Raw genomic sequence first — 230686 nt, 5'->3', positions numbered from 1 at the left:
CGGCACGCCGTTTCTGGTACAGGTCTTCATCTGTTTCTTCATTCTGCCATCAATCGGCATCGAGCTGTCGGCCTTTAATGCTGGAGTGATCGCGCTTTCCAACCTGTCAGCCTGCTTTATCGGCGAAATTATTGCCTCCGGCATTAAAGCTGTTCCACGCGGGCAGACAGAAGCGGCGATCGCGTCAGGCTTCACCTATTCGCAACAGCTTCGATTGATTGTCATGCCACAGGCATTACGCATTGTAAGACCATCTCTGGTGGGACAGTTCATTCTGCTGGTGAAAGATTCCTCCGTGGTTTCGGCCATCGGGATTATGGATCTTACACGCTCAGGATGGATGATCGTTCAGAACATCCCCAATGGACTGCTCGTCTTTGGCGTCGTTGGCATCGGCTACTTCATCGTCTGCTATCCGATGATTTATCTCTCGCGCCGTATAGAGCGCGGCACTCAGTCTCCTATTTTGTAACTGGACAGGTCTAATGATTGAATTTCAGGGTCTGAACAAATGGTTCGGCAGCGCGCTTCACGTGCTTAACAATATTGATCTGACAGTCAGCAAAGGCGAAGTCGTCGTCGTTTGCGGTCCTTCCGGTTCTGGTAAAAGCACGCTGATCCGATGCGTTAATGGATTGGAAGCCTTCCAGTCAGGCAAACTGATCGTTGATGGCATTGATCTCAGCGCGAAGAATGCAGCCTTGCGTGAATTGCGAATGGAAGTCGGATTTGTTTTCCAGCAATTCAATCTCTACCCCCATAAGACTGCGCTGGAGAATGTAACACTTGCGCCTATTCATGTGCGGGGATTATCAAAAGCTGAGGCGGAAAAGCGGGGCAAAGAACTGCTAGCTAAAGTCGGCCTCGCTGATCGTATGAACAATTACCCAAGCCAGCTGTCTGGTGGTCAGCAGCAGCGTGTGGCTATTGCACGTTCTCTTTGTATGCAGCCAAGAATTATGTTGTTTGATGAACCCACCTCGGCACTGGATCCGGAGATGATCAATGAAGTGCTCGATGTTATGGTTAATCTCGCCAAAGAAGGCATGACGATGATGGTGGTCACCCATGAAATGGGCTTCGCCAGAAGCGTTGCTGATCGTGTTGTCTTCATGGATCGTGGGGCAATCCTTGAAAGCGGTGAGCCAGAGAACTTCTTCAGAAACCCTCAGAATGAGCGTACACGCGACTTCCTGAGTAAAGTTCTCCACCACTGACGCGACCCGGTTAGTCACGCAATTAAGATAGATTGATTATCATGGAGCATCGTCAAAAAAGCGGTGAGCGGCTTTCTGTTGCCATCATTGGCGCTGGAATTGTTGGCTGCAGCACGGCTCTTGCACTCAGCAAAGCTGGCTATAGTGTCACCATATTCGGCAATGAAGAGCCCGGCACCGGAACATCCTACGGTAATGCGGGAGCCATTGTCACAGGGTCAATAACACCGACAGCGACACCCGCGGTTATCAGATCTTTGCCCAGCTATATGTTCAACCGCAATTCACCAGCAGTCCTGCGGCTTCATCATGCAATCGCAGCATTGCCGTGGATAAGACGTTTTATTACAGCTGGTAAAACGAAAGCTGTCGATCGAATTGCTGCAGCAATGCATCCGCTTGTTTCAGAATCGCTGATAGCACATCGGGAACTTGCTGCAATTGCCTCAGCAAGCGACATGCTCACGCAAGAAGGCTGGCTGAAAATCTATAGTGACAGCAAGGATTTCGAAGGTTCGACTCTGGAGCGTCGGCTTATGAGCCGTCATGATGTCGTTCATACAGTTCTCGATCGCTCAGCACTTCTGGACCTTGAACCTGCACTTGATCCGGCATCCTGTTACAAAGGCCTCTATCAGCCAAATGCTGGTAATGTCCGTTTTCCGCAAAAGCTTGCTCAGATCTATCTGGAAACGGCTCAGAAGTTTGGCGCGGCGTTCATTCGTGACACTATTACCTCGGTTCGACCGTCGGAACACGGCGTGCTGCTGAATTCAGAAACCCTGAACAAGCGCTTTGATCGTATCGTCATCGCATCGGGTGCATGGTCCACCGCACTGACCAAACAGCTCGGTGATCGTGTCTCACTCGAAAGCGAACGTGGATACCATATCAGTTTTGGTCCAGGGTCGGAGACATTGCTGCGCGGACCGGTGGTCTTACCCGGCAAGGGGTTTGTTCTATCACCAATGCATGACGGTTTGCGGCTGGTAAGCGGCGATGAACTCGCAGGCCTTAGAGCGCAGCCGAATTACAAACGCATTCGTAGTCTGCTGCCAAAAGCAATTGAAGTCGTGCCGGCTCTCAAGTCATGGAAACCCGCCACTGAATGGATGGGACACCGTCCATCGACCCCTGACACACTGCCCGTCATTGGCAGATCGAGCAAATGCCGGAATGTCATTTACGCCTTTGGCCACGGGCATTTGGGGGTCACCCTTTCTGCAATAACAGCCAAACTCGTCAAAGAGCTCATCAGCGAACAAACGCCAGCTATCGATCTGGCTCCTTATAGTCCCAAGAGATTTTGATACTTAAATGTCCGATTTCCCAATCAGTATGAATAATCCAGCGCAATTCGACGGCCCTCTCCCCGAGGCTGTTGATGTCACTATCATTGGTGGTGGCATAATCGGCATCATGACAGCCTGGGAACTTCAAAAGCGAGGATTAAAAGTCCTTGTTTGTGAAAAAGGGAGGATCGCGGGCGAGCAATCGAGCCGCAACTGGGGCTGGGTTCGCCAGCAGGGACGTGATTACGCAGAGTTGCCGATCATGATGAACGCAATTCATCTCTGGAAAGGCCTTAACGAGAAAATTCGCGAAAAAATCGGCTTTCGTCAGAATGGCATCACCTATCTGGCGCGCAATCAAACAAAGCTTGAAGAATTCACTCAATGGCTTGATGGTGCGCGTGCCTATGGTATTGATACGCGTATGCTGTCTCAACGTGAAGTCAGAGCTATGGTGCCGGACAGTACGGCCTGGCTAGGGGGGATGACTACGCCGTCAGATGCAATGGCAGAGCCATTCCTGACTGTTCCAACAATTGCTGAGGTTGCAGCAGAAGATGGCGTTCTTATCCGCGAAAACTGTGCGGTGCGGACATTGGATGTCACCAGCAATCAGGTGCAGGGCGTTGTTACCGAAAAAGGCTATGTAAGATGCGAGCGCGTTCTTGTCGCGGCTGGCGCCTGGAGCACACTGTTCCTGAAACGGCATGACATACGTATCCCGCAGCTTTCTGTTCTATCTTCCGTAATGCAAACAGCACCTATGAACTCGCTGCATGATGGCGCTGCCGGAGATGACCAGATAGCGTTTCGTCGACGCGCTGATGGTGGATACACATTAACGCCATGGTCCACACATGACTTCTTCATAGGGCCAGACGCCTTCAGAAACTTTTGCGCCTATATACCGCAATTGCGTGAAGACTTTACGAGCACACGTTTTAAACTTGCTGCCCCGCAGAATTATCCGGACGCATGGCGAACAGCAAGACACTGGTCACAGAACGATGAGACTCCATTCGAACGGTGCAGGATACTCAATCCCAAACCAAACCAGAGAGAACTCGACCGTGTGCTAAAACAGTTCACAAAGGCTTTCCCTCAAACAAACAAGCCACGTATTGTAAGAAGCTGGGCCGGTATGATCGATACCATGCCTGATGCCTTACCGGTGGTTGATCATGCGCCGATTGGCGGCTTAACAATCGCAACCGGAATGAGTGGCCATGGATTTGGCATTGGTCCCGGAATGGCAGATGTTATTGCAGACCTGATCGAGTTACGCCAAGCTGCCTACTCAATTGACCATTTCGAATTGAGACGATTTCGCACTAAAGTATTAGTTTTCGCTTAGAAATAACATCAGGAATTTGCAGGCGATAACTTAAAATATCAGAGAAATATTTCGTGTACTTCTATTAAGTCAGGATACGAGCAGCAGTGCTTTATAAAAGGTTGGGGAAGCGCACAAAAGATACCCCCTTAATTAACCAAGTAAGAACTTGCTGGAGGGCTAGCTATGGGAGTATGATCGCTGCATTTCTGTAGTGATACTCTATTGGACTATGCGGGTCTTGCGACGTTAGCGCTTAGGACGAGGTAAGGGAATGGCATTAATCGGCAGCACAAACCGCCACGTATTTTGGGTTAGTTGTTACAGTCGGAAATTGCTAAGCGAGCTCGTTCCATTCTATACCAACTAAGCGTAGCCAAATTACTTCTTGCTAAATATATTGATGACTTTGACTTTCCCTACAGCCTAATCAATGAAGGTTTGATTCGTGAATTGGCCCCGGGTATCTATGTACGCAATCAAGGAAGTGTTTGTTGATTGCCGCTGAGAAGTGATGGTGTGGATACCCCCTGCCAACGGCATCTTAATGTGCCAAGGTGATGTTGGGTAACGTCACTTGAGAGGAGATATCCATGGGAGAGATTAGCATTATCGGTCTGGATCTTGCAAAGCAGGTTTTTCAGGTTCATGGCGCACGCGTTGACGGCAGCGTTGTTCTGCGTAAGAAACTAACACGCGGACAACTTTTAGCATTTTTTTCAAAGCTGCCACCCTGCATCGTCGCCATGGAAGCGTGTGCAACGGCCCATTACTGGGCACGCGAGATCAGTGAGTTTGGCCATGAGATCCGGCTGGTCCCACCCGCCTATGTAAAGCCCTTTGTGAAGCGGCAGAAAAATGACGTTGCTGATGCGGAGGCTATCGCTGAGGCTGCAACGCGTCCAACGATGCGCTTCGTTGAACCCAAGACACCTGAACAGCAAGCACGCGCAATGGTTTTCCGGACGCGCGAGTTATTTGTCCGTCAACGAACCCAAACGATAAATGCCTTACGGGCACATCTGGCTGAACACGGCCTTATCGCGCCAAAAGGCTTGTGGAATCTTTCAAGCATCCGGCAACTTATTGACCAGGCAGAAGATACGGTAGATGGGCTGATAGTGGAAACGGCACGCATTTACCTTGAGCAGATTGAGACATTTTCGACGCGGATTTTATCTCTCGAAGCTGTCCTAAAGAAAGAAGCCGCACGGTCTGACGCTTCATCGCGTATGATGACCATGCCCGGTCTAGGGCCTATCACGGCTATGGCCATTGAAGCATTCGCCCCTACGCTGTCTATCTTTAGGCGCAGTAGGGATTTTGCTGCATGGCTCGGACTTGTACCGCGCCAACACTCGAGTGGCGGAAAGCAGATATTGGGACGTACATCGAAAATGGGGCAGCGTGATATTCGGCGTTTGCTCATAATCGGTGCCATGTCGATAATACGCTGGGCCAGTAAAAAGACGCCAGTACCTGGAACGTGGCTTCATGCGATGCTTTTACGTAAACCTAGAATGGTCGTTGCCATAGCTTTGGCAAACAAGATGGCCCGCAGCCTTTGGGCAATGCAGACCAAGAAGGAAGATTATAGAGATCCGCTACTGACTGTCTCGTAAGTCAAATCGGCAAGTTAGAGCGGAACGACGGCGTGTGAGGAGGTCAACGGATAGTAAGGACAATGATCGGCAAACGGTTCTGGATACGCATCCGGGTCAATGGGCTTAGAGACCGTAGAAGTGATTTTGCACCAGAACCGCTAAGCTCCATACCGGCCAGCGGTTATTTGAATGCCGCAAAACAGGCCTGATACATGACCGCACCCGATCACACGTCTAAATTATCCAAATTCCAACTTGCATTACCGGGGGTATCCATACATGACCCGGTGGGGGTGCGGATAAAAACTTGGACTGTTTTTACGTCACAATGCCAAGACAGTTTCGATATTCGATTGGGCTTCGTGCGCCAAGCGATATCTTGATCCGTTTCTCGTTGTACCACCGAATGTAGCCATCAACTTCATTGATAAAATGCTCGAGTGTGGTGTTCCTCCAATCGCTGGGATAAAAGAACTCCGTTTTTAGCCTGCCAAAGAAACCTTCGCATGCAGCGTTATCTGGGGAGCAAGCCTTGCGGGACATTGAACGCACCAGCTTCGCATCCCTGATCCGCGATAGCCAACCCGGCCAGCGATAATGTGCACCCCGATCAGAATGTACTATTGGTCGTTCATCTCTACCTGTGACAGTTTCTATGGCGGCATCAAGCATCATATTGACCAATTCCGCATCTGGTCTCGTTCCGATAGACCAGCTGATAACCAAACCATCGAAACAGTCGATGATGGGTGAGAGATACACTTTGCCAGCCGGGATATGGAACTCCGTGATATCGGTCAGCCATTTCTCGTTTGAGGCTGAGGCCTGGAAGTCGCGATTAATAAGGTTCTCAGGCGCCGGACTGATTTCTCCGAGATAAGAGCGATATCGCCGCCGCTTTGGCGTGGCAACGATCAGGTTCTCCTGCTTCATCAAGCGCTGCACAACCTTCTCTGAGATTGTAACGCATTGTTTGGCCAATGACGCCTGTAGCCTGCGGTAGCCATAGCATCGACGGTTGGCTTCGAAGATTTCGGTGATGTTCTGACGTATAGTGAGGTACTTGTCGGTCACCCTCATACGGGCTCGATGATAAAAATATGAACTGCGCGCCAGTCGCAACTGAGCAAGCAGATCGGAGAGTTGATAAAGATCTTTTAGGGCGTCAACCAACAGCGTTTTCTCCCGATTACTCAGGAGTTGCAGATCGACGCCCAGGTCTTTTTTTATGAGTTCGGTCGCTTTCTTCAAAAGGTCGTGCTCAAGCTGCAGTTTCTGAATATCGTGCTGCAGTGTTTCGAGCTGGCGCTCTAATTCTTTTCGCTCTGGCACTGGCGGTGAGTTGTTCTTGCGTTTCATGATTGCGGGAGCCTCCGGACCAAGTAACTGGTTTTTCCAGTTATACAGTGTCGGTCTGCATACGCCGAGCTTTTCGGCCAGGGCCTGCGCGCTTTCTTGCCGATTATAAAGTCCGACGACGCCAGCCTTCTTCAATGCGTCAGGGTATCGTGGACGTCCAGTTCTTCCAGTGACAGCTTTACTAGTTTCGGGAAACGCCTCACGAACCCATGCTGTCAACGTTGCACGACCGGGATAGCCTAAGGCGCGCATCGTTGCAGAAACACAACGACCATGCGTGCGGTAGTGCTCAACAGCCACTTCCTTTTGCGCCTGTGTGAACTTAGGGGCTCGGGGCGCAAATCCTAAACGCAGATCAAGATGGTGCTCATATTCCAGGTACCAGCCGTTCAAAGCATTCTTGCTTGGATAGCCCAACTGGCGAATAGTCGCTTTCGGGCGTTTGCCCAGCTTGATATAAAGCGTAACGGCTCGCATCCGGTCTTCGTAGGAATACATGAACTACCTCCATGATAGTCCAAGTTTTCGTCCGCCCCCCAGGCAGTTCTCAGCGGCAATCAACACCATTGGCGAATACATTGACGGCTTCTATAATCCAGTGCGCAGACATTCTGCACTTGGGTATAAATCGCCGATCAAGTTAGAGATGATAAACCGTAAATTAGTGTCAGAAGCTCTCCACTAAATCAAGGGAAGTCCAGCACTCAGTTACCCGCAACTGCTTTTCAGTTCCGTCCCGCTGCCGAGTTGCACAAACAATTCGATAGCTTCGCCTCAAAGCTTTCGATGCATGAAAAATTGCGGATTGTGTCGCTTGAATATCTACGAGCCCTGACCTTTCCGGCCAGAGAAACTTAACGTGACAACACCACGTAGACTAAGGTTGAACCGCAGATAAAGCCATACCGTATAAGCAACGATCTGTGGCGGAAAACGATGACGCTTGGAGATGATGTCTGCATCGCCAAAATTTACACCCAACCCGTCACGCAGGCAACTGCAGGGCAGTTAACGTAACAACACCCCGCAACCTTCTCACCTCAGCAGAACCTCGCGGACTGCGCCAGACCGCCACCAATATGTGGCGTGAAAGCACCTCCCTGAAGTCGGCATAAAATCAGCATCATAGACAAAATTATGCACGTTCGCGGGTTAAGATAACGGTACCAAATTTTGCTTTTTTTAAGGCTGATGTGGATAGTCTGCATGAATTCTTTCCGACAACACACGCACGAAATCCATAGCAAGCGGCAAGGGCGCTCGGTGCGGCGGAAAAATAGCGTCGAAGACAGAATCAACCCGCGGCGTCAGGGGGCGCACTACCACGCCGCGATGCATGAACTCCTTGGCGGTAAAGGGATCGCAAACCGAGATGCCAAGACCGGAAGATACAAGAGCGCAGGCGATTTCCGACAGTGGCGTTTCTGCACGCATGACCACTTCGACGTTGTGAATATCCAGTGTTAGATCGACGGCAGCGCGGGCAACGGAAGATCCGGACAAACCGATGAAATCCTCGCCCTGAAGATCTTGCACATGGATGGATCGCTGCTCGGCCAGCCGGTGTCCCTGCGGCATCACGACAACGCGGGCTACGGGCGGCAATTTGATCGTTGCAAGTCCCGATGAGGTCATCGGGCTTTCGGTAAAGCCGAGATCGCACTGGTTGTTGAGCACCAGATCTAGAACCATCGGTGAAACAACACCCTGCAACGAAAAATAAACATCGGGTCTGTCAGCCATATATTCGCCTGCAAAGCGCGGCAAATAGCCATTGATGAGTGCGGGCAAGGCGGCAATACGTAGCGTGCCAGTCTGGCTCTTGCTGATATTCTGCGCGACACGCGCAATGCGGTCAAGTCCTACAAAGGACCGCTCGACCTCGGTATAAAGTGCGATGGCTGCCGCTGTCGGCTCCAGACCCGAGCCCCGTTTTTCAAAAAGGACAAGCCCCAGATGCGACGCGAGGTCACGCAAGAGTCGGCTGACGGCCGGTTGGCTTATGCGCATGAGTTGTGCGGCATTGGTCACGCTTCCCGCAAGAATAACGGAACGGAAGGCCTCAATTTGGCGATGGTTGATGTTCAAACGCGCTCTTTCATAACATTTGAGTATAGAAAGCGAAATTTTAAGCATTTGACAAATGGGACGTCAATTCAGGAAATAAGAAAATCAGGGAACATTGTGAAAAACAGTAAATGGAGGACTTCATGACCGTTGTCGGAAAAGGCACCGCAGTGACCGCGCTGGCGCTCTGCCTGATCGGTGGAATGAGCACTTTTGCCTATTCCCAAACCAAGTCGTTGATCATTGGCGGTTATGGCGGCACTTTTGAAAAAACGATGCGCGAAGAAGTCATTCCGCCGTTTGAAAAAGCGCACGGGGTGAAGGTTGAGTATATCGCTGGCAATTCCACCGACACGCTCGCCAAGATGCAGGCGCAACGCTCCAACCTACCTTTCGATGTAATGTTGCTTGATGATGGCCCCATGTATCAGGCTATCGAGCTCGGTTTCTGCAAGCCTTTGTCGAACCTACCGTCGGGCGAAATCTACGATGTTGCCCGTTTTCCAGAAGACAAGGCTGTGGCCGTGGGCATCGTCGCCACGGGGCTGATGTACAACAAGGATTATTTTGTCAAGCAAGGCTGGGACGCGCCCACATCCTGGGCAGATCTGGCCGATCCAAAATACAAGGGCAAGATCGTCATTCCGCCGATCAACAACAGCTATGGACTGCACACAGTTTTGATGTTTGCCAAAATGAATGGTGGTGACGAAAACAATATCGATCCCGGTTTCGATGCCATGATCGAAAAGGTCAATGACAATGTTCTGGCTTATGAGCCATCACCGGGCAAGATGACGGAGTTGTTCCAGTCGGGACAAACCGTTCTCGGTGTCTGGGGAACCGGCCGAGTCAAATCCTTCGCCCAAACGGGCTTTCCCATTGCTTTTGTCTACCCGAAAGAGAAAGCCGTAACCCTTCTGGCTGCGACCTGCGCCATCGACAAGCCTGACGCATCGCCTATGGCTGAAGCCTTTATCAAGGAACTGCTCACACCTCGTGTGCAGAAGCTGATGTTGACGGAATACGGTTATGGCCCGTCCAACAAGGCCGTCGAAGTGCCTGAAAGCGAGCGTGATATGACGCCAAGTGGTGAGACGATCGACAAGCTCTACACGGCCGATTGGACCGTCATCAACAAGGAACGCGAGATCTGGACAAAGCGCTGGAACCGCGAGGTCGAACGCTGATCGGCATGAAAAGAGATGGCGACGGCATACAAGTTTGGCACTCGTCATCCCGTTTCTGTGGCGCGGCTTGTTTCAAGACATATTGATGATTGAAGCCAGCAAGGCGAACGCAGGATTTTGAGCCTGCTGAGCCAGCCAGCACTTTTTCAGCATTGCCCATCAATAATGGAGATTTTTTGCAATGGGTTTTCTTGAACTCTCAAGCGTCCAGAAACGCTTTGGTGATCAGGTGGCAGTGGAGAACTTCTCCCTCTCCGTCGAAAAGGGCGAGTTTATTTCCCTGCTTGGCCCTTCTGGCTGCGGCAAGACAACGACGCTGCAAATGATCGCCGGATTTCTAGATACGAGCGCAGGCAGCATCCATCTCAACGGTCGTGATCTGACAAAAGTCAAACCGGCTCAGCGTGGACTTGGCATCGTCTTTCAAAGCTATGCCCTGTTCCCGCACATGACGGCTGCGGAAAATGTGGCTTTTGGCTTGGAAATGCGTGGCGTCGCCAAGTCGGAGCGCATCACGCGCGTGCAAGAAGCGCTGCAAATGGTCGGTCTTGCCGGTTATGAAGAGCGCCATCCGCGCCGCATGTCGGGTGGGCAGCAGCAGCGTGTCGCCCTTGCCCGTGCACTGGTTATCAAGCCGGAATTGCTTTTGCTGGACGAGCCGCTTTCCAACCTCGACGCCAAGATGCGCGAGGAAATGCAGATCGAATTGCGTCGTCTGCAACGAACTATCGGCACCACAACCATTCTGGTGACTCATGATCAACAAGAGGCTATGGCGCTGTCGGACCGCATTGTCGTCATGAGCAAGGGACAGATCGAACAGGTCGATACGCCGCTTGCCGCATATGAATACCCGGCAACGCATTTCGTCGCGCAATTTCTTGGCACGACTAACAGTTTTCGCGGCGAGATTGCCGATGGCCTTTTGCAATGTGGCTCGCAAACACGTCCAGCCTCTGCCAACGCACCCACGGGCTCCGTCATCGTCAATATCCGACCCGAAAAAATCTTCTTTGCCGATCAGGGCCTTGCTGCGCGCGTTGTAAACCGTATTTTTCAGGGCAATAGTTGGCTCTACCAATGCGAGAGCGAACAAGGCGAAGCACTGGTCATTCGGCAAAATGATGGTGTGCCGCCCGTTGAAGAAGGACAGACTGTCCACCTCGACTGGCACGAGACAAACATGACCATCCGCTACGTGGGAGGTCAATGATGGCAACAAGTAACAGCTATAAATCTGCCTTCGCGCTTATCCTGCCGGCAACCATCCTGTTTCTCGCCGTAGTGATCATTCCGCTTGTGATGACAGTTTTGCTGTCATTTTACAGCTGGGGCCAGTATACTGGCATCGTCGAAACATTTACGCTGGAAAACTGGCAGGAAGTCCTGACCGATTCCTATTTCGGCGAAATGTTCCTGCGCACCTTGCGCATATCGCTTTTTGCGACCTTGCTCGCAGCCCTTGTCGGCGCACCCGAAGCCTATATTCTCAACCGCATGAACAAGCGCTGGAAAGGTTTTTTCCTACTCATCATCCTTGGTCCGCTGCTGCTTTCGGTCGTCGCCCGCACGCTCGGATGGGCGCTGCTTTTTGGCGGCAATAATGGCGTGGCCAACAAGGCGCTGATGTCGCTGGGCGTGATCGATGCGCCACTTCCTTTCATGTTCACTGAGACCGGCGTCGTTATCGCGCTGGCCCATGTCATGATGCCCTTTATGGTTCTTTCGGTCTGGACCACGCTCCAGAAGCTTGATCCACAGATTGAAAACGCGGCCCTGTCACTGGGCGCGGGCCAGATGACGGTTATCCGGCGCGTTATCCTTCCCCAGATCATGCCCGGCATTCTTTCGGGTTCGATCATTGTCTTTGCGCTTAGCGCCTCAGCTTTCGCCACCCCTGCCATAATTGGCGGGCGACGCCTGAAAGTCGCTTCGACCCTTGCCTATGACGAATTTCTTAACACGCTCGACTGGCCGCTCGGTGCGACTGTCGCGGTGCTGCTTTTGATTGGCATCGTTCTCATTATCGTCGGCTGTAACAGCCTGATCGAGCGCCGTTACGCGGAGGTATTCAAATGAGCCGCAACGGTCCCATAGCACTGATTTTCCATACACTTTTCGTGATTTTCATGACCGCGCCCATCTTCGTAGTGTGCCTGATGGCCTTCACGCCCGAAGGCTATCTCGCGCTACCGACCAGCACGTTCTCGCTGCGCTGGTTTTATGAGATCGCTAACTATCCCGAATTCATCCGCGCCTTCCTGACCAGTCTCAAGCTTGGCATGATTTCATCCACCATCGCCGTCATGGTCGCGGTCCCCGCGGCACTGGCCATCGCCCGCTATCATTTCCCCGGACGCGGCTTTCTTTCGGCGCTGTTCTTGTCACCACTGATGATCCCTCATGTCGTGCTGGGTATCGCATTCCTGCGCTTTTTCTCGATGGGTAATCTTTCAGGGACAATGACCGCACTGGTGATCGCCCATATCGTGGTGGTGTTTCCCTTTGCTCTCAGGCTCACACTTGCCGCAGCAGTTGGCATGGATCGCTCGATCGAAATGGCTGGCGTCTCGCTTGGTGCGAATAACTGGACGCTTTTCCGGCGGGTCACCCTGCCATTGATCCTGCCGGGCGTCATCAGCGGCTGGGCCTTGGCCTTCATCCAGTCCTTTGATGAAGTGACCATGACCGTCTTTCTGGCAGCCCCGGGCACCGAAACATTGCCCGTGCGCATGTTCCTTTATGTGCAGGACAATATCGATCCACTCGTCACATCCGTCTCGGCGGTGGTGATCGCCATCACGATGATCATGCTGGTCCTGCTTGACCGTTTGTATGGGCTGGAAGCGATGCTGTCCGGTCATAGCGACAAAAACCGATAGGAAAGAACGATGCGTACCGATTATGACGTTACCGTCGTCGGCGGCGGGCTGTTGGGTGCTGCCATTGCCTGGGGTCTAGCACGGCTTGGCGAGAAGGTTTGCGTGCTTGACGAAGGCGACATAACCAAGCGGGCCTCACGCGCCAATTTTGCCCTTATCTGGGTGCAGGGCAAGGGTCTTGGCAAGCCCGAATATGCAGGCTGGAGCCTCAATGCGTCGCGCTTGTGGCCACAGCTTGCGGACGAATTGCAACAACAGACCGGACTTGATGTCCGCTATGAGCGTCCGGGTGGTTTTGCCATCGCGCTAAGCGAGAAGGAAATGCAGAACCGCGCCAGACTGCGCACGCATATGTTCGCGCAAGGCGCGCCTGAAGGATACGTGATCGAACTGGTCGGGCGCGAGGAACTGGCGCGTCACCTGCCGGAAATCGGCCCGGATGTGGTTGGCGCAAGCTATAGTCCAGCCGACGGGCACGTGAATTCACTACGTACTTACCGCGCCCTGCATGAAGGCTTGCGCCTGTTCGGGGCCAATTACCGCCCCGGTGAGAGCGTTGAAACAATTCGCCATCAGGGTGGCGAATTCACGCTGAAAACCAAAAATGGCATTGTTACATCGGGCAAGATCGTTCTCGCAGCCGGCAATGAAAACGAGAAGCTTGCCACACAGGTCGGTCTGTTTGCCCCGATGAGCCCGACCCGTGGTCAGGTACTGGTCAGCGAACGCACGGAGCGGTTTCTCCATTACCCGCTCGGCACTATGCGCCAGACGGACGAAGGCACGGTGATGATGGGCGACAGCAAGGAAGATTATCTTGATGATCGTGTTGCCCGCCTGCCCGTGAGTACGGTTATCGCGGACCGTGCCCGCCGCACATTTCCGCGTCTGGGCGCCTTGAACATCGTGCGCAGCTGGGCCGGTATCCGCGTGATGACCCGCGACGGATTTCCCATTTACGACCAGTCGAGCGCCTGTCCGGGAGCCTTCGTCACCTGCTGCCATTCAGGTGTCACGCTCGCCTCCCAGCACGCGCTGGAAATCGCCGCCATGATCAAGCAGGGAGCGCTCGACCCAGCCAAGGTTTCGGCCTTTTCGGCACAACGTTTCTCCGATGCGCCCGCAACCCTCTGAGCGTTGAAAGCCGCAGGAACCATCATGTACAAATCCGCAGTAAAAGATGACCGCACCCCGGTAGAAATTTTCATCGAAGGGCATAAATTCATCGCCCATGAAGGCGATACGGTCGCCGCTGCCCTTCTGTCTTCAGGGATCGATGCTCGCCGTTCCACAGCCGTCAGCGGTACACCGCGCCTTCCCTATTGCATGATGGGCGTCTGCTTCGACTGCCTTGTGACAATTGATGGCGTGGGCAACCGACAAGGCTGTCTCGTGCCCGTTGCCTCCGGCATGCAAATCGAAATCCAGAAGGGAAAGAGGGAGCTTGGCAAATGACCCATCCGCAAACGAGCCGCCCCTTGTATGAAAATTACGATGTCGTGGTGATTGGCGCAGGTCCAGCCGGTATTGCCGCCGCAACCACTGCCGCCTCGGGTGGCGCACGCACCCTGATGCTGGATGAAAATGCCGGTCCCGGCGGACAGGTCTGGCGCTCGATCATGGCCACCCCGGTCAAAAAGCCTGACATTTTGGGAAGCGATTACTGGTCGGGAAAGTCGCATGTCGATGCCCTGCGCGCCAGTGGTGCTGAAATCCTGCATCGCGCCACGGTCTGGTCGCTCGATGCCTCGCTGGAATTGGCGATTTCGATTGGCGGAGGATCATGCTTCGTCAAGGCTGGACAGGTGATCATCGCCACAGGCGCGCAAGAACGCCCTTTTCCAATTCCCGGCTGGACCTTGCCCGGTGTAATGACGGCAGGTGCCGCCCAGACGCTGATCAAAAATGCGGGCCTCGTGCCTGATGGCAAACTGGTCATCGCGGGCCAAGGACCCTTGCTCTGGCTTTTGTCCGCACAGATATTGCGGCTTGGCGGGAAAATCGAGCGAATTCTGGTCACGACGCCGAAGGGCAATCTATCCGCAGCCCTGCCAAAAGCGCTTCCCTTTCTGACATCGCCCTATCTCGCTAAGGGCATCAAAATGCTGTGCGAGGTTAAGCGACAAGCCTCTATCGTCAATAATGTTACGGCGATCAAAGCGCTTGGCGATGGGCAGCTTGCTTCGGTGAGCTATACGGCAAATGGAAAATTCGAAACGCTCGCAGCCGATGTTTTGTTGCTGCATCAGGGCGTCGTGCCCAATGTCAACCTCGCCATGGCGGCTGGTGTCAAGCACGAGTGGGACGATGCGCAATTGTGCTGGCGTCCCGTGCTCGACGAAAACGGACAAACCAATCTGCCGGGCATTTATATTGCAGGTGATGGTGCAGGCATTGGCGGCGCTCAGGCAGCGCTTGAGCGTGGACGCATTGCAGCGCTTGGTGCGCTCAAAGCCCAAGATATCAGCGTATCTCAGCACACGATGGATGAAACGCGCAAAGCTCTGATAAGGGCGGAAAAGGGACGCGCCTTCCTCGATATTCTCTATAAGCCTGCCGAACAATTCCGTATTCCCGATGGAGATACAATAGTCTGCCGTTGCGAGGAAATCCGGGCCCGTGACGTTTTGAAAGCGGTGGAAACGGGTGCCAGCGGTCCCAATCAAGCCAAGGCCTACCTGCGCACCGGCATGGGACCGTGTCAGGGACGCCTTTGTGGTTTGACCATGACCGAATTGATGGCTAAGGCATGCAAGACCACACCACAGAAAATCGGTTATTATCGCCTGCGCGCGCCCATCAAGCCGATTGCGCTGAATGAGCTTGCCGATCTCCCCACTGATGAGATCGCCTATAAAGCGGTGGTGCGCGAATGATCGTTCACGACACCATCATCATCGGCGGCGGGTTGCACGGATGTTCAACCGCGCTGCACCTCGCGAGGAAGGGGCTTAAACCCGTTCTGATTGAAAAGGACTATGCCGGTCGTCATGCCTCTGGCGTCAATGCGGGCGGCGTACGCCAGCTCATGCGCGATATTGCCGAAATACCGCTTTCTATCCGCTCCATGGAGCTTTGGGAAAATATTGGCGATCTGGTCGATGATGATTGCGCTTTCGACAGTCACGGACAGGTGCTGGTCGCAGAAACGCAGGCCGATCTGCAAACCTGTATCGACCGGGTTGCAAAACTCAACGCCAAAGGTTTCACCCACGAAGAGCTGATTTCCGCCGAGGAAATCCGTGCGCTTCTGCCTGCGGTTGCTGAAAGCTGCACCGGAGGTATCATTTCGCGTCGTGATGGCGCCGCTCAGCCCGCCCGTACGACAAGCGCCTTTCGTCGGCGCGCTGCACAACTAGGGGCAACGATCATTGAAGGCGCGAGCGCTGGCAATGTCCGGAAAAAAAAGGCCTTTGGCATGTCGATGTGGGCGGCGAGACATTCACGGCTCCCAATCTCATTATTGCCGCTGGCGCATGGGGTGGTGGCTTTGCCGAACAATTCGGCGAGGCTGTGCCGATGAAAGCCGTCGCCCCCATGCTGATGATCACTTCGCGCGTGCCGCATTTCATTGATCCGGTGGTGATCCTGCGCAGCCGCAAGCTTTCCTTCAAGCAGTTTGCAAATGGCACCGTGCTGATCGGCGGTGGTCATCTTGGTGTCGCCGATCCTGCAAGCAACACGACATTGCTCAACTGGGGAAAACTGCGCGAGAGCGTGCGCACAGTATTCGATTTGTTCGAGATCATGCGCCAGGCGACCATTGTGCGCGCATGGGCTGGCATCGAAGGCAAGATGGCCGACGACCTGCCAGTATTTGGACCGTCAACGCGCCATCAAGGTCTGTTTTATCAGTTCGGCTTTTCCCTGCACGGCTTCCAGCTTGGACCCGCCGCAGGGGCTGTCATGGCCGAACTGGTAACGGAAGGTCGGACTCCGACCGATATTTCGGGACTGTCCATGTCCCGTTTCCATCATTAATCATCATCGAAGAGAGGAAGCTATGACTATTTCCCGCAACATCCGCACCCCGATCATGCATCGTGCCGTCTCATCCAACGGATTGGTTTTTGTTGGTGGCACGGTTGCCGATGACACCAGCCTCGGCATGGCTGAACAGACCCGTTCGATTCTCGGCAAGATTGCGGCCTATCTTAATGAAGCAGGCTCGGATGTTTCGAAAGCACTGTCTGCGACCATTTTCGTGACCGATTTGACGAAGAAAAAGGAAATGGATGCCGTCTGGGTTGAATTTTTCGGCGATAACCTGCCAGCACGTGCAACCGTTGGCGTCAGCGATCTGGGTGGGGGCGCGATGATTGAGGTCGTGCTGACCGCACAAGCCTAAGATTCCAACCGAAAATTAAGTTAACCGATTTCAATAAGGTATGGTTCTCTGTGGTTGGCGAAGACCACGGAGGACCAGAACTCGGCAATGTAACGTAAATTTTGGCGCAAACTTGTGCGGATACCAGAGATAATCACCAAACCACACACCTCGCTTTATCGCCACCGTCGTTTCCCGCTAAGATTACCGTCGAAGCTGTGTGGCTGTATTTGCGTTTTCCACTCAGTTTTCGCATGGTTGAAGACATGCTGGCTTACCTTGGGATCATCGTCACCCATAATACGGTGCGTGAATGCGCTGAGAAACTCGGACTTGAATATGTTAATATAAGGATCTGATTGGATAGGCGCCCTTCCGACGGCCTTATTTGGTCGAATGGACGCGTTGAGCACCATTGAAGACGATGCTTTCATCCAATCAAAATCAGTCTCAACTCGTAGCTATTCATACTTCACCCGGCGATATAGCTTACGGCACCCGCAACCATTGCCGTGGCCAAAGTGCCAATAGTTGTGAAAATTATCATAAATTGTCCGCCATCACGTCCCATCAGCCTTTTAAGAGTTCCATTATCAAATTACGCGATTCCCCACGCCCAAAACCTCCCCCTCCCGGTCATTTCACGCAGAATGAGCTCTTCGGCAAGGCGGAGCGCAGCGCGGGATGTGATGTCAAGTTCTTTAGCTATGAGACCTGTCGACATCAGTGGCCTCGCCAGCACCAGTTCAATCAAGCCCGGCAGATTGGAAGAGGCGCGGGGGCCAATCAGCCGCCGCCGTTCAATGCGAACGGTTTTCAGGTCGGTATTGAAGGTCAGCTGTTGCGCGTGGCTGGTCAGACCGTGGCGCCGCAGTAAGGATGCTGCCAGCAAACGACCTAACCACGGCGTGCACTGCAAGACTGCCAACCCGTTCCAGGCATCTAGCGCCAGTAAGGCCTGCAGCACCGGCGGCAGAGCGCTGATCGACCGCAATACGGCTCGCCATTCGTCAAACCGGTCATCCTCATCGCAGTCGGGATCACGGATCAGCGTGTCTGCTTCCGGCTTCGCCAACCGTTGCGGCTGTCTCACCTGTGCCAGCACGTCGTCGGATCGCGCCAGCACAGCGTCAATGGCGTCGAGATCGATGCCGGGCAGGTCGAGCCCGTCATCCAGACGATGTTTTCTCCCCGCCGCAAGCCGGAGTGGGTGCCGGTCCCGCCTCCCCTGTCTGTCGTAGACGATGCAAACTGTTCGTGCTCAGCGCCCAATCTGGTGCCTGGGCGGCAACCCTCAGGCGGGTCTGCAACACATCGCTGGCAACGGTCAGGGCGTGACTGGGAGAACGAATATCGCGGGCCGCGTCATGCAGGATCAGATCTTCGATTTCAGCCAGCTCGCCATCGAGCCACAGTAGGCGTGGGCATCAGCAATATGCAACCGTTCGAGCAGCCCTTTGCCGGCTGTTGAATGGTCAAGCCGTTCGTCGAGCCGCTCCAAAGCTTCGCTGGCGCGGGCCAGAGGCAATAGCGTATGTGGAGCAAATTGAGTGGCGAATTTCTGTTTCTGATTCCAAGTCAAGAACATGGCTATGCTTGGATAGTGCTCAATGCACGCATACATGCGCTGACTATCGGTCCAGATCATGGGTGAACAGGAACAGCTGCATTGGGGCCGAAGGCTGTCATTGCCACTGCACCATCAGACGTTGGCAGAAACCATGTGAGCAAAGGATGATCAGCTTGTGTGGTTTCAGTAAAGATCCACCAACGATTATTACTCCTGTTGCTGCCTCCTGATCTGATTACGGTTCCCCCGATTTTATGAGCCAGCAAAGGTCGAATGAGCGCATTGAGTAGGATGCAGCTTAATCAGATACCTTCACTACCGGCATGATGCACTTGGAGTAGCTTTTCCAAAAAAAGAAAACGTCGCAGCCGCTGCAACCGCGTAAACGCCATAGATCTTTCATTCACGCGACAACAATGTCTCATGATATACCCAAAACTCATCGATAAAGCGTTGGGCCAGACTGTTGTCAGGGCCGTTGCTACGACGAATGACCAGAAACCCTGCATCAACAAAGCTATTAAATGGCCGGATTACCACACCCCTTCCACGAAAATCCGTTGCAGAAGACGGATCAATGATTGTTATACCGGCACCTTCGGCCACGAGTGTTAGCGCTGTGTGTGATAGCCGGGTTTCAATGGTGGCCGATCGCGGGATGCGGGCGAGTGCAACTTCAACGCGCATAGCAAATAGCGATCCCGGTTCAAGTGTAATCATACGTTCATTGGCCAGATCGTCAGGTGAAACATCCTGATAGCCTGCCAGTCGATGTACTTCCGGGACCGCAACGACTGCCGGTATAGCACGCGTTTCGATATCGAACCCTGGTCTATCCAAAGGACCGTCTGCAAAGCCGATATCGGCTTGCCCTGACGCGACGGCCTCCACAACCAACGCGGATGAAATGCCGTTCAGCGAGGCATGAATATTGGGACGGGGTTTGAGAAAGCGTGCAAGGAAGCGCGGCATGATCCCATTGGCGAGTGCAGGCATGGCCGCGATACGCAACATGCCTGCATTCTGACGACTAATTTCGTCGGCGAAACTCCTGATTCGATTGAGCCCGACATAGGCCCTTTCCACTTCCTGCAACAGCGTCATGGCGGCCTGTGTGGGGATCAACTGGTTTCCGCGACGGTTAAAGAGCTTGAGTTTTGTATCGATCTCAAAGTCGCGGATCAGGCGGCTCACGGCGGGCTGCGTGACCGACATCAGTTCCGCTGCAGCTGTCATTTTTCCGGTCAACATGACTGTTCGGAACGCTTCGACCTGACGTAGGTTCATGTTTCACCATAATATTTGGTTATGCTCTAGGCTTCATTTCGAATTTGACTGTATTGAGGCCCACTGTCAAACCTTTCTCATAATCGTACCGTCGCGATGAAAGCAGCGGACATAAAAATGGGAACAAAGCAATTGAGTGCGGTCAGCGCCTATCTGGAAATAATGGGCTTTTCTCAGGATGGTTGGGGTCACGACATGCTCCGCGCCACCGGCATGACACTCGCGGTAGCCTTTTGCGGTTTCGCGGCAGGCGCAATATTCGGCATGATTGCCGCTGCCGCTTCATTCTCATCGCAGCGCATTCTCAGAATTGCGGCTGACGGCTATTCGACAGTGCTTCGCGGCATCCCCGATCTTCTGGTCATTTATTTGTTCTATTTCGGCAGCAGCGCCGTGTTGAGCCAGATTGGCGCGTTGTTCGGCGGGCAAGGTTTTGTCAGTGCGCCAATCTTCATCACCGGTGCACTGGCCATCGGTGTGGTATCGGGTGCTTATCAGGCCGAAGTTTATCGCGGCGCGGTGCTTGCACTCCCCAAAGGCGAAATCGAGGCTGCCAAAGCCTATGGCATGCCGCCGCGTCTGCTGTTTCGCCGCATCATGGTTCCGCAGGCCGCGCGCTTCGCCATTCCGGGCATCGGCAATGTGTGGCAGCTCGTCTTGAAAGAATCCGCGCTGATCTCGGTCGTTGGACTGGTTGAACTGATGCGTCAGGCGCAAATCGGCGCTGGATCAACCCGCAAGCCATTCACCTTCTTCCTGACCGCCGGGCTGCTTTATCTCGTCATAACATTCGCATCGGGCTTGCTGTTCAAAAACGCCGAAAGACGCGCGATGCGCGGCATCCGGAGGGCGGTATGAGCTTTCTCGACCTTCCATTCATGTTCGACAGTTTCGTTCAGCTTTGTCGCGGTATCCCGCTGACGCTTCAACTGATGGCACTATCAGTTATCAGCGGTGCCGTGCTGGCCACCATACTGGCCACAATGCGTCTGTCGGGCAATCTGGTACTGGACCTCATTGCGCGAGGTTATATCTTCGTGCTGCGCGGCACCCCGCTGCTGGTCCAGCTCTACATCATCTATTACGGTCTCAGCCAGTTTCCCGAACTGCGCCGGAGCTTTCTCTGGCCGTTTCTACGCGAACCCTATTGGTGTGCGGTGCTGGCACTGGCACTCAATACAGCTGCCTATAGCGCCGAAATCATACGTGGCGGCGTTCTGTCGGTCGCGACCGGACAGATCGAAGCGGCGCGCGCTTATGGCATGAGCGGCTTTACACTCGTCCGTCGCATTCTGGCCCCGCAGGCTCTGCGGCAGATGCTGCCCGCCTATTCGAACGAAGTCATCTTGATGGTGAAGTCCACGGCGCTGGCATCAACCATCACAATGATGGAAGTGACAGGGCTGGCAGCCAAGCTGATTTCTGCCACCTATCGGCCGGTCGAAGTCTTCATCTGCGCAGGCGCGATCTATCTCCTCTTGAATTTCGTGGTCACCAGAATCTTCAAACTGCTGGAATACCGCCTTTCGGCGGCCCAGCGTCAGCCTGTCATCGTGCATGCCGCTGGAGGAAACTCATAATGCAACGTTTCGAAACGCCTGCAGTCAAGATCAAGAACCTCGAAAAATGCTACGGCGCGCACAAGGTTCTGCATTCAGTTTCCTTGCAGGCACATCAGGGTGAAGTCATCTCCATTCTGGGAGCATCAGGATCCGGCAAATCCACACTGCTGCGCTGCATTAATATGCTGGAAGTGCCGGATGCGGGCAGCGTGGCTATTCATGGAGAGGCGTATAAGCTCGACCAACAGCCGGGACGTGCGCCTCGTCCTGCTGATGCACAACAGGTTCAGCGGCTGCGCGGTCAGGCGACCATGGTGTTCCAGTCGTTTAATCTGTGGTCGCACCTGACCATCCTTGAAAATCTGATCGAGGCGCCTGTGTATGTGCAGAAGCGAAACCGGTCGGAGTGCATTACCGAAGCCGAAGCACTGCTGGAGCGGGTCGGCATAGCCGATAAGCGCAACTTCTATCCCGCGCATCTTTCCGGCGGCCAGCAGCAACGCGCCGCAATTGCCCGCGCGTTAGCGATGCGTCCGAAGATCATGCTGTTCGATGAACCAACCTCCGCGCTCGATCCCGAGCTGGTGGCCGAGGTGCTGAAGGTCATGCGCGATCTGGCGGCAGAGGGGCGCACCATGCTGGTCGTGACCCACGAGATGGGCTTCGCCCGCGATGTTTCCAGCCGTGTCGTGTTTCTGCGTCAGGGCGTGATTGAAGAAGAAGGCACGCCCGACGAGGTTTTTGGCAACCCCAAAAGCGAGCGGTTCCGGCAATTCATTTCCAAACAAAACGCATGAACCGATCAATCGGCTTTCTAACAGAGGTGAACATATGAAACTGAAAATCGTCCTTTCTGTCCTCGGCGTTCTCGCCGTTGCCCCGACCGCGCATGCCGAAGATGTCGTGCGCATCGCTACCGAAGGTGCTTATGCGCCGTGGAATTTTTCCGGCCCGAACGGTGTGCTGGAAGGCTTCGAGATCGATCTCGCCAAAGACCTTTGCGAGCGCCTGAAAGCGAAATGCGAAATCACCGCACAGAACTGGGACGGCATCATTCCCTCGCTGACCGCCGGCAAGTACGACGCCATCATGGCGGGCATGAGCATCACGCCGAAGCGTGAGGAGGTGATCGCGTTTTCGTCGCCTTATGCGGCAGCCATCAATTCCTTTGCAGTCATGGATGACAGCGACCTTGCCAATCTGCCGGAAGGCGGCAAGCCGCTGAATGTCGATTCCGATGCGGCCAAGCCGGTGCTCGAAGAAATTGTCAAAAAAATCAACGGCAAGACTGTCGGCGTTCAGGGTTCCACAACCGCTTCCGCCTTCATGGAACAGTATTTCAAGGATGGTGCGGACGTGCGCGAGTATAAAACCGCCGAGGAACACAATTTCGACCTGACCAGCGGTCGTGTGGATGCGGTTGTCGCCAATGCCACGGTTCTTGCTGCAGCTCTCGAAAAGGACGACATGAAGGGCGCGAAGCTGGCCGGGCCGCTGTTTTCCGGTAAGGTCTTCGGCATGATCGGCGTCGGTCTACGCAAGGAAGATACCGCCCTGAAGGGTCGCTTCGATACAGCCATTCAGGCAGCGATTGCCGACGGCACGGTGAAAAAGCTTTCCGAGAAGTGGTTCAAAGTGGACGTCAGCCCACAAAGCTGAGCCGATGCAATCGGGCCTGACCGCCGTCAGGCCCCCCCTGACGACACTGTGACAACAGATTGAATTTACGAATGCGCAGATTGCCGGATCAGAACATAGTTATTATTGGAGCGGGACTGGTTGGCTCTGCCATCGCCTGGGGTCTCTCCCGATCCGGTCTGCGTCCAATGCTTCTTGATGGAGAAGACCTGTCCCTGCGCGCATCCCGTGCCAATTTCGCACTCATCTGGGTACAGGGCAAAGGCGTAGGCGCACCACACTATGCCCGTTGGACCATGCAATCTGCGCGCCTGTGGCCTACATTTGCAGAGGAGTTGCGAGATGTCACCGGACTTGATGTAGCGCTCAAACAGACCGGCGCTTTCACCTTTTGCCTCGACGAGCGTGAGCTTGCAATGTTTGCGGAAGATGTCGCGACAGTGGCGCGGGAACTTGGCAATGACTCTTCGGAACATGTCGTGCTCGACCATCAGGAAACGGCCAGAATGGTGCCCTCCATCGGGCGGGATGTGATCGGCTCGATCTATTCGCCGATGGACGGCGATGTAAATTCGTTGCGCCTGTTTCGCGCTTTGCATACGGGCATGATCAAACTCGGCGCTTCCTATGAACCGCATTGTGAAGTCTCGTCCATCACCCCGCAAAACGGCGGTTTTCTGTTAAGCGGTGCATGGGGTGAGGTCTTTGCCGAACGCGTCATTCTGGCTGCGGGCAACGGCAATACAGAGCTTGCCAGGAGTGTCGGTCTTGAAACGCCGGCCGTGCGCAGCAAAGGCCAAATTCTTGTAACGGAGAAATGTGCTCCCTTCTTCCCCTATACAGCGGCCACGCTGCGGCAAGCGGATGAAGGAGGCGTGATGATCGGCGATAGTCAGGAAACGCACACGGACCGTATCGCCACCAATCAGGATATCAGCGCGGTTCTGGCCAACAGGGCAGTGCGGACATTCCCGCATCTGGCCGATGTCAATGTCATTCGCAGTTGGGCCGGATTTCGGGTCAAGACACCGGACGGCCTGCCGATTTACGAACAATCCGAAAGCCACCCGGGGGCTTACGCCGTCATGTGCCATTCCGGCGTCACGCTTGCAGCCAACCACGCCTTGATCGTGGCGCAGGAAATAGCAGCCGATGCCAAACAACTTGCTGGTGACGCATTCCCCGGCCGGAGGTTCCATGTCTCCTAAAATGTTCCTTAAAACTGAGACACCAGAGGAAACCGTGACGATCACATTCGATGCGCGCACCTTGACGGTACCTGCCAATGTAACTGTCGCCGCAGCGCTGCTTGGAGAGGGTATCAACCGGCTTAGAAACAGCGTTGTCGGTGATCAGCCGCGAGCCCCCTATTGCCTGATGGGCATCTGTTTTGAATGTCTGGTCACCATTGATGGTGTTCAGAACCGCCAGGCTTGCATGACGCCTGTGGCCAATGGAATGGTCATTTGTTCCCAGACCGGCGCGCGTCGGATGCAACCATGACGACAATGCTCAAGAGAATTTCCGATATTCATGCGCTCGACGCGTTTTACGACCTCGCCATTATCGGCGCAGGACCTGCAGGTATGTCAGCAGCCGCAGAAGCAAGCGCCACTGGCGCTAACGTGGTTCTGTTCGACGAAAACCCAGCCGCAGGCGGCCAGATTTACCGTGGCATTGAACACAATACGACTGTCCGCAGGCCGTTTCTCGGCACCGACTACTGGCGGGGCAAAGAAGTCCTGAGAGCATTCATCACCAGCGGTGTCAGCTATGTGCCGCAGGCCCTCGTCTGGAGTGTGGAGCCACATGATGGCGACAACAACGGCGTTGATCTGCGCGTATCGGTAAGCGGCAAGAGCGGGATTGTTTCAGCGCGCCGCGTGATCTTCGCGACCGGCGCCATGGAGCGTCCGATGCCTGTCAGGGGCTGGACATTGCCGGGTATTATGACCGTCGGCGCAGCACAGATTGCGTTGAAGGCTTCCGGCCTCCTGCCCAACGGACGTGTGGTTCTGGCGGGAACAGGCCCGCTGCTCTACATGTTCGCCGCACAACTGTTGCAGGCTGGTGGCGAGGTTGCAGCATTGCTCGATACGACGCCCGGCGCAAATTACGTGAAAGCTGCACCGAACCTGCCTTCATTCCTTTTCTCGCCTTATGCCTTGAAGGGTCTCTCACTGCTTCTAAAGGTACGCAAATCTGTGCCGGTCTATTCCGGCGTGACAAATATTGCCATTGAAGGAAAAAACGAAGCAGAAGCGATCTGCTTTTCGGCAAAAGGCAAAACACACAAGCTTGCTGTCGATAGCGTTTTCCTGCATCAGGGTGTGATCCCCAACAACAATCTCGCCAATGCTTCCGGCTGCTCTCTGGTTTGGAACGACGGCCAGAAATGCTTTCAACCTCAGCTAGACGGCAATGGGCGTTCGTCTGTTGCGGCCATCTTCATAGCGGGTGACGGCAGCGGCATCGGCGGTGCATTGGTTGCTGAGCAGAGCGGTCGGATTGCGGCGCTCGCGGCCTGTCAGGACATCTTTCCGCAACGAGCAACATCGTTGGCGTCAAAAATCGCAAAGCTGCAGGGGCAAGCGCGATGCGTCGCACGCGGTCGATCCTTTATTGATGCGCTTTATCTGCCTTCACAGGCATTTCGCGCACCGGCGGACAGAGACACGATTGTCTGCCGGTGCGAAGAAGTGACAGCAGGTGCAATTCGCGACGCGGCGGCCTGCAAGATCGCCGGCCCCAACCAGCTTAAAACCATGTTCCGCTGCGGCATGGGACCCTGTCAGGGTCGCATGTGCAGTTCCACCGTCACGGACATTCTGGCCGAGGTACAAGACCGTGCACCTCAAACAGTCGGCTTCTATCGCCTGCGCGTGCCGGTGAAACCGGTGCCGCTCGGCGAAATCGCAGCACTCCCCCAAACCCCCGATGCTGTTTTCGCCGTGAATGGCGAGCAGCCGGAAAATTCCCCAACCATTTGAAAGGATTAATTATGGCTCAGCGTTTCATCCAAACGCCGATCATGCATCGCGTCGTTGAACACAACGGCATTGTCTATGTCGGAGGAACCACCTGTGATGATGAAAGCCTCGATATGGCCGGCCAGACCCGTGAAATCCTCACCAAGCTCGACAGTTATCTGGCACAGGCAGGCACGGACAAGAACAAGCTTCTGGCAGCCACCATCTTCGTAACAGACCTCAACAAGAAGCCCGAAATGGATAAGGTCTGGAAGGAATGGATTGACCCTTCGCTGCTGCCAACCCGTGCAACCGTTGGCGTTGCTGATCTGGGTGGCGATACGCTGATTGAAATCGTGGTTTCCGCTTACAAATAATCGACTTAAAAAAAAACCTCGTTGAGTTTTTGAAAAAGGAAGCCGTCAACTGGATGACAGTCGGCGGTTTTTTTGCATCCAAGAGCTATAGCCTTTGGCAGCTTTTGTTATAGACGGGCATTAGTACGTTAACTGTCATAGTTTATATTCTTATTATTCATTGTATATTTAAATAATTATTTATCTATTCGTTCCTTTGAAATCCTATAATCCGGATTAATATCTTTAAGTAGAATCTTATCTTAAGTATTACTAAAATATATCTACATATTTATTTAACAAACTACACCTAACATTCTGTGTGATTTTTCCGATATTCGCAGATCTCGCATTCTCAGCGACGCGACGACTAAGTTATCGAAGGGTATTTGAACATCCAAACCCTTTTTAGCCGAAAAGGACATGGCAATCACCTTGACAACCCGCGATGCTAACGGGGCCAAAGTACCCGTTCGTTCCAATTTCTGTTTCCGTTCACGGATGAGCAATTCGGCTCTGTCGCAAAATTTTGACCTTTTCTTCGCTATTATACGTTTGATGCGGATATTCGAGCGAGGAGAATGGGGATGGCGATCGATTTCACAGGGGCACATTTCCCCAAAAGCGTCATCCTCTATGCTGTTTTCTTTTACGTCCGTTATTCTGTTTCCTATCGTGATCTGCAGGAAATCATGGCTGAACGAGGCGTAGACGTTGACCATGCAACACTGAACCGCTGGGTCGTTCGTTACGCGCCACAGATCGTAGATCAAGCACAGAAACGTAAACGCCCAACACGCGGTTCATGGCGTATTGACGAGACCTATATAAAGGTCAAAGGGAAATGGACATATTTATATCGGGCGGTTGATCGTGATGGTCAAACTCTGGACTTCATGTTCTCTGAACGCCGAAATCTCGGTGCTGCACGGCGTTTTTTCAAGAAGGCCATGGCAAGCAACGGCATCCCAACGAAGATTGTCATTGATAAAAGCGGCGCCAATCTCGCCGGAGCCCAGGCTGTAAACAATATCCTGAAAATCACGGGGCACAGCAAGATGATTGAAATTCTTCAGGTCAAATATCTCAATAACATCCTTGAGCAGGATCATCGGTTCATCAAGCGGATCACAAAGCCGATGATGGGCTTCAAAGCGTTGCATTCAGCTTCAGCAACAATCGCAGGCATCGAAGTCGCACATATGATCCGCAAGAACCAATTTGCAAATGACAACCGCTCGCCATTCGAGGTCTTTGCGGAACTCGCAGCATAAGTGTGTCCGCAGAGAAGGCCGACTATAACCCGCTAAAAAATTTGCGACAGAGCCCTCCTAGCTCTATCAACAATGACATGGCGTAAATAGTGCATCAATCGGGATATGTCAAAGGGATATACTCAATGGAAGCCGACCAAACGAACCATCGTTCTGACTATAAGAAGCTTAAGGCAGTAGCCATATTGCTACACGCTAGGTGTCATGAACTGAGCCGCCGCATCAACAGGTTTACGCAGCTCCAACTCCAGATTGCCAGTCAACAACGGGTCTTCGCAGCCATCCGGTGTTCAATACCGTGCTTGTTGAACGTGGCATCCCTCTTAAAGAGTGCTGTACAGGTATTGCGCGGTAAACAGATCGAGATGCCCGCCGCCAACATTTTTATAGACGGTGATCTGGCGGTCGTCGCTGCGGCCTGGATGTTTTCCCTGACATAGCTCAATCAGATCAGCTTCGATTTGCTCATGGTTGATAAGTCCTGTAGCGAGCGGAATTCCGAGTTCACCCGAACCATCACAGCAATGGCGCGTATCGACAAATACCCGTCCGGCACGACGGAACACGTCATCATCGGCTTCACGCATGTCTGGCATATAGGCACCGATCAGATCAACATGAGCGCCCTCTTTGAGGAGTTTTCCCTTAACCAGCGGATTGGTCGACATGGTGACACACGATATCACGTCCGCCATAGATACTGTGTTATCGAGATTCTCCACGGCAACGATGTCGACGCCAGCAATGTCAAGTCGGCTGGCAAGTTTTTCCGCCTTGTCGAAGTTGCGGTTCCAGATAAAGACTTGATCGATCGACGGACGGCTGGCGCAATGAGCCTGCACCACATGGGGCGCTAGCCCCCCGGCACCAACCACCAGCAAGGTACGGGCGTCCTTGCGCGCCAGCAGGCTGGCGCCAAGTGCCGAATCTGCCGCCGTCTTCTTGAAGGTTTCAATGGCGCCATCACAGACCATGAGTGCTTCGCCGGTCTGACCGCTGAACAGCGTTACCGTGCCTTGGATCGAAGGTTGGGCCACAGGAAGTTTGACATTCGCAGGGAAAACACCGACCAGCTTGACGGCAACCGCCTCCCCTTCGAGCCAAGCTACCAGGGACACAAACTGGTTGTCTGCGCTTTTCCGATCCTGAAGCACGGTAGTATCGCTTTGCGGTCGTTTGCCGCTCGCATGCGCTTGACGCAAGGCTTCGATCAATCCCGGATAATCGAGCGCGGCTTCGGTTTGCTGTGCATTGAGAATTATCATCATTCGTTCCTGTTACGCCACGCGCTTCAAAAAACTTTTAGTACGCGGATGTTGTGGATTGCCCATAACTTTTTTAGGCGGGCCGGATTCAACAATCACGCCACCATCCATGAAAATCAGGTGGTCGGCGACTTCGCGGGCGAAGTTCATTTCATGCGTGACGACAATCATGGTCACGCCATCTTCGGCCAACTGGCGCATCACCGCCAGAACCTCACCGACCAGTTCCGGATCAAGAGCTGATGTGGGTTCATCAAAAAGCATCAGCCGAGGCTGCATGGCCAATGAACGGGCAATCGCCACGCGTTGTTGCTGCCCACCGGAGAGCTGGTCGGGATAATAATTCGCGCGCTCGGTAAGGCCGACTTTTTCCAGCAACTTCATCGCCGCAGCAATGGCCGACTGACGGCTGATCTTGCGTACGATCATAGGCGCCTCGATGATGTTTTCCACCACGGTCTTATGGGGGAAGAGATGGAAGCCCTGGAACACCATGCCCATTTTCTGGCGCTGGCGTGCCAGTTCGTTGAAGGACATCGTATAAAGCCGCTCACCCTGCCAACGCATGCCGATCGGCTCGCCTTCCAGCAACACGGCACCCGAATCCGGCACTTCGAGATAGTTCAGACAGCGCAGCAATGTGCTTTTGCCGGAGCCGGATGGGCCGACAATGCAGGTCACGTCCCCCTTTTCCACCGTTATGTCGATGCCGTCGAGCACCCGGTGATTGCCAAAAGATTTGGTCAGTCTTTCCACCTGCAGCAGTGGCAAGCTCGCGAGCGTTTCATTCATTTTTGATATCCAAGCGCAAATTTGAAGGGCAGCAGTCTGGACAGGAATGACGCGGAACGGGTGATCTGCCGGGATTTCAGGTGGTTCTCGATATGGTGTTCGATGATAGTCAGGGCGGTTGACAGGATGAGATACCAGATCGTAGCCACGATCAGCAGCGGAATGGTCTGATATGTGCGCGAATAAATCATCTGCGCCGAATAGAGCAGATCGGGCAAGGCAAGCACGCTGACCAGCGACGTGAATTTCAGCATTGAAATAGTGTCATTGCCGATCGGCGGAATGATAATACGGATTGCCTGCGGCAGCACGATGCGCTTCATGATCTGAAACCGCGTCATGCCAAGTGTCGCGGCGGCCTCGGTCTGGCCCGGATTGATCGCCTGCATGCCAGCGCGGATGGTTTCGGCGGCATAGGCGCTTTCTGTAAAGGACAGGCCAAGCAGTGCTGCACTCATCGGCGTGATCAGCGTGTTCATGTCCCAGGACCACAATGTCGGCCCGAACGGAATGCCAATGGTCAGATTGGGAACGAGAAGCGCCAGATTATACCAGAAAATCAGCTGAACCAGGGGTGGAACGCCGCGAAAGAACCATATCCACAGCCAGCTTGCCCATTGCAGCACCGGATTGGCCGAAAGGCGCATCACGGCCAGTATGATGCCGATTGCAAAACCGAAGATCATTGCGGCAAAAGTCAGGAACAGCGTGCGCGCCAAGCCAGCGAGAATGTCGGGATGAAACATGTAGCGCACAACAATGTTCCATTGCAGGTTCTCATTGGTCGCCAGCATATTGACAAAACTCAATGCGATCAGAATGAGCACGGTGCCGGTGATCCATCGAGACGGATGGCGCACGGGTATCGGTTTGACACTATGTATATCCGGCCGGTGCGCGACCGTCTTTGCTGCTCTTGCCATGATTTACTCCAGACTACCGTATCGTGTTTAGCGAAATTCGTATTCGAACTTACCAAACCCGCCGGCCCGTGTTCCGGGCCGGCCCTTGCGTAATGGACCGCGGCTGTATTCGCACCGCCGCCGGCTGACGGGCGTTCTCCTTCAATCGGCCCTGACTATTTTGGCTCCGGATTGTCCTTAGTAACCAGAACCGCCTTTTCCAGGGTGCCGGCACCATCAACGCCCCACTTTGCCATGATTTCCTTGTAGGAGCCGTCATCGATCATGGACTGGATGGCATCACGGAAAACTGGCCCAAGCGCATCACCCTTGCGCACGCCAATGCCGTTGAAGACCGGATTGCTGACCAGTTCAGATACGCTGAAGCGCCCCGTAATCTTGGCCATATAGTGCATTTTTGCCGATCCGGCCGCCACCATCTCAACACGCCCCGAGGACACAGCCAGTTCGGCGGCGTTCTGGGTGGTGAATTGCTGCAGGTTAATCGGCTTCTCACCGGCGGATTCGCACAATTCCGCGCTCTTTTCCTTCAGATATTGGTAGTCCCAGGCACCTGTCATCACTGCAACGCTATGGCCGCACAGATCTTTTTCCGACTTGATGGAAAAATCCTTGCCTTTCAAGAAGGCATAGGCGGTGCCTTCCTTGCGCTGAGGAATGAAATCAAGCGAATCAAGCCGTTCCGGCGTCACACCGAAGGAAGAAAATCCGGCGTCAAAACGCTTGCTGGCCAGGCCCGGAATGATGGCGTCGAAACTGGTTGCGGTAAATTCGAATGGTACGCCAATGCGTTCCGACATGGCTTTGGCCATGTCGATGCTCCAGCCTTTCAGGACGCCGTCTTCGACAAACTCATCCGGTGGCCAGTCATTGAAGGCAGCAATCTTGACGCCCTTCCTGTAATTCTCCGGCACAGCGTCCTGTAGTGCCTTGATCGGTGCGGCATGCACCGAGGTGACGCTGGCGGCCGTGGCCAGCGCCGCCAGCGCTACCATCATGCGCCGGGATGCGGTTTTGCGACGATTGGTCATTTATCTCCCCTTTGATTGGAACTTTATCCCCGTGCGAGGCTCGTCTTCTACTTGCGTTGCTGAGAATGATATGCGAACGTTCTCACAATATAGCCATTGATTGATCGCATCCGTCAAGTTGAAAGTTGAGATCAGGCCCATCATCGCCTATGAAACGGTACAGGTATTGAGCAGCGTGAAACTGCTTGGAAGGAACGCGCAGACATGAGTGAACGACGCGCCGACAAGACGACCATTGCCGATGTGGCGCGCCTGGCCGGCGTCAGCACCGCGACCGCCGGACGTGTATTGGGCGGCTATGGCTATACCAGCGAAGAAATCCGCGACAAGGTGAAGAAATCCGCTGATATGCTGGGCTATCGCCCCAATCTGCTGGCACGCAGTCTTATCACCGGGCGCAGCAAGACCATAGGCGTTGTCGCGGGCGACATGCAAAGCCCGTTTTACGCCAGTATTCTCCGCGGTATTTCCGATGTGGTTCGTGCGCGCGGCTTTGGCCTGATCGTCACCAACAGCGATGAATCGATCGATCGTGAGCTGGAGGCAGTGGATCTTTTGCGCGAAAAGCAGGCCGACGGCATCATCATTGCGCCCTGTGATATTCTCAAGGCGCAGCACTTGCACGATGTCGTTGCCAGCGGCTGTCCGGTGGTTCAGATCGATCGCCGCGTGAAGGGATTGAAGGCGGATTCGGTGACCGTCAATGGCCGCCAAGCCGCCCACGCCGCAGTGACCCAAATGATTCTCGACGGCCATAATCGGATTGGCGTACTGGCGGAACTCGAGCATGGCCGCTACAAGAATCTCAACGCATTTCTTCACGACCGCCAGCACAAGAAAATCGATATTTCATCGCTTTATCCGAGCTGGCAACGTCTGCTCGGCTATATCGAAGCGCATGAGGAAGCCGGGATCGCCTTTGATCCGAGCCTCGTTGCCCAGGTGGGCAGCTATTCGATCGATATTGCCCGCCAGCACGCCATCGCGTTGCTGACCCGGGAAACCCCGCCTTCAGCGCTGTTTACCACCGATGGATTGATGTCAGCCGGCGCCATGCTGGCAATCAGCGAACTCGATATTTCCATTCCGCAGCAACTGTCCGTGGTCTGCTTCGACGATCTGGATTGGATGTCGTTCTTTACCCCTAAACTGACGGCAATCCGGCAGCCGCTGCTCGAGGTTGGCGAAGCCGCAGCTCGTCTGGTCCTGGAGCGGCTTGATAGCGCCGATCGGGCGCAGCAGGATATCGTGCTGCATGCCGAATGGCAGCCCCGTTGTTCGCTCGCCCGCCCTCCCGGTTGATCTAGCCGGTCTTAACCTCAAAAAGACACGCGCAGCGAGCTCAATCCCGCAACTCGGCTATAGGCTCGCCGAGATCAATCGGCGCGGCATGACCTGTACCACCATATTGGCCACATGTCGCCGCAGCAACGCGTGACGCGGCCTGTAGCAATGTTGCGGGCGCCTCGCCTTTCACCAGGCCATAAAGGGTGCGGGCGATGAAACTGTCACCAGCGCCTAACGTGTCAACCGCCACAATCGGTGTTGCTTCAGCATGGAAAACCCCTTGCGCACCGGCAAGAACTGCGCCCTTGGTGCCGCGGGTGATCAGCACCCAATCCGCGCCGCTCTCGCGCAGGCAGGCAATGGTCGCGGTAATCTCGTCCGGCGAAAGCTCACCGCCCGAAACAGCGGCTAGAAAGCATTTCGGGCCGATGCGTCGATAGTGTTCCACGTCGCGACGGGTGGAGAAATCATAGGACAGACGTTGCGGCGCAATGGCATCCAGCCAGCCGTCAAGGCCGCTCGACTGACCGATATGGACGGCATCGAACCGGCGCGCAAACTGAATATCGGCGGCGCTCGGCTCAAACATCGACACTCCGAGATCAAAGCGGATGAAATAGCGATCATTGTTACCGCGATGACCAATGATGCAATAGGCCGTCTTGCCTGTGGCCTCCATGCGCAGATGCGAAGTATCGACGTCCTCGTCGCGCAGTGCGGCCTGAATGACCCTTCCGGCTGCATCTGCGGCAACCACGCCGATATAGGCCGCCTCGGCCCCAAAACGGCTCATATGGATAGCGACATTGACACAGTTACCGCCCGGAAACATTTCCCGACGCGAAATGTAACAATCGACGACATTATCGCCCATCGCCGCGATTTTGATCATTCTTATTTTCCCAATTGACAAGATGTGAGAACGTTCGCACACTAAAGTAGAACTGTCAACGTATCGCGGGGTTGGTACCGGGAAATGTTGCACTGGACCGGAACGGCTGCCGATCGGCACAGCCGGGCTCTTCAAGACGCTGAAAAGAGGAATAGAATGCCCAAACAACTTCCTACCGATATTGCTGAAACCTTGAATGCGCTTGCGCAGCGGGATTTATCGCATGTGTTTCTGGTTGCCTGCGGCGGATCGCTGTCAATCATGCATCCGGGCAAGTATTTTCTGGATCGCCATTCGGGACTGCTGACCTCTGATGTCTATAATGGCGACGAGTTCGTCACACGCGACCCGCGTCGCCTCAACAGCGATGCCATTGTCATTCTGTGCTCCCAGACGGGCACCACCAAGGAAACGGTGCGGGCGGCAGAACATGCCCGTCGCCGGGGCGCCTGCGTGATCTCCCTGACGCTGGATCCGCAATCGCCGCTCGCCGCCGCCGCCGACCACGTGCTGCAATACCAGGCGTCCTACACCACCGGCATTCCGATCGATGGTGCCGACAGCAATTACAGCGTGCTTTACATGTTGCTGGCGGGCATTGTCGATTTACGCGACAAGACCAGCCTGCTGCCCAAACTGCTGGAAAGCCTGCCGGCACTGCAACCGGCCATTGAACGCGGTCAGCAGCATTTTGATGAAACCTTTACCAGATATGCAGAGCGCTATGGCCGCGAAAAAGTCGTGTACACCATGGCTAGCGGTCCGGTTTATGGCGCAGCCTATTCATTCTCCATCTGCGTGCTCATGGAAATGCTGTGGATCAACTCGCAAGCTATCCACGCCAATGAGTTTTTCCATGGCCCATTCGAAGTCGTCGATAAAAATGCCTGCTTCGTCGTCATGATTGGGCTCGATGAAACGCGTGCGCTGGCCGAGCGTGGCCGGGATTTCCTGTACCGTTTCGGCGAGCCGGACAATATGTTGGTGCTGGATGCAGCGAAACTCGATCTCGCTGACATAGATGACACTTTCAAGGGATATTTCGTGCCGTTGATTTTCTTCGATGCGCTTTGGAAATTTGCCTATAAGTTGGCGGCGAAACGTGAACAGGTCATGCTGGACGGTCGCCGCTACATGAAAAAGATCACCGACTACTAACAGCAGCCCGGCTCAATCTTCGTTGAAGTTGGGCCGGGACTACTACCGTTCCCGACATTGCTATGGCTGCTCGCTATACGGTGAATGGCCTCCATAATGCGGAGCTCGCCGCTACGATCTTTTCCGACCAACACCGTACGACAATCAACTGCGTTTGCCAGAGATCACTGCATTACCTTTTCAAAACCGCACTATATACCGCTGCGCCGAAATCACTGCCCAAAGATGATATTCAAAACTCTAGATTACTTGAACCGGAACGGCTGTTCCATTGGCGGAGAAGATATGCATGTCCTTCGTCGAAGCTGTAAATCGTAATGTATCTGAGAGCCTAAAATCCGCTTCCTCAGGGGTTTTGATCAGATATTTGGTGTCGGAACCGACCATGTCGATGTAAAGGATTTGCGCCTCGCCCAGATGCTCTACAAGATCCACGGTTCCCGAAAAGAGGGGGCTGCCAGTTTCCTCGCGGGCAATCCTGGTATTCTCGGGTCGAATTCCAACGCTAACTCTATCATTGAGTGCGAAAGTTCCATCACTGGCTTCAAGGGCAAGTTTCGTCCCACAATCAAGATGACAGGTATAATTCCGCCCTGATGTTTCCAATATCGTGCCCGCGAGTATGTTCATGGCTGGGGAACCAATAAACTGGGCAACGAAGAGATTAGCGGGCCTTTTGTAAAGCTCCACCGGCGTCCCAATCTGCTCGATATTGCCATCCTTGAACACAACGATCCGATCCGCAAGTGTCATGGCTTCCACCTGATCGTGCGTCACATATATCATCGTGACGTCGGGCATGCTTTGCTTGAGTTTTGCAAGCTCGATGCGTGTGGCAACCCTCAGGGCGGCATCAAGATTAGACAACGGCTCGTCAAACAGAAAAACACGCGGGTTTCTGACAATCGCACGTCCAATCGCAACACGTTGTCTCTGCCCACCCGAGAGGGCTTTCGGCAATCGTTGCAGATAACCACTAAGCTGGAGAATTTCGCCTGCTTTTTTTACTCGTTTGTCTATCTCTGCCTTCGTCACGCCGGCAATACGCAGACCGAAAGCCATATTCTCATAGACTGTCATATGAGGATAAAGTGCATATGACTGGAAGACCATCGAAATACCCCGTTTCGACGGAGCGACATTATTCATACGCTCCCCGGCGATGACAAGATCACCCGACGTTATCGTCTCAAGGCCTGCAATTGAGCGCAACAGGGTTGACTTTCCACAACCGGACGGCCCGACGAAAACGACAAACTCCCCCGATGTAATATCAAGGTCAATGCCATGGAGTACTTCCAGGTTGGCGTAGGATTTACGTATATTCTTCAGCGACAGGTCGGCCATCGTTCCCATTCCTTTTATTCTTGTTTCGCTTGGGTTGTGTTGCTCACGGAGCCAGACTTGCCAGGAACCTCGTTATGGGGCCCGGGACACGGTTGAGGATTTCGGTATCGTTCTTTCTTCGAATAGCCGCGCGGACGATTTTCGCACCCAGATAACGCACAGGTTCGGGCGGAAGCTTGGTGCGGTTTTTGATCCCCACCAAACCACAACTGCTCCATTTATCCACGCGTCCCAGGATCAGGCTTGCAAGGATCCGACCTGCGACAGGCGCCTGGGCAATGCCGGTCCCATTGAAACCCAGAGCATAGAAAATATTCGGGTAATGCCTTAAATGATCGAATACCGGTAGATGCTGCGCCGTACAGTCGATCGGACCGCTCCAGTCATGAAGGATCGGCACTTCCTTTAGCTGAGGATATACGCGGTGCAGTTCACGTATATTGTCTGCACCGCCGTCGCCGCTGCGATTAAAACGTTCGTCAATCCGATCATTATAGGCAATTCCACCCGTTCCCCGTCCAAATACGACCTGATCCGACGGCGTGCGCTGATAATAGAGCACGTGTTGCTGCGCATCACAGATCGAAGCACCATCAGTCCAACCGATACGCTTGAGTATATCTCCAGCAGGCGCTGTCGCAACGAGTTGACTGCTCACCACATAAAGATAGGGATGAAGCTCAGGGATCGCGGAAGCCCAAGCATTGACCGTTAAAGCAACTTTGTTGGCAGTCAATGTCCCGTCTTGTGTTTTAAGTTCGGGCCGCTCACCCGGAACGATCTCCAAAACAGGGCTTTTTTCATGAATGACAATCCCGTTGGAAAGCGCAAGTTTGCGAAGGCCAAGAGCAAGCTTGGCAGGCTGGACAGTCCCTGCCCGCTCCTCGACAATACCGGCATATGATGCGCTAGAGCCAGTGCGCCGTTCAATGTCGTGCGCATTCAGTGTCTGGAACGGGTTGAACCCCGATTTCTGACAGATATCCAGTGCTTTCGCCCACGCACCTTCCTGTGCGACAGAACTTGCGGTCCACAGCCAGCCATCAAGACGCAGATCCATGTCAATGGTTCCACAATCTTGCAGCGCTTTCAGCTCATCAATTGCATCGCAGGTTGCCTGACAAAGCATGCGCGCATCTTCGTCGCCCACAAGGTCGCGCAACATATCGATTTCAGCATACCAGCTGTGGACCTGCCCGCCGTTGCGTCCAGACGCACCTGAACCGCAAAAATCTGCTTCTAGGATTGTGATACGCGCCTTTGGTTCTTGCTCTCGTATACGTAGTGCGGTCCAAAGCCCGGCATACCCTCCGCCAACGATTGCAATATCGCATTGTTGTCGACCCGTGAAGGGTGCGGTGATCGGATCGGCATCAATGCTTTGCAACCAGTAAGAACGATCGTGCTTTGTCGCGACAACTGGGGGCCTCATTTTGATAGAGTTCATAGTCGGACCTTCTGCGCTGCTGCAATGACATCATCGTATTTGTTGAGCAGCCATTGTGGGATTGACTGCAAGGGCTGGGGAAAACCTCCCGGATGCGTGCATGTTTCAGACGCCCTGAGTGCAGCTCTTTGAAGTGCCTTCTCCTCAGAATAGCCCTCGAAGAAATGGGCCAACAAAAATGAGGCAATAAAGCTATCACCAGCTCCACAAGTATCGACCACGTTCACGGGTACGGAATCTGCGGAATACAATTGGCAGCCATTGTAATAGAATGAACCGCGTTTGCCACAGGTGATAACGACTTGTTTAGCCCCAGCCTGCTTGAATTTTGCAATCAATGGCTGCACGGGTTCATCTGGGTCCTCTGGACCTGATGCGAACACCAAAGGAACACCTTCTAGAGCCAGGTCAAAATGCCGGATAGAGACATCGAGACTGAACCTGGCACCGTCCTTTACAAGCTGACGCACCAGTTTTTCACTGGAATTGGTCCCAAGATGGGTCCAATCGGATGAGAGCAATGCCTGATATCGCTGCTGGTCTGGAATGTAGTTTTCGCCAACACCCAGAGATTCGAACAGGAAATGCCGTTCACCGTCATTATCGGTCAAAAGCGTGACAGCTGTATTTCCCTGAATAGTTTCAATATCGCTTGGAGCAAGTCCGACATCTTTGATCACACCAAGCATGATCTCCGCTTCCCTGTCGGGTGCCAGAGCGCCCATATAGCGGGCGCCGACCCCAAGCCGTTTCCACTGCACAGCAACATTGAGGGCATTTCCACCAACAGTAACGACCCCCTTGTTCAAATAAGCATCAAGGCAGTTGTCACCCACAGCAACAAGATTGAGATTTGCGTTCTTCATCGTCATTCCGCAGTATCAAAGTGGGGGGAAATCGCATCAAGGCAGCGCCGCCAGACTACAACCGGATCCAGTGCATATGAGCCGTTGCCAAATGGCTCGAAGGTTAATGTGCCCTGGAATGAATGATGGGTGATTTCAGCAAGGTAGCCGTCAAGTGGCAAATTTCCGTCCCCCCATGCCAAATGTCCCGCCGGTGTTCCATCGACGACATGAACATGGGCAAGACGTTTGCCAAATCTCGAAAAGTAATCACCGACCTTATCTTCGGCCGCTGCCATGGCAACCAGATCAAGTACCAGATCGACATTTTCCGCATTCAGATCCTGCCAGAGACGTTCAAGATCGGCGGCATTATTGACGATGTTGCTTTCAGTGCGCTGTAGGGGCTCAAGCAGACATCGAAGCCCCAGATTAGCCGCATGTGCCGTAATTCTCTCCAACGACTGAAGCGAATGGTTCCAGGCGCTTTCGCGGCTCTCGCACTCAAAACCCCGTCCGGGTGTCAAGAAGAGGTAGTTCGCACCCAGTTCGGCACTGAAATCGGCTGCTCGCAGAAAGCATTCAACACTCTTTTCACGATAAGCTACGTCACCTGAGGCTATGTTGACCGGATAAAGAACCTGTTCCGGGGTGAAGCAATGCACGCTGATCCCGTTATCATTCAGAATTGATCGGACACCTGAAAGCCGTGCCCGGTCAGAATGAAATAGATCAAGATGGGGGGCTATTCCCCATAGTTCCATACGTTGAAAGCCCATCAGCCGAAGCTGTTCGACAACCCATTGAAAGGGATGGTGCTGGAACGAAAAGTTGGCACCGATCAACTGTTCACGTTTTAACATTTTCCACCACGCTATTTGCCGATGCCTTCCGCCAACCCGCGAATGAAGAAACGCTGGGCGGCAAAGAAGACGATCAGGATGGGAAGTGCCGAAAGTGTCATTGCAGCAAAGACAACGGCATAATTGGTTCCGTGTTTTGCCATGATTGATGTCAGGCCGACGGGCAAGGTCTGGACATCGGCACCACTGGTGAAAATCATGGCGAAGAGATATTCATTCCAGGCAAACAGAACATGCAGGATTACACACGAAACGAGTATCGGCTTACAAAGAGGCAAGGTCACGCGCCAGAAAATTTGGCCTTCACTTGCCCCGTCCATGACGGCGGCTTCATCTAGATCACGTGGCAGACCAAGCATATAAGCGCGAATAAGAAAAGTAGTGAACGGGATGCGAAATGCCGTGTAAAGGATGATAAGAGCCCAATAGGTGTTATAGAGACCAAGCTTTTGCATGATCCGCACCAGCGGAATAACCGCAACCGTTGGGCTTAACATCAATCCGCCAAGTACCAGGCCAACGAATATTGGCTTGCCCGGCAATTTTGATCGCGTCAGGCCGTAGGCGGTCCAAGCGCTTATCAGAACCGTACAAACAGCCGAAAACAACGTGACGATAATGCTCGTTGCAATGTAGTTCCTGATGCCCTGATTCCAGGCTGATATATAGTTGTCCACCGTAAAAGCCGTAGGAAGCGCAAATGGTTCACCAAATATCTCCGAGTTAGTCTTGAAACCGTTCATGGCCATCCACGCCAGCGGGTAGATTACGACAATACCAAGGCTGATGAGGAAGGTGACCAGACAGACACGCACGAGCGTCTGAGCAAATTCCGTAGGTTTCGTCTCGGTCGATTGATAGGAGGCGTTGTTCATAGTTCCACCCTCCGCTTTCTGGTATACCAGAGTTGACCAAAACCGGTCAGGAGCGTGATGATAAAAATCACCGATGCGATAGCCGCGCCATAACCGAAGTCATTTTCAATAAAGGCCTGTTGATAGAGCCAAGTTCCCAGAACCTGACTGCTGTTGTTAGGGCCACCGCCAGTCATAACCATGACTTCGTTGAAGACCTGAAACGCGCCGGTAATCGTAATGATAACCATAAGGCCAGTCATTTCGCGTGTCAGTGGGAAGGTTATGTTCCAAAGCCGACGCCACATACCCGCGCCGTCCATCGTCGCCGCATCATAAAGCTCGCGCGGGATCTTCTGGATCGCGATGGCAAATAGAAGGGTTGAATAGCCAAAGCCCTGCCACTGGCTCATGGCAATGATTGAGTAGATCGCGGTCTGTTCTTCTCCCAGCCATGACCGAGACCAAGCGGCAAGTCCAAGATGATTAAAAGCGGCATCCAGCAGGCCTATATCAGGCTGATAGATAAAGTAGAACAGCAGCCCCGTCACCGTGATCGAAATTGCTGATGGTATGAAATAGACAGCGCGCCAGAACCTGCGCCAGGTCTCATGCTGCAAACCTTCAATGATCGCAGCAAGCACGAATGCGCCAAACACCTGGAATACGACCGAAATGACGGCATAAAGCATGTTGTTCAAGATCGCCGTCCAGATCACCGGATCGTCTTGCAGACGTCGATAATTATCCAGACCGACAAAGGCAGTTTCGCCAGTAAAAATATCCTGATTTGTCGTGCTGACGATAAAGTTGTCGATGATGGGATAGTAGACAAACCATAGGATTAAAACGAACGCGATCAGAACCCAACGGAACGACAGCAACTTCGCCAGCAAACCGGACTTGTCGAATTGCGACCCGTCCGGCAGGGGGAAGCCGTTTTTGACAGCCTCCCCTCTATATTCACGCTTCATGACAGTCATCGGGCAATAACATCCTTATCGGGAAGAGGCTGCAGCCTTTTTTACCTTTTCCATGACCTGTTCCGGTGTCATGGATCCACCAATCAGGGCTTGCAGGCCCGAAAGCCAGACAGATGCAACGCGCGGTGGATTGGCCGTATCAAGCCACGGCATCAGATAAGACGAATCCGCGATAACCTTGAGACCTTCAACGACAGACGGGTTCATGCTTTCAGCCGAATATCCGCCAACAGTGGCGCTTGGCTGCCCATAAGGTGGGGCCGACAAAACCTTCCCGTTTTCGGGCGAGGTGATAAACTTCATGAAATCCACAGCTAGCGGAATATTCTTTGACGCTGAATTAATCATATAGCCTTCAGGTGCGCCTTCGATTGATTTTACATCACCTTTTGCGCCTTCTACTGCCGGCAGTTTAAAAAAGCCAAATTCTTCCTTCTTCAGTGCGCCATCCGCCGTGCTTTGATCAAACTCAATAATTTCCTGATAGTACATTGCGGATTTGGCGTTGCTGAACTGCTGCAATGCCGAAGCATAGGATGAGCCATTTGTACCTGCGCCGTCCGAACAATCGTCGATGAGTTTTTTCAGCTGTGTCAGGCTTTCAACATAGCCTGCATCCGAATATTCGGCCGTCTTCGGGTTGAAATCCTTTTCCAACGTCGCTTGCGGAACGTTATAGGCGAGCAATTGTCCGGCAAAATGAACAGCAGGCCAGCCTTCTTTGTTACCGAACGAAATGGGCGTTACACCGGACTTACGCAGGGCAGCGCACGCACTGATCAGTTCATCGAAGCTCTTCGGTTCCGCTACACCGGCCTTGTCAAAGAGGGCCTTGTTATAACCCATGAACTTTGCGTCCAGATAAAGCGGAATACCGTATAATTTGCCATTATACTGGAATGCGCTGACGGCAGCATGGGCGAACTGTTTGCCCCATGGCGTGTCGGGGCCAATAATCTGGGTCAGATCGACAGCTCGATTGCCTCGCACAAAGTTCTCACCCCAGCTCCCGGTCCAGCTGAAGTAGATATCTGGCAATGAGTTAGACGCGACTAGGGCCTTGGTTTTGCCCTTCACGCTATCGTCGCTTTCCTGAATAAGCTCAATTTTGACGCCGGGGTGAAGCTTCTCGTATTCCTTAGCGGCATTGACGAAGAAGGGGGATAGCTGTTGAAGGCCGAACTTCGTCAAAATGCTTAAAGTGCCAGAATATTCGACGGGAGCATCAGGTTGTGCAACGACACCATCATCGGCGAGAGCAGCATTTATGTTGACAGCTAACAATCCAAACATCAGAAGTGACGCAAGGCTTGTTGTGTTCAAAAACGTTTTGCATTTCATCTCGAAGTTCCTCTCTTTTAGCTATTTTTCTTTATTTCGTCAGAATGCAGTAACCCGACCCGGCAGAACCGGATCGGGGAAAGCTCTTAGTACTCGACACGCTTGTAATAGCGCCGCGTGGTCAACGGGTGGTCACGTTGCACTTCCAAATGCGCGCTCAGACGTTCAAGCATGGTTGCCAGAATGATTGGAGAAATCAGGCTGCGTGTCTTTTGTGAGATGCCCGGAAGACTGGCAGAAGCAGCATCCAGAATACGAACCTTGTCAGTGTAACGCTTTGCGAAATTCTCAACCCGGTCCGTCAATGGACGACATGCATCCTCACCTTTGAATATGAACAGGCTGACGCCCGGCTCAACCAGTTCGAGTGTACCATGGAAGAAATCGGACGCATGAACGGGACGTGTACGGATCCATTGCATTTCTTCAAGAATGCACATCCCGTAGTAGTGCGCTTCTGACCATGAAGTGCCAGCGCCGGTAAAGATGTGATATTTTTCGTCCTTGATTTCCTGCGCCAGTGCGGCAGCGCCTTCTTCAAAGTTTTCCTTCACCGAAACTAGTAGTTCGGGCAGACGCTTCAATTCGGAGACGGTTTCATCGAAGTCTTGAAATTCGCCGCGCTCAGCGAGCAGCGACAGTATGATCAAGAGGGTCTGCAGATAAAACGACTCCGAAGACGTGTCGTCTTCGGCAAAATTTGTAAAGTTGTAATCCGCATCGAGGCCCAAGGGGGTATCTTTGTGACCAGTGAGAGAGAGCGTTTTCACGCCCTTCTTTTTCAAGAACGCCAGAAGATGCACGCTTTCCTTAGTCGTTCCGGACAAGGATGGAAGAATGACAAGCGCCTTTTCGTCCAACCCGGCAGGCGCTTCTAAAACAACTTGTGCCGAAAATGCCGATGACACCGGGAAAACGGTTGCGTTACGGGCAATCTCGATTGCGGGCTGAGTCAGAAACTGTACGCCGCCCGTTCCCATGAAGAAAATGCGTTCTAGGCCATTATCGAGCAGCCTGCGCATCAAAGCGCGTACGTCGTCTGCAATTGCGACCGCGCCGTCTTGTATTTTAACAAAGCGATCTTTATCGAAGTTGAGCATTACTACCTTCCCGTTTGCGCAGTTTAGACCTCGAGAGTATCCCGAAGCGATATTGCGCCTATAAGTCGTTACGACAATGTGAGATCGATCTCACATCTATTTAACGCACAAGATTTTTCTTGTGGCAAGTGGGTTTCAGAAATTTTTTTGCAGGCAGAAAATCAAGCTTCGTCGGCTCATCGACGGCTGACCGAACCTCGGACTATCAGCTTGGTTTCAAAGCTTATTTTCTTTGGAGGTCTCTTTTTTCCTGCTATTTTTTCTAGCAGAAGCCGGCCCGCAGCACGACCTATTTCCGACACCGGCTGGGCAATGACCGTGATCTGTGGATCGGTAAAAGTCGCCAGATTGAAATCATCAAAACCGATCAGAGAGACATCGTGGGGAATCGATATTCCCATCGATCGGAATGCTAAAAGCGCTCCCTGCGTCATCAAGCTGTCGACGGTAAAAAGTGCCGTTGGAGGCTTTCTTTGACTGAACAAACGTATGGTTGCATCCACAGCATGCTCCACCGTCGATTGTGCAACGCAGATCAATTTTTCACTTGGTTCGATGGCATGGGCAAGTAACGCAGTCTTATAGCCGTTGAAACGCTCACGTGACGTGAAGATGCGTGCATCATCGTGCAAAAGCGCAATATCGCGATGCCCCATTTCGATCAGATATTCAATGGCCTTGCGCGCGCCACCTTCATTGTCGACCACAACACTGTCGCACTCGACGCCCTGCGCTACGCGATCGATGAGGACCAGGGGTACGTTTTCGTCGATCAGACGTTGCAGATGCGAACTGTCTTCGGCTGATGTCGGCGCCACGATGAAACCGCGAATGCTCAGCGACTGCAGGCTGGCCAGCAGTGATTTTTCCTGATTCAAATGCTCTTCACTGCTCGCAATGATAAGATTATGGCCTTGTTCTCGCGCCAGCACTTCGACATTATGTGCAATTTTAGCAAAGAAGGGATTTTGTATATCGCCCAGAACACAGCCAATGATTGGCAACTGCCCGCTGCGCAGAGCCTGGGCCAATCGGTTGCCTCTGTATCCTAGTTTCTCTGCAGCAGCCTGAACCCGCTGCGCCGTTTCATCACCAACATAACCGTAACTGTTAAGTGCACGCGCAGCAGTGGCACGCGATACATTCGCCAGCGCCGCCACATCTTTAAGGGTAGCCGATTTCTGAGCCATACCATTTTCACAACTGATGATCCTTGACAGTTGTTATCATCCGCAGAGGCGCAAGAGTAGTACCGTTTATCAAATGATTTGCAGGATGATTGATCGACGATTATTTGCGCTCTGATCTATTGTGCCGTGAAAGGCCGGCATATCAAAACAGCCTTCGTCGTATAGAATGGAACAGGACTGTCAGCCAACCAGGAACTCTCGCGATGCGATGATTGCCAGTCAAGATTCTTGCATGTTTTTACGGGCGTCGGTGCATGAAGCCGATAATAGACAGATTCGGGTCTTTGATGTTTGGTTACAGGCTTAACTCTTTCACACGGACGGAATCCGGGCGTGCGGATGCCAGCATTCGATTGAGAATGTGGCATCCGAGTTTGACTTCGGTTTGCTGATTGGCAAACTTGCGTGAGCGAAGACGGTCGCGATTGACGGACTTATACCGGCCCATGGCCGTTTCCACATGAGACCGTTTTCCATAACCGGTTACGGCCTGCCACTTCATCCGGCCATGCTCGGCGATTGTTTGCGTGTGCCAGTCCCGCTGATCCGGTGGGCCATACATGTCCATTGTTAATTGTCGGGCCCGCGGTGGAACAATGACGCTTACACCCGGACTGTGCTGGCGGGCAGACCTGTAGGTTTCATCACTGTCATAAGCTCCATCAGCAGTGACGCTTGCGATGGGCTGGTCAATCTGGTCAAGCAAAGCTGTGAATTGGCTGCTATCACTGCTGTTCTGATCGGTCAGGACTGCAGCGATAATTTCACCTGTGTCAGCATCGACGCCAAGATGCAGTTTGCGCCATTTCCTGGGGGATTTGCTGCCATGCTTATCCTCAAGCCATTGGCCTGCGCCATAAATCTTCAATCCTGTGCTGTCGACAAGAACATGAATGGGTTCATCAGGCGCGGTTGTAGTGTGCCGCCCCAGAGCCTTCAAAGACGACAAGCTGGCACAGCGCCTGCTTAATGTCGTATGATCAGGGACTGGCAGATCAAGGCCCATCAATTGCAACAAAGACATCATCAAGCCTTCAGTCTGGCGCAAGGGTTGATTGAAGACCTGCCCGCACATCAAAGATGTTTCAATCGCCAGTTCTGAATAGCGCGCCTGCCCACCGGGTGTTGTGCGGCGCGGGGCTGACCAACCCGCAATGGCATCTTCACTGATCCAGAAAGTGATGCTGCCACGCTGGCGCAAACCAGCATCATACTCAGGCCAGTTGATAACCTTGAACTTCTGCGGCGGTATCTTATGGCGTTGAGCAGCGTTATGTTTGAAAGGCATGAACGAGACCCCGAAGACGAAACGAAAACGTCAACGGCTAAAGCCTAATTCTCTAAGTTCAGTAAATCTGAACGCCTTCATGCACCAACGCCCTATATCGCCGTCCATCCCCCGAACAGGGGATGCTGCAAGGTTTTTCTCCGGCAATAAAGGCCATCTCACCGGAGATTTATCTAGCAACTCAAACAGGGCAACACCATGAACCGAGTAACATTAGCAGTTGTAACGCTGTTGGCCTTGGGCGCGACAGCAAACGCAGAAATCGTAAAGCACGATACTGCTTGGGGTGAGAACTGCAATAGTTCGAAAAGTTTCGCCGTGAAGCTGAAAAACATTGGTGACAGCCCGAAGGATTTCAGGGTTTGCCTCGAAAAGTCGCATGGCGGTTGGGGGTGCTTCACAAATCTGAACACTGCCCCCGGTGAGGTATATCCAAATGGCTGGGGCTTCATGGTGTGTAACGGAACTGGCCGTTACAAATGGTGGCAACGCGACACTGGAACCTATACACCGTTCGGAAATCCATAATTCCCCCAAATTACCACTGAACGGTCCCAAACGAGAAGAACGACCGTGCAAAGCTGTTCTTCTCGATATTGGCCGGGAATGGACTGGCATCATGGTGACAAGAATCATACCGAACACTCCACAAAGATTCTCAACGCTTACGGCGAGCGCTGCGGGTAGGCTGGCGTCACGAGTGATACGTGGTCCGATCTTAAACGCTATTTTCAGCACCCTACTGGTCGTTCTCCCTGTGGGAAACAGTCCGGCATCAGTTCTCCCTGCGGATGGCTGGACGTTTTTTGACAAGACATCCAATCAGCAGATGCCAGGCGCTCGCTATCGGTCGAGTGATCTGTTCGGTTCCCTGACATTCGACACGAAATCCAGACAATGGCGACTTCTGCTTGTTTCCGGCTATGATCTCCCATTGCCTGGCGGCATAACGCTTCGCGCTGTCTACGACGAGGATAAGACTCGCAACAGACCGCATCGCATTGAGACCCTTGATGTGGAACCGCAGCCGCTCGGCAGTCTGCCTCCAGAGATCAAGAATGGCGTGCCGTCCACGGCAAGTGCGCGGATAATCCAGCTCACATTGCCTCGCACCTTCATCATCCATCTTCAGGGAGCCGACCGCGTCATTGTCGATGCAGGCTCATTCCAGCACATGATGGCCATGAGAGGCTCTGCAAAGGCGATTGCGCAAATATATGTGGCGCTGGGTGAAGGACGCAGCAGTGAAGGGAAAACGATTACGGAAATTGTCAACAAATCGGGATCAACTGTTGATGCAACCGTCACGCCAGACACAATCCAGGTCGCGATGCCTGAGCACAACGTTGCAGCGACATCCTCTACGCCTATAGCCGAACCAAAGAACTTTCCAACTTTTCAATGTGGTGAACTTCAGATAGATGCAGACCTGGAGAGTTACTTCGAATGCGTTAACGATTATGTATCTCTATTGAAGACCATTGAAGGAACGAAATATTATAAAACCATGAAAGGTTGGCTGACAGATCATCTTAGCTATGATCTTTATACATATTCAGAACCAAAATATCCTATCAATTCCAAAATGCAGACTTGCGTGGAATTCATCTCATTCGTAGAGGAACGCTCATGTCTGCAGAAAGAAAAAATAAGATACTTCGATTATATTTCGGATCGTTATGACGTCGTCTATGCGATGATGCCTCTGGATTTTCTCGGTCCGGAGTTAAAGGAGGAGTTGGATGGCACCTTCGGCAGGCTCATGGAACCTTATGAGAAATTCAAAGCTGAACTCGAAGAACGTCAGCGGGAACTTTCCATCCAAATAGTAAGAGCGTTGAAGGAAGAATAGTAATGAGCGCTCTCATTATCTTCACGACTATATTCTTTGCGATGGTTCTGACCGGTTGCGATAGAACTGGCCGGACATTGAACGGAGCGTTTGCACAAGCCAACGCCAATCTAGCCGAAATAAACCATAATCTCCACGTTCGTTATGGTTCATGCCAGCTCGGCTACATCATGACGTCAAGAGGCTGCGAAGTGCCGGGATTGCGGTACAACAGCAATGGTCGCGCTTTCACATCTGATCGTTCAGGACGTTGGTACCGAAATCCGGCTTACGACTGATGGATAGAAACCGTTTGCTCCAAGCGTTTCGCTCAAATTGGCGGACTCCATCATATCGACGGAGCGCTGCTTGCACCAAGCCGCACGAGATCCATCTGACTGGAAGCCCCAGTCTTGCTGAAAATCGATTTGAGCTGGGATCGTACGGTTTCCCTCGTAACGTTGGACTGATCGGCAATATCAGACAGGCTCAACCCATTCACAATGCCAACAAAGACTCTCGTTTCCGCCGGAGACAGCCGATAACTGGCAGCAATCTGCGCAAGTCCGGAAACACGACCAGCCGCCGATCCTTCTCCCATCAGGACCGCCACCATCGGACCCGCAAAGAACTCTACTGCAGGACTGCCGCCAATTCTGATGAACCGAACACCCGAACCAAGATCGTTAAAGACTTTCGTTTCCCTGATGCCCTGCTGGCGAACCAGCAAAGAGCGCAAGGCCGATTGAATATCCGGGTTGGCGAACCTGATGCGCCCCAGTGGATCAAGCCCAGCTACTTTGCCGGAGGAAAGCGCCAGTTCGGCGACAGCAGAGGCCTTGATCACTCTGAGGTCTTCGTTGATCAACATGAAGGCCAGTCCGGTCGCCATGTCGATACCCTTGCCGAAATCTATCGCGGCCGTATGGAACTCGCCAGAACGGTAATAACGGAACACCCGCTGCAAATGCGGGGCAATTCGGGTCAGCACGTTGGCACGGTCGAGATTGCGGTCAATATCCGTGTCATCCGTCAGCGTGCTCAGCAGGAAGTAGCAGTTCTGGTCCTTGAAAAGGGTCAGGCCTACTCCCGTTTCAAGTCCATTCGGACGAATATAGTCGGAGTAATATTCGCTGCGGTTAAACTCTTCACGGGAGATGATTTCCTCGCCGACAATACCTCTTCCAACAGGAGTGGCCGCGACACGCCTCATCCATGGATTGAGGTTGCTGTAATAGCCTTCGTAATCATTGAGGGCGCGTTCTCGCCCTTCAACGCCAGAAACATATGCCACTGCACCGATATTGGCTCTGTAGTCGTGAAAGAACAACGTGGAAAGCGCTCCTGGCGTCACATTGTTCAGTCTGTCCAGAAAGCTTTGCCAGTCTTGTTCTCCAAGCAATGCCGCATAAATTCCAGCAACCAGTTCGTTGATCTGCGCTTCCGAATTCGACAGCATCCAATACCCCTCCCACAATTCTGTCGCGTACCTGCCTCACAGACGCCCCCGTCGCTTCAACAGATCTATCCCAAGCCTGGAACAAATTGCAGGAAATTCCGCAGAGGTTCAAGCCAACAAAACGCCCCACATCAATATCCGCATTTCTTGTCCAGGAGCTATGATGTCGCTTCGCTTTCTTTTCTGTTTTGTTTCCCTGCTAAGCGGCTTGTCGCAGTCGCTGGCGGTGGAGCATCCATCCTATTCCGGCCAGAATCCGTTCGATCTTCTGCAACGCAGCCTGAAAACACCAAGCGCGGCGGAGCGGGCCATCATCCGCAGCCATTTGGCTGACACGCATCCAGAAACCGCTGAAGGGTTGTTTTCAGCGGCTTGGATCGCGGGTGTAGACGGGCGAACAGAAACACAAATCAGGCTGTACGAGACTGCAATCGCAACCGATCCAGAACTGACCGTCGCCTACACCAATCTCGCACTCGCCCATGAGCAAGCCTCGCGGACGGAGGCGGCGCGTGATCTATACGATAAAGCGCTCGCCACGGCCCCCTTTGACGCCGACCTTGTCCGTAATGGGTTTTTCCTGCGCAAGGAGAAATTTGCAGACAAAAAAGCTGCGATGGACTTTCTCAATCAATGGGAACGAGAGATCGGGGATGTGGAATATGCTTTCGATTTCGTGCGTGGTCTCGATGCCGAGACTGATGGACGATATGCGGAAGCTGAAAAGTTTTATCAGAATGCAATTGGCAAAGATGCGCCCTTCGAGGTTTACGAGAAACTCGCTATCTTGCGGCGTGACAAACTCTCGAACGACACCATGCCGAAGGCCGAACGGCTTGCCTATGTATCGGAGTCTCTGTCGCCTTTGATACGCCCAGGTGGGGAAGCTTCGGCCTATTTCTTTGTTGGCCGGATGTTGCGAGATCAACTTGGCGCAAACCGCTATGCGGTTGAATATCTCAAGGCAGGCTTCGCCATCCATCCGACAGCAGAAGTCGCTGAGGAAATATTTCTGGCTATGACGCTCTACGATTTCGATGGAGCACAGTCATTCCTGGAAGGAGCGCAGCGTGTTCTGCCGGACAATTATTTCCTGAAAAATACTCTTGCGTGGCTGAACTACAATTTCCTGCCGCGCCTAGACAAAGCAACAGCGCTCGCACTTGACGCATTGAAGCTCGCCCCCCACGACGAGGGCCGCCTATCTTCGATCATGTCGTTTGGAACAGCTCATCAATCTTATGGAAATTTTGATGAGGCCTACGGATTCTATCGAGAAAAATTACTTCTCCCGTGGTCGGCGGTACGTCGCCAATATCTGCTAGAGGCAATGACGGAAAACAGGATTTCCGCCCAGCAATTCGCTGATGCCAAAGTTCATCTCGATGAAATCCGGTCTACAGGTAGCACGTCAGAAAATTGGCTCTCCTGGAAGTCGTCTTTGATCGAAAATGCAATGGCGCTGCAGAAGAAACCGTATGAGCCTCGGATTCCAGATTCTCTTCTTTTGGAATGGCAATTGGTTTTCGGACGCGACAAGCAAGTGGACGTTGCATTCGCCTTTGATTCCGATGTCCTTTTGCCAGAAGCATCTACCGTTCTGGATAAGGCGGCCGAGATATTGAAGTCGGTGCGAAGCATGGACGCCGCACTGTCAATCGAAGGTCATGCAGACGCAACCGGAAGCGTAGCGGTCAACGATGCCTTGTCTCTCCTTCGTGCGCGAGCGGTACAACGTTATTTCATCGACAAACATGGTATTGAACCGTCTCGCTTACAGGTCAATGGCTTTGGTATCCGCTATCCAGTCGCTTCCAATGAAAAGCGCAAAAGCCGGAGATTAAACCGACGCGTGGAAATCCGGCCTCTGGTGGCAGGCACTCAAAGTGCTTTGTCGCCGCCGCCGGCGCAGAAAGGAAGTGCTTTCGCACCTGATGCTTATCGCGCTGTTCTTGGTCAGGAACCGCCTCAAATCTGGGATGTGCGGGCCAACGTCAAACACCATAACCTCTACCGTGGGCGGAGCTACCGTTTTTCACCTGACGGAGACTACATCGCCTCCATTTCCAGCTATCGGGAAGCGACGGGCCAGACAACAGAAGCCATATACATTTACGATGCCGCATCTGGATACGTTGTTGCGCAGTTTCATGAGCCTCAGGAGATCATAGATCTGGTCTGGCGACCAGATGGGAACGCGGTCGCGTTCTCTACAGCTGACGGTTTCCTCAAACTCTATGATATCGAGGCGCGGAAATTTGTTTCTGTAACGCGGATGGGACCGGTTCGGATCGGTGGGCCTCTCGTATGGCTTCCCGATGGAAGCGCCATCGTGAGCGGTCAGCACCAGATGCGTGAAATCGTTGTGTGGAATCCGCAAACGCTTGCTGAGCTTCGACGACTGAGCGGGGTAAACTGGCCGCATGCGATGGGCGCAAGCCGCGACAGCCGCCATCTCGTGGTTTTCGACAATCGTCACCAGATGAGCGTATGGCATACGCGTGACTGGTCAGGTCCACGGAAAACCCGCGCTCCGATGATCCCCCTGCAACTCGAATTCCATCCTGAGCGCCCCTATGTCGCGTTCAACGCGAAATTCGAAGCCAGCGACACTTCGCTTGCGGTGATGGATTTTGAGCGAATGAAAACCGTCGCTACCTGGTCCGATAGCGGCACCTATTCCATCGGAATGTCCTCGACGGGCGAGACTTTGCTGGCTGTAAAGGATGAACAGACGTTCGTTTTCAATGTTCCTTCGTTGCACGCCATCGAAAAACTGCAAGCACAAGAAAATCCTGGACAATGAAAGAGGGGAAAAGGATGTCGTATACGTTCACCAGACGAACTGTTTTGTCCGGAGTCCCTGCGGCTGCGGCTACATCGTTCTTTCCTGAGTTTGCCTTGGCCGACTTCACATGCAGTGTCGAAAAGCAGAGCGGAAACTGGCATGTACAAGTTATCCCGATGCGTAAACGTAGCGCTTCAAGCGAAGCAAAGGCGGAAACCCTCGAAATCGTGCATACGTTTGATTACGGCACTGTTTCGCGTTCCGACCGCACTGTTCTCGAACCAGAACTGGGGTTTTCTATTGAACTCCGTACCGTAGGAAGCAAAATAATAGGCGGAAAGATCGATGTTTCCGCTTTAGCCTACACCGACAGGGCAGTCGTTACGCTCCGATCAGGGAAATCCGATCTCTATTACTGGGCCGGAAAGGATAAAGCAGACGACGTTGTAAACAAGCGGCTCAGCCATCGCAAAACAGACCGGATCTATTTCCAAATAACAGCAGCTAATGGACAATCAGTGCGCATGGAAGGATGGTTCTCTCCGGGAGCTAGAGGGCCATACGCATACAGCAAAATAGATGCGCCCGTTTCCGAATTCTTTTTGGATGCCTCTTTTGATATAGACAATCATACCATCGGCAACCAGATTTCCCATTTTCTGCGAAAGCAGTCCCCGGTGATTATAGAAACTGGCATGATACGCCAGAATGCCATGAAGATCGCTTTCATGCGGCAAGCTCTGGCGACCGAAGATTTCGAAAAAATCTATACCAAAGCACTGGCGGAACTGAATTCAGATTTTGAGCGCGATGTATCCTGCGGAACCTATGCAAGAGCGCCAGTCGATGAATTCGATCATTGCTTTCTAACAACCGCTTGTTGTGCAGTGCAAGGTCGTCCTGACGATTGCTTTGAATTGCAAACCTTGCGCAGATTCCGCGACAGATGGCTTCGGCGTCAGCCGTTCGGAGTGGCGGAAATCGCGCATTATTATCAAGTCGCTCCGAATATCAGCCGTACCATGTTAGCGAGCAGGGAGGGGCGAAAAAGACTTCGCAGCTTATATTGGCGCACGATCATGCCATGCGTTGGTCTGATCAGAATAGGCTGGCCCAGTATGGCTTATCGCTACTACAAAAGCATGATGAGGGAATTGGAGGTTTTGTACATTCATCATGCACAACATCGTAAATAGTGGCGCTGAATTGCTGTTTCCAGCAAGGTTGCAGCAACGGTGCTATAGATATCCTCGGATCAAGCATTATAGACGTGACTAGAAATCAATTTTATGGATATGGGGTTATGACGAACATCAAGTCTCTTTTACTGGCATCTGCCGTTGCAATCGTTGCTATAAACGGCGCGAAGGCCGCTGACACTATTGTTGACCAGGAACCAGTTCCGGTTGTTGCAGCTCCGTCATTCACCTGGAACGGTGCATATGTCGGTGGCCAGGTCGGTTATGGCTGGGGCAAGTCTGAATTCGAAGGCGGCATCAAGGTTAAGCCTGATGGCTTCGTTGGCGGTCTGTATGCTGGTTATAATTTCGATCTCGGTAACAATGTCGTTCTCGGCATTGATGGCGACGTCAGCTACAACAACCTGAAGGACAGCTACAGCGGGTCCGTTGATGATATTACGGGCGAAGTGGAAAGCAAGTTGCGTTGGTCCGGCGCTGTCCGTGCCCGTGCGGGTTACGCAGTTGACCGCTTCCTGCCTTACATTGCTGGCGGTGTAGCATTCGGCAGCGTGAAGAATTCGGTTTCCCTCACCGATGGCGTTGATGAGATCACCGTGTCTGAGAGCAAGACCTATACCGGTTGGACCATTGGCGGTGGCGTGGATTATGCCGCGACCGACAATCTTATTCTTCGTCTCGAATACCGTTACACCGACTACGGCAAAAAGGATTTCGATTTCGGCGAAGGTGTGGGGATTGAAGACAAGTTCAAAACGAACGAAGTGCGCGTCGGTGTGGCATACAAATTCTAAAATCTCTTGGTTCAATTCTGGTGAGAAGCAGCGTTCTCTCACCAGAGATAAGCTAGCGATTTCTATGATTAGGACTTCGATTTACTCCTGATTCCTTCACTTGCCGCCTTGTCATGAAGACTGGGCGGCATTTTATTCAACATTGAAAGAAACCGATGCGTGGCTGCCTATTTCAGTCCATGTAATTGATCGTCGCGCCAGCGGCGTTAGCGATAGCGGATCCGGCTACACCACCTGCGGTACCTGCTGCACCTGAAGTGCTTGTACCATTGGCTCCTGCGCTGCCTACCGCACCAGGCTGTCCAACAATACCGTTCGCTCCAGTGTGAATAAACCACACGAGTATGGATTACGAGACGTTCACTCACGAAATCGAATATGTTCCACCAGATCGCGATCCACAGGATGAGGACACGCCGCGAGCCCGATTGTTAATCTCGCAGTCGAGCAGGGATAATAGCCTTTGCGTCGTTGCAGGCATTTTTCAAGACAACACCTTGTTTAAGGATGTCTCAGTCCGGATCGGCGATGCTCAAGAGATAGCGGACTTAAGCGTGAAATTACGTGATATGACGGCTCCGACAAAAGAGGAATTGCTAAAAGAGAAGAGACAATTACGGAAACTGAGGAAAAAGAAAGCCCAAGAATGTTGATTGCCGCTGAGAACTGACCCGGTGGGGGTGCGGACGAAAACTTGGACTATCAGGGAGGTAGTTCATGTATTCCTACGAAGACCGGATGCGAGCAGTTGCGCTCTACATCAAGCTGGGCAAGCGCCCGAAAGCGACTATTCGCCAGTTGGGCTATCCAAGCAAGAATGCTTTGAAGGGCTGGTACCTGGAATATGAACACCATCTTGATCTGCGTTTAGGATTTGCGCCCCGAGCCCCTAAGTTCACACAGGCGCAGAAGGAAGTGGCTGTTGAGCACTACCGCACGCATGGTCGTTGTGTTTCTGCAACCATGCGCGCCTTGGGCTATCCCGGCCGTGCAACGTTGACAGCATGGGTTCGTGAGGCGTTTCCCGAAACTAGCGAAGCTGTCACTGGAAGAACTGGACGTCCACGATATCCTGATGCATTGAAGAAGGCGGGCGTTGTCGGGCTTTATACTCGGCAAGAAAGCGCGCAGGCCTTGGCCGAAAAACTCGGCGTATGCAGACCGACACTGTATAACTGGAAAAATCAGTTACTTGGTCCGGAGGCTCCCGCATTCATGAAACGCAAGAACAACTTACCGCCAGTGCCTGAGCGAAAAGAATTAGAGTTTCAGCTCGAAACACTGCAGCACGATATTCAGAAACTGCAGCTTGAGCACGACCTTTTGAAGAAGGCGAATGAAATTTTAAAAAACGATCACGGGCCTTGGTCCGCCTGTGCGCGGTAGAAACAGACTGTGCTATCTTGTTAATCGGAGGGGAGTTGCCGTTAGCTTATTGGAGGCATTTGACCCCGTTAAAAAACGTGGCACATGGGCTGTTGCGGACTTGAGAGTGGTGACGCCGCTTCGGCGGTGATCCCGGTTAGGAAATTGAATAATTTGCACGGCCTAGCCCCTCCTTGATTCAAAGGAGGAGAGGTCATGTCCAAGTCTATACCATCTAACACGCAGAATCTAAGGCGCATGAACCCGAGAGCTGCCGCCATCGATATTGGCGCGACTATGCATATGGCAGCCGTCAATCCTGACGCTGATGACATGCCAATCCGCGCTTTCGGGACTTTTACCCATGATCTGAACAATCTTGCTCACTGGTTCAAATCCTGCGGGGTCACCAGTGTCGCCATGGAATCGACAGGCGTCTATTGGATACCGGCTTACGAGATTTTGGAGCAGTATGGGTTTGAGGTAATTCTCGTCAATGCGCGTTATGCAAAGAATGTTCCTGGTCGAAAGACCGATGTCAGCGATGCGGCATGGCTGCGCCAACTGCACTCCTATGGTCTGCTTCGAGGAAGCTTTCGGCCGAATGCGCAAATTGCCACTCTGCGTGCATATTTGCGGCAACGAGAACGACTGGTCGAATACGCGGCCGCTCATATCCAGCATATGCAAAAGGCGTTGATGGAGATGAATCTTCAGCTTCACCATGTCGTGTCAGACATCACCGGCGTCACAGGCATGAGGATCATCCGGGCGATCGTTGCCGGAGAACGAGACCCGGATGTGCTGGCATCCTTGCGCGATACCCGTTGTCACTCCTCGGTCGAAACGATACGCGCATCCCTGGTTGGGAATGATCGGGATGAACACATCTTTGCGCTTTCCCAATCGTTGGACCTGTACGACTTTTATCAGCAAAAGATGCTCGAATGCGATCACAAGCTCGAGCAGGCGATCGCCACAATGACGCATAATGTCGAAAAGCCACAATCGCCGTTGCCTAAGATCAGAATAAGGACGAAGCAGCCGAATACGCCATCGTTTGATGTCCGGGCCGCATTATATGGCCTTGTAGGAACGGACTTGACGCAAATTCATGGCTTCGGTGCATTACTTGCTCTGAAGTTGATTGGTGAGTGCGGCACAGATTTGCGGGCATGGCCAACCGCCAAACACTTTACATCGTGGCTTTGCCTGGCTCTGGGCAACAAGATATCTGGCGGGAGACTTCTTTCGTCGAGAACGCGCCGATCATCGAGTCGGGCGGCCGCACTCTTGCGGTTGGCAGCTACCACGAATGGCCGAAGCGACACAGTGCTGGGTACGTTTTACCGACGTTTGGCAGGGCGTATCGGCAAGCAGAAAGCAGTGACAGCGACTGCACGCAAGATCGCTGTGCTCTTCTTCAACGCTCTTCGCTTCGGTATGGCTTATCGTGATCCTGGTGCAGAGGCATATGATGAGCGACATCGCGGCCGGGTTCTGGCAAGCCTACAACGCCGTGCTCGAGCTTTGGGATATCAGCTTGATCCCATCCCCGATGCAGAGAGTGTTTCTTAGGAAAGACCTGGGCGTCGATCTACAACTTCTGAGTAATCGGGAGAAAACGCTGTTGGTCGGCGCCCTAAAAGATCTTTATCAACTCCCGGATCTGCTTGCTGTCCGACATCAACGCCCATGAGACCAAATTGTATTAATTGAGAAGAGAGGGTTTTCGGCTCATCATAGCTTTATCAAAGGACGCAAAGATGAGACAGAAACCCGTTCCCCAAACGTCTTCTGCGGAGAAGACGATCAAAGATATCCGTCGTGCCACGCGTAAACATTATTCGGCCGAGGATAAAATCCGTATTGTTCTGGAAGGTCTGCGCGGGGAAGACAGCATTGCTGCGATCTGCCGCCGCGAAGGGATTGCAGAGAGCCTGTATTATAGCTGGTCGAAGGAATTCCTTGAAGCTGGCAAGAAGCGCCTTGCAGGCGACACCGCCCGTTCTGCCACCAGCGACGAAGTAAAAGCGCTGCGTCGTGAAAGCCGTGACCTGAAGGAGGCATTAGCCGACGTCACCCTGGAAAACCGCCTGCTCAAAAAAAGCATGATCGGGGATGGGGGCGACGACGAATGAGATATCCCGCCACCGAAAAGCTTGAGATCATCCGGCTTGTGGAGCAGTCGCATTTGTCAGCCAGGCAGACGCTGGAAAAGCTGGGCATTCCAAGGCCAACCTTCTATCGATGGTATAGTCGCTTCCTTGCCCACGGTGTCGAAGGACTGGAAGAGCGGACGTCCGCAGCTTCGCGGGTGTGGAATCGTATCCCTGACGATATCCGGGATCGCATCATCGCACTGGCGCTCGATCATGCCGACCTGTCACCGCGTGAACTGGCGGTGAAGTTCACTGATACGGAAAGTTATTTTGTATCAGAGGCTTCGGTCTATCGCTTACTCAAGGCTCACGACCTGGTCACGTCGCCAGCCTATATTGTCATCAAGGCCAATGACGAGTTCAAGGACAAGACCACGAGGCCGAACGAGATGTGGCAAACCGACTTCACCTACCTGAAGGTCATCGGCTGGGGATGGTTTTACCTATCGACCATCCTCGACGATTATTCCCGTTACATCATCGCCTGGAAGCTGTGCACCAGCATGAAGGTGGATGACGTCACCGATACACTCGATCTTGCATTGGCCGCCTCAGGCTGTGACAAGGTCAAGGTTGAGCACCGGCCGCGTCTGCTGTCGGACAACGGTTCGTGTTACGTCGCCTCCGATCTCGGCGAATGGCTGGAGAAATACAAGATCGACCAGGTTCACGGCGCTCCCGGCCACCCGCAGACGCAAGGGAAAATCGAACGCTGGCACCAGACGCTGAAGAACCGCATCCTGCTTGAAAACTACTTCTTCAAGGAGGACCTCGAAGCCCAGATTGCAGCCTTCGTCGAGCATTACAATCATCGCCGTTACCATGAGAGCCTCGACAATCTCACTCCCGCCGACGTCTACTTCGGACGCGCACAGACCATCCTGCTCGAACGCGAAAGGATCAAACGAGACACCATCAGAAAACGCCGCTTGAACCACCAGGCCAAAGCCGCTTAAATCAAACCCAAAACCGAGCCGGAAACTCCAATCTTCAAAAACACAAATAGTCTCAAATCATTCGACGACGGACAGCCAACGCCAAGGTCCTCGGCAACCGATGATATACTTCGACCACTCGTCGTTAAAATACGAACGGCTTCCCGTTTGAAATCTTCTGTAAATTCTCGCTGCTTCAATTCTAGGTCTCCTGTCAGTTTTATCTAACAGAAGCCCTTGTCTTATGAATTTTTGCCGAGGCTATAATAACATGCCAGTGGCGATAAGGGTTGGATCGAAGAAGGCCTGGTTTAAAGAACCGAAGTGGAGTGTGGTCACCCTTATCTTTTCAACTGTCCTGAACGGATACTTGGTCTTTGTGACCGTATGACAAGAATAGGAAGCGGAAAAGATTATGCGTGACGTTATCGGAATTGACGTTTCTAAAGCCTTTTTGGATGCTTATAAGACAACTACAAAAGAGCATAAGCAATTTCCTAATAATTCCCGGGGATGCTGCGCCTTGTTGCGTTGGCTCGATCATACCAAAGTAATTTTTGAAGCGACCGGCTCCTACCATAGAGTTCTTGAGAAAACCCTTGCTGAGACCGGAATAGCATTCGTCAAAGTTAACCCAAGGCAAGCCCGCCGCTTCGCTGAAGCCGCAGGGTTTATGGCAAAAACTGACAAAATAGACGCGGCCATGCTCGCCAAGATGGAGGCCGCACTTGATTTAAAAGAAAGCACAGTAAAAGTCGAACTATTACATGTGCTTAAAGAGCTATCGATGTCTCGATTAGGGCTCATCAAGGATCGCACAGCTACGGCTAACCGATTGCAAATAGCTCAGCAAGCTTTGGTGAGACGTCAACTAAAAGCTCGCCTTCGTTTCATTGAGAAGCAGCTAGCCGAGTTGGATGGCGCACTGATCGAGTTGATTGAAAGTGATGATCAATTGAACAGGCGCTATCAAATTCTCAGAAGCATTCCAGGTATTGGCGCAATCACCGCAATCACAATGTTGATTGAAATGCCCGAACTCGGAAGTTTGGATTCGAAAGAAGCCGCATCTCTCGCAGGTTTGGCTCCGCTTACCAGGCAGTCCGGAACATGGAAAGGCAACGCATACATCAAAGGTGGGCGAAGGACATTGCGATGTGCCATGTACATGCCAGCCGTAGTTGCTCTGCGCTTCAATCCGGATTTAAAGCAAAAGTACACCGCTTTAAGAGAAGTAGGAAAACCTGCAAAAGTGGCCATAACCGCAATCATGCGAAAGCTTATTATAATCGCGAACGCGCTGCTTAAACAGGAACGAATGTGGTCCGATAAAACTGCTTGATTAAAACGGATACTCCACTTTTGAAGGGGAAGTCCATTCCTAAAGATAGACGCAACGGAGATGACTTTTTCAAAGTTTTATCTGCACAGAAAAGACATCATTTAAACTGCTACCACGAGAGCTATAGCCGGGTAGTTTTTTATTTAAATTATAACCTTCAAAAAATGCCTAGCTCGTACGACATATAGAACGGTCTGCAAATAAGACACAGTGATCTTAGATAGCAATTCCATGAGAGTGACAGGCTTTCCAGGTTGCTTCTATTTCATTTCTCTGACGCTCCGCGTTCCAATTCAGCACATCAGCAGCAATCGTAGCTGCTTCTGCAATGAGGGCGGCTGAAAGACGACCTGACAGTGCTATATCGGTGCGACGGAATAAGAGGTCCGTTAGCCGACCTACATGTTCATTGCGACAAATCCAAGCGAGCTCGAAGCTGCTATATGCTGGAAGTGTAACTAATCCCGCCTGGTTGTAATCAGCTGCAATAAGTTTTGCTCGGGTGCCGTAACGATCAAAGAGATCAGATGCAACTTGGCTTATGCCGGTGACTTTTGAAAGATCTTCGATAAAACGGCCTTTCTCGGTAGCGCTAATCGGAAAATCCTTCCCGCCACCAATTGGCAGATCTGTCGTCGAACATGTTCGAGGTTTACCAAGGAGAGCAAGTACAATATCCGCTGCCTCTTCGGAGAAGCCGCGATAAGTCGTCCATTTGCCACCAATAAGTGACAGCACGGGTGTTTCAGTTTTCGGGATCAGATCTTTTTCGATTGAGTGATCACGGCTAATCTCCCCTGCGGCTATGCCTTCACTGCGAGGAAGAGGGCGAACGCCGCAATACGTCATTATTACTTCATTCGCTCGTATTTCAATGTCAGGGAAAACTTCTCGTGTCACATTTAAAAGATATTGGCGCTCTGCATCATCACACACTGCCAGTTCTGGATCTCGCACAGGGATGTCGGTTGAACCAACAAGGACATTGCCCATAAATGGGTAGAGTAGATTTACACGCCCATCTGCGGAGCCGAAGTAAATCATTCGACCGCCCAGCGCTTCATAAAGTCTTGAGTTGCGAACAATCAGGTGAGAGCCCTTGTTACCACCCATATATTGCGTGGCTACACCAAGCTTTTCGTTAACAACATCAATCCAGGCACCTCCGGCATTAATGACAATATCCGCATTCACGGTTACATTTCGACCTGTAAGCTCATCCGTCAAAATTATACCACTGCTGCAGGCTCCAGAAACTGAAACGTAATTGAGTGCAATGGATACCGGATTATCTTGCATACCATCGAGAAGCAGCTCAAGACCCAATCGCTCTGCATGCGTGATCCGCCCTTCGTAATAGATGCCACTGGCAACTACTCTCCTGCTTAACTCAGGCATGATGGATGTTATAGACCGTCGAAGAAGCATACGATGCCTGGGCATTGTTCGAAAATGCCGCCCGAACAGATCATAGAGGCACAGTCCGATCTCGGTAATAATCGCTCCACGATCATTGAGCTTTGCTTTCAGCCGAAAAAATCGCTTGATGGAGGGAATAATCCCCCCAAACCAAGAGTAAATCGGTAGCACGGTCTCCAGGGGTTTGACGTAATGCGGTGCGTTTTTCAGCAGTAGATTGCGTTCCATCGCTGATTGTCGAACGAGACGAAATTCGCCAGTCTCAAGATACTTGATACCACCATGGATGAGGCGCGACGGAGCCGCACTCGCGCCAGAACAAAAGTCCCCCTTATCGACCAGTAAGCAATCAATGCCTTGGGCAGAGAGGTCACGGAAAACACCGCACCCGTTGATTCCTCCGCCGATTATGAGTACAGAATAGTGTGATTTAACAGTGTCTATACGAGAAATAGCAAGGGTCATGAGTTGATTATAGCGACCTTTACGGCACTACCCTTTTCTGCAGTTTCCAGAGCCTGTGCTATATCCTTTAGTTCAAAGCGATGCGTTAGCATCGACTCAACTTCGATTTGGCCAGATGTAATCATGTCGAGCGACTTTTCGAACTGTAGCCGATTAAGCCCGAATGAACCGGTCACGATAAGCTCGTTATAATGGATGAGGTTAACATCCATGGTCGCCATGTCCGTGGATGAAAATCCGGCGAACAAACTTATCTTCCCGCGGTGACGAACAAGCGAGAGTGCATCATTGGCAAGCTTCGTCACTCCTATCGCGACTATAAGCTTATCGGCCCCAATCCCTTTTGTATGCTGACGTACGATTGCATTGAGATCCTCATTGACAGGGTCAACAACGATATCTGCGCCTGCAGCGATAGCGGCATGCCGGCGCGTCGGACTTGGCTCACTTACGATAATCTTGGCGGCACCAGAATGACGTGCCAACTTGGTGTGTAGCAAGCCAATCGGACCCGACCCAAGGATGACAACACTATCTCCGACTTCGATTCCTATCTTTTCCTGACCGTTGAGGACGCAGGATAATGGTTCGACAAGTGCTGCCTTTTCCCAACTAAGGGAAGTGGGAATCTTGAAGACGTTGCGCAATTCAACTGCCTTTGCCGGAATTCTTATATATTCGGCGAAGGCTCCGTCGATTTCGTATCCAATGGCGGTCAGATTTTGACAGATATTCTCATAACCACGCTTACAGTAGTCGCAGTAGCCGCAAGGTATGGCCGGACATACGGCAACAGCGTCCCCACAAACGAATTGGCTGTGACCGCCATTGTCGACAACCTCACCGGCAAATTCGTGTCCAAGGATCGACGGATAACGAACACCGGCTGTTTTTCTACCCCTAAAGATACGTATATCGGTACCACAAACAGTAGCCGCTTTGACGCGAATTAAAATATCGCCAGCCGATAATTTTGGATCGGCAACGGTTTGAAAGAGCAGATAATTCGGCTCTTTGAGTAAACCTGCTTTCATAGGACTCTCCCTTTTCCTGCACATTTGTGATCTTTGAAATATAAATATGCAAGCAGAAATACGGATTTTGCCAATTTCTTTTTAAAGAAAATCCCCATCTAACGCCGAATTTGAAAACTCATAATCTTTATGTCGATTAATTTGTATTTTAAAATCAGTTATTTGTTTGCTTATTGCAAAAGTCGTCCATGAAACCAGTTGACAAAAACTATATAAGGTGAACATTTAGACATGTTCAAATATAAATGTTCCGTAACGTGGGGCAAAATGGGTGGAGTGCCGTAAATCATAGCGCGGGGCAATTGATAGACGCTATCAACCAGAGAGGCTGATAGCGGAGGATCAACCGCGACATTGCTTCCCCCCGATACTAAAGAATTACGCCGCAGCAACCGGCGGTGAAGCGTTTCAACTGGGAGGTAGAAATGAAACTGTCCAAATTATTTATAAGCGCAGCTGTGATGTCCACCATCGCAGGGAGTAATGCTTATGCACAAAGCCAGCAAGACCTCATTAAACCTATCGACAAAGAGCTCACCTTCGTCTTCATCCCTAAGGTAATTCATCCTTGGTATGACGTCGTCGCGGAAGGCAGCAAATTCGCGGCAGAAGAATTTGCAAAGTCCGGCATAAAAATCAATGTCATCTGGGATCAGCCTCCGCAGGCGGACGTTGCAGATCAAAACCAGCGGATTGAGACGAATATCGGTCGCAAGCCAGATGGTCTTGCTGTCGCTTGCCTTGATAGAGCGACCAATGTTCAGCTTCTAACTGAGGCCAAAGAAGCAGGCGTCAATGTGACGACCTTTAACTCGTTCTGCGATGACAAATTTCCTTTCATAGGACCCAAAAGCAGCTATCAGGACGGCGCTGACCTTGGTGAGTTTCTTGCAAAGCACTTAAACGGTCAAGGCAAAATAGGCATTCTTGCTGGCAGCCTTACTGCGTCGGATCATGTCGAGCGCATCCAAGGTTTCAAGAAGGCGCTTGAGGCTTACCCAGACATGCAGATCGTGTTTGAGCAGCCCGACAATGATATTCTCGAAGAGGCCGTCACACTAACCGAGAATGCACTTCAAGCGAATCCCGACATCGCGGGGATCTTTGGCTCAAATGCATCCAACCCGATTGGTGCAGCCCGTGCTGTTAAGAATGCGGGCTTAGCAGGCAAGATAGCGATCGTCGGCATGGATGACTTGCCGGAATCTGTTGATGCAGTCTGCGATGGCACGATCACTGCGCTCAAAGCCCAACGCCAATGGGACATGGGTTATTGGTCGGTCAAGTACCTGGTCGCAGTAAACGAAAACCACACAATTCCGATGTTCCACGACACTGGTTCGCGCTTCATAACCAAGGAAGACTGTAAGTAATTACCAACATGGCGGAGCGTATCTATTGCGCTCCGCTCTGGAGACGCCACTATGTTACAGTACACTTTCGAAGCCAAGGACATTTACAAATCGTATGGCGTCGTTCATGCGCTAAAAGGCGTTTCAATCGGTATAAAGCCAGGTGAAGTTCACGCGATCATCGGCGAAAACGGCGCTGGAAAAAGCACGTTGATGAATATCTTTTGTGGCAAAACTCGACCATCAACAGGAACGCTTTATCGAGACAATGAAAAGGTCTCTTTCAACAAGCCCCTAGACGCCCAAAAATCAGGCATCAGCATCGCGCCGCAGGAAATAAATCTCGTACCCAATTTGACCGTTGCTGAGAACGTCATGTTGGGTGCCCATTCGATGTCAAAGATAACCATCAATTGGAAAAAGACACGTGAGAAGGCCATTCGGCACCTGCTCGAAATTGACAAATCTATCGACATCCAAAGCAAAGTTTTCGAACTGAGTAAAGCACAGCAGCAATTGGTTCAGATTGCGCGAGCGGCAGCGACTTCAGCTCGAATTCTTATCCTTGATGAGCCAACAGCTACACTGACCTCGCGCGAAACGGAGAAGCTTTTCAGCTATATACGTCGCTTTCGTGCTGATGGTGGTGCCGTATTCTATATTTCTCATCGTCTAGATGAAATAATGGAGCTATCCGATAGGATTACCGTGCTGCGAGACGGCTCCTATGTCTGTGAGCTTGACCCCAAGACAACAACCAAAGATGAGATGGTGCGCCAGATGGCTGGGCGCTTAGTTGGTCGTGGGAACCCAACCCCTCACTTGGGGGTTGAAAAACGTGATGTCGTACTCAAAGTCGATGGCCTAACGCGTCAAGGCGAATTCGAGAATGTAAGTTTCGAGCTTCACAAAGGAGAAATCCTTGGCGTCTCAGGTCTTGTCGGCGCCGGTCGTACCGAGGTTGCGAAGTGTATTTTTGGCCTCACGCAAGCTGATAGCGGCACCGTGGAACTTTTCGGACAGCAGCTTCTACGGCGCACTCCGCTCGATTGCATTGCCAAGGGCCTTGTCTATTTACCCGAGGAGAGAAAACAAGAAGGAATATTCCCACTACTAAGTATCACGGAAAACATGTGCATGCCGTCGCTCGACCGTTTCAGTGGAATGCTGCACATGCGCACCGCGGACATGCTCAAAGAAGTCGATGGCTTTATAGAACGACTGCGCATCAAACTTTCTTCGCCTTCTGATCCGATTACAAGCCTCAGCGGCGGCAACCAACAAAAGGTGATTATCGGCCGATGGCTGATGCAAAACGCGCGTGTTCTGATCATGGATGAACCGACACGTGGCATTGACGTCGCCGCGAAATTCGAAATCCAAGCCGAACTGCGCAGATTTACCGACAAAGAAGGGCTCTCGATCGTCTTCATTTCTTCCGAACTTGAAGAAGTGCTGGATGTCTCTGATCGCATCGTAGTCATGCACGAAGGAAAAGTTAAAGGAATTCCTGCCGCCGCAAGTGCAACGCAGGAATCGCTTCTACAACTCGCAATGAGCTAGGCACCCAAGGTCAAAACCTATGACAAACGACATCACCCTCACCTCTACAACTTCCCGGACAAAGCGAACGGGTCTTATAGCGCGGTTTTGGCAGTGGGAAGCCAGTGGAATTCTCGTCGCACTTATCGTTTTAATGATCGCCCTCTCCTTTGCTACGGACAATTTTCTTTCAACATACAACATGTCAGTTGTGGCCCGGCAGGCAGCATTCGTTGGCTTAGTAGCCTTGGGACAAACACTTGTCCTACTCGTCGGCGGCATCGACCTCTCTGTAGGGGCCGCGGCCGGTCTCTCAGCGATTGTTGGGTCACTCTTGCTCACCATGTTTGGTGTTAACCCTTACATGGTGATCCCGCTCACGATGGCTTTTGGTATGTGCCTTGGTTTCATCAATGGCTTTTTCGTCGCCGGTTTACGCCTCAATCCGTTCATCGTGACGCTTGCAACCTGGGAGATCTTTGCGGGCCTGACCATGGTCATCACCAAAGGATATCCCATCCGCCCACTTGGAGAGGCATTCAGTGTCTTTGGGAGGGGAGAAATATTCTCCATACCAATACCGGTGATATTTTTTATTGCATCCGGTATCGTGCTCATCTGGCTTCTCACACAGACCAAATTTGGACGCAATATATTTGCCGTTGGCGGCAACAGGGACGCAGCTCTTCTCGTTGGTATTCGCGCAAAATATGTTGAGTTCATGGTTTTCGGGCTTGCTGGAATGTTTGCTGCACTTGCAGGAATTCTATTCGCAAGCCGCATGGACGCAGGGCAGCCATCAGTGGGCGAAGGTTGGCTGATGGGTGCGATAACTGCAGCAATTCTTGGCGGCACCAGTCTTCGTGGCGGTCAAGGATCAATTGTAGGCACTATGCTTGGTGCTATGCTTCTAACTGTATTAGCCAATGGGACGGTTCTTCTTAACGTTTCGGGCTTTTGGCAACGCGTCATTGTAGGCGGTGCAGTTCTCGTTGCTGTGTTGGTCGACCTCTTCCGCCGTCGCAATTAGCGTGCCTTCAGTTAATTTCAGATGTGTGGCAATTGAATACGCCGTCATTTATAGGCAGACTGATACAATTTCGAAGAGAGAGTGTGGAACAAGTGTCTGATCTTAATGATGATCTAAGAACCAGGGCGGCCTGGCTCTATTACAAGGAAGGGTTAACCCAGGATCAGGTAGCCCGAGAGCTAGGAATGACGCGCACACGGGTACTTCGGATGCTTGCGGCAGCCAGACTAGACGGAACCGTTCAGATTCGCGTTATTTCCAAACACAGCCGCTGTGTAGAAATAGCACGTGAACTGGAACGGAAGTTCAAAGTCGAGCGCGCTATCGTGGTTCCAATGCCACAAAAGCCAGAAATGGTGCCGGAAATCATAGGAACAGTGCTTGGAGAATATCTTACAGACCTCTTGAACGAGAATATGACTATCGGACTCGGATGGGGCAAAACGCTAAGTTCTTGTCTTCAATCCGTCCCACAGCAAGAGCATGCAGGTGTTTCTGTGGTATCATTGTTGGGTGGGCTAACCAAAGTAAGCACATTTAATCCTTCTGAGTTCGCGTGGCGTCTTGGAGATCGGCTTTCGGCCGAAAGCTACCTTATTGCTGCACCTGTCTTTGCGCCGGATGAGCGGACCCGCGATGCTTTGCTGACACATCCAGGCATCCGAGAAGTGTTCCGCCGTTCTCAGAATCTGGATGTAGCTATCGTCAGTGTTGGTGACCTTTCGCCATCATCCACCTTTGTAAGCTACGGCCTGCTTGATAAAGAGGAAATGGTATCGTTGCAAAAGGCCGGGGCTATTGGCGACATCCTCTGCCGGTTTATCGATGCCGATGGCGTGATCGTGGATCATGATGTCAACCGCAGGGTCGTCGCTGTAGACCCAAGGACGGTGAGGACTGCACGCAAGATCGTATTGGCATCAGGTGGATGGCATAAACTCGCAGTATTCAAGGCAGCTATGAAATTGATTTCCCCGCATGTGATCCTGACGGACGAGCAGGTAGGCGAGCGGCTACTCGACGGCTAGTTGGGCCGCAAGGAGGAAAGTTTCGACGGCTCAATACGGTATGTGGTTTTCCCATTGGATTTCCACAACGGGAATTGCTGACGTAAATTTGCAGCACAAGTGGCGCAAAGCGCTGATTTCGGGAGGATAAACTTAATGACCTATGACTATACTTCAATCGGCTTCTTTACCTTCGATTGTCTGGGACGCCCTGTCACAGAGATACCACCCGGCGGAAATACTTATTTCATAGACGAATTGACGATGGCCGTATCCGGCGCTGCCGGTGCTGCTGCCGTCGTCGCTGCTAAGTATGGAATGAAGGTTCTTGCCGTCGGCGGTGTCGGTGATGATCTGATGGGCGACTGGGTCATTCGCCGCATGGCGCACTTCGGCATCGATACGTCAATGATGCAGCTCTGCGAAGGTGTTGGCACATCGTCGTCTATTGTAACCACACGACCCGATGGACAGCGTCCAGCTTTGCATATGCGTGGTGCTACCGGAGCTTTCGTTATTAATGATGAAGATTATGACAAGGTTCTTGATGCAAAGGTTGTCCATATGGGCGGGACTGGCCTGATGGACAAAATGGATGGAGAACGCAGCTTCCGCTTGATGGCCGAAGCCAAGCGTCGCGGTCGCATTACAACCTTGGATGTTTTCGCCGCAGACAAAAAGGACATGGCAAATGTCGCTGGCCTCCTGCCCTACACAGATTATTTCATTCCTTCAATCGAGGAGGCGCAAGCACTCTCCGGTCTCACGACGAAGGAAGATATTGGATGCTACTTTAATGATCTCGGTGTCCAGTGCACTGTGATGACGATGGGGGAACATGGCGCATATTATCACCATGTCGACGGCACTCGGTTCCATATGCCAGCATTCAACATCGACGTTGTTTGCACCTGTGGCTGTGGTGATGCTTTCAACGCCGGGTTCGCGGCTGGGATTATCAAGGGACTCAACCCAGAAGAAATGACCCAGTTAGGCCAGGCATCTTCTGCTCTCAATGCATCTGGCCTCGGGAGCCAGGCAGGTATTGTAGATTTTGAGAGTACATTAGCGTTTCTAGAGAGAGCGCAAATTAAAAGACCTAACGCGGCATAGATTATATACGGCAGTCGCAAATGAATCCGCCTTATAACGAGCGAGCGAGATTGCGTGAGTGCTGTTGGTCCTCGTAAACTAATCGCCCTACCCGTATGGTATTGCTGACAGCGCACACGCTTGCCTGCCCGCGAAGAAAAGCTCTTGCCAACAGCGGGGGCGTTCGATTTTGTAGTGAACGGAGTGTATTTGTGGGCGGATCTTTTATTTTTGATTCGAAGTCCGAAACCTTCGTTCACTAAAAGCGAGCATGAACTGATGCGTTGTACGCGTTTTCGGGAGGATTTTGACGTAGAGTCAATAACATGGCCATCGGCATCATGTCAGACACGCAATACCTTTTCTAAAGATTTCCAGTCAAGAACATGAACTCGGCGGCAAGCGCCTAGAGCCAAACTCAAAGCTTTTAAACGCAACTGCCTATAAGTAACAGCCGATCCCATATGCCTTGAGGATATTAATCGACGGCGAACGGCTAAAATTTTTTATAACGTTAATTGATGCAATTTTTACTGATCCTCCGGAGCGAGCGAGGGTCGTGAGCTTAAGCGTGTAGGCAATTTATACGTCAACGCATCGACATCATATGCGCCAGCTCAAACAATCGTGCCGTCATATTGACTGGTATGGTAGTATGGTATATTTGCGGTCTTGAGGAGTACAAAAGCATGCATAGTCAGATCCTGCATACAAAGCACGTCAGTGTGGTCGATCAGCTGTACGCAACATTGCGGGCGGCCATCATTGACAATGCCTTGTCGCCGGGTATGCGGATTTCGGAAGCGGAAGTCGCTCAACAGTATGGCGTGAGCCGTCAACCTGTGCGCGAAGCTTTCATTACGCTCGCAAATGAAGGTTTGCTTGAGGTCCGTCCGCAGCGCGGAACGTTTATCGCGAAAATCTCACTTCAGGCGGTAATGGACGCCCGCTTCGTCCGAGAAGCTGTTGAAGCCGACATCGTTAAGCTCCTGGCCAACTCTCCTAGCGATGCACTTGTGAAAGAACTGCGCGCGCAACTTCTTCGTCAGGAAGATATAATCGGCGGATCTGCACGAGATTTTATGGATGCGGATGAAATATTCCATCGCACACTCGCTGAAGGCGCAGGCAAGGGCAAGGCCTGGCGCGTGGTGGTCGAGATGAAGGCACAGATGGATCGGGTGCGCTTTCTTTCAAGCATGCATTTTCCGGTTGCTCGGCTGATTGCCCAGCACCGTGAAGTAGTTGAGGCCATTGCGTTGGGAGATGCTTCCCGAGCTGAACTATTCATGCGGCAACACCTGCAGGGAATTCTAATCGATCTCCCAGTGATCGAACAGGAGCGGCCCGAATATTTTCTTTAGCGCTGCGCCAAAGCAGCAACGACGTCATTCCAGAGGAGGAAAGAATGAAGTTTCAGAATTTTAAGCATATAGCAGCAACCTGCGCGATGCTTGCATTGATGGGAGGCACATCGCTTGCGCAAGAGGTTACTCTCAAGCTCGGGCATCTCGCAAATGAAGAGAACATCTGGCACAAAGCTGCACTGAAATTCGCTGACGAGGTCAAATCTCGCACCGAAGGCCGCGTGGCGGTTGAAGTCTATCCGAATGAATCACTGGGTAAGGAAATCGACGTCATCAACGGTATGCAGCTTGGCACAGCTGACATGACGATCACCGGTGAAAGCTTGCAGAACTGGGCGCCAAAAGCCGCTTTGCTCGCATTACCATATGGATACAAGTCGCTTGAACATATGGATCAGGTTGCATCGGGTGATATTGGCAAGCAGATCGAAACCGAAATTATCGAAAAGGCGGGTATTCGTCCTCTGACCTATTTTGCGCGTGGACCGCGCAACCTTTCGGCTAATCGTGAAATCACGAAGCCGGAAGATTTGAAGGGTTTCAAGGTTCGCGTGCCAAATGTGCCGATTTTTGTAGCCGCATGGCAGTCACTTGGTGCAAACCCAACGCCTATGGCATTCTCGGAAGTGTTTACCTCGCTTCAGAACGGAACGATTGAAGGACAGGAAAACCCGCTCGCTTTGTTCAAGTCAGGTGGTTTTTATGAAGTTCAAAAAGTCATCAATAAGACTGAACACGTTAGGTCGTGGATTTATCTCACGATATCAGATCGCAGCTGGGGAAAATTGTCAGAAGCGGATCAGGCGGCATTGCTGGAAGCGGCTAAAGCGACACAGACTTATGAACGAGAATTGTTCGTAGCCGACGAAAAGGCACTCGTCACTGATTTGGAAGCGCGCGGTGTAAAATTCGTCGAGGTCGATCAGGCAGCATTCGCGGCTAAGGCAAAGGACGCAGTTCTGACATCAGTGCCACAGGAAATCCGCCCACTCGCCGAACAGGTCTTCAACGACTGAGATAAAGGTGCTGCCGGATGAAGTCCGGCAGCTAGCCTGTCGAGGACACCATGACAAAAACATTTAAAGGATTGGAAGGTGTGTGTCGCCTTCTGATACTCGCAACATTTCTTGTGCTTATGGGCTCAGTCCTATTGCAGGTTTATGCCCGCACATTTTTGAGCACGGCGCCAGTCTGGACGGAAGAGCTCACAAGGTTTTGCCTGCTGTACATCGGCGCACTGGGTTCAGGCCTAGCCCTACGTAGCGGCGATATGGTCAATGTTGATCTGTTATGTGAGAGCCTGCCGGGACGCATCCCATGGCTACTGCGATTGGTGAGTGCAACACTAACAGTGGTTTTTGCCGTCGTTCTGTTGCCGGCCGCATGGGACTACACCACCATTGGCAGCCGTCAAACCGCGCCTTCTCTTGGTTGGCGCATGGATTTCATCCACGCATCTCAACTTATCCTTTTCGTAGCGCTAACCATTTGGGCGCTCATGCGCATCATAGAGATGCTGACAGGCCGCCATGATGGGCGACCCATCACCAATTCGGAGGAAAATTGATGGGCCTGACCCTTCTTCTTGGCACATTTGTCTTTGGACTAGCCATCGGCTTGCCTGTAGCGGTGACGTTGGGCTTGTCTTCAATGGCGTATCTTCTTTTCGCGGATATCCCACTGGTTGTCATTCCTCAGAAAATGTATGCTGGAATGGACAGTTTTGTGCTGCTCTGCATTCCAGGATTCATTTTGGCGGGCAACCTGATGAACTCCGGCGGCATCACAGAGCGGATCATTCGCTTTGCCAATGCTCTGGTTGGTTGGATGCGCGGCGGTCTGGCACAAGCAAACATCGCAGCTTCTATGCTTTTTGGCGGCATTTCGGGAACTGCAGTCGCCGATGTGGCATCTGTTGGCGGCATGATGATCCCTGGGATGAAAAAAGTCGGATACCCAGCTGATTTCTCAGCCGCAGTTACGGCTGCTTCATCGACAGTTGGCCCGATGATCCCCCCAAGCGTTCCCATGATTATTGTCGGCTCCCTCTCTGGCCTCTCTGTTGGAAAGCTGTTTCTGGCTGGTGCAATGCCAGGACTGCTAATGGGCTTCGCGATGATGGTAACAACCTACTTCATCGCAAAGAAAAAGAATTTCCCACGTGAAAACTGGAAGGGTGTCCGTGAGTTGTTCACGTCGTTCACCGGAGCGATCTGGGCAATAGCAATGACAGCACTGATCGTCGGCGGTTTACTGATCGGCATTACAACCCCGACAGAAACTGCCGTGGTAGCCTGTCTTTACGCTGCCCTCGTCGGCCTATTTATCTATCGGGAATTACCAGTAAGTCGCATTCCCAAGATCATCATCGACAGTGCCATTAGTTCTGCCGGAATTTTGGTATTGGTTGGTACCGCAAATGTATTCGGTTGGATCCTAGTCGCGGAGCGCATTCCACAGGCTCTCGCCGATGCAGTTCTGTCAGTTACGGACAACAAGTTTCTCGTCATCTTGCTGATCAATCTTCTGCTTTTGTTTGTCGGCATGTTCATGGAAACGATTGCCGCGTTGATTATTCTGTTCGTGCCTTTGCAGGCTCTCGCTATTGCCGTCGGTATAGATCCCATACACTTCGCGTGTTTTGCTGTCCTGAATCTGATGATCGGTCTAACGACACCTCCTGTCGGCGTTTGCCTTTTCGTGGCGTCAAATATCGCACGACTTCCTCTATCACCGGTGATCAGAGCGATTATTCCTTACATCATCACCAATATTATCGTTCTTCTGATGGTCAGCTATTTCCCACCTTTGGCGACTTGGTTGCCCAACACTTTGATGCCTTGAGGTTATGATGCCAGAACAATCGCTAACACGTGTCGTTTGCCTTCATGCTCAGGATGACTTGCGCATTGAGAACAGGCCTCTCGAAAGACCGGGGCCAGGTCAGGTTATGGTCGCAATACAAGCTGGCGGAATTTGTGGATCCGATCTGCATTACTGGCTGGAAGGCGGTATCGGAACCATCCGTGTTCGCGAACCGATAATTCTGGGGCATGAAGCATCCGGGCGCATCGAAGCGCTTGGAGAAGGAGTGACAGGCCTGACGCGCGACCAGCTCGTGGCCCTGAACCCGTCGCAGCCTTGTGGTACGTGCAGTTTCTGCCAGCACGGACTTCCACGCCACTGCATTGCGATGCGGTTTAAGGGTTCTGCAATGTACCTTCCACATCAGCAAGGGATGTTTCGCGACAGGATCGTAATTGAGGCGGATCAATGCTTTGCCGTGCCTGATGACATCGATCCCGGTGCAGCGGCCTGTTCAGAACCGCTGGCTGTCTGTCTACATGCAGCCAATCGGGGCGAGGCAATTGCCGGCAGCTTGTCAGGCAAAGTCGTGCTGGTGACAGGAGCGGGCCCGATTGGTGCGCTTTGTGTTGCGGTGGCAAAAAAACGGGGTGCTTCCGAAATTATCGTCACAGATATTCAGGACGCGACACTGGCGATTGCTGCAAAAATGGGCGCTGACCACACAGTCAACATTGCAGCCAATCCAACCGGACTTGACCGCTGGAAAGAGGATAAGGGCAAGGTTGATCTCGTCTTTGAGTGTTCCGCCGCAGCCCCAGCAATCAACGATGCAATTTCGTGTTTGCGACCGCTCGGCACGATGGTGCAAGTGGGCGTTGCTGGGCCAACAACCATGCCATTGAATGTCATGGTTGGTAAGGAAATTCAGTTTGTCGGTTCGCAGCGCTTCGATACCGAATTCGCTGACGCCGTGCAGCTTATCGGATCGCACGAAATCGACCCACGCCCGATTATCACGGCTACATTGCCTGTAACGGAAGCGCTTGCCGCATTTCATGCGGCTACCGACCGTTCCCAATCGGTCAAGGTTCAAATTACTTTTGCCGCTGCATCCGCACGGCACTGAAAACAGAGAGACGATAATATGAGACAGACCTGGCGCTGGTTCGGTCCCAAAGATCTGGTATCCATAGACGATATGTTGCAGGCAGGCGTGGAAGGTGTGGTAACAGCCCTTCACCATGTTGCGACCGGTGCCGTTTGGTCACCTGCCGAAATTGAAAAACGAAAAGCCGACCTTTCTCAAATGAAAAACGGGGATCCCTCTGGTCTGCGATGGGAAGTCGTTGAAAGTCTTCCGGTCTCCGAGGATATCAAACGCCAGACCGGAGAATGGAAAACTCATATAGCAAACTGGAAGACTTCCATGCGTAACCTGCGTGATGCAGGTATCGAGGTCATTTGCTATAATTTCATGCCAATTCTTGACTGGACGCGTACCGATCTGGCTTACCGATTACCAAACGGTGCCACCTGTATGCGCTATGACGCGATCGATTTTGCGGCCTTTGATTTGTTTCTTCTGCAACGCCAAGGTGCAGAGGACGACTATAGTCTCGAAATTCGCGAAGCCGCACGCAAGCGTTTTACAGAGATGTCCGACTCACGGCGTCTCGAGCTTTCAGGCAATGTCGTGTTCGGCTTGCCCGGTGCTGCCGAACGCATGTCGATGGACGATGTAAAGCTTCATCTTGCACATTACGACAGTATCTCGCCTGAACATTTGCGCGGGCATCTGATCGATTTTCTGGCTGAAGTCAGCCCGCTGGCAGAAGAACTCGGTGTGCGCCTATGCTGCCATCCGGATGATCCACCGTTCCCACTGCTTGGCCTGCCGCGTATCATGTCTACCGAAGCCGATTATAAGACTGTGATGGATGCCGTAAATATTCCAGCCAATGGCATTACCGTTTGCACCGGATCACTGGGCACACGCGCGGACAATGATCTGCCTGGTATGATGAAACGTCTGGGTGATCGGGTCCATTTTCTTCATCTGCGCAACGTCACACTTGAGGAATCTCATCTCGGCGGGTCGTTCCATGAGGCGGCTCACCTGGACGGTCATACCGATATGGTCGCAATGGTTGCGGCCATTCTTGCCGAAGAAAACCGCCGGAAGGCTCAAAACCGTAAAGACTGGCAAATCCCCATGCGGCCAGATCATGGTCAGGATATTCTGGATGATCTCAACAGAAGAGCACAGCCGGGTTACCCATCTATTGGTCGGTTGAAAGGGCTGGCGGAATTACGCGGTATTATGACCGCACTGTCGCATACAAATGTCAAGGTTGTTGAATGACGAGACTTTCGGCACAGGCAAATGAAGGCGCTTCAGCCCGCTGGCCGGCATATAGGCCGGAGAACCACGGCGCTGGGATTGTTCATTTGGGACTTGGCAATTTTGCGCGCGCCCATCTCCTCGATTATACCGATAGGGTGTTGGCACAAAAAGGTGGCGACTGGCGCGTTATTGGCGTTTCACTGCGAGGAACTGCCGCCGCCGAGAGCTTGAACCCGCAACAAGGGCATTACACGCTGATCACGCGCAGCGCGTCCACAGAGGCGCGGGTGATTGGCGCGCTTGAACGGGTATTGGCCGGGCCTGATGTAAGTTCCGATGCAATGGAAGCCATGGCATCAGCCGTCTGCCGCATCGTCAGTCTGACGGTCACAGAAAAAGGCTACGGCATATCGAGCAATGGTCAACTGGATCACAATCACCCTGCAATCGTTTTCGATCTCGTAAATCCTCAGACGCCTATGGGCGTGATCGGATTGATTGTCTTGGCACTCAACCGACGAATGGAAAAAGGCTTACCACCCTTTACAGTGCTAAGTTGTGACAATCTATCTCACAATGGTCAGAAATTTCGAAATGCAGTCCTTGCATTCGCGAAAGAAGTCCATGGAGAAGAACTGTTCAGCTGGATAGCAAACAATGCGAGCTTTCCATCTTCAATGGTGGATCGGATTACGCCGGCCTCAAGTTCAGCAACGGTGAAACTTGCAGCCGAGCTTACGGGACGCGAAGACTACGCTGCAGTCGAAACAGAACCATTCTCCCAATGGGTGATTGAAGATCAGTTTTGTGCCGGAAGACCAGAATGGGAATGTGCCGGTGTCCTATTTGTCGAAGATGTTACTGCGTATGAAAATATGAAGCTTCGGATGCTGAATGGTGCGCATTCAATGCTTGCGTATAGTGGGCTCTTGTCGGGTAAAGCATTGGTACGGGACGTCATGTCCGACCCTGATCATGCCCTCATCGTGAAGCGTCATCTTGCAGCCGCTGCTGCAACCGTCAAGGGCCTGTCAATTGACCTCGACAGCTATTCCTCTGCGCTGGCTGAGCGGTTTTCCAACCCGGCTATCGCGCACTCAACAACGCAAATTGCCATGGACGGTACGCAAAAGCTACCTCAACGCATAACAGCTCCGGCTTTAGAAACAATTGCAGCGGGCGGATCAATACGTCCTTTTGCATTTTCGCTGGCCGCCTGGCTTGCCTATCTTGTTCAGAAAGACAGTGATGGTAATTCACAAACGTTGAATGACCCGCGCGCAACTGAGCTTCAGCGAGCTTTAAGGAATACGGCTACTTCCGACGAAGTAATTCGAGCCGTTGCAACTGTTTGCCCTGATGTTCTCCCTGAGCAGCTAACGGAAGGAATTTTCGGCACCATGCTTCGGGAAATAGTCAATGAAATTCAAACTGAAGGCATGGCTGCTTTTATCAAGCGGGAGGCACAAAGGGGCTCAGGTCAGGGAGACTAGAGCACAATCCAATCGGCGCATGGCCATTAATAGAATTATGCATGAAGATCTAATTTTGAGCTTTCATATGATAGGTAACCTGCTGATATGGTATTTTTATACCGGCTTCGTCAAAGGAGGTTTTCACGGATTTGGTGGTGTTGCGAACCACATCCCAATAATTGTTGCTGTCAACCCAATAGCGATAGCACAATATAATTGCACTATCGCCGAGCTCATCGACGAAAAATGCCGGTTTAGGATCCGCCAGAACGCCCACTTGTGACGAAACAATGTTCTCAATTATTTTGAAAGCGTCATCGATGCTGTCATCGTATCCTATGCGAACCTTGAAGTCGTGCATCCGCGCTTTAAGGCGACTGTAATTGGTAACAGAGGTGTTCCAAAGAGTAGAATTTGGAGCCATAATGTATATGCCATCGTAAGATATAAGCTCGGTCGTAAACAGGCCTATCTCTTCGACAGTACCCATCACGCTGCCTGCACTTATAAACTCACCCACTCGAAACGGCCGAAGAACCAGAAGCATAATGCCAGCTGCAATATTCTGAAGCGTTCCTTGCAAAGCGAGGCCGATCGCGAGACCAATAGCTCCCAGTGCCGCAAGTATCGAGGCGGTCTGGACGCCAAACTGGCCCAAAACCATCACAAGAACAATAGCAAGTATTGCGTACCGGATCACGCCACCAAAAAATTTGGAGATTGTTTTATCAAGCCCACGGATGTTTGATAGTGACGTGACTGCCCAGCGTTGAAGTGTTCCAGCTAAAATCCACCCTGCGCAAAGGATAAAAATTGCACCGAGTGTCGATAGAGAATAGCGCAAAAGCAGATCTGATATCTGGAACAAAAATTGATTGGTGTTTTCAAAGATTTCGGTCGCTTTTTGTTCCATTATTCCTGTCTCAGTTGTTAGCATTTTAAATTTAATGTGCCGATGATCACATATCGGCTGAATGTTCTGGGGCGCTGTGGACTAATTGCGTTTCTAGTGTGTGAACTAATGCCAGGTAACGTTCAAACTGTACCAGTACGTCCGAGATCAATTGGTCCTTCGTCATGCCCATGACGTCATAGCCACGCCCCCCGCTTGAAAAATACGTTCTTGCTTCAAAACGAAATTCCGGTTTCCCAACGGCCATAGTCGAGAAGGCTGGAATTTGGTGTGAGGCCGGCATTATTCCGTAAATGAAGTCACGAACCCCCTCGGCGGTGGAGCGCAGCGCTATCGAACCGTTGTCTTCCGACACCACGACCGTGTCGCGTCCACGATTGTTGAGTTCTGACGCGACTTCGGAAAGTGCCTTCATCGCCGGACCTTCGATAAACGTTAGCACTTCACGTTCGGAAGGCGCATGCAGCATTAACCCCAATCTGCGCTGCCAGGTCAGACCTGCTGCTGGTTGTGCCGTTGGCGCATTTGGAATTCCCGCATGTGCTACTTGCTGGGCAAGATCGGCTCGCATGCCTTTAAAAAGCGACCATACAAGAACAAGAATGACGATCGAAAATGGAAGTGCACTTGCGATGGTCACCGATTGAAGGGCTCCTAATCCGCCTGCAACAAGCAGGCTGGCAGCCACGATACCTTCAAGAGCGCACCAGAAAACCCGTTGAGATGTCGTCGTTTCTGTCTCACCACCCGCAGCGATAGAATCCACAACCAATGATCCAGAGTCTGAAGATGTAATGAAGAAAATCGCCACCAGGAGCACGGCAAGCGTTGAGGTCAATGTGGTCCAGGGAAGGTATTCAAAGAAATGGAACAGACCAACTGACACGTCAGCAGCTATCTCGGCCCCCAACTTTCCGTTGGCGATAGTTGTGTCAATCAAGATCGCAGAGTTTCCAAAAACCGTCATCCAAAAGAAAGTGAAACCGGCTGGAATAAACAAAACGGCTGTAACAAATTCACGTACGGTGCGACCTCTCGAAATACGAGCGATGAACATGCCGACAAAAGGGGACCAGGAAATCCACCAAGCCCAATAGAAAAGTGTCCAGTCATCAATCCATGGTGTGGGCTGGTAGGCATATATATTGAACGTTCTCAGTACTAAGGAATCCAGATAAAGACCGATATTCTGAACAAAATCGCGAAAGAGCTGTGCTGTTGGTCCCACAACGAGGACAAACAGCATAAGCAAAATTGCGATCAGAAGGTTCACTTCTGATAAAATGCGAACGCCTTTATCAAGTCCTGTAACAACAGATATGGTAGCAAGGCCGGTAATGACCAATATTAGCGGAAGCTGTACCTCTAAACCGATGGGAACTCCCGCCAGATAATTTAGCCCGGCATTAATTTGTGAGACGCCAAGTCCGAGAGAAGTGGCAATTCCGAACATTGTTCCGACAATCGCAAAAATATCAACAGCGTGACCAACAGGGCCGTTAATCCGCTCTTTCAAAAGAGGATAAAGGCCTGATCGGATCGTTAAAGGCAGATTGTAGCGATAGCCAAAATATGCGAGTGACAAACCAACAACGGCATAGATCGCCCAAGCGTGAATCCCCCAATGAAAAAACGTCACAGCCATTGCTTGTCGTGTCGCTTCAATCGAGCGCGGTTCAGCCGTTGGCGGGGCCATGAAATGGGACATTGGCTCGCCAACAGCATAATACATCAATCCGATGCCCATACCGGCAGCAAAAAGCATTGCGATCCACGACATAAAGCTAAAGTCTGGAGTGGAGTCATCAGGTCCTAATTTAAGGCGACCATATCGCCCCAAGCTAAGCAGCAAAACGCTGGCTAGAAAAATTCCTACGACCAAAAGGTAGAACCAACCAAAATTCGAAAGAATACTTGTTTGCAAAGCGGCAAAAATTTCAGCGGCTTGATCAGGCGCGATTACACCGACCGCCAAAAATAATCCTATGATAATGATCGAACCAAAAAAAACAGGCGGATTGATAATAAATTTGGCTGGCATTTTCTCTCACAATTTAATCGTATAAGCATTAAATTGGACATTTAGGGCTTAACAAAAATTTTTCAATATTGGTAATAGTTTATATAAATATAATTTATTATAATTTTTCTTTATTTATTTGATGAAGTTAATTGTGTTGCAGATTAATTAATTAAAGGCCCGATATTTTTAATATCGAGCCTTTACTTATGTATTTATTGGAACTTAACTGCCCACCAGGTGTCACCTAATGTGGACAATGCAGGATCCCCCTTATCCACCAGCCGCCGCAGAGAAGCCTCTCAGAAATAGTGAGATACTTGGCACATATGTGATCGCCATGAGCGCAACAATTATAACTGCGACAGGGAATATCAGTGGCCGGAACATCGCTTGGACAGGAAGTCTCGCCACTGTTGCTGCAGCGAAAAGATTGACGCCAAGAGGCGGAGTTATCATCCCCATCGCTAGATTCACAATCATGACAATACCGAAATGAACGGGATCTATTCCGTACGCGATAGCAACAGGTGCAAGAATTGGTGCAAGCACGAGAATTGCCGCGGATGTTTCGACGAACATACCTACAACGAACAAAAGAAGATTAACGAAAATAAAAAAGGTTATCCAGCTGTCAAAACTACCCTCAGCCCAACCGCCGATTAAGCGCGGCAGACCTGAAAGGCTGATAAGGAAGGAAAAAAGACCAGCAGCTGCGATTATTAGCATGACAGCACCAGTCGAAATCACCGAGCTTCGGAGTATTGCCGGTAAATCGGAGATATTTAATTCTCTGTAGGCAAACAGCCCTACACACAGCGCATAAACGGCTGATACTGCGGCTGCTTCTGTTGGTGTAAAAACTCCACCATAGATACCGCCAATGATGATGACTGGAAGCATCAAAGCCCAAAAGGCGTTTAATGTAACCTTTAAAAATGGTTCACGATTAGCGCCATCCTCCTTGCCGTAGCCTTTTACGCGGCACCAAATCTGGACCATGATGAGTAGAGATACAGCGATGAGGATTCCGGGCCCAATGCCCGCAATAAAGAGTTCTGTTACGGAGGTTTCGGTTGCAACAGCGTAAAGGATCATGGGAATGGAAGGAGGAATAATTACCCCAAGCTCTGCAGAGGCCGCCTGAATTGTTGCAGCGACAGGCTTTGGATAATTGTGCTTTACCATTGCGGGAATAAGTATCGCACCGACGGCAAAAGTCGTGGCGACAGATGACCCCGAGATCGCAGCGAAGATCATGCAAGTTATAACACAAGAGCTCGCAAGACCGCCCTGTATGCCCCCAACCATTCCTTTTGCAAAATCGACCAATCGGCGCGATACGCCGCCATATGTCATAATATTGCCAGCAAGAATGAAAAATGGAATTGCTAAAAGCGGAAAGCTATCGAGCGAATTAAACATCTTCTGAGGAACAATCAGCAACGGAAGATTGCTGAAAAGCGAAATGCCGAATATCGCGGCGAGTGCTATTGAAACAGCGACCGGAACCGAAAGCGTAAAGAAGACGACAAGAGCGGTTACAAGAGCGATGTTCATTCGGTTGCTCCTCGTTCGATTTCACGCGGATTAAAATGCGCAAGAAGCACGCCAGGAATAGCAAGAATTGCACCGACAGGTATCGCAGCATAGAACCACGACATAGATATATGCAGCATTGCAATACGCTGACCGGAAACGCGAATTGCCATCATTGTTCCGTACCACGCAAGAACGCCAAGGAATACGAGAACAAGGATAGTCACTACCGCCATGACGATACGCTTTACTGAAGGCGGAACAACACTACGAATGAATTCAAGCGGAATCATCGCGCCATAACGAAAACCGGCACCGATAACCATGAATACCATCCAGATGACAACGCCGCGAGCAACGACCTCCGTCCATACCGCTGCCCTGCCAAACCCGAAACGCGTGACCACTTGAATAAAGATTAGGGTCGTTGCAACAGCAAGTAAAACTGCTGCAACGTTATGCGTGAGTGCAATAAGTCTCTCGCTCGCAGATGATGCCCAAGAGCGCATCCGTTATCCTCCCATGAATGATAATTAAATAAGCATACGTTCCCGGCATGGATTAGGGCCGCTATAGCATCAACTTGAAATCGAAGCGCTCGTCTGCAAGCGCAACGCTATAGCTTTCGGGAATCAGAACATCATTTAGGTGTTCGGTTATTTCTGCGCATCACGGATTTTCTTGAGAGTTTCATCGCCATAACGTGAAACAAAATCATCATAAGCCGGCTGAACGACCTCCACGAAGGCATCGCGGTCGAAGTCCTGTGTCACTTCAATTCCATTGTCTTGAAGCGTCTTGATGCCTATTTCTTCATTCTTGGAAACATAGTCGCGATTGGCTTTTATGCCTGCCTTTGCAGCTTCACGTACCCAGTTTTTTTCTTCATCGCTGAGACTGTCCCACGTCACCTTAGACATGAGTAGCAATGCCGGTGAATATACATGACCAGTCAATGTCACGTATTTCTGAACATCCCAAATTCTGTTGGCAATGAAGATCGACATCGGATTTTCCTGACCATCAATCGTGCCCTGCTGTAGAGCGGTAATGACTTCATTCCAGCTCATCGGAGTGGGCGCAGCACCCGCAGCATTGAACGCCGCAATATGGATGTCGTTTTCCATCGTGCGGATCTTCATACCTTTGATGTCTTCAGGTGTCTTTATTGGACGCTTGGAATTGGTGATGTGTCGAAAGCCATTCTCGCCCCAACCAAGCGCTACGATCCCTTGGGGTTCAAACTTATCGAGTATTTGTTGCCCAACGGGCCCGTCTAAGATATCGCGCGCATTATCGTAATTTTTAAACAGGAACGGCAGATCCAAAACATAGGTGTCGGAAACAAACCCGCCAACAGGTCCTGTCGAGCTGATTGCCATATCAATGGAGCCGATTTGCATGCCTTCTAGCACTTCACGTTCTCCGCCGAGAACGCCATTGCTTTTAAGGTTTACAGTAATGTCACCCTTTGAAAGCTCTTCCAGTTTTGACTTAAATGCATTCGCTCCTACACCGTAATGGGATTCTTCCGGTGGGGTGATGGCAATGTTTAACTCACGCGCTTGAGCCACACCCGCCACGATGACAAAACCACCCAGCAAAAGGGCCCGAGATATTTTATTGAAGTAAGTCATAAGGTTCTCCTCCTCGTTTATAAAACGGTTAATCCATCCCATATAGCCTGTCTCCTCCGCAGACCTTTACATCGTATATCGGATACGATATTAAGTATACGATATGAACTTATTGCGCAAGTTGCAACTCGATGCGTAAACATGACAAAAAACACCGGAGTGTTTTCAATGATTCAGCCAGACACTATCCGCGCATCAATCGCACAACGTCACTCTATCGGCGATGACGTTTATGAAGCTCTCGTTTCTGATTTGATAGCATTGCGTATTCCACCGGGTGAGCGAATGTCGGTCGATGCGCTGGCACGCGAATTCAACGTCTCACAAACCCCAGTACGCGCTGCTTTGATTAGATTAGAGTCCGAGGGACTCGTGGTTAAAAAATTCAACTCAGGTTACAGCGCGGCTCCCATGCCTAGCAGTTTTCGCTTTCGCGATGTCTACGCTATGCGCCTCATCATTGAACCGGAAGCCACCTTCTTGGCGACAAATCGCATAGATAAAGAAACATGTTCAGAACTACGTATTCTATGCAAAGAGATGACCGCGTTTGTGGCAGAAGATGCGCAGGCGAATTACGGGCGCTTTGCTATTCTCGACGGTCAATTTCATGCCTTGATTGCAAAGACATGTGGCAATGAAGTTATCGCTGAGACCTTGGATCGCCTCTATTCTCATATGCACCTTTTCCGCCTGCGCTATCATTCCACGGTTGCCGAAGAGGCGATAAAAGAACACCTCGCAATCCTCAAAGCAATTGATGAGCGCGATGCTTTAGGGGCAAGGCAGGCCATGGCGGCTCATATATCTGCTTCGCGTTCAAGAATGGAACCATTTTATCAGCGACTTGATTAGGTCTAAACTACTTTGCATTTCTCGAAATTGTTTTCTAAATCCGAGAAATGCAGTAAGCACTCTGAAAATATTGAGTCGCAGTAGCGTTTAGTCTTTGAGAGACTTATTAGAAACCTCGTCAAATAGTTTTGGTGTTTCTGACAAGAAATCATTTCCGAGACCCGCATCCACCAAGGTCTGCAAGGCAGTCGTTACACCCTGCGCGATGTTTCGTTCCGCCGAAACGTCGCCAGTCATTTCTAAGTAGTAACTTATATCCTTGTGTGCGTTTGACACGAAAAATTTCATTTTCGAATTATCGCCATTGAGTATAAATGGGCTAACGCGATCAAATGCAGCGCCGTATCCACCACCCTTCGAAAGAACTTCGGTGAAAACCTCCGCTGATATACCACCTCGTTTTGCGCATGCTGCAGCCTCACCCAACAGCGTAACCATTCCAAGAGAAACATAATTGTGCAGCAGCTTAAGTTTGTGACCTGAGCTCACTTCGCCTGCGTGGAAAAGATTTTCAGCAAATGTTTCAAGCAGCGGTTTAACTGAAGTAAATACCGTATCTTCCGCACCAACCAGCAGATTAAGCCTTCCCAGCGCTGCTTCCAACGGCGTCCTGGTCATCGGTGCATCAACAAACTTCCCACCAGCCGCTTTTGTTAAATCCGCAATACGTTTCGTCGAAGAAGGAATTGCAGTTGAACAGTCAACTATAATCGTTCCCTTCTTTAATGACCCGAGAATGCCGTTATCACCCAGAAGAATGTCTTCTACCTGCGGAGTACCACTCACACAGAGGATAATCACATCGCTGGCTGCAGCAAGACTATGCTTGTCTGAGAATTTTTTCGCGCCCAGCTTCTCAAGGTCTTCGGAAGGCTGATTGCCGGGATGGTCCAAAAAGCCCATCGTCCAGCCTTTACTAACAACATTGAGTGCTATGCCGTGCCCCATCAGGCCAACGCCGATGATCCCAACGCTTGCATTTTTCATCATGATCTCCTCATACCAAGGCATGGCAAATTGCATCTGCCATTTCTGTACATTTTGCTTTGCCGCCGAGATCGGTCGGAACGTTCTCACCCGCAGCAAGTACGCGCGATACTGCACTCTCAATGCGATCAGCTGCTTCTGTCAGAGTTGAATCAGCCTTTGTGTCTCCCAACCAACGCAGCATCATGACTGCTGAAAGAACCGTTGCGACCGGACTTGCAATATTTTGACCCGCAATATCTGGAGCAGACCCGTGCGCGCCCTGGAAAAGAGCATATTTGTCGCCGATTTCCGCGGAAGGTGAAATTCCCATCCCGCCCACTGTTGCAGCACCTAGATCAGAAATAATGTCACCAAACATATTCTCGGCGACGATGACGTCATAGAAATCAGGGCGTTTTACCATGTGAACCGTAATCGCATCAGCATATGCATAGTCGATCTCGACATCGGAGTAAGCCGCATGAACATCATCGCAAACCCTGCGGAAAAATGCATAACTACGCAAGATGTTGGCCTTGTCGCATATGGTGACGCGCGCCTTACCATCACGCGGAGCGCCCTTGCGCTTACGCGCAAGTTCAAAGGCAAATTTGGCAACACGTTCGGTCCCCTTACGGGTGATGACCAGGCTATCAGACGCGATCTCATCGCGTAAAACCACACCCGCACCGCGGCTTGCGTAAAGCCCTTCAGTGTTTTCACGAATTATAACGTAATCGATACCCCCACCATCGAAAGCACGAAGCGGAGACAACACCCCTGGCAGCAATTTGACAGGACGAACATTTGCGTAAAGATCCAATTGGAAACGAAGTCTTAAGTGCAAATCATTTCCGACCTCGGTCCCATCAGGATAAACAACACCTGGCAAACCTGCTGCACCATGCAAAATAGCGTCGGCAGAAAGACACCCCTGATAGGTATCATCGGGTAAGACATGACCTGTCCTTAAATAATGGTTTGACCCACCGTCAAGCATCTGAAAGTCAAGTAAACTCCCTCCACATGCTGCTTTCAAAACCTTGATCGTTGCGTGTGTGATTTCCGGTCCAATACCATCGCCTGCAATCGTCGCAATTTTATAATTTTTCATTCTTGTATTCCTGCTATTGGCTAATCTACCAGTTGGTCGCAATATATTTGGCTTCCATGAACTCAAGCATACCGTGATGCGCACCTTCGCGACCCAGACCACTCTGCTTGACGCCACCAAAAGGAGCGGCCGGATCTGAGACGAGACCACGATTAAGGGCCAGCATTCCTGCTTCTATTTTTTCCGAAACACGTAAGCCTCTGCCGAGATCGCGAGTATACACATATGCGACAAGTCCATATTCAGTGTCGTTGGCTCGCTTGATTGCCTCTTCTTCGGTATCGAAAACATAAATTGGTGCAACTGGTCCGAATATCTCTTCTGATGCGAGATCTGCATGTGCCGGCACATCAGCTAAAACAGTCGGCTGGTAATAATAACCGGCACCGTCGAGCGCTTTTCCACCACACGCTATACGAGCACCTTTAGAAACCGCATCTTCAACCAGTTCGGCCACTTTCTTTACCGCGGCAGCATTTACAAGCGGCCCGCAATCGGTGTCCTCGTTGGCGCCCGGTCCGACTTTCAGTGCGGCCATTCGCTCTGTAAGACGCTGCGTAAATGTCTCAACGACACCGCGTTGAACATAAATACGGTTTGCCGCCGTACAAGCTTCACCGCCATTTCGCATCTTCGCGATCATCACACCATCAATTGCAGCATCCATATCAGCATCATCAAAGACGATAAAAGGAGCATTGCCACCCAGTTCCATCGAGCAATGAAGGACCTGATCAGCCGCCTTGCGCAACAAAATGCGGCCCACCTCAGTTGACCCAGTAAACGAGAGCTTGCGAACGCGCGAGTCGTCCAGCATTGCGTTAACAATTTCACTTGTGGTGGAAGACGTTATTACATTGACTACGCCTGCCGGCACTCCCGCCTCAGCAAGTATTGCTGCCACCGCGTAAGCTGTCAGTGGTGTTTCTGTTGCTGGTTTGAGAACACATGTGCATCCAGCAGCCAGCGCCGGTGCAATCTTCCGCGTCGCCATTGCAGCCGGAAAGTTCCATGGTGTAATCAGAAGCGAAACGCCAATAGGCTGATATTTGACAATAATGCGATTTGCACCTGAAGGGGCGATACCCAAATCGCCATTGCCCCGAACAGCCTCTTCCGCGAACCAGCGGAAAAACTCTGCCGCATAGGCGACTTCGCCACGCGCATCTTTCAATGCTTTACCGTTTTCAAGAGAAATTAGGCGTGAAAGCGCCTCACTGTCCCGGATCATCAGCTGATAGCAATTGCGTAAAATTTCTGATCTCTGACGAGCTGGCGTCGAAGCCCATTGCGCAGCTGCATCAGCAGCCGCATCAACAGCCGCAATAGCATCTTGCACCGAAGCATCAGCTACTGACGACAAGACCGTTCCATCCGATGGGTTGAGGACATCAATGCGCTTGTTGCGACTGCCTGTCTTACACTCACCACCAATCATCAGATCCGTGGGCCAGTTCTTTTCATGTGCCATAGATTCATTCCCTGAATTGATTTTTACTCACGCGCTCTTCATTGCGTCGATCAGAATTGTTTTGACCGCGCTTGGAGAAAGCGGGCGCGGGTTATTCTCAACCAAGCGAGCGGCATTCATGGAAAGCTCGGCTATTTGATCAAGATGCTCATTTTTGATACCTATCGCATCGATAGTCGCTGGCATTCCTATCTTAGCGAAGAGAGCGGACAACGCTTCAATACAGGCATGAGCAGCGGTCTCATCGCTTTGATCTTTCCCGGCCACCCCCATAACGCAGGCAATCTCAGCATATCGCGCAGCTACTACGGACGCGTTGAAACGCATCGTATAAGGAAGCAGAACCCCTACCCCCAGACCGTGGGCGGTATGCGTTTCCGCACCAATCGGGTATTGGATTGCGTGAGCAGCGGCGGTCCCCGCGCTGCCAAAGGCAAGGCCCGCATAGGTGGAACCCAGCATGACTGCTGAACGTGCTTCCAAATCTTCGCCGTTGTTTACAGCTGTTGCCAACTGTGAATAAATCAGGCGTATGGCTTCGAGTGCGTAAAAATCCGACAAGATGTTTTTGCCAACAAATACGCGTGTCGCAGCCAGATCGGCTGAAGGTTCTCGACTGATTGCTGCATAGGCTTCAATCGCATGCGCGAGCGCATCTGCACCCGAAATTGCCGTCAGTCCATTAGGGCAGGTAACAGTCAGCTCAGGGTCGCAAATAGCCGTATGAGGTATCAAGTGAGGACTTGATATGCCAACTTTCATAACCCGCTGTGGATCTGCGAGTACCGCAACCGGGGTGACCTCTGATCCCGTTCCCGCAGTCGTAGGCAACGCAATCACCGGACATACAGGTCCCGGCACTTTAAACTCACCATAATAGTCAGATAGCGAGCCGGGATGAGACAAAAGCAAGCTGACCAGTTTGGCGAGATCCAGACAACTCCCCCCTCCGATTCCAATCACCATATCAGGCTGAAAATCTCTGTAACGATCCGCGCAGGTCGTCACACCTTCCAGCGGCAATTCTGGTTCCGTTCCCGTAAATACAGAGACCTCTATGCCGTGTTTTTTCAGGTCATTGATAATCTCATTGAGGAGTGGCAGTTCACCAATTCTCGCATCAGTACATAAGAGCGCACGTTTTCCCAAATCTGAAGCTAGACGCCCCAGGGCCCGGCGCTGACCAGCACCGAAGACGAGACGCTGTGGCGCACGTGTAACACCATATTCAAACAGCATAAAATCAGTCTCCTTACTTCGTCGTGAGGCTGGAACCTACAAGGCTTTGAATGCGTTCCCATAGGTCCGGGGCGATCTTCAGGCCATGTTTCTCAGCATTTGATCTTGCTTCCATCGAGCGATCACCGGGAATGCGAACCGGCTGCTCTGGGTCTGATGGGCTGGATATGCGTAACGCTTCCAAGTAACCGGATATTAAGTCAGACACTCCTGCTGCGGGCTCCATTACGATAAAGACGTCGCCCTTATTACATGGCTGAATCGAATCCAGTGTTCCGCGAACCGAGGTTCCGATTGCGGAGGCGGTCAATGCTGCCACAAGCACCTCAAATGCAAGTCCGAGCCCATAGCCCTTCGCACCACCGAACGGGGCAATGGCGCCATGTTTGGCTTTTCCAGCATCTGTGGTTGGCAAACCATCCGCATCAAGCGCCCAACCCTCCGGAATCGAAACGCCACGGTTGGCATGGTCATGTATCTTCCCCATTGAAACGAGGCTGGTTGCCATATCGAATACAAAAGGCTGAGGATGTGCCGGAACGCCAATCGCTATGGGATTGGTTCCAAGCATCGCTTTACGACCGCCCCAAGGATGAACGAGCGCTTCACTTATAGTCACTGCCAGCAGAATTTTTCCCTGCTGGGCCACTTTTTCTGCATACCAAGCCAGCATACCAAGATGATCGCAATTTTTAATAGCAACTGTGCAAGTTCCCGTCGTGGTCACACGCTCTAAAGCCGCATCTAATCCAGACAGCGCGACAACCGGCCCCAAACCCTGTTGACCATCTATTTGTAGAAAACTCTCCCCGCGCCAGCTATGTGAACCCGTAACTGCCGGATTGGTCACACGATTGATAACACGCTCAATGACGCGCGGTAGACGCAACAGACCATGAGAAGCGACGCCGCGCATCTCAGCATCAAGGAGAAGAGAGAACTGGATCTCTGCATTCCTTTTTGGAACACCGGCACGCTCAAGCGCGGCGAGACCGCTCTGCTCTACTTCTGCGACAGATAACATAGTCGTTCTCCTCCGAATTACCGTGCTCACCCCTCCTCGGGCAACCAACTGAAACTGAAACGGTAAATCATATCGGATACGATAATATAATTCTGTTGACGTCAAGTGTGATTTCAAAACTAAAGTCACAAATATCGAAAAACTTGCCGGTCCGATATGCGATCCAATCGCTCAATAATACGAGTTAAAGTTACGAAATTTATCTAATTTATTGTTTTAGTTTATCTTTGAGAATTGTCATCTGAGGTCTATCTAGTTCATCTCAACAAAACCGTAATACCTAAATCCTTTAAAAATTCAGAAACCAGTCGCCAATTCAAACCTGCTTGTGGGACAAGCTTGCACTCGGAGGCCAAAGATTTTGAAATAAACGCAAACTTGTGAGCTATAAAACTGTCGAAAGTACTATTTACAGCCAAAATACGATACGATATGATTATCCTGGATGGCGCATTTATTGCGGCTGATCGATGTTGGGCTCAAGGGAGGCGAAAATAACTGATAAATTCGACATATCGCGTCCGGCCGATTCAGGGCGCCCGACATTGGAACGTGAACCATCTCGACACCCAATAGGGGAAGACATCTACAATGCGCTCTTTGCAGATCTCATAGCCCTTCGCATCCCGCCAGGTGAGCGGTTATCTGTTGATGCTCTTGCTCGTCATTTCGGCGTCTCACAAACGCCCATTCGGGCCGCTTTAATCCGGCTGGAGACGGGCGGCCTGGTCACTCAGAAATTCAATTCCGGCTTTACCGTTGCACAGCTTCCAGACGGTAAACACTTCCGTGATGTTTATCAGACCCGTGACCTACTCGAACCGGAGATGGCAGCACTTGCCGCAATAAAAGCGACAACTGCCGACTTTGAAGCGATTGAGGACCTTTGCAACGAAATGTCCCGCCTTTCTGAAGTCATTAGCGAAGAGAATTTCGGGCACTTTGCAAAATGCGATCATGCGTTTCACACAAGCATTACTAAAATAGCCGGAAACCAGGTGATAACCGAGGCACTTGATCGCCTCTATATCCATGTCAATCTTTTTAGAATTCGCTATCACAAAACGATCACCACACAGGCCGTCGCCGAGCATCGCGCGATTTTAGAAGCCCTACGTGCAAAAGATGCCGTACTAGCGCGAGATTCAATGCGCGCACACATCTACAATTCGCGTCAAAGAGTAGAGCCTTTCTTTGACCAAATATAATACGCCATGAGCGTTGGTGTCGTTTGCATCAGCGTCGACACAGGAGGAAAAAATGACACTTGACCATATACTTTGGTTTGATTCCACAAAGATTTTTATTAACGGACAGTGGGTATCGCCCGCAAATGATGAGTGTATTGCTGTCGAGAACCCTTCGACAGGGGAGATAATCGGGAGAATCGGTCGAGGTACCCCCTTGGATGTCGATGCCGCAGTGGATGCCGCAAGCAATGCAATGGACGGCGTATGGGGGAAAATGACTGCAACGGAGCGCGGTCGTATTCTTATGAAGATGTCAGAGCTGGTCCTGCAACGTGCAGACGAGCTTGCGATGATGGAGGCGCTTGATGTCGGCAAGCCATTGAACCAATCGCGCAACGATTCTATGGCTCTCGCACGTTACCTTGAGTTTTATGCCGGTGCTGCAGACAAATTGATGGGCACGACGATTCCTTATCAGGATGGCTTTACTGTCTACACCCTCCGTGAGCCTCATGGCGTCTGCGGAATCATCATCCCGTGGAACTATCCGATGCAGATCCTTGGCCGTGGTGTTGGTGCCGCCCTTGCTGCAGGCAACACATGCGTCGTTAAACCAGCCGAAGATGCATCCCTCTCTTCGCTGGCCTTCGCGGCCATCGCACACGAAGCCGGTTTACCAGCTGGTGTACTGAATATAGTCACCGGCTTTGGTGCTGACGTTGGCGCTGCACTTTCCGGCCACAAGGATATACAGCACATATCTTTTACCGGCTCGGTTGGAACAGGCATAGCCATCCAAACAGCCGCTGCGAAAAATGTCGTTCCCGTCACGCTGGAACTGGGCGGGAAATCACCTCACATTGTTTTTGATGATGTCGATTTGGAGAAAGCCATGCCAGTTCTAGTGGGAGCTTGTATGCAGAATGCTGGTCAAACCTGCTCAGCGGCTTCTCGAGTGCTAGTTCAACGCGGCATCTATGATGAAGTTAAGCGTCGTATGATCGACATTTATCAGGGCCTTGTTGTAGGCCCCGCGGTAGACTCACATAATCTTGGCCCCGTGGTGTCCAAAAAACAAAAGCAGATCGTTTCTAGTTTTATCGAGCGCGGTAAAGCAGAGCTAATGTGTGCTGCTGAAGGAAAACTGCATAAAGATGCTCCATCAGAAGGCAATTATATCTTACCTACCCTATTCTCAGAAGTTTCCCCGGACCATTCGTTAGCCCAGCAGGAAATTTTCGGACCCGTTCAGGTTCTCATTCCATTCGATACAGAAGAAGAAGCGCTAGTAATTGCCAATGGTACAGAATTCGGTCTGGTGTCAGGCGTATGGACACGGGATGGTGGTCGGCAGCTGCGTCTGGCTCGCAAACTTCACTCGGGTCAAGTCTTTATCAATAATTATGGCGCTGGCGGCGGTATAGAGCTACCTTTTGGCGGCGTCGGAAAATCTGGACATGGTCGTGAAAAGGGTTTCGAAGCCTTATATGGTTTTACTCATGTAAAGACCGTGACAATTTCTCATGGTTAGCAACATGCGGAATTGATGTTCATGAACTATCTTATTTGCCAACGATAGAGCGGGGAAGGTATACCCCGCCTTTTCTGGCACTAATTAAAATAACAATATACAATCTTAAAAGCGTTGAAAAATATGTTAATTAAAAGCTTTGGGATTTTTTGTTAACAATAAGCTCCGCCATACGCGCATTATCACAATTCTTTCCCCTTTCCTGACCCTCAGCGCATTTTCTAAGCATGATCTGTCTATGTTCATCATTGTCGGTATAATGCTCAACGGGAACTGGCCTACCAGAGAGATAGGCATTCAGACCAATCATTATTCCCAATGCCGCGATCGGGTATTTGAGATTCATGATTTTCTTTTCTTTAAATCGAGATCATTTCTTCTGCGTTTTGAATTCTTACCTTCTTCGGACGTTAAACGATACGAACGCCATGCTGCCGCGCGTCCCAACAGATGCGCGCCGATTGGTGCTGTAAGGAGCAAGAACACAATCGCCAATAAAGATCTTGTCGCTGCACTGACGGTTCCAATGTGAATTGCAGCCGCAATAAGTGCTAAGCTAGCAGCAAATGTTCCCACTTTGGAAGCCGCATGCATTCGTGAAAGTACGTCAGGAAATCTACATATACCCACAGGGTATTGCCAAGTTGTTTGATGTAGGCCGCACGAAGCCGTTGAGCTTTTGCTCATGCGGTCATTTCAGCAGTGTAGCCATGCCATAATCCAAATGCATCGGTACATGCATGACGATAGGAACGAGCTGTGAGTTTATGGCGACGCGGGCGGAAAATCAGGTTAATCTGATCGTGAACGGCAAGGAACCTTTGCGTATGTCGCGCTGACTTGAACCGCCCAAATATCTTCTCCCGCTTTCGCGTTGACCTATGCGAGACTTCGATGGCGTTATTCAGGCCTTTATGGGCCCGGTGATCCGCATCTGGTGAAAGGTTTTGTATTGGCTTGATGTAACTGCGCAGCTTGTCCGTCACAACGACGCGTGGTTGACCGAATTGCTTCACCAGTCTGGAGAAAAAGCGCTTGGCAGCCTTGGTGTTACGGCGCGTTTGAACCAGAATATCAAGAACATCGCCGTCTGCATCAATTGCCCGCCAAAGCCAGAACTTCTTTCCGCCGATCGTGATGACGACCTCATCGATGTGCCACTTGTCGTTTGGCTTTGGTCGGTCCCTGCGGATACAGTCGGCAAAATGGCGACCAAAGCGATTAATCCAGAGGCGAACGGTTTCCCGGCTGACACGCACGCCACGCTCAGCAAGAAGATCTTCCACGTCGGCCGTACTCAATGCAAATCGGTGATAGGTCCAGACTGCGTAGGCAATAATTTCACGCGGAAAACGAAACCCCTTCAATCGGGGAAAGGAGCTGAGTAATTTCATGCCAGTTCGATACCGGAAACGCCAGGCTCAAACAACTTGGCAATACCCTCGAGAGGGATAACAGACGCACACGCTAAGAGACCTTCTGCTTTGTCCCTCATCTACGAGTGGCGTTGCAGATAAACTCAGTAATGCTTTTTCTTCTAAGTCTCAGTCAGCACAGGCGAAAAGCTGGCAGGGTTGCGCCCTGAACTCTGACTGACATAGTGGAGCACAATTTTTGAAAAATAAAATCAAAGGGCCCGCCTTTTATTTTCCGCCCATTGAGGCAACATACTGTCGGCCCATCAATGAGCCGAAAGACCTGATCCGCACGCGGCCCGAACTGAACCACAGGGAACTAGTCGCATGGTTGAAGTCTGAACACGGGTTGGGCCACGGACATGCCAATGCTCTTGTTGCAGATACGCTTCGCAATTAGCATTGCCAAATTGGTTTCGTGATACTTAACTTGATAAAAAGCCGCTTAGAAATGCCGTAAGGTTTTCTCCAAGCGCATCCGAAAGATATCCACCTTCTTGAACAATAACTGTCGGCAACTTTATGCTGCCGCAAGTCTCCCCAATCCGACAGAATCCATCTTTGGTGACGGTCAAGCCACCAAAGGGATCGTCAGACGACGCATCAAGTCCCAATGCTATTACCAGTGCATCAGGTTGAAATGCATAAATGCGAGCAATAGCCACCTTTAGTGCATCCAGGAAAACGTCGTCGCCCGATCCCAAGCTCAGAGGAATATTTAAATTATAGCCAAGACCCTCGCCTTCTCCGCGTTCGCAGGCATGCCCCCAGAAAAACGGATAAAATGATGATGAGTCAACATGGATTGATAATGTGAGTACGTCCTTACGATTATAAAATACGCCCTGCGTTCCATTTCCGTGATGCAAATCTACATCGAGTATAGCGACGCGAGCGCATGTCTGAAGTAACTGTTGGGCGGCAATTGCCGAATTGTTCAAAAAGCAGAAGCCTCCTGCCATGTCACTGAATGCGTGATGGCCCGGCGGACGACAAAGCGCATAAGCAGAGCTGCTGCCATTTTGGACATGACGCGCAGCTTCCACCGCCGTTTGTGCACTCCAGTAAGCCGAATTCCAGGTGTCGCCTGATATTGGGCATGACGTATCAGCCATGTGATAGCCCGCACGACCCAGCCACGAGGTTGGATAAGAAATATCACGCCTTGCCGGATGAATATTCGGGATCACCTCATCTGCTGCGCTCGGAAATTTACGCCATTCAGCGTGAATATTCTGCAAGAAATGGATATATTCTGGCGTATGAATCGCCGAAATCGGCCCCATCCCATAATCAGCAGGCTCTTTTGGCGACAGGCCTGCAGACTTTGCGCCCCCTAATAATCTATCAATACGCTCAGGAACCTCAGGGTTTTGCTTACGGGTGCCTGCGGATAGAAAGTGGCGAGGATCATGGTAACGTTGAGCTTCAGAGAAAATAAAATTCATCGATCAAGCCTGATAAAAGTGTCAAGTGCATGCGAAATAATGTGGGCTTTGATAGCATCCCATTGAAATAGCTATCTAATTTTCTGGTTTTGGAATCAGCGCACAATCTCGACCGCGAATAGTCGCTTTTAATACGCATCCTTTTTTGAAGGGCGAACGATCAATCATATTGAGTGCCTCATAGGTTTTGCTACCTGAAACGAGAAAATAGCGCGCAATTTGACCTTGATAATCGACATCGGTCACACGGGCTGAAAATTGCAGAATGTCGTCCTCCAACGGAGTCGATCCATTGCCGTCTGTGAGATAAAGCCGTTCGGCACGGATCACGACCAATGCCTTGTCGCCTTCAGAAAGCGTTCCGGATCGAGCAACCTCAATTGGCAGCATTCCAATTCCTTCAATATCAGCAATAAAATGCGATCCGCGTCTCTCGACTATTCGGGCAGGTACTAGGTTTGAGTTGCCCAGAAAATTGGCCACAAACTCAGTTCTGGGTTGATTATATACCTCTTCAGGCACGCCGACCTGTTCCACATAGCCTTTCCGCATCACTACAATCCGATCAGACATCGCCAGCGCTTCCGCCTGGTCATGCGTCACGAATACTGTTGTAATACCCAGCTCTGATTGGATTCGTTTGAGCTCGACACGCATATTTTCCCGAAGATTAGCGTCAAGCGCCGAAAGAGGTTCATCAAGTAACAAAACATCCGGCTCAATGACAATCGCGCGGGCTAGCGCGATGCGTTGCTGCTGGCCGCCAGATAATTGTGCTGGAAACCGCTCTGCAACATCCGGTAGCTGCACAAGTTCAAGCGCGTCGCGTACCTTGCGCACGATCTCAGCTTTTGGCGTACTACGATATCTAAGACCGAAAGCAACATTATCAAAAATCGTTTTATGCGGAAACAATGCATAATTCTGAAAGACTATGCCGAGGTTGCGCCGATGGATCGGTGTCGTGGTAACATCCTTGCCCTTAATTGCGATGCCACCAGAGCTTGGCGAAAGCAGCCCTGCAATCATACGTAATGTTGTCGTCTTGCCACAACCGGACGGACCGAGCAAAGTCACAAAACTCCCTTCTTCTATCTCCAGGCTGATTTCATGCACTGCGGTAACATCACCGAAGCGCTTAACGAGTTTATTTAGTTCGACAGCAACTTTAGGTATATTCAACACGATACTCGCTTGATCCTGGTAGAATTGGAAAAACATCGTCAATGAAGGGGACTGCGGCCCCATCCGTTGCATTGAGTTAATAGCCAGCCTCTACACGACTGTAGGCTTTGGACCATTTGGCTTCATTTGCGTTCCAATAGTCAGGATTAAAGAAATTGAGCGACGTCAACTTTCCTTCGGGATCGAAGGCTGGGAGCGTCGGCACCACCTTTCCAAGGTCGACCTTTTGCGGGTCAAGCGCCGGCGGATAGCTTTGTCCTTCGGCAACAGCGATTGCGACCTCCGGTTCAAGCATAAAGTTCAACAACTCCTCGCACGCTTCCATCGGGCTTCCTTTCAAAACGAAAAGGCACTCCTGCCAGCCGAGCCCACCCTCCGGATCAAGATAGCCCAGATCATGGCCCTGATCCTGCAAAGCGCGAATGCGTCCCGACCAGCCCTCCGTTGCGTAAATTTCGTTTCCAGCCAAAAGGCTCATCAATTCAGCGCCGGAACTCCAATATTTCAGGACGTTGTCGCGGCTTGTGCGAACGCTATCCCACATTATATCTTCGTCTTGGATATCGTTGGGGTCCTGCCCGGTTTGCAAAGCGGCGTACCAGATCCGGGTTTTCCATTCGCTCCAGCCACCCAGCTTACCTTTATGGGCCGTATCAATAAGAAGCTTTGCGCCCTTTTCGTTGGCCTCTTCATCGGAAATGTGTTTCCGGTTGTAAGCAATGCTCGTGGTACCATAATTGTAGGGAACGGCTGATAGTTTACCGCCTGTTATTGGACGCAGCGCGTCCTGTAATCGAACAATGACATTTGCGAGATTTGGGATGTTGGCCTCGTTGATTTCCGAGGCCAGTCCTTGCTGTTTGTAGCGAGCATAATCGAAAACGCCGGAAAGATGTGCAATGTTAAACTCGCCCTGACGTCCGGATTTTACTCGAGCCAGATATTCATCGGCTCCTCCAAATGTTCCATCTACAACTTGAATTTCGGTCTTTGCAGTATAGGGCGCAAAGGCGTGTTTCCGGAAGGCATCGGAAACTACCCCGCCCCAACCATCAAAGCGAACTTCATCAGGCTTGGCGGCCAATGCGTAGCTTGTGAAGGGTTTGCCCATGACACCGAATGCTGCGGCAGATGCTCCGATCAAACCCAAAAATGTGCGGCGCTTGATATCACCATGACGATAGCGATCCAACAAACGTTCGTAGCGTTTTGTATCATCCATTGATATTCCCCTTATTTGCTTCTTAATTTTTAGCTCTATTAGTCGAACCCAATTTTAACATGAAACGCGCTAACTTCGCCGCATGGCCAACCAACGTACAAAGGCGAGAGCAATCACCGGAAGAGTGACAGTCACTACAATCATCACCGTTCCCAGCGCATTGATTTCTGGTGAGATCGAGTTCCGAAGCATTGCGAAAATCTGTGTGGGCACGGTCTCAATCCCCCCCGGCTTCCAGAACAAAGTACCGGTCACATCATCGAATGAGATGGTAAAAGCAAATAAAAGACCGGCCAATACTGCAGGCATAAGCAATGGCAGAGTGATGACGAAGAAGGTTTGAATGGGGCCTGCGCCAAGGCTCATGGCCGCTTCTTCATACTCGCGCTTGATGCTTGCGAGTCTCGCCTGCACCACGAGAAGGACGAAAGGCAACGTGAATACGACGTGGCCCAACAAAAGTAGCGGAAAGCTCTTCGGCAAATCCAGCCATTGCAGAAACAGCAGCAAGGCAACAGCGAGAACCACTTCGGGCACTAATATCGGAGCAATCATCAGAGTTGTTATGCCTTCTTTGCCCTTGAAGCGGTACCGAACAAGGCTAAGAGCGGCGAGTACGCCAAGTGTGGTCGATATGATCGCGGTCAATGATGCCAGTAAAAGCGAAACCCGAAAGGCGCGCATAATCGCGTCATTTTCCCATAGACGGATAAACCATCGCAGGCTTAACCCTTCCATCGGAAATGTGCCAAACTGGTTGGCATTAAATGCCAGTAGCACAACAACGACGATCGGCAAGAACATGAAAAGATAAACAGCGATTGTATAGAGCCGAAGCCAGAATGATGTTGTCATTGCGGCCTCACTGAAAAGTCTTTGCAAGCTGGCCAATGCCAACCAAGCGATTATAGATAACAACGACAACGCTCAGAACAATGAGCAGGATGATGGAAAGTGCGGAGCCCAACGGCCAATCGAGCTGCGTGATGACAGCATCAAAAACCAGATTGGCAAACATGGCATCACGCGGGCCGCCGAGGATAGCTGGTGTAATATAGGTTCCAGCACTCAACACAAAGCAAAGCAATCCACCTGCGGCCAAGCCTGGCAGAGAGAGCGGTAAAGTGATTTCACGAAACGCCTGAAGGCTCGTTGATCCAAGCGAACGCGCTGCATCGACCAGGTTGCGATCAATGGCTTCAACACTTACGTAAACATTGAGTATCATGAATGGCAGCAGATAATGCACCAGACCGAGAATGACCGTGCCCTCATTATAGAGCAGTTGTACCGGCTCGCTGATCAGCCCCGCCCAAAGTAGCGCTGAATTAATTGCGCCACTCACACCAAGAATATTGATCCAGGACATGGTCCGAATAATGTAACTAATCCAGAATGGAAGGATAAGCAACAACAGCAACAGCGGCTTATAGCGGCTGTTCGACGTCGCGATGTAATAGGCAGGCGCGTATCCCAATATTGCACAAGCAACAGTCGTTAGAAATGCAATACGCAGCGTCTTGAGAAGAATGTCTCTATAAAATGGGTCCGTTAAAACTTCCGCCCAGTTATCGAGATAAAAACCAACTGAATCCGTCCCGGTACTTGTGCGTAGCCAGAACGAATAAACAACGATGAAACCGACAGGTATGACGAGCAATAAAGCGACCATTGTTAAAGCCGGCGTCAATAAAAGCCATGGACGCATCAAGGAAGCGCGGTCCTCCATATTTCAGATTTCCCTCACATCTGTTTTGATTAATTTCACTTGCATTGTGATATGAAGTGGGGGCATTTTCAAAATAGATAATAAAAATATTGGCCATAGATTTAGAGAATGTCATGTTTGCAGCTGAACCCTCCTCATCAAACCGCATCAAAAAGCTCCCTTGGGAACTTGATTGGAATTTGCTGCGGACTTTTATTGTGATCGTGGAAGAGAAGGGCATCACAGCGGCAGCAAACCGTTTGAGGTTGAAACAGCCTACTGTATCCAACGCTCTGAAAAGACTAGAAGACAGACTTCAAAAACGATTAATCGATCGTGCAATGGGCCGATTTGAAATTACGGCTGCGGGTCTGCTTCTTTATAAAGAAGCGGTTGGAATATTCGGGAGTGTTTCCCGACTTGATGTTCTCATCCGTGATATGAAAGAGGAGATAACCGGGCATGTCACCATCGCTCTAGCCAGCTATGTGGTCTCTCCAATTTTTGATGAAGTACTCAAAAATTTCCATCGTGAAAATCCTGAAGTGACATTCAGCATAGAAGTGATGACTAGCAGTGTGGTGACAACGAGCGTGTTACAAAAGCAAGCAAGTATCGGAATCTGCCTAGTCCACAAGAAGCATGATAAGCTCGAATATGTGAGACTGTTCCGTGAGTATTTCGGCTTCTTTTGCGGACCGTCTCACCGCCTCTACGGACTTTCCGATCTGAAGTTAAAGGATCTGCGTGGAGAGGCTTCAGTATCATTTAAAACTGATATGCTGACGGACGCTTTGCGACCGGTCGCTATTTTGCGTGAAGAAGCTCAATTGAATTCACGGATTACTGGAATGTCGGCAAATGCTGAAGAGGTTCGACGCATGATCGTCGCAGGATTAGGGATAGGAGCGCTGCCTCTTCACGTTGCTCAACCCGATGTTGATACAAACCTTCTCTGGCGGTTGCCACCATATGAAAGTCCCCCAGCAATTGACATTTATGTGGTCCATAATCCCGACACGGCTCTTAATCGCGCAGAACAAAAATTTCTTTCCGCGTTGCATCAACGGATTAGTGAAGTTCCACTATGTCAGCGAGATTACAAATAACGGTCTTGCGTTACTTTTGCGTGAGGGTGCGCTTTGTGTTTAAAACACACCAATTCGATCGCATTGAAATTGCAAGTGCAGAACGGAAAGACCATGGTTCTGCGCAAACCACCTCAATTCGATAGAACCAAGCTGATGATTGATTGAATCTTCCATAATAATAATGTCGTTAGGTCGCATCTGCTTCACGAGCTCATTATCAACACACGCGAGGGTATTGCCAAGTTGTTTGAGCCTGGCGTTTCCGGTATCGAACTGGCATGAAATTACTCAGCTCCTTTCCCCGATTGAAGGGGTTTCGTTTTCCGCGTGAAATTATTGCCTACGCAGTCTGGACCTATCACCGATTTGCATTGAGTACGGCCGACGTGGAAGATCTTCTTGCTGAGCGTGGCGTGCGTGTCAGCCGGGAAACCGTTCGCCTCTGGATTAATCGCTTTGGTCGCCATTTTGCCGACTGTATCCGCAGGGACCGACCAAAGCCAAACGACAAGTGGCACATCGATGAGGTCGTCATCACGATCGGCGGAAAGAAGTTCTGGCTTTGGCGGGCAATTGATGCAGACGGCGATGTTCTTGATATTCTGGTTCAAACGCGCCGTAACACCAAGGCTGCCAAGCGCTTTTTCTCCAGACTGGTGAAGCAATTCGGTCAACCACGCGTCGTTGTGACGGACAAGCTGCGCAGTTACATCAAGCCAATACAAAACCTTTCACCAGATGCGGATCACCGGGCCCATAAAAGCCTGAATAACGCCATCGAAGTCTCGCATAGGCCAACGCGAAAGCGGGAGAAGATATTTGGGCTGTTCAAGTCAGCGCGACATACGCAAAGGTTCCTTGCCGTTCACGATCAGATTAACCTGATTTTCCGCCCGCGTCGCCATAAACTCACAGCTCGTTCCTATCGTCATGCATGTACCGATGCATTTGGATTATGGCATGGCTACACTGCTGAAATGACCGCATGAGCAAAAGCTCAACGGCTTCGTGCGGCCTACATCAAACAACTTGGCAATACCCAGTTTCGGACCGTGCCAGCACCGCGTCGATGGCGTCAAGATCGATGCCGGGCAGGTCGAACCCATCATCCAGACGATGTTTTCTCCCCTCCCCGTCCTGATCCTGCAAACCGACAGCCGCATCTTGCAACACGGCGCCTTCGCTATCGGCATCGATGCCGCCATCCCCAGCTGATGGTACAGGCCAAGCCTGCCCGCCAACCCAGAGACTGCGCAAGCCGTTCGGGCTCAGCGCCCAATCCGGCTGCTGCGCCACAATGCGTCGCCTTGTCTGCAACACGTCGCGAGCAATGGTCAGCGCATGGCTCGGTGAGCGGATATCGCGCGCCGCCTCATGCAGAACGAGGTCTTCCATCACGACCAGCTCCCCATCGAGCCACAGCGAGGCGCAGGCATCGGCAAAATGCAACCGTTCGATCAGCCCCGTGCCGACCGGCGAAGGAGCAAGACGCTCATCGAGGCGTGCCAAGGCTTCACTGGCGCGCGCCAGCGGCGATAGCAAGGTCTTCAGAGGCATTTGGTTGAGAGCGTAACACGTTGAAATTATGGTAAATGACGTATTAATTATAAGCTAAATGGTCTTTATGTTTCAGCACTTGTGATGCTTCTAGTGTTGATTTATAACCTTTGATAAGTAAAGGCTATCGCATCTTATTGGTTTCAGGCCGCAAATCAGCGAAAGTTGGAGCAAGGCATCGCCCGAACAAAGCGCTTTCGACCCTTTATAGGATGGATTTTTGAGCGCAACATCCAACCAAGCTATCGAACGCCGCGCCGAAACACTCGATACGATTGCCGCCGTCGTGCCGATGAACCGGCGCGACATGCTGGCCGATATTTTGACGGAGAACGACGTCGAAATGCTGCGTCATCTGGTCAGTGAGGGCATGGGCGAAAACACCCTGCGCGCTGACGTCCGATCTGGCCTATCTTGAGGCCTGGTCGATGGCTGCAAACGATAGTCCCCTGTCCTGGCCGGCGTCTGAAGTTTTGTTGCTTAAATTCGTGGTCCATCATCTCTGGCGGCCACAACAGCGTGAGATCGAACCCAATCACGGTATTCCAGCAGGCGTTGAAGAAAAATTGCGCCAGCAAGGTTTTCTGCGCGTATCCGGACCGCATGCACCCTCCACCGTACGCCGCCGTCTCGCCAACTGGTCAACACTGACACCATGGCGCGGGTTGGGGGGTGCGTTTTCCTCGCCAGCCGTCAAGTCTGCCATCCGGCTTGCGGTCCGCGCCGTGAACCGGCTGCGCAGCCGCAAGAGTGGCAATGCGATGACCGGCGATATTCTGACCGAACTGCTGGGGACGTGTTCAGGAGGAGACGTGACCGACATTCGAGACAGGGCCATCCTTCCTTATGGGGGTCCTTGCCTCCGGTGGCCGTCGTCGGAGCGAAATAGCAAGTCTTCCTACAGAACAACTTGTCAAACAGGCGCCTGTCACCGCGAAAGACGGCTCCCCCTCCCCTCGCTAACGATGCAGCTTGGCCGCACCAAGACACGTGGCGCTGATCACGCTGAAATCGTTTATCTGACCGGGCGTCCTGTACACGCCCTCAGCCAATGGCTCGAAGCGGCCAAAATCGACAAAGGCAACGTGTTTCGAAAAGTCGATCGATGGGGCAATGTTTCGGCGCGCGCTGGAACCTAGTGCCATCAACCGGATCGTCAAGCAGCGCGCAAAAATGGCTGGGCTTAACCCAAAGGAGTTTTCTGTACATGACCTGCGCTCCGGCTATCTCACCGAAGCCGCCAATCGCGGCATCGCTCCGTGCAACAAGCGTCCGACTATTACAACAATGCCAAACGGCGTAGCGGACTCGCATCGCGATTGCTTTCATGGTTTATTATTAAAGCAAGTTGTCAGTGACAACCTTGAAGAAATGCAAACACTTTCGCTGAGGCTCATATCTTTGCATTTATCATGGTGTTCAACTTCCACTCTTTCGAACTGCTTGTTTTCGATTGAACGAGCAATACTCATCTACTCATTCCGGCAATCTCGGTGATTCTGTCGCAAATTTTTGAGTGGGTTATAAGCGGCCTTATCTCTGGACACAGTTATGCTGCGAGCTGCGCAAACATCTCGAAGGGCGAACGATTGTCGTTTGCGAATTGCTTCTCGCGGATCATGTGAGCGATTTCAATACCAGCTATTGTAGCAGACGCTGAATGAAAGGCTTTGAAGCCTAACGTGTGTTTGGTGATCCGCTTGATGAAACGATAATCCTGTTCAAGAATATCGTTCAGGCATTTGACGTATAGGATTTCAATCAGCTTGTCCGTACCTGTGATTTTCAGGACATTGTTTACAGCCTGCGCACCAGCCAAATTGGCCTCGCTTTTATCAATCACGATCTTGCGTAGAACACCATTGCTTTTGCTGGCTTTCATAAAGAAACGTCGTACGGCGCCGACATTTCTCCGCTCTGACAGCAAGAAATCAAGGGGTTGGCCGCTTGATCAACAGCTCGATACAGATCGGTCTATTTCCCTTATCCCTTATATAGGTTTTATAAACACGCTCCGAGCCAAGTGTTGGGCGTTCGCGTCTTGTGCCTGAACAGCAATCTGCGTCGATTATCTACCGACCCATCGGTTCAATGTTGCATGCTCAATCTTTACGCCTCGTTCGCCGACTATTTCCTGAAGGTCGCGATACGAAACTGAATAACGAACATATAAAAACGGCATACAGGATGACACTTTTGGGGAAATGCGTTCCCTTGAAATCGACCATGCTGGATGCCTCGCTTCGATCTGAAATCGGCACGATCCCTTGCACAGATCATCAAGCATGAAAAGTTTGCGACATAACCAATTCTTTTGCCGACGAATAAGTCATACATTGCAGTTTGCTGGAAAAATCTGCAACGTCAACATCAGAGGCGAAGGCAAAGCGTTTTGAAACTGGGTCCCAGACAACGCTATAACTATATTTATCAGCGGGTGAAATCGGTATCGCCAGTCCGCCATCATCATCTGACAGGAAAATCTGACCGCGATGTGTGAATGCGATCAGTTTTCCGTTTGGTAAAACTGCTGGATTTTGAATCCAGCACGCTGGCTCAACTGTAAAATCAGCTCGCGTCTGTCTGGTTTCCGTCCCTGTCGGAGTGAAAGATAAGGGCAGAATTCCCATCCAGCGATTCAAGACATAGACTGCGTTAAAACCTCACGCGCAGATTGGCGTCAACGCCGTTTTGCGTCAGACCTGAGCCAAACTGTCCTTGATAAGAGACATTTAACAAAGCTGCTTCGCTTAGTTTAAAATCAAAACCACCCGCAACCAATGCCGTATCCTTGCCAATGCTGGCTCCTCCAACGATAAAACCATCGGAGCCAGCAAAGTTTGCAGCAGATGTCGGTTTATCATCGCCAAAGGCATAGCGCCATCCAATATCTGCCCTTGCTTTGACTGGAATAACCTTCTCGTTTAACGTTGCTGTCGCACGAAAGCCAAAGGTCGAGAGCGTGGTGCTCATCGAATTTTCTTCGACGTTCAGCCCTGCGCCTTGAGTGCTCGTTTCTGAGAACGAATCTGTCTTCAGGCTAACATAAGCAAAATTTACATAGGGCTCAAAACTCGCCTTTTCCGTAAGCGGAAGCTTATAGCCCATCTCACCAAACACCTGAAAGCTTCCGGCATTGTAATCAGCCGACAGCCTGTCATCGAAGTCCGCAAAGGAAATTCCCCGGTTCATTTCAATATTATGCCACGTATAGGACAGGCCAGACCGGAATGCGACCATACCCTGCGCAACAGGCGTTTGCGTGCCCGCATAGGTACCAATTGTGTAATCATCGCTTTTCCCGGACGACATGCGTTCATTGAGACGGAAATTTGTCTGGCTGTAGCTTGCCAGTACACCGAGGCGCCAGTTATCAAAAAACTGCGCATCGATACCGGAAATGAAGCCGCCAATGCTGGATTTTGAGCGTGCGGCACTGCCATCACCAGACAGGTTCGTCCATCCACCAAATCCGTGTCCCCAAAATGTCGGTGCACCGCCATTTTCCGGAGATTGGCCGGTAGCAGCAGATGAGGCAAAAGCTTGTACAAGATTATTATAAACTGCCGAGCGGGTATAGGCGCTGTTATTGATAAGAGTTGACTGAATGGAAGCATAGGCTTCACCAGACAGTTGATCATAAGCCAGACGGGCATCTTGTTGCGTCAGGAACAGGATATGATCGTAGAGCGCGCCACCACTCCCCTGACTTTCCAATGCGACAGCTGTTGAGAACTGATTTTGGCTGTTTGCAACATCCGCAAATGCGACAGCCGACCGGCTTGTATCGAGGAAAACATTATTCGCATCATAGTCGAGTGCAAAATCAATAAAACGCGCGTCTTGAACATACGAACCAGCGATTTTGCCGTAAGTACCGCTAACGCCATCCGTTGCGCTCAGCAACACGGAACGCGAGTATGCCTGTGCGCCAGAAGAAAATCCTTGATGTACCAATTCGAGCGAGCTGCCATCCTCAAGATCAGCCGCACCATGGACGAAAATCTGATCGACACCAGCATCTTGCCCATTTCCTGCAACCAAACCAGCCAGATAGGTTGACCCGCTTTGCTGCGTGAATGTTCCATTAACGGTTAGTGTGCCAATGGAATTTTCAGGATTGAACGCACTGCCGGGCGCAACCCTACCACCATCAAGCAAAGTCAGTTCACCGACAGATCCAAGACCGGCAATCGTGCCTGCTTCAGAAACGTCCGTAGGTGACGTGATGCTGCCATTCACCTCAAGAACACCACCGACGATGTTCGTACCGCCTTGATAGCTGCTATTACCATCAAGAACCAGAATGCCTTCACCGCGCTTGGTCAAATTGCCTATGCCAGAGATCGAATTCGACCAGATTGAGGAATAGCCCTTCGTATCGACATCGAAAACGCCGGTATACCGAAAAGCCATAGGGCCATCGACAGCAGCACCGAGGTTCAGCAGCCCCTGACCGAACTTTGCCTCGTCCTCAAAGCCTTCTTTGGTGGCAGTTGTGAGGATTGTTTCAATCGTCTGACGGGCGTTCAGATAAGGAAATGCTGATCGCACAACGGCTGCGGCCCCGGCAACATGCGGCGATGCCATCGAGGTACCTTGTAAATATTGATATTCCTGGTAGTCATTGGTCGGATCACCAGCTGGCCAGGTTGAATAGATGCCATTTGGATCCCCTCTTTTTGTCATCGCCCCGCCGGGCGCGGCCAGACACCACTCTGCCGCCTCACCACATTCATTGCTGTATGGTGCCATTTTCCCATCTGGCCCAACGGAAACAACAGCAATAAGCGATCCTTTCAATTCGGAGAAATCCATATCATCGAAATCAGGGCCTGTGGGGTCGAGAAACGTATAAGTGGATGGATCTTCTATATTTAAGTCAGGGTTATCGTAGTCGATAAACCTGATTTTTCCGCTACGGATGAAATCGGGGGTGATCAGCGGAACCATACCATTGCCGCTCGGAATAGACGTAGCATAGCCCGGCTGATCCTGCCGACTATTACCAGCGGCAAAGACCATGACCACGTCTTTCTCAGCCGCATATTTCATAGCTTCATACGTTTGCTCAAGCTCACCGGGTTCAGACAGTATAAGCTGATAGTCCAGAACCTGATAGTTGGGGTTAGGCCGTTTATTAATGACCGGATTTGGGTAGGTATTGGGGCCATAGCTGCCGTTTAAAATCTGGGCACCATGGTCCGCAGCGTAAACAATAGCCTCGTCTGTAGCAGAAACATCGTTTCTTCTGCTCGCGACTTCAACGCCGCGCAGAGGCATAATCATTGCATCATAGGCAACACCTTGCATACCAAATCCATTGCGGCCAGCACCAATTGTCCCTGCAACATGCACACCATGGCCGTTCAGCGATCCGTCAGATTTACGCTCAGGGAAGATATTATCAGGGGCCTGATCGTTGCCGAAGTTGTACAAGAAAGGTGAAATACGACCAAAAAACTCAGGATGATTAACATCAAATCCGGTATCGACAACCGCGACGCTTATACCCTTGCCCGTAAAGCCTTTCTGATACGCTGGTAAGGCGTTGATCATATCAAGCCCCCAGTTAGCATAATATTCGGCATCAGCTAGATTTGAGGAGACTTGAGGCGAATTCTGCGCCAAAGCGAAATTCGGCGTCATAAGCGCAGTTGATAACAGCAGAAATTTCAATCCATTTTTAAAAGAAAACATGCCCGCCCCACAAAACTCAACTAACCAATTGCACCCCTAAAAAGAGGCCCCTAAAATACAGTATTATAAAATTAAGAATATGTAATGCCTAAAATTGGCGATAACTGCATCAAAGAATAATAAGTAATGGGAATTATGGCTTGGGGATCCACATCGCATCTTTAAGTCGCGCCAAGCCGACTGATCGCGTCATCAGCGGTCGCCCTCATCTCCGTTCTTGACTATCTATCAGCTACGGAGTTTACGGCCGTAAACTTGAGATTGCCGACAAGCGTTAACCTTCCGTTAACTTAAAACTCCTTGCAGTATCGGGAGAATCGGAGCTAAATGCGGTTAATGCGTTTTTCCGCAACTAAAATCGCACTTTAGGGCCTTACTCTATGAATATCGCATTTGATGCCGACAAGCCACTCTCAGACTTCGATCAGCTCATCCTGAAGCAGGGATCAGCGTTATCAGGTCGATTGGAAAAGCATCGCCAAGAGAATTTCCCCCCGGATGCGGTAAAGACGCTTCGCTCATTTCAACTTGCTGAGGCAGCAGAGTATATAGGTGTCAGCCAAGGGCATCTAAAAAACCTCTCGTTGAATGGCAAGGGGCCACAGCCCGCGGTCACCGCCACTGGTCGTCGGTCTTACACCGCAGAGCAGATGCTGGAAATGCGCCAGTATCTCGATGCCAATGGCCGTTCCGATTCACGTATGTATGTTCCTCACCGTAAAAATGACGAACATCTGCAAATTATTGGTGTCGTAAACTTTAAAGGTGGCTCAGGCAAGACAACAACGACAGCTCACCTTGCACAGCACTTAGCGCTAACAGGCCACCGTGTACTTGCCATTGATTTAGATCCCCAGGCTTCTTTGACGGCGCTTCATGGAATCCAACCAGAACTTGATAAGTTACCTTCGCTCTACGAAGCAATCCGCTATGATGACGATAGAAAACCACTCAGCGTACTTATCCGGAAAACGAATTTTCCCGGTCTCGATATCGTACCTGCCAATCTTGATCTGCAGGAATTCGAATACGATACACCGTTGATCCTGAGCGAGAAGGGCACCCGAGATATGGGGCGTACATTCTTCACTCGCCTCGACGCCGCTCTGTCTGAAGTCGAGGATCAATATGATGTGGTCGTTCTTGATTGCCCTCCGCAGCTGGGATATCTGACGCTTACTGCGTTGTCTTCGGCGACTGCCGTTTTAGTAACCGTGCACCCTCAGATGCTGGACGTTATGTCGATGTGTCAATTTCTACTCATGCTTGGCGAAATCTTGGACCCGATCAAACGCGGCGGCGGCAACATGTCTCTTGATTGGATGCGATATCTCATCACTCGATACGAGCCTGGTGATATCCCACAAAGTCAAATGGTACACTTCATGCGTTCATTGTTTGGCGGTTTTGTTTTGAAAAACGAGATGTTAAAATCAACTGCGATTTCAGACGCGGGCATCACGAAACAGACGCTATACGAAGTCGAGCGGTCGCAGTTCACGCGTTCGACATATGACCGCGCTGTAGAAAGCTTGCATGGTGTAAACGGTGAGGTCGTTAATCTCGTCCACAAAGCTTGGGGGAGGGCAATCTAATGGCACGTAAAGGCATCATGTCCGGATTGCTAGATAACTTCACGGCTGCAGAGTTTACGGCGGTAAACTCCGAACCCAAAACACCTGCCCCCACCCCAACAGTAGAGCCATCGGGTCGCCGTGGTGCTTTTGGAATGATGTCGCGTGCCGCCGATGAAATGGCATCTAAAGTCGCCGCTGCTGAAGAAATTGAAAAACAGCTTCAAAACGGCACGCACATCATTGAGCTAGATCCGAACGATTTGGAGACTTCGTTTGTCGTTGATCGCTTAGAAGATGATGACGATACAAGCCTTCAAGAACTTATTACAGCAATGCATGAACGTGGTCAGGATACGCCTATATTAGTTCGTCCTAGTCCAACGGCTGCAGGCAAATACCAGATTGTTTTCGGTCATCGCAGAGCGAAAGCTGCAAAGGCTTTGAATATCACGGTCAAGGCCACTGTGAAACAACTCTCTGATCGAGACCATGCTATTGCACAAGGCCAGGAAAACACCGCTCGTGCTGATCTCAGTTTTATTGAACGTGCACTGTTTGCCAAAAAGCTTGCAGAGCAGTTCGACAACGAAACGGTAATGTCTGCACTAGGTGTCAATAAGACTGTTCTCTCAAAAATGCAGTCAGTGACCAACTATGTGCCATCTGATCTCATTTTAAAAATAGGACCATCTAAAGGTATTGGTCGAGATCGTTGGTATGATCTTTCAGTCGCATTCAAAGATGGAACTGCAACTAATGTTGACACGACGACACACCAAGACGAGTTCTACTCAGCGTCATCCGATGATCGTTTTTTGATGATTCTCAATTCCATCAAATCCCGCTCAAAGCGAATAACTGAGCATAATACGGTTAAGGATAAAAAGCGGCAACCAACAAAGTTCTGGAGAACCAAGGACGGTTCAGTTGCCTTTTCCATGGATCGCAAAACCAAAAAGGTCGATATCTCTCTGAAGAGCGATGATGCCGAAATTTTTGGTGAGTGGTTGTCAACCCGTCTAGAAGGCCTTTATGAGGAATTCAGACTATCTGAACCCGATATTGGAGATTAATCCGCAAAAGAAAAAGCCCCCACAAACGTCAGTCTGCGAAGGCTATTTCGTTTTTCTGTAGCAAGATACGAATCGCATTTCTCGGAATAACTGTCAAGAGTCATTGTCGTCATTTTGGCGGGTGGATTTCTTTTGCCTTTTGAAAGGTGAAAGGGAATGCAAATTCTGCATACTGTAACGTCCACTTTGCGTGGGCGAATGAAGTTGTTTGTCCAAAATCCTGATCTGCAGAAGACTCGGGAAGGGGGGGGGAACAGATGGGTGATCTATAAGCAGCTCTGCGTGGCAAAGTCAGCCTTTGATCTAAATGATCGAAGTCTAGCAGTGCTCAGTTCGCTTTTGTCATTTCTCCCAGACGATAATTTGAATGAGAAAGCCGGTCTCGTTGTTTTTCCATCCAATCGTCAGCTTTCACTGCGTGCCCACGGCATGCCGGAATCAACATTGCGCCGCCATCTCGCTTCACTCGTCAAAGCAGGAATCATCGCACGCAAGGATAGCCCAACCCGCAAACGCTATGCGCATAAGGATAGGGAAGGGAGCGTTGAACTCGCTTTCGGCTTTTCCTTTGCCCCTTTGCTCAATCGTGCCTCAGAAATCGCCACCGTTGCGGACCGAATTATCAGCGATCAAAACGCTCTTAAACGGCTTCGCGATGAAGTGTCCGTCATAAGAAGAGATATTGCGTCGGCACTTGCAGACAACACCGATATTTCCGGGAAGCATAGTGCTGACCTCCAAAAGCTATTCATCCGTTTCCGTGAAGTTGTGGATGGCATTCCGCGCCGCGCATCATTCGGTGAACTGAACATTATCAAGGCCAATCTTACAGCTATTGGCGATGAATTGGCTATCATATTAAAAAATATAGAAAATGTTCCTGAATTGAGCGGCAGCGTCGCTCAATCTGAGCGGCAGCATATTGAATCTCAATCAGAATCCCTATTTGAATCTTCAAATGTTAAAAATATTGATTTGAAAGGACCTTCTCCTGATAGCCCTATCTCTGTGAAACTTAAAATGAGCAATCGAGTACGGGTTTCTCCTTCCATTTCTCTCGATCAGATACTTCGAACATGCCCAGATATCCGCGAATATTGTGCAAACGGGATTGCTTCATGGCGCGATCTCCATGGTGCGTCACGAATAGTCTCTGAATTCCTTGGCATCAGCCGCTCAGCCTATGAGGAAGCCATAACCTCTATGGGGATAGAAATTACATCGAGCGCTATTGCTTGGATCCTTCAGAAACTAGCGACCATAAATTCGCCCGGAGGGTATTTACGGTCTTTAACCCAAAAGGCTAGAGAAGGGACCTTTTCAATCAGTCGGCTTCTGTTTTACGGAATGAATTCGAGTCATGCGTTAAACTCAGGTTGAGTGCGAAACATTTCGCGAAGACTGCTTGTAAAACCAGCTCGGGGCTGACCATGGGAATTGATTTTCCGGTTGGTCTAGGAGGGGTACCATGGGTCGGACGATAACTTGATTATCAAGGACGTGGCACCGTTACCTTAACTCTGGCGTAATATTACGTGACAATAACGGGTGATGACCAAACCTCGTTCTTCACTTATCACCGCCATCGTTATCCCGCTGAGATTATAGCAGAAGCCGTATGGTTGTATTTCTGCTTTCCGTTAAGCTTTCGTATGGTCGAAGACATGCTGGCCTATCGCGGGATCATCCTCAAATATAAGGCAGTGTACGAATGGGCTGAGAAGTTCGGACGGACCTTTGCCAGTAATATCCGTCGCCGCAGACCGCGCCTTCGCGATAAATGGCATCTGGATGAGTGCGTGATATCCATCAAAGGTGCGCATTACATTCTTTGGCGAGCGGTTGATCAGGATGGCTTTGTGTTGGATGTTCTGGTCCAGAAACGCCGCAATACCAAGGCCGCCAAGCTTTTCATGCGCAAGCTTGTCTCTGCTCAGGGCTGTGCACTGCGGGTTATGGTCACCGATAAACTACGATCCTATGGCACTGCCAAACAAGCTATAGGCTTGAGCGTTTGCGACCACCGTCAGCATAAAGGTTTGAACAATCGGGCAGAAAATTCGCATCAGCTGATCCGACGACGAGAGCGTGGTATAAAGCGCTTTAAATCAGCGGAACATGTGAAAAGCTTTACGTCGATACATGATCCGATCTACAACCTAAATTATTTCCCCCCGAAACCAATTCAATGTCGCTGACTATCGTGAGTTACGGCAAGCCGCCACAAACATGTGGCGCGAAATCGCTCGCTTGAAATAAGCATAACAGATGCGTCAAAGAATACGTTACGTCTGCACTCTCATTAAAGTAACAGTGTCCGCGTAGCCTCGACGACAATTGCCAGCATCGAAGGGGTGCAAATAAACTGTAAGAACCGACGCGCACCTGCCAATCACTCACTGTTTGAGGAAATTTGGAACTTGCGGCATAAGTGGTTATGAAGATAAGGTCAGAATTCACCTATTCAATAGTTTGCGACGCAGCCCGAGAGTTCAGCTTTTCTTCAAGAAGGCGTTTCAAACGAGCATTTTCTGCTTCCAGTTCTGCGAGTTCCTTATCGGTCACTGGTTCGTCTGCAGGTTTGAATTTTTGTTTTCCAGAACGATTTGACACTTGCTTTGAACCATGGAGAACTGCCGGACGACTAACTTCTGCCTGGTCTAGATCTTTGTAAGGCTCATCCGATTTCAAAACCGGATTGTCGGTTTTTCCCGCATCAAGAGAGGCGCGCGATCTGAGCTTTGCTTTTGATGGCTTTTTGCTAGCGGTCGTGCTGCTATCAGGTTTGCGAGCGGAATGTCTGAGGGTGCGTGCACCTTTACTGACAGCAGATTGTTCGTCGCTTGCGTTATCGTCAACGAGCCTCTCAGCTGTGTTGGTGTCTCGACCATTGCTTGGCTCAGGATTTGATTGTTGTGCTTCCTTTTGCAGTACCCTTGTCGGCAGTTCGGGAGCGGTTATCAACTCTGCGGGCTTATCGGATTTATCATCAGCTTTCTGAACAGTCGACGCTGGTGTCTCCGCACGGGACAGTTGTCGAGGCTGCGGTGGGCTGGATTCAACCGAGTTTTTAACCGGCGGTCTGTCGTCTTCCACTTCAGCATTTATCTTATGTTCTTTTAATCTAAACAGACGCTCAACAATACGGGCTCCCCAGAATTTCATCGTCAATAAACCTCCCTGTTCGCACGAGAAAATGCAAAATGCCTGCATCCCGATAATGACACTGCGCGTCATGGTAAACTGAACGAAAGCTCATGACCAGAATTTGGAGCTCACTTGTTTCTGTTTGCAAGATCAGAGCGTCCCGCTTTTATGGCCGGATCACGTTAAGCGACTTTATCTCTTCTGCGCCAATCGTTGCTCCGCCCGCGCGATCATCGCCGCCATGTTCTCGTTTTCTAAACGCAGTTTAGCAATCAATTCGCGCTTCAAAGAAGCGTTTTCTCTTTCCAGAAACGATAGTTCAGAGACAACATCCTCATCTCCGGCTGAATAGATGACGGCTCTCTGTTGTTTCTTCTGTACAACTCTCGCCCTGTCCTGCACAGGCCTGTCGTTCTTTTTGGGTGTGATATGTGGTGTAAGCTCTGATGGTGGAAACGGACCAGTATCAGGCACCCCTTTTTGAAGTTCTAAAGTTTCAACGACAGAGGCTTTTTTTTGAGCTTGATACTCATCTATATTTTTTGCCACCGCAGTCCCGCGCAATTTCTCCGCAACAGTGTACTTTGTTAAATTGAGACGGAGATCAGGGGCTCCCGTTTGTGTGGCGACCTCATCCGATGATTGTAGAATGGTAGCTTCCACTTCGCGAGAAATTGATTTTAAATCGAGACCTCCCCACAGGGATGAGTTCCCCTTTCGCGTGCGCTTATTCTTATATTCGACAACAACATTTCGGATTGGATTTTTCACTGTGTTTTACAATCCCTATTAAACACAACTGGAGTTATAGATTTCTTGAGGCTAAACTCAAACTCTGAATATTTATTTCAAATTTTGACATACTGTCCAATCATTATAAAATTCCGTTAAACGCTTGACTGTTAAGATAGAATTATATGATTTGGATGTTATTCGCATAATTATCATTTATCTGTATATTATACCACACAAAAACAACAGACAAATACAACCGGAGAAACACTAAATGGCTGATGAAACAATCGCAGATACGAATTCAACGGCAGCTGAAATCACATCTGCTGAGCCCGTTGATAGTAAGCAGAAAACCCGCGCTACGCGGAAAAAGCAAACACCAAAAACAATAGACGCTTCTCAACCAGCGACAACCAAAGCAGCAGCTAAAGCTGTAAAGAACCCTAAACCTGCAACACCGACCGCAAAACAACCAACTGACGGCAAGCGTAAAAAATACACGCCGGCTCAGCGCTCGTCTATTCTTGCCACCATTGAAAAAACAATTAAAGATGGCAAAACCACCCTTAAGGCAGCATTGCAACAGGCCGATGTGAGCGAGCAGACCTATTACAATTGGAAGAACGCCGCCGGCAGGACTAAAACCATATCTTCAACAGTATCTTCAGGTGATGATCTCACAAGCTTAGTCGCTCTTGAAGCAGAAAATATGAAGCTTCGTAAAGAGCTTGCTGAAAAGCTGCGCGCAGAAAACGCAGAACTGCGTAAACGTCTTGGGAAGGCTTAAAATAGCCATACCCAAAATCACTTTTCTATTCTGGCAAGTGACTTGCACAAAAGAAGCACTTGCCATCCCTCACCATACAACAAGCAGATGACTTGGCACGGTGTTGTCACGTTAACTGGACTGCAGTTGCCTGCCTGATGGTTTGGGCGTAAATTTTGACGATGCAGCCATCAGATATCATCTTCAAGCGTCACCGTTTTCCGCCACAGATTATTGCTCATGCGGTGTGGCTTTATCTGCGGTTCAACCTTAGTCTGCGTGAAGTTGAGGAAATGCTGCTTGAGCGTGGAATCGACGTATCATACGAGACAGTTCGTCGTTGGATCGCCAAGTTCGGCCCCCAGATCACACGCAACTTGCGGCGGCGTCAGGCGCGCCCCGGCGATATTTGGTATTTGGACGAAGTGGTGGTCAAATGCGCTGGAGAGAAATTCTGGCTCTGGCGTGCGGTGGATCAACATGGCTCCGTTCTCGAAGAAATCTTGCAGAAGCGGCGTGATAAAAGGGCGGCAAAGCGACTGCTCGTAGCGTTAATGAAGCGCTATAGCTTTGCTCCCAAACGGATCATCACCGATAAGCTCCGCTCCTACGGTGCAGCAAAGGCAGAAGTGGCACCCGGCCTTGACCATTGGTCGCACAAGGGCCTCAATAATCGGGCCGAAAATAGCCATCTGCCGTTTAGGAAACGGGAGCGAACCATGCAAGGTCATCGGTCACCTGGAGCGTTGCAACGGTTCGTCTCCATGCACTCAGCGACCCGCAATTGTTTCTCTGTTCCATCTCGTCGCCGAGCCGCACACACAATTCGCTACCATCGCCTCGAAGCTTTCGATGCATGGAAAATTGCGGCCTGTTTCGCCTGAATAGTAAGCGGGTAAGCCACCCCACGTATCTTTTGTCGGCTTGATGGGTGATTTTCTGCTTGAATCATGCGGAGAGTCCTATGAATGACGATATGAATCATTCCCAGATATTTGAGATTTTGACGGCGGAACCCGTGCGAAGCCGACGACGGCCGCGTAACTGGTCGGATGACGAGAAGGCGCGGATTGTTGCCGCGTCATTGCAGCCCGGGGCTAACGTCTCGGCGATTGCACGCTCTGAAGGTCTGGATCCTTCGCAGCTTTACGGATGGCGTCGCAAGGCGTTTGCGTCTGGTGTTGTTTCGCCAGCAACGGCGGGAACGGACAGTCCGGCCAGATTTGCACGTGTTGAAACGACGTGTAGCGCTTCGATCGATATAGTTGTCGCCGACATGGTGGTTCGCGTCGGTTCAGCCTTCGATCCAGATCATCTGGTGTAGGTTCTACGGGCGGCTCGCAAGGTATGATCTCCAGCGGTGTGGTGGTTTATGTGTCCTGTCAGCCCGTCGACTTCCGCAAGGGAGCCGCTTCGCTTATGGCAGTTGTCCGTGATGGCGGTCTCGACCCGTTCAATGGTGCGCTTTATGTCTTCCGGTCAAAACGTGCTGACCGGGTCCGGATTGTGTGGTGGGATGGAAGTGGCGTTTGCCTTTATTCGAAAACGCTTGAGGAGCGTGGCTTTTGCTGGCCGGGCCTGTCGGCAGCGAGGATCCGTCTGGACCATTCCCAGCTCATGGCCTTGTTGGCTGGAATGGACTGGAAAAAGATCCGCCCGAACAGGACAAGACGCCCTTTGCTGACGGGGTGACAGCGCCTGCGGCAAGATGATTCATGATGCAGTTCAGGTTGGGAAAACGACCGCTTTTATGCTCTACTCAGCCTCATGGATTTACCGCTGCACGATCTGCCGGATGACGTTGACGCACTGAAAGCTATGGTGCTCGCGATGGCACGTGAGCAGGCTGAAAAGGAAGCCCGCTTGAAGGCTGCTGAAGCTGAGATTGCCCGGCTGGAGGCAGTGGAGAAGAGCGCCAACGAACGGATTGCCAACCTGACATCCATCATGAAGGTATTGCAGCGCACCCAGCACGGCCGGCGCTCCGAACGATTACGCCTTGGTGTTAGCGATGAACAGGTATCGTTTGCTTTCGAGGAAGTGGAAACCGGTCTCTCGGCGATCCAGAGCGAACTTGACGATGCGGCCAGTGACAAGCCGAAACGGGCATCACGTCCGCGCAAGGGTTTTGCGGCTCATCTCGAACGCATTGAGGAAGTCATCGAACCGGAGATTCCGGCTGGTTGCGAGGGGCTGGAAAAGGTCCTGATCGGCGAGGATCGCTCCGAGCGCCTGGACGTCGTGCCCCCGAAGTTCCGGGTTATCGTGACACGCCGCCCCAAATACGCATTCCGGAACCATGATGGTGTGGTTCAGGCGCTTGCGCCTGCACATATTATCGAGAGTGGTCTGCCGACAGAGCGCCTGCTCGCCTATATAGCCGTTTCCAAGTATGCCGATGGCCTTCCACTTTACCGTCAGGAGGCAATCTATTTGCGCGATGGCGTCGAGATCAGCCGGAGTTTGATGGCGCAATGGATGGGGCATCTGGGCTTCGAGCTTCAGATATGCGCCGATTATATCCTGGAACGGGTCAAGGAAGGTGAAAGGGTCTTCGCCGATGAGACGACCTTGCCCACTCTGGCTCCCGGTTCTGGAAAAGCCACCAAGGCATGGCTTTGGGCTTATGCACGCGATGATCGCCCCTATGGTGGGAACAGTCCACCAATGGTGGCCTATCGCTTTGAAGACAGTCGGGGCGCAGAATGCGTGGCGCGGCATCTTGCCGGGTTCAACGGAATCCTGCAGGTGGGCGGATATGGCGCCTATACGAGCATGATCAAGGCGCAAGCCAAGGCTGGGCGCAATGAACAGATACAGCTCGCAGGCTGCTGGGCACATCTGCGCCGCAAATTTTACGATCTGCACGTCAGCGGGATCTCGCAGGCTGCAACAGATACGGTCATCGTCATGACCAAATTGTGGAAGATCGAGGATGAGGTTCGCGGCAAGAATGCCGACATCCGCGCCGCGTTCCGTCAGGAACAGTCCGAAACCATTGTCGCCCGCCTCTTCGACCTGTGGGAAAAGGAACTGGGTAAGGTCTCTGGCAAGTCAAAAACCGCCGAGGCGATCCGCTACGCGTTCACTCGGCGCGAGGCTCTGGAGCGCTTCCTCACCGATGGCCGGGTCGAAATCGATAGCAACATTGTCGAGCGTGCGATCAGGCCACAGACAATCACGAGGAAAAATAGCCTGTTTGCCGGAAGCGAAGGCGGCGGAAGGACCTGGGCGACACTGCTCCAGACATGCAAAATGAATGCCGTCGATCCGCTCGACTGGCTATCCCAAACCCTGAGCCGCATCGCTAAAGGCTGGCCTGTAACCGAAATCGAAGGCCTTATGCCTTGGAACTTCAACTCTAACGCAATCGGCTGACCGCTTACTATTCAGGCGAAACAGGCCGCAATTTTCCATGCATCGAAAGCTTCGAGGCGATGGTAGCGAATTGTGTGTGCGGCTCGGCGACGAGATGGAACAGAGAAACAATTGCGGGTCGCTGAGTGCATGGAGACGAAGCGTTGCAACGCTCCAGGTGACCGATGACCTTGCATGGTTCGCTCCCGTTTCCTAAACGGCAGATGGCTATTTTCGGCCCGATTATTGAGGCCCTTGTGCGACCAATGGTCAAGGCCGGGTGCCACTTCTGCCTTTGCTGCACCGTAGGAGCGGAGCTTATCGGTGATGATCCGTTTGGGAGCAAAGCCATAGCGCTTCATTAACGCTACGAGCAGTCGCTTTGCCGCCCTTTTATCACGCCGCTTCTGCAAGATTTCTTCGAGAACGGAGCCATGTTGATCCACCGCACGCCAGAGCCAGAATTTCTCTCCAGCGCATTTGACCACCACTTCGTCCAAATACCAAATATCGCCGGGGCGCGCCTGACGCCGCCGCAAGTTGCGTGTGATCTGGGGGCCGAACTTGGCGATCCAACGACGAACTGTCTCGTATGATACGTCGATTCCACGCTCAAGCAGCATTTCCTCAACTTCACGCAGACTAAGGTTGAACCGCAGATAAAGCCACACCGCATGAGCAGTAATCTGTGGCGGAAAACGGTGACGCTTGAAGATGATATCTGATGTCTGCATCGCCAAAATTTACGCCCAAACCGTCAGGCAGGCAACTGTAGCCCAGTTAACGTGACAACACCCCTTAAAGTATTATAATGCACTTTGATTTAATTTGTACTATTAATATTATTATATTTTTCTAATTTATATCAACAATCAGTGCACTCTCAAATCCCCCCCCCCCCACTTCACGAAAGTCGGATGATAATTTTAATTAGTCATGATATGAGACAAAATATTACATTCGGTGCTGTAGAAAATTTTGCGCATAATAATTAACATAATGTATTCTCACTCATTATTTAAGAGCCTGTTCCAAAATGATTTAAGTTATTTCAATGAGTTATGCGCTTGCTATCCTAATGCTACCATTTTCACGCGTGTTAAACCTATTGAACTCCGGGTTGATGGCGATTCTGGGCTACATTTTAAGCCTTTGAATTCATTTCAAACATTATGAGTCAGGCTCTAATGAGTAAAGACAACTGATATCAGTCCGACTAAAAGAAGCTGAAAGAGAAATAAAGGCCACCTATATAGGCAGTACGAAGAAAGCGAAACTATCAACAATTGTCGGCCGACACATTCCTCATGCTATCAAACCACAAGAAGGCATGTTTTTCGGCAGCGGATAGTTATAACTGTTCACTTTCGATGTTGCGTAGCCTGCACCAATGAGAGCTTCGGCCATTTTGACTGCTGCTGTAACACCATCAATGATGGGTAAACCAGTCACCTCTTTGAGGCGCTCACATAATGAGGACATGCCAGCGCAGCCCAGTACAATCGCCTCCGCCCCATCTTCGGCCTTCGCTCGCTCAATTTCCGCAATCAGAAGCTGCTCAGCACGAAAACGATCGTCTTCTAAAGCCAAAACTGGCAAATCAATTGCCCGGACTTTACGACAATAGCGCTCAGCTCCATAATTACTGACAAGCTCCTCAATAATAGCAACCGAACGCGGAAGTGTGGTAACAATCGAAAAGCGGCGGCTGATTGTCATGGCCACCTGGATCGCCGCCTGACAAATACCTATTACAGGTCCTTTTGCCACTTCGCGAGCTGCGTGCAAGCCAGGATCATCGAAGCAAGCAATAACATAGGCGTCGACGCCTTGCATTTCGCCTTTGCGAATTTCTGCAAGCATTCCGGGCATAGCCATCGCCTCATCCGCAGAGCCCTCAATGCTTGCTGGCGTCTCAAGGGGATTTGTCGCTGTAATGTGGGTTTGAGCCTGCTTCACAATCAACGCGCTTTCCATAGCCTGATTTGTCATGGAAGCGGTGGAGTTTGGATTGATCAGATGAATATGCATAATTAAAGCCTCTGATATATAACCTACTGATTACGCTTGCTAAAATCGCCAATAGGCGGGGCTTTCAACTCAAACTGACGGTCTGATGTCACGTAATTATCTGCGTGCAGACGTGCAATGGGCTGGTAGTATTCAGGGTCAACATAGTGCCCCGCAGCATCGAGGCAGTTGCGCCGGACATGCATATGCACGACCTCCCCCAAAACAAGCGTGCGTCGCGGATAATCGATGAGCCGCTCAACACGGCATTCAAAAACACAGGGCGCTTCCTGCGGAAAGGCTGCATTGATTTTAGTACAGGCTTGAGCGGTCAGACCAGCGACAGAAAGCTCATCAACTTCCGCGTCAAAACCAAGACCACAGATCAACATTTGCTCAGATAAGGCCATATCGACCATGCTGATAGCAAACTCTCCTGATTGACGGATGTTGACCATAGTATCCTTCTCTTCCCCCGATAGACGTGGCTGGATTCCCAAAACAACAATCGCCGGATCGTGCGAGAAGACGTTAAAGAAACTCATGGGTGCCGCATTGTTGTTTCCTGTGGCTGAACGCGTTGTCACCAGCGCAATAGGACGCGGCCCGATGAAATTGGTCAGCAGGCGATAGCGGCTTTGCGGATCAATGGTCTCAAAGTCAAATTCCATAAGTTGCCCAAACTGTAAAAAATGATCAACAAATCTATGATTTATTGTATACAATAAATCAAGTAATTAAATCCATGAGTTGACTTTTTCTCGCACATGACGATTGTCGAATTGAACATGGAGTAGTCTTTATGAAAGCACCAACGGCCTTATCAATCGAACAGATCGTCGAGAAAGTCTGGCTATCGATTGCCGAAAGGCGATTACGGCCCGGAATCCAGCTTAAAGAAGAACAACTCTCCACCATCTTCAACGTCAGCCGCGCGCGCATCCGCCAGGCCCTGACCATTCTTGAGCGTGATGGGCTCGTTAGCATGATCCCTAATCGCGGTGCTTTTGTGAGCAAGCCGACAGTGCAGGAGGCGCGCGATGTTTTCTCGGTTCGGCAAGCCGTAGAGCGCTGTATCGTCGAACGGCTCTGCAACTCTTTGCACAAAGAAAATGTGAAACGTCTCCGCGACCATGTCAACTTGGAGAGGATTGCCAATAAGGACAATGTTACAACTGACATCATCAAACTTTCGGGCGGCTTCCATCTTCTGCTGGCCGAACTGACAGGGTCAGATTTTCTATTTACCACCATGCGTGACCTTATTTCTCGCAGCTCGCTGATCACAGCCATTTATCGCAAAACCGATCATTTCAACTGCGGTCCAGATGAGCATGCAGAAATCGTAAAAGCGATTTCTGCAAAAGAAGCAGAAAAGGCGATTCATCTGATGGCACATCATCTTGAGCATGTGGAATCCGAACTTGATCTGAGCGAAATACGTGAACTTTCTTATGATTTGCGTTCGGCTCTAGCCTAAGCTCCGGGCGCGCAACGAACTCTGATCATCTGCTTTCGCCACCAGAGCACGTTTCAATTCCTTGACCAGTCTGCACTTTGAAATTCGTATTAACGCGCATCGTCGTCAAAAGCCGTTTCACAGTTTTCACGATCAACTTTAGTCAACCTTCATCTCCACCAGATGGCAGGCCACCCGCGTACGGTTGGGGAGAAGTTGCATAACCGGGGCTTCCTTGGAGCAACGTTCGATAGCAAGCGGGCAACGCGGATGAAAAGTGCAACCTGAAGGTGGCTTCAATGGACTAGGTACCTCCCCACTTGCAGGCTCACGATTGCGGTTCGGCTCTTCGATATTAGGGATAGTTTGCAATAAAAGTTGGGTATATGGATGTCGCGGATCAGCAAATAGTTCTTCTGTATCGCCTTCTTCAACAATGCGCCCCAGATACATGACCGCAATCCGGTCAGACATATGGCGGACCACACTCATATCATGGCTGATAAAGAGGTATGTAAGACCCAATTCATCCTGAAGGCGACGCATCAGATTGAGAACCTGCGCCTGAACAGAAACATCAAGTGCAGATGTTGGCTCGTCACAAACAAGGAACTCCGGTTCGCTTGCCAATGCACGGGCGATCGAAATACGCTGGCGCTGACCGCCTGAGAATTCATGCGGAAATTTCTCGCCGTCCGAAGCAGAAAGACCGACAATTTGCAGGAGTTCCTCAACTCGGACAGTAATCTCGGCCGCTGTGTCGCGTAGCTTGAGTTCGCGTAGCGGCTCCGCGATAATGTTCTTTACCCGCCAGCGCGGATTGAGTGACGCATAGGGGTCTTGAAAAATCATCTGTGCCGATAGAGGTGCACCACTTTTGCCCGCTGCAAAGCGCATACCGCCACTGGTGGCAGGATAAAGACCGGTGACAAGACGGGCGACAGTGGATTTTCCGCAACCACTTTCCCCAACAATGCTTAAACAACCACCAGAAGGAACGGAGAAACTGATGTCATTGACGGCTTTTAAATACTGTTTGGGTTTGCGCTCAACCAGTCTGTTGAGCCAGGGTGCCGATACATCAAATGTTTTAACGAGCCGTTCAACGGTCAAAGCCGGAGTTCTACTTAAATAGTTTGTCATGCGGTGCCTCCTGCATTGAGCCAGCATGCACTGGCTGTCGCCCCCGAAAACACGAGTTCTGGTCTCTCGCGCCGACAGCGAGAGCCACTTTTGCTGCAACGCGGGTTAAATGCACAACCGTCAGGAATGGAGTCCAGACGGGGCATAGAGCCATCGATCTGATTAAGCTTGTCGACCCGCGCACCCAGTGAAGGGATCGACGACATCAGCCCCTGTGTATAGGGATGAGATGGCTGATGGAGCACCTGCTCCACCGGTCCGACCTCAATGAGACGCCCCGCATACATAACCGCAATCCGATCTGCCGCCTCGGCAATGACACCCATGTCGTGCGTAACCAACATGACTGCCGTTTGTTTTTCTTTGCAAAGTTTTCGTAGCAGCGAAATGATCTGTGCCTGAATTGAAACATCAAGCGCAGTTGTTGGCTCATCAGCAATCACCAGTTTAGGAGATGCAGCAAGCGCGAGAGCTATCACTACACGCTGACGCATCCCACCGGAGAACTGATGAGGATACTGATCAACCCGCTCTTCAGGCGATGGAATACCCACGTCACGCAGCAATTGAACAGCACGGGCACGCGCCTCTGCCCGGCCCAGACCGAGATGCTGCCGGATGGTTTCAATTAACTGAGACCCCACTGTGAAAAGTGGGTTGAGGGAAGTCAACGGATCCTGAAATATCGCACCGATTTCCCGGCCACGGACTTTTTCCATGGCGCGATCATCAAGAGTATCAATACGCTGTTTGCCAAGCCATACTTCTCCGCCGGCAATATGACCGGGCCGTTCGAGAAGCCCTTGAATCGCCAGTCCTGTCATAGACTTGCCGGCTCCCGACTCGCCTACGACACCAAGAACTTCTCCCGGACGTATCGACAAGGATACATCCGACAACGCTGTAACTGTACCGTGACGACCGGGAAAATTAACACGTAGATTGCGAACATCAACGACGGGTTCCTGCATCTCAACCATGTGTTTTTTCCTCTCTTGGCGCTACAACAGGATAGCTTGGTGGGAATATTTGGCTGACCGGAGGATTATTCCAACTCCTCTCAGGATATTTCGCAATCAGGCTGTCAAACTGGGTCTGTGCCTGCTCTCGTGCTTTTTCCATGTCAAAGCCCGCCAACTGCCGATCAATCATTGAAACACGGCCATCCACAAAGACAGCTTGGGTTATCTTTCCAGATCCACCGACAACAATCGTTGTGATAGGATCAATCGACGGAGCCATAAAGGTGTCATCCAAACGGAAAACAGCAATGTCGGCCCGCGCTCCGGGTGATAAATGACCAATATCTGCGCGGCCCAAAGCCTTCGCACCACCAAGCGTCGCTGCGTCAAACAGATCAGCAGTACGCAGACGATCAGGTGCATTGTCAGCCACCCGTCCGGTAATAAGTCCAGCCAGCAAATTCATCAGCATATCGGGCGGAGTCGTATCCGTACCCATGGCGACATTAATCCCACGCATACGACAGTCGGAGAACGACTTCAGAATTGAACCGCCACGACCTGAAACCAGCGGACAATGCACGATTGACACAGCGTTTTGCGCATAAAGATCGAGATCTTCATCGGTGGCGTTGGTAGCATGTGGAGCAATTAGCCGCTCGCTCAGTAACCCATGGCTGGCGAGCCAAACCGGTGCAGTAGAACCATGCAACATGCGCACGGTATCGACTTCCATGGCTCCTTGAGCCATATGAAGTCGAAACTTACAGCCGAGATCACGTGCAGCCGCATCTGTACGTTTGATAAGAGCGAGCGTCGAAGTCTCCACCCGATCGGGAGCGAGCATGCCACGCACAAGATCACCATGACGACCGTTTTGACGCTCAATATACGCAATTGCATTGCTGAGCCCCTGAAAACCGCGTTCTTCATCGAAAACAGGAACAATTTTGCCCGGCTGCTCAAGAACCATACCACCTGAGCGATATGCGGGGCTTAGATAAACACGCAGGCCCAAATCGCCGGCGGCGTCTGAGGCAGCATCAAACTCTGCAACCGTTTCTCCCCACTCGCGATAAAACAACGAAGCAATCGGAGCAGCAGTTGTGATACCGTTCAATAAAAGCTGGCCGAAAGCAAACCGCTTTTGAAAGCCCAATTGACCTTCATCATACATCTCGTAGGGTCCGGCATCGACATAGGAGCGCGGCCAAACACGACCTTTCGCCCAGCCGGGATGATGGTCAATTCCAAGAATAGTCGTATCGAGATCTGAAAGAGCGTCGAGATCAATCAAGCCGGGACTGATAAGTGCGTTACCAAAGTCTATTCGGCGTGCGACTTCTCCGGGAAACTGGTGCCCGACGAAGAGGATCTGACCACCCTCAAAAACCACTTCACCATCTTTGAGCAGGCGATGGCCACCGTCTTTATGCCCGACCACCCAACGCGCCGTGATAAGAGTGCGGCCAGACGGCCGCGCACCCAACACAAGAGAATTCAGAACAGCATTCTTCATGGCATTTCAACCACAGATACGCCTTGGCGGGCTGTAATACGGCCGCCTTTTACGACCAGCGGGCGCGGCGCTACATCGACCACCGCATGCGCCAGCGTTTCGCCGGTCAAAAGGGTAAAATCAGCATCACAACCGATATCAAGACCGTAATTTTCAAGCGCCATGACATCTGCTCCACCCTGAGACACGATATAAAGGACGTGCTCCAGTTCATGATCGGAACGAACGCCATTTTTCATGCCGATGATCTTGGCACGGTCAAGCATATCAGGCTGCCCCCATGGACCCCACGTATCGCGAATGCCGTCACAACCGCCGCCGATACGCACACCGGCTTCTTTCAAGCGTCTGATTGATGGGACCGTCGCGGAAGGTGCGCCAGTGGTTAGAATTGCAACATCCAGAATTGCCAGCTGTTCGATAAGTTGGTCAACCCGTAGATAGTCATTCATCCCAAGCGCAAATGCATGACTGATTGCGACCTTGCCTTCCATGCCATTTGCACGGATTCGCTCAAAGATAAGCTCCATTGTGAAGGCGCCAAGATCACCCGTCTCGTGCAGATGAATGTCGATCGGCACACCATGTTTTGTTGCAAGTGAGAATAGAGTGTCCAGTTGGCCTTTTGGGTCGCGATCGATGCCACATGGGTCAATCCCGCCCAGAACTTCGCAACCCTGACGCAATGCTTCATCAAGCAAATCATGAGTGCCCGGCATGACCATCAAGCCGGACTGGGGAAAAGCGACAACCTCAATGTCGATGATGCCTTTGAGCTTTTCGCGTGTTTCCCAGATACCTTCAACAAGTGTCAAACCGTGGATCGGGTCAATGTCGACATGACTACGGATATGGGTACCGCCATGGGCCGAAAGACCAATAGCATGGCGCATCGACTGACGATGGGGGTCTATCCCGATTTCCAGCCTGTGCTCGCGTTCGAAATCGATACGCTCCCGTAAAATTGCAGCACGGTTATTAACGTGCCACGGCATGCCCCAGGTTGTCTTGTCGAGATGCGTGTGAGCATCAATCAATCCCGGGATCAGGATAGAATTATTCCCGTCTTCAACAGCCACACCAGGCTCTGCCGAAAACTGTCCGAAACCCGCAATTTTTCCATCTTTGATTAAAACGTCGCAGTTTTCGCCTGCCATAGGACGGATGTTGCGAAGCAAAAGATTGTTCATTTAACTTACCTCAATTTCGGATTAAGCGCATCGCGCAGCCAATCGCCGAGCATATTGACGGCCACGACAAGCAGGCAGAGCTGGATGACGGGGAAAACCACAATCCACCATGAACCGGAAAACAGGAACTGATTGCCGATACGGATCAGGGTTCCCAGCGACGGCTGGCTCGGCGGCATGCCTATTCCAAGGAATGAAAGGGTCGCTTCGGTCAGGATCGCCATACCGAAATTAAGCGTTGCCGCGACCATAATGGGTGTCAGTGTGTTGGGCAGGATGTGCTTTGTCATGATCCGACGCGACGGCACTCCTATCAGCCGTGCCGCAGACACATAATCCTTACCCGCCTCTACAATCACCTGCGCTCGAACAGTACGGGCATATTGCACCCATGCTGAAAGTGAGATTGCCAGGATCAGCACTGCTGACGCGCCAATCTCACGAAGGCTCACTGGCAACATCTGTCGCACAACCGTTGAAACGAGAATGGCCACGAGAATGGTTGGTATTGAAAGGGTCACGTCACCGAAACGCATCAGCAGATTGTCGATAAAGCCACCGAAATAGCCGGAGACCAATCCAGCAGTCAGACCGATCAGCAGGGAAAGCAACACCGAAGCGATACCGATGACGATAGAAATTCTGGTGCCGTAAAGAATGGCCGAAAGCATGTCACGGCCTTGCGTGTCGGTGCCCAGTAGGAACGGCCATTCACCTCCCTCTTCCCATAGTGGAGGCAGCTCTGCTTTCCACATGTCGAGTGCCGCACCATCATAGGGATTTTGTGGTGCGATCAAAGGTGCGAACAATGCGCTCAAGATCAGAACGGCAAGCAGGGCTGCGCTTATCATCGCCGTCTTGCTGTGTGTGAAGGACCACCACAGATCACTTTTACGAACTCGCTGAACAAGCGAAAGACGCGTGACGGGGGTGGCTTGTGAGGATGGGGTGCTCATTAAGACAGACTCCCGTTGATCAGCGAGCCGTGCGCAATCGAGGATCGATTACCGCATAGGCAACGTCCACCAGAGTGTTCAGCACGACAAAAATGAAGGAAATGATGCAAAGATAAGCCGCCATCACGGGAATATCGAGAAACGTGACAGCCTGAATGAACAACATACCCATCCCCGGCCACTGGAAAACCGTTTCCGTGATCAGTGCGAAAGCAATCAGCGAACCGATATTCATCGCCGTCAAGGTCACGACAGGCATAAGACAATTACGCAATGCATGCCTGAAATAAATGCGCCATCTCGGAATACCCCGTGCGCGCGCGAACTTGATGTAGTCGGATCGCAGAACTTCCAGCATTTCAGCACGTACCAGACGCATCACGAGCGTAACCTGATAAAGCGAAAGAGCTATAGCCGGGAGGATAATTGCAGCTCTTCCCGACGGAGTGAGAAGGCCAGTGGACCAACCGCCAATATAAACAACTTCGCCGCGTCCGAAGGCGGGAAACCAGCCAATTGATACAGAGAAAACAAGGATAAGCAGAATACCGACCACGAAACTGGGTAGCGATACGCCAACGATGGAAAGAAACTGGAGACTCTCCGTGTACCATTTTCCGCGTTTGATGGCGGTGAGCACACCCAAAGGCAATCCAACTAAGAGTGAAATGATCGTCGCAACGAAAACCAGCTCAAGCGTTGCGGGAAATCGCTCGCTTATCAGACCCAATACATCCTGACCATTTCGGTAGGAAATACCAAAATTCCCTTGCGCAGCATTCACAACAAAGCGCGAATATTGAACAAGCAGGCCATCATTGAGACCCAGCCGTTCGCGCAAATTATCGCGGTCGGCCTGTGTCATTTGTTCATTGGCCATCATCTCGACTGGATCGCCCGCAAGGCGGAAAATCAGAAAGGCAAGCAAAGCGACGGCCAACATCACCATGACAGCGTTTGCCAGGCGCTTAATGATAAAAACCAGCATGAAATTTCCTCGGTAACAACATGGTACGCCCGGGGACGCATCCCCGGGACAGCATCATCAGATTATTGGGCAAAACGCGTCAGCCAATGACGCGGCTTGTTGTCAGGCAACTGCACGATCTTGTCGATATTCTTCGACATAACCCAGGCCATAGGCTGTTGGTGCAGGGGTAACATCACTATTTCGTCTTTCGCCATCTCCAACGCTTTGGTCTGGAGTGCGACACGCTTAGGACGATCCATTTCAGTAGAAGCTTGTACAATGAGCTCGTCGATCTCTGGATAGCTCCATCCGCCCCAGTTGAAAACGCCAGCATTTGCAGTCTTTGTGGCAATCATCTGAAGCAGGATGGAATAGCTGTCCAGCATTGGCTCGGTCGCCCAACCAATGAGATAGACGTCCGCTTTGCCGCCGGTACGTTTCGGCGCTTGCGCAGCCGTTGGAGCAATATCGAGTTGTGGTTTGAAACCGCCACGGCTCAACATATTCACCATACCCTGACAAAGCTCTTCCTCATTCACATAAGCATCTGTTGTGCATACCAGCGTGAATGGAAAGTCGACCGCGCCTGCTTCAGCCAAAAGCTTCTTGGAGAGCTCCGGGTCATATGCCAAAGTTGTATCCAGTTCCGCAGTGTATCCGGGAATTTCCGGAGCAACGACCGCGCCTGCGGTGCGTGACTTTCCGCGCATGATACGCTTCTGGATCAGATCCCGATCAAGAGCATGAGCAAAGGCCTGTCTCACGCGCAGATCGTTAAACTTATTCTGAGAACCGTCAGCAAGTTCCGGCTTACGATTAAAGCCCATCATCACTGTGCGAAGATCAGTACGCTCAAGAACATTCAAATCTGGCTGCGCTTGCAACCGCGGTAAATCTTGCGAAGGCGCATTTTCCGTGAAGTTGATTTCACCCGATAGCAACGCTGCCACTCGCGTTGCAGCAGAGGTGATAGGTGTGAATTCTATACGGTCGATATTGGATTGGGATTCATCCCACCAATCCGCATTTTTCACAAGAATGGTTTTTGAATCCGGGACACGGCTCTCAAGCTTGAATGGCCCGGTTCCATTGGTGTTATAGGTAGCGTAACCCTCAATTTTTGCCCCAACATCAGTGGGCTTCTCTGAATTATTTTTCTTGAGCCAACCCTCATCAAAAATATGAATATTTGTGAGATCGTTGAGAAGGAGCGGATAAGGGCCGCTGAGTTCAATGTCGACGGTGTAATCATCAACCTTGCTGGAGGACTTGTAGGCAGGCAAGTTTCCTCGCAACGGCGAAACCGGATCGCTTACCCGCTTGAGCGACGCCAGAACATCATCAGCCGTAAATTCGGCACCGTCATGGAATTTCACACCTTTTCGCAAATGAAAACGCCACGTCGTATCCGAAATATTTTCCCATGATTGTGCGAGTGCAGGCTCGATCTTTAAATCCGCATCGTAGCGAACCAGCCCCTCATAAACATGATTGAGGAAAGACAGCGTGTAACTATCGCCATACGAATAGGGGTCGAGTGAATAAATGTCTCGTGCAGCCCCCCATTTGAGTGTTTCCGCATGGCCCGACAAAGTCAGACTCACCAGCATAGTGGCCGCAAGGCCCAATTTCTTTAACATTGATTGCTCCGCTTCTGGAAATTTTGTCCCCTTTTTGGGGATCTTTTCTTCAAGCACCATCATACCCAAGACGAGTACGAAAATGTCATTTCTTCGTGCTAAACACGAAGTATGCTGAATGTGATTTCCTCCCTGCATCAGGGGCCTGAGCCTTTGCGGCTTCTTCATTGGCCATTGATAACAGTATCTATATTAGCAAAAAGTTGTCAACGAGATTGTAGACAATATTTGAATATTTTTCGCATCTAAAGTCGACGATAACAGTCAACATCACGATCAAACCAGCCTGAATTGTCAAAGGATTGTCAGGAGATTGTGACGGGCTGATTGGTTTCTTACCGTTTGAATGAGGTGCACAATGGATGGTCTCCAGCACATGAGAAATACCTATTTCTTGTCGTCATCAGCGCTGCATTTTAAAAAGCATGACTGTAATAAAATTGCCCTGAAGTTGACGAACCGCCCAACTCAATTTTCCTCAGGGCTTGTTTTGAGTATGAATGCAATAGAGCGTCCTTTACTGTTGGACGCTCTAACATTTACGGACAATAATGTTATTCGGCCATCATGGTGTGCCAATGACGCGGCTTGTTGTCGGCACGGAAGTCAACGCTTTTAACTTTTTCTAACATACCCCATGCAATCGGCTGTTGATGCAAAGGAATCAAAATCGCCTTATCCTTGGCGATCTTTAGAGCCTCCTCTTCCAGAGCCAGCCGTTTGGCGGTGTCCGGCTCATTTGCTGCCTTTTTGACCAGATCGTCGAGTTCCGGATAAGACCAGCCACCGTAGTTAGAAACACCGGTGGAGCCACTGCGCGTCGAAAGAACTTGTGACAGAAGCGAATAGGCATCCAGTGTCGGCTCGTTTGCCCAACTCAAATTGAACATGTCCGCCTTGCCGTTGGTGCGTTTAGGCTGCTGAACAGCCCTCGGCCCCATGTCTATTGTTGGTTCAAAACCCGAACGCTTAAGCATATTGGCTATACCCGAGCATATATCTTCTTCGTTGATACTTTCATCATTCATACACAGATAGGTAAATGCCAAACCTTTTTGGTCCGCATCTTCCAACAGTTTCTGTGCCTGCTTGGGATCGGCGGGCTGATACACATCGAGAGATTCAGCATAGCCGGCAATTTCGGGCGCTATGAGTGACCCTGTAGGACGTGCGAGCCCGCGCATGATTTTCTGGTTGATAAGATCACGATCAAGGCTCGCTTCCACAGCTTGCCGCACATGCTCATCGAGAAATGGATTGGGACGACCGTCCTCAAGCTTTTCCTTGCCATTGAAGGCAATGAAGACCGTACGGAGTTCTGTGCGCTTGTTCACGTTAATGCCCGGAGACGATTCTAATCGTGGCAAATCCTGAATTGGAGCAGAATCCACCAGATCGATTTCACCTGACAAAAGTGCAGCAACGCGTGTAGCCGCAGAAGAGATCGGTACATATTCGATACGGTCAAGATTATGTTTCTTTTCGTCCCACCACTGATCGTTGACCAGTAGAACAGTTTTGGAATCCGGGACACGGCTATCCAGCTTGAATGGGCCAGTGCCATTGGTGTTGTGCGTCGCAAAATTTTCAGTGTTTGAAGCTATGTCCGTTGGCTTTTCTGCATTGTTGTCTTTCAGCCAGTCTGCATCGAACATGAAGATATTGGTCATATCGTTCAGGAAAAGTGCGCTTGGCGAGGAGACCTCAATGTCGACCGTGTAATCATCGACCTTATCGACCCCGACATAAAGCGGGATATTGCCCCGCAGCGGCGAAGTCGGATCGGACACGCGGTTCATGGAAGCAACTACGTCATCTGCCGTAAATTCGGCGCCGTTATGGAATTTAACACCCTTGCGCAGGGTAAAACGCCATTTATTATTATCAATCAGCTTCCACTCAGTGGCAAGCGCTGGTTCAATCTCGAAATTTGGGCCGTATCGGATCAACCCTTCATAAATGTGGTTGAGAAACGCCAAGTTAGACGTTGATGGAACGGAATTCGGATCCAGCGAGTAAATGTCCGCCCGGCTCCCCCATCGCAACGTAGCCGCGTCAGCCGATGCTACCATTAGTGGCGCAGTAACGGCCACAGCGCTCAGTGCTGATAGAAGAAATTTATTAAGACGCGTCATGCTGTTCCCTTTGTGAATAACGACAGATCCGTTTATCCGAATTTTTTTGAACTATCTTAATTCACTGATATATTGTCAACGATATTGTTGGCAATTATTATGGAAAATATCGACACCGCGATTTTCGGGATCGGTAACTCACTTGATTCCAGACAAGAAACAAGGACGGTATTGCCAAGTTGTTTGAGGCTGGCGTTTCCGGTATCGATATGGCATGAAATTACCTAGCTCCTTTCCCCGGTTGAAGGGTTTTCGTTTTCCGCGTGAAATTATTGCCTACGCTGTCTGGACCTATCATCGATTTGCGTTAAGCACAGCGGATGTGGAAGATCTTCTTGCAGAGCGTGGTGTGCTTGTCAGCCGGGAAACCGTTCGCGTCTGGATTAATCGCTTCGGCCGCCATTTTGCCGACTGTATCCGCAGGGACCGACCAAGGCCGAATGATAAATGGCACATTGATGAGGTCGTCATCACGATTGGCGGAAAGAAGTATTGGCTCTGGCGGGCAATTGACGCAGACGGCGATGTTCTTGATATTTTAGTTCAAACGCGTCGTAACACCAAGGCTGCCAAACGGTTTTTCTCCAGACTGGTGAAGCAATTCGGTCAACCACGTGTGGTCGTGACGGATAAGCTGCGCAGTTACATTAAGCCGATACAAAACCTTTCACCAGATACGGATCACCGAGCCCATAAAGGCCTGAATAACGCCATCGAAGTCTCGCATAGGCCAACCCGAAAACGCGAGAAGATATTTGGCAAGTTCAAATCAGCGCGACATGCGCAAAGGTTCCTTGCCGCTCACGATCAGATCAACCTGATTTTCCGCCCGCGTCGCCATAAACTCACAGCTCATTCCTACCGTCATGCACGGACAGATGCGTTTGCGTTATGGCATGACTACACGGCTGAAATGACCGCATGAGCACAACCACAACGGCTTCGTGCAGCCTACCTCAAACAACTTGGCAGTACCCCTCAAGGCGTTTGACAAGTTTGCGCAGAAAAACCTCTGATAAACACATCATCGCCGTGCATCCTGCATAGGATGCACGGCGTTTCTATTTAGAATGCAGAGGCTGCTTACTTCAGCTGATCCTGTACCTTATTGATTGCAGCGATCGCGCAGGCTTCATCAAACTGGCCGCCCGGTGCGCCGCCAACACCAACTGCTCCGATTGTTGCATCGCCCACTTTGATTGGCACGCCACCAGCCAGAACGAGGAAGCCGTCGATGGATGCAAGCTGTGCTGCTGCCGGATTCTTGGTGATGTTTTCAGCCATGACACTGGTTGGTGTGCGTGAGGATGAAGACGTATAAGCCTTCTGGCGCGCTGCTTCCGGTGTATGCGAACCAGCATTGTCAGCACGCAAAAGCGCACGAAGCACACCGGCACGGTCAACAACAGCGGCGGAAACATTATAGCCATCGGCTGCACAGGCTGCGACAGCTTCACGGGCGATTGTGCCAGCCAGTTCCATCCCGATGTTCTTTTCTTCAAGAACCTGCGCGGAGGCAGCTGAGGTCATGAGGGCAGCGGCAGTAACAGCAAGAAAAATGCGCTTCATAATTGTGTCTCCTGTGGAACAATTCGTTGAAAGTCGTCGCTTTCTGATCACTGTTCTACAGGCATTTGGCATTCGACTGAATCCGCGACCGCACCAAGCTTAATAGGTAGTTCTACTGAGATGTGGCAAGACGCAGGCGAACGAACTCCGCTATGGAGCTTGTTCTGAGCTTCTCCGCAATATTTGCGCGATGTGCATCAATGGTGCGTGCCGATATATCGAGTGCGCCAGCAATGTCCTTGCTGGAATAGCCTTCGCAGACTAGGTCGAACACTTCTCTTTCGCGGATTGTCAGACTTTTAAGCAGTACTGCTGCTTCCTGCTTCTCAAGATTTTTGTCCAGCAGGTCTTTTGCCGAATGGATCGCATCAAGCAGCACATCTTCGTCGATTGGTTTGCTCAGAAAATCACTGACACCCGCTTTGAAAGCTCGTCTGCATGCATTGACGTCACCATGCCCGGTTATCATCACGATGGGCCAGTTGATGCCGCGCTCGGTCAGTTTCTGCTGCACCTGCAATCCGCTGATTAATGGCATTCGCAAATCGAGCAACAGAATGCCGGGGCGGCTTTCATCGATATGAGCGAGAAATGTTGTCGGATCAGCAAAGGTCTCGACAGCCATACCATAGGTAGAGAGCAGCATCGAAAGTCCATCACGAACGGCTTCATCATCATCAACCAGATAGATTGTCGTCTCGCTCACGCGTCGGTTTCCTTTGTATGAAGGGGAAGCTTAACCACGAAACATGCGCCGCCTGTTTCATTATTCTGGGCTTCGATGTGGCCGCCGATGCGTTCAATCAGGGTCGCGCAAAGGGTCAGCCCCAGCCCCATGCCATCTTTCTTCGTGGTGAAGAAAGGCTCGAACAGGCGTGGTAGCAAATCATCAGCAATGCCCGGACCATTGTCAGAAACACTGATCCGGATCTGCTTGTTCTCATGTGTTGTTGCGACTGTGATCATACAATCAGCAGTGCTGCTGTCCCGAAGACTATCGGCTGAGTTTCGGATCAGATTGTTGAAGACCTGCTCAAGCTCAACAGGGTCTGCCATCAGCTGCGGCAAATCGGGTGCGAGGTCCAGTTTGAGGGCAATATCGCGTTGTTCCAGATCGGAATGCAGCAGTTCCACCGTGTCATGGATGATGCGGTTAATTGCAACAGAGACGCGCTTTGGCGGGCGGTTGCTGATATAATCGCGCATCCGTTTGAGCATATCACCGGCACGTCTCGCCTCGCGCACATTGGCAGCCATTGCTTTCTTTAAAAGCGCATTGTCGATGCCGGATTGTTCGATAATGCGTTCGGCTGCACGGCTTTGGCTCATCAGTGCTGTCAAAGGCTGCGCCAGTTCATGTGCGATTCCGGAGGCGAGTTCGCCCATGGAGTTAACCCGCGCCGCGTGTGCCAGCCGTGTCTCGCGCTCAAGTGCTAAACTGCGTTGTTCAGCCATATTGGCTGAAGTTTGCAGGCGGCGCACTTCGCGTCGGTGTCGCAGACTATATCCGAGCAGCAAAAGTACGATAAGACTGGTTACAGAAACCACAGCCAGCGAAACACCATCAATAAGATCGGCAAGAGAGATGGGGTAATCCATTGTGAGCAGCAGCGGTTGCGACTGGCTGTCAATGGCGCGGCTGAACTTTGGCGAGGCAAGCCATCCGGTTGCCTGTTGCGGGGCTTTTTGTTCCATGACGACAGAGCGGTCGAGCACCAGCGTGAAATTGGCCCATTTTGGCAATTCGTCCATATCGATGAGCAGTTCCGGATCGATACGCATAATCAGCGCAAGCGCCGGATTGCTGACTTTGAGCTTTTTGGCAAGTAGATATTCGTGCTGAGCAGCTGGGCTGACATAGCTTCTAACCTCGCCTGCGTGCTGTACGAAAATGTCTCTGCCAAGCGAACTGAAATCAGGAATGGCAGCATCGGATGGCGCTGAGAAAACTGGTTTAACACTTGTCGAGGCGGAAGCGTCGCGCCACGTTATCTCAACTTCCTGAATAGCTTTGATACGCGGGTAAAACCGCATGATGCTATCGCTGACCTGTTTTAGCAGTTCAGGCTTTTTATCGCCGTCTGCGAGAATGAGCGAAGCCAGTGTGGTCATATGCGCATCCTGCTGAGCGACGCGCTGCGAGATCATCCGATGCAAAAGAAAGCCGGCTTCATTTAATTCGCTAGCTTCATGTTTCAGTGATCGGTTTACGGATAGCGCCAGATAAAGCCCCATACACAGAAGCCACATCACCAGAATGCAGGCTGTCCACTTTAACCGGGAACGCATCATGTTCGACATTTCCGCATCCCTAAGTTCAGCTTCGTTATCATTATAGGCCATAATGACAACGATTCATCAAGTGTTGGAAGGGCTGTCGAAAAATCTAATCTCTTAACATTATGTCTGAAGGGCCAAGAGAAGGGGTATGAGCTGAGCGAGTATACGGCTTAGTGCCGGGGGCGTGGCCCTTGATTGAACGCAAGCGCAGAGCCGCACAGCCACAATTACAATATTAAGCCGTGTTCAGTGCAAATATCTGATTTCCATTAAATAAAATAGCGGAGAGGGTGGGACTCTTTCCCAATGTACTGATTTTCAACGCTTTTTCAGTAACTATCTGACTTCATTGCCCGTTTCGATATTTTTAACGATACATTTTACGATACATTTTGACAATGGGCTCGCATCCATCTTTGCACAGAATGGCAAATCGGCTACCTATGCCTTTGAAATATTTTTAGGGGCGAAGTGAACCGCCCCGGCTTTGCCGGAGACCCCAACTCGTGAGAAGTAGGGTCTATGACAAGCAAAACGACGAACAAATTTTCTCCTGAAGTCCGCGCCCGCGCCGTTCGGATGGTGACGGAACATGAAGCTGAACACTCATCGCGCTGGGCGGCGGTATCATCGATAGCGGCCAAGATCGGCTGCTCGGCGCATACCCTCTATGAATGGGTGAAGAAGGCCGAGGTCGACAGCGGCAAGCGTGCAGGTTTGCCGAGTGACGTGGCGGAGAAGATGAAGACACTGGAGCGGGAGAACCGCGAGCTTCGTCAGGCGAATGAGATTTTACGCAAAGCCTCGGCGTATTTTGCCCAGGCGGAGCTTGTCTTATGGAATTCTTGGCTCTTGATGCAAAAAGGAGCCGCTGCCCAGCACCGCAAATTGCGGGGCAGCGGCGGGGGTGGCGTCGTGCGGAGCTTGGTCTTGCAGGACCGCGGTCGAGTTTGACGAGCCCCCGTCTTTTCTAACGACCTGAACAGATACGTGGGCTGCGGGCCCGAACGACAAGCATAGGTAGGAAGAAAAGATGGCTAAGGATACCATTGGTATTGACGTGTCGAAAGACCGTCTTGACGCATTCTGGCACTCCCGGACGGAGGCGTGCTGCTTACCCAATACGCCCGAAGGTTTTGGGCAATTGTGCGACTGGCTGGCAAAAGAGGAAGACGTTCTCATCGTCTTCGAAGCAACCGGTGCCTATCACCGGGGACTTGAGCGACATCTCAGCCTGGCAGAGCTCCCCTTCATAAAAGTCAATCCAAAGCAGGCGCGGCGTTTTGCGCAGGCCATCGGGCGACTGGCAAAGACTGATAGTGTCGACGCCAAAATGTTGGCGCGCATGGGCGTTGTGCTTGACCTGACGCCTCAAGTCGTTGAGGGCGAAGATGTTCATGATCTCAGAGAGTTGCTGACTGCCCGCCGCGCTTTGGTCAAAGATCAGGTAACCGCAAAGACGCGGCTTGCTACTGCGCTGAACCCGCTCGTACGAGAGCAACTTGGTCGCCGCATTGAAGATATCAGTGCCGATATTCAAGCGCTTGACGAGGTCATCGCCCAGATCGCCAAGCAGCGGGGTACCCTTGAAGAGCGCATCCGCCGTTTGATGACCATCCCGGGGATCGGTCGACTGACCGCGACCACCATGCTGATCGACATGCCAGAGCTTGGGTACCTCGACGGCAAGAAGATCACTGCTTTAGCAGGACTTGCGCCAATGACGCAGCAATCTGGAAAGTGGCAAGGCAAAGAGCGAATCACCGGGGGGCGGTCATCAATTCGGCGCGCGATCTACATGCCCGCACTTGTCGCCATCCGCTTCAACCCGGACCTTCACGACAAGTATCAGCGGTGTTGTCACGTTAAGTTTCTCTGGCCGGAAAGACCAGGGGCTCGTAGATATTCATGCGACACTGGCCGCAATTTTCCATGCATCGAATGCTTCGAGGCGATGGTAGCGAATTGTTTGTGCGGCTCGGCGACGAGATGGAACAGAGAAACAATTGCGGGTCGCTGAGTGCATGGAGACGAACCGTTGCAACGCTCCAGGTGACCGATGACCTTGCATGGTTCGCTCCCGTTTTCGAAACGGCAGATGGCTATTTTCAGCCCGATTATTGAGGCCCTTGTGCGACCAATGGTCAAGGCCGGGTGCCACTTCTGCCTTTGCTGCACCGTAGGAGCGGAGCTTATCGGTGATGATCCGTTTGGGAGCAAAGCTATAGCGCTTCATTAACGCCACGAGCAGTCGCTTTGCCGCCCTTTTATCACGCCGCTTCTGCAAGATTTCTTCGAGAACGGAGCCATGTTGATCCACCGCACGCCAGAGCCAGAATTTCTCTCCAGCGCATTTGACGACCACTTCGTCCAAATACCAAATATCGCCGGGGCGCGCCTGACGCCGCCGCAAGTTGCGTGTGATCTGGGGGCCGAACTTGGCGATCCAACGACGAACTGTCTCGCATGATACGTCGATTCCACGCTCAAGCAGCATTTCTTCAACTTCACGCAGACTAAGGTTGAACCGCAGATAAAGCCACACCGCATGAGCAACGATCTGTGGCGGAAAACGGTGACGCTTGAAGATGATATCTGATGTCTGCATCGCCAAAATTTACGCCCAAACCGTCAGGAAGGCAACTGTAGCCCAGTTAACGTGACAACGCCTTCCTTGCGGACCCGCGATGGCCAGTTTTCAAAGATGGGTAGATGAGGACAATAGTGCTGTCGAAATCGCATTAATCGGCAGAGAAGGTGCAATAGGTGGCATCGTTTCAAATGGTAGCCTTCCAGCCTATGCAACAGCAATAGTCCGTAATGCCGGTCGTTTCTACAGGATTAAAACGTCTGCTCTTGAGCAGGTCAAAATGGAATCGATCACTTTACGCCACTGGTTTGCGCGATACTCAGATTGCCTGATGGCGCAAGTCTTTCAAACGGCAGCCTGCAACGCAACCCATACAATTACCCAGCGAACGGCAAAATGGCTGCTGTCTGCATCTGCCAGAACAAATTCAGATCATTTTGAACTCACCCATGATCAGTTATCCGAAATGCTTGGTGTAGGACGAACGTTTGTAACAAGGACGATAGGGCAACTCCGCGCAGAAGGGGTAATTTCAACAAAGCGCGGTGTTGTTACCATTGAGGATGAGGCCGCATTGCGTAAAAAGTCATGCAACTGCACTACAGCCATAGAAGATCATTATGATGCTGTGATGCATGGAATTTATTAGGGCCGTTTAAAGAGGTTTAAAACACTTCTCGAAAAAAATGTTCGTTAAGATAAGCGTTTGCGAGACACTGTTACCTTACCCTAAGCGTAAACATCGTTGGCGATAACGGGTGATGACCGAACCTCGTTCTTCGCTTTATCACCGTCATCGTTATCACGCAGATATTATAGGACGCTTCTAGGCGAGCAATAGGCCTTGGTGTTTGCGATCATCGCCAGCATAAAGTTTGAACAATCGTGCAGAAAATTCGCATCAACCAATCCGACGACGAAAGCGTGGTATAAAGCGCTTTAAATCAGCGAAACATGTGTAACGCTTTACGTCGATACATGATCCGATCTACAATCTAAATTACTTCCCCCCGAAACCAATTCAACGCCACCGATCACCTTGAATTACGGCAATCCGCCACAAACATGTGGCGTGAGATCGCATGCCTGAAATCCGCATAACAGATGCGTCAAAGAATACGTTACGTCTGCACTCTGCTTAACGTAACAGTGCCTCTCAGAGGGATAACGATGGCAGTGATAAAGCGAAGAATGAGTTTCAGTCATCCTTGATTAACACATCTCAGGCTTACGTTAAATTAAGGTAACAGTGCCTATTTCAATTATACGTCTTCGGCACCCGAGCGACTGATATGGCGTTTTAGTAGCGCTGCAGCGAATTCAAAATCCTTGTTTTCGATGGCTTCGAGAATGTTTAAATGATCTTCGCAAGCCTTGCGAATGCGCTCTTCGCCCAGGCGATCGAAGTCAGAATATTCCGTCATTCGGCGCAGATGGTTCTGCCAGCGAACCGATTGTGTTAAAAAGCGATTATTCGCCCAGGAAACAATAGTTTCGTGAAAATTTGCATTCGCGTTGAACCAGAGATCCCGTGTGAGGCTCTGGATCGGCAAGGCCGATATTTCATTTTGCTCGCGTTGCAGAACTGCGAGCTGGCTGAGATCAGGCGCGTAGTCGGGTTGCGAAAGCGCACCGCATTCGATCACCAAGCGGAAAGCGTAGCTTTCATTGACCGCGCGCTCATTATCGAGTGACTCGGCAAAGCGCCAGCCATGGCCCGGAAGACGCTCTGCGAGACCTTCGGTGGCAAAACGCATCAAAACCCGGCGCACCGCGCCGCGCGTTGCAGCCAGCTGATCGGCAAGTTCGGCTTCCGACACTTCGTCGCCAACAGCACCCGAGGCGCGCGCACTCATCAGACGCCGGTAGAGCTCTTCCGCCTCCGATGGCGGCAGCAGATTGTCGTTGAGTTCGTCCGGGTCTGGAATGCGATGCAGCTGATATCCGCGATTGGGTGTCTGGCTGACAATACCCTGCTGCACAAGAAGATTGAGCACCTGACGCACGGGCGACCGCGATACACGGAGCTCCTTTGCAATGGCAGCATCCGACAGCCGGTCGCCGATATTCCAGCGTGCAGCGGATATGAGCGAGACCATTTTATGTGCGACTTCCGCCTGAAGACTGCTCAGGCCGGATTCGCCTTCCGTTGATCTCTTAACGTCCATATTCACGCGCAGCGCCCCCTGAATGTGCGTTCTCCCATGAACCTATGCTCAAAGAATACGGGATATTTCGTAATAGGCCATTTCTTTCTCGTATAGCCTATCTCATTGGAATGACAGACTGACTCTCTGTAGGAAGGGTATAAATCAAATTGTTCCATACTCCAATAAAAAACTGTTGACTCCGCAATGATTGAATGTGAATTGTATTAAGAAGATACAAAATACAAAATATGGATTGAGTATGTCAGTTACCCCATTTCCATTCATTACAGTTTCGGGCGTACCGGAAGAGCGCGGGCGCCAATATGGGGTGCTGGCGGCGGAACGCATCCGGCGCAGCGCGGGTCTTTATTCCGGCACGCTCGACGCGTTTGGTCTTTCGCCTGAGCGCAGGCAAGGTCTTATCGAAGAATTTGCCGGCCGGATCGAGGAATTCGACGCGTCTTATGTCGAGGAAATGCGCGGCATCGCCAAAGGTGCGGATGTGCCGTTTGAGCAGATCGTCATGATCAATGCACGCACGGAAGTCGTTGCGATGGCGCGTGCGGAAACGGGTTCGCCTGATCCCGAAGAGCAGGATGACGGCTGCACCGGTGCTCTCATCATGCCTGCGAAAAGTGCTTCTGGTAATCTGGTTCATGGCCAGAACTGGGACTGGCGTTCTGAATGTGTGGAAACCGGTATTGTGCTGCGTGTTCGCAACAATAACGGTCCCGATTTTGTGACGTTTGTCGAGGCTGGTGGGCTGGCGCGCAGCGGCTTCAATGAAGCGGGAATCTCGATCACGGCCAATTATCTCGAATGCGAGCGCGACTATATGAAGCTGGGCGTTCCTTTGGGTCTTGTGCGCCGCAAGGTGCTTGAGCAGGAGCATTTTGCCAAAGCAATCAAGGCTGTGGCTTCGACACCAAAATCCTGCTCAAACAATATCATGATTGCGACGAGCGCCGGTTTCGGCATCGATTTTGAATGTGCGCCGGATGAGTCCTTCCCGATCCTGCCGGAGAATGATCTGATCGTTCATGCCAATCATTGGGTTAGCCCAATTGCGCTGACGAAGCTGCGCGACACCGGCATCCCTTTTGTACCTGAAAGCTTCTACCGAGACTGGCGCGTTCGACAGTCTCTTGAATCACATGGTGGAAAAATTGGCCGCAAGGAGCTGAAGGAAGCACTCTTCGATGACTTCCTGACACCCTATGCAGTCTGCCGCCCGCCGCGTCCCGGCAATCACGACAATATCACGGCCACAGTTGCGATGGTGGTGATGGAAGCAGCGCTGGGCATGATGGAAATCGCGCCGCTGCCTGCTTTGAACCGCCAGTTTGCGACTTACTGTCTGCAGGATTATACGCCGCTACCGTCTGATGCCGCGCCACGCGCAAAATCCCTCTTTATCGAAGGCTAAAGAAATGCTGCGCTTTGCGCTCTCCAGAATAGGCATGGCCATACCAACATTGCTGATCGTGGCAGTGGCTGTGTTTGTGATTGTCCGGTTGATACCGGGCGATCCTGCAGCCCTGATGCTGGGCGATTCTGCGGATGCTGCGACGCTGGCCACGCTGCGCGAGCAGCTAGGCCTCAATCACAGTATCTTCACCCAATTCTTGATCTGGGGTGGCAATGTTTTACATGGCGATCTTGGCGTTTCGATTGCCAACCAGCAGCCGGTGCTTCCGTTGGTTCTGGAGCGTTTTTCGGTCAGCGCGCGTATCGTCGTGTCAGCGGTGGTGCTTTCTACGCTTGTCGCTGTTCCGCTTGGAATGATCGCAGCCTGGAAGCAGAACAGCCTGACCGATCTGACGCTTGTGACCGGTGCCACCTTGCTGCTTTCTGTTCCGGCATTCTGGATGGGCTTGCTGCTGTTGCTGGCCTTTGGCCTCAAGCTCGGCTGGTTGCCGATTGTCGGCTATGTCAGCTTTGGTGAGAACCCATGGAAAGCGTTTCTCTATCTGGTTTTGCCGATCACCACACTGTTTCTTCATGAAATCGGCGTAATTCTGCGGATGGCGCGCGCCTCGACGCTTGAAGTGCTGAATCTGGATTACATCACCCATGCCCGCGCCAAGGGACTGCCGGAAGCAACCGTGATGTGGCGTCACGCTTTCCGTAATGCGTTTGGACCGACTTGGACATTGTTGGGGCTGATCCTTGGCAATCTGCTTGGCGGTATTGCAGTTGTGGAAACGGTTTTCACGATTCCCGGACTTGGCAGGCTTCTGGTTGATGCGATCTTTGCTCGCGATTATCCCGTCATTCAGGGCTGTTTGCTGTTCACAGCCTGCGTTTATGTGCTGGTCAATCTGATCGTGGACCTTCTCTATCCGTTCTTCGACCCGAAGGTGACGGCGAAATGAAAAATCTCTCTCTCAACGCGATTATTGGCGGAACCTTGACCGCAACACTTCTCACGATAGCGGTGGTAGGTTCCTTCTGGACGCCTTACAACCCGCTGGCCCTCGACTTTGCTGCGCGTCTTGCGCCGCCAAGTGCTGCGCATTGGCTGGGTACGGATGAATTTGGGCGCGACCAGCTGAGCCGTCTTATGAGAGGCGCATCGGCCAGTGTTTCAATCAGCGTGTTCACAGTCTTTCTTGCTACCCTCGGTGGAGTGCTTATCGGGGCGATCAGCGGCTTCTTGCGTGGCTGGTTCGACCGGCTGTTGATGATGGTCAATGATGCTTTGCTGGCATTCCCCGGCATATTGATGGCGCTTGGTTTGTTGGCCGTCTTTGGTGCCAACAAGAACGGAATCATCTTGGCACTTGCTCTGGCCTATATGTCTTCCGTGATCCGCGTGGTCCGTGGCACGGTTTTGAGCCTGCGTGAACGGGAGTTCGTTGAGGCCTCCCGCGTCATGGGAAACTCGGAAATCTATACGATGGTGCGCCATATTCTGCCCAACTGTCTGGCGCCTGTTCTCGTTATGGCAACGTCCATGTGCGGCTGGGCAATTCTTGCAGAAAGCTCGCTCAGCTTTCTGGGTCTGGGTGTGCCGCCGCCAGCGCCGACTTGGGGCAATATGCTGGCGGGAAGCCGTAATTTTATTGAGCAGGCCGTTTGGCTTGGTATCTTCCCCGGCCTTGCAATTTCGCTGTCGCTGCTTGGTATTAATCTTCTTGGTGACGCGTTGCGCGACCGCCTCGACCCACGCATGAGGAAGCGCTCATGACTTCCGCACCCCTGCTTGAAATCGACGATGTCAGCCTGCGTGTTGGCGACAGTGCGCTGGAGATCGTCAAGCGCGCTTCCTTCTCCATAAAAGCTGGCGAAATTCTCGGCATCGTTGGTGAATCCGGCTCCGGCAAAACCATGCTCGCGCGGGCCATTATGGGGCTGGTTCCGGCGTCCATTAAAACAAGTCATGGTGCGATCCGCTTCAAGGGGCAGAACGTGTCAACGATGTCGCCGACCGCTTTGCGCGGGCTGCGTGGCGATGGCATTGCCATGATCTTTCAGGAACCGATGACTTCGCTCACCCCGTCACTGACCATCGGGCGGCAGCTTGAAGAAGGGCTGGAACTGCACTTTCCAGCCGAGAAGGCACAACATGCCGACTGGATCAGAGCCATGTTGTTGCGTGTTGGTATTGCCGATCCTGATCGGGCGATTGAGGCGTTCCCACATGAGTTCTCAGGCGGAATGCGCCAGCGCATCATGATCGCCTGCGCGATGCTCATGAAGCCTGATCTGCTGATCGCCGACGAGCCGACCACTGCGCTTGATGCCGTTATCCAGCGCGAGGTTATGGAGTTGCTGGTCGATCTCACGCGGGAACGTGGCACGACCGTTTTGCTGATCAGCCACGATCTTCCAATGATTGCGCGCTATTCCAAACGTGTGGTTGTGATGCGCCATGGTGAAGTGGTTGAAACGGGTGATACCGCGGATGTTCTGGCAAAGCCCCGGCATGATTACACCCGCAAACTGCTTTCGACATTACCGGTTCGTGGGCCTGCACGCGTGGTTCCAAAGGCTGATCCGCTGATCAGCGTGCGCGATCTTGTTGTCGATTATGAAGGCCGGGGTGGCTGGTTCAAGAAAGCTGGTGGCAAGCGAGCTCTGCACGGGGTTACGATTGATGTCCTGCCCAACGAGGTTGTTGCCGTGGTTGGCGGCTCCGGTTCGGGCAAGACCACGGCCGCGCGCGTGATGGCTGGACTAATCAAGCCGAGCGAAGGGAAGTTGCTGTTCAAGGGACAGCCTGTCGAGAGACGTTCATCCCATTATCAGGATTATCGTTATCACACGCAGATGGTGTTTCAGGACCCTTATTCATCACTCGATCCGCGTATGAAAGTCAGCGAGTTGGTCGGTGAGGCGCTGCGTTTCTCGAAAGAGCTTTCGTCAAGCCAGAAAGTGGATCGTGTTCGCGAAACACTGGAGGACGTTGGCCTCGGTGGAGACTATGCCAATCGCTATGCGCATGAAATGTCGGGCGGTCAGCGTCAGCGTGTGGCGATTGCGCGTGCGCTCGTTCGCCGTCCCGCTTTTGTCATTGCGGATGAAGCAGTCTCGGCGCTTGACGTAACGGTGCGTGCGCAGGTTCTCGATCTCTTCGCCAAGCTGCAGCAGAGCTATGGCTTCGGTTGCCTGTTCATTACTCATGATCTGGGCGTGGTTGAACAAATTGCCGATCGTGTGGTCGTGATGAATGACGGTCGCATTATAGAGCAGGGAACGCGCGACGATATTTTTGACGCGCCGCAAAACGACTATACCCGACGTCTTTTGTCAGCCATTCCAATGCTCGAACTGACGGGTGAGGGTGGCGTCAAACTCAAATGGCGCGGCGATAGTGCAAATACGAAATCCGGAGAGGAGGGCGGTCATGTCCATCACTGAGGAAAAGCCTGTCACCAAGCGGCAGGGCCATGGCAAAAAACTCAGCTTCTACGATTTCGGCGCGACGACGTTTTTTGCAAGTCAGTTTGATCAGCGTTTCAGTTACTGCCTTTATGTCCCCGAGGACTATGATGAGGACGGTACCGAAACGCACGAATTAATCGTCATCATTCACGGGACGGGGCGGACGGCGGCACAATATCGCGATCACTTTGCAAGTTTTGCGCAAAAGAACCGCTGCATTGTTCTGGCGCCGCTGTTTCCTGCTGGCATCGTCGTCCAGGGCGATCTTGCCAACTACAAGCGCATCGAGTTTCACGGCATTCGCTTTGATCATATTCTGCTGTCGATGATCGACGAAGTGGCCGCCAAGTATCGCCTCAAAAGCAATCGCGCCATAATGTACGGCTTTTCGGGCGGCGGGCAGTTCTGCCAGCGCTTTTTCATGTTGCATCCTCACAGGCTCAAGGCCGTCTCTATCGGAGCACCGGGCGTCGTAACTCTGCTCAATTCCAATTATGACTGGTGGGTTGGCGTTCGCGATGTTGAAGCACGTTTTGGCTGCCGCATTGAGCTTGAAGCAATGAAGGCTGTTACGGTTCATACAGTGATCGGTGAGGAAGATATCGCAACTTGGGAAATCGCCATCCCGCGTGAAAGCGCCTTCTGGATGGACGGCGCCGATCTGCAGGGCGATTGCCGGATCGACCGCATTGAAGCACTGGCCAAGTCTTTTGAGGCGCATGGCATCGCGGTTCGCAGGGACAGGGTGCCGGGCGTGGCTCATGAGCCTTTCAAAGTGCTGGAGCCGGTCGAAGCATTTTTCGCGGACGTGTTGAGGTCACAAAGCTGACCATAGCGCTAAATCAAAAACAAAAAGGGGAAACCAAAATGTTCAATCCAATTTCAATCCGCTCTGCACTCAGCATGGCGCTTCTTGGTCTCAGCGCCACATCCTTCCAAGCATATGCTGCAGACGATGAGACCTTGCGCGTCGCCATTCACTCTGATGTTGCGAGCATCAATCCGGGCGTCAATCGCGATGCCAATGCCGATATGGTTGTTGCCCATATTGCCGAAGGTCTGGTCGCTTATGGCGACGACCTCGCAATCAAGCCGATGCTGGCAGAGAGCTGGACCTCGAATGCCGATCATACGGTCTATGAATTCAAATTGCGCAAAGGCGTCAAGTTCCAGAATGGCAAAGACCTGACTGCCAAAGATGTCGTTTGGAATTTCGAGCGTTATCTCAAGCCGGATACAGCGTTTCAATGCGTCAATCGCTATAATGGCAAGGTAGACTCGGAATTGAAGTCCGTCGAGGCTGTTGATGACAGCACGGTGCGCTTTAGTTTTGCGACACCTGCGCCAAACTTCGTCATTACCATGTCTACCATCCAGTGCACGCCATGGATATTGAGTCCGGAATCCGTTGATGCAGATGGCAAATTTGTAAAGCCGATTGGCACTGGTCCCTATGCTTTTTCCAAATGGGAGCGTGGTCGTTATCTGGACCTGACCCGTTTCGATGATTACGCGGCTCTGCCAGGCGATGTCGACGGTCTGGTGGGGAACAAGAAAGGCCATGTAAAGACCATTCAGTTCATGACTGTTCCTGATTCAAGCACACGCACCAATGGCTTGCTTTCCGGTGAGATCGACTTCATCGATGAAGTGGAGCCAACAGGCGTCAAAGATCTGGAAGCAAAAGGCATGAAGGTCAATGTGCAGCAGACGCCAGCATGGATGGTGCTTCAGATACAATCTACTTCCGATAAGCTCAAAGATCCGCAGATACGTCAGGCGATTGCGCATGCGATTGACCTTGATCAGCTTGCGGCCGCCATCGGCGAGGGGATGTACGCGCCTAATCCTTCGGTTATTGCACCAAACACCATCTATTCCGATAATCAGGCAGCCGCATGGCCGGCATACGATCCAGCCAAAGCGCAGGAGCTGTTGACGAAGGCGGGATATAAGGGTGAACCGATCAGCCTTTTGGTCGCCAACCGCCAAAACCGTGTACAGGTTGCTACAATTATTCAGGCATTCCTTGCAGCTTCCGGCATCAATGCACAGCTTGAGGTGCGTGATTGGGCGACACAACTCGACCAGTATCGCCGTGGCGCCTATGAACTTGCCGTTTTCGCTTATTCCGCCCGTCTTGATCCGCTTTTGTCTTTCCAGTCAATGATCGGTGACAAGAAGGCGGATGCTGCACGCCAGTGGGATGATGCCGAGGCGGAAGAGCTTCTCAAGCAGGTTTCAGTGACAAGCAATGTCGAAGAACGCAAGAAGCTTTTCAACGAGCTCAATACGCTGATGGCCGAACAGGTTCCAATCCTTGGTCTGGTCAATTTGCCGTCTATCACGGCGACGGGCCCGAAAGTGAATGATTACAAAGGCTGGGCAGGCGATACAGATCGCTTCTGGATGATCAGCAAGGAACATTAAAACGCTCCGCTTGGTGAGCTTAGCATTGGGATAACCCCATGACGTCTAAATCGTTTGACTACACCCGGGCCGATGCGGTCGGTCTGGGAGAGGCCATTCGCGCCAAAATTCTGTCGCCGCATGAGGCTATTCATGAGGCATTTGCAGCCATTGATCGCTGCAATCCCGAGCTGAATGCTGTGATCCATGAGATGCGCGATCAAGCGGAAGAACAGCTTAAATCGCTGCCAGAAGGTCCGCTTAAGGGTGTTCCGGTTTTATTGAAGGATGATTGCCCTTCCTATTCCGGTGCAGCAATGTCCTTTGGATGTCGTGCGGCAGAGGGAAATATCTCGCAGCGCGATCATGAACTCGTCAAACGCTATAAATCCGCTGGTTTGGTGGTGATAGGCAAGACCAATCTGCCTGAGTTTTCCTGTAATATCGCAACGGAATCTTCGCTTCATGGTCCGGCACTTAATCCGTGGGATGTGACACGCAGCATTGGCGGTTCTTCCGGCGGTGCGGCAGCGGCAGTTGCCGCGCGTATGGTGCCTGTGGCTTATGGTAATGACGGAGCAGGCTCGATCCGTATCCCCGCATCTTGTGGCGGGCTTTTCGGGCTGCGTCCGTCGCGCGGGCGTGTCCCATGCGGTCCGGTCTCGACAGAAAACTGGGGCGGAATGGTCAGCCATCATGTTTTGACGCGTTCAGTTCGCGATTCCGCAATGATGCTTGATCTGACAGATGCTCTTGAACCGGGTTCGCTTTATGCGGCCCCGGCCAAGATGGACCTGTTCGTCAACAGTGTCAGAACGGCACCGCAAAAGCTTCGTATTGGAGTTTGGCAACAGTCTGATCTCAATCAAGCTCTCGACGAGAAGACAGTAGCAGCACTTGAGGCGACGATTGCGTTGTGCGAACGGTTCGGACATAATGTTGTTCAGGTAAAGCCAGATTTTGATGGTATTCAGCTTGCAGATGCCATACAAAAACTGATCGCTGTTTATACCGCAATTGAAGTGGCGGATGTTGCCGCGACAATGGCAAAGCCTGCCAATAATCTCTATTTTGAGCCTTCAAATCTGGGGTTGGCCTCTTATGGCAATAGCTTGACCGCCACAGACGTCATTCAGGCGCGTTTAACCGCCAACAGTACCGCGCGCAGTTTTGGTCGCCTGTTTGAAGAATGCGATGTGGTGTTAAGCCCGATCATGCCGGTTGGATCATTTCCGCTTGGGATGCTCGACGTGCGCTCACCCGACTGGAAGGGGTTTGCCCGGCAGTTTCTCGAACTGACAACCTTCACCCATCCGGTCAACGCTGCTGGGTTGCCTGCGATGAGTGTTCCCCTCCATGAAACGTCTGATGGTTTGCCAATCGGTAGCCAGTTCATTGCTCCTTATGGGGCCGAAAATTTGCTATTCGAACTCGCAGGTCAGTTGGAAGCCATGTGCCCATGGTCTGATCGACTGCCCGCTATTCACGCCTGAAATCAAGAGACAAGCGATGCTCTATACAAAGCCCTATTTCCAGCCGTCCGATACGACCGAGGTTTTCGATCTCGTTGATAGAACGGTGCTTGGTACTTTGATCACCAGCCATGAGGGAGGCGTTGCTATATCGCACCCCGTCTTCATGATGGATCGGACACGCGGCGAAAACGGCACGCTGGTCTCGCATGTTGCTGCATCTAACGATCACGTTGAATTTCTGCAACGCGGCCTGCCATCAATCGCAATCCTGATGGATGCTGGTCACTATGTATCATCGTCATGGTATCCGGGTTATCCAGAAAGGGACAGCGCGCCGACTTGGAGTTTTATGGTTGCTCATATTCACGGCGCGCCCAAAATCCTGTCGGAAGCAGCGACCGCCAAACATCTCCACGAGCTCGTCAAACATATGGAAAAGGGTCGTGATAAGCCTTGGCAGATGAAGGAACTCGGTCCCGGTGGTCTGGAGCGGCGTCTGCCCAATATCGTCGGCTACGAAATGCCGATTGAGAAGATGGAAATCAAGTTCAAGCTCGGGCAGGACGAACGGTCGGCAGATATGAGTGCTGCGATCAAAAAACTGCGCGAAGAGGGGCGGGAAGACGTTGCCGAGATGATGGCGCGTCATTGCAAGCTTTAGAAATTCAGATGGGGGATTGGGGTTGATGACGTGGCGGGGCGCTTTGTCCATATCAGGCACGTAATCCAGCATTCACAGTTATAGCAGGCAGCCGGTTTTAGCGAGTTCCGGCAGTCTGTTCTTAGCACGACGGAAAGTCTCTTTCCGCCGAAAAACTCTTATTGTCTAAAATCAAAGGGGACACCTACTCAAATGAAGAATATTCTAGCTGCATCGGTCGCTGTTCTGGCAATGTCGCAAGTTGCATCGGCTGCCGATACCATTGTTGCACCCGAGCCTGAAGCTGTTGAATATGTTCGCGTTTGCGATGCCTATGGCAAGGGTTATTTCTATATTCCCGGAACCGAAACCTGCCTGCGTTTTGCTGGTTATGTGCGTTATGATATCAGCGGCAGGGACTATGCCTATGCACGCGTTCCAAGCACCAAAAAAATGGATACGTACGGGCAGCTGACCCGTTTTACTTTCCGCACATTTACTGGGAGCGAAACTGAACTCGGCACCCTCAAGACAGTCACCGAAACGCGCTATCAGTGGTACAATGGCGCAGATTCTTCATCGTCTGGCTCCCTGCGTCTCGGCTTTATCGAACTTGGTGGTCTGCGCGTTGGTCTCGACCAGTCTGCATTCGTCACCTTCTCTGATTATCTCGGCAATGTGCTGAACGATGACGTCATTCTGGCCGGTGGGTATCGCACAAATCTCATCAGCTATACCTACAAAAACAAGGAAGGCTTCTCGGCCATTTTGTCGCTTGAACAAGGCGGTAATTCAGACGCCGACGTTGATGTTACCATCGATGATTATATGCCGCATGTCGTCGGAGGGCTAAAATATGCTCAATCATGGGGCAGTATTGCTGGCGTAGCTGCCTATGATGCGCGTAACGAAGAATGGGCTGCTAAGGTCAAGGTTGATCTCAAGCTGAATGACAAATTCTCTCTTTGGTCACAGTTCGCCTATAAATCAAATGATGATCATTATAAAGCTAATGCCAATGGAGAAGTCTATCGTATTGTAGATAGTTTCTATGGTACATGGGGTGGCGATTGGGCTTTGTGGGGTGGACTTGCCTATCAGGCAACCAAGAAAGCTAAAATCAATTTACAAGTTGGCTATGATGCCAGCGAAACCCTGATGGCGACTGGCAATGTCAGTTATGCATTAGTACCAGGATTTAACATCACGCCTGAAGTTACCTATGTTCAGTGGAACAACAAGCGTATCGCTCTGGATGGACAGGATGCGCTTGGTTTGAAACTACGTTTCCAGCGCTCGTTCTGATCGTTAAATATAAGCATGAGGCTGTTCAATATTGAGCAGCCTCATGTTGGTTTTGCGCCGAAAAAATGTTTTAAGTATTGCGTCATTACCGCAATCTCTTTTTCCAGTGTTCCGAAGTAACTCCACTCATCTTATAATGAATAATGTCAGGCCATGAAAACTGACCTGGTGTTTAAACAGGTCTAAAGGTGATCGCGCGGAATGGTTTGTTCCCAGGTACGCTGTTTGACGTCTTTGCCGTTTTCTTTGGCGTTTAAAACTCCCGAGATATAGAAATTCTGATGATCCGAACGTAGGCTGGTCGTTGTTTCAATATCAATCATCCATCCTTCGCGTCCCATACGATAAGCCTGTGTGAGCACATAGGATGCGGTTAGCGGATTGTCGTCGCGCACCCGAAATTCTCGTTTCAGACTATGGCTGAGTTCGGTACCGATATCATCAAATCGCAAAATGCCTTCGCCAAACAAACCGCCAATACCTTCTGTCACATAGAGCGTTTCGCCTGTGACATGATCCTGCTCGGTCCAGCGGCGCACGCTGCCCGGATCAAGCTGGGTCATTGGTGTTGCCGGGCCATGCGCTGGCTTCTGGAAGACGACCTTTGCGTCATCGGCAGTTGGCTGACGCACAGGCAGATCAAGAACCGACGAAGCGGTGTCGAGCGTCAGTGTTACGCGCTTAGGCTCAGGACCCATTGATTTCAGAAAGGAGAGGTGATTCAGTTTCGTTTGAGGAGGCTGATCAATGAGTAATCTTTACTGGCTGAGCGAAGGACAAATGTCACGCCTTCGCCCGTTTTTTCCCAAGAGCCATGGACGTCCACGCGTTGATGACAGGCGTGTCTTGAGTGGAATTATCTTCATTCTTCGCAATGGGTTACGGTGGTGTGATGCCCCTCGGGAATACGGGCCTTGTAAAACGCTCTATAATCGTTGGAACCGTTGGTGTCACAAGGGGATATTTGCGCAGATATTTGAAGGCCTGTCTTCACAATCATCAGTCGGCAAGACTGTGATGATGGATGCGACCTATTTGAAAGCACACCGTACGGCTTCAAGCCTACGGTTAAAAAAGGGGGCGCTGGACGCCTGATCGGTCGGACGAAGGGTGGCATAAATACCAAGTTGCATGCCGTCACCGATACGCAGGGGCGTCCCATTTGTTTCCATGTCACGGCAGGGCAAATCAGCGACTATAAAGGAGCAGCAGTTCTAATCGATAAACTGCCGAAGGTTGACTGGCTTCTTGCAGACAGAGGCTATGATGCTGACTGGTTCAGAAAACGGTTAAAAGACAAAGAGATAAAGCCGTGCATACCGGGGCGCAAAAACCGCAAGAAGGCTATCAAGTATGACAAACGCCGATATAAACGGCGCAATCGTATCGAAATCATGTTTGGCAGACTGAAAGACTGGCGAAGAATTGCTACCCGTTATGATCGCTGCCCGATTGTGTTCCAAGCAGCAATAGATCTCGCAGCAGCCGTTATATTCTGGCTTGGAAAGGAATGAGTCCTGAGCCTACGCTGTCTGGACCTATCATCGATTTGCGTGAGCACGGCGGATGTAGACGATCTTCTTGCAGAGCGTGGCGTGCTTGACAGCCGGGAAACAGTTCGCCTCTGGATTAATCGCTTCGGTCGCCATTTTGCCGACTGTATCCGCAAGTGCCGACCACAGCCAAATGACAAATGGCACATCGATGAGGTCGTCGTGATGATCGGCGGAGAGAGGTTCTGGTTTTGGCGGGCAATTGACGCAGACGGCGATGTTCTTGATATTCTGGTTCAAACGCGCCGTAACACAAAGGCTGCCAATCGGTTTTTCTGCAGACTGGTGAAGCAATTCGGTCAACCACGTGTGGTCGTGACGGATTAGCTGCGCAGTTACATTAAGCCGATACAAAACCTTTCACCAGATACGGATCACCGAGCCCATAACGGCCTGAATAACGCCATCGACGTCTCGCATAGGCCAACCCGAAAACGCGAGAAGATATTTGGACGGTTCAAGTCAGCGCGGCATGCACAAAGGTTTCTTGCCGCTCACGATCAGATTAACCTGATTTTCCGTCCGCGTCGCCATTAACCCACAGCTCGTTCCTACCGTCATGCACGTAATGATGCATTTGCATTATGGCATGACTACACTACTGAAATGACCGCATTAGAACGAGCAAAACGGCTTCGTGGGGTCTTCATCAAACAAGTTGGCTATACCCGCGGAGCATTTTGGTCAGAAAGGAACGATTGGTGATCATCATTGCCACTTCAGAATTGATCGAAACGCTATTGTGGCATTGATCGGCGAGTTGACTTACGGCCGGAGAACCACCATCGATCCTTTGGCTCTGTCGTTTTCTTGAAGATCGTAAGGAGCCTAAACTCTTTTGGGTTCCGAAATAGTTTGGGCTGCGTTTTGGATGAGTGGGCCAAAGCTTTCGCTAAACTTTTCAGGAGTCCATTCCTGTAAGCTCCCAGCCACATGAATTGCCCCGACCGGCGCGCCCTTCCAATCCATGATGGGCGCGCCAATAACAACCTCATGGCTGAGCAACTGCCTGCACAGCAGAGAGTGTCCCCGTTCGCGTGTGGCACGAACATACTCCATCACACCTTCCAAATCCCGCACGGTATGCGGTGTAAATGGTGTCATGTCCGAGCGGCTGACAATATCGGCAATTGTGTCGTCTGGCAGTCGCGAGAGAATTGCTACCCCGCCCGCCGTGCAATAGGTCGGAACTGCATTACCAACTATAGTTGCACTAAAGACCTCATGTTTTGAGGGCATGCGCAACGCGTATATCACGCGAACATCGTCAAAAAGAGACAGATCAACGCGCTCGCTCACGCGGCGACGAAGCTCCAGCATGACTGGATTTGCACGCTGTAACATCGGGTTGAGACGCAAAAGATCATGGGTCATGTCGAGTACACGCAGCCCCGGCAAATAACCGCGATCGTCGGGGTCACGAGCGAGCATGTTCAGTGCAAGAAGCGTATGAATAATGCGCTGTGCGGCGCTTCTATCGATGCCCGCAGCAGTTGCAACCTGACTAAGAGACAATGGATGTCTCGCAGTTTGAAAAGCAGACATGACCGCAACTGTCCTTGCGACGGAGCGCAAAAATAGCGGATCGTCCTGAAACGCTGCCGCTTCGTCCGGATCAAAAGTTGAAATGCCGCGTAAGTCCCGAAATGTGTTCATAAGAAAAAGCTTTAATCCAGATTCAATGATTGACAAGCGTCAAAGTTGGTCCCTATCATAAAAAATCAATATAGATGTATCGCTGACAGATACACGTAATAGCCCGAGGGGGCAAACCAGGAAGATGGGAGTACGCTCGTGTCAAAACGCGTGGCTGTAGCTGGCTTTTTGCATGAAACAAACACTTTTGCCGCCAGTCCTGCAACGTTAGAAGCGTTTATTCAGGGCGGCGGATATATCCCGCTTTCGCGTGGCGACGCGATTTTCAAAAATGCGCAGAATGTTAATCTTGGTATCGCCGGGGCGCTGAAATTTGCGCGGGAAGCGAGCTGGGAAGTCGTGCCGATCTTGTGGGCCGGCGCTATTCCTTCCGCACCCGTTACCAAAGATGCCTATGAGGCAATCGTTTCCGAAATCGTTGCAGGGTTGAAAGACTGTGGTCCGCTTGATGGTATATTCATTGATCTGCATGGCGCCATGGTTGCTGAGCATATTGATGATGGCGAAGGCGAACTGCTTGAGCGCGTTCGTGCGGTGCGCCCAATTGAGCCGCTATCCGTAGCGCTAGATCTTCATGGCAATATCACGAAGCGCATGTTTGACTATGCCGATGTCATGGTTGGCTTCCGCACCTATCCGCATATTGATATGGCCGAAACAGGTTATCGTGCAGCAGAAGCATTACAGGCGCTGATGGACAAGCCTCACGGCTGGCATAAGGCAATGCGACAAGGTGATTATCTCATTCCGATTGCCTGGCAATGCACGGACGAACAGCCCGCCAAAGGCCTTTACGGCAGGACCATTGATCTGCCGGAAGGCGTTGAAACGGCTTCATTGTTTATGGGTTTCCCGGCGGCTGATTTTGCCGAATGTGGCCCATCGGTGTTTGCGTATGGCTGGGACAAACAAGCTGTTGAAGCCTATGCCGATCAGATACTGGAAGCATTGGCTGCGGCAGAACCTGCATTCTCAGGGACAGCATATTTGCCAGAAGAAGGCGTTGAGAAGGCGATAGAGCTTTCCCGCGATGCAAGCCGCCCAATCGTCATTGCTGATACGCAGGATAATCCCGGCGCCGGTGGTAGCTCCGACACAACTGGCATGTTACGTGCGCTTGTTGCAAGTGGTGCAAAGCGAGCCTCGATTGGCTGTATTCATGATCCTGAAGCAGCAAAGATCGCGCATCAGGCAGGCGAGGGGGCCGAAGTCGAAATTGCACTCGGCGGCAAGTCGGGCATTGCAGGTGACGAGCCATATAAGGCTAAATTTACCGTCGAAAAGCTATCTGACGGTAAGGCGCATGCAACGGGCCCCTATTATGGTGGGACGTGGCTTGATATGGGGCCATCGGCCTGTCTGCGGCTCGGTGGAACGAGGGTTGTCGTGACCACAAATCTCGCACAGATGGCGGATCGTGCGCTTTATCGCATGGTCGGTATTGAGCCTGAACAGGAAGCCATTCTGGTCAATAAGAGTTCGGTTCATTTCCGCGCTGATTTTGCCCCAATTGCCGAAAAGCTTCTTGTATGCACCGCTCCAGGCGCAATGCCGCTTAGCCCTGCAAAACTATCATGGAAGAATTTGCGTTCGGGCATTCGGCTGGAGCCACTCGGAGAACCATTCAAATAAAACAATAATAACAACCTTCAGAGGAACCAAGTATATGACGTTTTTTAAACCACCACAGACTGGGACTATCCTCCGCAAGTTCAAATATGGCATTGCAGCTTCGCTCATTGCATTGAGTGCCGGACATGCCGCAGCAGAAACAACATTAACTGCTGTTATGCACTCGGATCTGCGTATGCTCGATCCGGTGATCACCACTGCGCACATTACGCGCGATCATGCCTATATGATTTATGACGTGCTGATTGCCGTCGATGAAAACTTCAAGCCTCAACCACAAATGGCAGACTGGACCGTCTCAGATGACGGCCAAACCTATACTTTCACATTACGCGATGGTCTCAAATTCCATGATGGTGCGCCGGTAACGGCTGCGGACGTTGTCGCTTCGCTTGAACGCTGGGCTAAGCGCGATACGGGTGGCCAGCTGATCATGGACATCACAGATTCGCTCAAAGCAAACGACGATAAAACGATCGTCTGGACGCTCAAGGAGCCATTCGCACCGTTCCTCGATACGATTGCCAAGCAGTCCGCATTGCCGCCATTCATTATGCCAGCGCGTATCGCGGCAACGCCTGCTGACACAGCGATTACAGAACATATTGGTTCGGGGCCGTTCAAGTTCGTACCCGCCGAGTTCCAACCCGGCGTCGGCGTGACCTACATAAAGAACGAAGATTACGTACCGCGCAGCGAACCAGCCAGCTGGATGGCAGGCGGCAAGGTCGTCAATGTCGATAAGGTTCGCTGGGTCACTATGACGGATGCGCAAACCGCTGCAAATGCGCTGACAAGCGGAGAAATCGACTACATTGAACAGGTTCCAGTCGATCTGGTGCCGCTGTTTGACGGCGATGATACGGTTGTATTGGAACAGCGCGATCCGCTCGGCTATCAAACCATGGGACGGTTTAACTTTAAACATCCGCCATTCAATAACCCGGACATTCGCCGTGCTGCCTTCCTGGCCATGTCGCAGGAACCGGTACTGGCGGCTCTTATGGCCGATCCGAACTACTATAAGGTTTGCGGCGCAATTTTTGGCTGTGGCACACCAAATGCGACCGATGTCGGCTCCGAAACTATTGTTGCACAGGGTGATGTCGAAGAAGCAAAGGCTTTGCTTAAAAAGGCAGGTTATGACGGAACGCCGGTTGTATTGATGCAGCCAACCGACGTTTCCAGTCTGTCACCACAGCCCGTCGTTGCAGCCCAACAATTGCGTGCAGCCGGTTTCACTGTCGATATGCAACCGATGGACTGGCAAACACTGGTAGGCCGTCGCGCATCGAAAGATGAGCCCTCCAAGGGAGGCTGGAATATGTTCTTCACCAACTGGCAGATTCCAGAACTATCAACGCCATTGAATTCTGTCATGCTGAACGGTCGTGGCGAGCAGGGCTGGTTTGGCTGGCCGGAAGACGAGAAGATTGAAGCGCTGAAAAAGGAATATATCGCAGCAAAAACACCTGAAGAGCAGAAAGCTGCGGTAGAAAAGATACAGGCGCAGACACTGGAAAATGTTCTCTATATTCCGCTCGGTGAATATAACCCGCCGCAGGGCCGCAGAAGCAATGTCGTTGATATGCTTGGTTCGCCTGTTCCAGTCTTCTGGAATGTGAAAAAGACCGAAGAGTAATCCGCCCGCAGCTATCGCCCTTCGTGCGATAGCTCCCAGTTCAATGTGGGTCCGGCACGCTGCCGGTCCCACCTCAAGCGGGACGCGCATATGGCTGTCTATCTGTTAAAACGTATCTTCGCACTCGTGCCGGTGTTGTTGCTGGTATCGGTGTTTGTATTCCTCCTCCTGAGACTGACGCCGGGTGATCCGGCTGCAATTCTGGCTGGCGATGCCGCCACCACCGAACAGCTTGAACGCATCCGCGAAGCAATGGGCCTTAATGAGCCAATACTCACCCAGTATTTCACCTGGATGGGGAATATTCTGCAGGGCGATCTTGGCGTGTCGCTGATTTCCGGCGTGCCAGTTCTCGACATGGTTTCGCAGCGTATCGGCCCCACAATTTCTATCGCTGTGCTGACCATTATCATCGCAGTGCTTGTCGCTATTCCAATGGGTGTGGTTGCTGCATGGCGCCACCGGTCATGGGCTGATTATCTCGTCATGAGCTTTTCGGTTCTTGGCTTTTCCGTTCCAGTCTTTCTTGTCGGCTATGTGCTGTTGTTGATTTTTTCGGTCAATCTTGGCTGGCTTCCGGTGCAGGGTTTCAAGCCGATTTCATCGGGCTTGGGTGGCTTTCTGGAGCGCGCAATTCTGCCAGCTCTTACACTCGCTTCGATCTACATTGCGCTGATTGCCCGCATGACCCGTGCGGCAATGCTTGATGTGCTTGGCGAAGATTATATTCGCACCGCGCGTGCAAAAGGCGTGAGTGATCGCCGACTGCTCTTCGTTCACGCGCTCAAAAACGCAGCTGTGCCGGTCGTGACCATCGTTGGCACCGGCTTTGCCCTGCTGATTTCCGGCGTGGTCGTGACCGAAAGCATTTTCAATATTCCGGGCATAGGGCGCCTGACGGTCGATGCAGTTCTCGCGCGCGATTATCCGGTTATTCAGGCGATGATCCTGCTGACAAGCGCGCTTTATGTGTTCGTCAATCTGCTGATCGACCTTTCCTATACACTTTTCGACCCAAGGATTCGTTATTGATGCGCTCAGAAAAAACATCAGCGGGTATGCATTGGATGCTCCGCATGTTCTCGCTGCCGCGCGTTGCACGCGTTGGTATCGGGCCGATGATTGCAGGTGTATTGCTGACTGCAATCATCGTTCTCACTCTCATTTCGCCGTGGATTGCTCCGCACGATCCGCTCGCCATGAACCCCATGATGCGGCTTAAGCCTGCATCGGATGAATATCTGCTTGGAACTGACAATTATGGTCGCGATCTGTTTTCGCGCATGATCCTTGGCGGGCGTATTTCGCTGCTGATCGGGCTTCTGGCAGCCGCAGCTTCTATCGGGGTCGGCGTGATCATCGGTCTTATTGCCGGTTTCTTCCGTATGGCGGATGCTATCATCATGCGTATGATGGATGCTTTGATGGCGATGCCATCGATCCTGATCGCAATTGCTCTGGTCGCTCTCAACGGTCCATCGATTGGTTCTGTCATCATAGCGATCACCATTCCGGAAATTCCCCGCGTCGTGCGTCTGGTCCGCTCTGTCATTCTGACCGCGCGTGAGGAACCGTATGTTGAAGCAGCCTTAGCACTTGGTTCAAGCACACCGAAGATTCTGTTACGGCATCTGCTGCCCAATACGATGGCACCGCTGATTGTGCAGGGCACTTATATTGTGGCATCCGCAATCCTTACCGAAGCAATCCTCTCGTTTCTCGGTGCCGGTATCAGCACAGAAATTCCGACCTGGGGCAACATCATGGCCGAGGGGCGCCAGTTTTTCCGCATCAAGCCATCAATCGTGCTTTGGCCGGGTCTGTTGCTGACACTCTGCGTTTTGTCGATCAATCTTTTGGGTGACGCAGCGCGCGATACACTCGACCCACGTCTGAAAAAGCGAGAGGGCTGATATGGAACTGCGAAATCGTGATTTCACAAATGAGCCTGTCGTTCTGGATGTCGAAAATCTTGTTGTGGCGCTTCCGGGCGGCACACCAGTTCTGCGTAGCGTAAGCTTTGACATTCGCAAGGGCGAAACCGTCTGTCTCGTGGGCGAATCCGGTTCAGGCAAGTCGGTAACGTCGCTCACCGCAATGGGGCTCTTGCCGAAAGATGCACTTCTGGTCAAAGAAGGGGCGATCAGGCTCGACGGCACAGATTTGCTAAAACTCTCGGCTGCGGACATGAAAAAGATGCGTGCAACACGTATCTCCATGATCTTTCAGGAGCCGATGACTGCGCTTAATCCTGTTATGCGGGTGGGTGAGCAGATCACGGAAGTTCTCGATGTTCATACCAGTCTTTCGTCAGAGGCCAAGCGTGCCAAAGTCATCAACATCATGGAGCAGGTACATCTGCCCGATGTAGAGCGCATTTATCAAAGCTATCCGCACCAGCTTTCAGGTGGGCAGCGACAGCGTATTATGATCGCTATGGCGCTTATCCTTGAGCCGATGGTTCTGATTGCCGATGAGCCAACCACTGCATTGGATGTGACCACGCAAAAACAAATTCTGTCCCTTATTGCGGAGTTGCAGGAAAAGCACGGAACAGCTGTGTTGTTCATCACCCATGATATGGGTGTGGTTGCCGAAATTGCTGATCGTGTCTGTGTTATGCGCAGTGGTGAGATCGTCGAGCGCGGAACCATCCGTGATGTTTTAACCTCGCCACAACAGCAATATACCAAAGACCTGCTTGGCTCTGTGCCGAGCCTCATTCCGCGACTGGCGCGTGAACCACAGGGACATGAAGCGGTGATCCGCGTTCGTAACCTTGGCATGACCTATAAAACAGGCGGGCTGTTCAGTACAAAACCCGGCGTCAAAGCGTCTTATGAAGTGAACTTCGAGCTTCAGCCTGGAAGAACACTTGGAATTGTCGGCGAATCCGGTTCCGGCAAAACCACTGTTGCCCGCTCCATCATGCGTCTGATCGAACCGACGGAGGGTGAGATCGTCGTGGACGGGCGTGATATTGCGCATCTCGGAAAACGTGAAATGAAGCCTTTTCGCAAGAAGCTTCAGGTCGTGTTTCAGGACCCATTCCGCTCATTGAACCCGCGTTGGACAATTGAGCAAAGCTTGACGGAAGGCCCTGTCAATTATGGTGTTCCTTATGAAGAGGCAGTCGCTGAAGCCAAACGTCTCTTGAAGATCGTTTCGCTTCCGGAGGATTCGCTGAAGCGTTATCCGCATCAGTTTTCCGGTGGCCAGCGACAGCGTATAGCCATTGCGCGTGCGGTAGCCCTTCGACCGGACATTCTGGTGGCCGACGAGGCTGTGTCTGCCCTCGACGTTTCGGTACAGGCGCAGGTTCTCGAACTTCTCGCAGAATTGCAGCGCGATACCGGCATTGCGATCATTTTCATCACCCACGATCTGCGAGTGGCCGCGCAGATTTGCGATGACGTCTTGGTGATGAAACGCGGACAGGTTGTTGAGCAGGGCAATGCTTCCGACGTGCTTGGCAAGCCTTCGCATGAATACACGCGATCTTTGATAGAGGCGGCTCCCGGTCGCTTCTGGGATTTTGCGGCGGGACGTCCCGCCGCCTGATTATCTTCAGTAATTCAGACAGGAATGAAATCATGCCCATCATACCGTTTATTGAGGAGAAGGCCGGCGAGATGCGCGCGGTTTTCGAAGATTTGCATCGTCATCCGCAAATTGGCTTTGAGGAACAACATGCTTCAGGCGTTGTAGCGGAACTCTTAGAAAAATGGGGCTTTGACGAGGTGCATACGGGCATCGCCAAAACCGGTGTCGTTGGCATTCTGAAAGGCCGAAACCCTGGCAATCGTCGTGTGGGGCTGCGTGCAGATATGGATGCGCTGCCGATCGACGAGATTTCGGGCGTGTCTTACACGTCGCAAAATCCCGGCCGAATGCATGCCTGCGGGCATGACGGGCACACAACCATGCTGCTTGGTGCTGCACAATATCTTGCAGAAACACGCAATTTCGAAGGCACTGCCGTCTTTGTTTTCCAGCCGGCCGAGGAAGGTCTGGGTGGAGCACGCGGCATGATCGCCGAAGGACTGTTTGAGCGTTTCCCTTGCGACGAAATCTACGGAATGCACAACCAGCCTATGGGCACACTCGGCAAAGCACTTATCCGCAAGGGGGCGGCTATGGCTGGCGCAAGCTTCTTCGATATCAAACTGACAGGCAAGGGAAGCCATGCCGCCCAGCCGCATAATGCCCGCGATGTGCTGGTGATTGGTGCGGATATGGTTGGTCAGTTGCAGACCATTGTGTCACGCAACATCCCGGCAACGGATGCCTGCGTTGTATCCTGCACGCAGTTTCATACTGGCAGTGCCTATAATATCGTGCCCGAAGTGGCAACGATCACTGGCACCATCCGCTATTTCGAGCAGCGCGTCTGCGATCTTGCAGAAAGTCGTATCCGTGAAATCTGTGCGGGTGTGGCTGCAGGTTACGGTATCACGGTTGATGTCGATCTTCGCAACGTCTTTGATGTCCTGCGCAACGACCATGAACTATCTGATGCTTATATGGCGGCAGCGCGCGATGTGCTGGGTGAAGACAACGTCAGCGATGATTGCCCAGCCTTCATGGGCAGTGAAGATTTCGCCGACATGCTCGCGCGTGTGCCGGGTGCTTACATCAACGTGATGCATGGCGGTAAAGCTGCGCTGCATAATCCTGCTTTTGTGCTTGAGCCTGAAACTCTGCCAATCGGCGCGTCGATCTATGCCCGGATCGTGGAAACCCGCCTGCCAGTAAACAAGGACTTAGCAGTATGAGCACGCATGAATTGCCATTTAACCTCGATGACATGATTGCGCGCCTGCGCCCTTGGATCGAAACGGAAAGCCCGACTTTCGATGCAAGCGCAGTAAACCGCATGGTTGAGGTCGCCGCTTATGATTTTGCTGCGGCAGGTGCAACGATTGAATTCATTCCGGGTCGCATGGGGTTCGGCGGCTCCCTGCGCGCTCGTTTCCCGCACAAGGATCAGGGCAAGCCGGGTATTCTGGTGTCAGGTCATCTTGATACGGTTCATCCGATCGGTGTGCTCAACATCAATCCCTATCGCCGCGAGGACGGTAAGCTTTACGGCCCCGGCATTCAGGATATGAAGGGTGGTAATTTCGTGGCGCTTGAAGCCATGCGCGAGATTGCTCGCAGCGGGCTCGCAACAAAGCTTCCCGTTACGTTTCTTTTGACACCGGATGAAGAAGTCGGCACACCGTCGACCCGCGATCTGATAGAGCAGGAAGCGCTCAAGAACAAATATGTGCTGGTGCCGGAACCTGCACTGCGTGATGGCGGCGCGGTTGTGGGTCGTTATGCAATCGCGCGATACAATCTTGAGACTGTCGGCAAGCCAAGCCACGCCGGTTGGCTGCTCAAAGAAGGCCGCTCGGCAATTCGTCGTATGGCTGAAAAAATCATCGAAATCGAAGCACTCACCACAGATGATTGCACCTTCTCTGTAGGTGTTATTCATGCGGGCCAATGGGTCAATTGCGTGTCGTCAAGCTGTAATGCCGAAGCGCTTAGCATGGCCAAAACGCAGAAAGACCTTGAAGACGGCGTTGCGCGGATCATGGCGCTTGGCGGAGATAAAGACGGGGTTGAATTGATCGTCACCCGCGGCGTTACCCGTCCTGTTTGGGAGCCGGGTCAGCCACAGGATATGAAGCTTTTCAACTTTGCGAATAATATTGCAAAAGAGATCGGCTTCACCATGTCGGTGCAAAGTTCGGGCGGCGGCTCGGATGGTAATTTTACCGGCGCGCTTGGCGTGCCAACAATCGATTCCATTGGTGTGCGTGGTGAAGGTCTGCATACGCTGGGCGAGCATATTTTCGAAGACAGTCTGGTCGAACGTGCTCGCCTTCATGCGGGTCTGTTTCTCTCACTGGAATAACAGCCAGAGGTGCGGCCATGGCCGATGCTACAAGATCAACGGCAACCCGCATTGCGGGTTTGCTGAGCGAAGTCACGATCAACGTGGATCAATGGGGCGTCGCCCATATCAGGGCGGAAAATCTGCATGATCTGTTTTTCGCGCAGGGTTTTAATGCCGCGCGCGATCGGCTTTGGCAGATCGACATAGCACGCAAGCGCGGACTTGGCCTGCTGGCGCGCGATTTTGGCCCCGGCTATCTTGAGCAGGATAGGGCCGCGCGTCTGCTACTTTATCGCGGAGATATGGCACCGGAATGGAAGGCCTATGGTCCGGATTCGGAACAGATATGCACGGCTTTTGCTCAAGGCATCAATGCATATATCGATGCCTGTGAAGTAGGCGAAAGGGCGCTTCCACCGGAGTTCTCTCTCCTCGGTCACAAGCCTGATCGTTGGTGTGCTGAAGACGTTGTGCGCGTACGCACCCATTCACTGACACGCAATGCATCATCCGAGCTTTTGCGTTCAAAAGTCATGGCAAAAGCGGGTGTGGAGCTAGGTGGTAAGCTCGATCAGTTGCGCAAGGAATTGTCGCATGGCGTGGTGCCAAAGCCGGTTGATGGCTTTGACCCCAACATCATGACTGACAGGGTTTTGCGTGACTTCCAGCTTGCAGTCAGTCCCGCCACCTTCTCCAAAGAACGCTTGGCCGCAACACTTGATGAAGCAGTTCTCTGGACGGTTGTTTCGGCATCCGGCGACATCGCACGCGCCTCTTTTGAAGAGGGGTCCAATAATTGGGCAATCGCAGCTGAAAAGACCACGACCGGGCGACCGATACTGGCACTCGATCCGCATCGGACCCATGGTTTGCCATCCATCCGCTACGTCGTTCATCTGACCATGCCGGGCCTTGATGTGATTGGCGCAGGCGAGCCTATGGTTCCCGGAATTTCCATGGGGCATAACGGCACCGCAGCCTTTGGCCTCACAATCTTTGGAGCCGATCAGGAAGACATTTACGTCTACCAGACCGATGAAAACAACCACGACCAATATGCCTATCAAGGCAGTTGGGAGAAGTTCACGACGCTTACTGAAGCCATCCCTGTTAAAGGGCATCCGGATCAAACCGTCGAACTCAAATTCACGCGGCATGGTCCTGTACTCTATGAGGATAAAGCGAACAACCGCGCCTTTGGTCTGCGCACAGTCTGGATGGATGCGGGCATGGCACCTTATATGGCCAGCCTGTCCGTCATGCGGGCGAAAAACTATGCTGACTATGCCAACGCACTGGATGGTTGGGGATGTCCGTCGGTTAATCACATCTATGCAGATACAACAAACACCATTGCATGGAAGCCTTCAGGCGCCACGCCTGTTCGTGAGAACTGGGACGGACTTTTACCTGTCCCAGGTGATGGGCGTTATGAGTGGAATGGTTATCTGGCTCCGCAGTCTGGCCCTGCTGAAGTTAATCCGCAACGCGGCTTTATCGCGACCGCCAACGCCATGAATGTGCCTGATGCGTGGACAGCTGCTAATCCGGCGATTGGTTATGAATGGCTTGATAGCAGTCGTCACGACACCTTGCATCAAGCGCTTTCGCGCAAAGCGCCAATATCGCTTGAAGACTGTGTGCGCCTGCAAGCCTGCACTTTTTCGCCCATTGCCGCGCGGGCACTTGAAAGCCTCAAGGTGCTGTTCCAGCATAGTGATGACCCGGCTGTGTTACTTCTTCGCGATTGGGATGCGGACCTTTCGGCAAGATCTGCACCGGCAGGGCTTTTTGAAATCTGGTTGAACAAGTACCTTGGTCCACTTGTTGCAAAGGCCGAGGGTGCTGCCCCGGATGTTGCATCGCTGCTCATGCCATTTGATTCACCTAGCATTGTGTCATGGCTGGAAAAGGCGGAAACATCTCCCAGGCATATTGTGGCTATTCAACAAAGTCTCACCGATGCCTGGGCTGAATGCGCCTCTTTGATGGGGGCGGATGCTACGCAATGGGCATGGGGTACCATTCATAAGCTTGAACTCCGCCATCCCTTGCAATCGTTGACAGACAGGGATTGGTCACTGAAGTCTATAGCGCTTGGCGGCAGTAGTTCGACGCTGAATTATGCAACCTATCGTTTGCACGACTTCTCGGTAGTCGCGGGTCCATCTGTCCGAATGGTCATCGATGTCGGCGATTGGGATAATAGTCTCTTCGTCAACAACCCAGGTCAGTCTGGTGTGCCCGGATCGCACAACTACTCAAATATCCACGAGAATTGGCTCAATGCGAAGTCGGTTCCGCTTATTTATTCGGAACCGGCCATTGCAAGAGCGACGCAGAAAAAAATTACTCTAAAGCCACTCTGAAATTTCGAAATAATCAACCATAACTGGCTTCATTAGGAACAATCGGCACGGGTTGTGTCGCAAATATTTTAGTAGGTTAAGAACAAGCTTATCTCTGGACGTGATTATGCAGCGATCCCCGCGAACACTATGAATGGCGAGTGATTGTCATTTGCGAATTGGTTCTTACGGATCATGTGTGATACTTCGATTCCAGCAAGGTAGCAGAAGCTGAATGAAGGGTTTTGAAGCCTAACATATGTTTGTTGATCCGCTTGATGAAGCGATGATCCTATTCAAGGATATTGTTTACAGCCAGCGCACCAGACAAACTAGCCCCGCTTTTATCAATGACAATCTTGTTGGGAATGCCATTGCTTGCGATGGCTTTCCTGAAGAAACGCCGCGCAGCGCCGAGATTTCAGGCACCGTTAAATTATCTCTGGCGCAATATTATGTGATGATAGTAGAGCATGACCGAACCTCGTTCTTCACTTTATCACCGCCATCGTTATCCGCAGAGATTTTTGCAGAAGCCGTATGGTTGTATTTCCGCTTTCCGTTAAGCTTTCGCATGGTTGAAGACATGCTGGCCTATCGCGGAATCTTCGTCACATATAAGGCAGTGTACGAATGGGCTGAGAAGTTCGGGCGAGCCTATGCCAATACCATCCGTCGTCGTTCGCCACGGCTTGGTGACAAATGGCATCTCGACGAATGTGTGATATCCATCAAGGGTCAACATCACATTCTTTGGCGAGCCGTTGATCAGGGTGGCTTTGTGCTGAATGTCCTTGTTCAGAAACGCCGCAATACCAAGACAGCCAAGCGTTTCATGCGCAAGCTGCTCCCTGCTCTGGGCTGTGCATCACAGATTATGGTCACTGATAGACAAAGATCATAGGACGCTTCCAGGCGAGCAATAAGCCTTGGTGTTTGCGATCATCGCCAGCATAAAGGTTTGAACAATCGGGCAGAGAATTCACATCAACCGATCCGACGACGAGAGCGTGGTGTAAAGCGCTTTAAATCAGCGAAACATGTGCAAAGCTGTACGTCGATACATGATCCGATCTACAACCTAAATTATTTCCCCCCGAAACCAATTCAACGCCACCGATCACCTTGAGTTACGACAAGCCGCCACAAACATGTGGCGCGAAATCGCATGCCTGAAATCCGCATAATATCAACATCATAGACAGCATGAAGACCGTGTTCAAGTTGAAGTAAAGGTGACGACGTAACAGTACCCTTTGATGGTTTTCGCTACGACGTGGCCAAGGGTGCGACAACTTCAATATTTGAGCTTCAGCTGGTTCGCCGTGGCTAAAATTACAAATGACGTGTTAAACTCGACAAATGTAAAATACATATATTGACATTTGTCGACCAATCGATGATTTTTGTCATGCGTGGTCAAGGAGGATGCCGTGCAGACGCTATTGAAAGTTGAGAGCCTAAAAAAATCGTTTGGCGGTATTGCAGCACTTCGCGATGGCCAGCTGGAACTGCGTGCAGGCTCCGTCCATGCGTTGTGCGGCGGTAATGGCGCAGGCAAATCCACGTTCCTCTCCATTCTGATGGGTATCCAGCAGCGCGACGGCGGCAAGATCTGGCTGCGTGGTGAAGAGGTTCAGTATTCGACACCTGCGGAAGCGCTGAAATCCGGCATTGCGATTATCGAGCAGGAGCTGAGCCCTGTTCCGCATATGAGTGTCGCAGAAAATATCTATCTCGGTCGCGAGCCTTCAACGCGATTTGGCGGCATCGATTTCAAGAAGATGAACAGTGAAGCGCAGGCGCTTCTGGATCGTCTGGAGTTCGACATTCGCGCGACACAGGTGATGAGCCAGTTGTCCGTTGCGCAAATGCAGCTCGTGGAAATCGCCAAGGCATTCAGTCACAATGCTGATGTGATCTTCATGGATGAGCCGACATCGGCCATCGGTGAAAAAGAAGCGCAACATCTGTTTAAGGCAGTCGAGCGACTAAAGGCTGAGGGCAAAGGCATTGTCTATGTCTCGCATCGCCTGTCTGAAATTTTTCAGATTGCAGATTCCTATACAGTTTTCCGCGATGGTGGTTATGTCGGTTCGGGTGCGCTGAGCGATATTGATCGCCCGGAACTGATCCGTCTGATCGTTGGGCGCGAGCTTGGCGAAGAATTTATCAAAACCAATGAGCCGACCGCTCAGATTGGTTTTGAGGTTTCTGATCTCGCTCTGCCGGGTAAGATTGAAGACATCTCCTTCTCGGTCCGCAAAGGCGAAATCTTTGGTATTTACGGCCTGATGGGTTCGGGTCGTTCCGAGATTTTCAACTGCATTTTCGGTCTTGATAAGGCAAGCAAAGGCGAAATAAAGCTTGAGGGCCGCGCGCTTAAAGTGAGCAAGCCTGCTGATGCAATGGCTGAAGGTATTGCCTTTGTCACCGAAGATCGCAAGCTGACAGGGCTTAACCTCACAGACAGCGTGCGGGCCAATATCTGCCTTGCGAGCCTGCCGGAGATGAGCCCGTCATTTGCTATGCGCCAGCGCGAAGAAGCTGCGGCAAGTGCAAAAATGATTGCGCATTTTGGCATCAAGGCAGCACGCGATACGATGCCGGTTTCAGGTCTTTCGGGCGGAAACCAGCAGAAAGTTGTGCTCGGAAAATGGTTCCTGCGTAATCCGCGTTTGTTGCTGCTTGATGAGCCAACGCGTGGTGTGGATGTGGGCGCAAAACGCGAAATCTATCGCATCATCTGCGAATTCACTGCGTCAGGCGGAACGGTTGTTATGATTTCATCTGAAATCGACGAAGTTTTGGGCATGTCTGACCGCATCCTTGTGATGCGGCAGGGCAAATCGGCTGGCGTCTATGAAAGGGCCGACACTGATGCACAAAAGCTGGTGCATCTGTCTACCTAACAATGGATGTCGCTCTGCGCGCAAGATTGAGAATTAAGCCTGACATTGGCAGGCTGGGAGAGGCTAGAAAACGTGAGCAACAACGAAAACACACAATCGACCAGCTGGTTCGCTTCTGAAAAGCGCCGGTTGATCATTCAGGAATACGGCATCTTCCTCGCTTTCCTGCTTCTGGTCTTCATCCTGTCGGTGTCAAATCCATACTTCCTGACAACGGGCAATATCTCAAACGTGTTGCTGCAAACCTCAATCAACGGCGTTCTGGCCGTTGGCATGACGTTTGTTATTCTGACACGCGGCATTGATTTGTCTGTTGGCTCGGTTGCAGCTCTTACAGGCATTGTCGCAGCAAGTCTGGCCACAACCTCTGCAACGGCAGGTGTTGCGGGTGGCCCCTATCCGGCAATTGTTGCTATTGCTGCTGGTCTTGCGGTTGGTTGCGCCTGCGGCGGACTGGTTGGCTGGATCGTTTCGCGTTTCTCAGTTCCTGCATTCGTTGCAACGCTTGGTATGCTTTCGGCAGCACGCGGCATGACGCTTATCTATGGCGGCGGTAAGCCTGTACCTGCTCTGACACCTGATTTCCGCTGGATCGGTACCGAAAAAGTCTTCGGCATTCCAATGCCTGTGATCATTCTGGTCATCGTGTTTGCAGCTGCCTGGTGGGTGCTCTCGCGCAGCCGTTTTGGTCGTTACATTTATGCGGTTGGTGGCAATCCACATGCAGCAAAGACATCTGGCATCAATGTCACCCGCGTCCGCTTCTCTGTTTATGTCATCTCCGGTGTGCTTTCCGGTCTTGCAGGTATGATGCTTGCTGCCCGAACTGGCTCAGCGCTGCCACAGGCCGGTATTGCTTACGAACTCGATGCAATCGCTGCGGTTGTTATCGGCGGCACCAGCCTTTCCGGTGGCGTAGGTCGCGTGACAGGAACGCTGATTGGCGCGCTCATCATTGGCGTGATGAACAACGGTCTCGATCTGATGGGTATCGAATCTTACTACCAGCAGGTTCTCAAAGGCGCGCTGATCGTCGGTGCAGTGATGCTCGATCAGAAGCGCAACCAGAGCGCCTGATTTCTAAAAACTACCAATTGCCAGTCACTTGGCGCAACCAACACCGCACATTTAGTCATGGCGGATATTGTGGAGGAGAATACCGATGAAGAAATTGCTGATTGCTTTGGCATCTGCCACGGCGCTGTTTGCTGGTGCTGCACATGCTCAGGATAAGCTGAAGATCGGCGCAGCGCCTTACGGCCTCAACGCTGAATTCATGCAGATCTGGTCTGAAGCTCTGAAAGAGCATCCAGCTGTTAAGAGCGGCGAAGTTTCGCTTACTGTTTTCGACGGTCGCTATGATGCGCTCGTTCAGCAGGAACAGTTTAACAACATGATCACGCAGAAGTTTGACGCAATCATCTTTGCACCCATCGATGTTGAAGCTGGTGCCACCGCCGTCCAGGCCGCGGTCGATGCAAATATTCCGGTTGTTGGTTCCAACACCCGTGTGAACTCCGATCTTCTGGCTGCGTATGTCGGTTCAGACGATGCAGTATCTGGATATATGGAAGCCAAGGCCGTTCTCGACAAGATTGGCTGCAAAGGTAATGTCGTCATTATCGAAGGCCCAATCGGTCAGTCGGCGCAGGTTTCGCGCCTAGAAGGCAACAAAAAGGCACTTACTGAATGCCCGGACGTCAAAGTTCTTGAACAGCAGACCGCAAACTGGTCGCGCGCTGAAGCACAGACACTGATGGAAAACTGGCTGACTTCGCATAAGGGCGAAATCAACGGCGTCATCGGCCAGAACGACGAAATGGCACTCGGCGCGATTGAAGCAATCAAGTCGGCAGGCCTTAAGGTCGACGACTTTGCTATCGCTGGTATCGACGGTGTGACCGATGCGCTGAACGCTGTTAAGGCCGGCACCATGACATCGATCCTTCAGGACGCACGCGCTCAGGCGCAGGGTGCTATGGACCTCGCAATCTTCCATGCGAAGAAGGGCGATTACAAGCCACAGTCTGACATCTGGGCACAATATCCTGATATGCCATTCAACGACGGCAAGGACAAGGAATACAATGTTCCTTGGACGCCAGTCACTGCCGACAACGTCGACAAGCTGCTCGAAGCACGTAAGTAATATGACTTGCGGGATGAGCGGCCGCCGGCTCATCCCGCACCCCAAAAATTCCTCCTACCCTCAACACCGAGGATCAAACAATGTCCGACCAATCTCCCCAAATCGACCTGAACTTCCCGCTTAACGGAAAAGTTGCTCTAGTAACTGGTGCTGCTTCCGGTATTGGCGCGGCCGTTGCTGAGGCCTTCGCTGCCAAGGGTGCAAAGGTTGCTGTGCTTGATATCAATGCTGATCAGACGCGCGCCAAGGCAGAAGCGCTTGGAGCGAATGCAAAACCTTTCGTCTGTGACGTATCTGATCCGTCTTCGGTGAAGGCTGCGGTATCAGGCGTGGTCGAGGCATTCGGACAAATCGATATTGCTGTAAACAGCGCCGGCGTAGTTTTCCTCGCACCCGCCGAAGATTTGACCATTTCCGATTGGGATCGTACGATTGCAATCAACCTCAAGGGCAGCTTCCTTGTTACGCAGGAAGTGGGTCGCGCCATGATCGCTGCAGGCAAAGGCGGCAAGATCGTCAATCTCGCCTCGCAGGCCGGAACTGTGGCGATTGAAGACCATGTTGCTTATTGCGCGTCGAAGTTCGGCGTCATCGGCATGTCGAAAACCTTTGCTGCCGAATGGGGCAAATACGGCATTACCGTCAACACGATCTCGCCTACCATTGTTCTCACAGAACTGGGCAAGAAGGCCTGGAACGGCGAAAAGGGCGATGCCGCCAAGAAGCGTATTCCAACCGGACGCTTTGCGTTTCCGGAAGAAATTGCAGCCGCCGCAGTCTTTCTGGCCTCGAGCGGTGCGAACATGATAAATGGTGCGGACCTTCTGATTGATGGTGGCTACACAATTCTTTAACAAAGCGACCAATTCTGACACGTCCTGACGATTGTTCGGGTCCGAAAACAAGGCTTTAAAATTACAGAGCGGGAACTGATCTCTCGCCTTCGATAGGTGCAAAATGCAAAGATTTATCAATAACCCGGATGAAGTGGTCGAAGATACCGTCAAGGGTTTCGTCAAGGCGCATAAGGACCTTGTCCGTCTGTCGGCGGAAAACTCGCGCGTGGTTGTCGCTAAAGATGCACCGATTGAGGGCAAGGTCGGCGTTATCACCGGCGGCGGCTCTGGCCATGAGCCAGCTTTCATCGGCTATACCGGCAAAAACTTGCTTGACGCTGTTGCAGTTGGTGAACTGTTCTCCTCGCCAACTGCCAAGAGCTTCTACGATGCTGCTCGTGAAGCCAATGGTGGCAAGGGCGTCGTTTGCCTTTACGGAAACTATGCTGGCGACAACATGAACGTCAAAATGGCGATCAAGCTTGCTGCCAAGGTCGGAATTGAAATCCTGACCGTTGTTGCTAATGACGATGTTTGCTCGGCACCTGCCAGCGAACGCAACAAGCGTCGCGGTGTTGCTGGCGAAATCTTCATGTGGAAGGTTGGCGGTGCAAAAGCTGCATCGGGTGCAAGCCTTCAGGAAGTACAGGCAACAGCACAGAAGGCCATCGACAATTGCCGTTCGATCGGCGTTGGCCTTGGCCCTTGCACGCTGCCAGCTGTCGGCCATCCGAACTTTCAGATTGAGCCGGGCACAATGGAAGTCGGCATCGGTCATCATGGCGAGCCGGGCGTCCGCGTTGAACCGTTAAAGCGTGCTGACGAAGTTGCCAGGGATATGAGCAAGATCGTTCTCGACGATCACAATTTGCCCGAAGGCACCGAAGTTGCGGTTCTAGTTTCCGGACTTGGCGCAACGCCGATCAATGAGCTTTATATCCTCAATGATACCATCGAGCAGGAAATTACTGCACGCGGCCTCAAGATCTATCGCACCTATGTAGGCAACTACTTTACGTCGCTCGAAATGGTTGGCGCGACGCTGACAGTCATGGCGTTGGATGATGAACTGAAGGCACTGCTGGATGTAGAAGCCCGCTGCACTGCGGTTTTGTAAGAAAGAAGCATATCATGCAGACATTCAAGAATGCCGGATCGGGTGAGATCGTTCTTTCGCTTGCAGACCGGATTATCGAAAACAAAGCCTACTTAAGCGAAATCGACGGCAAGATCGGCGATGGCGACCATGGTGTGAACATGGCCAAGGGTTTCGGCCTCGCAGCCGAACGCCTGCGGGGCAAGGATGTAACCCTTACTGAAGGTCTTGATACGCTTGGTACAATTCTGTTGACCGAAATCGGTGGCTCGATGGGCCCGCTTTATGGCGTAATGTTTAACGAGTTCGCAGAAAAGCTGGAAGGCGTGGAAAATATTGACGCAGCCACGTTCAGCATCATGCTTCATGCAGGTCTTGAAGGCATCCAGTCAATCGGTTCAGCAAAGCTTGGTGACAAGACGCTGCTCGACACGCTGATCCCGGCAATCAATGCTTTTGACGAAGCAAATGGCAAGGGCCAGTCTTTTGCTGAAAGCTTGGACGCTTTGTCGGCGGCTGCTGAAGCCGGTCGCGACTCCACACTTAATCTCGTGGCAAAGATCGGTCGCGCAAGCCGTCTCGGTGAGCGTTCGCTGGGTGTCCTTGATGCGGGTGCAACATCCTGCGCACTGATTCTAACTGACCTTTCAGCACAGGCAAAGAGCCGCTTGCAGTAAGGCTTTCTGTCCTGTTTTTAAGTTTGGCGTCTGAAAACTGTGTGGGTTCACACGTTCAGGCGCCAAATTTGTTTCATGATGTTGCAATTGTGTTTGAACGCTTTCATGTTTGCTGCGCAGTAGAGAGGCAACAGAAAACCGCATGACGCTCAAGCCCAACACATCGCGCAAGGTCGGCAAGCCAAAGGCCGTTGCAAGCGAGAATTCGATCACGATTCCCATGCGTTATGGCGACGATCCCTATGTGTGGGCCTGCTGGCTTTATTACGAAGACGGCCTGACGCAGAGCGAGATTGCCGATGTCATGGGCATTTCGCGCGCAACCGTGAACAGCTATTTGGCGGAAGCACGCGATAAGGGTATCGTCAATATCTCTCTTGAGGCTGGACGACTGGAATCCCTGTCTGTGGCTCAGGAGTTGAAGCGCCATTTCGGCCTGACCGACTGCTTTATCATTCCGCATGATGACAATGCCCGTCCGCTGATTGATCGGCTCGGCGTTGCGGGCGCACATGCGCTTAACAAGGTTCTTAAATCCGGCGATACGCTTGCGGTTGCCTGGGGACGGACGGTGCTTTCGGTCTGCGAGCGGACCGCCATCAGCTCTTTGCAGGACATGACCGTCGTGCAGGCGACAGGCGGCACCACGGCGTCATTTCCCTATACGCCCGAACGTTGTGCGGCAGCACTTGCAGAAGCTGTTTCGGCACGCTGCGTGAATATTATGGCGCCCGCCATGGTGCGTTCGCAGCAGACGCGGGATGTGTTGCTCGAAGAGCCTTTGCTTCAGGAACAGTTTGCGACCCTTGAAACTGCCAATCGCATTCTCTTCGGTGTTTCGTCGCTGCGTTCCAATTCTACCATTCATACCAGCGGCTTTTTTGAATCGGTTTCTCTGCAGCAATATCTTGCAGCGGGCGCTGTCGGTGTTGTGGCAGGCCGTTTCATCGATGAGCGTGGGAAACCGGTTGCAGGTCCGCTTGATGAGCGGACAATCGGCATTTCACTGGATAAGCTGCGGCAGATTCATACGCGTATTGCGGTTGCAGGCGGTTTCGACAAGGTGCCAGCACTTCTGGCAGCGCTCCACGGCGGATTCATCAATGTGCTTGTGACCGATGCTGCGACGGGGCTCGGTATTCTGCGCGCCGATGGCGTCATTGATCTTGATGCGCGTCTTTCGCAGAAACCCAAGACCAATCAAGTTCCTACAGCCTTTCGCGTGCGAGTGAAGAAGCTCCTCAACAATCCGAACGAGGTGGTTGAGGAAATGCTCGACGGCATTGTTCGGGCCCATAGCAAATTCCTGCAGCCGATTGGTGGCTCTAATCGAGCTCTGGTGGCGCGGGATGGTCCGCGCCCCGGCAAGGTGGGGCTGGTGATTGGTGGTGGCGCAGGTCATGAGCCGTGCTTCGTTGGCTATGTGGGCAAGGGACTGGCTGATGCTGTTGCGGTCGGCAATGTCTTCTCATCGCCTCCGCCCGATCCGATTGTGCAGTGCGCGCTGGCAGCGTCCAACGGCGAAGGCGTGCTCTTCGTCTATGGCAATTATGCCGGTGACGTGATGAACTTTGAGATGGCAGCTGAAATAGCCGAGGAAAAAGGCGTCAGGATCAAGACGGTTCTGACCACCGATGATATCGCCTCATCACCAATCGATGACAAGGACGGACGCCGCGGCGTTGCAGGCAATTTCTTTGTCTTTAAAGTAGCAGGGGCTGCCTGCGACAAGGGCTTGTCGCTCGATGCCTGTGAGATCGTTACCCGCAAGGCCAATTCGCGGACTTATACGATCGGTGTGGCCCTTGAGCCGGGCTCATTGCCGCAAACCGGTCGGCATAATTTTGAAATCAGCCCCGAAGATATGGAAATCGGGGTTGGTATTCACGGCGAGCCGGGTGTATCGCGTGATCGCATTCGTCAGGCCGATGAAATCGTCGATGGCATCATGGACAGAATCTTCAACGAAATGAAGGCTGTTCCAGGTGATCGCGTTGCGGTTTTGGTTAATTCATTCGGAGCGACACCACTGATGGAACTTTATGTTCTCTATCGGCGTGTGGCGCAGCGACTTGAAGCCAAGAATATTCACATTGAAGCCAACTGGATCGGGCATTATTGCACGTCTCTGGATATGGTTGGAGCGTCGATATCAATCATGCATCTTGATCATGAGCTGTCGGACCTGCTGCTGCATCCATGTGAAACGGCAGGCCTCAAAATCAGCTAACGACTGTGTTTGGGTTCTATCGTTTCACTGTGCCTGAAACTAAATTAGCATATGCCATATGACGAGCGACGCGCGTTGCAGTTGTAAGGTTTGAGGAGAAAATCCATGTCGGAAACTGCGGCTCGTCGTCTTGCCCATATGTTTGATGCTGTGTCTGCGTCGCTTGAAGCGGAACGGGATCGGCTGTCCGAACTCGACGGCGCAATCGGTGACGGCGACCATGGAACGACAATGGCCTTGGGCTTTCAGGTCGTGCGCACTGAATTGTCGAAACTTAATCTTGATGAAACCGACATTTCGACGGTTCTCAATACAGCGGCGACCGCATTCATTAATGCGGTCGGTGCATCGACTGGGCCGCTTTATGCCACTGGCTTCCGCCGTGCAGCGCAGGCAACGGCAGGCCGCAACGATCTTGATCTGGCGACTTGTGCGACCATCATTGAGGCCATCGGCGTTGGCATTCGGGAGCGTGGCCAAGGACAGCGTGGCGACAAGACAATGCTCGATGCATGGCTACCTGCTGCTGAAGCCGCTCAAAGTGCGGTGAATGAAAATCAAAGCGCGAGCGAATTCTGGGATAATGTTGTCTCAGCCGCCTCAGCCGGTGCCAACACGACCCGATCAATGATTGCAGCCAAAGGACGTGCCGCGCGTCTTCGCGAGCGTTCGCTTGGACATATTGATCCAGGCGCTGCTTCCACAGTCATAATTCTACAAGCGATGGCCGATCGTTACGGTTATTAATACTCACCCAAGAAAATAGCTATCAATATGTGAAATCTACAAAACGATCGCGTGAAAGAGAATAATAAATCTGGTTATGAGACAGTCTTGTGCTTAACCAGATCCATATCGATTTAACTGGATGAACTTATGACTGCCCAACTCGATCCAAATCTGCTGAACGATTTGTCTTCCTTCGTACAGAAGCTCACCAATGACATAGAACCGCATCTTATTGAGTTGCGCCGAGATATTCATGCTCATCCGGAAACCGGATTTGACGTTGAGCGGACCGCAGGAGTTGTTACGCGCGAACTGGAAAGCTTAGGCATTGAACATCAAACAGGCATTGGTCGCACCGGTGTTGTCGGTCTGATTAAGGGTGGTCGTCCAGGACCGACTTTGATTATCCGCGCTGATATGGATGCGCTGCCAATCGAAGAACAAACAGGCCTTCCATTTGCCAGCGTTCATCCAGGTAAAATGCATGCTTGTGGTCATGACCTGCATACCGCAACACTGATCGGCATCGGCAAGGTTCTCAAAGATATTGCTCCGCGTCTGAGCGGTAATGTGAAGCTGATGTTCCAACCGGCGGAAGAAACGCAGGAGAGTGGAGCGCGTGCCATGATTGCCGATGGTGTTCTCGATGGGGTTGATTATGCTCTTGGCTTTCATAACCATCCTGATGAACAAACAGGCACATTTACGTTTGTCGAAGGTGTTGCGAACGGCTCATCTGACGAGTTTGATATTACAGTCCATGCCGCGTCTGGTCATGCCGCGCGTCCACATCTGGCTGTAGACCCGATCGTTGCTACAGCGCAGTTGATAACGCAGTTACAAACAATCGTATCGCGTGAGGTTGATCCAATGCTCGCAGCCGTTCTGACCATTGGTTCGATCCATGGTGGTCATACGCACAATATCATCCCGGATTCAGTATCAATCATGGGAACAGTGCGTTGTCAGGACCGCGAGGCGCGCAACATTATTGAAGCTGCCGTTCGTCGTATCTGTAGCGGGCTGGAAGCGTCATTGCGTGTGCGTTGCGAAATTAACTATGTGCGCGGTGTTCCATCGATGGTGTCTGATCCCTATCTAATCGAGACGACTGGTGCGGTTATTCGCGAGCATTATGGTGATGTGTTCTTCAAGCGCGGCGGAAGCTTGGGTTCTGAAGACTTTGCATTGGTTGGCGAACGAGTGCCATCGTTCCAGCTTGGCATTGGTGCCGCACAGGAAGGCCGCGACGACAAGCTGCATAATTCCGATTATCAGCCGGATGAGCGCTCTATTGCGAATGGTGTTGTGGCACTTTCATTGGCGGCAGCGCGTATTTTATCTTAGAATAAATTGGGCGGCTCTTTAGCCGCCCTTTTTCGTTAAGCGCAAAGATACTGGTTTGATAATGCGTGAATATGGTTGGTGCCAATACCACAGCAGCCACCAATAATGCCCGCACCGTTTCTGACCCAACGCTGCGCCCATGCACCATAGGCATCCGGATCAAGATCAGCGCGAATTTCGGTAACGGTTGCGTTCGCCTCTTCATCGCCTTGTTGCGATGGAAATGCATTGGCATAAACGCCAATCGGAATATCCTTGCCCAGTTCATCAAAGACCTGCTTTGCTGCAAGAATAGCTGCATCCATAACTTCAGGCATTGCGCAGTTGAAAAGCAGCGCTTCCGCTCCAAGTTCAGCCGCAAGCCGCGCACCATCAGCTACCGTTTCGCCTGAACGAAGCTGTGCCTCAGTCATTGCTTCTGGTGCAACATCATCGCGCAATGTGTAAGAAATCCAGAGAGGCTTTCCAGTTGCACGGATGGCTTCGTGTGCCGCTTTGACTTCGATGAGACTGCTCTGGGTTTCGGCAAGCCAGAGATCAACGGATGGTGCTAATCCATCCACCAATACATCAAGTAACTGACCTGCGCGGGCCGGATCGAAAAGCTCCGGCTGATACGATCCAAAAACAGGCGGCAATGATCCGGCGACTTTAACTTCACGGGTTGCTGCATCGGCTGCTTCGCGTGCAATCGTACCGGATAGAGCGGCAAGCTGGTGACCATCAGCTGCGAAACGCTCTTCTCCGATGTGAAAAGGAACCACTGCGTAACTGTTGGTGGTAATAACATCGGCACCTGCTGCGATATAGCCATCATGCACTTCGCGGACGTAGTGCGGAGCTTCGATAAGCGCGAGTGCTGACCATTCCGGCTGACGGAACGGCGCACCAACGCGCTCCAGTTCACGACCCATGCCACCATCAAGAATGACTGTCCTGCTGCTCATGCTTTTATGTCCTTGTTTATATCTGCTGCGATAGTAACGGCTGCGCGCTGCGCAATGATTTGGTCAAGCCAGCCCGGCTTCATTTGCGGAGCTGATGCCAGAAGCTTTGCGGTATAATTGTCATAGGGTGGGTTTAGTACGTCTGATTTTAAGCCATAACGCACCACCTTTCCTTGGTGCATGACGGCAATTTTGTCGGCTATCGCGCGAACAATTGCGAGATCATGCGTTATAAAGAGATAAGAGGTCTCTGTTTCGCTCTGCACGCGGCGCAACAGTTCTAGAATGCCCTCTGCCACCAATGGATCAAGAGCCGAAGTTGGTTCATCGCATAACAGCAATTTCGGGCGTGCAGCAAGCGCGCGCGCAATACAGACACGCTGTTTCTGACCGCCTGAGATTTCTGCCGGATACCGTTCAAGAAGGCTCTTTGGCAGTTCGGTGAGGTCCATCAACTCAGTAACCGACCTGCGCCGCGCATCGCGTGGCATTCCGAAATAAAACTGCAACGGTCTGCTGATGATGTCCGCTATGGTCCGGCGCGGGTTAAGCGCCAGATCGGGCAACTGGCTAATCATTTGGATATTGCGCAGCGTCTCTTTGGAGCGACGTTCCAGACTGGCGGGTAGTATTTCGCCATCGAAACGGATTTCGCCCGCTATTGGCTCAAGAAGTCCGCTTACGACGCGCGCAAGTGTTGACTTACCGGAACCGGATTCTCCCACGATAGCCAGCGTCTGGCCTTTTGCGAGATCAAGGGTAATGTCGGTGAGTACAGGTGTCGCCGGATTATAAGCAGCCGAGATGTTTGCAATGGAGAGCAGAGAAGTAGAGCTTTCTGCGCGGCCTTCGACTTCCTTTTGACGAATGGCCACAAGTTGGCGCGTATAATCTTCGCGCGGTGCATCAAAAATTTCGCGCACCGACCCTTGTTCTACTATTTTTCCGTGGCGCAAAACCATGATGTCATCGGCAATCTGCGCCACCACCGCCAGATCATGCGAAATATAAAGCGCTGCTGTTCTTGTCGTAGCAATTGCCTTCTTGATGGCGATCAACACCTCAATCTGGGTTGTCACATCAAGCGCGGTCGTCGGCTCGTCAAACACCACGAGATCAGGACTGGCACAAAGCGCCATTGCGGTCATGGCACGCTGAAGCTGACCACCCGATACCTGATGCGGATAGCGCTCGCCAAAACGTTGCGGATCAGGCAGGCCGAGTAGCGTGAACAGTTCAACTGCGCGGGCTTTCGCTTCACTGCGTTTCATCAGCCCATGCCAGATGGCGGCTTCTGCCACTTGATCAATCAGCTTATGCGCCGGATTAAACGCAGCCGCAGCCGATTGCGCAACATAGGCGATCTTGCTGCCGCGTAGTTTCTGCGTGCTTTTGCGGGAAAGTGACAGTATATCTTGCCCGTCGAGCGTAATTGTGCCGCCGGTGATCTGAAGTCCGCCACGTGCGAAACCGAGGGCAGCAAGGCCGACGGTTGATTTGCCAGCGCCAGATTCCCCGATCAGGCCAAGGACGCGGCCTTTTTTCAAGGTCAGATCAACCCCATCAACGACGAGGCCATCGTCGGAGCTTATCTGAAGACCAGTGATTTTCAGAAGTGGCTGCGTGTTCGGTTTATCCATTGTTTTGCGCGCCTCGTTTAAGGCTGGTCGTGCGCTGCAAAGTCCAGTCGACCACAAAATTCACGCTGATCGCAAGCAAAGCGATTGCGCTACCCGGAATAAGGGCAGCAAATACGCCGAACATCAGCCCGTCCTTGTTTTCCTTAACCAGACTTCCCCAATCGGCAATCGGCGGCTGAACACCGAGTCCTAGAAAAGAAAGGGTCGAAAGGAACAGGATGGAAAACACAAAACGCAACCCAAATTCTGCAAGCAGTGGTGACAATGCATTGGGCAGGACTTCGTGGAAGATGATCCAGCTTTTGCTTTCGCCGCGTAATCGCGCGATTTCGATATAATCGAGCACCACAATATCGGATGCGATGGCGCGGCTGACCCGGAAAACACGGGTTGCCTCCAGAACTGCGATAACTGCAATGAGAATGAGAATACTTTTTGGTAGAACAGCGAGCACGACGAGCGCAAAAATTAGCGTTGGTATTGCCATCAGCAAGTCGTTCCCACGCGAAAGAACCTGATCCGGCCAGCCGCGCGTGAGCGCTGCAAGAAAACCAAGTGGCACACCGAGTATAAATGCGAGAATTGTGGCTGCTGCGGCAATCGAAAGCGTCAGCCGCGTGCCCCATATGACGCGTGACAGGAGATCACGGCCAATATTATCGGTGCCGAGCAGCGCTTCGCGTGAAGGTCCCTGCCACACGCTGCCGACGACTTCCGAAATGGGATGCGGCGCAAGCCATTCCGCAAAAACTGCAACGAATAAAAAGAAGGCGATTCCGCCAAATCCGATCACGGCTAAGAGCTGGGAGCTTTTGTTGAACTTTTTCATCCTGAGTGCCTCAGCCGCGGATTGGTCAGAATGACGATGACATCAGCAATGATGTTAAGGCCAATGTAAACGGCTGCAAAAATAAGCCCGCAAGCCTGTACTACTGGCACATCACGTTTGGAAACGTGATCCACCATATATTGCCCCATGCCAGGATAAACGAAGATCACTTCGACAACGACCACACCGACAACCAAGTAGGCGAGGTTGAGCGCGATGACATTAATAACGGGTGAGAGTGCATTGGGTAGCGCATGTTTGAGGAGAATGCGCCATCGCGGCAGGCCTTTGAGCTGAGCAGTCTCAATATAGGGCGATGACATGACCGAAAGAAGCGAAGCGCGTGTCATGCGTACCATATGTCCGGTAACAGCGATCACGAGCGTCATGCAGGGTAGGGCGATCGCTGTCAGACGTTGCCAGCCGCTCATCGAAGGATTTACGATGGCGCTCGATGGTAAAAGACCAAGCGAAATCGCAAAATAGGCGATTAGAATATAGGCTACGAAAAACTCTGGCAGCGATATGGTGCTAAGCGTTGCGACCGCGATCCCACGATCAATCGCAGTTCCTGCATAAAGAACGGAAATGATACCCAGCAACAGGGCAATCGGTATTGCAAACAGCGCGGCCATTGCCGCGAGATAGAGCGTATTAGACAGGCGCGGCGCTATGCTTTTTGCAATGTCCTGCCGGTTGGAATAGCTACGGCCGAGATCACCCTGAACTGCATTGCCGAGCCACTCCGTATAACGCTGCATAGCCGGTCGCTGTAAGCCTAGCTCTTTGCGGATGTTTTCGACGGCTTGCGGTGTTGCCTGTTGCCCCAGCATTGCAGTGGCCACATCACCGGGCAATATTTGTGTTCCGGCAAAGATGACAACTGAAATAGCCCAGAGCAATACGACGCCCAGCAACAAGCGCTTGAAGATCAGTCCCGAAAGTGAGTTGCCGCGCAAAAAACCGAGGGAATATCTTCGATCGGAAATTGCGGCTTTATTGCTATCGCTGGGGAATTTGTCTGGTGACATATCTGTCATTGGCGGTCCGGACATAGTCGGTCAAAACGGGGGGGTGTCGCCGGTGTTACCCGTTCGACGCATCAATGCCAAGACCCTTGTGGTAAGCATTACCCCAAAAGCGGAATCGCCTTTGGGGAATGCAATGGTAGCAGAGATAATTATCCGTTATTGCATCTGCTATTCTTCAAGCCAGACTTTTTCAGCCAAACGATAGCCGCTCATATCACCGCCACCCGGCACAGAAACATAACCCTTCACCTTGCCGCTGGCGGCAGCAAGATTATCGGTAAAGACAGGGATCAGTTCTCCGCCATCTTCCACGATCAGGACCTGCATGTCGTGATAAATCTGTTTGCGCTTTGCTTCATCCAGCTCAACGCGGGATGCGGCAAGCAATTTGTCAAAAGTCTCGTTGCTCCAGCCGGTTTCGTTCCATGGAGCGCCAGTCTGAAGCAGCATCGAAAGCATCGCATCAGCAGTTGGGCGAACTGACCAGTTGGAAGCGACGAAAGGCTTTTTCAGCCAGACTTCATCCCAGTAACCATCGGATGGCACGCGCTCTACATCAATCGTGATGCCTGCTTTTGCAGCCGATGCCTGGTAAAGCTGTGCGGCATCTGCCGAGCCGGTAAAGCCGTTATCCGAAACGCTAAGCGGAATTGAACCGGAGAAGCCTGACTTTTTGAGATGAAATGCTGCCTTTTCAGGGTCATAAGCACGCTTTGGAACATCCTTGGAATAAAGCGGGTTCCATGACGGGATTGGGTGGTCGTTGCCAACCGCGCCGGTGCCGACGAGCAAACTTTTCTGTAGCTCTTCGCGGTCGATTGCATATTTGAGCGCTAGACGCAGATCATTGTTTTTCAACAGTTCTGAATCCGTGCGCATCGGGAAGCAATACATCGAGTTTTCCGGCGTACGCAGAATCTGGATGTCAGGACGCGCACTCAGATGGCTGACAAGACGCGGCTCAACAGCGTTGACGATATGTGCCTGGCCGCTCATCAGTGCTGCCATGCGCGCAGTTGTGTCGTCCATAGCGATGGTTTCTACCGAATCCACATTCGCACGATCAGGATGCCAGTAGTTTGGATTGCGGCGGGTTAAGGCGCGCACGCCCGGCTGGAAATCTTCGAGAATGAATGCGCCGGTGCCAATACCTTTGTCGAAGTCTTCGCCGTCAGGTCCGATGCCCAGATGATAATCGACGAAAGCTGCCGGAAAATCGACATTCCCCGCATTGAGCGTTACAGTCACCTCATGCGTGTCAGACGCTACAACGTCGGTGACGGCGAGAAGCACACCCTTGCCACCAGATTTAGTATCGTCACCACGATGATTATTGAGTGAGTAAACCACGTCCTTTGCAGTCAGCTCTTTCCCATTGTGGAAGGTCACGCCCTTGCGCAGGCGGAATACCCATTTGCTTGCATCGGCATTAGCTGGTTCCCAGCTTTCCACGAGAGCGCTCGTGAGCTTACCATCAGGACCAAGTTCTAGTAGCGTGTTGAAGAGCTGAAAGCCTACGGTGTACATGTAAGCCATCGTGTAGGATGCTGGATCCAGATGATCCGAGCTTGAAGCAGAATGCATAGCAATGACCAGATGGCCGCCTTTTTTGGGCTGTGCATCTTGTGCGCGTGCCTGTATGGGCAGCAGCAATCCTGATGCGGTCATCCCTAAACCAGCGGCGACCGCAGCTCCAGCTGACATGCTAAGAAATTGCCGCCGTGAAGGCTGCAGCGAAATGAGTGGGCTTTTCTGGTGGGGCATTTTTCACTTTAACGCTTAAAAGATGAACACGACTTTGAAGCCTTGTTAATCTCATTCGAGGAAATGCTCAACAAGCAATAAATAAAACGATATGGATTAAAAATTAAAATATTATTCCAGTTGGCCATTAATCGATGCTCCATACTGGAACCCGTTAAATCTTTTACGATGGTCGCGATTTATAAGGTAATTGGTATAATCAGCTATGGCCTCAGCATTTTAAAAATATTGCCGCCTATGTTGCGTTCGATCTCGATGATCGCGGCCTGCGCGCGCACAGAATTACCAGCATCATCCAGGGGAGGCGAAAAGGCTGCAATGGCAAGTTTGCCCGGAATAACTGCGACAAGTCCGCCGCCTACGCCGCTTTTTGCAGGCAGTCCCACCGTGTAAGCCCAGTCACCGGATGATGTGTAAAGGCCTTCCATTGTCATTTCCGCCAGCAATGGCGCGACATGTTTCTCCTCGATCACCCGTTCTTTTGTTACAGGATTTATGCCGCCGGCCGCGAGTGTCGCGCCCATCGTTGCAAGTTCAACACAGTCGACCAGTGTCGAACATTGGCGCGTATAGACATCAACCGCACGCATCGGATCGCTGTAGCAGGTGCCCGCACTGTAAAGCAGCCATGCAATGGCTCTGTTATGAAAATTCGTGTCCTGCTCCGAGCGGTTTACCTCATCGCTCAGCTCAATAGAACGTCCCGCAAATGCACTTTGTATGTGGAGGATATTATTCCAGCAACTCTCAGCATCATCACCTGGCACGAGGCTGGCTGCGGCTATCGCGCCCGCATTGACGAGCGGCGACAATGGCTTTCCATCGTGTAGCTCTAGTGCCTGAACCGAGTTGAAAGGCAAGCCCGTCGGGCTGTCGCCAAGCTTTTCTTTCACGGCATCCGCACCGATATTTTCCATCACCAGCGCAAGTGTAAAAACCTTGGATATGGATTCAAGCGCGAATTTATAGGCTGTGTCACCACGCTTAAAGCAGCGTCCATCAGCGGTGATTATAGCAATTCCAAACAAATCACTTGGTACTTTTGCGAGGAATGGAATATAATCAGCATTCTTTCCACCATAAGAGGCCATACCCGCCTTGTAGCCGGCATCAATTGCATTAATTAATTCTTGTGTCATGGCCCGCCCTCAAAAAATAATATTTAAAGAAAATATTAATTTTACAATGAAAGCAACATATATTTTTATATTAACTATAAAAGAGACGTTTAGGGCGAAGTTAAACTAGGTCAATGGTATTCTTTTAAAAATATAGGTATTGACATATTGTCATTGCTGAAACGTAATTTATTGTGCGGTTATAAATGGGCTTGATTGCGTCTTTGACGCGTTGGGAGATTCTAGGATGACGACGAGATCTATCAAAGCAACGTACAATGGCCTCGATGATGTTTACGCATCGCTGGAGCTTTCTGCTTGTCTGCCAAAGACAAAATTTCCAGACGAAGAACGCGATCCTCGAAATGTGTTTTCTGCCGTACGCGATGAGCTGATGCTTGATGGCAACTCTCGTCAGAACCTGGCAACATTCTGTCAGACATGGGTTGATGACGAAATTCGCCAGCTGATGGATCTGTCGATCGACAAGAATATGATCGACAAAGATGAATATCCACAGACCGCCGAAATTGAATCGCGCTGCGTGCACATGATAGCTGATCTGTGGAACTCGCCGGATGCTGAAAATACGCTAGGCTGTTCTACCACTGGTTCTTCGGAAGCTGCAATGCTTGGTGGTTTGGCGCTCAAATGGCAGTGGCGCAAAAGGCGGGCCGCAGCTGGAAAAGATACCAGTAAGCCAAATCTGATCTGCGGGCCCGTACAGATCTGTTGGCACAAATTCGCACGTTACTTTGATGTGGAACTGCGCGAAATTCCACTCGAAGGGGATCGTCTGATCATGAGTCCTGAGGAAGTTCTCAAGCGCGTTGACGAGAATACCATCGGCGTAGTGCCGACAATGGGCGTTACTTTTACCTGTCAGTATGAGCCGGTTAAAGCGGTCCATGATGCGCTTGATAAGTTACAGAAAGAAACCGGTCTCGACATTCCCATTCACGTTGATGGTGCAAGTGGTGGCTTTCTGGCGCCGTTCTGCGCATCGGAGATCGAGTGGGATTTTCGTCTGCCACGCGTCAAATCGATCAACGCCTCCGGGCATAAATTCGGTCTGGCTCCACTGGGGGCGGGTTGGGTTGTATGGCGAGAAGCCGCTGACCTGCCAGAAGAACTTATTTTCAATGTAAATTATCTTGGTGGCGATATGCCGACATTCGCATTGAACTTCTCGCGCCCCGGCGGCCAGATTATCGCACAGTATTACAATTTCCTGCGCTTAGGTCGTGAGGGCTACGCCAAAATTCACAATGCTTGCTACGCAACAGCCCAATATCTTGCAAGCGAGATCGGCAAAATCGGACCGTTCGAAATCATCTTCGATGGCGATAGCCAAAAGGGTATCCCGGCACTGGCCTGGAAACTGAAAAAAGACCAGGCGATTGGCGGTTATACGCTTTATGATCTTGCTGACAGGCTGAGAAGCCGCGGTTGGCAGGTGCCGGCCTATTCGATGCCAGCAAACCGGGAAGATCTGGTCGTGCAGCGCATTCTTGTTCGCCATGGCGTGAGCCGTGATCTTGCAAGCCTGCTGATTGATGACATCAAACGGTCTCTCGATTATTTTGATAAGCATCCGGTCAGCCAGCCATTGTCGGCGGAAGAGGCTGGCGGCTTCAACCACGGATAACTGAAAGCCTGCTGGATGTTTTCGGCAGGCTTATCTTTTAGCTTCATAAACATGCGCCTACCATCACGCATATTTATGATCTTGGTTGACGTGATAAATTACCTGACTTTTCAGGTGTCGACTTGGGCAGCATGCAGATACCTGACAGCCAATCGCTTACTCGTGTGCAACGCGCTCTTGAAATGGTGTGAATCCACATCAATCAGGCGCTCCCCTTTGGGAGAAATGCTATGGCGAATGCAAAGACAGCCACTCCGGCTAAACAATTATCAATGATAGGCTTTTTTGCCATTACCGCATCCATGGTCATGGCCGTCTATGAATATCCGACCTTTGCGACATCGGGTTTCAGTCTGGTATTTTTCCTGCTGCTGGGTGGAATTCTCTGGTTCATTCCTGTTGGGCTTTGCGCTGCAGAAATGGCAACCGTTGAAGGATGGGAAGAAGGCGGCGTCTTCGCCTGGGTTTCCAATACGCTCGGTGAAAGATGGGGCTTTGCCGCAATCTCGTTTTGTTATCTTGAGATTGCCATCGGCTTTCTGCCTATGCTCTATTTCGTATTGGGTGCGCTTTCCTATATTCTGAGTTGGCCTGCACTCAATCAAGATCCGGTCACAAAGACAATAGCGGCGCTGGTGATCCTCTGGGCGCTTGCGTTCACTCAACTTGGTGGAACCAAATATACGGCAATCATTGCCAAACTTGGTTTCTTTGCTGGAATTCTTCTTCCAGCACTCATTCTTGCAGCACTGGCGATCAGCTATCTTGCGAGTGGCGCACCACTTCAAATTGAAATGTCTGCGCAGACGTTTTTCCCCGACTTCACACAAATCGGTACTCTCGTCGTATTCGTGGCTTTTATCCTCAGCTACATGGGCGTCGAAGCATCGGCAACGCATGTCAACGAGATGGAAAATCCCGGCCGGGATTATCCAATTGCAATGATCATGTTAATGGTCGCTGCCATCGTTTTGAGCTCGATTGGTGGTCTATCGGTGGCTGCAACGATTCCGTCCAACGAAATTAATCTGTCATCGGGTGTTGTGCAGACCTTTAGCGCTTTGATCGGTCATTTTGGTCCGGGCTTTGAATGGACCGTCCGCATCATTGCTGCTCTGCTCCTGCTGGGCGTTCTTGCAGAAATCGCAGCATGGATTGTTGGGCCGTCACGCGGAATGCTGGTGACAGCACAGAAAGGTATCCTTCCTGCGCGCTTTGCAAAAGTGAACAAAAATGGCGTGCCGGTTGCGCTCGTTGTCGCTCAGCTGCTTCTGACATCTGTTGCGATTATAATTCTCACCAACACTGGTGGCGGCAGCAATATGTCGTTCCTGATCGCGCTCGCTCTGACTGTTGTGATTTATCTGTGCACCTATTTCCTTCTATTCCTCGGCTATATTCACCTCATCCTGAAGCAGCCGGAACTCAAAAGAACGTTCCGTGTTCCCGGCAATAACGGTTTCAGGATCGGTGTCGCTGTGGTTGGATTCCTCGTCTCACTCATAGCATTCTTCGTGTCGTTTTACCCGCCAACCTCAATCGGAGGGGAAACAGCCGACGAAACCTATGTGACATTGCTCGTCGTCTGCTTCCTCGTTGTGCTGGTGATCCCGTTTATCGTCTATGCACTGCACGACAAACGCGACAAGAAAACGAATGCCACTCTGGTGCCAATCAAAATGCACAATGCACCGGAAGGACATTTTTTCATGCATCCTCGTGCACGTTCACCACATCATGTGATTGTCGATGATGGCGCGTCGCACCACGCGAAAAAGGGCCTCTGATCCAGACTTGCAACAAAGAACTGGGCGTTTCTTCCCATCTACCACAACAGAAACGCCCTTTTCCAGCTTCCCATGTTCTCGTCTTTAAAAGGCAAACTTTTATGAAAATTTCTACCAATAAACCGAGCAATAGCCATTCTATTCTCGGAAAATCTCTGGCTACGCCGGCAATACGGTCCGATCAGTGGTTGACGGTTCTCTCAGAAGGGCGCTTTTGGGTAAACGGCGACAATAGCCGCATCGACACAATCCGACAGGTACTCGACGGCCTTGAAACAATCGAGCGGTTCTTCGCGTATCCCGGTAGCTCGGTGCTTAACAAACTGCATTCACGTTTGAATGATGGGGATGCGCGTGGCTTTTTGCGTGCGGCGCAAAATATCTCCACCAGCATCCTTTCCCAGAAATATATGGCTGATATTTCCGCATGGGATAACTGGGACGCAGATGACAGTCAGCCAGCGGAGCGACTTCCGCAGGCTATAAATCATATCGAACGAAAGCCCTATTTTGAAGTGCTTGCGGTCGTGCCACATATCACATCGCGCTGGCAACACATCGCCTATGAAGCGCGTTCCATTCGTCGCCCTGAAGACGAGTTCATTTATGAAACCGTCGTCGCCGGGAATGCAGAAGACGCATTGACTGCTATTCTGGTAAATCCTTCCATCACTTCGGTCGTTCTCTATGAAGGATTTGCGGCAAAGGCAGCCGAAACAAACCCTCTCATCACGGCGATTGCTGAAGTCATCGATCTGGGTGAAATCAAGGACGACAGCCGTCTGGCTCTGCGTACCGCACAAGCCATCAAAAAGATTCGACCCGAGCTCGACATCTACCTGCTCAGCGATCGCGAGATCGAACATCTTGCAGGAGATCCAGACAACGAAATATTTAGCCGACTATTCTATCAGGTTGAAGAGCCGCTTGAACTGCACCTCTCTATCCTTGAAGGCGTGCATAAGCGTTATCACACGCCTTTCTTCGACAATCTCAAGCATTATGCGGCGCGGCCAATCGCAACCTTCCATGCGCTGCCCATTGCGCGCGGAAAAGCGGTATTCAAGTCAAACTGGATACGCGACATGGGCGAGTTTTACGGGCCGAACCTGTTTCTCGCAGAAAGCTCTGCAACAACCGGCGGTCTCGACAGCTTGCTGGAGCCCACTGGCAATATTAAGGAGGCACAGGAACTGGCAGCCCGCGCTTTTGGGGCGGATCATGTCTTCTTCGTGACCAATGGCACCTCGACCAGCAACAAGATGGTTCTGCAGGCCCTGCTTGCGCCGGGGGATATCGTTATCATCGACCGGAATTGCCACAAATCCCACCACTATGGCTGCGTCCTTGCCGGTGCACAACCCTATTATGTGGAAGCCTTTCCACTCACCGAATATTCGATGTATGGCGCAGTTTCCATCAATACAATCAAGCAGGCTTTGTTGACACTTCGTGCTGAAGGACAGCTTGATCGTGTCAAAATGATCGATCTGACCAATTGTACATTTGACGGACATGTCTACAACACACGACGCGTCATGGAAGAATGTCTGGCGATCAAGCCTGATCTAGTTTTCCTCTGGGATGAAGCTTGGTTTGGCTTTGCTCATTGGTCGCCTTTCCTGCGGCAGAGAACGGCAATGGGTGCTGCGCAGACCCTGGAATCTTACCTTGCAACACCGGAAGCAAAGAAGGCCTGGCAGGATCAGCAGAAAGAGCTGGGTGAAAGCCCGTCTGACGATGTGCTGCTCAATACACGTTTGATACCCGACCCCGATGCTGTGCGTCTGCGCGTCTATCAGACCAATTCCATCCACAAGTCCATGTCAGCGCTGCGTCAAGGATCGGTGATTTTGGTGCGTGACGTCGAATTCAAGGATGTGGAAGCACAGTTCCACGAAGCCGTTTTCACCCACGCATCGACCAGCCCGAATTTGCAGATCATTGCCAGCCTTGATGTTGCACGCCGCCAGATGGAGCTTGAAGGCTATGGTCTTGTATCCAATGCCCTTCAAATTGCATTGGAAATCCGCAGGCAGATCAACAGCCATCCACTGATCTCCAAATATTTCCGCGTCCTGAATAACGCTGAAATGGTGCCCGCCGCGTTTCGCGTATCGAACGTAACTGACTTCAACGATGCGTCGCTGACCTGGGCTGATGCGGTAAAAGCAGTGCGTGACGACGAGTTTCTGCTGGACCCTAGCCGTATGACGCTAAGCTGTGGCGAGGCCGGTTTTGACGGAACCAGCTTCAAGAATATGCTGGCGGACCGCTTTAACATTCAGGTCAACAAGACGTCGCGCAACAGCATTCTGTTGCAGTCCAATATCAACAATTCCCGCAGCGATGTTGCTTTGCTGGTGCGCGTCTTGCTCGAAATCTCGCAGGAGATTGAGGCAAACTTGAAGGAAGGCGGTCAGGCTCGTGCCCGCAGCTTCGCAGAAAAGGTCACAACCCTCGTCAAGGATTTTCCGCACCTCCCGAACTTTAGCAAATTCGACGATATGTATCGTGACAATCCAAAGTCTGCGACGCTCAATGGCGACATTCGCAGCGCGTTCTATGATGCCTATAAGAAAGCTCAGTGCGAGTTTATCCCTCTTCATGACCAAGCCGTTGACGAACGTCTTGAAAAGGGTCCTGCGCTTGTGTCGGCTAACTTCGTCATTCCTTATCCGCCGGGTTTTCCGATCATGGTTCCAGGTCAGGTCATCACGCGGGAGATCATCGAATTTATGCGCAAACTTGATGTCAAGGAAATCCATGGATACGACAAGGCAATCGGTTTGAAGGTCCTCAAACGCAGCTGATAACGCAAGAACTTAGAGGCGTCTGCTCTCAAAGAGTGCAGGCGCTTTCGTGAAAGGAACGCCGGAAAAATGCACCTTCTGTCTGAAGCGCTGCGTTTTTTCAGCCGCTATTGGATCAGAAAGAAACACAATGCACGTGTTTGAATGGATAGGTGACGTCCTCCGATCGGCGCCTGAGCTGGCGATATTTCTCGCGCTTGCGGTCGGATTTTGGATTGGTGCTTTGAAATTTGGCTCGATTAGTCTCGGGTCTGTTACTGGTACCTTGCTGGTGGGAGTATTGATTGGCCAGTTGGGCATTGAAATTTCGCCGCAGATAAAATCCATTTTCTTCATTATGTTTCTATTTGCAGTCGGCTTCGGTGTGGGCCCGCAATTTGTGCGCGGTATCGCAAGCGATGGCCTTCCCCAGGCGATTTTTGCCGTCGTTGTTTCCTGCCTGTGTCTTGGCTCAGTGTATTTCGCAGCTGTTGTTGCAGGCTACGGTCCCGGTTCGGCAATTGGACTTCTAGCGGGCTCGCAAACCATTTCTGCGTCGATTGGCATGGCAACAGATGCGCTCAACAGATCAGGTCTCAGCCCAACGGAAATCAGCGAGCAACTCAATGCAATCCCTGTCGCCTATGCTGTTACCTATCTTTTCGGGACCGTTGGCACGGGGCTGATCATCGCGTTTCTTGGACCCAAGTTGCTTCGGGTAAATCTCGAGGAAGAATGCCAGCGTTACGAGCGAGAGATGTCAGCGGGTACACCGGAGGGTGGGATTGAAACCGCATGGCATCAATATATCGTCCGCTCCTTCCGTCTGACTGTTCCAGGCATTATTGCGGGAAAAACTGTCGGTGAAGCCGAAAAGATGGCGGGCGCACGGATTTTTCTCGAGCGGCTGCGTCGGGACGGCAGGATTATCTCCTTCGACGATGATACGATGCTTGAAACCGGCGATATTGTCGCTGTATCTGGCCCCCACGATGCGATGGTTGAGTGGTCCAATAGAGCCAACGAAGTTGCAGATCGTGAACTCCTCGATATCCCGATTGAGACAATGGATGTTGTCATAACCAACAAGCGACTGCATGGACGCACGCTGATTGCTCTCTCGCATGAGCCGTTCGCGCGTGGGGTCTATATCAATCGTATCCGGCGCGGTTCGATGAATGTCGATGTACCCGTTCAGGCACAAAGCAAGGTATATCGCGGCGATATCGTTAGTTTGACGGGCAGTCAGAAACACATCGAAGCGCTCATTGCGGAGATTGGCTACGCCGATAGACCGACCAGTACAACCGACATGGTGCTGGTTGGATCTGGTATTGTTATTGGTGGTCTGCTGGGGTCGATTGTTCTTCCCATCGGAGGCGTTCCTATTACCTTGTCAACGTCTGGTGGGGCACTTATTGCGGGTTTGATCTTTGGCTGGTTACGTAGTTTTACACCAAAGATGGGCAATGTTCCGACCGCGACGGTCTGGTTCATGAATACGGTGGGTCTGAATATCTTCATCGCTGTTGTCGGCATATCGGCAGGCCCAACATTTATCGCGGGTCTGCGTGAAGTTGGCTTTGAAATGTTCCTTTGGGGATTGTTTGCAACATCGGTTCCAATGTTGCTGGCGCCTTTGATTGGGAAGTATATTTTCCGCTTTGATCCCGCGATTAATCTTGGTTGTTGCGGCGGTGCCCGAACCAGTACAGCATCTGCTGCAATGGTGTCGGAAGCCGCAAAAAGCAACGTCCCGATGCTGGGCTATACCGTCCCTTATGCAATTAGCAACACGCTGTTGACCTTGTGGGGTATGGTCGTCGTCTTGCTAACGGTCTGACACGGTTTTCGGGAAAATACACATCAAAATAGGTGATAAGAGCGGCGATCTTGTCCAGTCAGATCGAAATGTGCTCCAGTAAAAGCAAAAATACACGTGTTATCTTTAAAAGATCGCGAATGAATTCATTCACGATCTTAATGTTTTGATTTTCCAACTTCATCGTTAATGTTGACAATATTATTCAATTTTAGAGAAAAATCACCGCGATGGAATTAGTGCGACATTTCGCAGCAACATTGGATGTGAATTTCGTAATGCTTATATTTAATATTTGATAGATAGTATGAATGGGGCACTTTGATTCATAAAAATCTATCTATTAGAGCCCTTTTTGTTGATTATCTGCGGATCAGATAAATAAAAACTAAGGTGGGGCTCATTGTGGTTAATGATCTGGTAGTCGATCTTTCACGAATTCAGTTTGCGGCGACAGCACTATATCACTTTCTGTTCGTCCCATTAACCTTGGGATTGACCATATTGGTCGCCATCATGGAGACGGTATATGTAACGACAGGCCGCGAAGTTTATCGCCGCATGACCCAGTTCTGGGGAAAGCTGTTGCTGATTAACTTCGCACTGGGTGTTGCGACCGGCCTCACCATGGAATTCCAGTTTGGTATGAACTGGTCATTCTATTCGAGCTTTGTCGGTGATGCTTTCGGTACGGCACTGGCGATTGAGGGCCTGATGGCATTCTTTATGGAATCCACGTTCCTTGGCTTGATGGTTTTTGGCTGGGATCGCCTCACCAAAATGCAGCATCTGGTCGTCACCTACCTTGTGGCCCTTGGCTCAAACCTTTCAGCATTGTGGATCCTTGTGGCCAACAGCTTCATGCAAAGCCCGAAAGGTGCAGACTTTAATCCAGTCACCATGCGTATGGAGCTGAGCAGCTTCTTCGACATGTTTTTCAACCCGGATGCACAGGCGAAATTCGTGCATACGGTGCTTGCGGGTTATGTGACGGCGGCAATTTTTGTCTGTGGCGTCAGCGCATTTTACATGTTGCGCAATCGCCATATGGACGTTGCCAAGCGTTCGTTCCGTATTGCTGCACTCTTTGGCGTACTCGGAACGGGTGGCGTTCTGACCCTCGGTGATGCGCTCGGCTTCGTTGGTGCGCATGCGCAACCAACCAAGCTTGTGGCAATGGAAGCGCTTTGGGAAACTGAAGAAGCGCCAATGTCATTCAACGCAATTGCCTTTCCTTCGCAAAGCGAGCAGAAAAACCTCTTCGCCATCAAGATACCGGCTATGCTGTCTATTCTTGTGACGCACTCGCTTGAAGGGACGGTGCCTGCGGCCGACGTCTTGGAGGAGCGTGCGAAAACGCGCATTCGAAACGGTATTCCAGCGATTGAAGCCATGCAGGTGCTTAGTTCGAATCCAACGGATCCTGCAGCGCTGGCCAAGTTTGATGCCCATAAGGATGATCTTGGCTATGGCTTCCTGGTTCAGCGTTATGCGCCCGATGGCGACATTACGCGGATCACGGATGCAGAAATTGATAAAGCTGCAAAAGATACCATTCCAGAAGTCTGGATCATTTTCTGGGCTTTCCGTGCCATGGTGGGTCTGGGTCTTTTGATGCTGGGCTACTTTGTCTTGTCCTTCATCTTAACACTGACTAATTCCGTTCACCATTATCGTTGGTTCCTGCGCGCCTCGGTCTGGATGATCCCTGTGCCGTTCATAGCCTGTGAAATGGGCTGGCTGGTGGCAGAGGTCGGACGACAGCCATGGACAGTCTATGAAGTCTTGCCGACATGGCTTTCGGCCTCAACGCATACGGTTGCCTATATGATCGTGTCTCTGTCGGGCTTTATCCTGCTCTACACAATCTTCGCTATCATTGAGCTGTTTCTCATGCTGCATTTCATCCGCAAAGGACCGGATGCATCAGAAACAACCGCCCCTGCAACTGCACCAGCTCCGGCTGCGGCTTATTAATCGGGAGATATTTCATGGATATTTATCTCGTACTTCAACTTGTATGGTGGTTGCTACTTGGTGTTCTGCTGATGGGCCTCGCCATCATGGTCGGCATGGATATGGGCGTTGGCACATTGCTGCGCTATGTGGGGCGCACCGATACAGAACGGCGTGTCGCGCTCAACATTATCGGCCCGCATTGGGATGGAAATCAGGTCTGGTTTATTCTTGGTGGCGGTGCAATTTTCGCAGCATGGCCTTTGGTCTACGCAACCGCATTCTCGGGCTTTTACATCGTTATGCTGGTCTTGCTGTTCAGCATGATCGTCCGTCCGCTGGGCTTTGAATATCGCAGTAAGATGCCATCTCTACGTTGGAGAAACGCATGGGACTGGACGCTGTTCGTTTCCGGTTTTGTGCCGATGCTGGTGTTTGGTGCGGCTTTCGGCAATGTCATTCAGGGTGTGCCGTTCAACTTCGACTGGCGGATGACATCCTATTATACCGGCAGCTTCATTGAACTGTTCAATCCATTTGCAATCCTGTGTGGTCTGCTTTCTGTTTCGCTGTCGATCTATATGGGCGGCGCGATGCTGATGAGCGGCGGCGTTGGCAATCTCGCAGATCGTGCGCGAAAAGCTTCGCTATTCGGCGGTATACTGGCACTGGTTCTGTTCACAATTGGTGGATTTTGGGTGTCGGGCATGGATGGTTATCAGATCGTCCAGGGCCCTAATCCCGGCGTTCCACAAACCCCTCTTCATCAGGTCGTTGAGCGCACACCGGGTGCTCTTTTGTCAAACTTCCATGAGTATTCCGTTTTGTGGATTGTTCCAGTGCTGACATATATCGGTGCCGTTCTGGGGCTCGTCGCCCTGTTTGCCCGCAAGGCCTTGCTTGGGTGGTGGCTTGGGGCCATTGCATGGATTGGGGTTATCGGCACTGCTGGTGCTGCCATGTTCCCGTTCATGATGCCGTCGAGCACTAATCCTTCACATAGCCTGACAGTTTGGAACTCTGGCTCCAGCGAGCTGACACTGATGTGGATGTTGGGTTTCACCGTTATCTTCATGCCTTTGATCGTCATGTATACGAGCTGGGCTTTCTGGGTGATGCGCGGTAAGGTCGATCCTGATCATGTCGAGACGTCGCACCACGCATTTTAAGGAGAGCAAGATGACTGTATTCTGGCGTTTTGTGGTGGCAATGATCATCGCAGTCATTGCGATCCTTATTGGCATCATCCTTGGTGATTACGGCCCTTGGTATCTCTCTTGGTTGCTCGGCACCGGATTTATGATCCTTGTTGCAGCGCTCGGTGGTGTTCTTTTTGAAGAACAGGACGATGCAGCAAGCCAAAAACGGCGCGGTGAAGATACACAGAAGTCGAAGACATCTCAGCGACATCTCGAATATTGAGGGCTTCGATTTTTTACTGAGTATCCCATACGGAGGATCACTCCGTATGGCTTATACGGGGCGTGATGCAGTGTTTTTATCCAATAAGTGCATAAGCTTCGCCTCCGTTTTTTGATTTTATAGGGCATGTTTTCAGATGCTGCTTCAGCGTGTCGGATTCTGCTTTGAGGGGAAAAGCTTATGGCGTCTGGTCTTTCACGTCGTGATTTTATCAAGCTTGGCACGTTTGCCGGTATCACTGTCATGCTTGGACGCGTTCCAACTGCAAATGCTCTGGAAGTGCACTCCGGCCCGACATCAACCGACTGGATCGGTAAGGATGGTAAGGCACGTTTCCGCTGGGATGGTGTGCGCAAAGTAACCGGACAAAAGAACTTTGCCCGTGATTATCGCGCACGTGACATTCCCGGCTGGCCGAAACAACAAAGCCATGCCTTCATGATCAAGGCGACCCAGGCGGATCGCACATTCGAAGGCATTGACCTTTCCATTCTGAGCGCTGATCTGCAGCCGGACAAAGTTTTGCTTCAGGAGGATCTTGTTCGTGACGGGCTGAATATCCCGCAAGACACGAATATGGGCAAAGGCTTCTACGGCTATAATATCCTTGTCCCGAAAGGTGAAACGCCCCCTATATTGGGTCATCCGGTTGCAATTCTGATCTACAAGGATTTTGATCGTTTTGATGCCGCAAAACGACAGCTGCGGTTCGAGGATCGGGCCGTCATTTATGGCGAAAAAACTGGCCCTAAGCCACCGGCAAATTATGGAGCTGCGCGCTATGTGCGGATTGGTGGTGAAACACCGTATGATGCGTCGGTTTTTTCTCCTTATCAGGATGCCGGTATTAAAGGCGGATTTGACGGCAACACTCCTGTCTGGCCGCCTTATGCGCCGGATAAGGCAATTTCCATTCCACCGATTGTCCGGAAAGATCGCGGCGGCGGCTTTATCGAAGCTTTGCATCGGGCAGAAGAAAAGCCTGATACGCAAGGTATAGCAATGGACTATGCGAAGAGCATATCAGACGAGGTGGAAGCCGCGCGCAACAACCCTGACAAAATCGTACTGGAACGCCATGGCTTTTCGCAGTCAATTGATCCATGCGCAATGGAGCCAGACAATTGTAATGCCTGGTATGATGCCTCCACAAAGACCATGCATGTGATGACGGCAACCCAATCGCCAGCGGGTATCGTCAACGCTGTGGCAATGCTTGCAAAAAACAACAAGCTCTTTCCGGTTGAGAAGATTGTTTTGTTAACAGGCTCAACGGTTGGCTATGGTTCAAAAGATTACTCGGTCTTTCCGTTCTATGCGATGGCAGCGTGTTTTTATGGAGAGGGTCATGCGATCCGTATGGCCAACGACCGTTATGAACAATTTCAGATGGGCATGAAACGCCATTCTGTCGAGATGGATGTTTCGATCACGGCTGATCGAAAGACCGGAAAATTCGAGATTCTAAAGGGATTTTATAATTGCAACGGCGGCGGACGTGAAAACCTGTCGGTTGCGGTTTCCCATGTGGCCGCACGCGGTGCCCAATCAATCTATTATTTCCCAAAATCCGACCTGACGGCGCTTGCCATGGCAACACCGGCCGTCGAGGCGGGTTCGATGCGTGGTTTTGGCTCCCTGCAATCAATGGCCATTACCGAACTTCTGGTTGATGAACTGGCCAGTGAACTAAAGATTGATCCGATAGAATTGCGTCGCCGCAATGCTATTCTGGAAGGTTATCCCAACACGCAAGGCGGCATTATTGCTGGCGATCCACGCAATGTGGAAATGCTCAATCTCGCCGAAAAGCACCCCATCTGGCAAAACCGCGAAAAAGCCAAAGCTGAATACGAAGCCGCCAATCCGGGCAAACTCTATGGGGTTGGCTTTGCTCAGGTTCAGCAGGTTTATGGCTCAAGCGGTGTTCCAACGGCTCTCGTGCTTGAGTTTGATGCAAATGGCAAACTGACCATGCGCCATTGCGTGCAGGAGATCGGGACGGGCGGCACGACGGCACAGCAAGTGATGGTCTGGCAAGCGCTCGGCAAGGCGCCCGATGTGGTTGATTTCGGTGTGACGGAATTCGAACAGCTTCCGCTGCACACAAGCTATGCCGGTCAAAAAGAACAGGACGAATTGTCAAAAACCGATCCATACTGGACACCCGCGCTGATACCGGACATGAGCTCATCGAGCGGTGTTTATTATATCGGCTTCGGCACGCGCCAGGCGGGGCGTTTCCTGCTGGAAAACAGTCTTTGGCCTGCTGCTAAAGCGCTTTGGAGTGAAGGCGTTGGCGGGGGTGCCATCGCAAGCCTCAATGTTGAACTCTCCGACATCCGTGTCGGTCCGGATGGCATCGGGGGAGGCGGGATGACGCCAATCCCGTTTGAGCGCCTTGCCAAAAAAGCTCATGAAATGGGACTGATCACCGGTGTTGCAGTCCATGCTTACAGCAGCTGGCAATGGTCGCGTGCAGATTTTGACATTCCAACTGTGGGGGAGAAAAATCTGCCGCTTGATGCGCTTGCAGTGAAATATGGCGACGGCGCTTCTGATGAGCTCAAAAGCCGTATGACAACAGCAGGCTATGACTTCATCAAACGCAAGATTGCTTATTATCCGCCGACAAAGCGCGCAGGTGCAGATCCGACAACCGTGACACCAGCGGCCTGTCTCGTCGAAGTCAACGTGAATACCTTCACCGGCCAGGTTCAGGTGATGCGCCATCACATGATGATGGCACCGGGCACCATGATTGTGCCGGAGCTTGTGTCGGGGCAGATACAAGGCGGCACGGCGATGGGTATTGGGCATGCTCTAATGGAAGAAATGCCGCTTTATGAAGATGGCCCGGGCAACGGCACATGGAACTTTAACCGCTATACATTGCCGCGTGCCAAGGACGTCGCAGTCTGGAACCAGACAACAGATTATCTGCCTCCACTTTCAGAGACCTCACCACCAAAAGGCATGGCAGAACTGGGCATGATCCCGATCCTGCCGGCAACCAGCAACGCCATTACGCATGCCACCGGCAAACGTTTCTATGAATTTCCGATTACTCCGGAAAAAGTAAAAAGGGCCTTATCATGAGCATCGAAAAACGCCCACTTTCTCTTACCATCAATGGCAAGACCATTGGCCCTGTAGAGGTGCCTGTCGGTATGCCCATGATCGATTTCCTGCACGAATATCTTGATTTAACAGGCACGCATTTTGGTTGCGGACAAGGCATCTGCCATGCGTGCACCATTGTCGAGGTACAAAAGGATGGTACGCGCACGGAAAGCCGCACCTGCATCTATGATGCCCATTTCTTTAATGGAAAATCGATTATCACAATCGAAGGTCAGGCCGAAACCGATGCTGATGGCAAGGTTACAAAGCTGACGCCGATCCAGCAGGCTTTCATCGATAATTTCTCATTCCAGTGTGGCTATTGCACGCCCGGATTTGTGGCTGGTGCAACAGTTTTCATCGATCAGCTTAAACGCCAGCCTGTCAAACGTGCCGATCTTGAAGGCGCGATTGAAGAGGCGCTGGATGTTCATATCTGCCGCTGCACAGGCTATGTGCGTTATTACGAAGCCATCCGCGATGTGGCGCTTGCCACACCCGGTTGCGTGATCGGATAGGAGGAAAAGCGATGAAAAGCCACAGATTGCGCAATTCGATCTTAGCCATCATCGTGTTGGGTGCCCTTGTTGCGCTTCCCATCCTGTTTGGTCTTTTTCGACAATCCAGTGTTGCACCGCAAGCTCAACAGCCCTTGTCGGCGGAGCAAATGCAAAGCCTCATTCCGCGCGGGCGCGAGCTGGCCCTGGCAGGTGACTGCTTTGGCTGTCATTCGCTACCTGAAGGACCAATGGCCGCTGGCGGCGTGCCCATTCCAACGCCTTTTGGAACGGTTTACTCGACCAATATTACGCCGGATAAAGAATTTGGCATCGGTAATTATACGCGTGCAGATTTCCATCGGGCTTTGCGTGACGGTATCGCGGCGGGCAAAGGCAATCTCTATCCGGCGATGCCTTATGTTTACACGCATATTACCACGCCAGATGATCTTGATGCGCTCTATGCCTATATGATGAGCATTCCAGCCTTGCCGGTGGCCAACAAGGATAATACCGGCGTTTTCATGCTGCCGGTGCGACCTTTCCTCAATTTCTGGACGCTGCTGAACTTCCCCAACCGTGAGGTTCCGAACAATCCGCTGCGTTCAGCGGAATGGAACCGCGGTGCTTATCTGGTTGAAGGGCTGGCGCATTGTGGCGCGTGCCACTCTCCGCGCAATATCATGATGGGCGTAGATTTCTTCCGCTCGCTGCAAGGTGGTGAAGTTGATGGACTGGCTGTTCCCAACATCACAGCAGCGGCACTCACGAAGCATGGCTTCGATGTTAAGACGCTTAGCCAGTATCTTTCAACCGGTATCGCACCGCAGGGCACGTCATTTGCCGGTATGAATACAGTGACGCATTTTTCTACCAGCGTCATGGAACCGGACGATGTCAAGGCAGTCGCCACTTATCTGCTGACGGATGATGAAGGCAATATTGCCCAAGCTTCACCGGCGCCCGAGCCCTTGCCCCAAGCAGAGAATGCGCAGCCGGGGAGCGTAATGGATCAAGGTCGGCTGGCCTATATTTCCTCCTGTTCAGGCTGTCATGGAATGAACGGGGAAGGCATCCCCAACGTCGCACCCGCTATGAAGGGGAACGCCACGCTGGCAATGGATAATGCGCAAACACTGATCAAAGTGGTTCTGAACGGTATTCCGACACAGACATTCGCCAATGGCCAACGCATGTATGCGATGCCGCCATTTGCACACGTCATAGAGGATTCCGAGATCGCAGCACTTATCAGCTGGATGAGAGCCGAATGGGGTGGACAGGCTACACCTGTGACGCCCGAGCAGGTTAGCGCTCAGGAAACAGCCGTTGATTGAGATAGATAGGCCGGGCTGAAGAAACTCAGTCCGGCTTATACGGAATTAAATGCATTTTTAAGGCGTAATCGAATCAACCCCAGGGGGGAATGATGAGTTTGAATATTTCACGTCGCAATTTTATGAAACTGGGAACAATCGCCGGCATCACAGTGATGCTTGGGAGGCTACCAGTGGCTCATGCATTGGAAGTCCAGTCAGGACCAAGCCCATCAGACTGGATTGGAACGGACGGTCATGCCCGTTATCGATGGGATGCTATTCGTAAAGTCACTGGCGAGAAAACCTTCTCGCGCGATTATCGCGCCCGCGATCTCGAAGGCTGGCCCAAAGAACAAGCCCATGCTTTTTTCATCAAAGCAACGGATGCAAAACGAGCCTTTGAGGGCGTTGATCTGACCATATTAGGGGCTGATCTTCAACCTGATCGTCTGGTTCTGCATGAAGACTTTGAAGCCGATGGCTTGACAGCACCATACGCAGAAGGTCTGGCCGACGAATTTTACGGTAAAACTATTCTGCTGCCAAAGGGCCAGACTGCACCACTTCTGGGACAGCCAGTAGCGCTACTTGTCTACCATGACTTTGATCGTTTTGATGCCGCAAAGCGTCTTTTACGGTTTGAAACCAGCATTGTGAAATATGGCGCAGAAACGGGCGTTAAATCGCCAGCCAATTACGGTGCAGCGCGTTATGTTCGCATCGGCGGTGATACACCGTCTGCATCATCGGCTTATTCGCCGATACAGGATGCGGTGATATTTGGCGGTTTCGATGGTGATACACCAACTTGGCCATCAGAAAGTACAACCGGCGTTTTCGTGCCTGCTTCTGTGCTGACCAAGCATCGCGGCGGCGGCGGGGTGCGCGATCCGGAAGAAGTCGCACGCGAGACCTATGAACCCATGCGGCGCGGTATGAACGCCGCCGAAGATATCGCCAAAGCCATCGAAGAGGCGCGTAAAGACGACACCAAGTTTGTGCTTGAACGGCACGGCTTTTCGCAATCCATTGATCCGAGTGCAATGGAGCCGGACAACGGCAATGCGTGGTATGATGCGAAGTCGAAAACGCTGCACCTGATTGTCGCTGCGCAATCGCCTTATGAGGTTGCACGTGTTGCTGCCGCAATGGTCAAGGACAATAAGCGTTTCCCCGTTGAGACGATCAAGCTGTTAACGGGAACCACAGTCGGCTACGGATCAAAAGATCACTCAATCTTTCCGTTTTATGCGATTGCCGCCTGCTTTTACGGTGATGGATTGCCGGTACGTCTGGCAAATGATCGCTATGAGCAGTTTCAGCTTGGTCTGAAGCGACACTCTATCGAAATGGACGTAACAATTGTTGCTGATCGCAAGACCGGCAAGTTTGAAATCATGAAGGGTTTCTATAATTGTAATGGCGGCGGACGCGCCAATTTCTCATTCTCGGTGGCACAGGTCGCTGCAACCGCCGCGCAGTCGATCTATTACTTTCCAAAATCAGACCTCACTTCCATAGCACTTGCGACACCTGCTGTAGAAGCAGGGTCGATGCGTGGCTACGGCACCATTCAGGTGATGAGCATCACCGAACTGATGGTCGATGAAATCGCAGCCGAGCTTGGCATTGATCCTGTTGAGCTTCGCCTTCGCAATGCTATGCGTGCGGGTGACGAAAATACGCAAGGTGCGCAACCTTTGGGTGATTTGCGCAATGTGGAAATGCTCGAACTTGTGGCTAAAAATCCACTATGGGTCAATCGCGAACAAGCCAAGTCAGATTATGACAAAGCCAATCCCGGCCGACTTTATGGCGTAGGTTTTGCGCAGGTTCAGAAAGACTATGGGTCGGGTGCGGATACTTCTGCACTTACACTCGAATTTGATACAAATGGCAAATTGACCATGCGCCATTGCGTGCAGGAAATTGGCACAGGGGCCACCACCGCGCAGCAGGTGATGGTACGAAACCTGTTGGGCAAAGTGCCAGATGTGGTCGAATTTGGTGTGACCGATTTTGCCGAATTGCCGATGGTGAGCAACTGGTCGCCTTACACGACTACGCAGGAACAGCAGGACGAGTTGCAAAAAGACCCGTTCTGGGTTCCCAATGCACTGCCGCCGATGAGTGCTTCCAATAGCGCTTATTTTCTGGGCTTTGGAACACAACAGGCAGCGCGTTTCCTCTTTGAGAATACATTCTGGCCAGCAGCAAAAGCCATCTGGAGTGAAGGTGCATCTGGTGGACAAATTGCCAGTGGCGTTGTCACTCTAAGCGATCTGCGTGTAACAGGAGGCGGCATCGGTGGTGGCGGCATGGAAACGTTATCCTTTGAACGTCTTGCTCGCAAAGCCCATGAAATGGGTTTGGTGACGGGCGTTTCACTTCACTGTTTCAGCCGTTGGGAATGGGCAACTGCCAAATTCGATATACCTGTTATTGGCATGCGCGAACTGCCTGTCGATCTTCTCTCCGTTCGCTATGGTGACGGTGCCTCAGCGGAGCTTAAAAGCCGCATGACCACAGGCGGTTATGATTTCATCAAACGAAGCAGCGTTTATTTTCCGCCAGTACAGCGCAACAATGCGGGTGTCACCACCTATACGCCAGCGGCATGTATCGTCGAACTCAACGTGAATAGCTTCACCGGCGAAGTCGAAATCATGAAGCATCACAGCATCCTTGATCCGGGCAATATTATCGTTCCCGCGTTGGTTTCTGGTCAACAACAGGGTGGTGTGGCGATGGGTATTGGCCATGCTTTGATGGAAGAGCTTCCGCTTTATGAAGATGGTCCGGGCAATGGCACATGGAACTTTAACCGTTATATGCTGCCGCGCAGTAAGGACGTAGCGGTCTGGACTCAGACGGCTGAATATCTCGATCCGCTTTCCGAGACCTCCCCACCGAAGGGATTGGCAGAAGTGGTTATGATACCGGTTGTGGCTGCGACGGGCAATGCAATTACCCATGCGACAGGTAAGCGCTTTTATCATCTGCCGATGACACCCGATAAGATCAAGCAAGCTTTGGGTGAGTAAAGCATTCATGTCTCTCGCAATCGATGGTGAACCTGCATGAAACCAACTGAACAGGCAGTTTTCGCGGATATGAAAACTGCCGTCCGCGCAGCTTCAATCAATGAGAATGACTTTCCCTTGATGCCTGCTTTGTCTGCAGAGAGATGTGCACTTGCAGTCATCGTTGGCGTTGAAGGCCCTTCTTACCGTCGTTGCGGTGCCGCAATGATTATTGATGCATCGGGCAGGAGCTGGGGCAACCTCTCTTCGGGCTGTATTGATAAAAATGTGGTATTGAATGCTAAGTCATCCATGGAAACCGGCAAGACTATGCAAGTGCGTTATGGACGCGGCTCGCCCTATTGGGATTTGCCTCTTCCGTGCGGCGGTGCACTTGATGTTCAGATTTTCCCTTATCCTGATAAGGTGCTGCTGAGTACGCTCGCAGAAAAGTTAAGAGCGCGAGAGCCTGCAATTCTGAGTTTGGCTGAGGATGGAATGCTGTCTCTCAACCCAACGGGAATGGGGCTGCATTTAACCATTTTGCCACAGATCCGGGTTCTGGTTTTTGGTACCGGAATGGAAGTCATTTGCTTTACTGAATTGGCAGTAGCAGCCGGTTGCAAGGTGGAACTGTTTTCGCCAGACCCAGACGTGTTGACTCGCTTTTCATGGGCTAATCCACTGGTTAAACCCTCTTGGCCTGAAGACGTTTTCGCCGATGAACGAACGGCGATTGTGACCTTTTTCCATGACCATAATCGCGAGCCGCCTATTCTGACAGAAGCCTTGAAGAGCCACGCTTTCTTCGTCGGTGCGCAAGGCAGCAGAAGAGCGCACACGTCACGCTGTCAAGAACTGGTCAGGAATGGTTGCCATGTCGCGGAAGTCGATAGGCTGAAATTTCCACTCGGACTTATTCCCTCGACGCGCGATCCATATACTCTTGGAGTGTCGGTGCTGGCGCATATTCTGCAGAGCGTGAAAGATTCTGCGGCTTCACAAATTTCTGTCGAAGACATTCGATGAGTGGGGCTTCTAAAATTGCTGTCATCGTTTTGGCGGCCGGCCAGTCGCGCCGTTTTGGATCTGCGGATAAACTGCTTTCATTTTATAATGGAAAACCATTGGCCGCTCACGTGGCAGCATCTCTGCGGGGGCTGCCCTATGGTTTTGGTGTCGTTGTTGTGCGCAATCCGTCTGTGGCCAAACTGTTTCAACAAACGCGCCTGCAGTGTCTGTATCTCACGAAGGCTTCGTCACAAAGCGATACGTTGAAAGCAGGTTTAGCCTATGTTGAAAGACATGGCGCCAGTCATATTCTTTTATTGCTGGGCGATATGCCAAATGTATCACGAAAATATCTAAAAGACTTGATTTCCAGGGTGGGTTATCAACCGCGGATTTCTTTCAACGGCTCTTTCATTTCGCCGCCTGTCTTTATCCCGCGTGCACTTTTCGGAAAGTTGAAAGCTTTGCATGGGGATGCCGGTGCAGGAAAAATACTTCGCGCTCACCATAGCTGTAAACCTATCCCATTAAGTATAAGCGCATCGTTGGATATTGACGTACCGAATGATAAAAGGAATATATAAAAATCAAGCAATTTCAGTGTTTATAATTTAATTAGACGCCGTTACCAGAACTCCAGCTTAATATTATGTGATGATATCGGGGCGTGACCGAACCTCGTTGTTCGTTTTACCATCGGTATCGTTATCCCACTGAAATTATCGCGGGATATTCGTCACACATAAGACGGTTTACGAATGGGCTGAGAAATTCGGGCGAGCCTATGCCAATACCATCCGTCGTCGTACGCCACGGCTTGGTGACAAATGGCATCTCGACGAATCTGTGATATCCATCAAAAGTGAGCATCACATTCTTTGGCGATCCCATTTACGATCTGCATTACGCCCCAAGAAATACTTTCAGTTCCTCCGATCACCTTGAATTACGGCAAGCCGCCACAAACATGTGGTACGAAATTGCGCGCTCGAAATCTGCATGACAGGGGAGCCAAAGAATGCCTTATGTCTGTACTCTGTTTAACGTAATAGTGCACTGTTGAGTGTATCTTTTACTGTTGTGGCTTCTTCTTGCATGAGAGTCATGAACTTGGCAATCAACCGTGCATTCTTGCTTTTAAGTGGATGCCATAAGTGCATCGTATATGGGATTTCAACGCTGAAGCGCCGTAGCGCAACGCCCATTTCAAGATAGTCGCATGCTGTCAGAGGATTGACGATGGATACGCCCAGTCCGGCCATGACCATAGAACAAACACTGGCCGCAGTTGTGGTCTCAACAGAGTAGCGGCACATAATGTCGTTCTGCACAAAGATTTCATCGACTTTGCGACGGTACGGATCATCCTGCGAAAATGAAACGTAAGGAACGCAGTCAAAATCTTGCGGGGTTAATACGTTTTTCTGTGTCAGGGGATGATTGATTGGTAAAACACATACCAGCGATCCGACGTCAATTTTCTCGTGGCAAAAGCCTTGGTACTCGAACTGTCCTTCTGTGATGCCAAGGTCGAAAACAGTTGTCATCATTTCGTTTTGTAGCGAGATCTCTTCGTGGGAATGAAGAGACAAGTGAATGCTGGTCTTCGAGTTTTGTAACCTCTTTGCAACCCTTGGAATGATCGATTCCGCATAAGCAGGAATGGTTGCGATACGAAAATTTGCTGCATTATGCGTGCGTATAGCTGCGGCTGCACGACCGATTTCGTCCATTCCAATGAACGCCCGCCGCACCACATCATGCAGAAGAAATGCCTGATCTGTTGGTGTTAAGCGCTTGCCAAACCGAGTGAAAAGATCAAAGCCGATCCGCTCTTCCATTTCACGGAGTTCGCGACTGATGGTGGGTTGCGACGTGTTCAAGTGAGCAGCCGCAACAGTCATATTCTTATTGACCATAATGGCATTGAAAACTTCAATTTGCCTCTGGTTCAGTTTTCTCATCAGCTGCATCCTCTTCATATATCAGTTTTGAATAAAAAAGAGTTTTTAAGCATTTCACAAGCATAAAAAACTTTGGAACACTGTCCTCAAAACACCCCCGACAAGAATTGGGGAAAAATGGGTGACACAATGAAAACGTCTTCGTCGGTTAATCAACGGCAGCCTGATAGCACATGGTTTTCTTACAAAAACGGAGAGCTTCATGCCGAACAGGTTCGTCTTAGCGAAATTGCGCAGGATATTCCGACACCATTTTATTGCTATTCGACGGATGCCATAAAATGGGCTTATCAAACGCTGGCGGAAGAGCTGAACAAGATTGATGTTTCGATCTGTTTTGCAGTTAAGGCAAATAGCAATATTGCTGTTTTGCGTTTGCTGGCTGAGTTGGGCTGCGGCATGGATATTGTGTCCGGTGGAGAGCTGGAGCGCGTGCTCGCAGCGGGTATCCCGGCCAAAAGTGTCATTTTTTCAGGCATCGGTAAAACGCGTCAGGAAATCAAGCGAGCGCTTAAGGTTGGCGTTCATCAGATTAACGTTGAGTCTGCAGCTGAATTGGACGAGATTGTTGATATCGCACGCTTTCTTAAAGTGCGTGCACCTGTCGCATTGCGGGTCAACCCGGACGTCGATGCAAAAACCCATGCCAAGATTACCACTGCAACGAAGAAGAGCAAATTTGGCATTCCAATTGCCGAAGTGCCGGGCGTTTATGCAGCGGCTTCAAAATGTGAGGAATTGGAACTGAAGGGCCTAGCAGTACATGTCGGGTCCCAGATGCAGGACCTATCGCCATTCAGACATACATTCTCAACGATGTCGGATTTGGTTCGCAATTTACGCTCACAAGGTCTTGAGGTTCCGCATCTTGATCTTGGTGGCGGCATTGGAATTTCGGTCGGCGAAAAGCCCGGTCCTGATGTCAAAGAATATGCCGCTATCATTGCTGAAACGGTTGGCAACCTTGGCTGTAAACTGACTGTAGAGCCCGGGCGTTGGCTTGTTGGTAGGGCAGGGCTTCTTGTAACCGAAGTTCTTTATCTGAAAAATGTCGACAGCGATGCTGTTGCTATCATCGACGGTGGCATGAACGATCTCATTCGTCCCGCACTCTATGACGCGACCCATCCGGTTATCCCGATTAATGAACCAGAACAGAATACGAAGTCACAACATAGGATTGTTGGTCCCATTTGCGAAAGTTCAGATGACTTTGGTTACTATGATGGGCTTGGCAAACTGGCCGCCGGTGATCTGGTTGCCTTTGACTGTGCTGGTGCATACGGCGCAACTATGTCCTCCACCTACAATTCCAGAGATCTCATAGCGGAAGTCCTCGTTGAGGATGATCGTTACCGGCTCATTCGCAACCGGCTGGATATTCGGGAGCAGTTAAAGATTGAAGACAAAGGCGAATGGAAATCTGCCGTTGGCTTTTAGTCGAGCGCGGCGGAAAGCCTCGCCACTTTGAAGTTTGATGAGAAAAAATAAAAGAAAAAAGGGGAATGTAATGTTACGAAAAATCAAGACCATTCTGTCGGCAAGTGTCGTCAGTTTCGCTCTTCTCGCACCTGCAATGGCATCCGACCATATGCTGCGTGTATCATATCCTGAAGACCCCAAGACGGCGGATGTTCAAAAAACGACGGACGCCTATACTTTGCCACTCAACGTATTTGATCGGCTGATCGAGGCAGAGACAACCGCGCCCGGTAAGTCAGAACTCGTTCCCAGCCTTGCAGAAAGCTGGACGGTCTCTGATGATGGTAAAGTCTACACTTTCAAGCTGCGTCAGGGCGTGCTTTTCCATAATGGCGAAGAATTAAAGGCCGACGATGTCGTCTATACTTTTGACCGTATGCTGGATCCTGCCACCAAGGCATTAAGCACTGATATTCTGGACTTTGTTGATGGTGCGACCGAGCGATTGAATGGCAGCGCCGACAAAGTGCGTGGCATTGAAGCCCTCGATGATTATACCGTCCGCATAACGTTAAAAGAGCCATATGCGGCGTTCACGGCGCTCATGGCCAGTCCGCAAGCATCGATCTACAATCGCAAATTTACCGAGCCACTTGGTGATCAGTTTGGCCTTTCACCGGAAACCACCAATGGCACAGGCCCATTTGTGTTGCGCGAGTATAATCTCAATGACAATCAAATGCTTGAGGCGAATGAATCTTACTTCAAAGGTAGGCCAAAGCTTGATCGTGTTCTGGTCCGCGTTGTTGCAGATTCAGAGACCCTGCGTCTTTTGTTCGAAGCTGACGAACTGGACGTGTTCGACCTCGATTACGCAATGAGCCAGACGCCATATTTTTACGGTAGTGATAAATGGAAAGAGCACATTAAGAGCGGTCCGCGCGTTGGTATGTATTATTATCATATCAATCAAGCCAATAAACCATTTGATGATCCCAAGGTGCGTAAGGCTTTCCAGATGGGGATCAACCGTCAGGAAATTCTTGATAAGAATTTCTATGGCAAGGGTAAACTCGAAAACGGTGTCATGCCACGTGGCTTGATCTGCTATACAGATGCGACACCTATCGAATATAATCCGGAAAAGGCTAAGCAGCTTCTCGCTGAAGCTGGTTATCCGGATGGCGTCGATATTAATCTCGCGCAGGTGAGCAGCTGGTCGTCCAAATGGTCTGATATGAACCAGATCATTCAGGCACAACTCAAGAAATCTGGTTTTAATACGCAGATTAAAACGATGGATGAATCTGCTTATTTCGATTTGCGAAAAGCAGGAAAGATCGACAATTACACGCAAACCTGGTCGGCAGACTTCAACGATCCCGATAATTTCTTTTACACGTTTTTCAGCAAAAGTGGGACGGGCGTTCGTGGTTTCAACAATAACGACCCTAAAGTCTTTGACGATGTCGAGAAAGCGCGCGTTATCACCGATCCGGCAGAACGGTGTGCAGTTTATCAGAAGCTGACTGAGCAAATTGTTCAGGACGATGCTGCTTGGGTTCCATTGTTTAGTCTCGACCATAACTACGTGGTCCAGCCAAGGGTCAAGAACTTTACGATCCCTTGGAATGGCTGGAGCGACATGAGCTATTATAAGACCGAAGTCGAATAAGGCTCTTAGAGCACGTTGTAGCGGAAAAGCTGACTACAACGTGCTGTGGTCGTTCATCACATGCCGTTTTGAAAGGTAGTTGGCCCGCGAAAGATCGCGGACCAGCAACTGCCTTTGGTCAATTACGCCGCAAATGCTGTTGGCGCATTGTAAAGGAACTCCTTGCGATGCTGAATTTCGTTATAAAGCGCATCGCGATTTCGATCCCTGTGTTGATCGGAATTACCGCGTTGTTGTTTATCATGCTGAATGTCATACCCGGTGATCCTGTCGCCCTTCTGATGAAGGAACATGCAAGCCCGGACGTGATCGCACGCGTGCGTGCGCAGATGCATCTCGATGATCCACTGATAACGCGCTATTTTCGTTTCCTTTTCGCCGCAGTGCAGGGCGATCTTGGTACGTCGATTAAGCTCAATCGCAGTGTCACGACGCTTATCATGAATGCTTTCCCAAACACATTGCTGCTTGCTGCATGTGCTGCGGTGGTGTCGTGGATGATAGGGATTCCTGCAGGAATAATTTCTGCTGTGCGCCGCGATACAATGGTTGATCATTTTTTCATGGGCTTCTCGTTGCTCGGTGTTTCAATGCCAATTTTCTGGTCGGCTTTGCTGATGCAATATGTTTTTGCGGTTCAGCTCAAATGGCTGCCGGTGTCAGGTTTCTACGGCTATCAATATGTCATCATGCCGGCACTTGTTTTGGGGTGGAGTTCGGCAGGCGTTATTGCGCGCTTAACCCGCTCAAGTTTGCTTGAAGTAATGCGCCACGATTACATTCGCACAGCGCGTGCGAAAGGCCTGCATGAGACCTTTGTTATAACCCGGCATGCGTTGAAAAACTCGCTCATACCAGTTGTAACCATCATGGCTATTCAGGTGGCGAGCCTCTTGTCTGGTGCAGTTATTACTGAAGCAATTTTCGGCATTCCCGGAGTTGGGCGCATTTCAGTCAATGCAATTCAAGCGCGTGACATGCCGCTGCTGCAAGGGTCGGTATTATTTGCAACTGTCCTCGTCATTCTGGGCAATTTGCTCGCGGATATACTTTACTCCCTTCTCGACCCTCGCATCCGTAATCAAATGAAGGGTGGCTCGAAATGACGCAAATGGCACACGTTGTTCAGAATATTGATGAGCAGATTCACGATGCGCAAAGCGACAGCTTTCTCAGTGATACGATCCGCAGTTTCAAAAAAAATAAGAAAGCAATGATAGGCCTTTTCGTCATTGCGGCCCTTGTTTTTATAGCAATTTTTATCCCATGGCTCAGCCCGCATGATCCTTATCGTGTAGAGTTGGACGAACAATTGTTACCACCATCTTTAACCTACTGGCTGGGTACAGATAATTTCGGCCGCGATTTGTTGACGCGAATTCTTTACGGCGCACGCATTTCGTTGCTGGTTGGTATTATTCCAAGCATGATCGCGTTGATCCTTGGCACGATCATGGGGGTAATCAGTGGCTTCTTTGGTGGGCGCGTCGATTTCGTCATCATGCGCTTAGCCGATATGATGATTTCCTTTCCATCGCTTCTGCTTGCAATGGTGGTGATGTACACTTTAGGGGCAAACCTTTTTAATATCTTCATCGCTTTGAGCCTGGTTGGTTGGGCAGGCGTTGCCCGCGTCGTGCGTTCACAAACTTTGGCAGTGCGCGAAAAGGAATTTATCGAGGCGGCTCGTGCGAATGGCACATCTAAGTCGGTCATCATGTTCCGGCATATATTCCCCAATGTCGTGCCGACCTTAATCGTGCTTTTTTCACTCAGCATTCCCGAAGCCATTATGTGGGAGTCGAGCCTTAGTTTTCTTGGTGTTGGTGTTCAGCCGCCAGAGGCAAGCTGGGGGCTGCTGGTAGCAAAAGGCAAGGAGTATCTTTTTGCCGCGCCCTTGGTTGCCATCATGCCCGGCGTTGCCATTCTCATAACCGTTCTCGCGTTCAACTTCATCGGTGATGGCCTGCGTGATGCGCTTGACCCTTACATGAAAGATTGAGGCTCAAGTCATGTCGAACAGTGATATTCTTCTCAAAGTGCGGAATCTCTGCACCGACTTTAAAAAGCAAAATGGCTCAGTACGCATTCTTGACCATGTTTCCTTTGATGTCGGCCGGGGAAAAATAGTCGGGCTTGTCGGAGAGTCCGGCTCCGGCAAAAGCATGACCTCGCTTTCCTTGATGGGGTTGGTGCCAACGCCTCCCGGTAAGGTGACAGCAGACAGCATCACGTTGGATGGCTCGGATTTGAGTAAACTTAAGCCGGATGAGATGCGCCGCAAACGCGGCCGCGAAATTGCGATGGTCTTTCAGGAGCCGATGACGGCGTTAAACCCTGTGAAGACAATGCTTCAACAGGTCGGCGAGCCACTCGAAATTCAAGGACAGTTGAGCAAACGTGAAATCCGCAAAAAAGTTTTGCAGATGTTTGAAATGGTTGGAATTCCAGAGCCAGAAGCGCGTTTGAGTGCCTATCCACACGAGCTATCCGGCGGGCTTCGTCAGCGCGCAGCTATCGCCATGGGGCTGATCTGTCAACCAAAATTGTTGATCGCAGATGAACCCACAACAGCGTTGGATGTCACCACGCAGGCACAAATTCTTCGATTGATGCTTGAACTGCGCGACCGGGCATCAACGGCAATTCTGCTGATCACCCATGATCTGGGCATTATTGCTGAGATGTGTGACGAGGTGAATGTGATGTATGCGGGCCAAATTGTCGAGCAGGCAAATGTGTTTGACCTTTTTGACAGACCTTCCCACCCATACACACGTGGTCTTTTGGCTTCGATACCCAAGGCGACGGAACGACCAACAGGCAATCGTCTCAATAGTATCAAAGGTATGGTGCCCAATCTGACTCACTTGCCAAAAGGCTGCCGCTTTAGCCCGCGCTGTGCTGACGCAATGCCAATTTGTCACGTGCAATCCCCCGATATCTTCGACATCGGAAACGGACATAAAGCCCGCTGCTGGCTTCATGAGAGAAAAGGAGTGGCAGCATGAGCGAGGCGTTAATTTCCACCAAAGACGTCAGCAAATACTATCATATCAAGAGCGGATTTTTTACATCGAAGGAAAAGGTTGTCCGCGCGGTCGATGGTATTACGCTTGATATATACGAGCGTGAAACCTTTGCGCTTGTTGGAGAGTCCGGTTGCGGAAAGACGACTCTTGGACGGGTTATTCTGCGGCTTTTGGAAAGAAGCAGTGGCGGTATTCGTTATCGCGGGCAGGACCTGCACGACTTGGACGACGATGCAATGCGATCCTTACGCAAGAAGCTCCAAATCGTCTTTCAAGACCCTTATGCGTCGCTCAATCCCCGTATGCGTATAAAGCATATCCTTGCGGAGCCTTTGCGTGCACACAAGTATGGCTCGTCTGAACAGATCGAAGCAAGATGTCGGGAATTGCTGGAAATGGTTGGCCTTCGCGCCGATCTTCTGAACCATTATCCGCATCAGTTCAGTGGCGGCCAACGCCAGCGCATTGGCATCGCACGCGCACTGGCTAATAACCCTGAATTTATCGTGTGTGACGAAGCCGTGTCGGCACTTGATGTTTCAATTCAAGCACAAGTCCTTAATCTCCTGAGTGATCTACAGGAGAAAATGAAACTCACCTATTTGTTCATTACCCATGATTTGAGCGTCGTGCGGCAATTTGCGGATCGCGTAGGGGTGATGTTTTTAGGCCGTCTTGTGGAAGTTGGTACAACCGAAGAGCTTTTTACAAATCCGCGTCATCCCTACACCATGTTTTTGATTTCAGCTGTTCCGCGTCCAGATCCACATCAGCGAAAACGTGAAAGGCTGATTTTGAAGGGGGACATACCAAGCCCGATGAACTTACCTTCGGGTTGTCGGTTCCATACACGCTGCCCCTATGTACAAGATGTTTGCCGTGTAGAAGACCCCGTTTTGGAAATGCACCAAGCGAGAAGCGTGGCGTGCCACTTTCCGTTGAACGAGAGTCCTATGCTATCCATGTAAGAGTGCCCTCTATAACATGGTGGCACATCGACGATGATGACTTGTGGCTGAAGAGTAGAAAAATGGACCTGTTGATCAAAAAAGTGGATGATAATCTCTGGCATGCACAGTTCGGCGATAAGATTTGGCGCTGTGCCGTTGGTAGAGGTGGTATTCAACAACATAAGGAAGAAGGGGACGGTGTAAGCCCCATTGGACGTTGGCCTCTCCGCCGTTTATTCTACCGAGCTGATCGCATTTCAAAGCCGGAAACAGTCATTGATTGTCGTGAAATGACCGCTCTTGATGGATGGTGTGACGATCCTGCAAGCCCTGCTTATAATAAGCATGTGACTTTGCCTTTTGCAGCACGGCATGAAGTTTTCTGGATGGAAGACGATATTTACGACTGCGTTGTTGTACTTGGGCACAATGACAGCCCAATTGTTCCCGGTGCGGGTAGCGCAATATTTCTACATATCGCAAGGCCAGAATATACACCGACGGCAGGTTGCGCAGCGTTAAGCAAAGAGGATCTATTAGAGTTTCTGAAACTTGCGCAAAAGGATACACATCTGCAATTTCTTGATAGATAACTCAGCTATTCAAATCAGCATTGTTTGATTGTCGATGGTTTGGGCACCGTTACTTTAACGCCGGCGTTATATTACGTGACGATATCGGGGCGTGACAGAACCTCGTTCTTCGCTTTATAACCGCCATCGTTATCACGCTGAGATTTTTGCAGAAGCCGTATGGTTGTATTTCCGCAAGGTTTGAACAATCGTGCAGAGAATTCGCATCAACCGATCCGGCGACGAGAGCGTGGTATAAAGCGCTTTAAATCAGCGAAACATGTGCAAAGCTGTACGTCGATACATGATCCGATCTACAACCTAAATTATTTCCCCCCGAAACCAATTCAACGCCACCGATCACCTTGAGTTACGGCAAGCCGCCACAAACATGTGGCGCGAAATCGCTCGCTTGAAATAAGCATAACAGATGCGTCAAAGAATACGTTACGTCTGCACTCTCATTAAAGTAACAGTGCCGTCGAAGCTTCATCGCCTTATTCGCTTTAAAAGATAGTGTTCAATGGTCTGAAAGGCGTCGAAGATGAGAATTGCTAGAACTGCTACTACTATGCCGCCTTGCAGCACAAAGGCTATATTGTTTGAAATCAGACCTGCGATAATCACTTCGCCAAGCGTCTTTGCAGCAACTGTCGAGCCAATCGTTGCTGTGGCAAGCCCGATGACCGCGGATAGCCTGACGCCTGCAAGAATAACCGGGCTTGCCAGTGGGATTTCGATTTTCACAAGACGTTGGCTGTTTGTCATGCCCATGCCGCGGGCTGCTTCCACAACGGGCGTGGGAAGGGCCGTCAGACCGGTTAGTGTGTTTTCGAATATCGGAAGCATTCCGTAAAGAAACAGTGCGATCAGCGTCGGCTTGTCCCCAAAGCCAAAAACCGGAACTGCGAGTGCCAGCACCGCAACGGGCGGAAATGTTTGCCCGATATTGACCAGGCTTCGCGACAGCGGCAAAAACTCCGCTCCCCATGAGCGGGTGACGGCGATTGCCATTGCAATGGCAATCAAAGCAGATGCAAGCGTTGCAGCAGCAACAAGCCCCAGATGCTGAAGTGTCAGTGTCATCAGGTTCGCACGATCATAAATGACGGGCGTTCCTTCACTCACAAGCGGTCGCAACAGCGGCTCAAACAGATGCGGTTGCAAGAGGAACAGCAGCAACACCAGCAAAAGTAACAAACGAGGCGTGAGTGACAAAGCCAGCTTCATGCGGGGCGCTCGGCCTGATGGAGAAGCTTTTCAAGTGTCACGCGGCCCAATGTCCTGCCATCCTGATCCTGAACTGGTAGAGCAGTTCTGCCCGACCATAAAAGCTCTGCAAGTGCGTCGCGCTGCGATGCGCTGACGACAATGGGCGCGCCCGAAGCTTCACCCGATTGAAGTATAGTTTTGAGGTCCGCCAAGGACAGTAGCCGGAAAGGCCGCTCGCCAGTGCCGACAAGCTTTTCGATGAATTCCGTTGCAGGATGTGCGAGTATTTCCGCAGGAGTGCCATATTGCAGCAGCTTTCCATCATCCATCACTGCGATATGATCTCCAAGCTGAATGGCTTCTTCCATATCATGGGTCACCAGCAGAATAGTCGTCCCGAGCCGTTTTTGAATGGCCTTGAGATCTTCCTGCGCTTTGGCCCTGATTACTGGGTCCAGTGCGCCAAAAGGTTCGTCCATCAGCAGAATATTTGGTCCGGCGGCAAGGGCGCGGGCGACGCCGACACGCTGCGCTTGACCGCCAGATAGCTCGTGCGGATAGCGATCGCGATAGTCTTTGGGTTCAAGCTGAAACAGATCGAGTAATTCATCGATACGGGTATTGATACGGCCTTTCGGCCAGCCAAGCAGTGCGGGAACCGTACCGATATTGCTCGCAACGGATCGATGCGGAAAAAGTCCATGCTGCTGAATGACATAACCGATACGTCTGCGCAATTCATAGCCTGGTTCATCGAGGTTGCTTTTGCCGTCAATGCGGATTTCGCCTGTATCGGGTTCTACAAGCCGGTTGACCATGCGCAGCAACGTTGTCTTCCCGGACCCCGATGTCCCCACGATCACGGCAATGCTGCGTGATTTGATCGTGAAGCTCACATTATCAACCGCCGCACGGCCATTGTAGTGCTTGGTTATTTGGTCGAATTCGATCATGCGGTCTGCCCTCTGGCTATCTGAATAATGGCGTCAAGAATGACGCCCGCGGCAAAAGCCAGCAGAACTGTCGGGAGCACGCCCAGCAGCACCAGATCCATCGCAGTCTGCCCGATGCCCTGAAAAACAAACACGCCAAACCCGCCGCCACCAATAAGGGCGGCAATGGTTGTCAGCCCGATATTCTGCACCATCACGATACGAATGCCTGTGAGGATAACCGGAAAGGCCAGCGGCAGTTCCGTTTTGAACAAACGTTGCAGCCGCGTCATGCCCATGCCGCGTGCGGCGTCTTTTACAGCGTCAGGGACATTGGTGAGGCCGGAAACTGTGTTGGCGACAAGGGGCAAGAGAGAATAAAGGAACAGCGCCACGAAGGCTGGTGCTGCTCCAATGCCGCGAATGCCAAGCTGTGCCGACCACGGAAACTGAACTGCGATCCAGCCCATGGGTGCGATCAACAGGCCAAATAGTGCCATGGAGGGGATCGTCTGGACAATGTTGAGGCTATTGAGAACAAAAGCGCGCGCACGCGGCAGACGATAGCAGATCAGGCCAATAGGTATGCCAATAAGGGTTGCGGCAATGAGCGATCCTATTGCCAGCGCGACATGACGTTGCGCCTCGTTCCAGAAGCTATCTGCGCGGCTTTGATATTCCTTTATGAAAGAAATATTGTCCCAGAGACCGGAACCCAACAACATTGCAAAAAGAAGCGTTGCTATAAGCAGCAATCCTATGCGCAACAACGGGCGCACGTTAAGACGCACGAGACTGTCGGCAACATAAAGGGCGCTAGCGAAAAACAGCAGCCAGAAGCCCGACGCTGGCGACACGCGTGCATAATTGTTGCCATCGGTTGATAGATAAGAAGCGGACATGCCGATCATCACGAGCAGAACTGCAAGCAAAACACTACTCGCTACAAGCCTAAGTGCTGGCCGACGGACAAAAGTTGCAACGATCATACTAAGTATGATCGTTGCAACAAGCAATGCGGAAACCATAATCGGTAAAGCATCGAGCAGATATCGCCCGTCGCCCTGCACAATGCGATTGGCTCGAAAAAGAGCAAAAGGCAACGCTAAGCTGGTCCCGCTCAAAAGAGCGAAGGCCATCCCAAGCCTGTCAAAGACATGCAATCTACCGTAGTAGGCAGACCGATCATCCGTGATGGTGTCTGACAAAATTACGCGGTCCTGTCAGCGTGAAGCCTCATTGAATGAAGCCATTTTTCTTGAGAAAATCCTCCGCGACAGCTTTTGCAGGTTCGCCACCAAGCTGCACGCGACCATTCAAATCCTGAAGCGTGATAAGATCGAGCTTTTCAAAGACCGGCTTTAACAGCTCTTCAATTTTCGGATTTTTTTTCAATACCTCTTCGCGAATGATGGGCGCTGGCTGATAGACCGGCTGCACATGCTTGTCGTCTTCAAGCACGACGAGGCCCGAAGGTGCGATCCCGCCATCGGTGCCGTAAACCATCGCCGCATTGGCACCGCTTGTTTGATTAGCTGCGGCTGCAATCGTTGCTGCCGTGTCGCCCCCCGAAAGCGTAATCAACTGATTTGGCTTGAGAGTAAAAGCATAGGCCGTCTGAAAGGCAGGCAATGCTGCCGCTGAGTTTACAAATTCGGACGATGCCGCGAGCACAACCTTGCCGCCATCAGCAGCATATTTCCCGAAATCGCTAAGGCTTGCGAGTTTTCCTGCGTCCGCTACATCTTTGCGAATGGCAATACCCCATGTGTTGTTGGCAGGCGAAGGAGCAAGCCAGACAATTTTATTGGTATCGTAATCCAGCTTCTTTGCCGTCTCAAAGGCATTGACAGGGTCTTTCCAGAGGGGATCATCCGCCTTGTTGAAGAAGAAAGCAGCATTGCCGGTATATTCCGGATAAATGTCGATTTCGCCTGCCGTGATAGCCTGACGCACAACGGGCGTCGCTCCAAGCTGGATACGATCTGTGGTTTCGATGCCGTTGGCGTTGAGCATCAAGAGAATGATGTTGCCCAGAACGCCGCCTTCAGTATCGATTTTAGACGAAACCACGACCTGTGCTTGAGCCATACCCGCGAACATCGCTGTCGCACTGGCGAAAATGGAGAATGCGAGGGCAGCCTCCTTCAAGGATTTGTGATAAGACATGTCTCTCTTCTCCCACTGCGCTGATTTTCTTCTGCTCAAGTAAGGTATGGCGCGCACGAGAAAAGAAAAGTTGGCATCATAATCTCTCCTGACAACCAACTGGCAGGAGAGGATGTGTCGGGCAGAAGATCAGGAAATAAAATTGCCCTGTTGGGCCGGGCGTTCTGTTTGATTGACCGACCAGCGAGATGCTTAGCGGGGAATGAGGCCGAAGCGATGCGCATCATCAAGGAGATTGCGAACAGAAGAAGGTTGCCATTTGCGCCCTTCATGCACTGTCTTCTCTCCCAATTTATCAAGCTCTGCTGCAATATCACGCAGCGATAGTCTTTGATCTGCGATCGTGATCACAACGTTCGGGCACCGTTACCTTAACGGTTATGTCGAAATTTTTCACTTCTGTTGCGTTATTCCCTGATCCGTTCGAAACATCAGGCGCGGTACAAAGAAATGGCCATCACTTTCAAAGGGGCGCATTTTCCCAAAAGTGTCTTGCTTTATGCGGTGTTTTTTACCACCGCTATCCGGTTTCCTATCGCGACTTTCAGGAGATGATGGTTGAAAGTGGGGTAGATATTGATCATGCAACATTCAACCGGTGGGGTGTTCGATACGCCCCGTAGATTGCGGGTCAGGCACAGAAGCGTAAGCGGCCAACGCTTGGCTCCTGGCGGGTAGACGAGACATCTATAAAGGTCAAAAGCAGATGGACTTATCTCTATCGTGCCGTTGATCGCGCCGGACAACCCCTTGATTTCATGCTGTCTAAACGCAGAAACCTCGGTGCTGCAAGGCGTATCTTTAAGAAAACCATCGCAAGCAATGGCGTCCCAAAGAAGATTGTCATCGACAAAAGTGGAGCCAATCTGGCTGGTGCAGAGGCTGTAAAAACGACCCTGAAAATCACCGGCACGGGCAAGATGATGGAAATCCTGCAGGTTAAATATATCAACAACATCCTTAAGCAGGATCATCGGTTCATTAAACGGATCACCAAACACATGTTAGGCTTCAAAGCATTTCATTCAGCTGCAGCTACCATTGCCCGAATTGAAGTGGCGCATATGATCCGCAAAAACCAATTCGTGAATGGCAATCTCTCGCCATTCACAGTCTTTGCAGAGCTCGCAGCATAATTGCGTCTAGGGATAAGGCTGATCTGCAGCCGCTGAAATTTTTGCGACACAACCGTTAATCTCTATATTTTTTTACACACTGCTTAGAAGAATACTGGTCTCGCTGTTCAGTACACCTTCAATCGTCCGCACTTCACGTAACACGCGATCAAACTCATGAAGACTTTCAGCGCGGATTTCCGCGACCAGATCCCAGGAACCATTCGTTGTATGCAATGTGCGTATCTGCGGTAGTCCCCGCAAAAGCTTGATAACTTTGGTCGTCGAGCGCCCTTGTACCTCGATCAACATAATCGCATGTACCACACCATCATCATAATCCTGCCGAACACGGATCGTGAATCCAAGTGCGGCGCCTGTCTCAAGCAGCCGGTCGAGGCGCGCCTGAACAGTTCCGCGCGAAACCCCAAGGATTGTTGCCAGCTTGGAAAGTGGCGCACGGCCATCCTCCCGAAGAATGGAAATCAGTTTGTGATCCAGTTCGTCAAAAATATGCATGGCACTTTTTATAGTCTGACCGAGCAAATTGCCAGATTTTTTACAATTTGTAAGACATTTTTATAATTTTAACTGACGTTATGCCCACCTAATCTGATGTTGAACTACAAATCGTGGAGAATGTGGTGATGCATCATCTCGCACTCAAAGCGTAAGCCGGGATTGGCTTTCACTGACGCGACGATGGGCACTTTGAATTTTTGTTTACGCATGCTTCGTGCTGCATGCTAACGGTGAGAACAGTCTGAGAATGAGCAGACCATCTGTCCAAAGTCCGAAATCGGTCGTGATGATCCGACCACATCATTTTACGCCAAATGCGCAAACCGCAAAGGATAATGCGTTTCAATCTGTTGATGAGCGTCGCTCCGCGGAAGCATTGGCGAAGGCTGCATTCGATGAAGTGTCACTTATGGCTAAGGGGTTGGCCGAGGCGGGCGTGACGGTGCATCTGTTTGAAGATGAAACGCAGGCATTGCCGGACTCAGTGTTCCCGAATAACTGGTTTTCCACGCATTCGGGCGGGCATGTCGCCATCTATCCGATGTTCTCGGAGAGCCGTCAGAACGAGCGCCGCCCCGATATAATCGAAATGCTCAAGCATGATTATCGCGTTCAGGATGTGATCGATTATTCCGGTCTTGAGCGTGATCACGTCTATCTTGAAGGCACGGGCGCTATGGTGCTTGATCACATCGGACGTGTGGCTTATGCGGCGCGTTCCAACCGCACCAACGAGGTGGCGCTGGAGCGCTTCTGCACGCATTTCAACTTTGAACCGATGGTCTTTGATGCCGTCGATTCGTCAGGGCGTCCGATTTATCATACCAATGTCCTGATGTGCATCGGGACAGATTACGCGCTGCTCGGTACAGAGATGATCACAGATCCGGCACGCCGCCAGGAAATCGTTGTTCGGTTGCAGGAAACCGGACGTACGGTCATCCATCTTACCGCTGAGCAGATTGGAGAATTTGCGGGAAATGCCATTGAGCTTGAGGGCCGGGACGGGCGCGTGCTTGCACTTTCTGCCCGCGCTTATGCCTCTCTATATGAAGAACAGATCGAGATAATCAAGCAAACAGCAAAACCGTTGCCTTTCGATGTGCCAACGATCGAACTGGCAGGCGGATCGGTTCGCTGCATGCTTGCGGGCGTTCATCTTTCGCGCCGCACAACAAATAGCACACAACTGCTTTACGCAACAACAAGAGCCAGCTAGATAGGCTCCAGCTTAAATGAGGGTAACCTTTAATGTCTTCTAACAGACCCGTTTATGAATTTAATTCGATCATCGTTCGTGAGCCATCCCGCTCTGTGGTCAATGGTCTACGTGCACTTGATACCGGCAATCCGACCTATGAAGGCGTCAAAGCCGAACACGACGCTTATATTGCTGCGATGCGCGCTGCTGGCGTTGAAGTGACAATTCTTCCGGCCCTAGAAGAATTTCCAGATTCTATCTTCGTTGAAGATCCGGCACTCGTTTTCACGGAAGGCGCAATTCTGCTGCGTCCGGGCGCAGTAACGCGCGTTGGTGAAACAGCTGTTATTGAACCAGTTCTGCGCAAGATGTTTGACACGGTCGTTGAGCTTCCTGAGCCGGGCTTCGCCGACGGTGGAGACGTTCTGACAACCCAGAAAAGTGTGATGATCGGCCTGTCGGCGCGTACTGACAAAGCGGGTGCCGCAGCGCTTATCGCAAGCCTTGAGAAGATTGGTCGTAAGGGTGAAGTCGTCGCAACACCCGAAGGTGTGCTTCATTTTAAAACCGATTGTTCACTGGTGGATGAAGAAACCGTCCTCTCCACAAGCCGTCTAGCGAAATCGGGGGTATTCTCCGGCTTGCGTCAGTTGATCGTGCCGGAAGGTGAAGAAGCTGCCGCCAATGCGTTGCGCGTCAATGATGTTGTGATGGTCGGCTCTGACTTTCCACGCACAATCGAGCTGCTGGAGAAGAGCGGTTATAATGTGGTTCCGCTCAAGACTACGGAGATCGGCAAGATCGATGCAGGTCTCTCCTGCATGTCGCTTCGCTGGTATCGCAAGTAATTGAAATGGCTCAGGAGCAACCGCTCCTGAGCCATTTGCTGTATATATCTTATGCCAGCCCCAATTCACGACGGGGCCAGAAAATTATAAGGAGAACGGGAACATGTTGCGTTTTAAAGGGAAACTTGCAGGCGCTATCGCGCTTGTTGCACTGGCAAGTGGTGCTGCTCAGGCTGAAAAACTTCGTTTGGGCATGACGCCTGAGCCATATATGCCATTCACGCAGGTGAATGCTGCAGGTGAATGGGAAGGGCTTGAGGCAGACCTCTCGCGCGCCGTGTGCGAGAAACTCGCCGATCATTGTGAATTCAAGTCGATGGCATGGGATGGCCTTATCCCGTCACTCACCGAAAACAAAGTCGATTTCATTATCGGTGCATTTTCCGTGACCGATGAGCGTCGCAAGGTTGTCGATTTCAGTACGCCTTATTACACCGAAGGTACGGTTGTTGCTGGGGCAAAGTCGGATGATGCCAAGATCGGCACCGTCGCAGCAAGCGACGGTTCGGGTGAGGTGGTTGATCAGGCCGCCTTGGCTGACAAGATCGTCGGTGTTCAGACATCGAGCGTTCAATCTGCCTATATGACCAAGTATCTGCCCGACGTCTCAGTCAAGAGCTATGACACGGCTGACAATTCGGTAGCAGATCTTGTTGCAGGTCGCGTTGATTATGTTCTGGCGCCGGATCTGTTTGTGCAAAATTTCCTGAAAACCCCGCAAGGAGAAGATTACGAAGTCAAGCTTGTGACGCCGAAGAGCGTTGTTCTGGGCGAGGGTGTGGCCTATGCCGTGCGTAAGGGTGACACTGCAACGCTTGAAAAAGTCGATGCAGCACTTGCCGAACTCGACAAAGATGGCACGCTCAAGACGCTGGTTGATAAGTGGATTTTCGAAAAGAAGTAATCTTCATCGGTAACGGACGCTGATAGCGGCGTCCGTCTTCTTACAGCATTGCCCTTTTGATCGGATTAATCTGAATGGATTCTTATTGGCAACTGCTCGCATGGGGGAATGAGGGCTGGGGCGACGAGTTCGCCTATGGACTTCTGATGACATTGCAGGTCTCGGCAGTGGCCTTTGCAGTATCATTTGTCTTTGGACTAGCCGGTGCTTCGGGAAAACTCTCCCGCAATCGCTTTACCAAGGCCATCGCAGATATCTACACAACGGTGGTTCGCGCTCTGCCGGAATTGCTCGTAATTCTGTTGCTCTATTTTTCTGTAGCAACGGGTGCTGAGAAGCTGCTCAAAGCGACCGGGCTTGTCGGAAATGATTTCCAGTTCAGTGCATTTTGGGCCGCAATCATTGCGCTGGCTTTTGTCAATGGCGCTTTCATGACGGAAGTCTTGCGTGCCTCCTATCTGGCTATTCCGCGAGGTCAGATCGAAGCAGCGGTTTCCATTGGTATGCGCCGTCGCCAGATATTCACACGTGTGACCTTTCCGCAAATGATGCGTCACGCTGTGCCCGGAATTGGAAACCTCTGGCTCTCAATCACCAAGGAGAGTGCCATTATCTCGGTGCTGGGCTCTTTCCATGAGTTGCTCTATACGGGCTACCGTGCGGCTGCATCCACCAAGCAATATGTCTTCTTCTACGGCCTTACGGCGTTTCTGTTCCTTTGCATTACCCTTGTGTCGGTTCTTGGGATCATACAGCTGGAAAAACGTCTGAGCCGGGGGCACGGATGATGGAATCGATCATAAAAATCTTTGAGTTCCTGCCTCCGCTTATCAAGGCCTTGCCGCTGACACTTTTTTTGACAGCAACTGCAGGTGTTGTTGGTCTTATCTTTGGTACGCTGAGTGCGCTGGCATTGCTTTCAAAAAGGCGTGTTCTGAAATGGCCGGCCTTTGTCTATACCTTCATTTTCCGGGGCACACCGCTTCTGGTACAGCTCTATCTGATCTATTACGGGCTTGGGCAAATCCTGCCAGGCACGTGGGTCAGACACAGCTTCCTTTGGCCTTATATGCGCGACGGTTTGTGGTATGCAGTGTTTGCGCTGAGTCTTAATCAGGGTGCTTATAATGCAGAAGTCATTCGTGGAGCCATCAAATCAATCCCGCGCGGGCAGGTTGAAGCCGCGCTGTCGATTGGCATGAATAGGTTCAAGATTTTACGCCGCATAACCCTGCCACTGGCTTTCCGCCATTGTATGCCGGTTCTGACCAGTGACCTGATCATCCTGCTCAAATCCACCTCGCTCGCTTCAACGATTACAATCATGGAAGTGATGGGAACGGCCCGTGCGCTTCAGCGAAGCTCGCTATCGATCTTTGAACCTCTGATTGCAGCCGGCATTATCTATTTTACTGTTGTGTTCATCTTAACCCGCATCATGAATGTGGTTGAACGGCGCATGAGTGGCTCACGTGCGTCGATGGTCTGATCCTTCCAGGAGCAATTCAAAATGACGTCTATGGCGCTCAAAGTCCAAAACATCCACAAGAGCTTCGCGGGGGTTGAAGTTCTCAAAGGCATCTCTTTTGAGGCTAAGAAAGGCGATGTCGTATCGCTGATCGGCAGCAGTGGTTCCGGCAAAAGTACCCTGTTGCGTTGTATTAATTATCTTGAGACCCCTGATGAGGGGACGATCACCGTTGCGGGTGAACTGATCCGTACGAAGGTTGGAAGTGACGGGAAATCCCACGCTGCCGACCCTCGCCAGCTTGAGCATATCCGCACGCGCCTTGGCATGGTTTTTCAAAGCTTCAACCTCTGGTCCCATCGTACGATCGTTGAAAACATTATCGAGGGGCCGGTTCATGTTTTGGGTATGTCAAAAGCGGAAGCCTTGGCTGAAGCCGAAATCCTCATGGAGAAAGTTGGCATCACACCCAAACGGGACCAGTATCCGAGCCACCTTTCTGGTGGCCAGCAGCAGCGTGCTGCAATTGCGCGCGCGCTTGCCATGAAACCTGAGGTCATGTTGTTTGACGAACCGACTTCAGCGCTCGATCCTGAACTGGTGACGGAAGTGTTGCAAGTCATCAAGAAGCTCGCAGAAGAAGGCCGTACGATGGTGATGGTGACGCATGAAATGGCACTTGCCCGCGATATTTCAAGCGAAGTGCTTTTCCTGCATCAGGGCCTTGTTGAAGAACGCGGTTCGCCAGATACTGTAATGCGCAATCCGCAGTCACCACGGTTGCGCCAGTTCCTGCGTATGAGTTGAGTAAGCTATCATGACCCATAACAAGCCGGTAGCATTCGCTGACGAACTCAAAGCTATTCGCCAACATCTTCACAGCATTCCAGAGCTGGGACTGGAGGAAGTTGAAACGTCCGATTACATCGCTTCCCGGCTTAACGAATGGGGTTATGAAATAACCCGCGGTCTTGCGAAAACCGGAATTGTTGCCTCTCTTCGCAGAGGCAGTTCTAACCGTTCGATCGGTTTTCGCGCTGACTTCGATGCACTGCCAATTCGGGAAGAAACTGGCCTGCCTTACGCAAGCAGGAATGCCGGCAATATGCATGCCTGTGGCCATGATGGCCATACAGCGATGCTGCTGGGCGCCGCATGGTCGCTTGCACAGGACGAAGACTTTTCCGGAACAATCCATTTTATTTTCCAGCCCGCTGAAGAAAATTATGGTGGCGCACAAATCATGATTGAGGAGGGTCTGTTTGAACGCTTTCCCTGCGATCAGATCTTTGCGCTGCATAACTGGCCGGGTTTGGAAGCCGGAAAGTTTGCATCCAAGGCTGGCCCGATTGCGGCGTCCATAGATGCACTGACACTTACGGTTAAAGGCAGTGGCGGACATGGTGCTGAACCTGAAAAGACTGTTGATCCGATCGTGGTTGCTTCAAGTATCGTAATGTCCCTGCAGACCATTGTTTCGCGAACCGTCTCGCCACATCAGGCCAGCGTGATAACTGTTGGTGCGTTCAATGCGGGATCAGTCTGCAACGTCATACCAGACACGGCCAGGCTTGAAATCTCGATGCGCGCGACTGATCCAGAGATCCGCAAGATTCTGAGTGAAAAGGTCGAGCAGGTCGCAAATATGCAGGCTGCAAGCTATGGTGCGGCAGTGGGCTTTGACTGGATGGTGGGTTATCCGGCCACCATCAATGACGCGGCCGCATTTGATCAGGCCAAAGCGACAGTGATTGCCCATTTTGGGGAGGAAGCTTTTGAAGAGTTGGATCGACCATTCATGGGCAGCGAAGACTTTTCCTTCATGCTCGAGAAGGCATCTGGCGCTTATCTGTTGATCGGAAACGGCGAAAGCTCGGGTCTGCACACTGCGACCTATAATTTCAACGATGAAATATTGGAGCGCGGCATGTCGTTTTTCCATAATCTGGCTAAGGACAGTTTGAAAGTCTGATACGCTTTTGAATTGTATAGCTTATTGTGAAGACGTGTTTATGAGCAGTATGTCCGCCACGGCCTACCCCAAACGTTCATGAGTTTTGCCGTCGGATCACAAGCTGATAGGCGTTAGTACATGGGACGGATTCCAGACGGAATCCAGCCTTTGATGCAGGATTATGTGGTTTCAATGTTGATTTCCGCTGAGAAGTGCCCCGTTGGGGGGTGCGGGGGTGCGGATAAAAACTTGGACTGTTTTTACGTCACAATGCCAAGACAGTTTCGATATTCGATTGGGCTTCGTGCGCCAAGCGATATCTTGATCCGTTTCTCGTTGTACCACCGAATGTAGCCATCAACTTCATTGATAAAATGCTCGAGTGTGGTGTTCCTCCAATCGCTGGGATAAAAGAACTCCGTTTTTAGCCTGCCAAAGAAACCTTCGCATGCAGCGTTATCTGGGGAGCAAGCCTTGCGGGACATTGAACGCACCAGCTTCGCATCCCTGATCCGCGATAGCCAACCCGGCCAGCGATAATGTGCACCCCGATCAGAATGTACTATTGGTCGTTCATCTCTACCTGTGACAGTTTCTATGGCGGCATCAAGCATCATATTGACCAATTCCGCATCTGGTCTCGTTCCGATAGACCAGCTGATAACCAAACCATCGAAACAGTCGATGATGGGTGAGAGATACACTTTGCCAGCCGGGATATGGAACTCCGTGATATCGGTCAGCCATTTCTCGTTTGAGGCTGAGGCCTGGAAGTCGCGATTAATAAGGTTCTCAGGCGCCGGACTGATTTCTCCGAGATAAGAGCGATATCGCCGCCGCTTTGGCGTGGCAACGATCAGGTTCTCCTGCTTCATCAAGCGCTGCACAACCTTCTCTGAGATTGTAACGCATTGTTTGGCCAATGACGCCTGTAGCCTGCGGTAGCCATAGCATCGACGGTTGGCTTCGAAGATTTCGGTGATGTTCTGACGTATAGTGAGGTACTTGTCGGTCACCCTCATACGGGCTCGATGATAAAAATATGAACTGCGCGCCAGTCGCAACTGAGCAAGCAGATCGGAGAGTTGATAAAGATCTTTTAGGGCGTCAACCAACAGCGTTTTCTCCCGACTCCTAAGAAGTTGCAGATCGACGCCCAGGTCTTTTTTTATGAGTTCGGTCGCTTTCTTCAAAAGGTCGTGCTCGAGCTGCAGTTTCAGAATATCGTGCTGCAGTGTTTCGAGCTGGCGCTCTAATTCTTTACGCTCTGGCACTGGCGGTGAGTTGTTCTTGCGTTTCATGATTGCGGGAGCCTTCGGACCAAGTAACTGGTTTTTCCAGTTATACAGTGTCGGCCTGCATACGCCGAGCTTTTCGGCCAAAGCCTGTGCACTTTCTTGCCGATTATAAAGTCCGACGACGCCAGCCTTCTTTCAGCGCATCGGGGTATCGTGGACGTCCGGTTCTTCCAGTGACAGCTTTGCTCGCTTCGGGAAACACCTCCCGAACCCATGCTGTCAACGTTGCACGACCGGGATAGCCCAAGGCGCGCATCGTTGCAGAAACACAACCACCATGCATGCGGTAGTGCTCAACAGCCGCTTTCTTCTGCGCCTGTGTGAACTTAGGCGCTCGGGGCGCAAATCCTAAACGCAGATCGAGATGGTGCTCATATTCCAGGTACCAGCCCTTCAAAGCGTTCTTGCTTGGATAGCCCAACTGGCGAATAGTCGCTTTCGGGCGCTTGCCCAGCTTGATGTAAAGCGCGACTGCTCGCATTCGGTCTTCGTAGGAATAAATGAACTATCTCCATGATAATCCAAGTTTTCGTCCGCACCCCCAGGTCCACCAACGATTATTGCGCTTTACACTGCCTCCTGATCTGACGACGGTTCCCCCGATTGTGCCAGCCAGCCAAGGTCGAATGAGTGCATTCAGAATGACACAGACTATAAGCGGAACCAGAACTGCAAGTTAGCTATAGGATGGTCGATATTTTTAAAAAGCTGGTGGTGGCATAATCTCGGAGTTTTGCGGCAACGTGAAAGCTGGATTCTGATTAGCGTTTGGTATCTGCCCATGGAGTAAAACATTCGAGGACTTTGCCCGGACCATCAACGGTTCGAATTGAGTCGCCCAGATGATAACAATCGGAGTATGGCCAGAGATGCCCCGGATAAACGGGGCCAATCAGCAAACCCGCGA

193 protein-coding genes and 17 pseudogenes (1 of these 210 only partly in view) are annotated in these 230686 nt (G+C 51.4%); 128 read left to right on the top strand and 82 right to left on the bottom strand.

Annotation, left to right across the window (positions count from 1 at the left end; genetic code table 11):
• The 5 genes from RI570_RS19975 to RI570_RS19950 all read left to right on the top strand — a co-directional run.
• On the top strand, positions 1-472 hold the 3' portion of the coding sequence (locus RI570_RS19975; RefSeq protein WP_094574829.1) for an amino acid ABC transporter permease. The gene continues 191 nt to the left of window position 1, outside the view; 472 of the gene's 663 nt are visible here — the last part of the coding sequence; its start codon lies beyond the left edge, outside the window; its stop codon occupies positions 470-472.
• A gap of 13 nt (positions 473-485) precedes the next feature.
• The gene (locus tag RI570_RS19970; protein WP_313830571.1) at positions 486-1217 is read left to right on the top strand and encodes an amino acid ABC transporter ATP-binding protein; all 732 of its coding nucleotides are present in this window, start codon (positions 486-488) and stop codon (positions 1215-1217) included.
• A gap of 41 nt (positions 1218-1258) precedes the next feature.
• The gene (locus tag RI570_RS19965) at positions 1259-2527 is read left to right on the top strand and encodes an FAD-binding oxidoreductase (RefSeq protein WP_313830569.1); all 1269 of its coding nucleotides are present in this window, start codon (positions 1259-1261) and stop codon (positions 2525-2527) included.
• 7 nt (positions 2528-2534) lie between these two features.
• Positions 2535-3863, top strand: coding sequence for an FAD-dependent oxidoreductase (locus RI570_RS19960; RefSeq protein WP_313830568.1), 1329 nt, complete (start codon positions 2535-2537; stop codon positions 3861-3863).
• A gap of 572 nt (positions 3864-4435) precedes the next feature.
• Entirely contained in the window at positions 4436-5464 is a 1029-nt protein-coding gene (locus RI570_RS19950; protein WP_313830567.1) for an IS110 family transposase, read from the top strand.
• Positions 5465-5764: 300 nt separating this feature from the next.
• Here RI570_RS19950 and RI570_RS19945 read toward each other — a convergent pair whose 3' ends face one another.
• The 3 genes and pseudogenes from RI570_RS19945 to RI570_RS19930 all read right to left on the bottom strand — a co-directional run bounded on the left by RI570_RS19945 (position 5765) and on the right by RI570_RS19930 (position 8941).
• A complete protein-coding gene (locus RI570_RS19945) occupies positions 5765-7303 on the bottom strand; it encodes an IS3 family transposase (RefSeq protein WP_313830566.1) in 1539 nt (512 codons plus the stop codon).
• Positions 7304-7669: 366 nt separating this feature from the next.
• Positions 7670-7786, bottom strand: a pseudogene (locus RI570_RS19935) (IS6 family transposase); the annotation flags it as partial.
• 201 nt (positions 7787-7987) lie between these two features.
• Positions 7988-8941: a LysR substrate-binding domain-containing protein gene (locus RI570_RS19930; protein ID WP_409558711.1), complete on the bottom strand. Its 954-nt coding sequence runs from the start codon at positions 8939-8941 to the stop codon at positions 7988-7990.
• Positions 8942-9015: 74 nt separating this feature from the next.
• Between RI570_RS19930 and RI570_RS19925 the strand changes: the two genes are divergently transcribed.
• The 10 genes and pseudogenes from RI570_RS19925 to RI570_RS21730 form a co-directional block, all read left to right on the top strand.
• Positions 9016-10062, top strand: a complete 1047-nt coding sequence (locus tag RI570_RS19925) for an ABC transporter substrate-binding protein (RefSeq protein WP_313830564.1) — start codon at positions 9016-9018, stop codon at positions 10060-10062.
• Between the two features lie 181 nt (positions 10063-10243).
• Complete coding sequence (locus tag RI570_RS19920; protein WP_313830563.1) at positions 10244-11275, top strand: ABC transporter ATP-binding protein; 1032 nt, start codon at positions 10244-10246, stop codon at positions 11273-11275.
• A complete protein-coding gene (locus RI570_RS19915; RefSeq protein ID WP_313830562.1) occupies positions 11275-12141 on the top strand; it encodes an ABC transporter permease in 867 nt (288 codons plus the stop codon). Before RI570_RS19920 ends, RI570_RS19915 begins: the two co-directional genes overlap by 1 nt.
• A complete protein-coding gene (locus RI570_RS19910; RefSeq protein ID WP_313830560.1) occupies positions 12138-12944 on the top strand; it encodes an ABC transporter permease in 807 nt (268 codons plus the stop codon). The genes RI570_RS19915 and RI570_RS19910 overlap by 4 nt, the downstream gene beginning before the upstream one ends.
• 9 nt (positions 12945-12953) lie before the next feature.
• The gene (locus RI570_RS19905) at positions 12954-14078 is read left to right on the top strand and encodes an FAD-dependent oxidoreductase (RefSeq protein WP_313830558.1); all 1125 of its coding nucleotides are present in this window, start codon (positions 12954-12956) and stop codon (positions 14076-14078) included.
• 24 nt (positions 14079-14102) lie between these two features.
• The gene (locus RI570_RS19900; protein WP_109989833.1) at positions 14103-14399 is read left to right on the top strand and encodes a (2Fe-2S)-binding protein; all 297 of its coding nucleotides are present in this window, start codon (positions 14103-14105) and stop codon (positions 14397-14399) included.
• Positions 14396-15820 carry an NAD(P)/FAD-dependent oxidoreductase gene (locus tag RI570_RS19895; protein WP_313830557.1) on the top strand — a complete coding sequence of 475 codons (1425 nt, stop codon included), beginning with the start codon at positions 14396-14398 and terminating at the stop codon, positions 15818-15820. Before RI570_RS19900 ends, RI570_RS19895 begins: the two co-directional genes overlap by 4 nt.
• Positions 15817-16925 (top strand): annotated as a pseudogene (locus RI570_RS19890) (NAD(P)/FAD-dependent oxidoreductase). Before RI570_RS19895 ends, RI570_RS19890 begins: the two are co-directional and overlap by 4 nt.
• Positions 16926-16947: 22 nt before the next feature.
• Entirely contained in the window at positions 16948-17292 is a 345-nt protein-coding gene (locus RI570_RS19885) for a RidA family protein (protein ID WP_313830555.1), read from the top strand.
• Between the two features lie 182 nt (positions 17293-17474).
• Positions 17475-17618: pseudogene (locus tag RI570_RS21730) on the top strand (IS6 family transposase); the annotation flags it as partial.
• A 251-nt stretch (positions 17619-17869) separates the two neighbouring features.
• On the opposite strand, the gene RI570_RS19880 reads toward RI570_RS21730, so the two are convergent.
• The 3 genes from RI570_RS19880 to RI570_RS19870 all read right to left on the bottom strand — a co-directional run bounded on the left by RI570_RS19880 (position 17870) and on the right by RI570_RS19870 (position 20128).
• On the bottom strand, positions 17870-18346 hold the full coding sequence (locus RI570_RS19880) for a DUF1612 domain-containing protein (protein ID WP_313830553.1): 477 nt from the start codon (positions 18344-18346) through the stop codon (positions 17870-17872).
• Positions 18347-18646: 300 nt separating this feature from the next.
• Positions 18647-18919, bottom strand: coding sequence for a hypothetical protein (locus RI570_RS19875; RefSeq protein WP_313830552.1), 273 nt, complete (start codon positions 18917-18919; stop codon positions 18647-18649).
• A gap of 321 nt (positions 18920-19240) precedes the next feature.
• Positions 19241-20128, bottom strand: a complete 888-nt coding sequence (locus RI570_RS19870; protein ID WP_313830551.1) for a LysR substrate-binding domain-containing protein — start codon at positions 20126-20128, stop codon at positions 19241-19243.
• 162 nt (positions 20129-20290) lie between these two features.
• Between RI570_RS19870 and RI570_RS19865 the strand changes: the two genes are divergently transcribed.
• From RI570_RS19865 to RI570_RS19825, 9 genes are all read left to right on the top strand, one after another.
• Positions 20291-20986, top strand: coding sequence for an ABC transporter permease (locus RI570_RS19865; RefSeq protein WP_313830682.1), 696 nt, complete (start codon positions 20291-20293; stop codon positions 20984-20986).
• Positions 20983-21708 (top strand): ABC transporter permease, encoded by a 726-nt coding sequence (locus RI570_RS19860; RefSeq protein ID WP_078340562.1) that lies wholly within the window; start codon positions 20983-20985, stop codon positions 21706-21708. Before RI570_RS19865 ends, RI570_RS19860 begins: the two co-directional genes overlap by 4 nt.
• A complete protein-coding gene (locus RI570_RS19855; RefSeq protein ID WP_313830547.1) occupies positions 21708-22487 on the top strand; it encodes an ABC transporter ATP-binding protein in 780 nt (259 codons plus the stop codon). The genes RI570_RS19860 and RI570_RS19855 overlap by 1 nt, the downstream gene beginning before the upstream one ends.
• A gap of 34 nt (positions 22488-22521) precedes the next feature.
• Positions 22522-23349, top strand: a complete 828-nt coding sequence (locus RI570_RS19850) for a lysine/arginine/ornithine ABC transporter substrate-binding protein (RefSeq protein ID WP_313830545.1) — start codon at positions 22522-22524, stop codon at positions 23347-23349.
• A gap of 71 nt (positions 23350-23420) precedes the next feature.
• On the top strand, positions 23421-24536 hold the full coding sequence (locus RI570_RS19845) for an FAD-dependent oxidoreductase (protein WP_313830543.1): 1116 nt from the start codon (positions 23421-23423) through the stop codon (positions 24534-24536).
• Position 24537: 1 nt separating this feature from the next.
• Positions 24538-24831 carry a (2Fe-2S)-binding protein gene (locus RI570_RS19840; protein WP_313830681.1) on the top strand — a complete coding sequence of 98 codons (294 nt, stop codon included), beginning with the start codon at positions 24538-24540 and terminating at the stop codon, positions 24829-24831.
• Positions 24828-26318, top strand: a complete 1491-nt coding sequence (locus RI570_RS19835; RefSeq protein WP_313830541.1) for an NAD(P)/FAD-dependent oxidoreductase — start codon at positions 24828-24830, stop codon at positions 26316-26318. Before RI570_RS19840 ends, RI570_RS19835 begins: the two co-directional genes overlap by 4 nt.
• Before the next feature lie 11 nt (positions 26319-26329).
• Positions 26330-26674 carry a RidA family protein gene (locus RI570_RS19830; protein WP_313830539.1) on the top strand — a complete coding sequence of 115 codons (345 nt, stop codon included), beginning with the start codon at positions 26330-26332 and terminating at the stop codon, positions 26672-26674.
• A gap of 566 nt (positions 26675-27240) precedes the next feature.
• Positions 27241-27927 carry an IS6 family transposase gene (locus tag RI570_RS19825; RefSeq protein WP_265986858.1) on the top strand — a complete coding sequence of 229 codons (687 nt, stop codon included), beginning with the start codon at positions 27241-27243 and terminating at the stop codon, positions 27925-27927.
• A gap of 323 nt (positions 27928-28250) precedes the next feature.
• Here RI570_RS19825 and RI570_RS19820 read toward each other — a convergent pair whose 3' ends face one another.
• From RI570_RS19820 to RI570_RS19805, 4 genes are all read right to left on the bottom strand, one after another.
• The gene (locus tag RI570_RS19820; protein ID WP_313830537.1) at positions 28251-29195 is read right to left on the bottom strand and encodes an ornithine cyclodeaminase family protein; all 945 of its coding nucleotides are present in this window, start codon (positions 29193-29195) and stop codon (positions 28251-28253) included.
• Between the two features lie 9 nt (positions 29196-29204).
• The gene (locus tag RI570_RS19815) at positions 29205-29984 is read right to left on the bottom strand and encodes an amino acid ABC transporter ATP-binding protein (protein ID WP_313830536.1); all 780 of its coding nucleotides are present in this window, start codon (positions 29982-29984) and stop codon (positions 29205-29207) included.
• Entirely contained in the window at positions 29981-30907 is a 927-nt protein-coding gene (locus RI570_RS19810; RefSeq protein ID WP_313830535.1) for an amino acid ABC transporter permease, read from the bottom strand. The genes RI570_RS19815 and RI570_RS19810 overlap by 4 nt, the downstream gene beginning before the upstream one ends.
• 155 nt (positions 30908-31062) lie before the next feature.
• Positions 31063-31938: an ABC transporter substrate-binding protein gene (locus tag RI570_RS19805; RefSeq protein ID WP_313830534.1), complete on the bottom strand. Its 876-nt coding sequence runs from the start codon at positions 31936-31938 to the stop codon at positions 31063-31065.
• A 204-nt stretch (positions 31939-32142) separates the two neighbouring features.
• On the opposite strand from RI570_RS19805, the gene RI570_RS19800 reads away from it, so the two are divergent.
• Positions 32143-33240: a LacI family DNA-binding transcriptional regulator gene (locus RI570_RS19800; protein ID WP_313830532.1), complete on the top strand. Its 1098-nt coding sequence runs from the start codon at positions 32143-32145 to the stop codon at positions 33238-33240.
• 40 nt (positions 33241-33280) lie between these two features.
• Here the strand turns inward: RI570_RS19800 and RI570_RS19795 are convergent, their stop codons facing one another.
• Complete coding sequence (locus RI570_RS19795) at positions 33281-34159, bottom strand: PfkB family carbohydrate kinase (protein ID WP_313830530.1); 879 nt, start codon at positions 34157-34159, stop codon at positions 33281-33283.
• 114 nt (positions 34160-34273) lie between these two features.
• Here RI570_RS19795 and RI570_RS19790 point away from each other — a divergent pair, with 114 nt between their 5' ends.
• Positions 34274-35275, top strand: a complete 1002-nt coding sequence (locus tag RI570_RS19790; protein WP_313830529.1) for an SIS domain-containing protein — start codon at positions 34274-34276, stop codon at positions 35273-35275.
• Positions 35276-35515: 240 nt separating this feature from the next.
• On the opposite strand, the gene RI570_RS19785 is transcribed toward RI570_RS19790, so the two are convergent.
• The 10 genes from RI570_RS19785 to RI570_RS19740 form a co-directional block, all read right to left on the bottom strand.
• Complete coding sequence (locus tag RI570_RS19785) at positions 35516-36622, bottom strand: sn-glycerol-3-phosphate ABC transporter ATP-binding protein UgpC (RefSeq protein WP_313830528.1); 1107 nt, start codon at positions 36620-36622, stop codon at positions 35516-35518.
• Positions 36623-36665: 43 nt separating this feature from the next.
• Positions 36666-38054 (bottom strand): FAD-binding oxidoreductase, encoded by a 1389-nt coding sequence (locus tag RI570_RS19780; RefSeq protein ID WP_313830527.1) that lies wholly within the window; start codon positions 38052-38054, stop codon positions 36666-36668.
• 11 nt (positions 38055-38065) lie between these two features.
• Complete coding sequence (locus RI570_RS19775; RefSeq protein WP_313830525.1) at positions 38066-38935, bottom strand: PfkB family carbohydrate kinase; 870 nt, start codon at positions 38933-38935, stop codon at positions 38066-38068.
• 2 nt (positions 38936-38937) lie between these two features.
• Positions 38938-39777, bottom strand: coding sequence for a sugar phosphate isomerase/epimerase family protein (locus RI570_RS19770; RefSeq protein WP_313830523.1), 840 nt, complete (start codon positions 39775-39777; stop codon positions 38938-38940).
• Positions 39778-39788: 11 nt separating this feature from the next.
• Positions 39789-40652 (bottom strand): carbohydrate ABC transporter permease, encoded by an 864-nt coding sequence (locus tag RI570_RS19765; protein ID WP_140022736.1) that lies wholly within the window; start codon positions 40650-40652, stop codon positions 39789-39791.
• Positions 40649-41614, bottom strand: a complete 966-nt coding sequence (locus tag RI570_RS19760) for a sugar ABC transporter permease (RefSeq protein ID WP_313830520.1) — start codon at positions 41612-41614, stop codon at positions 40649-40651. The genes RI570_RS19765 and RI570_RS19760 overlap by 4 nt, the downstream gene beginning before the upstream one ends.
• Before the next feature lie 15 nt (positions 41615-41629).
• Positions 41630-42955, bottom strand: a complete 1326-nt coding sequence (locus RI570_RS19755) for an ABC transporter substrate-binding protein (protein ID WP_140022740.1) — start codon at positions 42953-42955, stop codon at positions 41630-41632.
• A gap of 86 nt (positions 42956-43041) precedes the next feature.
• The gene (locus RI570_RS19750; RefSeq protein WP_140022741.1) at positions 43042-44055 is read right to left on the bottom strand and encodes an SIS domain-containing protein; all 1014 of its coding nucleotides are present in this window, start codon (positions 44053-44055) and stop codon (positions 43042-43044) included.
• A 176-nt stretch (positions 44056-44231) separates the two neighbouring features.
• Positions 44232-45245 carry a LacI family DNA-binding transcriptional regulator gene (locus RI570_RS19745; protein ID WP_313830516.1) on the bottom strand — a complete coding sequence of 338 codons (1014 nt, stop codon included), beginning with the start codon at positions 45243-45245 and terminating at the stop codon, positions 44232-44234.
• A gap of 295 nt (positions 45246-45540) precedes the next feature.
• On the bottom strand, positions 45541-46533 hold the full coding sequence (locus RI570_RS19740) for an IS5 family transposase (RefSeq protein WP_313830514.1): 993 nt from the start codon (positions 46531-46533) through the stop codon (positions 45541-45543).
• A gap of 198 nt (positions 46534-46731) precedes the next feature.
• On the opposite strand from RI570_RS19740, the gene RI570_RS19735 reads away from it, so the two are divergent.
• The 3 genes from RI570_RS19735 (at position 46732) to RI570_RS19725 (ending at position 48663) form a co-directional block, all read left to right on the top strand.
• On the top strand, positions 46732-47061 hold the full coding sequence (locus tag RI570_RS19735; RefSeq protein ID WP_313830512.1) for a hypothetical protein: 330 nt from the start codon (positions 46732-46734) through the stop codon (positions 47059-47061).
• A 91-nt stretch (positions 47062-47152) separates the two neighbouring features.
• Positions 47153-48385, top strand: a complete 1233-nt coding sequence (locus RI570_RS19730; RefSeq protein WP_313830510.1) for a hypothetical protein — start codon at positions 47153-47155, stop codon at positions 48383-48385.
• A 2-nt stretch (positions 48386-48387) separates the two neighbouring features.
• Positions 48388-48663, top strand: a complete 276-nt coding sequence (locus RI570_RS19725; protein ID WP_313830508.1) for a hypothetical protein — start codon at positions 48388-48390, stop codon at positions 48661-48663.
• Positions 48664-48713: 50 nt separating this feature from the next.
• Here RI570_RS19725 and RI570_RS19720 read toward each other — a convergent pair whose 3' ends face one another.
• A complete protein-coding gene (locus RI570_RS19720; RefSeq protein WP_313830506.1) occupies positions 48714-49823 on the bottom strand; it encodes a helix-turn-helix transcriptional regulator in 1110 nt (369 codons plus the stop codon).
• Here RI570_RS19720 and RI570_RS19715 point away from each other — a divergent pair.
• The 6 genes and pseudogenes from RI570_RS19715 to RI570_RS19690 all read left to right on the top strand — a co-directional run bounded on the left by RI570_RS19715 (position 49795) and on the right by RI570_RS19690 (position 59087).
• Positions 49795-52629: an OmpA family protein gene (locus RI570_RS19715; RefSeq protein ID WP_313830505.1), complete on the top strand. Its 2835-nt coding sequence runs from the start codon at positions 49795-49797 to the stop codon at positions 52627-52629. The two genes, RI570_RS19720 and RI570_RS19715, sit on opposite strands and share 29 nt — an antisense overlap.
• A gap of 14 nt (positions 52630-52643) precedes the next feature.
• Entirely contained in the window at positions 52644-53807 is a 1164-nt protein-coding gene (locus RI570_RS19710) for a CFI-box-CTERM domain-containing protein (protein ID WP_313830503.1), read from the top strand.
• A gap of 107 nt (positions 53808-53914) precedes the next feature.
• Complete coding sequence (locus RI570_RS19705; protein ID WP_313830501.1) at positions 53915-54604, top strand: porin family protein; 690 nt, start codon at positions 53915-53917, stop codon at positions 54602-54604.
• Positions 54605-55321: 717 nt separating this feature from the next.
• Positions 55322-55966: pseudogene (locus RI570_RS19700) on the top strand (transposase); the annotation flags it as partial.
• A gap of 219 nt (positions 55967-56185) precedes the next feature.
• Complete coding sequence (locus RI570_RS19695) at positions 56186-57547, top strand: IS110 family transposase (RefSeq protein ID WP_313830500.1); 1362 nt, start codon at positions 56186-56188, stop codon at positions 57545-57547.
• A 188-nt stretch (positions 57548-57735) separates the two neighbouring features.
• A protein-coding gene (locus RI570_RS19690) for an IS3 family transposase (protein WP_313828854.1) occupies positions 57736-59087 on the top strand; the annotation gives its coding sequence in 2 pieces (ribosomal slippage) (positions 57736-58072 and positions 58072-59087; 1353 coding nt in all).
• Between the two features lie 65 nt (positions 59088-59152).
• Here RI570_RS19690 and RI570_RS19685 read toward each other — a convergent pair.
• Positions 59153-59284: pseudogene (locus tag RI570_RS19685) on the bottom strand (transposase); the annotation flags it as partial.
• Positions 59285-59481: 197 nt separating this feature from the next.
• On the opposite strand from RI570_RS19685, the gene RI570_RS19680 reads away from it, so the two are divergent.
• Entirely contained in the window at positions 59482-60408 is a 927-nt protein-coding gene (locus RI570_RS19680; RefSeq protein WP_240579606.1) for a transposase, read from the top strand.
• 216 nt (positions 60409-60624) lie between these two features.
• On the opposite strand, the gene RI570_RS19675 is transcribed toward RI570_RS19680, so the two are convergent.
• Together RI570_RS19675 and RI570_RS19670 are read right to left on the bottom strand one after the other, a co-directional pair.
• Positions 60625-62292 carry a glycerol-3-phosphate dehydrogenase/oxidase gene (locus RI570_RS19675; RefSeq protein WP_313830498.1) on the bottom strand — a complete coding sequence of 556 codons (1668 nt, stop codon included), beginning with the start codon at positions 62290-62292 and terminating at the stop codon, positions 60625-60627.
• Complete coding sequence (locus tag RI570_RS19670; RefSeq protein ID WP_313830496.1) at positions 62289-63326, bottom strand: zinc-dependent dehydrogenase; 1038 nt, start codon at positions 63324-63326, stop codon at positions 62289-62291. Before RI570_RS19670 ends, RI570_RS19675 begins: the two co-directional genes overlap by 4 nt.
• A gap of 425 nt (positions 63327-63751) precedes the next feature.
• Here RI570_RS19670 and RI570_RS19665 point away from each other — a divergent pair, with 425 nt between their 5' ends.
• The 12 genes from RI570_RS19665 to RI570_RS19610 all read left to right on the top strand — a co-directional run bounded on the left by RI570_RS19665 (position 63752) and on the right by RI570_RS19610 (position 77361).
• On the top strand, positions 63752-64699 hold the full coding sequence (locus RI570_RS19665; protein WP_313830495.1) for a substrate-binding domain-containing protein: 948 nt from the start codon (positions 63752-63754) through the stop codon (positions 64697-64699).
• Between the two features lie 51 nt (positions 64700-64750).
• Entirely contained in the window at positions 64751-66241 is a 1491-nt protein-coding gene (locus RI570_RS19660) for a sugar ABC transporter ATP-binding protein (RefSeq protein WP_313830494.1), read from the top strand.
• A gap of 19 nt (positions 66242-66260) precedes the next feature.
• Positions 66261-67250 (top strand): ABC transporter permease, encoded by a 990-nt coding sequence (locus tag RI570_RS19655; protein WP_313830493.1) that lies wholly within the window; start codon positions 66261-66263, stop codon positions 67248-67250.
• Positions 67251-67435: 185 nt separating this feature from the next.
• On the top strand, positions 67436-68278 hold the full coding sequence (locus tag RI570_RS19650) for a sugar-binding transcriptional regulator (RefSeq protein ID WP_313830491.1): 843 nt from the start codon (positions 67436-67438) through the stop codon (positions 68276-68278).
• A 135-nt stretch (positions 68279-68413) separates the two neighbouring features.
• Complete coding sequence (locus RI570_RS19645; protein WP_313830490.1) at positions 68414-69370, top strand: sugar kinase; 957 nt, start codon at positions 68414-68416, stop codon at positions 69368-69370.
• Positions 69371-70038: 668 nt separating this feature from the next.
• Entirely contained in the window at positions 70039-70713 is a 675-nt protein-coding gene (locus tag RI570_RS19640) for a GntR family transcriptional regulator (protein WP_313830489.1), read from the top strand.
• 44 nt (positions 70714-70757) lie between these two features.
• On the top strand, positions 70758-71732 hold the full coding sequence (locus tag RI570_RS19635; protein WP_313830488.1) for a TRAP transporter substrate-binding protein: 975 nt from the start codon (positions 70758-70760) through the stop codon (positions 71730-71732).
• 50 nt (positions 71733-71782) lie between these two features.
• Complete coding sequence (locus RI570_RS19630) at positions 71783-72283, top strand: TRAP transporter small permease (RefSeq protein WP_313830486.1); 501 nt, start codon at positions 71783-71785, stop codon at positions 72281-72283.
• Positions 72283-73560, top strand: a complete 1278-nt coding sequence (locus RI570_RS19625) for a TRAP transporter large permease (RefSeq protein ID WP_313830484.1) — start codon at positions 72283-72285, stop codon at positions 73558-73560. The genes RI570_RS19630 and RI570_RS19625 overlap by 1 nt, the downstream gene beginning before the upstream one ends.
• Before the next feature lie 7 nt (positions 73561-73567).
• A complete protein-coding gene (locus tag RI570_RS19620) occupies positions 73568-74650 on the top strand; it encodes an L-idonate 5-dehydrogenase (protein WP_313830482.1) in 1083 nt (360 codons plus the stop codon).
• Between the two features lie 18 nt (positions 74651-74668).
• Positions 74669-75886 (top strand): mannonate dehydratase, encoded by a 1218-nt coding sequence (uxuA, locus tag RI570_RS19615; RefSeq protein ID WP_313830480.1) that lies wholly within the window; start codon positions 74669-74671, stop codon positions 75884-75886.
• Positions 75883-77361: a mannitol dehydrogenase family protein gene (locus RI570_RS19610; RefSeq protein ID WP_313830478.1), complete on the top strand. Its 1479-nt coding sequence runs from the start codon at positions 75883-75885 to the stop codon at positions 77359-77361. The genes uxuA and RI570_RS19610 overlap by 4 nt, the downstream gene beginning before the upstream one ends.
• A 49-nt stretch (positions 77362-77410) precedes the next feature.
• Here the strand turns inward: RI570_RS19610 and RI570_RS19605 are convergent, their stop codons facing one another.
• From RI570_RS19605 to RI570_RS19585, 5 genes are all read right to left on the bottom strand, one after another.
• Complete coding sequence (locus RI570_RS19605; RefSeq protein WP_313830476.1) at positions 77411-78256, bottom strand: mechanosensitive ion channel domain-containing protein; 846 nt, start codon at positions 78254-78256, stop codon at positions 77411-77413.
• 46 nt (positions 78257-78302) lie between these two features.
• Positions 78303-80297 carry a BCCT family transporter gene (locus RI570_RS19600; protein WP_313830474.1) on the bottom strand — a complete coding sequence of 665 codons (1995 nt, stop codon included), beginning with the start codon at positions 80295-80297 and terminating at the stop codon, positions 78303-78305.
• 252 nt (positions 80298-80549) lie between these two features.
• Positions 80550-81836, bottom strand: a complete 1287-nt coding sequence (locus RI570_RS19595) for a TRAP transporter large permease (protein ID WP_313830472.1) — start codon at positions 81834-81836, stop codon at positions 80550-80552.
• A complete protein-coding gene (locus RI570_RS19590) occupies positions 81833-82324 on the bottom strand; it encodes a TRAP transporter small permease (protein ID WP_313830470.1) in 492 nt (163 codons plus the stop codon). Before RI570_RS19590 ends, RI570_RS19595 begins: the two co-directional genes overlap by 4 nt.
• Before the next feature lie 147 nt (positions 82325-82471).
• Positions 82472-83494, bottom strand: a complete 1023-nt coding sequence (locus RI570_RS19585; protein WP_313830468.1) for a TRAP transporter substrate-binding protein — start codon at positions 83492-83494, stop codon at positions 82472-82474.
• Between the two features lie 99 nt (positions 83495-83593).
• Here RI570_RS19585 and RI570_RS19580 point away from each other — a divergent pair, with 99 nt between their 5' ends.
• Positions 83594-84307 (top strand): GntR family transcriptional regulator, encoded by a 714-nt coding sequence (locus RI570_RS19580; RefSeq protein WP_313830466.1) that lies wholly within the window; start codon positions 83594-83596, stop codon positions 84305-84307.
• An 87-nt stretch (positions 84308-84394) separates the two neighbouring features.
• Here RI570_RS19580 and RI570_RS19575 read toward each other — a convergent pair whose 3' ends face one another.
• From RI570_RS19575 to RI570_RS19555, 5 genes are read right to left on the bottom strand one after another with little or no spacing between them, the layout of a single operon-like run.
• Positions 84395-85318: an NAD(P)-dependent oxidoreductase gene (locus RI570_RS19575; protein ID WP_313830680.1), complete on the bottom strand. Its 924-nt coding sequence runs from the start codon at positions 85316-85318 to the stop codon at positions 84395-84397.
• Positions 85305-86390, bottom strand: coding sequence for an isocitrate/isopropylmalate dehydrogenase family protein (locus RI570_RS19570; protein WP_313830464.1), 1086 nt, complete (start codon positions 86388-86390; stop codon positions 85305-85307). The genes RI570_RS19575 and RI570_RS19570 overlap by 14 nt, the downstream gene beginning before the upstream one ends.
• 25 nt (positions 86391-86415) lie before the next feature.
• Positions 86416-87861, bottom strand: coding sequence for an NAD-dependent succinate-semialdehyde dehydrogenase (locus RI570_RS19565; protein ID WP_409558710.1), 1446 nt, complete (start codon positions 87859-87861; stop codon positions 86416-86418).
• A 27-nt stretch (positions 87862-87888) separates the two neighbouring features.
• On the bottom strand, positions 87889-89100 hold the full coding sequence (locus RI570_RS19560) for an iron-containing alcohol dehydrogenase (protein ID WP_313830463.1): 1212 nt from the start codon (positions 89098-89100) through the stop codon (positions 87889-87891).
• A 13-nt stretch (positions 89101-89113) separates the two neighbouring features.
• Positions 89114-90124: an Ldh family oxidoreductase gene (locus RI570_RS19555; protein ID WP_313830461.1), complete on the bottom strand. Its 1011-nt coding sequence runs from the start codon at positions 90122-90124 to the stop codon at positions 89114-89116.
• 545 nt (positions 90125-90669) lie between these two features.
• Here RI570_RS19555 and RI570_RS19550 point away from each other — a divergent pair.
• Both RI570_RS19550 and RI570_RS19545 read left to right on the top strand, forming a co-directional pair.
• On the top strand, positions 90670-91332 hold the full coding sequence (locus tag RI570_RS19550) for a GntR family transcriptional regulator (RefSeq protein WP_313830459.1): 663 nt from the start codon (positions 90670-90672) through the stop codon (positions 91330-91332).
• Between the two features lie 52 nt (positions 91333-91384).
• A complete protein-coding gene (locus RI570_RS19545; protein ID WP_313830457.1) occupies positions 91385-92845 on the top strand; it encodes an aldehyde dehydrogenase family protein in 1461 nt (486 codons plus the stop codon).
• Positions 92846-92975: 130 nt separating this feature from the next.
• Here RI570_RS19545 and RI570_RS19540 read toward each other — a convergent pair whose 3' ends face one another.
• The 3 genes from RI570_RS19540 to RI570_RS19530 are packed head-to-tail and all read right to left on the bottom strand — an operon-like array spanning position 92976 to position 94239.
• Positions 92976-93191: a hypothetical protein gene (locus RI570_RS19540; RefSeq protein WP_313830455.1), complete on the bottom strand. Its 216-nt coding sequence runs from the start codon at positions 93189-93191 to the stop codon at positions 92976-92978.
• Complete coding sequence (gene mnhG / locus RI570_RS19535) at positions 93188-93532, bottom strand: monovalent cation/H(+) antiporter subunit G (protein ID WP_313830454.1); 345 nt, start codon at positions 93530-93532, stop codon at positions 93188-93190. The genes RI570_RS19540 and mnhG overlap by 4 nt, the downstream gene beginning before the upstream one ends.
• A complete protein-coding gene (locus tag RI570_RS19530) occupies positions 93529-94239 on the bottom strand; it encodes an IS6 family transposase (RefSeq protein WP_313830453.1) in 711 nt (236 codons plus the stop codon). Before RI570_RS19530 ends, mnhG begins: the two co-directional genes overlap by 4 nt.
• A gap of 220 nt (positions 94240-94459) precedes the next feature.
• On the opposite strand from RI570_RS19530, the gene RI570_RS19525 reads away from it, so the two are divergent.
• On the top strand, positions 94460-94660 hold the full coding sequence (locus tag RI570_RS19525; RefSeq protein ID WP_313830452.1) for a DUF4287 domain-containing protein: 201 nt from the start codon (positions 94460-94462) through the stop codon (positions 94658-94660).
• Between the two features lie 25 nt (positions 94661-94685).
• Here RI570_RS19525 and RI570_RS19520 read toward each other — a convergent pair whose 3' ends face one another.
• The 5 genes from RI570_RS19520 to RI570_RS19500 all read right to left on the bottom strand — a co-directional run bounded on the left by RI570_RS19520 (position 94686) and on the right by RI570_RS19500 (position 99787).
• Positions 94686-95708, bottom strand: coding sequence for a histone deacetylase family protein (locus RI570_RS19520; RefSeq protein ID WP_313830451.1), 1023 nt, complete (start codon positions 95706-95708; stop codon positions 94686-94688).
• A 75-nt stretch (positions 95709-95783) separates the two neighbouring features.
• Positions 95784-96929 (bottom strand): ABC transporter ATP-binding protein, encoded by a 1146-nt coding sequence (locus tag RI570_RS19515; RefSeq protein WP_313830678.1) that lies wholly within the window; start codon positions 96927-96929, stop codon positions 95784-95786.
• Between the two features lie 40 nt (positions 96930-96969).
• Positions 96970-98115 (bottom strand): extracellular solute-binding protein, encoded by a 1146-nt coding sequence (locus tag RI570_RS19510; RefSeq protein ID WP_313830450.1) that lies wholly within the window; start codon positions 98113-98115, stop codon positions 96970-96972.
• A gap of 69 nt (positions 98116-98184) precedes the next feature.
• On the bottom strand, positions 98185-98970 hold the full coding sequence (locus tag RI570_RS19505) for an ABC transporter permease (protein ID WP_313830449.1): 786 nt from the start codon (positions 98968-98970) through the stop codon (positions 98185-98187).
• A gap of 7 nt (positions 98971-98977) precedes the next feature.
• On the bottom strand, positions 98978-99787 hold the full coding sequence (locus RI570_RS19500) for an ABC transporter permease (protein WP_313830448.1): 810 nt from the start codon (positions 99785-99787) through the stop codon (positions 98978-98980).
• Positions 99788-99957: 170 nt separating this feature from the next.
• Between RI570_RS19500 and RI570_RS19495 the strand changes: the two genes are divergently transcribed.
• Together RI570_RS19495 and RI570_RS19490 are read left to right on the top strand one after the other, a co-directional pair.
• A complete protein-coding gene (locus RI570_RS19495; RefSeq protein ID WP_313830446.1) occupies positions 99958-100932 on the top strand; it encodes a LysR family transcriptional regulator in 975 nt (324 codons plus the stop codon).
• A gap of 260 nt (positions 100933-101192) precedes the next feature.
• Positions 101193-101903, top strand: coding sequence for an IS6 family transposase (locus RI570_RS19490; RefSeq protein ID WP_313830444.1), 711 nt, complete (start codon positions 101193-101195; stop codon positions 101901-101903).
• A gap of 31 nt (positions 101904-101934) precedes the next feature.
• Here RI570_RS19490 and RI570_RS19485 read toward each other — a convergent pair whose 3' ends face one another.
• Positions 101935-102471 carry a hypothetical protein gene (locus RI570_RS19485; protein ID WP_409558709.1) on the bottom strand — a complete coding sequence of 179 codons (537 nt, stop codon included), beginning with the start codon at positions 102469-102471 and terminating at the stop codon, positions 101935-101937.
• A 292-nt stretch (positions 102472-102763) separates the two neighbouring features.
• Between RI570_RS19485 and RI570_RS19480 the strand changes: the two are divergent.
• A pseudogene (locus RI570_RS19480) lies at positions 102764-103829 on the top strand (tyrosine-type recombinase/integrase).
• 191 nt (positions 103830-104020) lie between these two features.
• Here the strand turns inward: RI570_RS19480 and RI570_RS19475 are convergent.
• The 3 genes and pseudogenes from RI570_RS19475 to RI570_RS19465 form a co-directional block, all read right to left on the bottom strand.
• Positions 104021-104699: pseudogene (locus RI570_RS19475) on the bottom strand (IS6 family transposase).
• A 51-nt stretch (positions 104700-104750) separates the two neighbouring features.
• Entirely contained in the window at positions 104751-105101 is a 351-nt protein-coding gene (locus RI570_RS19470) for a hypothetical protein (RefSeq protein WP_313830442.1), read from the bottom strand.
• Between the two features lie 25 nt (positions 105102-105126).
• Positions 105127-108171: an autotransporter domain-containing protein gene (locus RI570_RS19465; protein ID WP_313830440.1), complete on the bottom strand. Its 3045-nt coding sequence runs from the start codon at positions 108169-108171 to the stop codon at positions 105127-105129.
• A 380-nt stretch (positions 108172-108551) separates the two neighbouring features.
• Here RI570_RS19465 and repA point away from each other — a divergent pair, with 380 nt between their 5' ends.
• The 4 genes and pseudogenes from repA (at position 108552) to RI570_RS19445 (ending at position 113080) form a co-directional block, all read left to right on the top strand.
• Complete coding sequence (gene repA / locus RI570_RS19460) at positions 108552-109766, top strand: plasmid partitioning protein RepA (protein WP_313830438.1); 1215 nt, start codon at positions 108552-108554, stop codon at positions 109764-109766.
• Entirely contained in the window at positions 109766-110821 is a 1056-nt protein-coding gene (gene repB / locus RI570_RS19455) for a plasmid partitioning protein RepB (RefSeq protein WP_313830437.1), read from the top strand. The genes repA and repB overlap by 1 nt, the downstream gene beginning before the upstream one ends.
• 156 nt (positions 110822-110977) lie before the next feature.
• Positions 110978-112201: a plasmid replication protein RepC gene (repC, locus tag RI570_RS19450; protein WP_313830436.1), complete on the top strand. Its 1224-nt coding sequence runs from the start codon at positions 110978-110980 to the stop codon at positions 112199-112201.
• A gap of 161 nt (positions 112202-112362) precedes the next feature.
• Positions 112363-113080: pseudogene (locus RI570_RS19445) on the top strand (IS6 family transposase).
• A gap of 201 nt (positions 113081-113281) precedes the next feature.
• Here RI570_RS19445 and RI570_RS19440 read toward each other — a convergent pair.
• Positions 113282-113986, bottom strand: a complete 705-nt coding sequence (locus RI570_RS19440; RefSeq protein WP_313830435.1) for a hypothetical protein — start codon at positions 113984-113986, stop codon at positions 113282-113284.
• A 174-nt stretch (positions 113987-114160) separates the two neighbouring features.
• The gene (locus tag RI570_RS19435; RefSeq protein WP_313830433.1) at positions 114161-114739 is read right to left on the bottom strand and encodes a hypothetical protein; all 579 of its coding nucleotides are present in this window, start codon (positions 114737-114739) and stop codon (positions 114161-114163) included.
• Between the two features lie 235 nt (positions 114740-114974).
• On the opposite strand from RI570_RS19435, the gene RI570_RS19430 reads away from it, so the two are divergent.
• From RI570_RS19430 to tnpC, 5 genes are all read left to right on the top strand, one after another.
• Complete coding sequence (locus RI570_RS19430; protein WP_313830431.1) at positions 114975-115490, top strand: transposase; 516 nt, start codon at positions 114975-114977, stop codon at positions 115488-115490.
• A gap of 161 nt (positions 115491-115651) precedes the next feature.
• Positions 115652-116353, top strand: coding sequence for an IS6 family transposase (locus tag RI570_RS19425; RefSeq protein WP_313830429.1), 702 nt, complete (start codon positions 115652-115654; stop codon positions 116351-116353).
• An 80-nt stretch (positions 116354-116433) separates the two neighbouring features.
• Positions 116434-116793, top strand: coding sequence for a transposase (locus RI570_RS19420; RefSeq protein ID WP_313830428.1), 360 nt, complete (start codon positions 116434-116436; stop codon positions 116791-116793).
• A gap of 23 nt (positions 116794-116816) precedes the next feature.
• Positions 116817-117161 carry an IS66 family insertion sequence element accessory protein TnpB gene (gene tnpB / locus RI570_RS19415; protein WP_313830426.1) on the top strand — a complete coding sequence of 115 codons (345 nt, stop codon included), beginning with the start codon at positions 116817-116819 and terminating at the stop codon, positions 117159-117161.
• Between the two features lie 75 nt (positions 117162-117236).
• On the top strand, positions 117237-118847 hold the full coding sequence (gene tnpC, locus RI570_RS19410) for an IS66 family transposase (RefSeq protein ID WP_313830425.1): 1611 nt from the start codon (positions 117237-117239) through the stop codon (positions 118845-118847).
• A gap of 11 nt (positions 118848-118858) precedes the next feature.
• Here the strand turns inward: tnpC and RI570_RS19405 are convergent, their stop codons facing one another.
• From RI570_RS19405 to RI570_RS19395, 3 genes are all read right to left on the bottom strand, one after another.
• Positions 118859-119560, bottom strand: a complete 702-nt coding sequence (locus RI570_RS19405) for an IS6 family transposase (protein WP_313830424.1) — start codon at positions 119558-119560, stop codon at positions 118859-118861.
• A 571-nt stretch (positions 119561-120131) separates the two neighbouring features.
• Positions 120132-120857 (bottom strand): aspartate/glutamate racemase family protein, encoded by a 726-nt coding sequence (locus RI570_RS19400; RefSeq protein ID WP_313830422.1) that lies wholly within the window; start codon positions 120855-120857, stop codon positions 120132-120134.
• 23 nt (positions 120858-120880) lie between these two features.
• The gene (locus RI570_RS19395) at positions 120881-121507 is read right to left on the bottom strand and encodes a flavin reductase family protein (RefSeq protein WP_313830420.1); all 627 of its coding nucleotides are present in this window, start codon (positions 121505-121507) and stop codon (positions 120881-120883) included.
• Positions 121508-121638: 131 nt separating this feature from the next.
• On the opposite strand from RI570_RS19395, the gene RI570_RS19390 reads away from it, so the two are divergent.
• Positions 121639-122316, top strand: a complete 678-nt coding sequence (locus tag RI570_RS19390) for a GntR family transcriptional regulator (RefSeq protein ID WP_313830418.1) — start codon at positions 121639-121641, stop codon at positions 122314-122316.
• A 138-nt stretch (positions 122317-122454) separates the two neighbouring features.
• Here RI570_RS19390 and RI570_RS19385 read toward each other — a convergent pair whose 3' ends face one another.
• From RI570_RS19385 to RI570_RS19350, 8 genes are all read right to left on the bottom strand, one after another.
• Positions 122455-123438 carry an ABC transporter ATP-binding protein gene (locus RI570_RS19385; RefSeq protein ID WP_313830416.1) on the bottom strand — a complete coding sequence of 328 codons (984 nt, stop codon included), beginning with the start codon at positions 123436-123438 and terminating at the stop codon, positions 122455-122457.
• Positions 123435-124418, bottom strand: coding sequence for an ABC transporter ATP-binding protein (locus RI570_RS19380; RefSeq protein ID WP_313830414.1), 984 nt, complete (start codon positions 124416-124418; stop codon positions 123435-123437). The genes RI570_RS19385 and RI570_RS19380 overlap by 4 nt, the downstream gene beginning before the upstream one ends.
• Positions 124411-125919 (bottom strand): amidohydrolase family protein, encoded by a 1509-nt coding sequence (locus RI570_RS19375; protein ID WP_313830412.1) that lies wholly within the window; start codon positions 125917-125919, stop codon positions 124411-124413. The genes RI570_RS19380 and RI570_RS19375 overlap by 8 nt, the downstream gene beginning before the upstream one ends.
• A complete protein-coding gene (locus RI570_RS19370) occupies positions 125916-127109 on the bottom strand; it encodes an amidohydrolase family protein (protein WP_313830410.1) in 1194 nt (397 codons plus the stop codon). The genes RI570_RS19375 and RI570_RS19370 overlap by 4 nt, the downstream gene beginning before the upstream one ends.
• Positions 127110-127114: 5 nt before the next feature.
• A complete protein-coding gene (locus tag RI570_RS19365) occupies positions 127115-128065 on the bottom strand; it encodes an ABC transporter permease (RefSeq protein ID WP_313830408.1) in 951 nt (316 codons plus the stop codon).
• Positions 128066-128084: 19 nt separating this feature from the next.
• The gene (locus RI570_RS19360; RefSeq protein WP_313830407.1) at positions 128085-129053 is read right to left on the bottom strand and encodes an ABC transporter permease; all 969 of its coding nucleotides are present in this window, start codon (positions 129051-129053) and stop codon (positions 128085-128087) included.
• A 62-nt stretch (positions 129054-129115) separates the two neighbouring features.
• A complete protein-coding gene (locus RI570_RS19355) occupies positions 129116-130675 on the bottom strand; it encodes an ABC transporter substrate-binding protein (protein WP_313830405.1) in 1560 nt (519 codons plus the stop codon).
• A 554-nt stretch (positions 130676-131229) separates the two neighbouring features.
• The gene (locus RI570_RS19350; protein WP_313830404.1) at positions 131230-132810 is read right to left on the bottom strand and encodes an ABC transporter substrate-binding protein; all 1581 of its coding nucleotides are present in this window, start codon (positions 132808-132810) and stop codon (positions 131230-131232) included.
• A gap of 214 nt (positions 132811-133024) precedes the next feature.
• Between RI570_RS19350 and RI570_RS19345 the strand changes: the two genes are divergently transcribed.
• Positions 133025-133735, top strand: coding sequence for an IS6 family transposase (locus RI570_RS19345; protein WP_313830403.1), 711 nt, complete (start codon positions 133025-133027; stop codon positions 133733-133735).
• Positions 133736-133893: 158 nt separating this feature from the next.
• On the opposite strand, the gene RI570_RS19340 is transcribed toward RI570_RS19345, so the two are convergent.
• The 3 genes from RI570_RS19340 to RI570_RS19330 all read right to left on the bottom strand — a co-directional run bounded on the left by RI570_RS19340 (position 133894) and on the right by RI570_RS19330 (position 136680).
• Positions 133894-134379: a GlcG/HbpS family heme-binding protein gene (locus tag RI570_RS19340; RefSeq protein ID WP_313830401.1), complete on the bottom strand. Its 486-nt coding sequence runs from the start codon at positions 134377-134379 to the stop codon at positions 133894-133896.
• Between the two features lie 112 nt (positions 134380-134491).
• Positions 134492-135085, bottom strand: coding sequence for a response regulator (locus RI570_RS19335; RefSeq protein ID WP_313830400.1), 594 nt, complete (start codon positions 135083-135085; stop codon positions 134492-134494).
• Entirely contained in the window at positions 135082-136680 is a 1599-nt protein-coding gene (locus RI570_RS19330; RefSeq protein WP_313830399.1) for a sensor histidine kinase, read from the bottom strand. The genes RI570_RS19335 and RI570_RS19330 overlap by 4 nt, the downstream gene beginning before the upstream one ends.
• A gap of 501 nt (positions 136681-137181) precedes the next feature.
• On the opposite strand from RI570_RS19330, the pseudogene RI570_RS19325 reads away from it, so the two are divergent.
• A pseudogene (locus tag RI570_RS19325) lies at positions 137182-137489 on the top strand (transposase); the annotation flags it as partial.
• 203 nt (positions 137490-137692) lie between these two features.
• Complete coding sequence (locus RI570_RS19320) at positions 137693-138679, top strand: IS110 family transposase (RefSeq protein ID WP_313830398.1); 987 nt, start codon at positions 137693-137695, stop codon at positions 138677-138679.
• Here RI570_RS19320 and RI570_RS19315 read toward each other — a convergent pair.
• Positions 138566-139267 carry an IS6 family transposase gene (locus RI570_RS19315; RefSeq protein ID WP_313830130.1) on the bottom strand — a complete coding sequence of 234 codons (702 nt, stop codon included), beginning with the start codon at positions 139265-139267 and terminating at the stop codon, positions 138566-138568. The genes RI570_RS19320 and RI570_RS19315 overlap by 114 nt on opposite strands.
• A gap of 79 nt (positions 139268-139346) precedes the next feature.
• Here RI570_RS19315 and RI570_RS19310 point away from each other — a divergent pair, with 79 nt between their 5' ends.
• The gene (locus tag RI570_RS19310; protein ID WP_313830397.1) at positions 139347-139898 is read left to right on the top strand and encodes a Crp/Fnr family transcriptional regulator; all 552 of its coding nucleotides are present in this window, start codon (positions 139347-139349) and stop codon (positions 139896-139898) included.
• Between the two features lie 613 nt (positions 139899-140511).
• Here RI570_RS19310 and RI570_RS19305 read toward each other — a convergent pair.
• The gene (locus RI570_RS19305) at positions 140512-141417 is read right to left on the bottom strand and encodes a GntR family transcriptional regulator (protein ID WP_313830677.1); all 906 of its coding nucleotides are present in this window, start codon (positions 141415-141417) and stop codon (positions 140512-140514) included.
• Positions 141418-141658: 241 nt separating this feature from the next.
• On the opposite strand from RI570_RS19305, the gene RI570_RS19300 reads away from it, so the two are divergent.
• The 9 genes from RI570_RS19300 to RI570_RS19260 all read left to right on the top strand — a co-directional run bounded on the left by RI570_RS19300 (position 141659) and on the right by RI570_RS19260 (position 152115).
• Entirely contained in the window at positions 141659-142825 is a 1167-nt protein-coding gene (locus RI570_RS19300) for a C45 family peptidase (protein ID WP_313830396.1), read from the top strand.
• Positions 142826-142829: 4 nt separating this feature from the next.
• On the top strand, positions 142830-143774 hold the full coding sequence (locus tag RI570_RS19295) for an ABC transporter permease (RefSeq protein ID WP_313830394.1): 945 nt from the start codon (positions 142830-142832) through the stop codon (positions 143772-143774).
• Positions 143771-144589: an ABC transporter permease gene (locus tag RI570_RS19290; protein WP_007878271.1), complete on the top strand. Its 819-nt coding sequence runs from the start codon at positions 143771-143773 to the stop codon at positions 144587-144589. Before RI570_RS19295 ends, RI570_RS19290 begins: the two co-directional genes overlap by 4 nt.
• Positions 144586-146262 (top strand): ABC transporter ATP-binding protein, encoded by a 1677-nt coding sequence (locus tag RI570_RS19285; RefSeq protein WP_313830392.1) that lies wholly within the window; start codon positions 144586-144588, stop codon positions 146260-146262. The genes RI570_RS19290 and RI570_RS19285 overlap by 4 nt, the downstream gene beginning before the upstream one ends.
• A complete protein-coding gene (locus tag RI570_RS19280; RefSeq protein WP_313830390.1) occupies positions 146249-147115 on the top strand; it encodes an alpha/beta hydrolase in 867 nt (288 codons plus the stop codon). Before RI570_RS19285 ends, RI570_RS19280 begins: the two co-directional genes overlap by 14 nt.
• A gap of 38 nt (positions 147116-147153) precedes the next feature.
• The gene (locus tag RI570_RS19275; RefSeq protein WP_313830388.1) at positions 147154-148716 is read left to right on the top strand and encodes an ABC transporter substrate-binding protein; all 1563 of its coding nucleotides are present in this window, start codon (positions 147154-147156) and stop codon (positions 148714-148716) included.
• A 38-nt stretch (positions 148717-148754) separates the two neighbouring features.
• Complete coding sequence (locus RI570_RS19270) at positions 148755-150188, top strand: amidase (protein WP_313830386.1); 1434 nt, start codon at positions 148755-148757, stop codon at positions 150186-150188.
• Positions 150189-150204: 16 nt separating this feature from the next.
• Positions 150205-150831, top strand: a complete 627-nt coding sequence (locus RI570_RS19265) for an FMN-binding negative transcriptional regulator (protein ID WP_313830384.1) — start codon at positions 150205-150207, stop codon at positions 150829-150831.
• 192 nt (positions 150832-151023) lie between these two features.
• Positions 151024-152115 (top strand): porin, encoded by a 1092-nt coding sequence (locus RI570_RS19260; RefSeq protein ID WP_313830382.1) that lies wholly within the window; start codon positions 151024-151026, stop codon positions 152113-152115.
• A gap of 182 nt (positions 152116-152297) precedes the next feature.
• Here the strand turns inward: RI570_RS19260 and RI570_RS19255 are convergent, their stop codons facing one another.
• The gene (locus tag RI570_RS19255; protein ID WP_313830380.1) at positions 152298-152813 is read right to left on the bottom strand and encodes a hypothetical protein; all 516 of its coding nucleotides are present in this window, start codon (positions 152811-152813) and stop codon (positions 152298-152300) included.
• Between the two features lie 49 nt (positions 152814-152862).
• On the opposite strand from RI570_RS19255, the gene RI570_RS19250 reads away from it, so the two are divergent.
• A protein-coding gene (locus tag RI570_RS19250) for an IS5 family transposase (protein WP_313829875.1) occupies positions 152863-153629 on the top strand; the annotation gives its coding sequence in 2 pieces (ribosomal slippage) (positions 152863-153183 and positions 153186-153629; 765 coding nt in all).
• A 7-nt stretch (positions 153630-153636) separates the two neighbouring features.
• Positions 153637-154283: pseudogene (locus tag RI570_RS19245) on the top strand (IS6 family transposase); the annotation flags it as partial.
• Between the two features lie 213 nt (positions 154284-154496).
• On the opposite strand, the gene RI570_RS19240 reads toward RI570_RS19245, so the two are convergent.
• Positions 154497-155324 carry an IclR family transcriptional regulator gene (locus RI570_RS19240; protein ID WP_313830378.1) on the bottom strand — a complete coding sequence of 276 codons (828 nt, stop codon included), beginning with the start codon at positions 155322-155324 and terminating at the stop codon, positions 154497-154499.
• Positions 155325-155462: 138 nt separating this feature from the next.
• Between RI570_RS19240 and RI570_RS19235 the strand changes: the two genes are divergently transcribed.
• The 8 genes from RI570_RS19235 to RI570_RS19200 all read left to right on the top strand — a co-directional run bounded on the left by RI570_RS19235 (position 155463) and on the right by RI570_RS19200 (position 166854).
• Entirely contained in the window at positions 155463-156956 is a 1494-nt protein-coding gene (locus RI570_RS19235; RefSeq protein ID WP_313830376.1) for a M81 family metallopeptidase, read from the top strand.
• A 34-nt stretch (positions 156957-156990) separates the two neighbouring features.
• Positions 156991-158598: an ABC transporter substrate-binding protein gene (locus RI570_RS19230; RefSeq protein ID WP_313830374.1), complete on the top strand. Its 1608-nt coding sequence runs from the start codon at positions 156991-156993 to the stop codon at positions 158596-158598.
• 90 nt (positions 158599-158688) lie between these two features.
• A complete protein-coding gene (locus tag RI570_RS19225) occupies positions 158689-159630 on the top strand; it encodes an ABC transporter permease (protein ID WP_313830372.1) in 942 nt (313 codons plus the stop codon).
• Positions 159630-160511, top strand: a complete 882-nt coding sequence (locus RI570_RS19220; RefSeq protein WP_313830370.1) for an ABC transporter permease — start codon at positions 159630-159632, stop codon at positions 160509-160511. The genes RI570_RS19225 and RI570_RS19220 overlap by 1 nt, the downstream gene beginning before the upstream one ends.
• Position 160512: 1 nt before the next feature.
• A complete protein-coding gene (locus RI570_RS19215) occupies positions 160513-162159 on the top strand; it encodes an ABC transporter ATP-binding protein (protein ID WP_313830368.1) in 1647 nt (548 codons plus the stop codon).
• A 32-nt stretch (positions 162160-162191) separates the two neighbouring features.
• A complete protein-coding gene (locus RI570_RS19210; RefSeq protein WP_313830366.1) occupies positions 162192-163373 on the top strand; it encodes a M20 aminoacylase family protein in 1182 nt (393 codons plus the stop codon).
• Positions 163370-164503, top strand: coding sequence for a M20/M25/M40 family metallo-hydrolase (locus RI570_RS19205; protein ID WP_313830364.1), 1134 nt, complete (start codon positions 163370-163372; stop codon positions 164501-164503). Before RI570_RS19210 ends, RI570_RS19205 begins: the two co-directional genes overlap by 4 nt.
• Positions 164504-164520: 17 nt before the next feature.
• A complete protein-coding gene (locus tag RI570_RS19200; RefSeq protein WP_313830363.1) occupies positions 164521-166854 on the top strand; it encodes a penicillin acylase family protein in 2334 nt (777 codons plus the stop codon).
• 104 nt (positions 166855-166958) lie between these two features.
• Here RI570_RS19200 and RI570_RS19195 read toward each other — a convergent pair.
• Positions 166959-167254: pseudogene (locus RI570_RS19195) on the bottom strand (DDE-type integrase/transposase/recombinase); the annotation flags it as partial.
• A 52-nt stretch (positions 167255-167306) separates the two neighbouring features.
• Between RI570_RS19195 and RI570_RS19190 the strand changes: the two are divergent.
• The 10 genes and pseudogenes from RI570_RS19190 (at position 167307) to RI570_RS19145 (ending at position 178809) form a co-directional block, all read left to right on the top strand.
• A pseudogene (locus tag RI570_RS19190) lies at positions 167307-168020 on the top strand (IS6 family transposase).
• 246 nt (positions 168021-168266) lie between these two features.
• Positions 168267-169745, top strand: a complete 1479-nt coding sequence (locus tag RI570_RS19185) for a sugar ABC transporter ATP-binding protein (protein WP_313830361.1) — start codon at positions 168267-168269, stop codon at positions 169743-169745.
• 72 nt (positions 169746-169817) lie between these two features.
• Entirely contained in the window at positions 169818-170822 is a 1005-nt protein-coding gene (locus tag RI570_RS19180; RefSeq protein WP_313830359.1) for an ABC transporter permease subunit, read from the top strand.
• Positions 170823-170907: 85 nt separating this feature from the next.
• Complete coding sequence (locus tag RI570_RS19175) at positions 170908-171894, top strand: substrate-binding domain-containing protein (RefSeq protein WP_313830358.1); 987 nt, start codon at positions 170908-170910, stop codon at positions 171892-171894.
• Between the two features lie 80 nt (positions 171895-171974).
• On the top strand, positions 171975-172748 hold the full coding sequence (locus RI570_RS19170) for a GolD/DthD family dehydrogenase (RefSeq protein WP_313830357.1): 774 nt from the start codon (positions 171975-171977) through the stop codon (positions 172746-172748).
• A gap of 103 nt (positions 172749-172851) precedes the next feature.
• A complete protein-coding gene (locus tag RI570_RS19165; protein WP_313830356.1) occupies positions 172852-173847 on the top strand; it encodes a dihydroxyacetone kinase subunit DhaK in 996 nt (331 codons plus the stop codon).
• Positions 173848-173861: 14 nt separating this feature from the next.
• Positions 173862-174503 (top strand): dihydroxyacetone kinase subunit DhaL, encoded by a 642-nt coding sequence (gene dhaL / locus RI570_RS19160; RefSeq protein WP_313830354.1) that lies wholly within the window; start codon positions 173862-173864, stop codon positions 174501-174503.
• Between the two features lie 142 nt (positions 174504-174645).
• Positions 174646-176733: a bifunctional sugar-binding transcriptional regulator/dihydroxyacetone kinase subunit DhaK gene (locus RI570_RS19155; RefSeq protein WP_313830352.1), complete on the top strand. Its 2088-nt coding sequence runs from the start codon at positions 174646-174648 to the stop codon at positions 176731-176733.
• A gap of 105 nt (positions 176734-176838) precedes the next feature.
• The gene (gene dhaL, locus RI570_RS19150) at positions 176839-177480 is read left to right on the top strand and encodes a dihydroxyacetone kinase subunit DhaL (protein WP_313830351.1); all 642 of its coding nucleotides are present in this window, start codon (positions 176839-176841) and stop codon (positions 177478-177480) included.
• Between the two features lie 129 nt (positions 177481-177609).
• The gene (locus RI570_RS19145; protein ID WP_313830349.1) at positions 177610-178809 is read left to right on the top strand and encodes a M20 family metallopeptidase; all 1200 of its coding nucleotides are present in this window, start codon (positions 177610-177612) and stop codon (positions 178807-178809) included.
• Between the two features lie 35 nt (positions 178810-178844).
• On the opposite strand, the gene RI570_RS19140 is transcribed toward RI570_RS19145, so the two are convergent.
• The 6 genes from RI570_RS19140 to glsA all read right to left on the bottom strand — a co-directional run bounded on the left by RI570_RS19140 (position 178845) and on the right by glsA (position 186159).
• On the bottom strand, positions 178845-179756 hold the full coding sequence (locus tag RI570_RS19140; RefSeq protein ID WP_313830347.1) for a homocysteine S-methyltransferase family protein: 912 nt from the start codon (positions 179754-179756) through the stop codon (positions 178845-178847).
• Positions 179753-181396: an ABC transporter ATP-binding protein gene (locus RI570_RS19135; RefSeq protein ID WP_313830345.1), complete on the bottom strand. Its 1644-nt coding sequence runs from the start codon at positions 181394-181396 to the stop codon at positions 179753-179755. The genes RI570_RS19140 and RI570_RS19135 overlap by 4 nt, the downstream gene beginning before the upstream one ends.
• The gene (locus RI570_RS19130; protein ID WP_313830343.1) at positions 181389-182225 is read right to left on the bottom strand and encodes an ABC transporter permease; all 837 of its coding nucleotides are present in this window, start codon (positions 182223-182225) and stop codon (positions 181389-181391) included. Before RI570_RS19130 ends, RI570_RS19135 begins: the two co-directional genes overlap by 8 nt.
• A complete protein-coding gene (locus RI570_RS19125; protein ID WP_313830341.1) occupies positions 182222-183265 on the bottom strand; it encodes an ABC transporter permease in 1044 nt (347 codons plus the stop codon). Before RI570_RS19125 ends, RI570_RS19130 begins: the two co-directional genes overlap by 4 nt.
• Before the next feature lie 159 nt (positions 183266-183424).
• Entirely contained in the window at positions 183425-185020 is a 1596-nt protein-coding gene (locus tag RI570_RS19120) for an ABC transporter substrate-binding protein (RefSeq protein ID WP_313830340.1), read from the bottom strand.
• 203 nt (positions 185021-185223) lie between these two features.
• The gene (gene glsA, locus RI570_RS19115; protein WP_313830338.1) at positions 185224-186159 is read right to left on the bottom strand and encodes a glutaminase A; all 936 of its coding nucleotides are present in this window, start codon (positions 186157-186159) and stop codon (positions 185224-185226) included.
• Between the two features lie 226 nt (positions 186160-186385).
• On the opposite strand from glsA, the gene RI570_RS19110 reads away from it, so the two are divergent.
• The 14 genes and pseudogenes from RI570_RS19110 to RI570_RS19045 form a co-directional block, all read left to right on the top strand.
• Entirely contained in the window at positions 186386-187786 is a 1401-nt protein-coding gene (locus RI570_RS19110) for a glutamate decarboxylase (RefSeq protein ID WP_313830336.1), read from the top strand.
• 230 nt (positions 187787-188016) lie between these two features.
• A complete protein-coding gene (gene gadC / locus RI570_RS19105; RefSeq protein ID WP_313830334.1) occupies positions 188017-189573 on the top strand; it encodes a glutamate:gamma-aminobutyrate antiporter in 1557 nt (518 codons plus the stop codon).
• A gap of 101 nt (positions 189574-189674) precedes the next feature.
• Positions 189675-192386 (top strand): decarboxylase, encoded by a 2712-nt coding sequence (locus RI570_RS19100; protein ID WP_313830332.1) that lies wholly within the window; start codon positions 189675-189677, stop codon positions 192384-192386.
• Between the two features lie 130 nt (positions 192387-192516).
• Entirely contained in the window at positions 192517-194208 is a 1692-nt protein-coding gene (aspT, locus tag RI570_RS19095; protein WP_313830331.1) for an aspartate-alanine antiporter, read from the top strand.
• A gap of 384 nt (positions 194209-194592) precedes the next feature.
• Entirely contained in the window at positions 194593-196164 is a 1572-nt protein-coding gene (locus tag RI570_RS19090) for a cytochrome ubiquinol oxidase subunit I (protein WP_409558708.1), read from the top strand.
• Between the two features lie 14 nt (positions 196165-196178).
• Positions 196179-197312, top strand: coding sequence for a cytochrome d ubiquinol oxidase subunit II (gene cydB, locus RI570_RS19085; RefSeq protein WP_313830327.1), 1134 nt, complete (start codon positions 196179-196181; stop codon positions 197310-197312).
• Between the two features lie 10 nt (positions 197313-197322).
• Complete coding sequence (locus RI570_RS19080) at positions 197323-197565, top strand: hypothetical protein (protein ID WP_313830325.1); 243 nt, start codon at positions 197323-197325, stop codon at positions 197563-197565.
• 180 nt (positions 197566-197745) lie between these two features.
• On the top strand, positions 197746-200664 hold the full coding sequence (locus RI570_RS19075; RefSeq protein WP_313830323.1) for a xanthine dehydrogenase family protein molybdopterin-binding subunit: 2919 nt from the start codon (positions 197746-197748) through the stop codon (positions 200662-200664).
• Complete coding sequence (locus RI570_RS19070; protein WP_313830321.1) at positions 200661-201206, top strand: (2Fe-2S)-binding protein; 546 nt, start codon at positions 200661-200663, stop codon at positions 201204-201206. The genes RI570_RS19075 and RI570_RS19070 overlap by 4 nt, the downstream gene beginning before the upstream one ends.
• Positions 201207-201217: 11 nt before the next feature.
• On the top strand, positions 201218-202525 hold the full coding sequence (locus tag RI570_RS19065; protein WP_313830319.1) for a c-type cytochrome: 1308 nt from the start codon (positions 201218-201220) through the stop codon (positions 202523-202525).
• Between the two features lie 173 nt (positions 202526-202698).
• A complete protein-coding gene (locus tag RI570_RS19060) occupies positions 202699-205551 on the top strand; it encodes a molybdopterin cofactor-binding domain-containing protein (protein ID WP_313830317.1) in 2853 nt (950 codons plus the stop codon).
• A gap of 36 nt (positions 205552-205587) precedes the next feature.
• Entirely contained in the window at positions 205588-206559 is a 972-nt protein-coding gene (locus RI570_RS19055) for an XdhC family protein (RefSeq protein ID WP_313830315.1), read from the top strand.
• Positions 206556-207125 carry a nucleotidyltransferase family protein gene (locus RI570_RS19050; RefSeq protein WP_313830313.1) on the top strand — a complete coding sequence of 190 codons (570 nt, stop codon included), beginning with the start codon at positions 206556-206558 and terminating at the stop codon, positions 207123-207125. The genes RI570_RS19055 and RI570_RS19050 overlap by 4 nt, the downstream gene beginning before the upstream one ends.
• 83 nt (positions 207126-207208) lie before the next feature.
• Positions 207209-207429 (top strand): annotated as a pseudogene (locus RI570_RS19045) (IS6 family transposase); the annotation flags it as partial.
• Between the two features lie 152 nt (positions 207430-207581).
• On the opposite strand, the gene RI570_RS19040 reads toward RI570_RS19045, so the two are convergent.
• Complete coding sequence (locus RI570_RS19040; RefSeq protein WP_313830312.1) at positions 207582-208505, bottom strand: LysR family transcriptional regulator; 924 nt, start codon at positions 208503-208505, stop codon at positions 207582-207584.
• 129 nt (positions 208506-208634) lie between these two features.
• On the opposite strand from RI570_RS19040, the gene lysA reads away from it, so the two are divergent.
• The 8 genes and pseudogenes from lysA to RI570_RS19000 form a co-directional block, all read left to right on the top strand.
• Positions 208635-209945, top strand: coding sequence for a diaminopimelate decarboxylase (lysA, locus tag RI570_RS19035; protein WP_313830311.1), 1311 nt, complete (start codon positions 208635-208637; stop codon positions 209943-209945).
• 70 nt (positions 209946-210015) lie between these two features.
• On the top strand, positions 210016-211602 hold the full coding sequence (locus tag RI570_RS19030) for an ABC transporter substrate-binding protein (protein ID WP_313830310.1): 1587 nt from the start codon (positions 210016-210018) through the stop codon (positions 211600-211602).
• A 167-nt stretch (positions 211603-211769) separates the two neighbouring features.
• Positions 211770-212708 (top strand): ABC transporter permease, encoded by a 939-nt coding sequence (locus RI570_RS19025; protein ID WP_313830309.1) that lies wholly within the window; start codon positions 211770-211772, stop codon positions 212706-212708.
• Entirely contained in the window at positions 212705-213604 is a 900-nt protein-coding gene (locus RI570_RS19020) for an ABC transporter permease (protein ID WP_313830307.1), read from the top strand. Before RI570_RS19025 ends, RI570_RS19020 begins: the two co-directional genes overlap by 4 nt.
• Before the next feature lie 10 nt (positions 213605-213614).
• Positions 213615-214613, top strand: a complete 999-nt coding sequence (locus RI570_RS19015; protein WP_313830305.1) for an ABC transporter ATP-binding protein — start codon at positions 213615-213617, stop codon at positions 214611-214613.
• Positions 214610-215602, top strand: a complete 993-nt coding sequence (locus tag RI570_RS19010; RefSeq protein WP_313830304.1) for an ABC transporter ATP-binding protein — start codon at positions 214610-214612, stop codon at positions 215600-215602. The genes RI570_RS19015 and RI570_RS19010 overlap by 4 nt, the downstream gene beginning before the upstream one ends.
• Positions 215603-215664: 62 nt before the next feature.
• Positions 215665-216177: a L,D-transpeptidase family protein gene (locus tag RI570_RS19005; protein WP_313830303.1), complete on the top strand. Its 513-nt coding sequence runs from the start codon at positions 215665-215667 to the stop codon at positions 216175-216177.
• A gap of 174 nt (positions 216178-216351) precedes the next feature.
• Positions 216352-216577: pseudogene (locus RI570_RS19000) on the top strand (IS6 family transposase); the annotation flags it as partial.
• Positions 216578-216645: 68 nt separating this feature from the next.
• On the opposite strand, the gene RI570_RS18995 reads toward RI570_RS19000, so the two are convergent.
• From RI570_RS18995 to RI570_RS18975, 5 genes and pseudogenes are all read right to left on the bottom strand, one after another.
• Positions 216646-217386 (bottom strand): ABC transporter permease, encoded by a 741-nt coding sequence (locus RI570_RS18995; protein WP_313830301.1) that lies wholly within the window; start codon positions 217384-217386, stop codon positions 216646-216648.
• Complete coding sequence (locus RI570_RS18990) at positions 217383-218321, bottom strand: ABC transporter ATP-binding protein (protein WP_313830300.1); 939 nt, start codon at positions 218319-218321, stop codon at positions 217383-217385. The genes RI570_RS18995 and RI570_RS18990 overlap by 4 nt, the downstream gene beginning before the upstream one ends.
• A pseudogene (locus RI570_RS18985) lies at positions 218318-219259 on the bottom strand (ABC transporter permease); the annotation flags it as partial. The gene RI570_RS18990 and the pseudogene RI570_RS18985, both read right to left, overlap by 4 nt.
• Positions 219260-219536: 277 nt before the next feature.
• Entirely contained in the window at positions 219537-220403 is an 867-nt protein-coding gene (locus tag RI570_RS18980) for an ABC transporter substrate-binding protein (protein WP_409558716.1), read from the bottom strand.
• A gap of 258 nt (positions 220404-220661) precedes the next feature.
• A pseudogene (locus RI570_RS18975) lies at positions 220662-220817 on the bottom strand (recombinase family protein); the annotation flags it as partial.
• A gap of 102 nt (positions 220818-220919) precedes the next feature.
• On the opposite strand from RI570_RS18975, the pseudogene RI570_RS18970 reads away from it, so the two are divergent.
• Positions 220920-221605: pseudogene (locus RI570_RS18970) on the top strand (IS6 family transposase).
• A 72-nt stretch (positions 221606-221677) separates the two neighbouring features.
• On the opposite strand, the gene RI570_RS18965 reads toward RI570_RS18970, so the two are convergent.
• Positions 221678-222103 (bottom strand): Lrp/AsnC family transcriptional regulator, encoded by a 426-nt coding sequence (locus tag RI570_RS18965; RefSeq protein ID WP_313830298.1) that lies wholly within the window; start codon positions 222101-222103, stop codon positions 221678-221680.
• 250 nt (positions 222104-222353) lie between these two features.
• Between RI570_RS18965 and ctlX the strand changes: the two genes are divergently transcribed.
• The 7 genes from ctlX to RI570_RS18930 all read left to right on the top strand — a co-directional run bounded on the left by ctlX (position 222354) and on the right by RI570_RS18930 (position 228499).
• A complete protein-coding gene (ctlX, locus tag RI570_RS18960) occupies positions 222354-223325 on the top strand; it encodes a citrulline utilization hydrolase CtlX (RefSeq protein WP_313830297.1) in 972 nt (323 codons plus the stop codon).
• A gap of 32 nt (positions 223326-223357) precedes the next feature.
• Positions 223358-224155, top strand: a complete 798-nt coding sequence (locus RI570_RS18955; RefSeq protein WP_313830296.1) for a dimethylarginine dimethylaminohydrolase family protein — start codon at positions 223358-223360, stop codon at positions 224153-224155.
• A 103-nt stretch (positions 224156-224258) separates the two neighbouring features.
• Positions 224259-225059 (top strand): transporter substrate-binding domain-containing protein, encoded by an 801-nt coding sequence (locus tag RI570_RS18950; protein WP_313830295.1) that lies wholly within the window; start codon positions 224259-224261, stop codon positions 225057-225059.
• 74 nt (positions 225060-225133) lie between these two features.
• Positions 225134-225847: an ABC transporter permease subunit gene (locus RI570_RS18945; RefSeq protein WP_313830294.1), complete on the top strand. Its 714-nt coding sequence runs from the start codon at positions 225134-225136 to the stop codon at positions 225845-225847.
• Positions 225844-226548, top strand: a complete 705-nt coding sequence (locus RI570_RS18940) for an ABC transporter permease subunit (protein ID WP_313830292.1) — start codon at positions 225844-225846, stop codon at positions 226546-226548. Before RI570_RS18945 ends, RI570_RS18940 begins: the two co-directional genes overlap by 4 nt.
• Positions 226549-226569: 21 nt before the next feature.
• The gene (locus RI570_RS18935; RefSeq protein ID WP_313830291.1) at positions 226570-227334 is read left to right on the top strand and encodes an ABC transporter ATP-binding protein; all 765 of its coding nucleotides are present in this window, start codon (positions 226570-226572) and stop codon (positions 227332-227334) included.
• A 10-nt stretch (positions 227335-227344) separates the two neighbouring features.
• The gene (locus RI570_RS18930) at positions 227345-228499 is read left to right on the top strand and encodes a M20 aminoacylase family protein (RefSeq protein ID WP_313830290.1); all 1155 of its coding nucleotides are present in this window, start codon (positions 227345-227347) and stop codon (positions 228497-228499) included.
• A gap of 242 nt (positions 228500-228741) precedes the next feature.
• Here the strand turns inward: RI570_RS18930 and RI570_RS18925 are convergent.
• Positions 228742-230281, bottom strand: a protein-coding gene (locus tag RI570_RS18925) for an IS3 family transposase (protein ID WP_409558715.1) whose coding sequence is annotated in 2 segments (ribosomal slippage) — positions 228742-229914 and positions 229916-230281 — 1539 coding nt in all. Because the reading frame shifts where the segments join, the coding sequence is not laid out codon by codon here.
• Between the last annotated feature and the right edge of the window lie 405 nt (positions 230282-230686).

This window comes from Brucella pseudogrignonensis (genome assembly GCF_032190615.1).
GTDB classification, from domain to species: Bacteria; Pseudomonadota; Alphaproteobacteria; order Rhizobiales; family Rhizobiaceae; genus Brucella; species Brucella pseudogrignonensis_B.
Note: the sequence above shows the minus strand (reverse complement) of the source record. Positions and strands in the feature narration are given on the sequence as shown.

Bases quoted from the DNA above. Each gene is read 5' to 3' on its own strand.
- RI570_RS19005 (WP_313830303.1), top strand. From the start codon at position 215,665: ATGGACCTGTTGATCAAAAAAGTGGATGATAATCTCTGGCATGCACAG.
- RI570_RS19775 (WP_313830525.1), bottom strand. From the start codon at position 38,935: ATGAAGAACGCAAATCTCAATCTTGTTGCTGTGGGTGACAACTGCCTT.
- RI570_RS19510 (WP_313830450.1), bottom strand. From the start codon at position 98,115: ATGGATGATACAAAACGCTACGAACGTTTGTTGGATCGCTATCGTCAT.
- RI570_RS19865 (WP_313830682.1), top strand. From the start codon at position 20,291: ATGGGCTTTTCTCAGGATGGTTGGGGTCACGACATGCTCCGCGCCACC.
- RI570_RS19310 (WP_313830397.1), top strand. From the start codon at position 139,347: ATGGCCAGTTTTCAAAGATGGGTAGATGAGGACAATAGTGCTGTCGAA.
- RI570_RS19845 (WP_313830543.1), top strand. From the start codon at position 23,421: ATGCGCAGATTGCCGGATCAGAACATAGTTATTATTGGAGCGGGACTG.
- RI570_RS19345 (WP_313830403.1), top strand. From the start codon at position 133,025: ATGAAATTACCTAGCTCCTTTCCCCGGTTGAAGGGTTTTCGTTTTCCG.
- RI570_RS19760 (WP_313830520.1), bottom strand. From the start codon at position 41,614: ATGACTGTCATGAAGCGTGAATATAGAGGGGAGGCTGTCAAAAACGGC.
- aspT (WP_313830331.1), top strand. From the start codon at position 192,517: ATGCACGTGTTTGAATGGATAGGTGACGTCCTCCGATCGGCGCCTGAG.
- RI570_RS19155 (WP_313830352.1), top strand. From the start codon at position 174,646: ATGACGCTCAAGCCCAACACATCGCGCAAGGTCGGCAAGCCAAAGGCC.
- RI570_RS19885 (WP_313830555.1), top strand. From the start codon at position 16,948: ATGACTATTTCCCGCAACATCCGCACCCCGATCATGCATCGTGCCGTC.
- RI570_RS18950 (WP_313830295.1), top strand. From the start codon at position 224,259: ATGTTGCGTTTTAAAGGGAAACTTGCAGGCGCTATCGCGCTTGTTGCA.
- mnhG (WP_313830454.1), bottom strand. From the start codon at position 93,532: ATGAGCAAAAGCTCAACGGCTTCGTGCGGCCTACATCAAACAACTTGG.
- RI570_RS18965 (WP_313830298.1), bottom strand. From the start codon at position 222,103: ATGCATATTTTTGACGAACTGGATCACAAACTGATTTCCATTCTTCGG.
- gadC (WP_313830334.1), top strand. From the start codon at position 188,017: ATGGCGAATGCAAAGACAGCCACTCCGGCTAAACAATTATCAATGATA.
- RI570_RS19495 (WP_313830446.1), top strand. From the start codon at position 99,958: ATGTTTGCAGCTGAACCCTCCTCATCAAACCGCATCAAAAAGCTCCCT.
- RI570_RS19065 (WP_313830319.1), top strand. From the start codon at position 201,218: ATGAAAAGCCACAGATTGCGCAATTCGATCTTAGCCATCATCGTGTTG.
- RI570_RS19290 (WP_007878271.1), top strand. From the start codon at position 143,771: ATGAAAAATCTCTCTCTCAACGCGATTATTGGCGGAACCTTGACCGCA.
- RI570_RS19930 (WP_409558711.1), bottom strand. From the start codon at position 8,941: ATGCTTAAAATTTCGCTTTCTATACTCAAATGTTATGAAAGAGCGCGT.
- RI570_RS19200 (WP_313830363.1), top strand. From the start codon at position 164,521: ATGGCCGATGCTACAAGATCAACGGCAACCCGCATTGCGGGTTTGCTG.
- RI570_RS19055 (WP_313830315.1), top strand. From the start codon at position 205,588: ATGAAACCAACTGAACAGGCAGTTTTCGCGGATATGAAAACTGCCGTC.
- RI570_RS19655 (WP_313830493.1), top strand. From the start codon at position 66,261: ATGACAAACGACATCACCCTCACCTCTACAACTTCCCGGACAAAGCGA.
- RI570_RS18935 (WP_313830291.1), top strand. From the start codon at position 226,570: ATGACGTCTATGGCGCTCAAAGTCCAAAACATCCACAAGAGCTTCGCG.
- RI570_RS19320 (WP_313830398.1), top strand. From the start codon at position 137,693: ATGGCTAAGGATACCATTGGTATTGACGTGTCGAAAGACCGTCTTGAC.
- tnpB (WP_313830426.1), top strand. From the start codon at position 116,817: ATGATCTCCAGCGGTGTGGTGGTTTATGTGTCCTGTCAGCCCGTCGAC.
- RI570_RS19125 (WP_313830341.1), bottom strand. From the start codon at position 183,265: ATGACAGATATGTCACCAGACAAATTCCCCAGCGATAGCAATAAAGCC.
- RI570_RS19370 (WP_313830410.1), bottom strand. From the start codon at position 127,109: ATGAACAATCTTTTGCTTCGCAACATCCGTCCTATGGCAGGCGAAAAC.
- RI570_RS19545 (WP_313830457.1), top strand. From the start codon at position 91,385: ATGACACTTGACCATATACTTTGGTTTGATTCCACAAAGATTTTTATT.
- RI570_RS19570 (WP_313830464.1), bottom strand. From the start codon at position 86,390: ATGAAAAATTATAAAATTGCGACGATTGCAGGCGATGGTATTGGACCG.
- RI570_RS19640 (WP_313830489.1), top strand. From the start codon at position 70,039: ATGCATAGTCAGATCCTGCATACAAAGCACGTCAGTGTGGTCGATCAG.
- RI570_RS19915 (WP_313830562.1), top strand. From the start codon at position 11,275: ATGGCAACAAGTAACAGCTATAAATCTGCCTTCGCGCTTATCCTGCCG.
- dhaL (WP_313830354.1), top strand. From the start codon at position 173,862: ATGCAGACATTCAAGAATGCCGGATCGGGTGAGATCGTTCTTTCGCTT.
- RI570_RS19485 (WP_409558709.1), bottom strand. From the start codon at position 102,471: ATGCCTCTGAAGACCTTGCTATCGCCGCTGGCGCGCGCCAGTGAAGCC.
- RI570_RS19330 (WP_313830399.1), bottom strand. From the start codon at position 136,680: ATGTCGAACATGATGCGTTCCCGGTTAAAGTGGACAGCCTGCATTCTG.
- RI570_RS19820 (WP_313830537.1), bottom strand. From the start codon at position 29,195: ATGATGATAATTCTCAATGCACAGCAAACCGAAGCCGCGCTCGATTAT.
- RI570_RS19805 (WP_313830534.1), bottom strand. From the start codon at position 31,938: ATGACCAATCGTCGCAAAACCGCATCCCGGCGCATGATGGTAGCGCTG.
- repB (WP_313830437.1), top strand. From the start codon at position 109,766: ATGGCACGTAAAGGCATCATGTCCGGATTGCTAGATAACTTCACGGCT.
- RI570_RS19165 (WP_313830356.1), top strand. From the start codon at position 172,852: ATGCAAAGATTTATCAATAACCCGGATGAAGTGGTCGAAGATACCGTC.
- uxuA (WP_313830480.1), top strand. From the start codon at position 74,669: ATGAGACAGACCTGGCGCTGGTTCGGTCCCAAAGATCTGGTATCCATA.
- RI570_RS19350 (WP_313830404.1), bottom strand. From the start codon at position 132,810: ATGACGCGTCTTAATAAATTTCTTCTATCAGCACTGAGCGCTGTGGCC.
- RI570_RS19305 (WP_313830677.1), bottom strand. From the start codon at position 141,417: ATGGACGTTAAGAGATCAACGGAAGGCGAATCCGGCCTGAGCAGTCTT.
- RI570_RS19020 (WP_313830307.1), top strand. From the start codon at position 212,705: ATGACGCAAATGGCACACGTTGTTCAGAATATTGATGAGCAGATTCAC.
- RI570_RS19970 (WP_313830571.1), top strand. From the start codon at position 486: ATGATTGAATTTCAGGGTCTGAACAAATGGTTCGGCAGCGCGCTTCAC.
- RI570_RS19950 (WP_313830567.1), top strand. From the start codon at position 4,436: ATGGGAGAGATTAGCATTATCGGTCTGGATCTTGCAAAGCAGGTTTTT.
- RI570_RS19600 (WP_313830474.1), bottom strand. From the start codon at position 80,297: ATGCCAGCCAAATTTATTATCAATCCGCCTGTTTTTTTTGGTTCGATC.
- RI570_RS19635 (WP_313830488.1), top strand. From the start codon at position 70,758: ATGAAGTTTCAGAATTTTAAGCATATAGCAGCAACCTGCGCGATGCTT.
- RI570_RS19765 (WP_140022736.1), bottom strand. From the start codon at position 40,652: ATGAACAACGCCTCCTATCAATCGACCGAGACGAAACCTACGGAATTT.
- RI570_RS19945 (WP_313830566.1), bottom strand. From the start codon at position 7,303: ATGTATTCCTACGAAGACCGGATGCGAGCCGTTACGCTTTATATCAAG.
- RI570_RS19130 (WP_313830343.1), bottom strand. From the start codon at position 182,225: ATGAAAAAGTTCAACAAAAGCTCCCAGCTCTTAGCCGTGATCGGATTT.
- RI570_RS19340 (WP_313830401.1), bottom strand. From the start codon at position 134,379: ATGAAGCGCATTTTTCTTGCTGTTACTGCCGCTGCCCTCATGACCTCA.
- RI570_RS19830 (WP_313830539.1), top strand. From the start codon at position 26,330: ATGGCTCAGCGTTTCATCCAAACGCCGATCATGCATCGCGTCGTTGAA.
- RI570_RS19705 (WP_313830501.1), top strand. From the start codon at position 53,915: ATGACGAACATCAAGTCTCTTTTACTGGCATCTGCCGTTGCAATCGTT.
- RI570_RS19665 (WP_313830495.1), top strand. From the start codon at position 63,752: ATGAAACTGTCCAAATTATTTATAAGCGCAGCTGTGATGTCCACCATC.
- RI570_RS19140 (WP_313830347.1), bottom strand. From the start codon at position 179,756: ATGAGCAGCAGGACAGTCATTCTTGATGGTGGCATGGGTCGTGAACTG.
- RI570_RS19040 (WP_313830312.1), bottom strand. From the start codon at position 208,505: ATGAGAAAACTGAACCAGAGGCAAATTGAAGTTTTCAATGCCATTATG.
- repA (WP_313830438.1), top strand. From the start codon at position 108,552: ATGAATATCGCATTTGATGCCGACAAGCCACTCTCAGACTTCGATCAG.
- RI570_RS18940 (WP_313830292.1), top strand. From the start codon at position 225,844: ATGATGGAATCGATCATAAAAATCTTTGAGTTCCTGCCTCCGCTTATC.
- glsA (WP_313830338.1), bottom strand. From the start codon at position 186,159: ATGACACAAGAATTAATTAATGCAATTGATGCCGGCTACAAGGCGGGT.
- RI570_RS18980 (WP_409558716.1), bottom strand. From the start codon at position 220,403: ATGTTCGCGGGTATGGCTCAAGCACAGGTCGTGGTTTCGTCTAAAATC.
- RI570_RS19505 (WP_313830449.1), bottom strand. From the start codon at position 98,970: ATGACAACATCATTCTGGCTTCGGCTCTATACAATCGCTGTTTATCTT.
- RI570_RS19755 (WP_140022740.1), bottom strand. From the start codon at position 42,955: ATGAAATGCAAAACGTTTTTGAACACAACAAGCCTTGCGTCACTTCTG.
- RI570_RS19120 (WP_313830340.1), bottom strand. From the start codon at position 185,020: ATGCCCCACCAGAAAAGCCCACTCATTTCGCTGCAGCCTTCACGGCGG.
- RI570_RS19745 (WP_313830516.1), bottom strand. From the start codon at position 45,245: ATGGCTCAGAAATCGGCTACCCTTAAAGATGTGGCGGCGCTGGCGAAT.
- RI570_RS19175 (WP_313830358.1), top strand. From the start codon at position 170,908: ATGAAGAAATTGCTGATTGCTTTGGCATCTGCCACGGCGCTGTTTGCT.
- repC (WP_313830436.1), top strand. From the start codon at position 110,978: ATGCAAATTCTGCATACTGTAACGTCCACTTTGCGTGGGCGAATGAAG.
- RI570_RS19695 (WP_313830500.1), top strand. From the start codon at position 56,186: ATGTCCAAGTCTATACCATCTAACACGCAGAATCTAAGGCGCATGAAC.
- RI570_RS19390 (WP_313830418.1), top strand. From the start codon at position 121,639: ATGAAAGCACCAACGGCCTTATCAATCGAACAGATCGTCGAGAAAGTC.
- RI570_RS19075 (WP_313830323.1), top strand. From the start codon at position 197,746: ATGGCGTCTGGTCTTTCACGTCGTGATTTTATCAAGCTTGGCACGTTT.
- RI570_RS19205 (WP_313830364.1), top strand. From the start codon at position 163,370: ATGAGCACGCATGAATTGCCATTTAACCTCGATGACATGATTGCGCGC.
- RI570_RS19420 (WP_313830428.1), top strand. From the start codon at position 116,434: ATGAATGACGATATGAATCATTCCCAGATATTTGAGATTTTGACGGCG.
- RI570_RS19365 (WP_313830408.1), bottom strand. From the start codon at position 128,065: ATGAGCACCCCATCCTCACAAGCCACCCCCGTCACGCGTCTTTCGCTT.
- RI570_RS19815 (WP_313830536.1), bottom strand. From the start codon at position 29,984: ATGAATGAAACGCTCGCGAGCTTGCCACTGCTGCAGGTGGAAAGACTG.
- RI570_RS19135 (WP_313830345.1), bottom strand. From the start codon at position 181,396: ATGGATAAACCGAACACGCAGCCACTTCTGAAAATCACTGGTCTTCAG.
- RI570_RS19230 (WP_313830374.1), top strand. From the start codon at position 156,991: ATGACGTTTTTTAAACCACCACAGACTGGGACTATCCTCCGCAAGTTC.
- RI570_RS19030 (WP_313830310.1), top strand. From the start codon at position 210,016: ATGTTACGAAAAATCAAGACCATTCTGTCGGCAAGTGTCGTCAGTTTC.
- RI570_RS19770 (WP_313830523.1), bottom strand. From the start codon at position 39,777: ATGTTAAAACGTGAACAGTTGATCGGTGCCAACTTTTCGTTCCAGCAC.
- lysA (WP_313830311.1), top strand. From the start codon at position 208,635: ATGAAAACGTCTTCGTCGGTTAATCAACGGCAGCCTGATAGCACATGG.
- RI570_RS19540 (WP_313830455.1), bottom strand. From the start codon at position 93,191: ATGAATCTCAAATACCCGATCGCGGCATTGGGAATAATGATTGGTCTG.
- RI570_RS19790 (WP_313830529.1), top strand. From the start codon at position 34,274: ATGCCCAAACAACTTCCTACCGATATTGCTGAAACCTTGAATGCGCTT.
- RI570_RS19650 (WP_313830491.1), top strand. From the start codon at position 67,436: ATGACGCGCACACGGGTACTTCGGATGCTTGCGGCAGCCAGACTAGAC.
- tnpC (WP_313830425.1), top strand. From the start codon at position 117,237: ATGGATTTACCGCTGCACGATCTGCCGGATGACGTTGACGCACTGAAA.
- RI570_RS19375 (WP_313830412.1), bottom strand. From the start codon at position 125,919: ATGAAGAATGCTGTTCTGAATTCTCTTGTGTTGGGTGCGCGGCCGTCT.
- RI570_RS19490 (WP_313830444.1), top strand. From the start codon at position 101,193: ATGAAATTACTCAGCTCCTTTCCCCGATTGAAGGGGTTTCGTTTTCCG.
- RI570_RS19840 (WP_313830681.1), top strand. From the start codon at position 24,538: ATGTTCCTTAAAACTGAGACACCAGAGGAAACCGTGACGATCACATTC.
- RI570_RS19920 (WP_313830563.1), top strand. From the start codon at position 10,244: ATGGGTTTTCTTGAACTCTCAAGCGTCCAGAAACGCTTTGGTGATCAG.
- RI570_RS19395 (WP_313830420.1), bottom strand. From the start codon at position 121,507: ATGGAATTTGACTTTGAGACCATTGATCCGCAAAGCCGCTATCGCCTG.
- RI570_RS19515 (WP_313830678.1), bottom strand. From the start codon at position 96,929: ATGTTTTTCCAATTCTACCAGGATCAAGCGAGTATCGTGTTGAATATA.
- RI570_RS19580 (WP_313830466.1), top strand. From the start codon at position 83,594: ATGACAAAAAACACCGGAGTGTTTTCAATGATTCAGCCAGACACTATC.
- RI570_RS19220 (WP_313830370.1), top strand. From the start codon at position 159,630: ATGCGCTCAGAAAAAACATCAGCGGGTATGCATTGGATGCTCCGCATG.
- RI570_RS19315 (WP_313830130.1), bottom strand. From the start codon at position 139,267: ATGCAGACATCAGATATCATCTTCAAGCGTCACCGTTTTCCGCCACAG.
- RI570_RS19835 (WP_313830541.1), top strand. From the start codon at position 24,828: ATGACGACAATGCTCAAGAGAATTTCCGATATTCATGCGCTCGACGCG.
- RI570_RS19605 (WP_313830476.1), bottom strand. From the start codon at position 78,256: ATGGAACAAAAAGCGACCGAAATCTTTGAAAACACCAATCAATTTTTG.
- RI570_RS19575 (WP_313830680.1), bottom strand. From the start codon at position 85,318: ATGCCTTGGTATGAGGAGATCATGATGAAAAATGCAAGCGTTGGGATC.
- RI570_RS19080 (WP_313830325.1), top strand. From the start codon at position 197,323: ATGACTGTATTCTGGCGTTTTGTGGTGGCAATGATCATCGCAGTCATT.
- RI570_RS19500 (WP_313830448.1), bottom strand. From the start codon at position 99,787: ATGGTCGCTTTATTGCTCGTCATACCTGTCGGTTTCATCGTTGTTTAT.
- RI570_RS19730 (WP_313830510.1), top strand. From the start codon at position 47,153: ATGGTGACAAGAATCATACCGAACACTCCACAAAGATTCTCAACGCTT.
- RI570_RS19735 (WP_313830512.1), top strand. From the start codon at position 46,732: ATGAACCGAGTAACATTAGCAGTTGTAACGCTGTTGGCCTTGGGCGCG.
- RI570_RS19275 (WP_313830388.1), top strand. From the start codon at position 147,154: ATGTTCAATCCAATTTCAATCCGCTCTGCACTCAGCATGGCGCTTCTT.
- RI570_RS19280 (WP_313830390.1), top strand. From the start codon at position 146,249: ATGTCCATCACTGAGGAAAAGCCTGTCACCAAGCGGCAGGGCCATGGC.
- RI570_RS19100 (WP_313830332.1), top strand. From the start codon at position 189,675: ATGAAAATTTCTACCAATAAACCGAGCAATAGCCATTCTATTCTCGGA.
- RI570_RS19070 (WP_313830321.1), top strand. From the start codon at position 200,661: ATGAGCATCGAAAAACGCCCACTTTCTCTTACCATCAATGGCAAGACC.
- RI570_RS18990 (WP_313830300.1), bottom strand. From the start codon at position 218,321: ATGATCGAATTCGACCAAATAACCAAGCACTACAATGGCCGTGCGGCG.
- RI570_RS19255 (WP_313830380.1), bottom strand. From the start codon at position 152,813: ATGGGTCCTGAGCCTAAGCGCGTAACACTGACGCTCGACACCGCTTCG.
- RI570_RS19260 (WP_313830382.1), top strand. From the start codon at position 151,024: ATGAAGAATATTCTAGCTGCATCGGTCGCTGTTCTGGCAATGTCGCAA.
- RI570_RS19905 (WP_313830558.1), top strand. From the start codon at position 12,954: ATGCGTACCGATTATGACGTTACCGTCGTCGGCGGCGGGCTGTTGGGT.
- RI570_RS19385 (WP_313830416.1), bottom strand. From the start codon at position 123,438: ATGACAAACTATTTAAGTAGAACTCCGGCTTTGACCGTTGAACGGCTC.
- RI570_RS18995 (WP_313830301.1), bottom strand. From the start codon at position 217,386: ATGAAGCTGGCTTTGTCACTCACGCCTCGTTTGTTACTTTTGCTGGTG.
- RI570_RS19465 (WP_313830440.1), bottom strand. From the start codon at position 108,171: ATGTTTTCTTTTAAAAATGGATTGAAATTTCTGCTGTTATCAACTGCG.
- RI570_RS19800 (WP_313830532.1), top strand. From the start codon at position 32,143: ATGAGTGAACGACGCGCCGACAAGACGACCATTGCCGATGTGGCGCGC.
- RI570_RS19585 (WP_313830468.1), bottom strand. From the start codon at position 83,494: ATGGGATGGATTAACCGTTTTATAAACGAGGAGGAGAACCTTATGACT.
- RI570_RS19900 (WP_109989833.1), top strand. From the start codon at position 14,103: ATGTACAAATCCGCAGTAAAAGATGACCGCACCCCGGTAGAAATTTTC.
- RI570_RS19110 (WP_313830336.1), top strand. From the start codon at position 186,386: ATGACGACGAGATCTATCAAAGCAACGTACAATGGCCTCGATGATGTT.
- RI570_RS19380 (WP_313830414.1), bottom strand. From the start codon at position 124,418: ATGGTTGAGATGCAGGAACCCGTCGTTGATGTTCGCAATCTACGTGTT.
- RI570_RS19470 (WP_313830442.1), bottom strand. From the start codon at position 105,101: ATGGGAATTCTGCCCTTATCTTTCACTCCGACAGGGACGGAAACCAGA.
- RI570_RS19270 (WP_313830386.1), top strand. From the start codon at position 148,755: ATGACGTCTAAATCGTTTGACTACACCCGGGCCGATGCGGTCGGTCTG.
- RI570_RS19215 (WP_313830368.1), top strand. From the start codon at position 160,513: ATGGAACTGCGAAATCGTGATTTCACAAATGAGCCTGTCGTTCTGGAT.
- RI570_RS19625 (WP_313830484.1), top strand. From the start codon at position 72,283: ATGGGCCTGACCCTTCTTCTTGGCACATTTGTCTTTGGACTAGCCATC.
- RI570_RS19010 (WP_313830304.1), top strand. From the start codon at position 214,610: ATGAGCGAGGCGTTAATTTCCACCAAAGACGTCAGCAAATACTATCAT.
- RI570_RS19015 (WP_313830305.1), top strand. From the start codon at position 213,615: ATGTCGAACAGTGATATTCTTCTCAAAGTGCGGAATCTCTGCACCGAC.
- RI570_RS19425 (WP_313830429.1), top strand. From the start codon at position 115,652: ATGCAGCCATCAGATATCATCTTCAAGCGTCACCGTTTTCCGCCACAG.
- RI570_RS19560 (WP_313830463.1), bottom strand. From the start codon at position 89,100: ATGCTGTTTGAATATGGTGTTACACGTGCGCCACAGCGTCTCGTCTTC.
- RI570_RS19145 (WP_313830349.1), top strand. From the start codon at position 177,610: ATGACTGCCCAACTCGATCCAAATCTGCTGAACGATTTGTCTTCCTTC.
- RI570_RS19725 (WP_313830508.1), top strand. From the start codon at position 48,388: ATGAGCGCTCTCATTATCTTCACGACTATATTCTTTGCGATGGTTCTG.
- RI570_RS19400 (WP_313830422.1), bottom strand. From the start codon at position 120,857: ATGCATATTCATCTGATCAATCCAAACTCCACCGCTTCCATGACAAAT.
- RI570_RS19710 (WP_313830503.1), top strand. From the start codon at position 52,644: ATGTCGTATACGTTCACCAGACGAACTGTTTTGTCCGGAGTCCCTGCG.
- RI570_RS18945 (WP_313830294.1), top strand. From the start codon at position 225,134: ATGGATTCTTATTGGCAACTGCTCGCATGGGGGAATGAGGGCTGGGGC.
- RI570_RS19870 (WP_313830551.1), bottom strand. From the start codon at position 20,128: ATGAACCTACGTCAGGTCGAAGCGTTCCGAACAGTCATGTTGACCGGA.
- RI570_RS19300 (WP_313830396.1), top strand. From the start codon at position 141,659: ATGTCAGTTACCCCATTTCCATTCATTACAGTTTCGGGCGTACCGGAA.
- RI570_RS19860 (WP_078340562.1), top strand. From the start codon at position 20,983: ATGAGCTTTCTCGACCTTCCATTCATGTTCGACAGTTTCGTTCAGCTT.
- RI570_RS19210 (WP_313830366.1), top strand. From the start codon at position 162,192: ATGCCCATCATACCGTTTATTGAGGAGAAGGCCGGCGAGATGCGCGCG.
- RI570_RS19610 (WP_313830478.1), top strand. From the start codon at position 75,883: ATGACGAGACTTTCGGCACAGGCAAATGAAGGCGCTTCAGCCCGCTGG.
- RI570_RS19565 (WP_409558710.1), bottom strand. From the start codon at position 87,861: ATGGCACATGAAAAGAACTGGCCCACGGATCTGATGATTGGTGGTGAG.
- RI570_RS19520 (WP_313830451.1), bottom strand. From the start codon at position 95,708: ATGAATTTTATTTTCTCTGAAGCTCAACGTTACCATGATCCTCGCCAC.
- RI570_RS19875 (WP_313830552.1), bottom strand. From the start codon at position 18,919: ATGATCTGGACCGATAGTCAGCGCATGTATGCGTGCATTGAGCACTAT.
- RI570_RS19225 (WP_313830372.1), top strand. From the start codon at position 158,689: ATGGCTGTCTATCTGTTAAAACGTATCTTCGCACTCGTGCCGGTGTTG.
- RI570_RS19530 (WP_313830453.1), bottom strand. From the start codon at position 94,239: ATGAAATTACTCAGCTCCTTTCCCCGATTGAAGGGGTTTCGTTTTCCG.
- RI570_RS19170 (WP_313830357.1), top strand. From the start codon at position 171,975: ATGTCCGACCAATCTCCCCAAATCGACCTGAACTTCCCGCTTAACGGA.
- RI570_RS19965 (WP_313830569.1), top strand. From the start codon at position 1,259: ATGGAGCATCGTCAAAAAAGCGGTGAGCGGCTTTCTGTTGCCATCATT.
- RI570_RS19960 (WP_313830568.1), top strand. From the start codon at position 2,535: ATGTCCGATTTCCCAATCAGTATGAATAATCCAGCGCAATTCGACGGC.
- RI570_RS19855 (WP_313830547.1), top strand. From the start codon at position 21,708: ATGCAACGTTTCGAAACGCCTGCAGTCAAGATCAAGAACCTCGAAAAA.
- RI570_RS19910 (WP_313830560.1), top strand. From the start codon at position 12,138: ATGAGCCGCAACGGTCCCATAGCACTGATTTTCCATACACTTTTCGTG.
- RI570_RS19925 (WP_313830564.1), top strand. From the start codon at position 9,016: ATGACCGTTGTCGGAAAAGGCACCGCAGTGACCGCGCTGGCGCTCTGC.
- RI570_RS19660 (WP_313830494.1), top strand. From the start codon at position 64,751: ATGTTACAGTACACTTTCGAAGCCAAGGACATTTACAAATCGTATGGC.
- RI570_RS19555 (WP_313830461.1), bottom strand. From the start codon at position 90,124: ATGTTATCTGTCGCAGAAGTAGAGCAGAGCGGTCTCGCCGCGCTTGAG.
- RI570_RS19025 (WP_313830309.1), top strand. From the start codon at position 211,770: ATGCTGAATTTCGTTATAAAGCGCATCGCGATTTCGATCCCTGTGTTG.
- RI570_RS19620 (WP_313830482.1), top strand. From the start codon at position 73,568: ATGCCAGAACAATCGCTAACACGTGTCGTTTGCCTTCATGCTCAGGAT.
- RI570_RS19440 (WP_313830435.1), bottom strand. From the start codon at position 113,986: ATGAAATTCTGGGGAGCCCGTATTGTTGAGCGTCTGTTTAGATTAAAA.
- RI570_RS19430 (WP_313830431.1), top strand. From the start codon at position 114,975: ATGGCTGATGAAACAATCGCAGATACGAATTCAACGGCAGCTGAAATC.
- RI570_RS19590 (WP_313830470.1), bottom strand. From the start codon at position 82,324: ATGCGCTCTTGGGCATCATCTGCGAGCGAGAGACTTATTGCACTCACG.
- RI570_RS19750 (WP_140022741.1), bottom strand. From the start codon at position 44,055: ATGCTCAACTTCGATAAAGATCGCTTTGTTAAAATACAAGACGGCGCG.
- RI570_RS19675 (WP_313830498.1), bottom strand. From the start codon at position 62,292: ATGACCCTTGCTATTTCTCGTATAGACACTGTTAAATCACACTATTCT.
- RI570_RS19720 (WP_313830506.1), bottom strand. From the start codon at position 49,823: ATGCTGTCGAATTCGGAAGCGCAGATCAACGAACTGGTTGCTGGAATT.
- RI570_RS19355 (WP_313830405.1), bottom strand. From the start codon at position 130,675: ATGTTAAAGAAATTGGGCCTTGCGGCCACTATGCTGGTGAGTCTGACT.
- RI570_RS19595 (WP_313830472.1), bottom strand. From the start codon at position 81,836: ATGAACATCGCTCTTGTAACCGCTCTTGTCGTCTTCTTTACGCTTTCG.
- RI570_RS19680 (WP_240579606.1), top strand. From the start codon at position 59,482: ATGCGTGACGTTATCGGAATTGACGTTTCTAAAGCCTTTTTGGATGCT.
- RI570_RS19780 (WP_313830527.1), bottom strand. From the start codon at position 38,054: ATGAGGCCCCCAGTTGTCGCGACAAAGCACGATCGTTCTTACTGGTTG.
- RI570_RS19630 (WP_313830486.1), top strand. From the start codon at position 71,783: ATGACAAAAACATTTAAAGGATTGGAAGGTGTGTGTCGCCTTCTGATA.
- RI570_RS18930 (WP_313830290.1), top strand. From the start codon at position 227,345: ATGACCCATAACAAGCCGGTAGCATTCGCTGACGAACTCAAAGCTATT.
- RI570_RS19810 (WP_313830535.1), bottom strand. From the start codon at position 30,907: ATGGCAAGAGCAGCAAAGACGGTCGCGCACCGGCCGGATATACATAGT.
- RI570_RS19785 (WP_313830528.1), bottom strand. From the start codon at position 36,622: ATGGCCGACCTGTCGCTGAAGAATATACGTAAATCCTACGCCAACCTG.
- cydB (WP_313830327.1), top strand. From the start codon at position 196,179: ATGGATATTTATCTCGTACTTCAACTTGTATGGTGGTTGCTACTTGGT.
- RI570_RS19850 (WP_313830545.1), top strand. From the start codon at position 22,522: ATGAAACTGAAAATCGTCCTTTCTGTCCTCGGCGTTCTCGCCGTTGCC.
- RI570_RS19740 (WP_313830514.1), bottom strand. From the start codon at position 46,533: ATGCCTTTCAAACATAACGCTGCTCAACGCCATAAGATACCGCCGCAG.
- RI570_RS19825 (WP_265986858.1), top strand. From the start codon at position 27,241: ATGGCGATCGATTTCACAGGGGCACATTTCCCCAAAAGCGTCATCCTC.
- RI570_RS19895 (WP_313830557.1), top strand. From the start codon at position 14,396: ATGACCCATCCGCAAACGAGCCGCCCCTTGTATGAAAATTACGATGTC.
- RI570_RS19050 (WP_313830313.1), top strand. From the start codon at position 206,556: ATGAGTGGGGCTTCTAAAATTGCTGTCATCGTTTTGGCGGCCGGCCAG.
- RI570_RS19645 (WP_313830490.1), top strand. From the start codon at position 68,414: ATGACCTATGACTATACTTCAATCGGCTTCTTTACCTTCGATTGTCTG.
- dhaL (WP_313830351.1), top strand. From the start codon at position 176,839: ATGTCGGAAACTGCGGCTCGTCGTCTTGCCCATATGTTTGATGCTGTG.
- RI570_RS19240 (WP_313830378.1), bottom strand. From the start codon at position 155,324: ATGAACACATTTCGGGACTTACGCGGCATTTCAACTTTTGATCCGGAC.
- RI570_RS19405 (WP_313830424.1), bottom strand. From the start codon at position 119,560: ATGCAGACATCAGATATCATCTTCAAGCGTCACCGTTTTCCGCCACAG.
- RI570_RS19265 (WP_313830384.1), top strand. From the start codon at position 150,205: ATGCTCTATACAAAGCCCTATTTCCAGCCGTCCGATACGACCGAGGTT.
- RI570_RS19670 (WP_313830496.1), bottom strand. From the start codon at position 63,326: ATGAAAGCAGGTTTACTCAAAGAGCCGAATTATCTGCTCTTTCAAACC.
- ctlX (WP_313830297.1), top strand. From the start codon at position 222,354: ATGAGCAGACCATCTGTCCAAAGTCCGAAATCGGTCGTGATGATCCGA.
- RI570_RS19295 (WP_313830394.1), top strand. From the start codon at position 142,830: ATGCTGCGCTTTGCGCTCTCCAGAATAGGCATGGCCATACCAACATTG.
- RI570_RS19360 (WP_313830407.1), bottom strand. From the start codon at position 129,053: ATGCTGGTTTTTATCATTAAGCGCCTGGCAAACGCTGTCATGGTGATG.
- RI570_RS19285 (WP_313830392.1), top strand. From the start codon at position 144,586: ATGACTTCCGCACCCCTGCTTGAAATCGACGATGTCAGCCTGCGTGTT.
- RI570_RS18955 (WP_313830296.1), top strand. From the start codon at position 223,358: ATGTCTTCTAACAGACCCGTTTATGAATTTAATTCGATCATCGTTCGT.